The 230,686-nt window shown below is 45.0% G+C and carries 186 protein-coding genes and 1 tRNA gene (1 of these 187 only partly in view); 104 read left to right on the forward strand and 83 right to left on the reverse strand.

Annotated features, from left to right (window positions below):
- Positions 1 to 44 precede the first annotated feature (44 nt).
- From V144x_RS09280 to V144x_RS09305, 6 genes are all read left to right on the forward strand, one after another.
- Positions 45 to 734: an NUDIX hydrolase gene (locus V144x_RS09280; RefSeq protein WP_144984639.1), complete on the forward strand. Its 690-nt coding sequence runs from the start codon at positions 45 to 47 to the stop codon at positions 732 to 734.
- A 1-nt stretch (position 735) separates the two neighbouring features.
- On the forward strand, positions 736 to 1,788 hold the full coding sequence (locus tag V144x_RS09285) for an ADP-ribosylglycohydrolase family protein (RefSeq protein WP_197998837.1): 1,053 nt from the start codon (positions 736 to 738) through the stop codon (positions 1,786 to 1,788).
- Positions 1,789 to 1,804: 16 nt separating this feature from the next.
- The gene (pncA, locus tag V144x_RS09290) at positions 1,805 to 2,401 is read left to right on the forward strand and encodes a bifunctional nicotinamidase/pyrazinamidase (RefSeq protein WP_144984645.1); all 597 of its coding nucleotides are present in this window, start codon (positions 1,805 to 1,807) and stop codon (positions 2,399 to 2,401) included.
- A gap of 74 nt (positions 2,402 to 2,475) precedes the next feature.
- A complete protein-coding gene (locus V144x_RS09295; RefSeq protein WP_144984649.1) occupies positions 2,476 to 3,024 on the forward strand; it encodes an RNA 2'-phosphotransferase in 549 nt (182 codons plus the stop codon).
- 144 nt (positions 3,025 to 3,168) lie between these two features.
- Positions 3,169 to 3,468, forward strand: a complete 300-nt coding sequence (locus V144x_RS09300; protein WP_197998838.1) for a topoisomerase DNA-binding C4 zinc finger domain-containing protein — start codon at positions 3,169 to 3,171, stop codon at positions 3,466 to 3,468.
- Positions 3,469 to 3,585: 117 nt separating this feature from the next.
- A complete protein-coding gene (locus V144x_RS09305) occupies positions 3,586 to 3,987 on the forward strand; it encodes a hypothetical protein (RefSeq protein ID WP_144984657.1) in 402 nt (133 codons plus the stop codon).
- A gap of 21 nt (positions 3,988 to 4,008) precedes the next feature.
- Here the strand turns inward: V144x_RS09305 and V144x_RS09310 are convergent, their stop codons facing one another.
- Positions 4,009 to 5,346, reverse strand: coding sequence for an SCP2 sterol-binding domain-containing protein (locus V144x_RS09310; RefSeq protein WP_144984660.1), 1,338 nt, complete (start codon positions 5,344 to 5,346; stop codon positions 4,009 to 4,011).
- A gap of 59 nt (positions 5,347 to 5,405) precedes the next feature.
- Positions 5,406 to 5,855 carry a MarR family winged helix-turn-helix transcriptional regulator gene (locus V144x_RS09315; protein ID WP_144984663.1) on the reverse strand — a complete coding sequence of 150 codons (450 nt, stop codon included), beginning with the start codon at positions 5,853 to 5,855 and terminating at the stop codon, positions 5,406 to 5,408.
- A 161-nt stretch (positions 5,856 to 6,016) separates the two neighbouring features.
- Between V144x_RS09315 and V144x_RS09320 the strand changes: the two genes are divergently transcribed.
- The 4 genes from V144x_RS09320 to V144x_RS09335 all read left to right on the forward strand — a co-directional run bounded on the left by V144x_RS09320 (position 6,017) and on the right by V144x_RS09335 (position 8,431).
- Positions 6,017 to 6,454 carry a MarR family winged helix-turn-helix transcriptional regulator gene (locus tag V144x_RS09320; RefSeq protein ID WP_144984666.1) on the forward strand — a complete coding sequence of 146 codons (438 nt, stop codon included), beginning with the start codon at positions 6,017 to 6,019 and terminating at the stop codon, positions 6,452 to 6,454.
- Positions 6,455 to 6,470: 16 nt separating this feature from the next.
- Positions 6,471 to 7,121, forward strand: coding sequence for a class I SAM-dependent methyltransferase (locus V144x_RS09325; protein WP_197998839.1), 651 nt, complete (start codon positions 6,471 to 6,473; stop codon positions 7,119 to 7,121).
- A gap of 96 nt (positions 7,122 to 7,217) precedes the next feature.
- Positions 7,218 to 7,613 carry an SRPBCC family protein gene (locus V144x_RS09330; RefSeq protein ID WP_144984669.1) on the forward strand — a complete coding sequence of 132 codons (396 nt, stop codon included), beginning with the start codon at positions 7,218 to 7,220 and terminating at the stop codon, positions 7,611 to 7,613.
- Entirely contained in the window at positions 7,610 to 8,431 is an 822-nt protein-coding gene (locus tag V144x_RS09335) for an RNA polymerase sigma factor (RefSeq protein WP_144984672.1), read from the forward strand. The genes V144x_RS09330 and V144x_RS09335 overlap by 4 nt, the downstream gene beginning before the upstream one ends.
- Before the next feature lie 58 nt (positions 8,432 to 8,489).
- Here the strand turns inward: V144x_RS09335 and V144x_RS09340 are convergent, their stop codons facing one another.
- A complete protein-coding gene (locus tag V144x_RS09340) occupies positions 8,490 to 9,800 on the reverse strand; it encodes a PcfJ domain-containing protein (protein WP_144984675.1) in 1,311 nt (436 codons plus the stop codon).
- 210 nt (positions 9,801 to 10,010) lie between these two features.
- Between V144x_RS09340 and V144x_RS09345 the strand changes: the two genes are divergently transcribed.
- The 12 genes from V144x_RS09345 to V144x_RS09400 all read left to right on the forward strand — a co-directional run bounded on the left by V144x_RS09345 (position 10,011) and on the right by V144x_RS09400 (position 22,582).
- A complete protein-coding gene (locus V144x_RS09345; RefSeq protein WP_197998840.1) occupies positions 10,011 to 10,556 on the forward strand; it encodes an HAD family hydrolase in 546 nt (181 codons plus the stop codon).
- A 103-nt stretch (positions 10,557 to 10,659) separates the two neighbouring features.
- Positions 10,660 to 11,691 (forward strand): DUF7638 domain-containing protein, encoded by a 1,032-nt coding sequence (locus V144x_RS09350; RefSeq protein WP_144984678.1) that lies wholly within the window; start codon positions 10,660 to 10,662, stop codon positions 11,689 to 11,691.
- 3 nt (positions 11,692 to 11,694) lie between these two features.
- The gene (locus V144x_RS09355; protein ID WP_144984681.1) at positions 11,695 to 12,462 is read left to right on the forward strand and encodes a DUF6193 family natural product biosynthesis protein; all 768 of its coding nucleotides are present in this window, start codon (positions 11,695 to 11,697) and stop codon (positions 12,460 to 12,462) included.
- Positions 12,463 to 12,581: 119 nt separating this feature from the next.
- Positions 12,582 to 12,749 carry an SEC-C metal-binding domain-containing protein gene (locus V144x_RS09360; RefSeq protein ID WP_144990806.1) on the forward strand — a complete coding sequence of 56 codons (168 nt, stop codon included), beginning with the start codon at positions 12,582 to 12,584 and terminating at the stop codon, positions 12,747 to 12,749.
- Between the two features lie 146 nt (positions 12,750 to 12,895).
- The gene (locus V144x_RS09365; protein WP_144984684.1) at positions 12,896 to 13,636 is read left to right on the forward strand and encodes an RNA ligase family protein; all 741 of its coding nucleotides are present in this window, start codon (positions 12,896 to 12,898) and stop codon (positions 13,634 to 13,636) included.
- Positions 13,633 to 14,745: an AAA family ATPase gene (locus V144x_RS09370; RefSeq protein ID WP_144984687.1), complete on the forward strand. Its 1,113-nt coding sequence runs from the start codon at positions 13,633 to 13,635 to the stop codon at positions 14,743 to 14,745. Before V144x_RS09365 ends, V144x_RS09370 begins: the two co-directional genes overlap by 4 nt.
- 80 nt (positions 14,746 to 14,825) lie before the next feature.
- A complete protein-coding gene (locus tag V144x_RS09375) occupies positions 14,826 to 16,223 on the forward strand; it encodes a 3' terminal RNA ribose 2'-O-methyltransferase Hen1 (protein WP_144984690.1) in 1,398 nt (465 codons plus the stop codon).
- On the forward strand, positions 16,216 to 17,103 hold the full coding sequence (locus V144x_RS09380) for a hypothetical protein (protein ID WP_144984693.1): 888 nt from the start codon (positions 16,216 to 16,218) through the stop codon (positions 17,101 to 17,103). The genes V144x_RS09375 and V144x_RS09380 overlap by 8 nt, the downstream gene beginning before the upstream one ends.
- A gap of 80 nt (positions 17,104 to 17,183) precedes the next feature.
- Entirely contained in the window at positions 17,184 to 19,787 is a 2,604-nt protein-coding gene (locus V144x_RS09385; protein WP_144984696.1) for a polynucleotide kinase-phosphatase, read from the forward strand.
- Between the two features lie 50 nt (positions 19,788 to 19,837).
- On the forward strand, positions 19,838 to 20,788 hold the full coding sequence (locus V144x_RS09390) for a nucleotidyltransferase domain-containing protein (RefSeq protein ID WP_144984699.1): 951 nt from the start codon (positions 19,838 to 19,840) through the stop codon (positions 20,786 to 20,788).
- Positions 20,785 to 21,534 carry a nucleotidyltransferase domain-containing protein gene (locus tag V144x_RS09395; RefSeq protein ID WP_144984702.1) on the forward strand — a complete coding sequence of 250 codons (750 nt, stop codon included), beginning with the start codon at positions 20,785 to 20,787 and terminating at the stop codon, positions 21,532 to 21,534. The genes V144x_RS09390 and V144x_RS09395 overlap by 4 nt, the downstream gene beginning before the upstream one ends.
- 43 nt (positions 21,535 to 21,577) lie before the next feature.
- The gene (locus tag V144x_RS09400; protein WP_144984705.1) at positions 21,578 to 22,582 is read left to right on the forward strand and encodes an Acg family FMN-binding oxidoreductase; all 1,005 of its coding nucleotides are present in this window, start codon (positions 21,578 to 21,580) and stop codon (positions 22,580 to 22,582) included.
- Positions 22,583 to 22,587: 5 nt separating this feature from the next.
- Here V144x_RS09400 and V144x_RS09405 read toward each other — a convergent pair whose 3' ends face one another.
- From V144x_RS09405 to V144x_RS09415, 3 genes are all read right to left on the reverse strand, one after another.
- Positions 22,588 to 23,439, reverse strand: coding sequence for a maleylpyruvate isomerase N-terminal domain-containing protein (locus V144x_RS09405; protein WP_144984708.1), 852 nt, complete (start codon positions 23,437 to 23,439; stop codon positions 22,588 to 22,590).
- Positions 23,440 to 23,648: 209 nt separating this feature from the next.
- Positions 23,649 to 23,978, reverse strand: coding sequence for a DMT family transporter (locus V144x_RS09410; RefSeq protein ID WP_144984711.1), 330 nt, complete (start codon positions 23,976 to 23,978; stop codon positions 23,649 to 23,651).
- A 52-nt stretch (positions 23,979 to 24,030) separates the two neighbouring features.
- A complete protein-coding gene (locus tag V144x_RS09415) occupies positions 24,031 to 25,479 on the reverse strand; it encodes a hypothetical protein (RefSeq protein ID WP_144984715.1) in 1,449 nt (482 codons plus the stop codon).
- Between the two features lie 192 nt (positions 25,480 to 25,671).
- On the opposite strand from V144x_RS09415, the gene V144x_RS09420 reads away from it, so the two are divergent.
- From V144x_RS09420 to V144x_RS09440, 5 genes are all read left to right on the forward strand, one after another.
- The gene (locus tag V144x_RS09420; RefSeq protein ID WP_144984717.1) at positions 25,672 to 26,265 is read left to right on the forward strand and encodes a TetR/AcrR family transcriptional regulator; all 594 of its coding nucleotides are present in this window, start codon (positions 25,672 to 25,674) and stop codon (positions 26,263 to 26,265) included.
- A 230-nt stretch (positions 26,266 to 26,495) separates the two neighbouring features.
- A complete protein-coding gene (locus tag V144x_RS09425; protein ID WP_144984720.1) occupies positions 26,496 to 27,905 on the forward strand; it encodes a sulfatase in 1,410 nt (469 codons plus the stop codon).
- Positions 27,906 to 28,066: 161 nt separating this feature from the next.
- The gene (locus tag V144x_RS09430) at positions 28,067 to 28,873 is read left to right on the forward strand and encodes a MerR family transcriptional regulator (protein ID WP_144984723.1); all 807 of its coding nucleotides are present in this window, start codon (positions 28,067 to 28,069) and stop codon (positions 28,871 to 28,873) included.
- Positions 28,874 to 29,104: 231 nt separating this feature from the next.
- Positions 29,105 to 29,863, forward strand: coding sequence for a LamG-like jellyroll fold domain-containing protein (locus V144x_RS09435; protein ID WP_144984726.1), 759 nt, complete (start codon positions 29,105 to 29,107; stop codon positions 29,861 to 29,863).
- Positions 29,864 to 30,021: 158 nt separating this feature from the next.
- Positions 30,022 to 30,774, forward strand: coding sequence for a phytanoyl-CoA dioxygenase family protein (locus V144x_RS09440; RefSeq protein ID WP_197998841.1), 753 nt, complete (start codon positions 30,022 to 30,024; stop codon positions 30,772 to 30,774).
- Between the two features lie 23 nt (positions 30,775 to 30,797).
- Here the strand turns inward: V144x_RS09440 and V144x_RS09445 are convergent, their stop codons facing one another.
- Both V144x_RS09445 and V144x_RS09450 read right to left on the reverse strand, forming a co-directional pair.
- Positions 30,798 to 33,707, reverse strand: a complete 2,910-nt coding sequence (locus V144x_RS09445; RefSeq protein WP_144984732.1) for a hypothetical protein — start codon at positions 33,705 to 33,707, stop codon at positions 30,798 to 30,800.
- A 124-nt stretch (positions 33,708 to 33,831) separates the two neighbouring features.
- Positions 33,832 to 34,530, reverse strand: coding sequence for a pirin family protein (locus V144x_RS09450; RefSeq protein WP_144984737.1), 699 nt, complete (start codon positions 34,528 to 34,530; stop codon positions 33,832 to 33,834).
- Positions 34,531 to 34,801: 271 nt separating this feature from the next.
- On the opposite strand from V144x_RS09450, the gene V144x_RS09455 reads away from it, so the two are divergent.
- Entirely contained in the window at positions 34,802 to 35,551 is a 750-nt protein-coding gene (locus V144x_RS09455; protein WP_144984741.1) for an SAM-dependent methyltransferase, read from the forward strand.
- Between the two features lie 308 nt (positions 35,552 to 35,859).
- The gene (locus V144x_RS09460) at positions 35,860 to 36,402 is read left to right on the forward strand and encodes a c-type heme family protein (RefSeq protein ID WP_197998842.1); all 543 of its coding nucleotides are present in this window, start codon (positions 35,860 to 35,862) and stop codon (positions 36,400 to 36,402) included.
- Between the two features lie 360 nt (positions 36,403 to 36,762).
- Here V144x_RS09460 and V144x_RS09465 read toward each other — a convergent pair whose 3' ends face one another.
- Positions 36,763 to 37,119, reverse strand: coding sequence for a DUF488 domain-containing protein (locus V144x_RS09465; protein WP_144984747.1), 357 nt, complete (start codon positions 37,117 to 37,119; stop codon positions 36,763 to 36,765).
- Entirely contained in the window at positions 37,109 to 38,749 is a 1,641-nt protein-coding gene (locus V144x_RS28905; RefSeq protein WP_144984750.1) for a sigma 54-interacting transcriptional regulator, read from the reverse strand. The genes V144x_RS09465 and V144x_RS28905 overlap by 11 nt, the downstream gene beginning before the upstream one ends.
- A 184-nt stretch (positions 38,750 to 38,933) precedes the next feature.
- Here V144x_RS28905 and V144x_RS09475 point away from each other — a divergent pair, with 184 nt between their 5' ends.
- Both V144x_RS09475 and V144x_RS09480 read left to right on the forward strand, forming a co-directional pair.
- Positions 38,934 to 39,572 (forward strand): cytochrome P460 family protein, encoded by a 639-nt coding sequence (locus tag V144x_RS09475; RefSeq protein ID WP_144984753.1) that lies wholly within the window; start codon positions 38,934 to 38,936, stop codon positions 39,570 to 39,572.
- A 64-nt stretch (positions 39,573 to 39,636) separates the two neighbouring features.
- Positions 39,637 to 39,993, forward strand: coding sequence for a DsrE family protein (locus tag V144x_RS09480; RefSeq protein WP_144984756.1), 357 nt, complete (start codon positions 39,637 to 39,639; stop codon positions 39,991 to 39,993).
- A gap of 150 nt (positions 39,994 to 40,143) precedes the next feature.
- Here the strand turns inward: V144x_RS09480 and V144x_RS09485 are convergent, their stop codons facing one another.
- Together V144x_RS09485 and V144x_RS09490 are read right to left on the reverse strand one after the other, a co-directional pair.
- A complete protein-coding gene (locus tag V144x_RS09485) occupies positions 40,144 to 41,496 on the reverse strand; it encodes a copper chaperone (RefSeq protein ID WP_144984759.1) in 1,353 nt (450 codons plus the stop codon).
- Positions 41,493 to 42,161, reverse strand: a complete 669-nt coding sequence (locus V144x_RS09490; RefSeq protein ID WP_144984762.1) for a DUF1326 domain-containing protein — start codon at positions 42,159 to 42,161, stop codon at positions 41,493 to 41,495. The genes V144x_RS09485 and V144x_RS09490 overlap by 4 nt, the downstream gene beginning before the upstream one ends.
- Positions 42,162 to 42,288: 127 nt before the next feature.
- Here V144x_RS09490 and V144x_RS09495 point away from each other — a divergent pair, with 127 nt between their 5' ends.
- The 3 genes from V144x_RS09495 to uvsE all read left to right on the forward strand — a co-directional run bounded on the left by V144x_RS09495 (position 42,289) and on the right by uvsE (position 44,315).
- Positions 42,289 to 42,888 carry a TetR/AcrR family transcriptional regulator gene (locus V144x_RS09495; RefSeq protein ID WP_144984765.1) on the forward strand — a complete coding sequence of 200 codons (600 nt, stop codon included), beginning with the start codon at positions 42,289 to 42,291 and terminating at the stop codon, positions 42,886 to 42,888.
- 76 nt (positions 42,889 to 42,964) lie between these two features.
- Complete coding sequence (locus V144x_RS09500; protein WP_261343660.1) at positions 42,965 to 43,381, forward strand: TspO/MBR family protein; 417 nt, start codon at positions 42,965 to 42,967, stop codon at positions 43,379 to 43,381.
- A gap of 4 nt (positions 43,382 to 43,385) precedes the next feature.
- Entirely contained in the window at positions 43,386 to 44,315 is a 930-nt protein-coding gene (uvsE, locus tag V144x_RS09505) for a UV DNA damage repair endonuclease UvsE (protein WP_144984771.1), read from the forward strand.
- On the opposite strand, the gene V144x_RS09510 is transcribed toward uvsE, so the two are convergent.
- Positions 44,292 to 44,687, reverse strand: a complete 396-nt coding sequence (locus V144x_RS09510) for a hypothetical protein (protein ID WP_144984774.1) — start codon at positions 44,685 to 44,687, stop codon at positions 44,292 to 44,294. The two genes, uvsE and V144x_RS09510, sit on opposite strands and share 24 nt — an antisense overlap.
- Before the next feature lie 398 nt (positions 44,688 to 45,085).
- Between V144x_RS09510 and V144x_RS09515 the strand changes: the two genes are divergently transcribed.
- Entirely contained in the window at positions 45,086 to 46,099 is a 1,014-nt protein-coding gene (locus V144x_RS09515; RefSeq protein WP_144984777.1) for a class I fructose-bisphosphate aldolase, read from the forward strand.
- Between the two features lie 56 nt (positions 46,100 to 46,155).
- Here V144x_RS09515 and V144x_RS09520 read toward each other — a convergent pair whose 3' ends face one another.
- Positions 46,156 to 47,307: an NPCBM/NEW2 domain-containing protein gene (locus tag V144x_RS09520; RefSeq protein ID WP_144984780.1), complete on the reverse strand. Its 1,152-nt coding sequence runs from the start codon at positions 47,305 to 47,307 to the stop codon at positions 46,156 to 46,158.
- A gap of 212 nt (positions 47,308 to 47,519) precedes the next feature.
- On the opposite strand from V144x_RS09520, the gene V144x_RS09525 reads away from it, so the two are divergent.
- The 14 genes from V144x_RS09525 (at position 47,520) to V144x_RS09590 (ending at position 79,013) form a co-directional block, all read left to right on the forward strand.
- Positions 47,520 to 48,044, forward strand: coding sequence for a DinB family protein (locus tag V144x_RS09525; RefSeq protein WP_232102772.1), 525 nt, complete (start codon positions 47,520 to 47,522; stop codon positions 48,042 to 48,044).
- A gap of 101 nt (positions 48,045 to 48,145) precedes the next feature.
- On the forward strand, positions 48,146 to 48,352 hold the full coding sequence (locus tag V144x_RS09530) for a hypothetical protein (protein WP_144984783.1): 207 nt from the start codon (positions 48,146 to 48,148) through the stop codon (positions 48,350 to 48,352).
- Between the two features lie 104 nt (positions 48,353 to 48,456).
- Positions 48,457 to 49,341, forward strand: a complete 885-nt coding sequence (locus V144x_RS09535; protein ID WP_144984786.1) for an SDR family NAD(P)-dependent oxidoreductase — start codon at positions 48,457 to 48,459, stop codon at positions 49,339 to 49,341.
- 311 nt (positions 49,342 to 49,652) lie between these two features.
- Positions 49,653 to 50,420 (forward strand): DUF4339 domain-containing protein, encoded by a 768-nt coding sequence (locus V144x_RS09540; RefSeq protein ID WP_144984789.1) that lies wholly within the window; start codon positions 49,653 to 49,655, stop codon positions 50,418 to 50,420.
- Entirely contained in the window at positions 50,417 to 51,505 is a 1,089-nt protein-coding gene (locus V144x_RS09545; RefSeq protein ID WP_144984792.1) for a DUF1559 domain-containing protein, read from the forward strand. The genes V144x_RS09540 and V144x_RS09545 overlap by 4 nt, the downstream gene beginning before the upstream one ends.
- Positions 51,506 to 51,717: 212 nt before the next feature.
- Positions 51,718 to 53,136 (forward strand): glycosyltransferase family 39 protein, encoded by a 1,419-nt coding sequence (locus tag V144x_RS09550; protein ID WP_197998843.1) that lies wholly within the window; start codon positions 51,718 to 51,720, stop codon positions 53,134 to 53,136.
- A gap of 28 nt (positions 53,137 to 53,164) precedes the next feature.
- Positions 53,165 to 58,477, forward strand: coding sequence for a CREC-EF hand family protein (locus V144x_RS09555; RefSeq protein WP_197998844.1), 5,313 nt, complete (start codon positions 53,165 to 53,167; stop codon positions 58,475 to 58,477).
- Positions 58,478 to 58,492: 15 nt separating this feature from the next.
- Complete coding sequence (locus V144x_RS09560) at positions 58,493 to 60,430, forward strand: SUMF1/EgtB/PvdO family nonheme iron enzyme (protein WP_144984799.1); 1,938 nt, start codon at positions 58,493 to 58,495, stop codon at positions 60,428 to 60,430.
- Between the two features lie 62 nt (positions 60,431 to 60,492).
- Entirely contained in the window at positions 60,493 to 61,332 is an 840-nt protein-coding gene (locus V144x_RS09565; RefSeq protein WP_144984802.1) for a carboxylesterase family protein, read from the forward strand.
- A 198-nt stretch (positions 61,333 to 61,530) separates the two neighbouring features.
- The gene (locus tag V144x_RS09570) at positions 61,531 to 71,628 is read left to right on the forward strand and encodes an EF-hand domain-containing protein (RefSeq protein WP_144984805.1); all 10,098 of its coding nucleotides are present in this window, start codon (positions 61,531 to 61,533) and stop codon (positions 71,626 to 71,628) included.
- A 99-nt stretch (positions 71,629 to 71,727) separates the two neighbouring features.
- The gene (locus V144x_RS09575) at positions 71,728 to 73,671 is read left to right on the forward strand and encodes an SUMF1/EgtB/PvdO family nonheme iron enzyme (RefSeq protein ID WP_144984808.1); all 1,944 of its coding nucleotides are present in this window, start codon (positions 71,728 to 71,730) and stop codon (positions 73,669 to 73,671) included.
- 96 nt (positions 73,672 to 73,767) lie between these two features.
- Entirely contained in the window at positions 73,768 to 75,363 is a 1,596-nt protein-coding gene (locus tag V144x_RS09580; protein WP_144984811.1) for a glycosyltransferase family 39 protein, read from the forward strand.
- Between the two features lie 163 nt (positions 75,364 to 75,526).
- Positions 75,527 to 77,101: a glycosyltransferase family 39 protein gene (locus tag V144x_RS09585; RefSeq protein ID WP_144984814.1), complete on the forward strand. Its 1,575-nt coding sequence runs from the start codon at positions 75,527 to 75,529 to the stop codon at positions 77,099 to 77,101.
- A 154-nt stretch (positions 77,102 to 77,255) separates the two neighbouring features.
- Positions 77,256 to 79,013 carry a DegT/DnrJ/EryC1/StrS family aminotransferase gene (locus V144x_RS09590; RefSeq protein WP_197998845.1) on the forward strand — a complete coding sequence of 586 codons (1,758 nt, stop codon included), beginning with the start codon at positions 77,256 to 77,258 and terminating at the stop codon, positions 79,011 to 79,013.
- Positions 79,014 to 79,542: 529 nt separating this feature from the next.
- Here V144x_RS09590 and V144x_RS09595 read toward each other — a convergent pair.
- From V144x_RS09595 to V144x_RS09605, 3 genes are all read right to left on the reverse strand, one after another.
- Positions 79,543 to 79,629: transfer RNA gene (locus V144x_RS09595), tRNA-Ser, on the reverse strand.
- Positions 79,630 to 79,687: 58 nt separating this feature from the next.
- Positions 79,688 to 79,918, reverse strand: a complete 231-nt coding sequence (locus V144x_RS09600; protein WP_144984820.1) for a hypothetical protein — start codon at positions 79,916 to 79,918, stop codon at positions 79,688 to 79,690.
- A gap of 267 nt (positions 79,919 to 80,185) precedes the next feature.
- Positions 80,186 to 80,452, reverse strand: coding sequence for a BON domain-containing protein (locus tag V144x_RS09605; RefSeq protein ID WP_197998846.1), 267 nt, complete (start codon positions 80,450 to 80,452; stop codon positions 80,186 to 80,188).
- Between the two features lie 440 nt (positions 80,453 to 80,892).
- On the opposite strand from V144x_RS09605, the gene V144x_RS09610 reads away from it, so the two are divergent.
- Positions 80,893 to 82,701, forward strand: coding sequence for an ArnT family glycosyltransferase (locus V144x_RS09610; RefSeq protein ID WP_144984826.1), 1,809 nt, complete (start codon positions 80,893 to 80,895; stop codon positions 82,699 to 82,701).
- A 46-nt stretch (positions 82,702 to 82,747) separates the two neighbouring features.
- Complete coding sequence (locus V144x_RS09615; RefSeq protein WP_197998847.1) at positions 82,748 to 84,088, forward strand: CehA/McbA family metallohydrolase domain-containing protein; 1,341 nt, start codon at positions 82,748 to 82,750, stop codon at positions 84,086 to 84,088.
- 13 nt (positions 84,089 to 84,101) lie between these two features.
- Here the strand turns inward: V144x_RS09615 and V144x_RS09620 are convergent, their stop codons facing one another.
- The 9 genes from V144x_RS09620 to V144x_RS09660 all read right to left on the reverse strand — a co-directional run bounded on the left by V144x_RS09620 (position 84,102) and on the right by V144x_RS09660 (position 98,320).
- Positions 84,102 to 86,105 carry a hypothetical protein gene (locus tag V144x_RS09620; protein WP_144984829.1) on the reverse strand — a complete coding sequence of 668 codons (2,004 nt, stop codon included), beginning with the start codon at positions 86,103 to 86,105 and terminating at the stop codon, positions 84,102 to 84,104.
- Between the two features lie 243 nt (positions 86,106 to 86,348).
- Complete coding sequence (locus V144x_RS09625; protein ID WP_144984832.1) at positions 86,349 to 87,806, reverse strand: DUF1501 domain-containing protein; 1,458 nt, start codon at positions 87,804 to 87,806, stop codon at positions 86,349 to 86,351.
- A 181-nt stretch (positions 87,807 to 87,987) separates the two neighbouring features.
- Positions 87,988 to 90,654, reverse strand: coding sequence for an FAD-dependent oxidoreductase (locus V144x_RS09630; RefSeq protein ID WP_144984835.1), 2,667 nt, complete (start codon positions 90,652 to 90,654; stop codon positions 87,988 to 87,990).
- A 44-nt stretch (positions 90,655 to 90,698) separates the two neighbouring features.
- Positions 90,699 to 91,115 carry a hypothetical protein gene (locus tag V144x_RS09635; RefSeq protein WP_144984839.1) on the reverse strand — a complete coding sequence of 139 codons (417 nt, stop codon included), beginning with the start codon at positions 91,113 to 91,115 and terminating at the stop codon, positions 90,699 to 90,701.
- Complete coding sequence (locus V144x_RS09640; protein ID WP_144984842.1) at positions 91,112 to 92,170, reverse strand: DUF1559 domain-containing protein; 1,059 nt, start codon at positions 92,168 to 92,170, stop codon at positions 91,112 to 91,114. Before V144x_RS09640 ends, V144x_RS09635 begins: the two co-directional genes overlap by 4 nt.
- Before the next feature lie 65 nt (positions 92,171 to 92,235).
- The gene (locus V144x_RS09645; RefSeq protein ID WP_144984845.1) at positions 92,236 to 93,024 is read right to left on the reverse strand and encodes an IclR family transcriptional regulator; all 789 of its coding nucleotides are present in this window, start codon (positions 93,022 to 93,024) and stop codon (positions 92,236 to 92,238) included.
- Between the two features lie 222 nt (positions 93,025 to 93,246).
- Entirely contained in the window at positions 93,247 to 95,109 is a 1,863-nt protein-coding gene (locus V144x_RS09650) for a hypothetical protein (protein WP_144984848.1), read from the reverse strand.
- Between the two features lie 98 nt (positions 95,110 to 95,207).
- A complete protein-coding gene (locus V144x_RS09655) occupies positions 95,208 to 96,833 on the reverse strand; it encodes a CRTAC1 family protein (RefSeq protein ID WP_197998848.1) in 1,626 nt (541 codons plus the stop codon).
- A 212-nt stretch (positions 96,834 to 97,045) separates the two neighbouring features.
- The gene (locus V144x_RS09660) at positions 97,046 to 98,320 is read right to left on the reverse strand and encodes a tetratricopeptide repeat protein (protein ID WP_144984854.1); all 1,275 of its coding nucleotides are present in this window, start codon (positions 98,318 to 98,320) and stop codon (positions 97,046 to 97,048) included.
- Positions 98,321 to 98,672: 352 nt separating this feature from the next.
- On the opposite strand from V144x_RS09660, the gene V144x_RS09665 reads away from it, so the two are divergent.
- Together V144x_RS09665 and V144x_RS09670 are read left to right on the forward strand one after the other, a co-directional pair.
- Positions 98,673 to 99,611, forward strand: a complete 939-nt coding sequence (locus tag V144x_RS09665; protein ID WP_144984857.1) for a DUF1559 domain-containing protein — start codon at positions 98,673 to 98,675, stop codon at positions 99,609 to 99,611.
- 189 nt (positions 99,612 to 99,800) lie between these two features.
- Entirely contained in the window at positions 99,801 to 100,118 is a 318-nt protein-coding gene (locus tag V144x_RS09670; protein WP_144984861.1) for a DUF4198 domain-containing protein, read from the forward strand.
- 26 nt (positions 100,119 to 100,144) lie between these two features.
- On the opposite strand, the gene V144x_RS09675 is transcribed toward V144x_RS09670, so the two are convergent.
- Both V144x_RS09675 and V144x_RS09680 read right to left on the reverse strand, forming a co-directional pair.
- Positions 100,145 to 101,056 carry an aminotransferase class IV gene (locus V144x_RS09675; RefSeq protein WP_144984864.1) on the reverse strand — a complete coding sequence of 304 codons (912 nt, stop codon included), beginning with the start codon at positions 101,054 to 101,056 and terminating at the stop codon, positions 100,145 to 100,147.
- Between the two features lie 18 nt (positions 101,057 to 101,074).
- The gene (locus V144x_RS09680) at positions 101,075 to 102,100 is read right to left on the reverse strand and encodes an FAD:protein FMN transferase (RefSeq protein WP_144984867.1); all 1,026 of its coding nucleotides are present in this window, start codon (positions 102,098 to 102,100) and stop codon (positions 101,075 to 101,077) included.
- Positions 102,101 to 102,153: 53 nt separating this feature from the next.
- On the opposite strand from V144x_RS09680, the gene V144x_RS09685 reads away from it, so the two are divergent.
- The 4 genes from V144x_RS09685 to V144x_RS09700 all read left to right on the forward strand — a co-directional run bounded on the left by V144x_RS09685 (position 102,154) and on the right by V144x_RS09700 (position 106,868).
- Positions 102,154 to 103,197, forward strand: a complete 1,044-nt coding sequence (locus tag V144x_RS09685; protein WP_144984870.1) for a formylglycine-generating enzyme family protein — start codon at positions 102,154 to 102,156, stop codon at positions 103,195 to 103,197.
- A gap of 140 nt (positions 103,198 to 103,337) precedes the next feature.
- Positions 103,338 to 104,666, forward strand: a complete 1,329-nt coding sequence (locus V144x_RS09690) for a Gfo/Idh/MocA family oxidoreductase (protein WP_144984874.1) — start codon at positions 103,338 to 103,340, stop codon at positions 104,664 to 104,666.
- A gap of 131 nt (positions 104,667 to 104,797) precedes the next feature.
- Positions 104,798 to 105,247: a GNAT family N-acetyltransferase gene (locus tag V144x_RS09695; protein ID WP_144984877.1), complete on the forward strand. Its 450-nt coding sequence runs from the start codon at positions 104,798 to 104,800 to the stop codon at positions 105,245 to 105,247.
- An 88-nt stretch (positions 105,248 to 105,335) separates the two neighbouring features.
- On the forward strand, positions 105,336 to 106,868 hold the full coding sequence (locus V144x_RS09700) for a hypothetical protein (RefSeq protein ID WP_232102774.1): 1,533 nt from the start codon (positions 105,336 to 105,338) through the stop codon (positions 106,866 to 106,868).
- Between the two features lies 1 nt (position 106,869).
- Here V144x_RS09700 and V144x_RS09705 read toward each other — a convergent pair whose 3' ends face one another.
- On the reverse strand, positions 106,870 to 108,246 hold the full coding sequence (locus tag V144x_RS09705) for a DUF1552 domain-containing protein (protein WP_144984880.1): 1,377 nt from the start codon (positions 108,244 to 108,246) through the stop codon (positions 106,870 to 106,872).
- 50 nt (positions 108,247 to 108,296) lie between these two features.
- A complete protein-coding gene (locus V144x_RS09710; RefSeq protein ID WP_197998849.1) occupies positions 108,297 to 110,564 on the reverse strand; it encodes a DUF1592 domain-containing protein in 2,268 nt (755 codons plus the stop codon).
- Between the two features lie 307 nt (positions 110,565 to 110,871).
- Here V144x_RS09710 and V144x_RS09715 point away from each other — a divergent pair, with 307 nt between their 5' ends.
- The 3 genes from V144x_RS09715 to V144x_RS09725 all read left to right on the forward strand — a co-directional run bounded on the left by V144x_RS09715 (position 110,872) and on the right by V144x_RS09725 (position 115,405).
- Complete coding sequence (locus tag V144x_RS09715; RefSeq protein WP_144984886.1) at positions 110,872 to 111,738, forward strand: ion transporter; 867 nt, start codon at positions 110,872 to 110,874, stop codon at positions 111,736 to 111,738.
- Positions 111,739 to 111,891: 153 nt separating this feature from the next.
- Positions 111,892 to 113,049 (forward strand): VWA domain-containing protein, encoded by a 1,158-nt coding sequence (locus tag V144x_RS09720; protein WP_144984889.1) that lies wholly within the window; start codon positions 111,892 to 111,894, stop codon positions 113,047 to 113,049.
- 67 nt (positions 113,050 to 113,116) lie between these two features.
- Complete coding sequence (locus tag V144x_RS09725; RefSeq protein WP_144984892.1) at positions 113,117 to 115,405, forward strand: VIT and vWA domain-containing protein; 2,289 nt, start codon at positions 113,117 to 113,119, stop codon at positions 115,403 to 115,405.
- A gap of 34 nt (positions 115,406 to 115,439) precedes the next feature.
- Here the strand turns inward: V144x_RS09725 and V144x_RS09730 are convergent, their stop codons facing one another.
- From V144x_RS09730 to V144x_RS09805, 16 genes are all read right to left on the reverse strand, one after another.
- Positions 115,440 to 116,807, reverse strand: a complete 1,368-nt coding sequence (locus V144x_RS09730) for an MFS transporter (protein WP_144984895.1) — start codon at positions 116,805 to 116,807, stop codon at positions 115,440 to 115,442.
- A gap of 205 nt (positions 116,808 to 117,012) precedes the next feature.
- Positions 117,013 to 117,909 (reverse strand): hypothetical protein, encoded by an 897-nt coding sequence (locus V144x_RS09735; protein ID WP_197998850.1) that lies wholly within the window; start codon positions 117,907 to 117,909, stop codon positions 117,013 to 117,015.
- The gene (locus V144x_RS09740) at positions 117,909 to 118,769 is read right to left on the reverse strand and encodes a hypothetical protein (RefSeq protein ID WP_144984897.1); all 861 of its coding nucleotides are present in this window, start codon (positions 118,767 to 118,769) and stop codon (positions 117,909 to 117,911) included. The genes V144x_RS09735 and V144x_RS09740 overlap by 1 nt, the downstream gene beginning before the upstream one ends.
- Before the next feature lie 3 nt (positions 118,770 to 118,772).
- A complete protein-coding gene (locus V144x_RS09745; protein WP_144984900.1) occupies positions 118,773 to 119,501 on the reverse strand; it encodes a hypothetical protein in 729 nt (242 codons plus the stop codon).
- Positions 119,501 to 120,766, reverse strand: coding sequence for a DUF6754 domain-containing protein (locus V144x_RS09750; protein ID WP_144984903.1), 1,266 nt, complete (start codon positions 120,764 to 120,766; stop codon positions 119,501 to 119,503). Before V144x_RS09750 ends, V144x_RS09745 begins: the two co-directional genes overlap by 1 nt.
- Before the next feature lie 6 nt (positions 120,767 to 120,772).
- The gene (locus V144x_RS09755; RefSeq protein WP_144984906.1) at positions 120,773 to 121,909 is read right to left on the reverse strand and encodes a hypothetical protein; all 1,137 of its coding nucleotides are present in this window, start codon (positions 121,907 to 121,909) and stop codon (positions 120,773 to 120,775) included.
- A gap of 30 nt (positions 121,910 to 121,939) precedes the next feature.
- Positions 121,940 to 123,772, reverse strand: coding sequence for a glutamate mutase L (locus tag V144x_RS09760; protein ID WP_144984909.1), 1,833 nt, complete (start codon positions 123,770 to 123,772; stop codon positions 121,940 to 121,942).
- Positions 123,773 to 123,838: 66 nt separating this feature from the next.
- The gene (locus V144x_RS09765) at positions 123,839 to 124,237 is read right to left on the reverse strand and encodes a hypothetical protein (protein WP_144984911.1); all 399 of its coding nucleotides are present in this window, start codon (positions 124,235 to 124,237) and stop codon (positions 123,839 to 123,841) included.
- Between the two features lie 180 nt (positions 124,238 to 124,417).
- Entirely contained in the window at positions 124,418 to 125,191 is a 774-nt protein-coding gene (locus V144x_RS09770; RefSeq protein ID WP_144984914.1) for a TatD family hydrolase, read from the reverse strand.
- Positions 125,192 to 125,206: 15 nt separating this feature from the next.
- On the reverse strand, positions 125,207 to 125,689 hold the full coding sequence (locus tag V144x_RS09775; RefSeq protein ID WP_144984917.1) for an ExbD/TolR family protein: 483 nt from the start codon (positions 125,687 to 125,689) through the stop codon (positions 125,207 to 125,209).
- Between the two features lie 12 nt (positions 125,690 to 125,701).
- A complete protein-coding gene (locus V144x_RS09780) occupies positions 125,702 to 126,118 on the reverse strand; it encodes an ExbD/TolR family protein (protein WP_144984920.1) in 417 nt (138 codons plus the stop codon).
- Complete coding sequence (locus tag V144x_RS09785) at positions 126,115 to 126,975, reverse strand: MotA/TolQ/ExbB proton channel family protein (RefSeq protein ID WP_144984924.1); 861 nt, start codon at positions 126,973 to 126,975, stop codon at positions 126,115 to 126,117. The genes V144x_RS09780 and V144x_RS09785 overlap by 4 nt, the downstream gene beginning before the upstream one ends.
- A gap of 25 nt (positions 126,976 to 127,000) precedes the next feature.
- Positions 127,001 to 128,068 (reverse strand): tetratricopeptide repeat protein, encoded by a 1,068-nt coding sequence (locus V144x_RS09790; RefSeq protein ID WP_144984927.1) that lies wholly within the window; start codon positions 128,066 to 128,068, stop codon positions 127,001 to 127,003.
- A 25-nt stretch (positions 128,069 to 128,093) separates the two neighbouring features.
- A complete protein-coding gene (lspA, locus tag V144x_RS09795; RefSeq protein ID WP_144984930.1) occupies positions 128,094 to 128,660 on the reverse strand; it encodes a signal peptidase II in 567 nt (188 codons plus the stop codon).
- 67 nt (positions 128,661 to 128,727) lie between these two features.
- A complete protein-coding gene (locus V144x_RS09800) occupies positions 128,728 to 129,750 on the reverse strand; it encodes a vWA domain-containing protein (protein WP_144984933.1) in 1,023 nt (340 codons plus the stop codon).
- Between the two features lie 201 nt (positions 129,751 to 129,951).
- Entirely contained in the window at positions 129,952 to 130,926 is a 975-nt protein-coding gene (locus V144x_RS09805; protein ID WP_144984935.1) for a LolA family protein, read from the reverse strand.
- A 324-nt stretch (positions 130,927 to 131,250) separates the two neighbouring features.
- On the opposite strand from V144x_RS09805, the gene V144x_RS09810 reads away from it, so the two are divergent.
- From V144x_RS09810 to V144x_RS09835, 6 genes are all read left to right on the forward strand, one after another.
- The gene (locus tag V144x_RS09810; RefSeq protein WP_232098536.1) at positions 131,251 to 132,387 is read left to right on the forward strand and encodes a hypothetical protein; all 1,137 of its coding nucleotides are present in this window, start codon (positions 131,251 to 131,253) and stop codon (positions 132,385 to 132,387) included.
- 157 nt (positions 132,388 to 132,544) lie between these two features.
- Positions 132,545 to 133,291: a hypothetical protein gene (locus tag V144x_RS09815; RefSeq protein ID WP_144984938.1), complete on the forward strand. Its 747-nt coding sequence runs from the start codon at positions 132,545 to 132,547 to the stop codon at positions 133,289 to 133,291.
- Positions 133,292 to 133,326: 35 nt separating this feature from the next.
- Positions 133,327 to 134,628 (forward strand): DUF11 domain-containing protein, encoded by a 1,302-nt coding sequence (locus tag V144x_RS09820; protein WP_144984941.1) that lies wholly within the window; start codon positions 133,327 to 133,329, stop codon positions 134,626 to 134,628.
- A 578-nt stretch (positions 134,629 to 135,206) separates the two neighbouring features.
- A complete protein-coding gene (locus tag V144x_RS09825; RefSeq protein ID WP_144984944.1) occupies positions 135,207 to 135,542 on the forward strand; it encodes an STAS domain-containing protein in 336 nt (111 codons plus the stop codon).
- A 161-nt stretch (positions 135,543 to 135,703) separates the two neighbouring features.
- Positions 135,704 to 136,819 (forward strand): serine hydrolase domain-containing protein, encoded by a 1,116-nt coding sequence (locus V144x_RS09830; RefSeq protein WP_144984947.1) that lies wholly within the window; start codon positions 135,704 to 135,706, stop codon positions 136,817 to 136,819.
- A 123-nt stretch (positions 136,820 to 136,942) separates the two neighbouring features.
- Positions 136,943 to 137,755, forward strand: a complete 813-nt coding sequence (locus tag V144x_RS09835) for a lysophospholipid acyltransferase family protein (RefSeq protein WP_144984950.1) — start codon at positions 136,943 to 136,945, stop codon at positions 137,753 to 137,755.
- Here the strand turns inward: V144x_RS09835 and V144x_RS09840 are convergent.
- Positions 137,715 to 142,217, reverse strand: a complete 4,503-nt coding sequence (locus V144x_RS09840) for a putative Ig domain-containing protein (protein ID WP_197998851.1) — start codon at positions 142,215 to 142,217, stop codon at positions 137,715 to 137,717. The genes V144x_RS09835 and V144x_RS09840 overlap by 41 nt on opposite strands.
- A 424-nt stretch (positions 142,218 to 142,641) precedes the next feature.
- Here V144x_RS09840 and V144x_RS09845 point away from each other — a divergent pair, with 424 nt between their 5' ends.
- From V144x_RS09845 to V144x_RS09865, 5 genes are all read left to right on the forward strand, one after another.
- Entirely contained in the window at positions 142,642 to 143,358 is a 717-nt protein-coding gene (locus V144x_RS09845; protein ID WP_144984956.1) for a pyridoxine 5'-phosphate synthase, read from the forward strand.
- Positions 143,359 to 144,030: 672 nt separating this feature from the next.
- Entirely contained in the window at positions 144,031 to 145,443 is a 1,413-nt protein-coding gene (gene glnA, locus V144x_RS09850) for a type I glutamate--ammonia ligase (RefSeq protein ID WP_144984959.1), read from the forward strand.
- Between the two features lie 342 nt (positions 145,444 to 145,785).
- Positions 145,786 to 146,229: an Hsp20/alpha crystallin family protein gene (locus V144x_RS09855; RefSeq protein ID WP_144984962.1), complete on the forward strand. Its 444-nt coding sequence runs from the start codon at positions 145,786 to 145,788 to the stop codon at positions 146,227 to 146,229.
- Positions 146,230 to 146,809: 580 nt separating this feature from the next.
- Complete coding sequence (locus V144x_RS09860; protein WP_144984965.1) at positions 146,810 to 147,625, forward strand: HAD-IIA family hydrolase; 816 nt, start codon at positions 146,810 to 146,812, stop codon at positions 147,623 to 147,625.
- A 225-nt stretch (positions 147,626 to 147,850) separates the two neighbouring features.
- Entirely contained in the window at positions 147,851 to 148,642 is a 792-nt protein-coding gene (locus V144x_RS09865; protein ID WP_144984968.1) for a phosphoadenylyl-sulfate reductase, read from the forward strand.
- A 6-nt stretch (positions 148,643 to 148,648) separates the two neighbouring features.
- On the opposite strand, the gene V144x_RS09870 is transcribed toward V144x_RS09865, so the two are convergent.
- A complete protein-coding gene (locus V144x_RS09870) occupies positions 148,649 to 149,608 on the reverse strand; it encodes an endo alpha-1,4 polygalactosaminidase (RefSeq protein WP_144984971.1) in 960 nt (319 codons plus the stop codon).
- A 116-nt stretch (positions 149,609 to 149,724) separates the two neighbouring features.
- Between V144x_RS09870 and V144x_RS09875 the strand changes: the two genes are divergently transcribed.
- Complete coding sequence (locus V144x_RS09875) at positions 149,725 to 151,224, forward strand: sulfatase family protein (RefSeq protein WP_232102775.1); 1,500 nt, start codon at positions 149,725 to 149,727, stop codon at positions 151,222 to 151,224.
- 17 nt (positions 151,225 to 151,241) lie between these two features.
- Here V144x_RS09875 and V144x_RS09880 read toward each other — a convergent pair whose 3' ends face one another.
- The 7 genes from V144x_RS09880 to V144x_RS09910 all read right to left on the reverse strand — a co-directional run bounded on the left by V144x_RS09880 (position 151,242) and on the right by V144x_RS09910 (position 159,421).
- Positions 151,242 to 154,148: an outer membrane protein assembly factor BamB family protein gene (locus V144x_RS09880; protein WP_144984977.1), complete on the reverse strand. Its 2,907-nt coding sequence runs from the start codon at positions 154,146 to 154,148 to the stop codon at positions 151,242 to 151,244.
- An 85-nt stretch (positions 154,149 to 154,233) separates the two neighbouring features.
- Positions 154,234 to 154,947 carry an MFS transporter gene (locus V144x_RS09885; protein ID WP_144984981.1) on the reverse strand — a complete coding sequence of 238 codons (714 nt, stop codon included), beginning with the start codon at positions 154,945 to 154,947 and terminating at the stop codon, positions 154,234 to 154,236.
- A complete protein-coding gene (trpS, locus tag V144x_RS09890; protein WP_144984984.1) occupies positions 154,901 to 155,881 on the reverse strand; it encodes a tryptophan--tRNA ligase in 981 nt (326 codons plus the stop codon). Before trpS ends, V144x_RS09885 begins: the two co-directional genes overlap by 47 nt.
- 81 nt (positions 155,882 to 155,962) lie before the next feature.
- Positions 155,963 to 156,901 (reverse strand): dihydroorotate dehydrogenase, encoded by a 939-nt coding sequence (locus tag V144x_RS09895; protein ID WP_144984987.1) that lies wholly within the window; start codon positions 156,899 to 156,901, stop codon positions 155,963 to 155,965.
- A 342-nt stretch (positions 156,902 to 157,243) separates the two neighbouring features.
- A complete protein-coding gene (locus V144x_RS09900) occupies positions 157,244 to 157,462 on the reverse strand; it encodes a hypothetical protein (RefSeq protein ID WP_144984989.1) in 219 nt (72 codons plus the stop codon).
- Between the two features lie 449 nt (positions 157,463 to 157,911).
- Positions 157,912 to 158,361 carry an HU family DNA-binding protein gene (locus tag V144x_RS09905; RefSeq protein WP_144984992.1) on the reverse strand — a complete coding sequence of 150 codons (450 nt, stop codon included), beginning with the start codon at positions 158,359 to 158,361 and terminating at the stop codon, positions 157,912 to 157,914.
- Between the two features lie 628 nt (positions 158,362 to 158,989).
- Positions 158,990 to 159,421, reverse strand: coding sequence for a YkgJ family cysteine cluster protein (locus V144x_RS09910; RefSeq protein ID WP_144984995.1), 432 nt, complete (start codon positions 159,419 to 159,421; stop codon positions 158,990 to 158,992).
- A 72-nt stretch (positions 159,422 to 159,493) separates the two neighbouring features.
- Between V144x_RS09910 and mobA the strand changes: the two genes are divergently transcribed.
- Positions 159,494 to 160,138, forward strand: coding sequence for a molybdenum cofactor guanylyltransferase (mobA, locus tag V144x_RS09915; RefSeq protein WP_144984998.1), 645 nt, complete (start codon positions 159,494 to 159,496; stop codon positions 160,136 to 160,138).
- 40 nt (positions 160,139 to 160,178) lie between these two features.
- On the opposite strand, the gene V144x_RS09920 is transcribed toward mobA, so the two are convergent.
- From V144x_RS09920 to V144x_RS09935, 4 genes are all read right to left on the reverse strand, one after another.
- Complete coding sequence (locus tag V144x_RS09920; RefSeq protein ID WP_144985002.1) at positions 160,179 to 161,939, reverse strand: ArnT family glycosyltransferase; 1,761 nt, start codon at positions 161,937 to 161,939, stop codon at positions 160,179 to 160,181.
- A gap of 146 nt (positions 161,940 to 162,085) precedes the next feature.
- A complete protein-coding gene (locus V144x_RS09925; protein WP_144985005.1) occupies positions 162,086 to 162,526 on the reverse strand; it encodes a hypothetical protein in 441 nt (146 codons plus the stop codon).
- Positions 162,527 to 162,562: 36 nt separating this feature from the next.
- Positions 162,563 to 164,080 (reverse strand): 2-isopropylmalate synthase, encoded by a 1,518-nt coding sequence (locus V144x_RS09930; RefSeq protein ID WP_144985008.1) that lies wholly within the window; start codon positions 164,078 to 164,080, stop codon positions 162,563 to 162,565.
- 393 nt (positions 164,081 to 164,473) lie between these two features.
- Positions 164,474 to 166,195, reverse strand: coding sequence for an NADPH-dependent assimilatory sulfite reductase hemoprotein subunit (locus V144x_RS09935; protein WP_144985011.1), 1,722 nt, complete (start codon positions 166,193 to 166,195; stop codon positions 164,474 to 164,476).
- A gap of 321 nt (positions 166,196 to 166,516) precedes the next feature.
- Here V144x_RS09935 and V144x_RS09940 point away from each other — a divergent pair, with 321 nt between their 5' ends.
- Together V144x_RS09940 and folD are read left to right on the forward strand one after the other, a co-directional pair.
- Entirely contained in the window at positions 166,517 to 167,008 is a 492-nt protein-coding gene (locus V144x_RS09940; protein WP_144985014.1) for a phosphatidylglycerophosphatase A family protein, read from the forward strand.
- Positions 167,009 to 167,077: 69 nt separating this feature from the next.
- The gene (gene folD, locus V144x_RS09945) at positions 167,078 to 167,953 is read left to right on the forward strand and encodes a bifunctional methylenetetrahydrofolate dehydrogenase/methenyltetrahydrofolate cyclohydrolase FolD (RefSeq protein WP_144985016.1); all 876 of its coding nucleotides are present in this window, start codon (positions 167,078 to 167,080) and stop codon (positions 167,951 to 167,953) included.
- A 125-nt stretch (positions 167,954 to 168,078) separates the two neighbouring features.
- Here folD and V144x_RS09950 read toward each other — a convergent pair whose 3' ends face one another.
- Positions 168,079 to 168,342 carry a hypothetical protein gene (locus tag V144x_RS09950; RefSeq protein WP_144985017.1) on the reverse strand — a complete coding sequence of 88 codons (264 nt, stop codon included), beginning with the start codon at positions 168,340 to 168,342 and terminating at the stop codon, positions 168,079 to 168,081.
- Positions 168,343 to 168,819: 477 nt separating this feature from the next.
- Here V144x_RS09950 and V144x_RS09955 point away from each other — a divergent pair, with 477 nt between their 5' ends.
- The 3 genes from V144x_RS09955 (at position 168,820) to V144x_RS09965 (ending at position 173,574) form a co-directional block, all read left to right on the forward strand.
- Positions 168,820 to 169,746: an SgcJ/EcaC family oxidoreductase gene (locus V144x_RS09955; RefSeq protein WP_144985018.1), complete on the forward strand. Its 927-nt coding sequence runs from the start codon at positions 168,820 to 168,822 to the stop codon at positions 169,744 to 169,746.
- Positions 169,747 to 169,799: 53 nt separating this feature from the next.
- On the forward strand, positions 169,800 to 171,476 hold the full coding sequence (locus tag V144x_RS28945; protein WP_144985019.1) for a hypothetical protein: 1,677 nt from the start codon (positions 169,800 to 169,802) through the stop codon (positions 171,474 to 171,476).
- Positions 171,477 to 172,407: 931 nt separating this feature from the next.
- On the forward strand, positions 172,408 to 173,574 hold the full coding sequence (locus V144x_RS09965; protein ID WP_144985020.1) for a GNAT family N-acetyltransferase: 1,167 nt from the start codon (positions 172,408 to 172,410) through the stop codon (positions 173,572 to 173,574).
- Between the two features lie 198 nt (positions 173,575 to 173,772).
- On the opposite strand, the gene V144x_RS09970 is transcribed toward V144x_RS09965, so the two are convergent.
- The gene (locus tag V144x_RS09970) at positions 173,773 to 174,036 is read right to left on the reverse strand and encodes a hypothetical protein (protein WP_144985021.1); all 264 of its coding nucleotides are present in this window, start codon (positions 174,034 to 174,036) and stop codon (positions 173,773 to 173,775) included.
- Positions 174,037 to 174,329: 293 nt separating this feature from the next.
- On the opposite strand from V144x_RS09970, the gene V144x_RS09975 reads away from it, so the two are divergent.
- The 5 genes from V144x_RS09975 (at position 174,330) to V144x_RS09995 (ending at position 178,221) form a co-directional block, all read left to right on the forward strand.
- On the forward strand, positions 174,330 to 175,571 hold the full coding sequence (locus V144x_RS09975) for a GNAT family N-acetyltransferase (protein ID WP_144985022.1): 1,242 nt from the start codon (positions 174,330 to 174,332) through the stop codon (positions 175,569 to 175,571).
- A gap of 339 nt (positions 175,572 to 175,910) precedes the next feature.
- On the forward strand, positions 175,911 to 176,240 hold the full coding sequence (locus V144x_RS09980) for a hypothetical protein (RefSeq protein ID WP_144985023.1): 330 nt from the start codon (positions 175,911 to 175,913) through the stop codon (positions 176,238 to 176,240).
- Between the two features lie 624 nt (positions 176,241 to 176,864).
- A complete protein-coding gene (locus V144x_RS09985; RefSeq protein ID WP_144985024.1) occupies positions 176,865 to 177,407 on the forward strand; it encodes a hypothetical protein in 543 nt (180 codons plus the stop codon).
- 105 nt (positions 177,408 to 177,512) lie between these two features.
- A complete protein-coding gene (locus V144x_RS09990) occupies positions 177,513 to 177,899 on the forward strand; it encodes a hypothetical protein (RefSeq protein WP_144985025.1) in 387 nt (128 codons plus the stop codon).
- A gap of 79 nt (positions 177,900 to 177,978) precedes the next feature.
- The gene (locus V144x_RS09995; protein WP_144985026.1) at positions 177,979 to 178,221 is read left to right on the forward strand and encodes a hypothetical protein; all 243 of its coding nucleotides are present in this window, start codon (positions 177,979 to 177,981) and stop codon (positions 178,219 to 178,221) included.
- Between the two features lie 555 nt (positions 178,222 to 178,776).
- Here V144x_RS09995 and V144x_RS10000 read toward each other — a convergent pair.
- The 3 genes from V144x_RS10000 to V144x_RS10010 all read right to left on the reverse strand — a co-directional run bounded on the left by V144x_RS10000 (position 178,777) and on the right by V144x_RS10010 (position 183,937).
- The gene (locus V144x_RS10000; RefSeq protein ID WP_197998852.1) at positions 178,777 to 182,160 is read right to left on the reverse strand and encodes a glycoside hydrolase family 78 protein; all 3,384 of its coding nucleotides are present in this window, start codon (positions 182,158 to 182,160) and stop codon (positions 178,777 to 178,779) included.
- A gap of 200 nt (positions 182,161 to 182,360) precedes the next feature.
- Positions 182,361 to 182,816: a hypothetical protein gene (locus tag V144x_RS10005; RefSeq protein WP_144985027.1), complete on the reverse strand. Its 456-nt coding sequence runs from the start codon at positions 182,814 to 182,816 to the stop codon at positions 182,361 to 182,363.
- Positions 182,817 to 182,914: 98 nt separating this feature from the next.
- Complete coding sequence (locus V144x_RS10010) at positions 182,915 to 183,937, reverse strand: DUF1559 domain-containing protein (protein ID WP_144985028.1); 1,023 nt, start codon at positions 183,935 to 183,937, stop codon at positions 182,915 to 182,917.
- Between the two features lie 366 nt (positions 183,938 to 184,303).
- Here V144x_RS10010 and V144x_RS10015 point away from each other — a divergent pair, with 366 nt between their 5' ends.
- Positions 184,304 to 185,176: an AraC family transcriptional regulator gene (locus V144x_RS10015; RefSeq protein ID WP_144985029.1), complete on the forward strand. Its 873-nt coding sequence runs from the start codon at positions 184,304 to 184,306 to the stop codon at positions 185,174 to 185,176.
- 85 nt (positions 185,177 to 185,261) lie between these two features.
- On the opposite strand, the gene V144x_RS10020 is transcribed toward V144x_RS10015, so the two are convergent.
- From V144x_RS10020 to V144x_RS10035, 4 genes are all read right to left on the reverse strand, one after another.
- Positions 185,262 to 185,459: a hypothetical protein gene (locus V144x_RS10020; protein ID WP_144985030.1), complete on the reverse strand. Its 198-nt coding sequence runs from the start codon at positions 185,457 to 185,459 to the stop codon at positions 185,262 to 185,264.
- A gap of 9 nt (positions 185,460 to 185,468) precedes the next feature.
- Positions 185,469 to 186,875: a purine-cytosine permease family protein gene (locus V144x_RS10025; protein WP_144985031.1), complete on the reverse strand. Its 1,407-nt coding sequence runs from the start codon at positions 186,873 to 186,875 to the stop codon at positions 185,469 to 185,471.
- Between the two features lie 31 nt (positions 186,876 to 186,906).
- A complete protein-coding gene (locus V144x_RS10030) occupies positions 186,907 to 188,175 on the reverse strand; it encodes an L-rhamnose isomerase (protein WP_144985032.1) in 1,269 nt (422 codons plus the stop codon).
- Positions 188,176 to 188,473: 298 nt separating this feature from the next.
- Entirely contained in the window at positions 188,474 to 189,802 is a 1,329-nt protein-coding gene (locus V144x_RS10035; protein ID WP_232102776.1) for a membrane dipeptidase, read from the reverse strand.
- A 241-nt stretch (positions 189,803 to 190,043) separates the two neighbouring features.
- Here V144x_RS10035 and V144x_RS10040 point away from each other — a divergent pair, with 241 nt between their 5' ends.
- A complete protein-coding gene (locus tag V144x_RS10040) occupies positions 190,044 to 190,295 on the forward strand; it encodes a putative signal transducing protein (protein WP_144985033.1) in 252 nt (83 codons plus the stop codon).
- Positions 190,296 to 190,307: 12 nt separating this feature from the next.
- On the opposite strand, the gene V144x_RS10045 is transcribed toward V144x_RS10040, so the two are convergent.
- Both V144x_RS10045 and V144x_RS10050 read right to left on the reverse strand, forming a co-directional pair.
- Positions 190,308 to 190,877 (reverse strand): class I SAM-dependent methyltransferase, encoded by a 570-nt coding sequence (locus tag V144x_RS10045; protein WP_144985034.1) that lies wholly within the window; start codon positions 190,875 to 190,877, stop codon positions 190,308 to 190,310.
- Positions 190,874 to 191,947, reverse strand: a complete 1,074-nt coding sequence (locus V144x_RS10050) for an NAD(P)/FAD-dependent oxidoreductase (protein ID WP_144985035.1) — start codon at positions 191,945 to 191,947, stop codon at positions 190,874 to 190,876. Before V144x_RS10050 ends, V144x_RS10045 begins: the two co-directional genes overlap by 4 nt.
- A gap of 647 nt (positions 191,948 to 192,594) precedes the next feature.
- Between V144x_RS10050 and V144x_RS10055 the strand changes: the two genes are divergently transcribed.
- Both V144x_RS10055 and V144x_RS10060 read left to right on the forward strand, forming a co-directional pair.
- On the forward strand, positions 192,595 to 193,611 hold the full coding sequence (locus V144x_RS10055) for a DUF1559 domain-containing protein (RefSeq protein ID WP_144985036.1): 1,017 nt from the start codon (positions 192,595 to 192,597) through the stop codon (positions 193,609 to 193,611).
- A gap of 102 nt (positions 193,612 to 193,713) precedes the next feature.
- Positions 193,714 to 194,169: a hypothetical protein gene (locus V144x_RS10060; RefSeq protein WP_144985037.1), complete on the forward strand. Its 456-nt coding sequence runs from the start codon at positions 193,714 to 193,716 to the stop codon at positions 194,167 to 194,169.
- Between the two features lie 108 nt (positions 194,170 to 194,277).
- On the opposite strand, the gene V144x_RS10065 is transcribed toward V144x_RS10060, so the two are convergent.
- The 3 genes from V144x_RS10065 to V144x_RS10075 all read right to left on the reverse strand — a co-directional run bounded on the left by V144x_RS10065 (position 194,278) and on the right by V144x_RS10075 (position 196,046).
- Entirely contained in the window at positions 194,278 to 195,075 is a 798-nt protein-coding gene (locus tag V144x_RS10065; RefSeq protein WP_144985038.1) for a DJ-1/PfpI family protein, read from the reverse strand.
- 69 nt (positions 195,076 to 195,144) lie between these two features.
- Complete coding sequence (locus V144x_RS10070; RefSeq protein ID WP_144985039.1) at positions 195,145 to 195,597, reverse strand: carboxymuconolactone decarboxylase family protein; 453 nt, start codon at positions 195,595 to 195,597, stop codon at positions 195,145 to 195,147.
- 11 nt (positions 195,598 to 195,608) lie between these two features.
- Positions 195,609 to 196,046 carry a cupin domain-containing protein gene (locus V144x_RS10075; protein WP_144985040.1) on the reverse strand — a complete coding sequence of 146 codons (438 nt, stop codon included), beginning with the start codon at positions 196,044 to 196,046 and terminating at the stop codon, positions 195,609 to 195,611.
- 133 nt (positions 196,047 to 196,179) lie between these two features.
- On the opposite strand from V144x_RS10075, the gene pdxR reads away from it, so the two are divergent.
- Positions 196,180 to 197,679, forward strand: a complete 1,500-nt coding sequence (pdxR, locus tag V144x_RS10080) for a MocR-like pyridoxine biosynthesis transcription factor PdxR (RefSeq protein WP_144985041.1) — start codon at positions 196,180 to 196,182, stop codon at positions 197,677 to 197,679.
- A 56-nt stretch (positions 197,680 to 197,735) separates the two neighbouring features.
- On the opposite strand, the gene V144x_RS10085 is transcribed toward pdxR, so the two are convergent.
- A complete protein-coding gene (locus tag V144x_RS10085) occupies positions 197,736 to 198,956 on the reverse strand; it encodes a PQQ-binding-like beta-propeller repeat protein (protein WP_232102777.1) in 1,221 nt (406 codons plus the stop codon).
- 506 nt (positions 198,957 to 199,462) lie between these two features.
- Here V144x_RS10085 and V144x_RS10090 point away from each other — a divergent pair.
- The 3 genes from V144x_RS10090 to V144x_RS10100 are packed head-to-tail and all read left to right on the forward strand — an operon-like array spanning position 199,463 to position 204,024.
- The gene (locus tag V144x_RS10090) at positions 199,463 to 200,239 is read left to right on the forward strand and encodes an ABC transporter ATP-binding protein (protein WP_144985042.1); all 777 of its coding nucleotides are present in this window, start codon (positions 199,463 to 199,465) and stop codon (positions 200,237 to 200,239) included.
- Positions 200,239 to 202,458 carry an ABC transporter permease subunit/CPBP intramembrane protease gene (locus V144x_RS10095; RefSeq protein ID WP_144985043.1) on the forward strand — a complete coding sequence of 740 codons (2,220 nt, stop codon included), beginning with the start codon at positions 200,239 to 200,241 and terminating at the stop codon, positions 202,456 to 202,458. Before V144x_RS10090 ends, V144x_RS10095 begins: the two co-directional genes overlap by 1 nt.
- Before the next feature lie 12 nt (positions 202,459 to 202,470).
- Positions 202,471 to 204,024, forward strand: a complete 1,554-nt coding sequence (locus V144x_RS10100; protein ID WP_144985044.1) for a sulfatase family protein — start codon at positions 202,471 to 202,473, stop codon at positions 204,022 to 204,024.
- A 46-nt stretch (positions 204,025 to 204,070) separates the two neighbouring features.
- Here the strand turns inward: V144x_RS10100 and dinB are convergent, their stop codons facing one another.
- Positions 204,071 to 205,261, reverse strand: coding sequence for a DNA polymerase IV (dinB, locus tag V144x_RS10105; protein WP_144985045.1), 1,191 nt, complete (start codon positions 205,259 to 205,261; stop codon positions 204,071 to 204,073).
- A 316-nt stretch (positions 205,262 to 205,577) separates the two neighbouring features.
- Here dinB and V144x_RS10110 point away from each other — a divergent pair, with 316 nt between their 5' ends.
- Positions 205,578 to 206,960, forward strand: coding sequence for a Gfo/Idh/MocA family protein (locus tag V144x_RS10110; protein ID WP_197998853.1), 1,383 nt, complete (start codon positions 205,578 to 205,580; stop codon positions 206,958 to 206,960).
- A 164-nt stretch (positions 206,961 to 207,124) separates the two neighbouring features.
- Here the strand turns inward: V144x_RS10110 and V144x_RS10115 are convergent, their stop codons facing one another.
- Positions 207,125 to 207,964 (reverse strand): MBL fold metallo-hydrolase, encoded by an 840-nt coding sequence (locus V144x_RS10115; RefSeq protein WP_144985046.1) that lies wholly within the window; start codon positions 207,962 to 207,964, stop codon positions 207,125 to 207,127.
- A 159-nt stretch (positions 207,965 to 208,123) separates the two neighbouring features.
- Positions 208,124 to 209,185, reverse strand: coding sequence for a Gfo/Idh/MocA family protein (locus V144x_RS10120; protein ID WP_144985047.1), 1,062 nt, complete (start codon positions 209,183 to 209,185; stop codon positions 208,124 to 208,126).
- A gap of 640 nt (positions 209,186 to 209,825) precedes the next feature.
- On the opposite strand from V144x_RS10120, the gene V144x_RS10125 reads away from it, so the two are divergent.
- The 6 genes from V144x_RS10125 (at position 209,826) to V144x_RS10150 (ending at position 215,430) form a co-directional block, all read left to right on the forward strand.
- The gene (locus V144x_RS10125; RefSeq protein ID WP_144985048.1) at positions 209,826 to 210,029 is read left to right on the forward strand and encodes a carbon storage regulator; all 204 of its coding nucleotides are present in this window, start codon (positions 209,826 to 209,828) and stop codon (positions 210,027 to 210,029) included.
- Positions 210,030 to 210,149: 120 nt separating this feature from the next.
- Complete coding sequence (locus tag V144x_RS10130; protein WP_197998854.1) at positions 210,150 to 210,461, forward strand: acylphosphatase; 312 nt, start codon at positions 210,150 to 210,152, stop codon at positions 210,459 to 210,461.
- A gap of 446 nt (positions 210,462 to 210,907) precedes the next feature.
- Positions 210,908 to 211,834, forward strand: a complete 927-nt coding sequence (locus V144x_RS10135; protein ID WP_144985050.1) for an ABC transporter permease — start codon at positions 210,908 to 210,910, stop codon at positions 211,832 to 211,834.
- 55 nt (positions 211,835 to 211,889) lie between these two features.
- Positions 211,890 to 213,989, forward strand: coding sequence for an ABC transporter ATP-binding protein (locus V144x_RS10140; protein WP_197998855.1), 2,100 nt, complete (start codon positions 211,890 to 211,892; stop codon positions 213,987 to 213,989).
- Between the two features lie 15 nt (positions 213,990 to 214,004).
- Complete coding sequence (locus V144x_RS10145; RefSeq protein WP_144985052.1) at positions 214,005 to 214,592, forward strand: HD domain-containing protein; 588 nt, start codon at positions 214,005 to 214,007, stop codon at positions 214,590 to 214,592.
- Between the two features lie 199 nt (positions 214,593 to 214,791).
- Complete coding sequence (locus V144x_RS10150) at positions 214,792 to 215,430, forward strand: DUF3124 domain-containing protein (RefSeq protein WP_144985053.1); 639 nt, start codon at positions 214,792 to 214,794, stop codon at positions 215,428 to 215,430.
- Between the two features lie 83 nt (positions 215,431 to 215,513).
- On the opposite strand, the gene V144x_RS10155 is transcribed toward V144x_RS10150, so the two are convergent.
- On the reverse strand, positions 215,514 to 217,253 hold the full coding sequence (locus tag V144x_RS10155) for a ZIP family metal transporter (protein ID WP_144985054.1): 1,740 nt from the start codon (positions 217,251 to 217,253) through the stop codon (positions 215,514 to 215,516).
- A gap of 280 nt (positions 217,254 to 217,533) precedes the next feature.
- Here V144x_RS10155 and V144x_RS10160 point away from each other — a divergent pair, with 280 nt between their 5' ends.
- From V144x_RS10160 to V144x_RS10175, 4 genes are all read left to right on the forward strand, one after another.
- Positions 217,534 to 218,820: a glycosyltransferase family 2 protein gene (locus V144x_RS10160; RefSeq protein WP_144985055.1), complete on the forward strand. Its 1,287-nt coding sequence runs from the start codon at positions 217,534 to 217,536 to the stop codon at positions 218,818 to 218,820.
- A gap of 173 nt (positions 218,821 to 218,993) precedes the next feature.
- Positions 218,994 to 219,698 (forward strand): class I SAM-dependent methyltransferase, encoded by a 705-nt coding sequence (locus tag V144x_RS10165; RefSeq protein WP_144985056.1) that lies wholly within the window; start codon positions 218,994 to 218,996, stop codon positions 219,696 to 219,698.
- A gap of 113 nt (positions 219,699 to 219,811) precedes the next feature.
- The gene (locus V144x_RS10170; RefSeq protein WP_144985057.1) at positions 219,812 to 220,669 is read left to right on the forward strand and encodes a deoxyribonuclease IV; all 858 of its coding nucleotides are present in this window, start codon (positions 219,812 to 219,814) and stop codon (positions 220,667 to 220,669) included.
- Positions 220,670 to 220,791: 122 nt separating this feature from the next.
- Entirely contained in the window at positions 220,792 to 222,735 is a 1,944-nt protein-coding gene (locus tag V144x_RS10175) for a HEPN domain-containing protein (RefSeq protein ID WP_144985058.1), read from the forward strand.
- 17 nt (positions 222,736 to 222,752) lie between these two features.
- Here the strand turns inward: V144x_RS10175 and V144x_RS10180 are convergent, their stop codons facing one another.
- Complete coding sequence (locus V144x_RS10180; protein ID WP_144985059.1) at positions 222,753 to 223,103, reverse strand: PilZ domain-containing protein; 351 nt, start codon at positions 223,101 to 223,103, stop codon at positions 222,753 to 222,755.
- Positions 223,104 to 223,716: 613 nt separating this feature from the next.
- On the opposite strand from V144x_RS10180, the gene V144x_RS10185 reads away from it, so the two are divergent.
- Together V144x_RS10185 and V144x_RS10190 are read left to right on the forward strand one after the other, a co-directional pair.
- On the forward strand, positions 223,717 to 225,945 hold the full coding sequence (locus V144x_RS10185) for an efflux RND transporter permease subunit (protein WP_144985060.1): 2,229 nt from the start codon (positions 223,717 to 223,719) through the stop codon (positions 225,943 to 225,945).
- Between the two features lie 259 nt (positions 225,946 to 226,204).
- Complete coding sequence (locus V144x_RS10190; RefSeq protein ID WP_144985061.1) at positions 226,205 to 227,338, forward strand: SDR family oxidoreductase; 1,134 nt, start codon at positions 226,205 to 226,207, stop codon at positions 227,336 to 227,338.
- Here the strand turns inward: V144x_RS10190 and nusB are convergent.
- From nusB to coaE, 4 genes are all read right to left on the reverse strand, one after another.
- Entirely contained in the window at positions 227,331 to 227,780 is a 450-nt protein-coding gene (nusB, locus tag V144x_RS10195; protein WP_144985062.1) for a transcription antitermination factor NusB, read from the reverse strand. The genes V144x_RS10190 and nusB overlap by 8 nt on opposite strands.
- A gap of 77 nt (positions 227,781 to 227,857) precedes the next feature.
- Complete coding sequence (ribH, locus tag V144x_RS10200) at positions 227,858 to 228,340, reverse strand: 6,7-dimethyl-8-ribityllumazine synthase (protein WP_144985063.1); 483 nt, start codon at positions 228,338 to 228,340, stop codon at positions 227,858 to 227,860.
- Positions 228,341 to 228,501: 161 nt separating this feature from the next.
- Entirely contained in the window at positions 228,502 to 229,845 is a 1,344-nt protein-coding gene (gene rho, locus V144x_RS10205; RefSeq protein ID WP_390620811.1) for a transcription termination factor Rho, read from the reverse strand.
- Positions 229,846 to 230,156: 311 nt separating this feature from the next.
- On the reverse strand, positions 230,157 to 230,686 hold the 3' portion of the coding sequence (coaE, locus tag V144x_RS10210; RefSeq protein ID WP_144985065.1) for a dephospho-CoA kinase. It continues 118 nt past the right edge of the window; 530 of the gene's 648 nt are visible here — the last part of the coding sequence; its start codon lies beyond the right edge, outside the window; the stop codon is at positions 230,157 to 230,159.

Raw genomic sequence — 230,686 nt, forward strand, 5'->3', positions numbered from 1 at the left:
ATATTTAATTGTCATGGTGTTTATATTACACTAAAGGAATCGAAATGAAATACAGTTATGAATACCCGAGACCTGCCTTAACGGTGGATTGTGTGGTTTTTGGATTGGATGAAGAAGATCTAAAAGTATTGTTAATCCAGCGCGATCTTCCTCCGTTTGAGGGTCATTGGGCATTACCCGGTGGTTTTGTTCGATTGGACGAGACACTGGACGAAGCCGCTCGTCGCGAGCTTGCAGAAGAAACCGGAATCGAAAAAGTATATTTAGAACAACTCTACACAGTTGGCGAAATAGATCGTGACCCGCGAGAACGTGTCGTGACGGTTGCTTATTATGCTTTGGTGAAGCTTTCCGATCATCGGATTCATGCGGCCACTGATGCGCGTAACGCGGCCTGGTTTGCCATTGATGATGTTCCATCACTTGCATTCGATCATCCGACGATTTTGAAAATGGCCCACGAGCGGTTGAGAAACAAAGTTCGATATCAACCTCTGGGATTTGAATTACTGCCGACCAAATTCACGTTGCGACAGATTCAGCATCTCTATGAAGTCATCCTGGATCGACAGCTTGATAAGAGGAACTTCCGCAAAAAGATTCTCAGTATGGGGATTCTTATCGAGTTGGATGAAGTCGAGACAGATGTTGCACATCGCGCAGCCAGGCTCTACAAATTTGATCGTCGTAAGTATCGACGCCAGACAAAACAGGGGTTTCACTTCGAGGTTTAGTATGGATCGTTATTCTCAAATCCTGGGTTGTATTCTTGGTACAGCGGTTGCTGATGCTGTAGGACTGAAACGCGAAGGTCTTTCCAGGAATCGGGCTCAACGAATCTATGGTGACCCGCCGCTCAATCCGAGTCTGATTTTCGGACATGGAATGTGTAGTGACGATACGGAACACACTCTCATGGTGGGGCGTGCATTAGTGATTTCTCAAGGAGATGTCGTTCAATTTGAAAAGCAATTCGCACGTGAACTGAAGCATTGGTTCCTGTGCATGCCTGCAGGAGTAGGGTTTGCAACATTAAAAGCGTGTCTGAAACTTTTAGTCGGATTTCTTCCACAAAAAAGTGGTGTTTTTAGTGCCGGCAATGGACCAGCGATGCGATCGGCTTTGTTGGGAGTTTGTGCTACCTCAGACGAACATTTAGTAGAGCTGGTACGAGCCAGTACACGGATGACACATACCGATCCAAAGGCTGAAGAGGGGGCATTGCTGATTGCCAGGGCATCTCGGATTGGTACTGAAGGAAAACAAAATCATCCCATCGCTTTTCTAAGAAATGCTGGGGAATGTATACAAAATGATGAGTTGAAAGCTTCAATTCTTAATGCAGTTCAATTTTTATCAGAAGGAAAGTCACCTGATCTTTTTGCACAGTCAGAAGGCTGGGCAAAAGGAATTAGTGGCTATGTCAATCAAACCGTCCCAGCGGCACTGTATTGCTGGGCGTATTCACCAGAGAATCTCCGCCAATCGGTGGAAAACGCTGTGATGTTGGGAGGCGATACCGATAGTGTGGCCGCTATCACCGGTGCTGTTTGTGGAGCTAATTCAGGTGCTAACGCCATTCCTTCGGAATGGATCGAACGTCTGATCGAATGGCCTCGAACAAAAGTATGGATGGAATCTTTGGCAATGAAAATAGCAAAAGTACTGGAATCAACTGAACCACAGAAGCCGCCTTCAATGTACTGGTTGGCAACAATTCCTCGAAATATGGTATTTGCTTCCGTGGTGATTGCGCTAGGTCTCAGAAGGTTGCTTCCTCCTTATTAATCCAGGCTCTTGAACAATGAAGGCTTTAATTTTAATTGACATTCAATACGACTTCATGCCTGGAGGAGCACTGGCGGTTCCAGAAGGAGATGTGATTGTTTCGGTTGCCAATCGCTTAATACCAGAATTCGATCTGGTTGTTGCCACGCAGGATTGGCATCCCGCCGATCATCAGAGTTTTGCCAGTCAGCATAATGAAAAGCAAGTAGGAGATCTGGTCGATTTAGAAGGATCAGAACAAATATTGTGGCCGGATCATTGTGTTCAAGGAACACAGGGAGCAGAACTACATGCTCAGCTGGAAGTCGACGGTATCCATCGTATCTTTTACAAAGGGATTGATAAGCAAATCGACAGCTATAGTGGTTTTTACGATAACGATCTTCGACAGTCCACAGGGCTTTTCGAGTTTTTAAGCGAACGTGGAATCAGCGAAGTTGTCATTATGGGACTGGCGACAGATTATTGTGTCAAATTCACGGCCCTTGATGCAGTCAAGCTTGGTCTGAAGACCAGTGTTATTCAAGAAGGGTGTCGGGGAGTAGATCTCAATCCGGGAGATGTGTGGCGGGCCTATGAAGAAATGAAAATGGCAGGTGTGGTTCTTGTCTAATGCAGTCTGACAATGAACTGAAGCATCCTCAAAAATGAGTAATAACAAAAAATAAATAGTTAAGAATAAATAAAATGAACGAAAAAGAAATCAGAAAGAAAAGTAAATTCCTGAGTCTTGTACTCAGACATCAGCCCGAAACAATCGGGATCGAACTCGATGAGTCAGGTTGGGTTGATATAGAAACACTTTTGACATCAATGGCAGAGCATGGCAAGACCATGTCGCGGGAAACATTGGAACTTGTCGTCAATACAAACGACAAACAGCGATTTTCATTGAGTGAAGATGGAATGCGCATCCGAGCGAATCAAGGGCATTCTGTAAAAATCGACCTGGGTTATCAGGCTGCCATTCCGCCGGAAATCCTGTTTCATGGGACACCGCAACAGTTTGTCGGTGCCATTGCGCATGGAGGGCTGATGAAAATGAAACGGCATCATGTTCATCTGCATGTTGATGAAAAGACCAGCCTCAACGTAGGAAGTCGACGTGGAAACCCAGTCTTACTCAAAGTCCGAGCACTCGAAATGCACCAGGCAGGATTCGAATTTTTTGTCACTCCTAATGAAGTATGGTTAACAGATCATGTTCCCGTGGTATACATCGAATTTCCCCGATAACCAATTGTTTCAAAGGTAAGCGTTGCTAAGGAGATTTTTTCTGCATCGTGAAATAGTTTACAGTTTTGACAGGAATGAATCAGTACGGTACCTCTTTGGATTAGTTAATTTCTATTGAACTCGATTTCTTCACGAGAGGTTCTCGTGAAAAAGAAGGCTGCCTGTAGCGAACATGCTGACCTGTCTCCCACAGGCATTACTTGTCCTGAATGCACAGAAGGAGAAATTGTGCCGACCCGAGGGCGGTTTGGTCTGATGTGGGCCTGTTCGGCACGTCCCAAGTGCAAGTTTTGGTTGAAGGCCCGTCCTACAGGAAAACATTGCAAACATAAGCGAAATCGCAAGACTTGTGGTGCTTTGATGATGGAAGGAACAAAGACAATTCCTGAACGTTGTAGTGACAAAGAGTGCCCGAATCATAATTCTCACAAATTGAAGGCATGATGTCGATGAACCGGTTCACATGTCTAATTTCATAACGACATTGAAACAGAAATCACAACAGGCTATCGTACCAGTCTGTGATAGCATGAGATCAACTCACAAACTGAAGGAGAGACGATGCAAGGATTTGTCAAATTTAATAAAGGTGTCATGAGTATGCCGAAGCCCATTAAAGCTTGGTTATTCGTGCTCATCTTTTTTAATGGCTTTGCTCCGATCTTATTTCTGCACCACACCGAAGCACAAGCAGCCCTGGCTGCGCTGTTTGGGGCGGCCCTGCTCATGTCTTTCCTGACGGCCCGCTTTGGATTCACACGCATTCTTGGTCTGGGTCACATTCTCTGGATTCCATTCGTCGGGTGGCTGGCAATGCGTGTCAGTCAAATTCCCGCCGATGATTCCTTCGGCTTCTGGGTTCGTGGAATCATGGTCGTGAACTCACTGTCTCTGATCATGGACGCCATTGATGTCATTCGCTATGCCAAAGGAGAACGCCAGGAATTAGTTCCCGATCTTTGAATTATGTCTTTTCTTGAAGACTTATTGGGGAAAGCATTTCCCAAAAGCAAGCAAGAGTTTGGGGGAGCCTTTCAGACGAATCTTCCGCCGCAGCAATGCCCAGACGATGTTTTTTTCTTTCTTTAAAAAGCCAAGCCACGTTTTCGTATCGGCGGTCACGCGCAAATCGGGTTCGCCTTGGTGTCCTTCTTCAACATTGACTTTCTGATTCTGAATCACAATCGTGGCTTCTTTTGCTTCATCGCCAGTAAAGATGAAGTGATATGTGGCATTTAAGCCCTTTGACTTACCGGGTTGAAAGACCAGAGGAACTCCTCGGATGAATCCGTCAATGTTGCTGGGACGCAAACTATTTCCTACATGTTTCGTCTGTTTGTAAGGAAACCGTTTAGCAACGTGTTGTTCGGCATCGGAATTCTTGAGAACATAAATCGTTTCTGCTTTTTGTTGCAGCGGACGCACATTCTCTTTGAGGTGTGTTTTCTTATCAGCGAGATACGGGGCAATCACATCTTCTCCGGCAGGACAGACTGATAGGCAATACGCGGCCTTATAGTTGGCCCCGAAGGAGAGACTCTGCCACATCGAGGAAGATTCGGAATCGTTCACGCGATGACGATAATCGATGGCATTTTTGCTGTCGGCCACTTGTTCGGTCCAATCGGTGAAGCCTCCCATGAACTCTTTATAATTGTGCGTGTAACAGGCTGAAAAGTTAAAGTCCCCTTCAGGAGAAATCACTCCCACAGGGCAGGCGGCCACACAGAGTTTGCATTCCAGACAAGGATTAAAGTCGATGGGTCGGCCATACTCGGTGACCTCGGCATCAACCAGAATCGTCCCCAATAAAATGAAGTTGCCGAACTTCTGATGGATGACATTGCGGTGTATGCCCATCATTCCCAAGCCTGCAGCCACAGCAACCGGTTTGTGTGACACGACCCAAATCTTTCCCGGAAAATTATCCATCTCCATGGGAAAACCCATGGACGGATTGAGCGCTTTGATACCTTCGTCCTCCAATGTCCTTACGAGATCACGACCAATTTCATTGACCTCATCGCCTGTGTGATGAAATTCGAGATTTGCCACCGAACGCGCAGGCGAACGAATCGGTTCCCGGTTCATCCGCACAACATAACTGATCAGCGTTTTGGTACGAGGAAAAGCATTCAGGATGTCTTCTCGTTGATCATCCAATGCCGGCCTTTCCATTTCGACGAAACCGACATCGTCGGTCCCTTTATCAAGGACGAGTTGACGTAGCCAGTTGGCATCGAGTGGTTGAGTCACTTCCTCGACTCTGTCCGTTTCCTGTTGACGGATGCGCCTCACTGTGGGGTGTTCTTCCAGGCTCATTTTAGACGCCTTTTAATTTGTATATACAATTAAATGGTTAAAAAAAGAGAAAGTGAAAATCAGGATTTGATTTTATTCACTCGTTTTACAGCTTGATTTAATTGCCCAGTAATATTTTCTCCTAAGAGTTGCTTCGCTTGTTCCTGAGCCTCTTTCCACGCAGGGGCTGCTTGCTCTAAGAGTTTTCTACCTTCGCTTGTCAGACGAAAAGGTTGTGCCCTTCCATCTTCATCAGGAATGACCTCCAGCCAACCTCGAGCCTTCATGCGTTCGACATTGCGGCTGAGCGTGGAAACATCGAGATGTAAAGCCGCGCACACATCGGCAGGTCGAGCCGTGCCCAGCTTGCCAACCGCAACCAGGATATTCATCTGGCTGACTTTAGCACCCGTCTGGCGCAGCGCATCATCATAGATCTTTGAGATCACTCGATTCAGGATTCTCATCCGGACGGCAATGCACTCACTGGCAATCAGGTCGGTCAAATTGTCTAGCTTGTTGTCTTTCATCTCTTTCCTCGTTCATATTTTATTGTATATACAAATAAAAGTGTGTCAAGCACTGTATCTGAAGATCTTCAAATGATTGTCGATTTCAAGAAAGGACAAAACGTTAATTTTTTAATAATTTATATTGACAACTATATTGTCAATAAGACAATATAGTTGTCATGAATCAGAAAAAACCATCCATTGAAAATTTGATCGACGAGACCGTCCTGCTGTTTCACCGTTTACGAGTGGTTGCTGATGAGCTTCACGGGGGAGGCGAGCTCGCTGCCGGAAAGCGGGGGGTATTAAAAGGGTTGTATGAAATTGGTCCACAAACAGTTCCCCAGATGGCGCGTGCGCGTCCGGTCTCGCGCCAACACATTCAGAGCCTCGTGAACCCACTCGTGGAGGAAGGATATGTTGAATTCATCGACAACCCGCATCACAGGCGGTCCAAACTTGTTCAACTGACTGGCACCGGACGCGTCTTTGTCGAAAAGATGCAGTTGAGAGAAGCTGAAGTCTTTCAAACTCTGTCCGCAAAGTTTTCAGAATCCAGGCTCACACAGGCCACACGCACACTGCGGTCGGTTCGCGAGTGCTTCGAAAAAGAATGAATCAGGAACACACATTATGACGGCGACTTCATCCGAATCGCATCCCATCAGTGTCTGTAAGTCTCACGGTCTGGCGGGACAGTTTGGACATCCTACAGGATTTCTGGGATTGTTAGTTGGACGGCTTATGGCGACCAAGAATCGATTCATGAATCAGGCAGTCGTTGAACTACTTGATGTCCAACCAAATGAATCTATATTGGAGATCGGATTCGGCCCCGGTACTGCCATTCAGGAGCTTATCAGAACAACGAAGGCCACACGGATTGCGGGCGTTGATCCTTCCACACTGATGTTATCACAGGCATCCCGCCGCAATCGACGTGGGATTCAAACAGGTCAGGTTGATCTTAAGTTGGGATCAGCCTCACAAATTCCGTTTGACGAGGAAACCTTCGATAAGGTGTTTGCTGTGAACAGTTTTCACCACTGGTCAGATCCGATAAGGGGACTCAACGAAGTCCTCCGTGTTTTGAAAAACAAGGGACAGCTAATATTGGCTTTGCGTGCCGCTCTACCGCAAAAGCGAATGTTTTCTGCTCCCGGGTTCACTGAACAGCAGATGGAACAGGTCGAACAACGTTTGCAAGCTGCGGGTTTTTCGGAGACCAGACGAGTCGAACGGGAAGCCGGCAGAAATATAGTTTGTTTGATTTCTCAAAAATAATCTCTTTCTCAGTCACACCTCGATCAATGGGTGAGTCTAAAACTCTGTATCACAGAAATAAGACTTTTTTAACCCCCACTTAATCGAGGTGAAACTATGAAATCTGCTACATTAAGCGTCACTATTGCCGCTACTCCTCAGGACGTATTCGACTATGTCTCTGACCTGCAAAATATGCCACTTTGGGCTGTCAATTATTGCCAGGGAGTTCGTCAAGAGGGCGATCGATGGATTGTGACGACCCCGTTTGGCGAAATCGAAACGACTGTTGAAGCCAACGCCGAGTATGGTATTGTGGACTTCCACTCACAAGCTGCAGCTGATGTAGACGTTTTGACGCCTACTCGTGTCGTCGCGAATGGTGAGCAGACCGAGTATATTTTCACTTTTTTTCAAGATCCAGGCATGTCTAATCAAGAATTTCAAGCGGGTCAAAAGAGTTTGCAGGAAGAACTGAATCTTCTCAAGCGACTGGTAGAGGAGAAATCATGAATCTCGATATACTCGTCGAAAAAGCGAGAGCCGGTAGTCGTGAAGCACTCGAACAGGTTGTCGAGGCGATTCAGGATGAGATCTACCGTTTGTCAATTCGCATGCTTTGGCATCCTCACGATGCCGAAGATGCGACGCAGGAGATTCTCATTCGGGTTGTGACAAATCTGAATGCATTTCGTGGCGATTCGGCTTTCAAGACGTGGGTATATCGCATTGCCTCGAATCATTTGCTCACAACGCGCAAGCGGCGCGCGGAACAGAAACCCATCAGCTTTGAGGAGTTCGCCGCTGATCATGCAGAAGGACTTTCCGATGCGCCACCCGACGGGTATACAGAAGCCGAACAAAAGCTCCTGGTCCAGGAAGTCAAAATCGGCTGCACACAGGCGATGTTACTTTGCCTGGACCGAGACCACCGACTGACGTACATTCTCGGCGAGATTCTGGAATTCACCAGCGTTGAGGGAGCAGCCATTTTGGAGATCACTCCAGAGGCATTTCGAAAACGACTCTCCCGCAGTCGAGAGCGAATTCAGCAGTTCATGGAAGGACATTGCGGGTTAGTCAATTCCGGAGCGGCATGCCGGTGTCACAAACGAGTCAAACAAGCAATTAAACTGGAACATGTAGATCCGAACCATCTGCTCTTCCCAAATCATCCGGCTTCCGAGAAGATGGAAATTGCAGATGTTGAACAACATGTCGCTCAACTCGAAGCCCTCCATAAGAGTGCCGCCGTATTTCGCTCGAATCCTGAATTTGACGCACCCGGGAAACTTCTGAAAACGGTTCAATCTCTGTTTGATTCGGATTAGGGGGGCTCTTTTCTATCAAAGTAATCCGTGATAAAGCCGTAAAATAAAATGTTTAATATCAGGCTGTTTCGCTGAACTTCAATCCCTCCTGGGCAGCCCAGCGATTGAGTTTGTCTTGTACTGAATCACTGGCTTCGCAATTGTGTTTACCACTAGCCTGAGAGATGAGTTTCGATTTCGGTAACACTTCGATTGTCAATTTACGTCGTCTACGTTTTCCTTTCTGTATACCCAATGACCAGATTGTGGTTTTGCGGCGGGCACAATCGGATATATAATCCGCCACACAATGGTCCATGATCCGTCCTTCATTATGAAGTTGTCGGGGAGTGAGCAATTCTTCGATAGTCCAGACGGTGCCTTCCTCTTCACACTGAAATGACCCAATATTGCTGCGCTGCCAGGGGAAATCCAGAGGGTTCACATGTGGAGGTGGCATCATGCCTTTTTCAATCAGTTCGGAGCGCCAATGTACCATGTGACGCCGCAATGACATCAAAGAACGCCCACGTAATGAAAAATCGGGTTGTACTGGTCCGTCACCTGCTCCAGGTCCCCAGGTTTTTTCAGCCGGTTTAAATCGTTGTTCATGAATGAACCGAACGATCTCAACAATCTCTTCTGTAGCAATCGGTGCATTCTGAATCAGGAAACGAATCACTGATTCCCAAAACTCTTCATCTTCTCTTGGTGTCCACAGACAGGTTTTTCTGATCAGGATGCGGGCCAGTCGATCGTCGCCTCCGAGGGCGCGCACCTGTGACCAGCGTAGTGTTTCGATGGGATGTAGGTCGTCTGGCGCCTGCATGAACAGCGCTGCTATCCGTTTGGTCATCCGAAAAGAATAAAGGCTCGAAAACTGACGAACACTTTGTCCCGTCGCCAGGTGCAGATAGAGTTGCATCCCCCAGTCCTTGTAATGTTCAGACCACCAGACAGGTGCCATAAAGTTTGGCACCGGGTATTGATCAAACAGATGTTGCACCAGCGAACGCATCTGCACAAACGGGCTGGCCTCAGGAACCGACCAAGTCTCAGGGAGGCGTTCCCATTTTCGTCGGGAGCGAGCGATTCGTTCACACGCTTTGATGATCCGTTCTGTGTCAGTTGGTTTAGCTACATAGGGAGCCCCTACGCGAGGCGAAAGTATACATGTCTTAGCGCGAATCGCATGAATTAATTGCCAGAAATGATTTCTAACTCCACGCAGTGAGCAAGCATAGCGCGCAATAAAATCGTCCAGCCGACAGGCGGCATGATGTTTTTGTTGTTGAGAAGCCATGGTATCAGTACAAGAAATAAGAGTCACGGACAGATCGACGATGTACGCACATCGCTCCGGAAGCAGCATCATTCGCGCAGTGGGCACCAACAATGCTTCGTTCTACGTTTCAGATTGAACCCATTCTTATTAACATGACTTTCACCAGTAGCTTGCAGAGCCCCGTATTTAATGAGGCGGAACCAGAAAACAGATTGCGTGTCTTAATGAAAACAGCAGTATGAGAGCCGCAACAAATCTAACGACATCGACACATCCAATGCACACTGGTTCGGATTTTTTCGAGAGAGTACCGAAATGAATAACGAAGATCAAATTCTGCTGATTCTCGATGTAGACGAAACGTTGCTGTATGCTGCGGAGCGCTGTTTACATCGTGATTCAGATTACAGGGTCGGTCCGTACTTTGTTTATTTACGCCCCTTCCTGATCGAATTTCTAGAACAGACTCATGAGCATTTCCAAATCGCAGTCTGGTCCTCTTCCAGTTGTGATTATGTCGAAGCAATCGTCAGTACGATCTTTCCTAACGAGATACAACCAGAATTTGTCTGGAGTCGAACACGGTGCGTGCCACGACTTGATCCTGAGAGACACATACATTATTTCGTGAAAGATTTGAAAAAAGTCAAACGACGAGGATATGATCTAGACAAGGTATTGATTGTTGAAGATACACCGCAGAAAGTAGAACGCAATTATGGAAATGCCATCTATGTTGCTCCTTTTTATGGTGATGATACGGATCAAGAATTGAAATTCCTGTCGGAGTATTTGTTGCGTATCAGATCGCTTCCGGATTTACGGCGGATTGAAAAACGAAATTGGAAAAATCGTTTTTGAAGCAGCATAAATCGGGATTTGATTTATAATGTATTTATCAAACCTTAGGGTGTTAACATTGTCTGTTTGCCCTTTTCAAAACTAAGAACCCTAAAATCATATTATGACTACATCATCAATCATTCGTACTCGTCCCAAGCCCCTTGGCCAGAGTCCAGGAATTGCGATCCCCGGATTTATTCATAACGGTACTTATTTTTTTACTGAACTGGATGTTTTTGCCGATGGTTTATTCGAATGTTGGGGAGGAGTCGACTTGGATTTCCTTACAAGAAATTTGGAGAGCGGTTGGATTTCGCCGATGATTCCTAATGGAGCAAACTTCAATATTCACGAACTAATCAGTGGAAAGGTAGTTTCTGGAAAATGGACACACAATCAAGATTCGTTACACGAAAGGCTTCTGAACTGTTTGCAGGTATTAAATCCGGAAATGAAGGATCTATTTGATTTTAAAGGTGAAGATGTAGAACTGCGGGATGGAGCAAGATATTCCAAAGTGGGGCTGATTGATGTCACTCCCTGTCAGAAAGTGTGTGTAGAAAATAGTCCTGTCGGTAAGTCCCGTTATGCTTTCGTTTGTCAGAACGGGCAGGAATATTTAGTCCCTTTGCGAATTTATGCCGATGGTGGAATTGACGTTCACCCACTTTTGGGTGAAGAGAAGTTAATCGACTTCAATGAGCTTGAATACATGATCAAAACAAAGGATCTTAGCATGACCGTTCCGGATCATACGGTCATCGAAATAGATACGTTCGGGCGATTTGAAATTGACGACATAAATTTTGGAATCAACAATCCAGTAGAATTTTTAACTGAAGTTCAAGACATAATTTTAGAATTGAATGGAAAACCTGATTCTGTCACAAGATGTCGCGAAGTATTTCAACAATATTTAGAGGACCCGACAGTTTTAAACCAGAAGTTATTAAAAGAGGCCTACGAAGCAATTCCGCAGCACAATCGAATGTATGTCGGCGATATGGATACGAAAGACATACCGGTCCGGATAGCTATCTATGGGGAAAATGAAATTGAAAACTGGTCACACCGTATAGTTGCTCGCTTAGAAAGTGATTCTAATCTCCCCACTATTAATATACCTAAACCCAAAGATAAAGGTGGTGAATAATCAATGGCATCCCAGGCCTTTTATCCAGACCTAGCGGAACCAGGAGCGTTGGCTGAACACTTACTAATGGGAATTGGTGAGATTGATAACGAGCTTCTAGTCAAATCCTGGCCAGAAGTAATTGAAGCTCAAGCAGAGGGCAAGCATTTTCACGGAACCCGACTATTCCATTCTCACTCGAGTGCAACGATTTATTGCGAACACCGATCCGTATATTTATATCTTGAGGCGGAAAGACGCATGTTTTGCATTAACTTCGCTGCTGAAGGAGTCGAAGCCGCCAGGGCTCATACATCAGATCTTGTTGTGTCAGCAAGTTTCTTTCGTCGGTGGGGCATCGACCATGTCAGTCCCGATGCACTTGATAGCGAGTTTTCCTGTGTTGAGCTGACCGAGAGAAAATCTGCTCTAGAAGAAGTAGAATCCAGATGGAATTGGTACCAAGAATCGATTGCCGAAGGGGATCCCGACCTAGTTGCCTTCTTTGAAGTTGCTTCGCTTGTGCCGGAACTCAGGCAACTTTACCCCTTTAAAAGCGTGTATTATTTTTGTTTTAGTCGCTGTACTCATTATCCTTTCACCAAAGACTGTCCTTACGTAAAACCCAAATATGACAGTGAAACTCATAAAGTGATCACGAATTATTACCAAGTTCTGTTACATGAAAAAGTTTTAGGTGAAGGAAATGCACAAGAAGTAGTTCAAATCGTTCTCCAGCATCTACCAGAAGGCTGTGGTCCGGCGGTTTCCTGCTCTGCAGATTATCTCTAAAACCAGCGAACTTGTTTGCTGAATTGGTGTCTTGTATCGAAATCAACTCTAAACTGATTCACAAGGGAGGTGTAAGATGTGCGGTCAAGAATTCGATGAACAGCCGTTTTTTCGAGACGATGAGCAAACGTCGTAAAGGGTTTCCATCCGAAACACAGGTCAAGCGAGGAGTGCAGATTGTTCACGGCGACAAGCTGCTGGAAGAAAAACTGGGCCGCAATGACTTGTGCCCTTGCGGTTCCGGGAAACGATTCAAAAAATGCTGTCTCAAGAAAGGTTGCTTTTGACGGTGTGAACAGGAATCACTTTTTTTAGAGATTGAATCAGATTACATCCCACTTGGTAAGGACTCACCAAGTGGGATGATTCATAATAGCCGCTCTGTAATAGAGACGAATTTACGATTAGTCAATAAGTTAGAAACTCCGATGCGATGGGTAGTTCAAACGAAGAATTCACAAAATATCCACGAACGCCCCATTTATTTGGCTCTACTGGTACCGATGATGACAAGCACCTCGGCGAGCAGGAATCAATTAAGTTCATCTCTGACGAGTCACTGATCGTCGAGGAAAAAATTGATGGTACCAATGTGGGCATCCATTTTAAGCCCGACGGTCAGATGGTTCTCCAATGCCGGGGACACATCATCACGGAAGGGATGCACCCACAGTATGATCTCTTCAAACAGTGGGCTGTTGTGAAGCGGTCTGTGCTTGAAAAAATGCTGGAGTGTAATTTTATCCTGTTCGGTGAATGGGTCTATGCCAAACATTCGATTCACTATCAACGACTCCCACACTACTTCTTTGAGTTTGATATCTACGATAAGCAAGCTAGAGTATTTCTCAGTTTGAAGCGACGTTTAATGTTATTAGAAGGAACAGGCATCGAAACTGTACCCGTGATTTACACAGGGGCATTAAAGAAAAAGCAACTCGAAAAACTGATCGAACCATCAGCGTTCAACAGTGAGTTCGAAAATCCGCTGACAAACCAAATTGACAACTTGATGGAGGGACTTTATCTGCGAACTGAGTCAGAAGGTGTGGTTTCAAAAAGAGCCAAATTTGTTCGTCCGGAATTTGTAGAGAAAATTAAACAGAGTCAACACTGGCAACATCAGGCTCTGATACCCAATTTATTATCAAAAGAAGCAGACATCTGGTCATGAACTGGAATCAACTCTCATCGCATTCGCTTGACGAAATTCTGGATTGGGCAGAAGCTCAAAGTTGGTGTCAAGCGATGGCACAATGCAATCAAGACCGTGGCTGGCATTCTGAGGGTGATGTCTGGACCCACACACGGATGGTCTGCGCGCAGTTGCCTGAGCTGGAAGAATGGGAGACGCTCAATTCGCATGAGCAGACCGTCTTGATTTTTACGGCTCTACTACACGATGCGGGAAAACCGCTGACAACCCAGATTGAACCTGAAACAGGGCGTATCAGATCACCCAAACATGCGATTAAGGGGGAGCATCTGGCCCGTGCGGTTTTACGTGATCTCGGTTGTAACTTGGCGACACGTGAAGAAATTGCGCGCCTCGTGCGTTTTCATGGCCGTCCTGCTTTCTTATTAGAAAAAGCAAATCCCGATCAGGAAGTGGTCTCACTTTCATGGCTCGTCAATAACAGATTGCTTTATCTGTTTGCGCTGGCTGATACGCGTGGCAGAACGACAGATTCAATGCAGCGTCCTGAAGAGAATCTGCGACTCTGGAGAATGGTGTCCGAAGAAAACCAGTGTTTCGATCAGCCGTACCCGTTTGCGAACGATCAGGCTCGTTTTTTATTTTATCGCCACAGTGAACCGAATCTGCATTACATTCCACATGAAGATTACTCCTGTACGGTTACTATGCTGTCAGGACTGCCTGGCAGTGGGAAAGACACATGGCTGGCGAAACAACAAGTTGATCTTCCGGTTGTGTCTCTGGATGATGTGCGGGGAGAACTGGAAATACATCCTACCGAAAATCAGGGGAAAGTTGCGCAAGTCGCTCAGAAACGCTGCCGTGATTTCTTGAGAGCAAAAACGTCTTTTGCTTATAACGCGACAAATCTCTCTCGTCAGACTCGTCAACGTTGGATTAACTTATTTGCCGACTATGGAGCGCGTATCGAAATCGTCTACATCGAACCAAAGTTTGAAATAATACTTCAACAAAACAGACAAAGAACAGACCCGGTTCCGGAAAAAGTGATCCACGAACTTGCTCGAAAATATGAACCTCCCACAATCACGGAAGCTCATGCTCTTGTGTTCTCAGAGGGTTGATTCACTATTTCCATCGCTATTTGTTATTTTGTAGTTTTGAACTACATTCAAATGTTTTGTTATTGTCGCGGACACTGTAGATGTTATTAACCATCACTACCACTCATTCACCGGCAACGGATCTCGGATTCCTACTGCATAAGCACCCTGATCGATTCCAGAGTTTCGATCTTAGCTTCGGGAAAGCACACGTTTTTTATCCCGAAGTGAGCGAAGAACGGTGCGCGGCTTGTCTATTACTTGATATTGATCCGGTCGGGATGGTACGTCGCAAGGTGAAGGATCAACAAGTTCTACTCGATCATTACGTGAATGATCGTCCTTATGTGGCTTCTTCCTTCATGAGTGTGGCCATTTCGCAGGTCTTTGGTAGTGCATTGAATGGACGCTGTAAAGATCGTCCTGATATTGTGACAACACCTTTGCCCCTCACGGCCTGTATTGATGTCTTACCCGCGCGCGGTGGTGAGAGATTCTTACGTCAAATTTTTGAGCCACTCGGATATACAATTAAAGCTCAACAACATTCCCTAGATGAACTCTTTCCGGATTGGGGTGAGAGTTCCTACTTCTCAGTCAAAATTGAAGGTACGAAAAGACTTTCTGAGTTATTGAATCATCTTTATGTTCTCATTCCGGTGTTTGACAATCGTAAACACTACTTTGTCGGAGACGATGAACTGGAGAAATTACTTGCCAAAGGTGCGGGTTGGTTAGCGCAGCACCCTGAAAAAGAACAGATTACCCGACGTTATCTGAAGCATCAGACAAGCTTGTTTCAAACAGCACTTGCAAGACTTGTTGAAGAAGAACAAACAGCTCAGATCGAATCTCGGACTAAAGACGACCAACCAGAAGAAGTCCTGGAAAAGCCGATGAGCCTCAATGAGCAACGTCATGGAACCGTGTTGGCCACTCTGCGTTCCAGCGGTGCTCGGAGTGTGATAGATCTTGGCTGTGGAGAAGGAAAGCTGCTGCGAGAACTGCTTAAAGATCGGCAGTTCGAACAGATTATCGGCATGGATGTTTCGATCCGTGCGTTAGAAAACGCCTCGAAACGGCTCAAGCTGGAACGGCTGCCCGAACGCCAGGCGGCGCGGGTTCAACTACAGCATGGTTCGCTGATCTATCGGGATCAACGCTTAAAGGGTTTTGATGCGGCTGCGCTGGTTGAAGTGATCGAACACCTGGATCCGCCCAGACTGGCAGCATTGGAACGGGTTGTGTTTGAATTCGCCCGCCCCAAAACAGTCGTGCTGACAACGCCGAACCAGGAATTTAACGTGATGTGGGAAACGTTGCCTGCCGACCAATTCCGGCATTCCGATCATCGTTTCGAATGGACGCGACAAGAGTCTCAAGACTGGGCCAACCGGGTTGCCGCGCAGTACGGATACACGGTGCGATTTTTACCGGTTGGACAGGAAGAGAAAAATGTCGGATCGCCGACTCAGATGGGAGTATTTGAACATGTCTAGGCCAATCAGCAATCAACCATCAAAACAGCCAATTAGCTGGGAACGAGTTCGAGCGATATTCGATTACCCTGAACCTCCGCAAAAAGTCTGGCAACGACAATTTGACTATAACGATGATAAGCTTCAGGAATTAGCCCAAACACCATATGAACAAATCGATTTTTCTGACATGTGGTATTACCACCATGATCTGGCTTATGTAAAGCTTCAGCCGGAATTGTTCGCCTACCTGTTTCCGGTATGCCTCATGGATTGGCATCATACTCTTCAAAACAACAAGCCCTGTTCCCATGGCGACTCCGAATTCCACTCTGGAATTTACCAAGGTAATGTTTTCGAAAAAATGTTAACCTCAAAACAGTTGAATGAAATAACCTTCTTCTTTCGTGACAGTTTCTTGGAACGTTTGGATTCTGAACGAGAAACTCCACAACTTAAAAATGGTGTTCCAATATTTTGCTGGTTAGCTCGGTTTAATTCCCTTGGTGTCATTATTCCCAATATCGCGCCAATCTGGAATGCGTGGTGGTCTGTTGACACACCCGGACGCGCAATTACAGCGATTCAATATTGTACATCATTAATGTACTTTGAAGGAGAAAATCCGTTCTTCGCAGAGTGGGATGGTATAGGCCCATATTATCTTTGGGGTAATGATATTCTTTTCGATATTGACGGTTGGAATGAAACTAATCGACACTTTCTGTCGACGACTCTCACCGTTGATTTTGTGAACCAGAAAGTATTTGAGGCAAAGGCCCGATTGAGGGAAAACCCGATATTTGAGAAAGTCCAAAAGCTTGAGGACGATTTACCAAAGTGTCAAGAAGTGATTGCTTTACAAATAGACGAACTTCTTTCTCAACTCGAATTGAAATGACGTTTGAAGACTTCATGAATCCGACATAGAAGATGTTTCATCTCAACCAAATTCAGACTTCACTATAAATAATCAAAAACATGAATATCAAAATTCCCAACTTGTCACTTGTCGTTCTCATCGGCCCTAGTGGTTCGGGAAAAAGTACGTTTGCACAAAAACACTTTCTGCCGACCGAAGTCATTTCGTCTGATACTTGTCGTGGACTGGTCAGTGATGATGAAAACAATCAAAGTGTCACGAAAGATGCTTTTGAGGTTTTGAACTTTATTGCCGCCAAACGACTAGCTCTGGGCAAACTGACCATTGTTGACGCCACCAATGTCCAGAGAGACGCGCGAGAGCCCTGGGTTCAATTGGCGAGAAAATATCATTGCTTGCCGGTTGCAATCGTGCTGAATACACCTCAAAAAGTTTGCCAGGAACGCAATCGAAGTCGGCCTGATCGTGCTTTTGGGCCGCATGTCGTGCGGCAGCAACGATCTCAGCTTCGTCAACATTTAAAACGTCTCAAGCGTGAAGGATTTCGACATGTCTTTGTGATGGAAAGTGTTGAAGAAATCGAAGCAGCGACAGTCGAACGTGTTCCACTTTGGAACGATAAGCGTGACGAACACGGACCGTTCGATATCATCGGTGATATTCATGGATGCTGCGATGAACTTGAAGAGTTGCTCACACAATTAGGTTACGAAAAAAGTGTGAAAGAAGCAGAAGACCCACTTTGGAGAAATCATTTCTATTCACATCCGGAAGGACGTAAAGCCGTTTTTGTGGGCGATCTGGTCGATCGTGGTCCGCGCGTTGTCGATGTTGTGCGAATTGTTCGCAACATGGTTCAGCAAGGTACAGGACTCTGTGTACCCGGCAACCATGATGTGAAACTCTTACGCAAATTAAGTGGTAAGAACGTTCAAGTGAAACACGGTCTGGCTGAGACGCTGTCTGACATCGAATCGCTGCCTGACGATGTACGTGATCCGTTTTGTAAATCACTGGCGCAATTTATCGATGGTCTTGTCAGTCATTACGTGCTCGACGATGGCAAGCTGGTTGTAGCTCATGCAGGTATGAAAGAAGAGATGCAGGGGCGAGGTTCGGGTAAAGTACGTGAGTTTGCTCTGTACGGAGAAACAACTGGGGAAACAGATGAGTTTGGTTTTCCCATACGATACAATTGGGCGGCGGAATACCGAGGTTCGGCAAATGTCGTCTACGGCCACACTCCCGTTCCGGAGCCGGAGTGGCTGAATCGAACGGTCAACGTCGATACGGGTTGTGTCTTTGGCGGCAAGTTGACTGCTCTGCGATATCCTGAGAGAGAATTCATCTCGGTTGCTGCTAAGCAGACCTATTGCGAATCGTCTCGCCCATTCCTGCCCGAACACAAACAGGCATCAATGTTGTCTGCACAACAGCTGCATGATGATATTCTTGATGCAGAAGATGTGATCGGCAAGCGAATTGTTTCGACACGACTGCAAAGTAATATTACAATTCGAGAAGAGAACTCAACAGCTGCCTTGGAAGTCATGAGCCGTTTCGCTGCCAACCCAAAGTGGTTGATTTATCTACCACCAACGATGTCACCTCCGGAGACAACAGCTGAAGCGGGTTTGTTAGAGCATCCGACGGAAGCCTTTTCCTACTTTCGCAGTCAAGGAGTGCCGGAGGTGATCTGTGAAGAGAAACATATGGGATCACGGGCCGTGATTGTGATCTGTCGTGATAAAGCAACCGCTCAACAACGATTTGGCGTAACCGAAGAGGAAATCGGCATTGTCTACACACGTACGGGTAGACGCTTCTTCAACGATGCGTTACTGGAAACACAATTTCTTGAGCGATTGCGGGCCGCTATGACCGCATCAGGGTTTTGGGATGAGTTTGATACGACCTGGGCCTGCTTCGACTGCGAATTGATGCCTTGGTCAACGAAGGCACAAGCAATATTACAATCACAATATGCGGCCGTAGGTGCGGCGGGAAACGGAGCGCTACCTGAAGTCGTCTCCGTGCTCCAACAAACTTCACAACGAATGAATCATGACGATAAACAACAGATTGATGATGTGTTATCACGATTTCAAAATCGTCGAGAGTCTGTTGAACAATTTGTGACAGCATATCGGCAATACTGCTGGCCCGTTGAATCACTTAGTGACCTGAAACTGGCTCCCTTTCATTTGCTGGCAACAGAGGGTCAGGTTCATATCGACCAGAATCATCTCTGGCACATGGAAACGCTGGCAAAAGTGTGTCGCGAAGATCAGGAACTATTATTAGCAACAGAGTACAAAGTGGTTGACGTGACTGATCCAAATAGTGAGAAAGCAGGAATCCACTGGTGGACGAGCTTGACAGAGCAAGGCGGAGAAGGCATGGTTGTAAAACCCGTTGATTGGGTTGTGCGTGGAAAAAAAGGATTAATCCAACCAGCGGTAAAATGCCGTGGGAAAGAATATTTGCGAATTATCTACGGCCCCGATTACGACTCGGAGAAAAATTTGTCACGTTTACGAAACCGGAGTCTGGGTCGAAAGCGATCATTGGCACTGCGAGAGTTTGCTCTGGGTGTTGAATCGTTGGAACGTTTTGTTCGGAAAGAACCACTGCGCCGCGTCCATGAATGTGTTTTTGGTGTTCTGGCGTTAGAAAGCGAACCAGTAGATCCTCGCCTCTAAATAATGTTCTAATTTAGCCGGCTTGGTGAGTTTGAGAGGAATGAAAGAAAATGAATAAGCGAGTGCATACTCATTCTAATATGATTTATTCAGAGGGTACACAGGTTGTCACATTACGCGATGTGATCGGTCAAAACGGTCGTATTCTGCACCCGCGCGGTTCAGTGGGTGTGGTCGTTCGCGCACCGAGAGATATTGAGCACTCTTATCGGATTCGATTTCTGGATGGAGCCGAAGAAGCACTCAAGCCCTCGGAATTGACACTACTCGCCCGGTTCAAGGAAGGAGAGATCGGTGATAGTGAGATTACGACAGGTAGAAGTGATCTGTTTGAGCGCGTGATCTTCCAATGTATTATCGGCTCACGGGCCTTCGGTTTAGATGATGACCAGTCTGATACTGACTACCGAGGTGTCTATCTTCCACCGGCCGAACTGCATTGGTCTTTATACAGCGTACCGGAACAACTGGATTGCCACGAAACTCAGGAAACGTATTGGGAAATCCAAAAGTTTCTCGTATTGGCATTAAAGGCGAACCCGAATGTATTGGAATGCCTCTATACACCACTTGTAGAAAAGCTGACACCACTCGGTGAAGAACTACTTGCGATGAAGGAGATATTTCTTTCCCGTTTGGTTTACCAGACCTACAACGGTTACGTCATGTCGCAGTTTAAAAAAATGCAGACCGACATCAAAAATCAGGGGCAGGTCAAATGGAAACACGTAATGCACCTGATTCGGCTTTTAATTTCGGGGATTAAAGTGTTACGTGAAGGATTTGTTGTCGTCGATGCTGGCGAATATCGAGAACAATTACTGGCGATTAAACGCGGCGAAGTCCCCTGGAATGAGACAGAGAAATGGCGAAAGAGTCTGCATCAGGAGTTTGATGCCGCACTATCGAAAACAATACTACCGGATCGTCCGAATTACGAACAAGCAAATGAATTTCTGATTAAAGCGCGTCGCGCGGCTATTTTAGAAGAGCTACCATGAACATCGACCCTCGATTACATAAGCAAGTTGCAGAACATCCCTTTCCACTATTGTTTGCTACAATCAGCGGATCGCACCTGTATGGCTTTCCGTCAGCCGACTCTGATTATGATTTGCGTGGTGCACATATTTTATCACTTGAAAAAGTGATTGGTTTGAACATCGGAAAGGAAACGGTTGAAAAATCCGGGATTCATGATGGACTGGAAATTGATCTGGTTACGCATGATGTGAACAAGTTTTTCAATTTAATGCTCAAGAAAAATGGTTATGTTCTGGAACAGTTACTTTCTCCCTTAGTCGTTCACACGACACCTGAGCATGAAGAGTTAATGTCGATCGCTTCAGAGTGTGTGACGAAATTCCATGCTTATCACTATCTTGGTTTTGCCGCAACACAATGGAAATTATTTCAAAAGGAAGATCCACCACGTGTGAAACCACTTTTGTATGTCTACCGGGTTTTGCTGACAGGGATCCACCTGATGAAAACGGGAAATGTGGAAGCGAACCTGATTCACCTGAACGAATCAGCCAGGCTATCGTATATTCCTGAACTCATCGAACGTAAAGTAGATGGCAAGGAGAAAGAGACGCTGAATCAAGCCGACCTGGAATTTCACGAACAGGAATATGATCGGCTGGTAGGTGAGCTTGAACGTTCAATGGAGCAAAGTGAATTACCAGAGAAAACTCAAGCGACTGAAGCATTAAATGACTTGCTGATACGAATTCGTTTACGATAAAATTATGAGACTCTCATAATTTATCGTGAACGGAGGAGTGTCAATGCCTTTGGAAGAACGATTTTCCTGCTGGAAGGTTGTTGAAGAGGACTATCCCGCCGAAGCATCACTTACAGAACGTCTGCGTTTCCTCATTCGCTATGCGATTTTGGCTCCGTCCAGTCATAACACCGAACCATGGTTGTATCGAATTCACGACGATCAAATTGATCTGTTCTATGATGAATCGCGTTGGCTCAAAGTTGCCGATAGTGATCAAAGGGAACTACATATCAGCGTAGGATGTGCGCTGGAAAACCTGCTCATCGCCGCAGAGCACTTTGGTCTGGAGCATCAAGTCTCTTTTTTACCAGGGAATGATGAGCCCTCACTTTGCGCTAATGTAACGTTCAGGGAGCAGGAAAAACGTGCTCCGTATCGACCCGACGAATTATTTTCCATGATTCCTGTTCGGCATACCAATCATGGTCAATGCGAAGACCGTGAAATTCCCGGTGATCTTCTACAGCAACTTCAGGATACCTGCGTCGAAGATTCTCTCATGCTGCATCTGACAGCCGACGATGAGATAAAGCAAAAAGTGGACGAGTTGGTGGTGAGGGGAGACGCGATTGAATTCTCTGATCCGGCGTTTCGAGAAGAACTCGCACAGTGGGTGGGGCAAGGCGTTTTTGGAACGGGTTGGTTGATGTCAAAAATTGCAAAGCTCGCTGTCTGCTATATTGATATGGGAAACACGCAAGCAAAGAAAGATTCGGAAGTTCTGATGAGTTCACCGATCCTGGGACTGATTAGCTCAAAGACGGATGATCGAATGTCGCAGCTTCAGGTAGGACAAGTCTACGAGCGACTTTCTCTGCTGGCCGCTTTGCATGGCATCTGGTGTCAACCGATGAGTCAAATCGTCCAAGTACCTGAGCTGAAGAGCGAACTGGCAACTCTGATTCCCCAGCAAGGACTGACGCCTCAGCATCCGTTTCGTATAGGTTACGCTCCCGCAGAAAAACATCACACCCCCCGCAGACCTTTCAAAGAGGTGCTCGTGTAAAACACTCACGCCATTACCGAAACCATGTCGAGGACATGACTACCGAGTTCAACATCACCTTCGATTTGAATATCGGGGAATCGTGAGAGCGCTGTTTTGCGGTCGAGACGTTTTGTGAACAGTTTCCAGGCAGAGTCCTGACTGATTATGAATCGCGCGGTCGGGGTTCCGGTTTCTTTAGAAACTTGAACCCATTCTCCAGCTTGTCGAAGCAAAAACCAATGTCCTCCTGCGTTTCCAGTGATTTCAACTTTCAACAGAGATGCATCTGGTTTGTTGATCGTTCGAAATGTGAATGGCAGCGCCCGCATGAAGATATCAAGGCAGGGGTGGAACAGTCTTCGCTCGATGATCGTACAGGAATGACCGGTTGCATCGAAGATTTGTTGAGTGTGATGCCACTTTTCCGTATAGTCTCGTGCCACGTCCATCCAGTTAAGAGACTCACTTTCACCGGCCCATGCTACAGGAAAAATCGCTGGTCCGAAGGGATCGAGTGATTCAAAGAGATCAGCCAGTTGTGCATCAGCCCATTCGATGAGGCTTACTAACACTTGTGGGCTCAGGCGGCGGGTCCCTGTTTCCCACTCGGTATTCAAGCGATTGAGAAAGTCAAGGAGTGATTCATCCGGCTGGGGTTCGCTGAAACCATCGGGAGACATGTAACCATCCCTTTGCACCGAGAGGCGTCGCAAACTCCCATCAAGCAAATGTGTGGCGATGTCCTTCACGTTGCGCTGGGAACTGCTGGTTGGTTGATGCCATTCCTCTGCGTTCAGACTTTGTAATAAAGCGACGAGTTTTCCACTGATTTCTCGGAACAGGGGAGCGACAAGGATGGGAGAAGAATCAGACATTTTGTAAGGAACCCTATTGTATTTCGTCAAATGAATCCGACAAATGTCGGCCATGTTTCAGTGATCTATATCATGATCTTTTAGCATAATTCGATCCCGTTTCTTTTCAGACACGAATAGAGTTCACAGGTTCTCGAAACGAAAATATTCTGTCTGGCAATGTCTATCCTAATGGAAATAAGTGGAATATCTGACTTGCCGGTGCTGTTTCAATGAGAGATGCCGCTCATGTTCAATCCGACAATACCCAAAATAACGAGAATCAATGAAACAATTTTCAAGGCGTTGACTTCATCACCAAAACAGATTACTCCAATGATCGCCAGCAGGCTTACACCCACGCCCGACCAAATCGCATAAACGGTACCGAGGGGAAAGGACCTCATTGCCTGTCCGAGTAGTGCAAAACAGAGCACATAAAATACGACCACTCCTACTGAGTATTTCGTAGTGTGCGGTGAGTCGCCAGACGCGAGTTTCAAAAACGTCGTTCCGATTACCTCGCACGTAATGGACGACAACAGCCACAGCCATTTCATATTTTGTTCCTCCCCTTTCTCTGTCATTCCATTGATTCTAAACCAGCGGCAATCAGTTCCTGACGTTCAGGTTTTTAATGACAACCTTGGTATGGGATTTCGGTTTCACCACAACTTGAGTCCTGGAATGGGTGATATCACCCGGCGAGGGATATCCGTCAGCGTCCATATCTGCGATGACTGTCAGGAAATACTTGCCTGGATGAAGGTAAGTGAATGTGAAATGATTTTCCTTACTACTAATCTCCGGGAATGCCAGCAAGCCGTCCAGAAGGTCTTCACGGATATAACCAAACTGGGTAATGAATTTTCCTTGCTTATCAGTGAGTGCTCGATTTGACAGATAGAGGTGTAGTTTCTTGCCTTTGGTCAATTCCGTTCTGTGGATCTCTACCGAGAGTTGTGAGAGGTGGGGCATCTGGTCAATTCGATAGGGGTCTTTGGCAATTTTTCCCAGTTCAATCAAGCTCTTTCCTTTTTCCTCCCAGATATAACTGGCAGATGTTTGGGGGACATCTTCACCCCAGTTGGGTTTCGGTAATCCTTTTGACAGGTCAAAGTCGATTACATTCTTGGGAAAGCCGACTGTTTTTGCTGCCTGGGCTGCCAATTCAGGATGCATGCGTTTTGCTTGAAAGCTCATGTGCAATTTGGGGGGAGTGATGAGACCGAATCGACTGGTATAAGAATTGAATTCGATCTGGTTTCCAAAGAATGTGAGCTCCATCCACATGATATCATTGCCGCCATAAGCATCGACAAGACGGTAGTAGCTGCCGTTTCGGCCGTATTCGACTTTGTCCAGCACAAAATAACTGGTTCTGTAGATACCATTCAGTATTCCCCCGTTTCGTGCCATGATCGTTCGTTTGCCATTAAAATTGGTCACGAAGAACGAGGTAAATAAGTTCCCGAGCGTTCCCGCTTCAAAGATTCCATGGACGTGTGAGGGGGCGATGGCGCGATAATCGAAGGCAAACCAGTCAAAATCTTGCCCCATCAGTTTCATTGATCCGACCCAGTGTCCCTGCATGTTCTTGAGAAGATCGAAGCCTTTCTCATTGATATCAACGGGGGTGATTTTCGGAGGCGTAAATTTTCCATAGTCTGGCTGTGCCTTGCCTCTATTGTTCTTGCCTTGATTCACATAGCCATTGTCAGCCCATATCTGAAACAGGCGTCGCATATATTTTGGCAAGAGTCCACTTTGCGGCATCGGATCTTGGGCATCGTTAATACGTTTCAGGAGCTCACCTTTCTCGACATGTTTGCGTACATCTTCGTAACTGGTCAGAACGAATTCTCCCTCCGGGTCATCGCCGGCATGACAGGTTGCGCAAAAGTTATTCACAATGGGACGAATCTCATTTGTGTATGAGATTTCATCTTTGATCGAATCGCTGGTGGATTGTGCCGTGCTGACATTGGCGATGCACATGGGAAGAATCAGCGCGATCGGTGTGGTCCAGCAGCTTGTATGAGATCGTTGTGGCTGTTTCATAAGTCTGATTACTCCTGAATTGTAGTACCTGATAAAGGTGAACATTCAACAGAAGTGGGAATAACAGCATCATCTTGCGAACAGACAAGATTCGATTTTGATGTCTGTTATATATTGTCACTATTGACAATATATTCCCTGTATGGTAAATTGTCAATAGTGACAATCTAAAAAAAGGAGAATCGACTTACTATGGGAAGACCTGACCTGACGGAAGAGAGAACAGCTCAGATACTTGATGCTTTTGAGCTTTGTGTAGCCCGGTATGGGCTGGAGGGAAGTTCATTGGAAAGGGTTGCAGAGGAGGCGAACGTAAAACGGAGTATTCTACGTCATTATGTGGGAAACAGGGATGATCTGATTATTGCCCTGGCCGAACGCGTAGTTGCCAAGTATCGGCAGTATACTCTGGGATTACTGGGAGCACTTCCCGAACGAGGTCGGATCACGAAGTTGATCGAATTTTTCTTTCCCGACCAGCCAGTCGAAACGGCCGATTCGGTGCTTGTGGTGGAGGCACTCATTTCTGCCGCGGATCAATACCCGCGGATTCAAGAATTAATGACCGAGTACATCGACGAACTGGTGGGAATTACGGCTGGGCAATTGCGGCAAGAGTTTCCTGATGCAACGCGTCAGCAGAGTTGGTCAGTTGCTTATGGAGTCGTCTGTATCTGCTTCAACCAGGAATCACTCATCTCGCTCCGTTTACCCAAAAAATTCCTGGAAGCGGCACGCTTTAGTGCGCGCAGATTAATTGTGTCTTTGGGAGAGCGCTCTCGATGAGGAATAAAATTACTTCATCTGGCGACAGAGAATTTCCTACTCACAGCTCGATTTTCTTCAAAACGATGATCAATCTCATAGGAAGCCATACTGGTAGCAGTTACAATGATTTTTAAGAAATCGTGTACTGCACTTTCAATACTATTGTGATCAGACTGATCACAGCAGTTTGGCACTCCATCGTCTTAATACTTTGTTTTGTAATTGGCTCCACGAGATTGGTGTATTCCATGAAACGGCTCACACTTTTGTTGTGTTGTATTTTTTCTGCAACTATCGCTCAGGCGGCTGATCAGCCCAATATCATTATCCTATTGGCCGATGATCTCGGTTACGGTGAGTTAGGCTGTCAGGGGAATCCGCAGATTCCCACCCCCCACATTGATTCTATCGCCAATGAGGGAATTCGATTTACGCAGGCGTATGTCACGGCACCGAATTGCAGTCCCTCTCGTGCCGGAATGCTGACGGGTAAGATTCCCACCCGTTTTGGGTATGAATTCAATCCGATCGGTGCTCGCAACGAAGATCCCGGAACCGGTCTGCCTTCAAAGGAGCAGACCATCGCAGAACTTCTGCACGATCAAGGCTATACTACGGGTTTGATTGGGAAGTGGCATCTGGGAGGCGCGGCGGACTACCATCCGTTTCGTCATGGCTTTGATGAATTCTTTGGTTTCGTTCATGAGGGACATTATTTCGTTCCGCCTCCTTATGAAGGTGTCACGACGATGTTGCGTCGTAAGACCATCCCCGGCGGAGGCAAGGGACGCTGGATCGGTCATAATCTAATCTACTCAACGCATATGGGGCATAATGAACCTGACTACGATGCCAATAACCCCATCATTCGTGGTGGGCAACCTGTCGTTGAAAGGGAGTACTTGACCGATGCTTTCACGCGCGAAGCCGTCAGTTTCATTGATCGACACCGCGACAAACCCTTTTTTCTCTATCTCGCATACAATGCCGTTCACAGTCCTTTGCAAGGGAAGCTGAAAGACATGCAGCGTTTCCAGCATCTTGAAGACATTCATCGGCGGATCTTTGCCGCCATGCTGGCGTCGATGGATGATAGCGTTGGCAAAATTCTCAAACAGGTACAGGAAGCCCAACTCGATCAAAAGACACTCGTTGTTTTTCTCAGTGACAATGGCGGCCCGACACGCGAACTCACTTCCAGTAATCTCCCACTCCGCGGCGGTAAAGGGACGATGTACGAAGGGGGATTGCGGGTTCCGTTTATGATGCGCTGGACTGGCACATTAAAGCCACGTCAGACGTTTCAGCGTCCTGTCAGCAGCATGGATCTCTTCAGTACTTCTGCAGTGCTTGCGGGAGCGAGTCTGCCCCAGGGGATCGATGGACGCGATTTAATGCCGTATCTCCGAGGTGAGAAGACAGGGGCACCTCATGAAGAGTTTTTCTGGCGGCAGGGGAATCTAACCGCATTGAGATCTGGTGATTGGAAGCTCGTCAACATACAGGGCAAAAGAAAAAAAGCTTCTTGGGAACTCTACAATATTGCCAATGATCTGGCTGAGGAGCAAAACCTTGCCGCCCAGCATCCGGAAAAGCTTGATGCGTTGAAAGCGCGTTGGCAGGAAATGAACGGGCAAATGCAGCCGTCCCTCTTTTAAGTGCAAACTGAATATCACATTTTGGCTCTGTTTCCTTAGAATATGGAGCCAAAATCACTCTTTCAATTTCTTTTGCTTTTATGGTTGACTCTCCCCTTACTGGAGGCCGTATATTACCGTCAACTTGGTTTGCCACTGAAAATTCCAGATAGAAAGCCACTATGTTTAGCATTGGAGAGTTCTCGAAGATTACCGGTCTGACAGTGAAAACACTACGTTTTTACCATGAACAGGGAATCCTGGAACCATCGTATGTTGATGAGCAAACAGGCTATCGTTATTACGCAGAGAGTAAAATTGAAACTGCCCGTGTCATCACGCAACTACGTAAACTTGATTTCACACTGGCTGATATTTCTGGGATTTTAGGCAATTATGAAGACGAAGCTGATATTCTTGACTACCTCAAGCAGCAGAAGCAGAGAATATCAGAAAAAATGCGGGAATACCGGGCCATCAGCGGTTTTCTTGATCAAATCATAATCAAAGAAAGGGAGGCAAGAGAGGCTATGAATAACGCAACATACGAAGTTGAGGAAAAATCAGTTGATTCCATTCTCATCGCTGGAATTCGGATGCGCGGCAAATACAGCGATTGTGCGTCAGGTTTCGGAACGCTTGGCAGAAAATTCAATCGGCATATTTGCGGCGAACCCTTCCTGTTGCATTATGATACTGAGTTTAAAGAAGATGACGCAGATTTTGAGGCCTGCATGCCCATTCGGAAAGGTGCCAGGACAGATGCCATCTCTGTCAGAGAACTAACGGGCGGTCGCTGTGTCTCGCTACTTCATAAAGGCCCGTATGATGATCTGGGCGATTCGTATGGCAAAATCCTGCGATACGTGAAGGAAAAAGGATATGAAATTGAAGTTCCTACGCGTGAAATTTACCTCAAGGGGCCAGGTATGATTCTCAAAGGTAATCCAAAACAATATTTGACGGAAATTCAGATGCTCATCAAGTAGTAGTCATGACGTAGGCAGCGGACTAGTTACATTTCGTCTCTCAGCAAGTATTGACACCGAGTAACAGGTTAGTCTGAGCAGAGTTCTTCTTTTGGAAATCGATCCTTGGGCTTGTAAACAAACCTGAATATTTTAGACTAAATGTAATGATCTATGGCCGATGAGATCAGACCAAACAGTGAAAAAATACAATCTCCCCATGTGGGACTCGGTTCCAAAAAGGTTTAAATCATGTCATTCAGAATCTGCTGTTTTTGGGCACTCTTGTTTGTTTGCTGTCAGACACAACTAACCAGTTTATGTGCTGTTGAGCCCGATAAAGCAGATGAAGAGATCATGCGCCATGGATTAAAATTCGATGGAAAAAATAGTTATGTCTCAGTTCCTCATATTCAGTTTGAAGACCATAATGCTATTACAGTTGAGGCTTGGGTCAAAGACTGGTCAGGGAGAGTTTTTTGTCAAGGAAAACAAGGTGATCCAGAAAATAGTATCTGGATATCGATTCGTGCGAAGGGGCACTCCGCTGGTTGGGAGAGCGATAACGGGACGAATTATTCGGTTCCGGTTGAGCCGAATTCAAGCGAGGGCTGGGACCATATAGCGCTGGTCTACGTTGGGCTGGAACAAATAATCTATCTTAATGGAAAACAAATCCATAAAATGACGGCCCCCAAGCCTGGACCATTTGATCGGAATAGAAAGATGATCATCGGCGCTCAGGAGAAGTGGGAACCAAACCAACCAAAACCAGCTGCCCTGTTTGGCAAGGGTGTCATGCGGTTATTCCGTATTTCCAATGTCTCTCGCTATACCACAGAATTTGATCCGGCTGAAACATTCAAGCCAGACGACGACACCGTTGTGTTGTTCAACTTCGTTCCTTCGAGTGACAAAACAAAACTCATCGACGCTTCAAAGCATCAGCAACATGGAACCATCCATGACGCAAAGTGGGTGATCTTAAAAAATTCGCTATCTGATGAATAGTGTTAAATTTGTCAAAGTCTGATCCCAAAAGTGAATTTGAATTTTTGAGCAAGCGAGAGCAGAATATGTTGGAATATTCAGAGAATTTCGATTACCATTTTCCGCGTTGTGAAATTGGTAATGGATCTCTAAAACACCAAATTGTCTGAGGAATGATGATGGCTTTTGAAACCGAAAAACAAAGTTATGACCAGCATGGTTTCGCAGTAGTGCGACAGTTTCTTTCCGAATCTGAACTCACTGAGCTGACTGGAAATCTGGATCGTTATATCAGTGATGTGGTTCCTCAGCTTCCCGATGCCGATGCATTCTATGTCGATCGCAGTCGTCTCGAGACACTCAAACAAATGCAGCATATGGGAGGCGATTCGTTCTTTAGCAATTATACAAAACATCAAAAATGGTGTGAGTTGGCGGAAGCCCTTGTCGGGGAACCCGCAAGCTGCGAACAGCCGGAGTGGTTTAATAAACCACCCAATACGAACCATGTCACGCCACCGCACCAGGATAATTACTATTTTTGTCTTGTACCGTCGAATGTTGTGACCATCTGGTTGGCACTGGACGAAGTCGACGCGGAGAACGGCTGTCTGCGGTACGTCAAAGGTTCGCATCTGCACGGATATCGTAAGCATGCCAAGTCGAAGATTCTCGGATTTTCACAGGGAATTGTTGACTATTCTCCCGATGACTTCTCAAACGAAGCGGTCACGCGCCTGCAACCGGGGGATGCGATTGCCCATCACGGAATGACCATTCACCGTGCCGATGCGAATATGTCTGAAACACGACATCGTCGTTCGTTTGCCATGGTTTTCAAAGGAGTTTCCTGTCAGCGTGATGAGGTCGCGTATGCACGGTATCTGGCAATGGCACAGGAACAGCACCAGGCTGAAGGCTTGAATGTTTGATAGATCTGAAACAATACTTGGAGTCAGTTCTGATCTAAGTCAACAGATGAAGCAGTTATCTTGCAGTCTGGTAGCGCTCTCTGAAGTTGAGCCACACCAGCAGAAGTGACTCGTGTGTTGGTGAGAATCAGTTCATACGGATCTATAGGATCAATAAGTCCTTCCAGATGGACCAATCCCGCATCGCTAACACTGGTGCCAGAAAGATTAAGCCAATTCAGTCTCAGCTCTCCTTTTAGATTTGAGAGGCCTAAATCACTCACTTCTGTGTCTTTTAGATTCAGCCTCCATAGCTTCGGATGATTTTTTAGATGGAGCAGTCCCGCGTCAGTGATCATAGTGTCTGTGAGATCAAGTTGTTCTAGCTCCGTGAGGCCTTTTAAATGAAGGAGCCCCACATCGCTCACTTGTGTGCCATTTAGATCAAGTAAGTACATATCTTTAATCTCTGCCAGTTGGACCAAACCGGCGTCGCTGATTTGTGTCCCTTTGAGATCAATTAATCTCAGATTCGAAAATCCTTTCAAAGTAGTCATGCCAGCGTCAGTAACTTTAGTCCCAGCGAGTCCCAGTGATACCAGTTTTGGAATTCTTTTGAGATGAGCAAGACCTGCATCACCCACTTCCGTTTCATTTAAATCAAGCGATTCCAGACTTGCAAATTCTTTTAGATTGATCAGTCCTCTTTCCTTGATCCTGGTTCCGGAGAGATCAATCCAGCTCAGATACGCAAGATCTTTCAGGTGAATCAAACCTGAACCGTTGACATTAGTCTTTGCGAGACGAAGCTTCCACAGACTGGTAAGCTCTTTCAGGTGAATCAACCCCAGGTCGCTGACCTGCGTGTCGGAGAGGTCAAGTTGGCTTAGAGGGTTTCTCTCTTTCACAGGCAGGGTTTCAGAATCGCTTTCCTGTAAACCAAAAAAATGGTAGCTCGGAGACTTTATCTCTTTCAGGTGGGCCAATCCTGCATCGCTGACTTGTGTATTTGAAAGATCAAGCTCGTTCAGACTCGAAAGTGCTTTCGTATAAGAGAGAGTTGTATCTGTTACCGGAGAGCCGGAGAGATTAATCGTGACCAGGCTCGTTAAATCGTTCAAATGAGAGAAACCTGTTCCTGTGACTTGTGTGTCTTTCAGAATCAGCTCCCACAGATTCGCAAGCCCTTTCAGTTTGATCAGTCCCGCATCACTTACTTTTGTGCCTCTGAGGTCAAGCATTTCAAGCTCAGTTAACTCTTTCAGGTTTTCCAGTCCCGCATCACTTATTTTTGCACCTGCTAAGGAGAGTTTCTTCAGACTCTTTAATTCTTTCAGATAAACTAATCCGGCATCACTGATGTTACTGAAGTCAGGCTCAAATTGTGTGAGATTTGTCAGACCTTTTAGATAATGGAGTCCTCGATCACTGACTTTAACCCCAGAAAGACCAAGTTGCTGCAGACTAGAGAGATCTTTCAGATGGAATAAACCCGCTTCGGTGACTTGAGTGTTATTTAAATGAAGGTATTCCAATTTCGTGAGACCATTCAAGTGAATCAATCCGTCATCACCAATTTGATTTCCGTCGAGTCCGAGGGCGATGAGTTTTGTAAGTCCTTTGAGGTGGCTCAATCCGTCATCACCAATTTGATTTCCGTCGAGTCCGAGGTAGTTGAGTTTTGTAAGTCCTTTGAGGTGGATCAGACCGTCATCACCAATTTGATTTCCATCGAGTTCAAGGGAGATGAGTTTTGTAAGCCCTTTGAGGTGGATCAGACCGTCATCACTGACTATTGTACCTGAAAGTTCAAGCCTCTGCAGATTGATCAGGTTTTTGAGATGAACCAGTCCCGTAGAACTGACTTGTGTTCTAGAAAGACTAAGCCACTCCAAGTTTGTAAGGAGTTCTAGATGAATCAGTCCTACGTCACTGACTTGTGTGCCATCGAGTTCAAGCCGCTTCAGATTCGTCAGACCTTTTAGATGAATTAATCCGGTATCGCTAACTTTTGTACCTGAAAGTCCAAGTCTCTGCAGATTGACCAGATCTTTCAGATGGAATAGTCCGATGTCGCTGAGTGGAGTTTCATAGAATCTGAGGCTGCTTAAATTGACCAGTTTTTTAAGGTGAATCAAGCCAGTCCCGCTGATCTGGCCATGACTGAGATCAAGTTCATCCAGATTGACCAAATTTTTCAGGTGGATCAATCCACCGTCACTGACTTCACTTAAATCAAAATCAAGTGATTCAAGCTTCGTCATGTTTCTCAAGTGCTTCAGACCGGCATCACTGATTTTGAATTCGGATTGACCAAGGTCGAGTTTCTTTAAGTTTGTGAGGTCTTCGAGATGAACCAGTCCTGAATTTGTGATTTTTGTATCATACAACTCTAGCTGATTCAGATTTGTAAGATCTTTCAGATAGATCAGTCCCGTGTCACTGACTATTGTTTTTGAAAGATAAAGCGATTCCAGATTTGAAAGTCCTTTGATGTGTGAAAGACCTTCATCATTTAACGTTGAAGCATTCAATACGAGTACTTTCAGATTAACTAATCCTCTAAGGTGGACGAATGTTGAATTATTAAATTCGCAACCAGAGAGTTCGAGAATTTCCAGACCCGTTAATCTATTGAAAACCGCGAGATCCGAGTCACTGAGTGATTCATACTCACACCATAAGCCTGTTACTGTTTCAAAGGCTCGATATCGCTCTTCCCCCAAAGTGTCGTAAAGCCAGTTGCACCAGCTCAGAGGAAGGCTTTGCAGAATAAATCCAGGTTGAGTATCATAATTGACTTCAAGAGCATCCAATTTCTGAATCGACCGGCCATTTTGTATGATAGGTACAATGATGCCGACGCACAAAATGAGCACCATCAGCACACCTGCTCTCCAGATCCACCGGAACCAGGCAAACCATCTTTGGTTGTTTGCTGTTTGTTCTGCCATTACTTCTCTTAGGTTGCGCACAGGTAATGTATGAGAGCAAACTTCCTTGTTGGGAACGCGTAGAATGTAGCTCAATCATAAAAGTAAAGTATCTGATATTCAAATATAAAACTTGAAAGTTGGCTTACGCCAGATCAAACAGCATGATCTTAGCATCTTTGGTCGCTTGAATTGTGAGTGTACTTTCTTCACTCACGGCGGCACCGTCGCTTGTTTCCAGATGCTCACCGTTGAGTAAGACAGTGCCGCGTAAAACCTGTAACCAGGCATGGCGGCCTTGCTCCAGTTCGTGAATCACTTTTGCTTGCGCATCAATTTTTGAGAGGAAAATCCGTGCATCCTGATGAATGTGTAATGATCCATTCTCAGCTTCTGGTGATGCGACGAGTCGTAATTGATTAAGCATCTCTTCATCTGGAAATCGTTTCTGTTCGTAGCTGGGGTCGATGCCCTTACTCTCTGGTAGGAGCCAGATTTGATACAGGTGCACGGGATCAGTTTCAGACGGATTGAATTCACTATGCGTGATACCGGTGCCGGCAGACATTCGCTGGAATTCGCCCGCATGCAATACCTCGCCGTTTCCCATAGAATCCTTATGTTCTAATGCCCCTTCCAGCACGTAAGTTACAATTTCCATATCATGATGCGGGTGAGTTCCAAAACCTTGCCCTTGCTGCACCCAGTCTTCATTCATGACGCGGAGCGAACGAAATCCCATATGCTCTGGATCTCGATAAGTCGAAAACGAAAACGTATGAAACGTCTTGAGCCAGCCATGATTGGCGTGGCCTCTCTCCGTGGCTTTGCGAACTTTGATCATCGTAGGTTCCTTTTTTGAGTTCACTCTGGAACAAATTAGAGTCATCATTTCCAGGGATGTAGTTATATTATATATAAATAGTTTATATGTCAATTAATTTATTTGTTAGTAACTCTATAAGGGATTCTTAATCCTTTGTTGGACTGCGGTGTTCTAACAAATATTACGAACTTAAAACTCGCAGAACTGTCAGAGAAATATGCCATAGTTATTCACAACATGAGCTAACGTATGACACTCGAATTTGTCCCGCTATCACAGGAACGATTCAATGATCGAACTACTTTGGAACGACCCCATCAGCGAAAATAAAATGGGGAAGTACATCAATTCTTTGGAACTCGAACCCCACCAAAGAGTACTCGATGTAGGCTGCGGGGCAGGTGAGATCTTGATTCGGCTTGCCGAACGTTATCAGATCACGGGAGTTGGGATCGACACATCGTCGGATCATATCGCAGAGGCAAACAAACGTGCCAAAGGGCGAGTTACCCCATCAAGTCTTACATTTACTATATCTGACGCACAAACATTTCAAGTTGCACCGGAGTCATTTGATCTCGTGATCTGTATGGGAGCCTCACACGCTTTCAGACTGGGAAAAGATGCTTATCAAAACGCGCTTTCTCAGATGCTTCCCATGGTCGTCCCCGGAGGCTTTCTATTGATTGCTGAAGGATACATGAGGCAACCAGCTTCGCCGGAGTATCGAAAATTTTTGGGGGACAGTACTCCTGACGAGATGACTCATGCCGCAAATGTTGCCGCGGGCAAGATGCTGGGATTGATTCCGTTTGCGGCCTGGACCAGTAGTAAAGAAGAATGGGATGATTTCGAATGGACCTATCAACGGTTCATCGAACGAAAAGCCCTTGCAGATCCGGAAAATCCCGGTGTTGTCCAAAAGCGGAACCAGAGACGCGAGTGGATGGACGCTTATCTCGAGTGGGGCCGAGATACACTCGGTTATGGCGTTTATCTGTTTAAAACTTGCAATGAACTGGAATCGGTTCAATCATGAAACTTCAGCTACGCCCTGCTGCTTTGTGAATCATGATCACGATTGTGCCCCCTTCTTAAGTTCTTATGCCTAATAGATTTGTATTCTCTGTTCTGGTTGTGAAAATATATTTAGTTCTAAGTGATAACATTCTATTCCAACGTGGTAGTTTCTCCTGCAATTAAGCTTTAAAAATTTTTTTAAGTCTCCTTATTGGATATTGACATCTATTTTAAGGATATATTATAGTCTTTTCAAAATTGGATATTGTTGTCTAATTTATTTGTATGGAATTGAGACCCGTACTATCTTCTGAAAGGAAAAAATCGATGTTAAAAGTTGGAATAGCGCTTAGCACTGTAGTGATTCTTTCTGTAGTGGCAACCAGTGTTTTTGTTTCGGCAGAGGCACCAAAGGATAAAAAACAAGCCGGTCCACCAAAGGCGGCTGTTGAGCGAACTCGAAAGCAAGTAAAGATGCTCGATGACATTTATAAAACAGCCGTAGTATTGATTACTGACAAATATGTGAATGATGAAGACGATTTTCCAGCCGGGAGTGCAGCCATTGCTCTCTTCGGTGCGGTCGAGAAAAAGGGTTGGCATAAAGCCCGTTTGATCGATTTGACGGGAGAGCCTTACGAATCAGACAACGTGGCTCAGGACGATTTCGAAAAACAAGGGGCGAAGCAGTTAAAAGGGGGTAAGGGCTATGTTGAACAAATTGTTGATAAAGACGGTAAGCCTTATCTTCGCGCGATGACACCCGTACCCGTTGTTTTGAAAAAGTGTGTGATGTGCCATCCACATTATGCAGACGTCAAAGAGGGCGCTCCGATTGGTGCGGTGGTTTACACTTTGCCCATTGAGTAATTGTTTTCACGATCACACTGAAAATTAATTTTCTTATGATAAGTGCTTGCCCGTCGTGAACAAACTCTGGATTGCTTTTGCCTGTGTCATTGGGGTTTCATTTTGATTCTGAAGTGAATCGGAACTCACATCTGTCAGGCAATGCCGTCGGTTCCAGAGAGAGTGATCACAACTCGCAGTCAAGTCGTGATCACTCCCGGCAAAATTTCCGCACTTCAGAATGTCTGGCAATCGCTCGGGGGAGAATGGATGTCGGTTCGGTCTAGGGGCACGGTGGTTACGTTGCCCTGGATTGGACAGCTTCATCGTGAAGCAGTTGTTAAAATGTGTGCGAGGAATGCGATACAAGGATCAGACATTCTAATTTAGATTGATCAAAAATTGCTGTAAGACAACGGCATGGCTCTGTTCCGGATCTTTGACGGAAGTAATCAGTGTTATGGTAGGCTGAGTAATCGATGCCATGGTTTGTTGGATGTCAGTTTGCCGCTCTTCCAGTTCATACTGGTATTTGGCAACAAATTCGTCGTATCGGTCGGAATTGGCATGAAACCATTTCCGTAATTCAGTAGAAGGCGTAAAATCTTTTGGCCACAGGTCAATTTTTGCCTTAGCTTTTGTGATGCCACGGGGCCAGAGGCGATCGATGAGAATGCGGTAACCATCGTTGTCGTCTGGTTCATCGTAAATGCGTTTGATTTGGAATTCAGTTGCCATTTGATCGCTCCACAGTGATTCCGAGTTTTTCCATCCGGCTTCGCAGTGTATTCGGATTGAGCCCCAGGATCTTGGCAGCACCTTTGGGGCCGGCAATCGTCCCTTGTGTGTGATTCAGAACGGTTTGAATATGGTTGCGTTCGATTTCTTCGAGCGGCAGAAGTTGGGTAGAACGTTGTTCTTTCTTTCGACGTACCGGGATCACGCCCGCAGGCAGTAATAGCGTATCGCCGGGTGTCAGAATCATGGCGCGTTCGATGATATTCTCCAGCTCTCGAATATTGCCCGGCCATGCGTAATCGCGGAGCATGGAGAAGACCGATTTCGGGACCTGATCAATTTTCTTACCCAGCCGCGATCCCAGTTTCGTCAGGAAAAATCGTACCAGCGTGGGAATGTCTTCCAATCGCTCACGAAGCGGGGGGATGGGAACAGGGAAGACATTCAGTCGGTAGTAGAGGTCTTCTCGAAACGTTCCCTCTTCAACCATATCCAGCAAGTTGCGATTGGTGGCCGCTAGGACTCTGACATCAATCCGAATCGTCTGACTGCTTCCTACGCGTTCAAGTTCCTGTTCTTGCAGCACGCGCAACAAACGTGACTGTGCGGGTAAAGGCATCTCGCCAATTTCGTCCAGAAAGATCGTGCCCCCATCGGCGAGTTCGAAACGACCCGTGCGTTGTTGAGTGGCACCCGTGAACGCACCATGTTCGTGTCCAAAGAGTTCGCTTTCCAGAAGGGATTCCGGGAGTGCCGCACAGTTCACACGAACGAAGGAGCCATTATGCCGTTTACTGTTTTTATGAATTGCTCTGGCAACAAGTTCCTTACCAGTACCGGTCTCGCCTAGAATCAAGACCGTACTGTCGGTGGGAGCCACCATGTCGATGTTGCGTAACACTTTCCAGATCCCATCACTCTCACCTACGATTTCAGCAAATTCGGATCGAGAGCGAAGCTCCTCTCGAAGGTACGCGACTTCCGCTTCAATCCGCTGTCGCTCGTCGCGCAGGCGATGTTCTCGACGCAGGCTGTCATCCAGCTGTTGTTCTGCTTGACGTCGAATCAGTTCTGCAGTTGCCCGAGCAGCAAAGATATGAAAGATTGAGAGTTCCCGCTCGTCCGCTTCCATGGAATGATCATCGATCACAGCCAGATGCCCTACCACCACGCCTGCATCATCCGTTAAAGGAATGGCAAGGTAGCTGCGTGCGTTTAAGCTTTTCAGAAGATTGTTTTTGGGAAATAACTCGCGAATATTATCGGAGAAGTGCTGAATTCCTCCCGAGAGCACATGTTGGCAGGGAGTCCCTTCCAGTTCAAATACGAAGTTTTCTTCGAGCTGCCCTCCGACCCAGACGGCCAACGTATGGACTGCTGTGCGTTCCGCATTGAACTCAGCGACGAAAGCTGCTTTGACGTTCAGCGAAACTGCCAGGTATTGAACCAGAGATTCAAAAAAATGCTCACCTCGTTCTGATGCGGTTCCCTGCACGATGGAGAGGAGAGTGCCATCAACGGCGGGTTCACTGGTGTGGGCAGACTCTGCTTCTGCATTCTGTTTCAACGGACTCTCCTGACTGAGATTACGAGACATGGAATCACGGTATTTCGTATTTGAGTACGACATATCATACCTTTTCTATTTGTGATGGCAAGTTCGAATGTTTGCAAGTTGTTTTATATCAATGGCTTGTTTGTTTTGTGATCGACTTGACAGTTTCGTGGCATAGGGATTGCATTTGCGATCTCCATACCAATTGAACCAGAGGGGTTCAAGCAGAACAAAGTCATCCACATGAGGGGAGTCACACATGAAGAACTTAAAGCAGTCCGGCCTGGGCTTGGTGTTGGTGGGAGCGACCACACTATCGCTCACATTACTTTCAGGCTGTGGAACTGCTGTCGAACCAACGACAACAGCCCACGCAGCCAATCAGTCAACAGCACCGATGATGAAGAAAGGAGCTGAGTACAACGATCAGGGGGCACTGATTCGCCCTAAAGATCACAGGGAGTGGGTCTTTATTGGGGCACCCGTCACGCCTAATGACATGAACAACGGCAAGGCTGCCTTCCCGGAATTTCACAACGTTTATATCGATCCCATGAGCTTTGCGGAATACAAGAAGACGGGTACGTTTCCCAATGGTACAGTGATTCTCAAGGAACTTGTCTCTGTCGGAAGCAAAGCCATGCCGAGCGGCAATGGTTACTTTCAAGGTAACTTCGTCAGTCTGGAAGCGATGGTGAAAGACACGAAACGCTTTGAAGAGGAACCGGGTGGCTGGGCTTTCTTCCGTTTCGGCGAAGCACCTCACTACAACCCAACGGGCGCGCGGATGAAAACAGAATCATGTAACTCCTGCCATTCGGGTGCGGAAGAAGGTTATGTCTTCACAGATACCTATCCTGTTCTTCGGGCTGCTAAGGCGAAAGTCGAGGCAAAATAAACCGAACTGAAAAATTACTTATAGATTCAAAAAACACATTTAATCTCTTTTAAGGAATTGAAACATGTCAAACATTGCGATAGTGATTCTCACAGATACTGAAGGAAGTGAAGGCCTCGGCCGAGTTGTGAATGCACTGACAGCCGCCAAGGAATTCAAGGAGGGGGGTGACCATGTCAAGGTTACTTTTACCGGCGCTGGAACCAAGTGGGTTGGTGAGCTTACCAAACCTGACCATAAACTGCACTCTGTCTTTAATGAATTGAAAGATCAGATCACCGGAGCATGCAGCTTCTGCGCGGGCGCCTTTGGTGTCGATGAATCCGTACAATCAGCGGGAGTCAATCTGCTGGAAGAGTATGGTACCAATATGAGTTTTCGGCAGCTCATTCAGGATGGATATCATGTTCTGACATTCTGATCGTTAGTTGATGAATGATCGGACAACGAAGAATGGCACTTCGTTGTCCGATTTTTTATGTCAAACTTGATCCCTGGGATAGTGTAGGCGTCTTATTTGATTCGACGTGAGATTATCCCATATTAGACTTTGAGTGACTCTCACTGCTGATTACTGAGCTTGATCCAGAGATTTTAACACCTCAAGTAAAGTTTGATGATCCATGAAAGGGGTCTCACCATGGTATGCCCAGACAACTTGACCGTTTTGATCAACGACAAATAGCCCGTGTTGTTGATCCTCGACGCGGGAGGCTGTTGCCGGCTGATAAATTTTGTACTTCGTTGCGATGCGGTTCTCTCTATCAGACAGGACGGGGAAGTCGAACCCGCCATATCTGCTAAACTTTGTCTTTGTTTGCTGAGGAGTATCTGCACTGATCGCGACTACGGTTGCTTGTAATTCATTGAACTTTTGGAGGTTTTCATTCAAGCCAAAGAGCTGAGAGACACAATGACTGCAGTAATACCCATAGTAGAACACAATGACGACAGGTCCGCGTTTGTTAAGCTCAGTGAGTGAGACTTCTTGTTGCCCCATATTCGGGAGTATGAACTCGGGTGCAGGCTGGCCCAGCAGTGGGTGGTTGAATGACTCCTCAGAATGTTGTTTAAAGCGATCAGCATGATTCGAAGCATCAAACTGCAAGGGGTTCTTTAAAAAAGGAGCCGAGCCAGGAGTGACTGCAATCCAGCCTCCCATCACCCACAGAAAGATCGCGATGGGTAATGTCAGCTTCTGTCCAAACGGAACGATTTTCTCAGCAAACATGAGCAACGTGAGCAAGGCCATCCAAGCCAGGTTCATGGCACCGACTGCAAACATTACGGCCATCAGAGCCCAACAACAGGCGACGCAAATAAGTCCATGCAAAACTCCCATTTGCAGGCTACCCAGAATTCCGATTCGCCAGTGATGGGCAAAAAAGCTGAATGGCGAACGGCAATGCGTCAAACAGGCGTACTTCAGAGAAGAAACTTGATAAAGACCTGCGATAAATAGTATTAAACCGGTGATGCGTGGACCTTCCTGGTTCCAATTGATGAATTCAAATGCACTAACTCTCAAAAGCGTGTCCAAAATAAATGCGAGAGTTCCATATAGGATCCAGGCAATCCCATAGCCGGCAAGAAAACAGATCAGGGGAATAGCCAAACTAGACTTTCCCTGTTGCAGCGTGACTTTTCCTTTCAGGACTGTCGTGTAAACTTTGACATAGATCATTTCCGAAGGCAGCATCATCGCTGTGAGCATAATGATCCAACCCATCAGGAATGTCGGAAAATTATGGAGTGGTGTACCGGGACCTCGATCCATGCCTCCCATCATTATTAAAGCCGTGATCCAGCCGACGATACCCAGTGCGATGATACCCGTACAAAACGCCGTTGACGTATCAATCCTGGAAACAGAAATCAAAGCTTCAATGAATCGACGGATTGTGATTCTGGCAGTTCGCATCATGCGTCGGGTCCACTCCAGTCGAAGGGAATATGTTTGCTGTTCTGTCCCGAGGGAATGTCCTGGGAAAACCCAAATGCCTGCCAGTGTCCCTCGATGCTTTTTCCCCAGGTGACAGCGGCTTCAGTCGGTCCGACTTCGCTTCCGGGGGGATTCCATGATTGTACGCGCCTGGAAGGATCTGCAGTGGGACCGGTCAGGGCTTCGCCACTGGCACAGACCACTTCAGGGATTTCAACCCTCCAGTGTTCGAGTGAATCATCTACAGCCACTGTGATATCAGCAAAGTCGATTCCTCTGAGTGTGCCCAGAGTTGAAGGGATAAAATGCCCCATCCAGCCTCCAACCTGACCGGTGAAAATCAACTCCAGAGCTTGTCTTTGTTCCGGGTTGGCTGCGGCATCAAGGAATATACCAGCAGCGACTTTGTCTCCACTCCACACGTCGCCTGTAAAGGCGACGATGATCACGACGTTCATGCCTGCCATATCTACTTCACCAAAATGTCCTGTGCGTATTTTGTATGCAAAGATGGCATCGCAGGCACCACCCGTAGGTGGTTGGGCAAAAGTGCAAGGGCAGGGCACATTGCATGAGCAAATATCAAACCAATCGCCGGCAATGTGCCAATTGGGAATGGTTTCTTTTTTTCGGGAGTCGTCATTCATCTTTCTCTTCTCCTTTAAGATGATTGCTTTATGTGTCTATACAATCCTTGCCATTTATGTACTGAATCGCATATTATTCAATTGGATGTGAAGTCGTCAATATTTATATGCGAATCGGTACAAAATTATGAATAAAAAACGGGGAAGGCCCCGCAACTATGATCCTGAAGCGGCACTAAATGCGGCACTCACTGTGTTCTGGCAACATGGTTTTGCAGGAACCAGCCTGGATGAGCTTAGCACTGCAACCGGAATGAATCGGCCGAGTTTGTATGCTGCATTTGGAGATAAAAAATCGATCTATCGAAAATCCATGGATCAATTTAGTCAAACTTTTCTGGGCGAACTCGAAGCAAATCTCTTTGCGGGATTGAGTCTGGAAGAGGATCTGGTCAACTTCTACAAGGCCGCTTTGTCGGAATACATTGCCGACAGCGATATCGCATGGGGATGCCCTGTCATCTGCACGGCAACGCTAGCAGCAGCATACGATGATGAGATTCAATCCGACCTTGCCCATGCACTGGATCAGATTGATGCGATGTTTATAAAACGATTTAAGCAGGCCCAGGATGAGGGCGAGATGAAATCAGGTAATCCAAAGAAACTGGCGCAACTCGCGGCAGCCGTGCTTCACAGTCTTGCCATCCGGACGCGCGCCAGACAAACAAAGTTCAAGCCGGAAACATTCATCAAAGCCTCCGTTGCAGAGATCCTCAGAGGTTAATCTGATGGTAGAATAACACATGAGTTAACTCAGCGATTGATAATCGAGATCAGTATATGGGTCGTTTCGGGAAATCATGGAGAACAGACATATGAACTGGATCGATTGGTATCAAAGTCTCTTGAAGCCCGGCTGGACTCCTGCTCCCTCCACAATCAGTCTGATCTGGCAGATACTCTATCCCATCATTGCGATTTCGTTTGGATATGTGTTTGTACAAATCTGGCGAGGAAAACTGCCCAAATCAATGGCAGTCCCGTTTGCCATTAATCTGATTGCAAATTTGAGTTTTACTCCACTGTTATTCGGCTTGAAAAATCTGCTGCTGGCCACACTGGATATTCTCCTGGTCTGGTCTACAATCCTTTGGATAATGATCGTAATCTGGCCTCGCTTCCGTTGGGTTGCATTAATGCAAGTCCCTTACTTTGTTTGGGTTTCGGTTGCGACCGGATTGCAAATCAGTATTTTCTGGATGAACCGGGGATCGTGACACGTTGAAGAAAAAACCAACCTCTCAAAACTCGCTTCGCTTGGGACTGTGTTGTCAGTTTCTTGAAGAACCGATCCAGTTTCGTAACACAACGGTCAAAGCCAACAGCAGTATGGATCGCCCGGCGGCTCTGGAAAAACTATCTCGTTTGTGTAGGGAAAATGCAGTCGCGTTACAGGCAGCGCTCGAATATTGTGTCGCACACGATATTGGCTGCTTTCGAATTAACAGTCAGATATTGCCTTTGAAAACTCACTTCGAATGTGGCTATGAGATGAATGACCTTCCCGAAGGGAAAAAGATTGTTTCACTATTCAAGCAGTGCGGGAAGTATGCCCGTGAACATGATCTTCGTACCTCGTTCCATCCTGATCAATTTGTCGTGCTCAATTCACCGCGTCCCGATGTCGTCGAGCGTTCTATAGCAGAACTCGAATATCAGGCGAAAGTCGCAGAGTGGGTCAATACTGATGTGATCAACATCCATGGTGGTGGTGCCTATGGTGATAAACAAAACGCCTTAAAACAGTTTGCCAAAAATCTGCGCCGTCTTTCAAAGCGGGTACGAAGTCGACTGACTGTTGAGAACGATGATACGACTTATACTCCGTCTGATTTGTTACCCTTATGCCGCGAGACAGGGATTCCTCTCGTCTATGATGTGCACCATCACCGCTGTCTACCCGATACGCTTTCTATCGAAGAGGCGACTAACGAAGCCCTTACAACCTGGGATCGAGAACCACTGTTTCATATCTCCAGTCCACTGGAAGGCTGGCAAGGACCGAAACCGCAACGGCACCATGATTTTATTTCAATAAAAGACTTTCCCCACTGTTGGGAAGGGCGAGAACTCACTATCGAAGTCGAAGCCAAGGCGAAAGAACTGGCAGTGTTGAAGTTCAAAGGATCACTCAAGCGACGACTTGGTTGAGCGTTTTGTGATAATATAAAGTGTCAGACTCATGAGGAAAATCAGCCACTCACCCCCGGCCAGAGCATAGGTCGTCGATTCGAATCCGGAAAAGAGAACAAAGCCAAGCGTGCGAAACATAACCAGACAACCGTGAACGATCACGCAGATATACAGCGAAAAGTGAGTGACTTCTTTCTGGAAGAGAGGCCGTAGGAAGACGATACCGAGTGCCAGTTCCAGCCCTCCATAGACCGTTAGAAATTCTGATTGCCCCGATCCTGGTTTGAGGATGAAGCCAACAGATTGTGAAGTCGTTTCAGGAGCGAAGGCGCACCAAACTGCCAGCAAGATGTAAATGAAGCCAACAAGAGCCAGGAACGTGCGCGCCATATTATTAAAATGATTCCTTGCGAGAACTCGTTTACACGAAAATATGGTTAGTCATCTTCATTAGCTAACCACTGGTGTGAACTATCTTATTGTAGGCTCATCAATTTGATTGGCAATGACTTACTCTGCGATCTGGTCCAAGCTGAATGGGTCCGGTAATATGCCTCGCATCACAGACGAGATTAATCTTTCTGATAGAGATCAGCTTTTAACTGATTGATCCTGTTCGCTCAAAAGGTTGTAGGGTATTCTAGAAATAGAGGATATTCATTACTACTAATCTACTAATCAAGGAGTTTTACATTCAACCTGGCTGATGACTTGAGAGGGATGTTCTAAAAATTTCGACGAAAAGTTGAAATGTGGTTTATCTGAAACTGTAAGTGGAGCAAACTGAAATGAACAGACAACAGCTAATTGACACGGCAAAAGCGATGGTCGTTGACGACAAGGGACTCCTGGCGATGGATGAGAGCACCCCAACCTGCGATAAACGATTTGCTAAGTTGGACATCCCCCAGAACGAAGAGACCCGGCGTATCTATCGAGAGTTGATTGTTAACACACCTGGCCTTAACGAAAGCATCAGCGGAGCCATTCTGTATGATGAGACAATCCGTCAGAAGCGGAATGATGGTTCTTCTTTTGTGCAAGCCCTCACCGATGTGGGAATTATTCCCGGAATTAAAGTCGATGCGGGGGCAAAGGAGATGGCCGCTCATCCGGGAGAGAAGATTACGGAAGGTCTGGATCGATTACGCGACCGTCTGGCCGAATACGTTCAGATGGGAGCCCGTTTTGCCAAGTGGCGTGCGGTCATTACGATCGGTGATGGTATTCCGAGTCGCGGTTGTATTGAGGCCAACGCACACGCATTAGGACGATATGCTGCATTATCTCAGGAAGCCAGGCTGGTTCCTATCGTTGAACCAGAAGTACTCATGGACGGCAACCACACTCTTGAACGTTGCTACGAAGTGACTGAGGAAACACTACGAACGGTTTTTCAGCAGCTTTACATGCAACGCGTAATGTTAGAAGGCATGATTCTGAAACCAAATATGGTGCTACCAGGATTAGCCTGTCCGCATCAGAATTCGGTGGATGAAGTGGCCGATGCTACGGTGGCCTGTTTCTTACGTGCCGTTCCTGCTGCGGTTTCGGGAGTGACATTCTTATCGGGTGGTCAATCCAGCGAACTGGCGTCAGCGCGTTTGAACGCCATGAATGTCAAATTCAAATCTCAAGTCCCCTGGGAGTTGTCGTTTTCCTTTGCCCGGGCGATCCAGCAACCGGCGATGGGAATCTGGGGAGGCGATTCTGCTAATGTGATGGCAGCCCAGAAAGCATTATATCATCGCGCGAAATGCAACCGAGATGCACGCCGTGGCGAATACAATGCCGAGACCTAAGCGGCATGAGCTTAGCTGCAAGGATTCTTTCCCGAGGCGCTTTGATTCTAAAGCTTTTAGTATTTCAAAACATGTGGATCGAGCCACACAGCATGCGCTCCTGTGGCTCTACCAGGTGATTCAGTCCGTAGTTCCAGCGTCTTGACGTTTTTAACGGAAACGCGGCAATATTGTACGTCCCCACGACCGCGGATAGGAGCCGATTTCCAGAGTACTTTGCCATCACCGACAACCCAGAAATATATAGTTCCACGAAAGACATATGTATCATCCATGATTGCAATGCCAGTCTCAAAGGTTTTGTATTGACTATTGAGGTTGTAACGCACACGTGCGGAACCGTTATCCGGAGGATGTAAACCAAGGCCGTTGGGAAACTCCAGATTATTAACTGTAAATATGGGGTTACCATTTCCACTGCTTCCATTCTTTCCCAAAGGCCAGGGTCCTTTGTTTACATCTGTTTCGACCATGTGATTTAGATAACGGATTGGCAACTTATTCATCATCGCATCGATTCGAGCTCGATCCGCTCCAAGCGAACTACTCCAGGCTCGTCTATATAAGTCATATGCGTGCAATTCCAATGTTCGTTTTGCCAGACCTTTTTCGTTTTCAGCCAGTTGCAACCAACCGTTGGCAATTGCCAGAGTAGTGGCTTCGTCATTCGAGTTAGAAAGTTCTTTTTTAGCTAAAGTTCGATATGATGTGTCATCACCTTTTGCGAGCCAGAAAAGCCCCTCTTTCCACTGATTCAAATACAGTGCAACAAATTTGCCATATATCGTTGCCGATTTCGAGTCATTCACATCTTGTTTTAGCTTTTTGTGATTTTTTTCTACTTTGCGATATTCTCGATTCAGCAACGAACTACGCAACTTCAATCTGTTCGCTGAGGTAATGGCGTGATTATTTCCTGATAATTTCGCGATTTTGACAGCAAGTGCGGCAAACTTGAGTGCAGTGGCATAATCACCGGCTTTGATCACTGTTTGACAAGCGTCCATGGCATCAAATGCCACTTCTTTCATATATTCTTTCGTCGGTGCTTTTTGAGATTCGAGCAGAAGTTCCTTATAACGTTCAGTGAAGTTAATCTTTTGAGAAGAGGGATCTGCGCCTCGAACATAAGATGTTCCCAAGAATACGATCATCAGCACTACGACTAAGAGTTTGTGTGAAAATGTATTGTGAATAAGATATCGCATTTGATTATCCAGTTGAGAGTCTTTACAGATTCTTACACAGCGGACCAGTAATAGTAATGCTCCCATCGTAACCAATGATTTACTGAGAATCTAGAATCATTCATCAATGGATCAAACGAGGCCACCTTTTCTTTTGCATTTTATGTCGGTTGGAAAGGCTCTAATAAGTGATTCTTATGGTTGAATATCAGTAATCAGGAGCCGATGATACAATGATGTTGTCAAAAATTGGTTCAAACACGTCTCCTCATAAAATGATTGGAAAACTGATGAGTATTTCAGAACGTATCGAAGAATATCTCGCCGGACCAGAGACGTTACGTCAGGCGATTGCAGGCATGACAGATTCTGATATTGATGCCGCACCGATTCCCGGGAAGTGGTCAACCCGGCAGATTATCTGTCACATTGCTGACTTTGAGCCGGTTTACGCAGATCGAATGAAACGAGTCATTGCTGAAGAAGATCCTCCCTTGATGGGCGGTGATCCAGATCTTTTTGCCGAGCGACTTGCCTATGAGCAACGTGATCTTGAAGAGGAATTTCAGCTAATGATTGCGGTTCGGCAGCACATGGGTAGAATTCTGAAATCAATCGGTCCGGAAGATTTTCAGCGCACGGGAAACCATTCTCGTGATGGAGCACTCTCTTTGACGGACTTGTTAAGTCGAATTACGAATCATATTCCACATCATATAAAATTTATTCGTGAGAAACGAAATGCGTTGAATATATAAATCATCCCTGTTTTTGTCTTAAAGAACATTCTCGGATTTGATTCTATGCACTATCTGCTATCATATATTGGAGGAATTTCTTTTCTAAAGGATGGTTTCCGATGGCGAACCTTGGGCTTGATTCCAGTGTTGTAGAATGGGTGCTTGAGTATCCCGAAGTACAAGGCGTGTTAGAAGCGTTAGGTATTGATCAGTCTTGCTCGGGAAAATCGCTTGATTATGTCTGCCGACAAATGGGACTGGAACCTCATTTTGTTTTGAAACAGTTGCTGGAAGTCATTGAAGATGGGTCAACCGTGAACGAGTGACCTAGTGAATGAACTCTGCATTTTGGAATCATCTTTACCCATTTTCCCTGATAGCATACACTCCTCGCTCGGGCATAATCTTTACCGTGGCGAGAGAGTAGGCGATGCGTAACATTCGGGGGAAAAAAGCACTGATTACAGGTGCGGCGTCAGGAATTGGTCGTGAACTCGCTCTTCATCTGGCTTCAGAAGGCGCGGATCTATTCTTGCTGGATGTCGATGAAAGTGGACTAAATGACACGGCAAATGCAGCCACACTCCTGGGTGTGCGGGTCATATTCCGGCACTGTGATTTGACCGACTCCCAACAAATTTCCGATGTCATAAGAGCGGTTCTAGATCAATGGAACTATATTGACATATTAGTGAATAATGCAGGTGTTGCGTTTTACGGTCCGACTCACACAATGACCACAGCGCAATGGGATTGGTTGCTTGCGATCAACCTGCTGGCTCCGATTCAAATTACGCGTGAATTGCTACCAGCGTTAATCAATCGTCCCGAGGCGCACATCGTCAATATCGCCAGTATTTGTGGAATCGTTTCTGGTTCACGATTTAGTGCTTACCAGGTAAGTAAATTTGGGCTTTTGGGATTTAGTGAAGCGCTGCGCGCAGAATATAGTCGTCAAGGGCTGGGAGTTTCTGCAATTTGTCCTGGGCCGGTCTCTACCCGGCTTTTTGAATCAGCTCCTTGTGGTCGTAAAGACAAGAAAACCCCAGTTCCGCCAAGGTGGGCTTGTATTTCACCAGAGCAGGTGGCACAAAAAACAATCAAGGCCATCTATAAAGACAAAGGGTTGTGTCTGGTGGGCTGGGTTGCCTATGTGTTGTATTATCTGAAGCGACTTACTCCCTGGTCATTGGATTTAGCGCATCGCTTCGGACGTCGTAAAAAGATGAAGAAAAAAGCAGAGCAGCTTCATGAATCTGCGAAGTTAAAAGCAGATGCGATTACCAGTTCTGATCTTTGTTCGAAAGTGACCTGATTAAATCATCCTCGGTACGCAGAGGATGATTTACCTGACCTTGCCCCCAACCTTGTAACAGTTGGTATGTTAGAAATCTAAGCTAAAGTCATACCTGGTGTGCCGGATATGTTTTTTTCGCTATTCCACCGGGTTCTGAATTCTCAAAGAAATATGTGTAATTAGTCATTTTTTCCAAAAAGAGTGGACTAATGTTTGTTTTGCTGTGGAGCTTATTGTATACTGCAAATATGTTCTTGATGTGCCTATTTTCCTGTATATATAATGTGATACTTTCATAACAAGTATTTCATCAGTTTGAGTAACTGCAGATGGCAACTGAGTGGTACTATAAACAATCAGTTGAAACACTGGGACCTTACACGTTCTATCAAATGATAGAAATGGTACGTGAAGAGCAGTCTCTACCTGAAACTATGGTTCGGCCTAACTATATGGATGAATGGCAGTGGGCCGATTCTGTTGTCGGTTTATTTCACATGCCGAGGCTGGCTCCAGCAACACTCCCTCCTGTTCGGTCTGTAGTGGACACAGTTAATAATAATTTTGCTGATGCAGACGACTCGGAGGACTTTCTGGCAGAGTCAGATGATCAAGAATCAACTGCTCCGATCCAAGAGAGGATTCTTGAACACGACACAAATTTTGAACATGATTCAGAAGTCGATTTGAATGACGAGGTCGAGTTCGGTGCGTATTCTGATGAGACTTGGGTATCGACGCTTAATACGGCCGTAGAACGGATTGACGTGCGAGCCCCAAAGCAGGAAGAGCCCTCACGTTCTCGGCAGATCGTACCCACCATGAGTCTTTCTTTTTTGGAATGTCTGGTCTTTCGTAAGCTGATTCTTGTAGTTGCTATGCTTCTCTGTGCCAGTGCGGGAATCTATGGGTTTGTGAACTGGTCAGAGAAGCAGAACATGATTGTCCCTTCACTTAAACCACCTGAAGCAAAACTGATCTTTCCGCTCATCGGAGAATACTCCTCATTTGCTTATTGGAAGTACTTTGTGGATTCTGATTTTTGTTGCTGTCTTAACTTACCTTGCCGCCTGGTGGCTGGAGGCACAAGCCGATGAAGAGTAAACGTTGTTTTACTGCTCCCATGACAATCGCTCCTTTTCCAGAAACGTTTCGTCGAAGAAGAGGTTATACGATCATTGAGCTCCTGGTAGTCACTGCGGTGATCAGTATTTTAATTGCACTTGCACTGCCGGCTGTTCAGTCTGCACGCAATTCTGCCCGGCAGTTGCAATGTTTAAATAACATGCGCAATGTCAGTCTGGGATTGCTACAGGCGACAGACAGTGCCAACCGGTTTCCTGCTTGTGGTTATTTTGGGGATGGTACATCTACAGGAGGTGGCTCTTTTCGAAGTTGGGTCGTTGCGGTTCTGCCTTTTATCGATCAGGCAAACTTATACAACCAGTGGGATGTTGAAAAAAATTATAATGATCCAACCAATGCACCACTGGCAAAAACATACATTCCTGTCTTAACCTGTCCGGATGACATCTCTGAAGTTCCGGGAGAAGGAAATTTAACATACGTAGTCAGCAGTGGGATTGGCTTTTCCGCTCAGATCGGTGGTATACATGATTGTCCGGTTGGTCCATCGAGTGGAAAATTGGATCTGAACGGAAATGGAATTACTTGCAACTCATCAACAAGTGGGGATGGGACACCCTCTGATCGCGAACTGTTTTTCCAGATGGGTCTCTTTTTTAACGAAACTTGGAAAGGCGAAATTCGCGCCAAACGTCACCACACGATGGCAAGTATTACAGATGGAGCCTCCAACACCATGCTGATTTCTGAAAATATTCGCACCGGTTATGATCCAGACAGACCGACATCCAATTGGGCCTCTCCCAATCCTTATCTGACCAGTTTTTATATTGGAAACCCGTGCCAGAGTAGCAGCTGTTCTGCAGGTAACGTTGATTATAATCGCTCTAATTCAGGCTCGAGCGCAATTAATGCCGGTATCAATCAACCTGAAGGTAGCGCCCCGTTTCCCAATTCATTACATGAAGGTGGAGTCAATGTGGGTTATTGTGATGGGCATATTCAGTTCCTCTCAGCAAATATCGACGGAAAAGTTTATGCCGCTCTTGCCAGTCCACAGGGGCAGGCTTTGAATGGCACATTGCTGAAGCAATAGTCCAAGTGTAGCAGAGAAGCTGCCATTTACATTTCCTGGCAGATAGTCTTATTCATTATGAGCATTCGAAATCAACTATGTTGAAAACTTACTCATATTTTAGGAAAGATTCTGTATATGTATTGTTTGTAATACTGCTGATCGCACTTTTTTTTCGGTTGCATTGTATTACAAAAATTGCATATTGGTTCGACGAGAGCTTCTGCCTCAAAATGGCTGAATTTCCCCTTGCCGAAATCTGGACCAGATCAGCACAGGATACCCATCCACCATTATTTTTTTACCTGCTCAAGTTTTGGGGAATGCTATTTGGAACCTCTGTTTTTGCCTCACGGATGCTAAGTGTTACGAGTGGAATGCTGACGATAATCGGTACATACCTTTTCGTCTATGAGGCTTATCGAGTAAACGATGATCGTACCTCATCAGAGAATAGTGTTGCTAAATTATCGTCGCTTGTCGCCGCATCTTTTGTCGCTTTGAGTCCGATTCATATTTCATGGTCTCTTCAAGTCCGTATGTATGCGCCGGGGGCTGCTTTGACTGCCATTTCAAGTTGGCTTTTGCTAAGAGCTCTTCGGCGTGATTCTCATGTAACACGAAACTGGAGTTTCTTCACGGTTTCTGCCGTTGCATTATCATACACCCATCATTTTGGGCTATTTATTCTCGTGGCTCAGTATAGTTTTGCAACCGGATATCGGTTATTAGCCTCACCCATTGATAATAATCTGAATCGCTTCAGTCAATTGAAACCGGTTTTCCTGTCAGCGCTCGTTCTCATATTGATTTGGTCTCCACTGTTGTTTCGTCTCTTGAATCAAAGTCATCAGGTACAAAATGATTTCTGGTCCAAACCATTTGATCTGGATTATGTCGGAAGAATGTTTTACCAGTTTATTGCGCCTCCTCGCTGGTCTCCCGCGTCCGTTGCTGTTGGATTGGGAATTGCTCAAGCAACTTTTTTGGCGCTGATTCTGTTGTTAATCGGACGTCGTCCCACAGACATCTATTTGTTTTTGGCAGTGTTCATTTCATTTCTAATAACGACGATTTATTCTGTGGCGTCTCGGAATATATTTATCTCTCGGTATTTTTTATTTGCCCATTTATTATTGTTAATTGCAGCCGCTGTTCTGGTTTGTCGCGTTCCTTCTAAAAAGTTACGTGTTGCAGGCAGTATCATGGCAACAGGTTTATTGTTTTGTTTCTGTTTGCAGAACTACCTGGTACGAAGTGATATTTCGGAAAAATATTCGGGAATGCCAGCAGCAATGGCCTATTTGGAAAAGCATCGAAAACCAGCTGAGAATTTGATTGTTTGTAACCCGATGTTATTTACTTCTGCAATTGCCTACACAAAAAAACGAGAAGGACTTTTCACCTATCATGACGGTAAAGGCTACCCATATTATTACGGAAGCGCAGTGATGCGAGATGACGATTACTTTTCACGCGAAAGAATCGAACACTGCGATTCGAAATGGATATGGACACTAGATGCCAACCGTTGGATGGGAGGTAGTTGGAGTGTCCCCATGCCTGAAGGGTGGAAACAAGTAGGTGAAGCTCGGTTCCAAGAATACTATTGCGAGCTCGTTTTTCGTCTGTATGAACACGAAACAGAGTAAAGTAACTACATTAAAGAGAGATTTTATTATGAGCCGACAATTCTATTTTCAGAGATTAATAAAATCAGAAGTCATCTTGTTACATCCCGTAAGGCATTCATTGTTGACTGGTTTTCCCATAATAATATGCTTGTTATTACTAGGAGTTTCGAATCTGCTGGCTCAATCGCCATCGCCTACTCCAAAGTCTGCAAAACTTGGTGACGATAAAGATATCAATAAGTTTAAAAAACTAGATACAGACAATGATCAAGTTTTGACACAATTGGAGTTTTTCAAATCGGTGGCAAAAAAGGATCTGCCACGGTTCACTCGTGACTTTAAACTATTTGACCAGGATGGCGATCAGCGTCTGACGTTTACCGAGTATCAAAATATTGTTTCTCCAAGCCAGCGTCAGCTGCCGCATCCGATTGTGGAGCGTGTCACCGAACGATTGGAGAAATTGCAGGCTGATTGGAACAAGTGGGATGCAAACGGTGATGGCAAGCTGGACAAGAGCGAGTTCAATGCAGCAAAGTTAACAGATTCCGTTCCCGGCCTAGCGTTGTCGAAATGGGAGGACTGGGACCGGAATGCAGATGGTTTTGTTGATGCTCAAGATGTAGAACAGGTTCTGGAAATCGCCTACGGACTGCGTTATCCGACGGGAGAGTTGCTCTGGGAACCATCGGGTCGAATGCTGACAGGCATGCTGTTTGCTTATGTTGATAAAAATGGCGATCATACAATCGATTTGACAGAAGCGAAGCAGTCGCAGTTCGGTTTTCGTGATGGTAAACAGACGCCTGCGCTGTTCAAGGAATGGGATAAAGACGGGGATGGCAAACTGACGGTGGCAGAGTGGAAGGCCGACCCCACGCACTGGCGCGATCCGGTGGCAATCTTTCTGGCATCAGATAAGAACTATGACGGATTGTTGGACCAGGAAGAACATGTCGGGGGTGCTGAGTCGTGGACGAGAGATGTGAGCGAGTATCTACTGGCAGGTTTTGACACGGATGGTGACCAGCGTCTGTCGCTCAATGAGTACCGGCAGACACCATTTGCGAATCTGACACTTCCATGGCATTCTTTGCGGACAGACCGCAATCAGGATGGGACATTGAGTCTCTCTGAATTCAGCTGGGGGACAGGGCTGCTGGCAGCTACCCTGACTGTCGAATATTTTGAGCGGCTGGATTTGAACCAGGACGGGAAACTCGATCTGAAAGAGTTCCTTTTCAATACAACTAAAAAGACTCCAGAGTATTATGCCATTGAGTTTCAGAAGTTAGATGCTGATAAAAACAAACAACTGACACCGACTGAATTTCTGGGGAAACGGAAAGATGCCCAACGACAACAGGCGAGACGTTCATTTTATGATTGGGACAGCAATGCAGACCAGCAACTGAGTCTCGCAGAATTCACCAAACGCCAGAAACCGAAACAGATGATTCCTGAAAATGAATTCCGTTTTCGTGATGTTGATGATGATCAGTTTCTGACACAGGATGAATTTCTGTCAACGGTAGCAAAAAAAAATCAACCAAAATTGATTCGTAACTTCAAACTATTTGACCAGGATGGCGATCAGCGTCTGACGTTTACCGAGTATCGGAATATTGTTTCTCCAAGCCAGCGTCAGCTGCCGCATCCGATTGTGGAACGTGTCACCGAACGGCTGCAGAAGTTGCAGGCTGATTGGAACAAGTGGGATACAAACAGTGATGACAAACTGGACAAGAGCGAGTTCGCAGCGTCTGGTTTTGCGCGTTCCATTCCGGGTTTGGCCTTAACGGTTTGGGAGGACTGGGACCGGAATGCAGACGGTTTTGTTGATATTCAGGATGCAGAACAGGTTCTGGAAATTGCTTATGGCCTGCGTTATCCCACGGGAGAGTTGCTCTGGGAACCCTCGGGTCGAATAGTATCTGGCATGCTGTTTACTTATGTTGATAAAAATGGAGATCATAAAATCGATTTGACAGAAGCGAAGCAGGCAAAGTTCGGTTTTCGTGATGGCAAACAGACGCCTGCGCTGTTCAAGGAATGGGATAAAGACGGGGATGGCAAACTGTCCATGGCCGAGTGGAAGGTTGAACCCACACACTGGCGCGATCCGGTGAGAATCTTTATGGCATCAGACAAGAGCTATGACGGATTATTGGACCAGGAAGAACATGTCGGGGGTGCTGAGTCGTGGACGAGAGACGTGAGCGAGTATCTACTGGCAGGTTTTGACACAGATGGTGACCAGCGTCTGTCGCTCAATGAGTACCGGCAGACACCATTTGCGAATCTGGCACTTCCATGGCATTCTTTGCGGACAGACCGAAATCAGGATGGGACATTGAGTCACTCTGAATTCAACTGGGGTAAGGGACTGCTGGCTGCTACCCTGACTGTCGAATACTTTGAACGATTAGACTTGAACCAGGATGGGAAACTCGATCTGAAAGAGTTCCTTTTCAATACAACTAAAAAGACTCCCGAGTATTATGCCATTGAGTTCAAGAAGTTGGACGGTGATAAAAATGGACAACTGACGCTGACTGAGTTCCTGGAAAAACGGAAAGGCGCCCAACAAAAACAAGCAAGACGTTCGTTTTATGATTGGGACAGCAATGTAGACCAGCAACTGAGTCTCGCAGAATTCACCAAACGCCAGAAACCGAAACAGATGATTCCTGAAAATGAATTCCGTTTTCGTGATGCTGATAATGATCAGTTTCTGACGCAGGATGAATTTTTGTCATCAGTAGCAAAAAAGGATCAGCCGCGGTTCACTCGTAACTTTGAACTATTTGACCAGGATGGCGATCAGCGTCTGACGTTTACCGAGTATCGGAATATTGTCTCTCCAAGCCAGCGTCAGCTGCCGCATCCGATTGTGGAACGTGTCGCCGAACGATTGGAGAAATTGCAGGCTGATTGGAACAAGTGGGATACAAACGGTGATAGCAAGCTGGACAAGAGCGAGTTCAAGTCTGCAAAGCTGACAGGTTCCGTTCCCGGCCTAGCGTTGTCGAAATGGGAGGACTGGGACCGGAACAGAGACGGTTTTGTTGATGCTCAAGATGTAGAACAGGTTCTGGAAATCGCCTACGGACTGCGTTATCCGACGGGAGAGTTGCTCTGGGAACCATCGGGTCGAATGCTGACAGGCATGCTGTTTGCTTATGTTGATAAAAATGGCGATCATACAATCGATTTGACAGAAGCGAAGCAGTCGCAGTTCGGTTTTCGTGATGGTAAACAGACGCCTGCGCTGTTCAAGGAATGGGATAAAGACGGGGATGGCAAACTGACGGTGGCAGAGTGGAAGGCCGACCCCACACACTGGACCAATCCGGTAGAGATCTTCCGAGCGGCTGATAAGGATTTAGACGGTCACTTGACTCGAGATGAATTGCTGCAGGGAACACCAGCCTGGCAATTACCGGTGACCCAACATCTGTTCCCGGGCTTTGACACAAATAGCGATCAGCGTCTGTCGCTTAATGAGTATCGTCAGACACCATTCGCGAATCTGGCACTAGCCTGGCAGAATCTTCGAACAGATCGTGATCATAATGGCTATTTAAATATTTCTGAATTTCAATGGGGTAAAGGACTGTTTGCTGCCACATTAGCCATGGAATATTTCGAGCGACTGGACTCCAATCAGGATGGAAAACTCGAACTGAAAGAATTCACCTTCAATACCACGAAACGGGATCCCGAGTATTATGCCATTGAGTTCAAGAAGTTGGACGGTGATAAAAATGGACAACTGACGCTGACTGAGTTCCTGGGAAAACGGAAAGGCGCCCAACAAAAACAAGCAAGACGTTCGTTTTACGATTGGGACAGCAATGCAGACCAGCAACTGAGTCTCGCTGAATTCACCAAACGCCAGAAACCGAAACAGATGATCCCTGAAAATGAATTCCGTTTTCGTGATGTTGATGATGATCAGTTTCTGACACAGGATGAATTTCTGTCAACGGTAGCAAAAAAAAATCAACCAAAATTGATTCGTAACTTCAAACTATTTGACCAGGATGGCGATCAGCGTCTGACGTTTACCGAGTATCGGAATATTGTTTCTCCAAGCCAACGTCAGTTGCCGCATCCAATCGCGAAGCGTGTCACCGAACGGCTGCAGAAGTTGCAGGCTGATTGGAACAAGTGGGATACAAACAGTGATGACAAACTGGACAAGAGCGAGTTCGCAGCGTCTGGTTTTGCGCGTTCCATTCCGGGTTTGGCCTTAACGGTTTGGGAGGACTGGGACCGGAATGCAGACGGTTTTGTTGATATTCAGGATTCAGAACAGGTTCTGGAAATTGCTTATGGCCTGCGTTATCCCACGGGAGAGTTGCTCTGGGAACCCTCGGGTCGAATAGTATCTGGCATGCTGTTTACTTATGTTGATAAAAATGGAGATCATAAAATCGATTTGACAGAAGCGAAGCAGGCAAAGTTCGGTTTTCGTGATGGCAAACAGACGCCTGCGCTGTTCAAGGAATGGGATAAAGACGGGGATGGCAAACTGTCCATGGCCGAGTGGAAGGTTGAACCCACACACTGGCGCGATCCGGTGAGAATCTTTATGGCATCAGACAAGAGCTATGACGGATTATTGGACCAGGAAGAACATGTCGGGGGTGCTGAGTCGTGGACGAGAGACGTGAGCGAGTATCTACTGGCAGGTTTTGACACAGATGGTGATCAGCGTCTGTCACTCAATGAGTACCGAGAGACGCCATTTGCGAATCTAGTACTGGCCTGGCAAACTTTGCGAACCGACAGCAATAAGGATGGTGTATTGAATCTCTCTGAATTCAGCTGGGGGGAAGGACTGCTGGCAGCCACCCTGACTGTCGAATATTTTGAGCGATTGGATTTGAACCAGGATGGAAAACTCGATCCGCAGGAATTTATTTTCAGGTTAGCTCCTTCTAAAGCTAGTTTGGGGGCGATGTTTACCCAACGTGATCTTAACCAGAATGGTGATCTCTCTTTTGAAGAATATTTGGGGAATCTCAAACTGCCTCCCAACGCCAGTGACAAGCAGGTCATGTATTACGAAACCAGACTTGCTCGCTTTGAAGATGCCTTTAGGCAAGCTGATGTCAATAATGATAAAAAACTTGATGAACTGGAGTTCCGGAGCGACCCAAGTCTGGAAGTGATCGCCCCTGATCTTGTCCAAAAGAAAAAAAATCTGAGTAGTCTGGCTGTAGGGAAGTCTGAAAATTCAGAAGAAGCTGATGGTAACAGTGAGATATGGATTGTTCTTACGTTAAATGCTTTGTTACTTCTGGGCGCAATCGTTTTTATCTTACAAAGAACAAAAAAAAGTCCCCAATAAAGTCTGGTTTTAAAAATGTGTCAATATCAACAGAACAATCGACATAGAAATCTAGAGCATTCTGCTGGTTTCAGCGTTCGGGATTTAATTCTAGCTCTGATTGTGGTTGGCATCTTCTTTGCTTTGTTAAGCCCTTATGTACTCTCAATGCGTGATACTGCCAGATTACAGAATTGCCAGAGTAATATGAGACAACTGGGGGTCGCGCTTCAAAGCTATCATGAAACGAATTCTTTTTTCCCTCCGGCCGCAGTCTGGTCAACAGAGAAGATGCATTCTCTGGCATTGCATATCAGTAAAAGAGGGGATCTCTTCATTCAGGCAAACTGGGCTCAGATGCTACTACCATACATGGGGCAGGAACAACTTGCAGAACAGTCTCACTCTGAGCTGCCTGTCTCGCATGTTCAAAATCAGAAAACACGCGAGACATCATTATCAATCATGAATTGTCCTTCTGACCCCTTCAATCGAGCAAATAATCATTATAAGTTTAATCCAAATCCAGAACTCTCTCTCTCATTCGCACGTGGGAATTATGCCTTTAATGGAGGGACAAACTGTTACAAAGTCGGAATGGGAACAACAGCCTCACCCAATGGTGATTGGGCACACATATTAATTGACAAAAATGCGCGTTCCTTTCAGTATTGGGGTAATGGGATTGGGGGCTTCAATAAGTCTTTCTCTGTCGATGATTTTAATAATGGCTTATCGACTCTCGTTGCATTAGACGAAGTTCGCGCTGGAATACACCCGTTGGACCCAAGAGGAGTCTGGGCCTGGGGAAATATTGCCAGTAGTGTTACCTGGGGGCACGGCGTCAATGGAGATGACTTTGGACCGAACAATCAATGGCCACGATCTGATGACTTTGTTGGTTGTGGAAAATTGCATGATGTGGTAGGCACAGAAACGATAACGAAAGAACGCATGCCCTGCGTTTCATACGTGGATATAAATCAAAATGCGACAGCTCGAAGTTTACATCATGCGGGAGTGAATGTTCTTTTTCTAGATGGTAGAGTCAGATTCATCCATGATCAGGTTGATCCGGGCCTGTGGCATGTTATGCATTCGAGAGAAACACCTGAAAATGTCTTAGCAAATGACTTTGAAGCGCGGCTCCAGGTTTCTGATTTTGAGCAGGAAGCTCATGGAGCAAATGATTCTCATACAGCCAGCAATCGAATCGCATCTAAACCAAATGCATTTTCCAATTCAATCGACATGAAATTTATTTTGATCCCAGCAGGAGAATTTCAAATGGGGCTCCCTGATGAAGGATATGAAATAGACCTTGCTGAGGAAACACCACCGCATTCGGTCATCATTTCAAAGCCTTTTTACCTGGGGTGCTTCGAAGTAACGCAGCGTGAATATCAGATGGTGATGTCACAAAATCCATCTTTTCATGGATCTGATACGGGCAATGTTGATGAATCAGAACAATTTCCCGTAGAACAAGTAAGTTGGATGGATGTGCAAAGGTTTTGTGAGAATCTGAATCAGTTAGCTGCAGAAAAAAAAGCAAGACGGTACTATCGGTTACCGACAGAAGCAGAATGGGAATATGCATGCCGATCTGGATCGACTCAGCCATATCCGTTTCAATCGAGACGAAGTGAAGATGATCGATCTGGAGCAGCAGCTGGAATACAACCTTCACTTCCTGTGACACGGGTTGGAATGTATCCCGCAAATGAGTTTGGCCTTTACGATATGCGAGGGAATGTCTGGGAATGGTGTTCAGACTGGTTTGATCGAGATTACTATCGACGCTCACCTCGGGTTGATCCTCAAGGTCCTTCAGATGGTTTTATCAAGGTCATTCGTGGAGGTGACTGGATTTTTGTAGGAGAAGACTGCAGAATCAATTATCCGGTGTTGCCTCCTTGGAAATCCAGCCCTTTTGTCGGTTTTCGAGTGATATGTGAGCACTATCCCAATTGAAATCTTGTTACGACCAAATGAAATCATACATATTTATGTTTTGAGTGTGATTGAGATATAAAATGAAAATTTCAAAATTCACTGTTGGAACCATCATCGTGTGGGGCCTTGTGAATATAGGATTGGTTGCAGTCATTCCATCGTATGATGATGAAGATAAAACTGAAATCATTTTGACTCCAGATATTATCAGTAAGTTCGACTCTCTTCACACTCAGGTTGTTTCAGCTAAATCAAATGCTCTGATCAATCTTCAAGCAAGGTTGTTAAAACCAGATCGAATAGAAGAAAGCAAGAAATACCCTCTTGTCGTTTCATTGCATGGGGCCGGCGAGCGGGGAAGTGACAATCAACAACAACTCAAATATTTGCCTCAGCAAATGACAACAGATCCCTGGAGGGAGACCTATGCCTGTTTTCTTCTCGCTCCCCAGTGCCCAAGTAATATGAACTGGTCATCGTCAGCAATCCTGGCAGATTCTTCAGAAGAGAAAGATCAGAATCTGTTGGATCAGATTCACAAGATGATTCTGGATGTTACCAGTAAATATCCAATAGATAAAAGGAGAGTCTACATTACGGGATATTCGATGGGAGGCTTTGGAACGTGGGATATGATCGCTCGTTATCCTGATACTTTTGCAGCAGCTGTTCCGGTCTGCGGAGGAGGAAATCCAAAGACTGTGTCCCGTTTCTTTGAGATGCCCATTTGGGTCGTTCATGGAGATGCAGATCAGATCATACCAGTTTCTGCTTCAAGAGATATGGTCGATGCACTTCAAAAAGCGGGAGGTTGCCCGATTTACAAAGAGTTACGGGGAGTGACGCACAATAGTTGGACTCATGCATATACATATCAGTCCGACATGCTGACATGGTTATTCAAACAGGAAAAAAAGTAAAAGACTACCAATGAATTTCTACTTGATTTAATGAATCAAATCTCTGCATAAAAACCTCTTTGAGATTAATTAATTCTGTGAGATCACTTATTGGAGATCTCTAAATAATTAATATGTATTAATATTGTACATTAGTTGATGCGAGTGTAGCATAAATATTGCCTTGTCTGTTTTTATGTTTCAAGGGAATATGGTATTATGTTCAATAAAAAGAAAAGTTCTTCTATAATTTGCAGGTATTTTTTTTATCGTTGGATTTTTGTTCTCTATTTCGTATGTTTCGGTTTACCCTCTCTGGAAGCAGACACTAGTAAACAAAAACTAGAAACAAAAAAAGAGAATACTGAAGGTTCACCTCGTTCCAAACCACCAATTTCTCTTGAAGGTCTTAAAGCGGCTTTTCGTTCCCGTGATATTGATCAGGATGGCCGGGTCACAGAAGCCGAGTTTGTGGCGTCGTTTCCGAAAGAAAAGCAGCCGGAGGCCAAACGGAACTTTCGGCTGTTTAACCGGGATGGCGACGATGTGCTGTCGTTCGCAGAGTACCGCAGCATTGCGGGACTGATTCCCGTCGCGTTACGGGAGGGACTACCCCATCCTCTGCAGTCTCAGTTAGAAGAACAACTGACTGTTCTCAAAAAACAGTGGCTGGAGTGGGACACAGATCGTAACGACCATTTGTCACCAGAGGAATTTAAGGCTGCGAAAATTCACGAACGAATAACAGGTCTACCAGAGGTAGATCTGAAAGAGTGGGACTGTGATGCAGATGGTAAAGTCAGTCTGGAAGACTGTCGCCGTGTTTTGGAAGCCGCTTACGGACTACGACGCTTGGATGGACAGCCGTTGTATCTGCCGTCGGGACAAGTCGTTTACTGGTGGCATTTCAAAAATCTGGATCAAGATCATAATGATCAGCTAACTCTTGACGAGTTCCTCAAATATTATCGGCAATATGGTGAAGAGCAGGGGAAAAAACGATTTACTGACGGAGATACCGACCAGAATCAGTTGATTTCATTACCGGAATGGGCGGCCATGCCAGGTCTGCTGCTCGACCCGATCTCTGAATTTCAGGCACTGGATCGCAATCTGGATGCATTTGTGGATCAGAACGAGTTGATGGAGCATACGGCAAAGTGGTTACAGCCACTGACTCGTTATACCTTTCCGGGATTTGACCTGGATCGCGACGGAAAACTTACCCTGGATGAGTACCGTATGACGATGCCGGCCAACAAACTGGAAAACTGGGCAGTCACATCTCGTGATTCCGACTTTGACGGACGTTTAAGCCTGAATGAGCTGTCCTGGACCTCAGGTCTGGAGTTGAGTCTGTTGAGGCAGGAGTACTTCAGACGTCTCGATACCAACCAGAGTGGTTTTCTGGAATTAAATGAGTATCAGTTTTCCATCGACAGTAGTCGTGTTCCCAAAGAGATAGTGTTAGAGATTACATTTTCTACCAAAGATTCAGACAAGGATGGAAGAATTAGCAAAGCGGAATATGTGTCATCGTTTCCGAAAGAAAAGCAGCCGGAAGCAAAACGAGATTTCCTGTTGTTTAACCGGGATGGCGACGATCATTTATCATTGGCTGAATATCGCACGATTCCAGGGCAGGTTCCTGTTGCGTTACGAGAGGGGCTACCTCATCCCTTGCAACCTCAGTTGGAGCAGCAACTGGCTGTTCTCAAAAAACAGTGGCCGGAGTGGGATTCAGATCGTAACGATCATTTATCACCAGAGGAATTTAAGGCTGCGAAAATCCATGAACGAATAACAGGTCTACCAGAGGCAGATTTGAAAGAGTGGGATCGTGATGCAGATGGTAAAGTCAGCCTGGAAGACTGTCGCCGTGTTTTGGAAGCCGCTTACGGAATCCGTCGTCTGGATGGACAGCCGTTGTATCTACCATCGGGACAAGTGGTTTACTGGTGGCATTTTAAAGACTTGGACCGTGACCGAAATAATCAACTGACTTTAAAAGAGTTCCAAGCCTATTATAACCGCTTCGGTGAAGAGGAGGCCGTGAAACGGTTTCAGAAAGGAGACACCGATCAGGGAAGAACAATCTCTGTTAAAGAATGGGCGGCCATGCCGGGACATCTTCTCGATCCCATTGCCGAATTCCGAAAGATGGACGTCAATTTGGATGCTTCACTGGACGAAGCGGAATTGATGGAGGGCATTGCTCCCTTTCTAAGACCTCTGGCACAGTTTACCTTTCCCGGGTTTGATTTGGATCAGGATGGAAGGCTCTCCTTGGATGAATATCGTTTGACCCTGGTTGCTAACCGCATCGAAAACTGGGATGTCACTTCAAGGGATACCGATCATGATGGGCGTTTAAGCCTGCAGGAAATGGCCTGGATTCCTGGCCTGGAGTTAAGTCTGTTGCGGCAGGATTACTTCCGGCAATTGGACCAGAATCAGAACGGATATCTGGAACTTGATGAATTCAAAGTTTCGATCGATGGAGGAAAAGTCCCAGGTGAGGTTGCCTTAAAAGCGGGTTTTTACAGCAGGGATGCTAATCGGGATCGAAAGGTCACAGAAGCCGAGTTTGTGGCGTCGTTTCCGAAAGAAAAGCAGCCGGAGGCCAAACGGAACTTTCGGCTGTTTAACCGGGATGGCGACGATGTGCTGTCGTTCGCAGAGTACCGCAGCATTGCGGGACTGATTCCCGTCGCGTTACGGGAGGGACTACCCCATCCTCTGCAGTCTCAGTTAGAAGAACAACTGACTGTTCTCAAAAAACAGTGGCTGGAGTGGGACACAGATCGTAACGACCATTTGTCACCAGAGGAATTTAAGGCTGCGAAAATTCACGAACGAATAACAGGTCTACCAGAGGTAGATCTGAAAGAGTGGGACTGTGATGCAGATGGTAAAGTCAGTCTGGAAGACTGTCGCCGTGTTTTGGAAGCCGCTTACGGACTACGACGCTTGGATGGACAGCCGTTGTATCTGCCGTCGGGACAAGTCGTTTACTGGTGGCATTTCAAAAATCTGGATCAAGATCATAATGATCAGCTAACTCTTGACGAGTTCCTCAAATATTATCGGCAATATGGTGAAGAGCAGGGGAAAAAACGATTTACTGACGGAGATACCGACCAGAATCAGTTGATTTCATTACCGGAATGGGCGGCCATGCCAGGTCTGCTGCTCGACCCGATCTCTGAATTTCAGGCACTGGATCGCAATCTGGATGCATTTGTGGATCAGAACGAGTTGATGGAGCATACGGCAAAGTGGTTACAGCCACTGACTCGTTATACCTTTCCGGGATTTGACCTGGATCGCGACGGAAAACTTACCCTGGATGAGTACCGTATGACGATGCCGGCCAACAAACTGGAAAACTGGGCAGTCACATCTCGTGATTCCGACTTTGACGGACGTTTAAGCCTGAATGAGCTGTCCTGGACCTCAGGTCTGGAGTTGAGTCTGTTGAGGCAGGAGTACTTCAGACGTCTCGATACCAACCAGAGTGGTTTTCTGGAATTAAATGAGTATCAGTTTTCCATCGACAGTAGTCGTGTTCCCAAAGAGATAGTGTTAGAGATTACATTTTCTACCAAAGATTCAGACAAGGATGGAAGAATTAGCAAAGCGGAATATGTGTCATCGTTTCCGAAAGAAAAGCAGCCGGAAGCAAAACGAGATTTCCTGTTGTTTAACCGGGATGGCGACGATCATTTATCATTGGCTGAATATCGCACGATTCCAGGGCAGGTTCCTGTTGCGTTACGAGAGGGGCTACCTCATCCCTTGCAACCTCAGTTGGAGCAGCAACTGGCTGTTCTCAAAAAACAGTGGCCGGAGTGGGATTCAGATCGTAACGATCATTTATCACCAGAGGAATTTAAGGCTGCGAAAATCCATGAACGAATAACAGGTCTACCAGAGGCAGATTTGAAAGAGTGGGATCGTGATGCAGATGGTAAAGTCAGCCTGGAAGACTGTCGCCGTGTTTTGGAAGCCGCTTACGGAATCCGTCGTCTGGATGGACAGCCGTTGTATCTACCATCGGGACAAGTGGTTTACTGGTGGCATTTTAAAGACTTGGACCGTGACCGAAATAATCAACTGACTTTAAAAGAGTTCCAAGCCTATTATAACCGCTTCGGTGAAGAGGAGGCCGTGAAACGGTTTCAGAAAGGAGACACCGATCAGGGAAGAACAATCTCTGTTAAAGAATGGGCGGCCATGCCGGGACATCTTCTCGATCCCATTGCCGAATTCCGAAAGATGGACGTCAATTTGGATGCTTCACTGGACGAAGCGGAATTGATGGAGGGCATTGCTCCCTTTCTAAGACCTCTGGCACAGTTTACCTTTCCCGGGTTTGATTTGGATCAGGATGGAAGGCTCTCCTTGGATGAATATCGTTTGACCCTGGTTGCTAACCGCATCGAAAACTGGGATGTCACTTCAAGGGATACCGATCATGATGGGCGTTTAAGCCTGCAGGAAATGGCCTGGATTCCTGGCCTGGAGTTAAGTCTGTTGCGGCAGGATTACTTCCGGCAATTGGACCAGAATCAGAACGGATATCTGGAACTTGATGAATTCAAAGTTTCGATCGATGGAGGAAAAGTCCCAGGTGAGGTTGCCTTAAAAGCGGGTTTTTACAGCAGGGATGCTAATCGGGATCGAAAGGTCACAGAAGCCGAGTTTGTGGCGTCGCTTCCGAAAGAAAAACAACCGGAGGCCAAACGGAACTTTCGGCTGTTTAACCGGGATGGCGACGATGTGCTGTCGTTTGCAGAGTACCGCAGCATTGCGGGGCTGATTCCCGTCACGTTACGGGAGGGACTACCCCATCCCTTGCAACCTCAGTTGGAGCAGCAACTAGCTGTTCTCAAAAAACAGTGGCTGGAGTGGGACACAGATCGTAACGACCATTTGTCACCAGAGGAATTTAAGGCTGCGAAAATTCACGAACGAATAACAGGTCTACCAGAGGCAGATTTGAAAGAGTGGGATCGTGATGCAGATGGTAAAGTCAGCCTGGAAGACTGTCGCCGTGTTTTGGAAGCCGCTTACGGACTACGACGCTTGGATGGACAGCCGTTGTATCTACCATCGGGACAGATCGTTTATTGGTGGCATTTTAAAGACTTGGACCGTGACCGAAATAATCAACTGACTTTAAAAGAGTTTCAGGCCTATTATAACCGTTTTGGTGAAGAGGAGGCCGTGAAACGGTTTCAGAAAGGAGACACCGATCAGGGAGGGACAATCTCTGTTAAAGAATGGGCGGCAATGCCTGGAAACCTGATCGATACGGTTGCCGATTTCCAGAAGATGGATACTGATCTTGATGGTAAGGTCAATCAGAAAGAGTTAATGGAAGGAGTTATGACGTTCCTGCGTCCGTTGGCTCGCTTTACATTCCCCGGTTTTGATATTAATCAGGATGGATTTTTGTCTCTGGATGAATATCGGCTAACACTTCCCGTAAACCGCATCGAAAATTGGAGCACATTATCACGTGATAGAGATCACGATGGTCGCTTGAGTCTACAGGAAATGGCGTGGATTCCTGGAATGGAATTGAGTCTGTTAAGACAAGAATATTTTCAGCGTCTGGATGTGAATAAAGATGGTTTTCTCGATTTGGATGAGTTTAATTTCATCCTCGATTCTACAAAGGTACCAGCGAAAGTCGCCTTGAAATTCGGCTTTAAAATCCAAGATACGAATCATGATGGTTACGTGAACGAGACTGAATTTCTTTCATCATTTCCGAAGGAAAAACAACCTGAAGCAAAGCGGGACTTTCAGTTGTTTAACCGAAATGGTGATAAATATCTCTCGTTTGATGAGTATCGGACGATCGCTGGTCTGGTTCCTGTTTCGCTTCGAAGTGAGTTATCACATCCATTAACTGTTCTGGTAGAAGAGCAGCTGGCTGTTCTCAAAAAACAGTGGCCGGAGTGGGATTCAGATCGTAACGATCATTTATCACCAGAGGAATTTAAGGCTGTGAAAATCCACGAACGAATAACAGGTCTACCAGAGGCAGATTTGAAAGAGTGGGACTGTGATGCAGATGGTAAAATCAGCCTGGAAGACTGTCGCCGTGTTTTGGAAGCCGCTTACGGAATCCGTCGTTTAGACGGTCAGCCGCTCCATTTACCTTCAGGTCAAGTTGTTTACTGGTGGCATTTCAAGGCTCTGGATCGAGACCATGATGATGAATTGACGCTCCAGGAATTTATGGCTTACTATCAGAGATTGGGAGACGAAGCTGGCAAAAAACGTTTTGTTGAGGGTGACCAGGATCAGAATGCGAAAATAAATCTCACTGAATGGGCGGCCATGCCGGGACATCTTCTCGATCCCATTGCCGAATTCCGAAAGATGGACGTCAATTTGGATGCTTCGCTGGACGAAGCGGAATTGATGGAGGGCATTGCTCCCTTTCTAAGACCTCTGGCACAGTTTACCTTTCCCGGGTTTGATTTGGATCAGGATGGAAGGCTCTCCTTGGATGAATATCGTTTGACCCTGGTTGCTAACCGCATCGAAAACTGGGATGTCACTTCAAGGGATACCGATCATGATGGGCGTTTAAGCCTGCAGGAAATGGCCTGGATTCCTGGCCTGGAGTTAAGTCTGTTGCGGCAGGATTACTTCCGGCAATTGGACCAGAATCAGAACGGATATCTGGAACTTGATGAATTCAAAGTTTCGATCGATGGAGGAAAAGTCCCAGGTGAGGTTGCCTTAAAAGCGGGTTTTTACAGCAGGGATGCTAATCGGGATCGAAAGGTCACAGAAGCCGAGTTTGTGGCGTCGTTTCCGAAAGAAAAGCAGCCGGAGGCCAAACGGAACTTTCGGCTGTTTAACCGGGATGGCGACGATGTGCTGTCGTTCGCAGAGTACCGCAGCATTGCGGGACTGATTCCCGTCGCGTTACGGGAGGGACTACCCCATCCTCTGCAGTCTCAGTTAGAAGAACAACTGACTGTTCTCAAAAAACAGTGGCTGGAGTGGGACACAGATCGTAACGACCATTTGTCACCAGAGGAATTTAAGGCTGCGAAAATTCACGAACGAATAACAGGTCTACCAGAGGTAGATCTGAAAGAGTGGGACTGTGATGCAGATGGTAAAGTCAGTCTGGAAGACTGTCGCCGTGTTTTGGAAGCCGCTTACGGACTACGACGCTTGGATGGACAGCCGTTGTATCTGCCGTCGGGACAAGTCGTTTACTGGTGGCATTTCAAAAATCTGGATCAAGATCATAATGATCAGCTAACTCTTGACGAGTTCCTCAAATATTATCGGCAATATGGTGAAGAGCAGGGGAAAAAACGATTTACTGACGGAGATACCGACCAGAATCAGTTGATTTCATTACCGGAATGGGCGGCCATGCCAGGTCTGCTGCTCGACCCGATCTCTGAATTTCAGGCACTGGATCGCAATCTGGATGCATTTGTGGATCAGAACGAGTTGATGGAGCATACGGCAAAGTGGTTACAGCCACTGACTCGTTATACCTTTCCGGGATTTGACCTGGATCGCGACGGAAAACTTACCCTGGATGAGTACCGTATGACGATGCCGGCCAACAAACTGGAAAACTGGGCAGTCACATCTCGTGATTCCGACTTTGACGGACGTTTAAGCCTGAATGAGCTGTCCTGGACCTCAGGTCTGGAGTTGAGTCTGTTGAGGCAGGAGTACTTCAGACGTCTCGATACCAACCAGAGTGGTTTTCTGGAATTAAATGAGTATCAGTTTTCCATCGACAGTAGTCGTGTTCCCAAAGAGATAGTGTTAGAGATTACATTTTCTACCAAAGATTCAGACAAGGATGGAAGAATTAGCAAAGCGGAATATGTGTCATCGTTTCCGAAAGAAAAGCAGCCGGAAGCAAAACGAGATTTCCTGTTGTTTAACCGGGATGGCGACGATCATTTATCATTGGCTGAATATCGCACGATTCCAGGGCAGGTTCCTGTTGCGTTACGCAGTGAGTTACCTCATCCATTAACATCAATGATTAAAAAGCAGATGAACCGAATCGAAAAGAACTGGGGTCAGTGGGATCAGGATGGTGATGATGTTCTATCACCAAAAGAATATGAATCAACCACATTGAAAACATACATTCCAAGTATTGCTCCCCTGGACCTGAACGACTGGGATCGGGATACGGACGGAAAAATCAACCGGGAAGATTGTCTACGGGTGATCGAAGCCGCTTATGGTATGCGTCGTCTGGACGGCCAGGTTTTACAGTTGCCCACTGGTTTAGTAGTTTACTGGTGGCATTTTAAAGACCTGGATCGTGATCATGATGACTATTTGACACTGAAAGAATTTCAAACTTATTATAACCGTTTTGGTGAAGAGGAGGCCGTGAAACGGTTTCAGAAAGGAGACACCGATCAGGGAGGGACAATCTCTGTTAAAGAATGGGCGGCAATGCCTGGCTTCCTACTCAATCCCATTTCAGAATTCCGTAAACTTGATACCAGCTATGATGGGATGGTCACTCGGAAGGAACTTACTGAAGGAGTTGCTCCCTTTCTAAAACCACTCGCAGAGACAGTCTTTCCTGGATTTGACTTGAATCAGGACGGAGTTCTTTCCCTTGACGAGTATCGAATGACCCCAGTGGCCAATCGGGTCGAAAACTGGATGGTCAGAGCACGTGACCAAAACAATGACGGAAAGCTGAGTCTATCCGAATTGCCATGGACTCCCGGTCTGGAGCTGAGCTTGTTGCGTAAAGAGTATTTCGACAGGCTGGATGGTAATCGGGATGGTTTTTTGGACCTGAATGAATATCAATTTTCTATTGATTTCAACAATACTCCACCAGAAGTGGTTTTACAAAACGGGTTTCGCAAACGTGATACCGACCAGGACGGATCCCTGAGCCAGTCCGAATATATATCTGCATTCCCTACTGAGAAAAAACCTGAAGCCAAGCGTGATTTTCAGCTGTTTGATCGGGATGCAGATCACAGGCTGTCAGTCGACGAATACGCTGCTATCCCAGGAATGGCGCCGAGTACGTTACGCGGTTCGCTAACGAATCCATTAAATGAACTGGTTGACAGGCAAATGAAGATCATTAATAAAAAATGGGGGAAATGGGACAGTGATCAAGATGGAACACTATCTCAAAAAGAGTATCAGGTTGCAAAAATAGGAAGGCAGATACCCGGGTTGGCACTTTCTTCCTGGGAAGACTGGGATCGAGATGAAGATGGAAAAATCAGCAAGAATGACTGTCGCTGGTTATTTGAAGCCGGATATGGAATCCGTCGTTTGGACGGTCAGCCGCTCCATTTACCTTCAGGTCAAGTTGTTTACTGGTGGCATTTCAAGGCTCTGGATCGAGACCATGATGATGAATTGACGCTCAAGGAATTTATGGCTTACTATCAGAGATTGGGAGACGAAGCTGGCAAAAAACGTTTTATTGAGGGTGACCAGGATCAGAATGCGAAAATAAATCTCACTGAATGGGCGGCCATGCCAGGACATCTTCTCGACCCCATTGCCGAATTTCGGAAGATGGACGTCAATTTGGATGCTTCACTGGACGAAGCGGAATTGATGGAGGGTATTGCTCCTTTTCTAAGACCGCTGGCAAGTTATACCTTTCCGGGCTTTGATTTGAACCAGGATCGTGTTCTGTCTCTTGATGAATATCGAACATCTCTTCCTGCAAACAGAGTCGAAAACTGGATTTCATACTCAAGAGATACTGATAAGGATGGGCGATTATCTCTTACTGAACTGGGCTGGGTATCGGGGCTAGAATTAAACCTGTTGCGACAGGAATACTTTGACAGGCTGGATGTCAATAGTAGCGGCTATCTTGAATTCAATGAGTTTAAATTTACTGTCGATTTGAGCAAAGTTCCCAAAGAACTCTTTTTTAAACATTGTGATGAGAATCAGGATGCTTTGTTATCACTTGATGAATTCCTCAAAACAGAGAAGAACAGTGGCAAAATCAAACTGGATGGAAGTCAAGAGCCACGTGTCATGCGAATTGAAGAGGCCTTTTACCGAGCTGATTTGAATGGGGATAAGCTGATCAGTCTTGCAGAGCTTGATACACCAGAGGGGCACCAGATCATTGCTCCAGATATGTCCTTCAAGACCGGTAATCGAAGCAGTTTACAGGTTTCCAACCAGAAAGACACGACAGAAGATGATTCAAATATGATGATGGTCGTACTGGGTCTGAATATCCTTTTGGTTCTGGGGGTCGTCCTGTTTTTGTTTCGATCTCACTTTAAAAAAACTTGAATGCGAACTTTGCGACATTGATAAAAGGCTTCCGCAAATAAAATTGAATTTTAAAACACGCTAAACCTTAAGATTGGAATTTGGAGCTGAGGATTCAGAATGAACCGACGACAACCTGGATGTTCCACTCAATCTTCTCGGATGGGAATCACTAAACGAGATGTCATCGTTATGATCTGTTTGGCGTTCCTGTTAATCGCGATCATGTCACCCCTCATTGTTTATTCCCGTGAGTCAGCACGTTTGTTTCATTGTCAGGCTAATCTGAAACGTCTCGGGACAGGAATGCAGGCATATCAAGCTACTTACGAGTCTCTGCCTCCGGCTGCCGTCTGGAGTACGCAGGCTATGCACTCACTTTCGCTGAATATGAGTACTCGCCCGGATCTCTTCACTCATGCTAACTGGGCTGTCATGTTGCTTCCTTTTGTCGGACAGGATCAGTTGGCAGATCAAATTGATTTTCATCAGGCGATCAGCGCTGAAAAAAATAGAGAAGTTCGAACGGCGTCCCTGTCTCTGATGAACTGCCCTGCCGATTCGTATAATCTACCAGAGAATCCGCATGTATTTGAACCAGCGCCAGAGCGGTCCATCGAATTTGCGCGCGGAAACTATGCCATTAATGGAGGATCTCATAATATGCGACTCGCTCCGGGATCAACAACGATTCCGGCTGGAGACGGAGTTCAGTTGAAAACAGACCAGACAACCAGGTTGTTTCAATACTGGGGAAATGGAGTGGCCGGATTCAATATTTCATTTCGACAGGAAGAATTTTCCAATGGCAGTTCATCTCTGGTGGTGTTTGATGAGATCCGTGCGGGAATACATCCTGTTGATCCACGTGGAGTGTGGGCCTTCGGGCAAATTGCTGGGAGTGTCACCTGGGCACATGGAGTGAATGGGGATGATTATGGTCCGAATAATCAGTGGCCACGATCTGATGATATTCTAGGATGTGCCCGGCTCCATGAAACGGTAGGAACTGAGACGCTCACTCGCGAAGGAATGCCCTGTGTCTCTTATTTGGATAGTAACACTAATGCCACCGCGCGAAGCAGCCACACAGAGGGAGCGAACGTTCTGTTTCTCGACGGAGCAAGCCGCTTTATTTCAAACCAGATTGACCCGGGCCTCTGGCATGCAATTCATTCGAGGGAGACTCCTGAGGAGTTATTCCAGTCCGATAATTTTGCTGACCAGCTTGCTACCGTCGACTTTGAAAGTGAAGCGACTCCTCAATCCTCACAGTCTGAACGAATTCAAGCAGGTGATTTACCCTCTGAACTGATTAATTCACTGGGGATGCAGTTTGCACTGATTCCTGCGGGAACCTTTATGATGGGGATTCCAGATCATGGAAACCATGTCAACCCACCACAGGAAACACCCGCCCATTCCGTTTCAATCACTGGTGCATACCTAATGGGACGATATGAAGTGACTCAAGCTCAGTATTTACAAGTCATGGGTAGCAACCCAAGTTACCATACTTCGGAACACTCATTCGAGGAGGCAAGTAATTTATATCCTGTTGAACAAGTAACATGGTATGACACTCAGGAATTTTGCAGGCGACTTTCCGATATTCCAGAAGAAAAAGCTAGAGGCCGTCATTACCGACTTCCTACCGAGGCAGAATGGGAATATGCCTGTAGAGCTGGTTCAAACAAACCTTTTTCATGGAGCCGCAGCAGAGATCAAAGTGATGATTCAGGGCATGCGGGAGGAATCAGGCCTCCGCTTTCAGTAGCCTCGGCAGGACAATACTCGGCAAACCCGTTCGGACTATATGATATGCGAGGTAATGTCTGGGAATGGTGTTCAGACTGGTTTGATCGTGATTATTATTCACGATCACCTCGGGAAAATCCTCAGGGACCAGCTCAGGGATTTATCAAAGTCGTACGGGGAACAGATTGGAGGTTTACAGGTGAGATTTGCCGAATTGATTATTCAATGATGCCTCCCTGGAAATCCAATCGCTTTGTTGGGTTTCGTGTGATTTGTGAATTGCATCAAAAACCTGATTCAAAATAGTTCCAAAATTGAGGGGAATGAGTAATTGAACGAGAAATTTTGTATTAGTCATTTCAGAGTGAAATCGTTTTGATAACAGCAACAGGCTAGAGTTTTATGACCACTTCAGAATCGCCTCAAAACCAAATCACTTCAGCCAGTCATTATTCAACTCTATGGTGGCTTATTCCCATCACTGTGATTGCGGTTTCGCTGAGGATGCAGAATTTGTCTGATGTCGGATATCTGTTTGATGAAAGCTTTAGCCTGCAGATGGTCGAATTTCCTCTTGACGAAATGTGGGAGCGAATTCCCGAGGACATCAGTCCGCCGATGTTCTATTTACTTCTTAAATCATGGATAGGTTTATTCGGAGACACGCCGTTTGCAACACGTATGTTGAGTGTCGTTTTAGGAACCATTGTTGTGTTGGGTGTCTACCTTTTTGCATACGAAGCATATCGTAAACTGGGAGATGTGAGTTCAGAAAGACAAGCACAATATATCGCTGTCACAGCTTCCCTGCTGGTCGCTCTCTGTCCATTACATATTACCTTCGCTCAACGAATTCGTATGTATTCTTTTGGGACTGCATTGGCTGTATTATCGAGCTGGTTCCTCTTTCGAGCACTAAACAGACCAAAAACTGGTACGCGAGACTGGGTATGTTTTACGCTGACGGCAATTCTATTTATCTATACCCATTACTTTGGAATGTTTACCATAGCGGTGGAGTATGTATTTGCTTTGGGATACCTATTCCTCAATTCACCTGAGAAAAAAATGGCAGGGCGTTTGAAACATCTCTGGCCTTGGTTGATTTCTGTTTCTGCTGTATGGTTTATATGGTCCCCCTGGATTCCTCAATTTCTGTATCAGAGATCTCATGTGAATCAGACCTTCTGGAGCAGCCCACTTACGTGGGATCGTTTCGGCTCTCAGATCTCTGCGTTGTTCGATTTAAATTTAGTCCAGATCGGTTCATCAAATCATGGTCTGCTGATTGCTGAGATCTGTTTTGTACTACTTATTATATTGTTACTCGGACGTCGGCCAGCAGATATTTTTATTGCGATGGCAGCGTGTATTCCAATACTTGTTGCTGTCATTATCTCAAAATTATCACGCAGTGTTTTTGCGTTTCGCTATTTACAGTTCTCACAGATTTTTATGTTAATCGCGATTTCTGTCATTCTCTCTCGTGTTCCAACAAAACCAGCAAGAATGGGGGCCACACTCCTTATTCTAATGGGCATGGGATACCTTTCTTGGCGTCACTATGAGGTTCGTCATCGGTATGCACTGATGCCTGGCATGAAAACTGTCATCGCTAGATTTGAGCAAACACGAGGACCAGATGAAAAACTGATATGTTGTAATCCGATGTTATTCACATCTGCTGATGCTTATTCAAAACAAAACAATGCAATTTATGTGAATGGCTCGGCACGTCGTTATCCCTATTTTCAGGGGACGGCAGTTATTCAGGAGGCCGAATATCTTACTCCCTCTCAATATCTTGGTGAAAACATAGAGGCTGTCTGGACTTTAGATGCACAACGTTGGTTTAACAGCACCTGGTCAGTTGAAATGCCTGCTGGTTGGAAAAAGGCCGGGGAAATGCGATTTCCGGAATTTTATGCGGATCTAATTTTGAGGTTATATGTTCGTGAAAAAGATTCAAATACTGGACTCACTGATACGCGGGAGTAAAACGAATTTCTATTTAGTCAGAGAGCCAGAACATTGATTAATGAAATATACTCAACTTTCAAACATGTAAATTCTAACAAATAATAATTTTATGCCAGGAAATTGAATCCTCCCTGATGAGAGACTTCTGGACCTCGGAGAAAAAAATGTGTGGAGTTTTTTAATGTTAACCAAACCGTCTACTGATACCTTCAGAAGGAACAACAGGTTCACCGCTGCTGTCTGGGGGTTGATGGTAGTTTTACTGATTGCTGTTATTTTGCGAACTCACCGAATTGAAGCCATGAGTTTCTGGTTTGATGAAAGTTTCTGCCTCAAAATGGCTGAGTTTCCAATTTCTGAGTTGTGGATTCACGCGAAGGGAGATCCACATCCTCCATTTTTTTATTTCGTGCTGAGATATTGGATGTTATTGTTCGGCGCATCCACATTTGTGACAAGATTAACCAGCCTGATTCCAGGTATGTTATCCATCGTTGGTATTTTTCTAGTTGTGCGCGAAGCGTATCGAAACCAAACGACGGGAATCTGTTCAACCTCGGTTAACACAGCAGCCGTAGTGGCAGCATCTTTAGTAGCTTTGAGCCCGTTACATATTTTATGGTCTTATCAGGTGCGAATGTATGCATTGGGAACTGCTTTGGCTGCTTTTTCAAGCTGGTTTCTGCTTAAGGTTCTGCTCAGGACTCAGCCACAAAAGCGTGACTGGTATTTCTTTACTTTGACTGCGATTGCCCTCATCTACACGCACAATTTTGGGTTATTTGTAGTGACAGCACAATATCTCTTTGCCGCTGGTTATCTGTTGCTCCATCAGCGTACTTCTAATGAATCAAATGCGGGAACGCGATTTCTGCCGCTCATCATCTCTGCAGCATGCACAGGATTCATTTGGCTCCCTTGGCTTCCCTCATTCCTGCATCAAAGACAACTCGTCGTGGAAGGATTCTGGACGAAGCCATTCACCTGGAAGACAGCAGGAGCAACTCTATTCGATATGTTTGGTTTTGACCAGGCTATGGAGATGAATCCGATAATCGGCCTGATTATTGGTCAGATTTCCTTGCTGGTCTTACTGCTTCTGGCTCTGGGGCGACGTCCCGGCGACTATTTTCTGGCACTAACTGCAGGATTGCCGTTCGTAATAGGAATCCTGGTTTCTATCTACTCTCGGAATATCTTTAATGATCGCTATTTCATGTTCAATCAGATCTTTCTGTTTGCTGCATTTGCCGTACTCATCAGTCGAGTGCAATTGAAAACAGTCCAATTCAGCCTGTTTGGTTTTTGTGTGATCGGGACAGGGTTTCTGTCTTATCACCAGTGGCTCAATCGGGAAGCAGACTTCAGATTGCCAGCAATTCAGGGAGCAATGGCGAGTGTTGATGAACGACGTAAACCAGGTGAGCTGCTTCTGGTTTGCGATCCTGCGATTTACGTTTCTGTCATCGCTCATACCAGAGAACGCAAGGATATTTTTACATTTCATTCGGGGGAAGATTATCCTTTTACGCATGGGGCGGCAGCGATGCGCGAAGATGAGTATCTCAAAGCAGATGAAATTGCTCAACGAGCCGATTCCTGGATCTGGGCATTTGATGCGGACTCGTATAACTGGAAAGTCCCAATTCCAGCTGGTTACAAACTGGTTGGAGAGAATCGATTTCCCGGTTTCAGAGGAAAGTATGTAGTTCGCCTCTATTTATCCACGTCCGAAGAAGCCGTTTCAGCGAATTAAGAGAGCATCAAGGTTTAGTCGTACCTGATCAAATTCGTAACAGCATTGTTAATAGAAAACATGAGTAAACAACCCGACGTATTACAAAAACTAACCATGAACTAAAACGAAAAAATCGATAAGAAAAACGAATCACTCATTCAGGATGATCAAAATGATCTATCAATCTTGTTTCCAGCAAAGTAAGCAATCTGGTTTATTTGAGACACTGAACTATTCAAATTTAGAACTTGGACCAGAAGCGGACTCGGCTTTAGAGAATTTTTGTCCGGAACTTCTCGCACCTGAATTCCGAATACAATTGGCTCAGTACGCAACATTTCTCTATTGGTGGAGAACTTCTCCAGAAGACCATCATGATTGGATTGGATTCGCTTCTAAAAATGATTTGGAGTATTTAGAACATCATTTACCTGATGAAACAGAAATTAAAATGTTGCTCGTAAGAAATGAAATACTTTCTGGATCAAAATACTGCTCAGATCTGGGGATTGCCGCTCAGACAGAAAAGAGTCATCACGGTGTCACATCGTTTATCTTGAGCATGCTTTCTGATCTGAAGAAAAAATTGCCTGGGGAATATTTTGAACTGGATATTGGGTTTACTACAGATTCAGTGATTATGAAAAAAACATTATTTCTCCAGTTTATGGAATGGTTAAATCCGTTTATTCAATATTGTTCCAGAAAAATGAACTCACATGAGTTTCTTATCAGGAACCCTGAACAGGGAATAAGAATTGTTTTAGACAGATTGTTCAATATCTGGTATCTAGAAAATAATTTGTCTATTTATGACATGTTATCTAAAACAACATATATTGGTGGCAAGTATAAAACTAAATCGGTGTCAAGCCATGTTTCACTTGGCTGCGTGAATTATAAAAGAGAAGCAGATGAAAACCTGGTTGAAGCATCACGAACAGGAAGAATTGCCAGTGGGAGATTTGTTGAAGAACTTGAAGATAAATTTTGTGAAAAGTTACATGTAAAACACGCCATAGCTGTGTGCAATGGAACACTTGCTGATGCAATTGCATTATCGGCGATTGCAGCGAAAACAAATCGAAAAAACGTAATTACACCCGCCCTCACATTCATCGCGCAGGCAAATGCGATCATACACGCCGGGCTCAACCCTGTGTTTGTAGATGTAGGTAAAGATGGATTGCTAGATGATATTCCAAACATGGCAGGAGAGAATGATTCTATCGTCTACCCTACTCATTTAATGGGTAAAGTTTGTAGTTCAGTGAAGGAATTCAATAAAAAGTATCCAGTACTTGAAGATGCATGCGAAGCATTGGGTAGTCAAGTGGATGGAAAATTCGCAGGCACTTTAGGTATGGCTGGTACTTTTTCTATGTACGTTTCACATTCATTCACGAGCGGTGAGGGAGGGATGATCATCACCAATGATGATGAGATTGCTGAAATTTGTAGATCAATCAGAAATCATGGAAGAATGGGAGATCATGTTAATGAACGATTTCGATTTCCGAGGCTGGGATTCAATGGAAAAATGTCAAATATCCAAGCCGCGTTTGCTACTGCACATTTTGATGACTTTGAACAGATAGTGAATATGAGAAAGGAAGTAGTCAGCAAACTTACAACTCGATTAGGAGATGATTTTGGTGTTGCCTCCCATGATGTCGTCGCGCACGCATTTCCAATAAAATATTCTGACAAAGAGTCTAGAGATCGAGCTTTAGTCGCAATTAGTAACAACGGAATAGAGTGCCGCCCTTTATTTTCATGTATCGCATCTGAACATTTCAGTACTTCCGGTGAGTTCCCAAATGCAGAAGAAATTTCTTCTTGTTTTTTATACGTTCCATGCCATCATCTGATGACGCAACAAGACATTGATCTTGTTTGCACAGCAGTATCTAAGTCCAGATCCAGTTAAAAAAATAAATAAATTGTGTTGATGACGCGCTATTGGTGAGCTCCCAAAACATACTTTGTCTCTAATAAAATTAACCGGATGTTCTGTAGCAGACCGGTGGTGGCTGTGGTTGAGAGTCTGCAATGACAAACACAAAAATTTGTTCGTGACAGATTAGCCAACAGGTTTGAAGTCACCCGATCTAATCTGGTACGAAGTTGAAGAAACAGGGAATGAGTTTCCCAACTGGGAATTGATGCAAAACGCTATCTTCCTGGCCTGATCTTTCTCTGAATCTGGCTTGGGGCTCAGAAGCTTTCCATTTACATGGGACATGAAGTATCAGGTATTTCCTTGTAAATCGCCGATCACTTTATCGATACGGAATGATGTCTTACGATTTTGATTTGATGATTGCTGCTTCATCAACAGAATCTTTCAGAGAGCTCCTATGCCACAAAAAATGCCACAAATGGGTAGCTCTGGAGCAGTTCAGAGAAAGCAAACGCCTTTGAGTAAGATGCCTAAAACTTAATGGCTATCATATGAGCGGAGAGAGGGGGATTCGAACCCCCGGTCCCGTTACCGGGACACAGCATTTCCAGTGCTGCACAATCGGCCACTCTGCCACCTCTCCGAATAAGTCCGTTATGTCAAACAATTTGACGTGTTACATCGAGACAAGCCGTTCGAACTTAATCTTGTGATTCGCTCTGTTTGAAGGATTCTTCTCTGCCTTCAATCACTTTCAGAGATTTTAATCGATTGACGATTTGAGTTCTCTGTGCATTGTACTGTCGCATCTTAGGATGTTTTTTCCGTTGATCATCTGGAATTTTTTGCTCGTCCAGCACTTTGCTATAATCTGCAATCGCCGTTTCAGCGTTTTGTAATTGTCGTTCTAATTGAGCTCTTCTTAAAGACATTGTCTTCCACTGTCCCTTATTTAATGACCGTTTATGTGTTGTGTCGGTTCAACCCGATTGTTTGTGCGTAGAAAGAACGTTTCGTTTTCCAGAAAAAGAAATCGAACGTGAATTCTAGCAATACCAGGCTGGATATGACAACGGTCAGCGCGCGTAACCTACTGTATTAGCTCGTATTTTGTTGTGTAACAAGACAATTGATCACTTGTTGAGTTGAGCTGAAGACAGATGAAATCAGAAAGAATTCGACTGTCCCTCTGTTCCTCTTCAGTGAGCAAATTCTGCTTTTTCCTCTTGCAGAAGTGGAGCTACAGTCAGGCAATTGTGAACCTGCCTGACTCCTTTCACACGACTTACAGATTCTTGAGCTAACTGTTTTTCGTAGTAGCTATTCACATTTCCGGTTAAAACTACCTGTTGTTGCTCAATTTTGAATTGAACGTTCTGATGAGCTACTAATATTGAGTTTGTTATTGCATGCTTCACTAATTCACAGAGTTGATGAGCATGGTCGATAGTGATGTTTTGTGACATAATAGACCGATACTTTAAGGATCTTAAAAAATTAACTTTGTCCTTATACATTTTTCTCATCCTGAAGTTAAAAGAAGTAGTGCAGCCTGCATTTGCACACTAGTTTCTCATCGGCCTAATGGTTTTGAGAAAATTAGGAAATCTGTGATGGTTTGATTGATTTCGTAGCTCTGGTCAGAACTACGGATTACAACCATGATAACTGGTACTACTGGCATGTTTCCGATGTCAAAAAGTCATATTCTGTCAGAGTTTATGCACTTAGAAACACCTCTGGCTTGCAAGCAACTTTTGTTAAGGAAACTCACTTGGTATTTCATGTGCGTACACTTTACAATAAATGCTGTTGAAGCGAGTGATTGCACTCAAGATGTTTATGCCCGTTAAGTACTGCGATAAAGTAACGGATTTCAATTTTAAAGTTGTAAGAAAGTATTCCATTGGTAGTCATTAGTGATCAGGAACTATTACAGAGATCAGTAGAGCCTGCTCATGACTTGTTTCCAGTGATGAGACGTGCGGCTGTCATGTCGCCTTTAGTCATATTGCTGTCCTTGGGGCCAGGACTTTTGGCATTCCATTCTTATCGAATTGATGAGCTGTCAGCCTGGTTTGGATTACAGTGTCTCGGGAAAGCCAGTTTAATCAGCGATAGCGGTAATGCTCTCATTTCCCAGCCTCCTCTCGTACGTTGGATCTATACAGGCCTGCTTAAATTAATTGGTCATTGGTCTTCCTCATTAGTTTTTTTTTCCTATATTTCAACTTCGCTTCTACTGTTTATTGCCTATCGCTTTTCGAGAAAATTTTGTAATGCCCGTTACGCGACGGTCTTTTGTTTCCTTCTGGCATTTCATCCTTTGGTCTTAAGACAGATTCAACTTATCGAAGCACCTGCGTTTCCGATCGTGTTTGCTTTATTAACGATCTGGGGGTTCGTGGGGCACATTCAGTCTGAAGCAGGAATTGTGTCTCAGAAGTTATTATTTGGTGGAATTGCATTAGGAATATGTTTACTTTCAGGAGGATCCCTGGCACTGGGAGTCCTGCTGATATTGGGGCTTTTTATTATTAACCCCATCGATTTTCCAAAGAGTCGTCTTTCTTCAGATCAGAAAAAAATACCTGTATTGATACAAGCAGTTCGTGCCTGGAAATCATTAGTCATACTCGCATTTACTGGCTTTGCTGTGGGAGGCTGGTGGGAATTAATGGCTGCATCACAGATTGATGGGTTTTGGGGGAAATGGTTTGCAGGACCTGGCCAGCCCATGATCAGTTTGTACTGGAAATCCGAATTTTATCCCAACTATTTTTTGCGTGATATTATGTCCTCGATGGGCTTCTTATTGGGGTTTGCTCTGTTTGGATTGTTTCATGGAGCAAAGCGTATCTTAAATCCTCAGGAGAACTTTACAGATGTGGCTTGGTTAAGATTGATCATGATTTGGGTCATTTGTGGGTTGTTCTTCTGGTGGGGAGTGCAGTATCTGCCACAAATGAAGGCCAGTACCCGTGCGATGTGGAAGCTGTTTTTTGTGATTCCTCTGATTGCGATTGTAGCTTGGGAATTTCAACAGATTGCTCTGCGACGGGTTAGCTACCCAACTGTTTTGGCTGTTTTTACAGTCGGTGTTCTGTCTGTGATTTTTCTAAGTGCTTCCCAGGAAAATACATTGAGCCCTGAAGTTTCAGGTAGTTTTTTGCGACAATTAATCGTTCTGGGTTTATCGCTTATTATGGTTCTCTGGTATAGCAATCGCTTTAAAAAAGAACATGGCCATCGTGTTGTAGTAATTGCGCTGGTGATCGCGTTATCTTGTTTACACATTGTTTATGGAGTTTATTCGGTTCCGAAACCTAACCCGGCGGGAGAACGATTGCAACAATTCGAACATCAACTGCGTTTAACTCAGAATGTGTCGGACTGCATTCTGGTGAGTAAAGACGATCAACCCCCAATGGAGTTAACATTCCTGATTTTTTATCTCTGGGGAGATATCAATTTCAAACAGATCCAAGGTGCCGTTCTACCTCAGGATCTAGATTTACCAGAATCAGCAACTTTAAAATCAGCAAGCAGTGTTGATGCAGAAAAACATGTGATTATTCGTTGGGCAGCCTCTCCAATTGCATTGCGAAATATCATCAATGCAGGGTTTGTTTTAAAACCAGTGGCTTCACCCGATGTATATAAACAACAGGAACTCGAGGCAGATCTGGTAAGCAGGTCCCCCCAAGGGTTTTAATGATACATTTTTTGATGATTGAGATAATTACTTTGGAGCTATGAATATGACTCGCCTTGAATCGATACGGTCTAATGCCCATTCAGGTCTAAAATTAAGCACACAGTTCGTATTAAGTTGTCTGTTATTTTTCAGTTCAGTGACTCTCGCTGCAGAGCCAGTAGAATTAAAAGAATCTGCTGATGAAAAGTGGTACAAAGGAAACCTGCATACGCATTCTTTGTGGAGCGATGGCGATGATTACCTCGAGATGATTGCTGACTGGTATAAATCACATGGTTATGATTTTCTCTCTTTTACAGACCATAATGTACTGGCGCAATCAGAACGATGGACTGTTCCCGAAAAAAATAAAGGCAAACTGCATGCTTACAAAGAATTGAAAAAACGGTTTCCCAATTGGATTGAAGAACGCAAAAACAAAGAAGGGCAGATTGAAGTTCGTTTGCGAACATTTCAGGAAGTATCAGATAAGTTGGGGGAACCTGGAAAATATTTGCTGATTCAAAGTGAAGAGGTTACTGACCGATTTAAAAATATGCCCGTGCATATGAATGCGACGAATTTACATTCATTACTGACTCCGTTGGGTGGGAAGAGTGTTTACGACGTAATGCAGAACAATACAAACGCTTTGCTCGCACAACGTGAGCGAACCGGCCAGAAGATGATGATTCATTTGAATCATCCTAATTTTCATTATGGAGTCACTGCGGAAGAACTGATGAAGGTGATCGGAGAGAATTTCTTCGAAGTCTATAATGGCCATCCAGGCGTTGATAATCGTGGAGATGAATCACATCCCAGCACAGATCGGATGTGGGATATTATTTTAACTAAAAGATTAGCCGAGTTGGATCTGCCAATAATGTATGGATTGTCCACTGATGATGGGCATGAATATCATAACATTCCAAGTCGCGCGAGCGAGCCAGGCAGAGGCTGGGTTGTCGTGCTTTCCAGGAATCTTGATCCAGAATCACTTGTGGAAGCGATGGAGGCAGGGCGGTTTTATGCCTCTTCAGGAGTGAAACTCAAATCAATCACTTATTCCGACCATGGCCTGGAGATCGAAATCGATCCAGAGGAAGGGGTGGAATACACGACTCATTTTATAGGCACTCTGAAAGGTTATCCCAAGCAGGGCATACCCGTCTTAGACAAGCGAGGACACGAGGTACATGCCACAAAACGTTACAGCAAAAAAATTGGTGCGAACTTGAAGACAGTTAAAGGGCCCACCGCCAAATATGATTTCAATGGCAATGAAATTTACGTACGGGCTCTCATTCGTTCTTCAAAATTGCATCCCAATCCCGCACAGACAGGAGAAATTGAGCGTGCCTGGATTCAACCAATGAAAGGCCCCGGTAGTCCGCAGAAGTAGTAATCCTCGTTGTCTACTCAGCAGGGATTGTACCAATTCCACTGGCGTTTGTAACAATGAAGGTTTGCCTGTTGAGTAGCTGGTTTGTTTGTTCGTCATACACCGAGGTTTCAAATTTTGCTATTCCGAATGGTATCTGGTCACACAGCCAGAGATCTTTTCGGTATCTCAGTTTTTTTTCTGACTCCGTGTTTGCAGCAACAATGACTGATACCTGAGAAGCAGCCAGTTGGCAGCGAAAGGCGTCATCGCGCAGGGGGGTGAATATATGGCGAATCTTTCCAGCATTAAATTTACGGGGGCGTGGCATACCATAAAAGAAACGATAGGCTGCATTTTTCTCTGCCTGGCTGATTTCTGGATGAGGCCAACGCAAAAACTCTTTTGGCCATTTCCCGGCTTGAAAGGAGACCACGTCGATGGTGTATTTTTTTGATTCGACTTCCTTAGTTCCCAGGAATCGTGTTACCTGAATGGTACGCAGGTTTTTTGAGGCTTCGTTTTCAAGTGAAGGTTTCACAGTGAGAGTGAGTTTCATCAGGCGGCCATCAATACCTGGCCCTGTGAATTCGACGAATGGTTCTGGAGTTTCAGCTGTCGGCTCAGGGATGGAGAAGAGCCATGTTGTCATTGGGTGGTCAAGTGTTGGAGGTCGTTGATTGTAGTTTATCCAGCCGGCCTGTTGAAACATCGTAAAAATCCAAGGCGCCCGCCAGGGATTATGTAATGGATAATTGGCTGAGAAGACCGCTCCTATTAGGCATAATGATCCAAAGACCTGAAGCCAACGTTTGTGAGAAAACAGATCCAGGAAAGGAATCATGCTGATTAGCCAGAAAGGAGTGAGCCATAGCATCCAGCGTAATGCTGAACTATTCCCGCCATAATTATAATTGCTTGTTTTGCTAAGATAAAATCCGAATAAAATTAGAGTCAGGACAAGGCTAATCCATAACGGAGGGCGTAGCACATTCGCTTTGAATTTGCTGAGAAAGAGCCAGGAGAGCAATGTCAACAAATAGATTGGAGAGAGTGAAAAGATACCATGATGCCCGAAAGTACAATGGAAAAAATAAACCAACGGGGAATCCAGACTGCGATCAAGTCCTTGTGGATTTTTCCAATAGCTCGGGATTCCACGATATTCGAAGAGATATTTTTCGGTTCCATAGTACAGATAAAATGGTTTCCAGCCACCTGTTGCGGCATAGTTAGTCGCAAAAAAAACGATCAAGGGTAGGAGTGCTGCGGGGGTAAACACAAAGCAAGTGAAACGAGGGTTCGCTTTGAACAAGAGGCCAAAAACGATCAAACCAAACAGGGCCGCCGGTAACTCATTACAGCAGGTAAACATGGCAAAAAAGCCAGCCAGCAAAAAATACCGTTTCTTTTGTTCCTGATCCAGTAAAATTCTCATGAAAGGATACAAGGCGAAAACGGCGCTAGATGTGGCGATAGAATGATTATTGAGTGTCAAAAGAAACGGTGTTAAAAGGGTAGCAAAACAGCCGGATATAACAACAAAATAGCGAGTAAAGTCGTGGTGTGCATACCGTTCGACTATCGCGCAAATGAGCAACAAAGCGATGATCATCGGTAACAGATTAACCACTACCAATATAATATGAGACACATCGTACAAATTCTGATTCAGATTAAGGCCCGTTGTGGTTTTGATGATCCAATAGAGACCTGCAACGAGTGTTGGAAACAGAGGTGGCTTCGTTGAATAAAAATGACCTTCATGACGGACTTTATCAATGCTCGACCAACCCGCTTGTTCATTGATCGTGTCAATTTCGTACGTACCTTCTTCCACTAACGACCAGATCGTACACCACCGCGACCGATCATTGGCACTTTGTAGAGGCGCGCTGTTCAGAATCGCTGCCAATCCTTGGCCAGTTGTCACTGCCAGTAACAAAATATATACGAGCCAACGAAGCTTTCGAGAGCAAGCGGCCTGCTCCGGAAGTTCTCCAGAAGCCGTTGAAATTGAAGTGGTTGAGGTAGTCATAAAACAGGAATGGTTTCCGAAATTACGCAGGTCTGTTTCCGTTTTTCTGTGAGAGATAAAAAAGCAGAACACAGCGTGTTCCTTTTTGCCTCAGTTTGCAGATTATAATAAGCTGCAAAAAAAACAAACGGGGAACTGGTGGCTTTACACCTTGTTTTTTGTTTTTTCGACAAAAAACGTGCCTTAATAGATAAGATAAATCAAACTTCAGGCAATGAAGGGCGACGTTTGCAGTGGAAAGACTTAGAATAACTCGTGAATGGGGGCACCATTTTCAATAACGGGAATGGGGCGTCCTTTGTCATCGACGTAATGTGTATCAAGGGGGACTCCCATATATTTGTAGATAGTTGCAGCAAGATCTCCTGGACGAACAGGGCGATGTTTGATATTGGCACCGTCCTTTTCACTGGCACCAATTACCTGACCATGATTCAATCCACCACCCGCCATACACATCGACATTACCACGGGCCAGTGATTGCGGCCATCGGTACTTCCCTGCGTTCCGGAGACGGGAGTTCGACCAAATTCGCCCATTGCAATGACCAGGACATCATCCAGTAATCCACGTTCTTCAAGGTCTTGAACTAATGTGGTCAGCAAATGATCAAATAAAGGTAATATCGGTCCCAGACCATTTTTAATCCCACCATAAGGGGGGACATTATCACCATGATTGTCCCACGTTCCGGAAGCGGTATGATAACTCAGATCGAGCGTTACAAAAGCACTTCCGGCCTCCACCAGGCGCCGGGCGAGAAGCGCCTGTTGACACCAGAGATGTTTGCCATATCGATCGCGCATGGTCGCTGATTCCTGATTCAGATCGAATGCATGTTGTACTTTCTGACCGAGCACCATTTCATAAGCCTGTTGGCTGTAACTGTCTAGCGCTTTCATAGAGCCTGCTTGATCAATGTCACTTCGCAATTTGTCGAATTGTTGCATTAAATCACGCCTGCTCTTCATTCGTTCGGAGGAGAGTCCGGAGGCGAGTTGGAACATTTTTCCGCCACTCATTTTGCCAGTGTCTTTTCCCACCAGATCATAGACCGGCAAGTTTGCTGCATCGTTGGCGATGAAGGGGTCATACTCTTTTCCCAGATAGCCCCCCCAGGCGATATGCGAATGATGCTTCATAAACGCAACATACGGGGGCATGCTGGGATCATTGGGGCCATGGTGTTTGGCGATGATGGAAGCGATCGCTGGATATTTATCCCCTTTGCGATTGGTACGTGGGGCCGCTAATAGATTGGCGGTCTGCATCACTTGATTGGGTTGATGGCTGCTGAATTTGGGGTCGACTGATCGGATCAAAGTAAAGCGATCCATCATTGCCGCCTGCTTGGGAAGCCGATCGCAAATTGTAATGCCGGGTACGGAAGTTTCTGTCACTCCAAAGGGACCGCGATTTTGTATGGGGCGATTCGGTTTAGGGTCCCAGGTATCAATGTGACTGGGACCGCCGGTCATCCAAAGGAGAATTACGCTTTTTTTTGGCAGTGAAGATTTACCTACGGATTTCAACTGGTCTGAAGCCCGTAACAGATTCGGTACTGAGAGACCTGCGATTCCTGCGAGCGAGGCTTTTAGCATATTCCGACGACTACGCAAAACTAAGCCTTCAGGAATCAGGGGATTGAAGGCTGTAAAGGCGTGTTGCCCATGAGTATTTGAATGTTGATTGAACTTCATATCAGACTCAACTTCCCATACTGTTATGACGAAGCACGAGCAGTGCGTACGAACTAAATATTTAATCTTCTTAAATATATCGTCATTCGTTGATGCGTTCAATACATTTCTAAGTTGTCAGGGGGAAATAAACAGAAAAAGAACGGGTTCCATGCAAGAAAAACAGGTGAGTTCTGCTAAATTACTGAGCCGGTTCTAAGCATATCCAGTTCAGGCAGGTGTTTGTTCCCGCGGCCGCTTTTCCAATTTCGACCGTCAGTCGTCCATCAGTGACATCGACAAAGACATTCTGTTCGCGAAATGCACCACTGGCCGTCACGACATCTTTAATAACCTGATTACCTTCGACTGTCACCCACTGTCCGGTCTGTTCGTGTCCAGAGTCTCCTACGCAAACCGTGACCAGCCAGCGTCCGTTGGAGACTTTACACTCCCAAATATCATGATCACGCGTAAAAAGAAATGTATCGCGATAGGATTCCGGAAGAATTTTGCGCTGTCGATAATTGTGTCTGATATCACGACTCCACCCGAATCCACGTTTTTGATCGAATTTAAAACCATGGTCCGCCTCAAAGTTTGGCAAGGGGGCTGAGTTCAGTCCTGTGAAATTGATTCTTCGGGAATGTGGCGTTTTAGATTTGTCCAACAATCCATCTTGGGCTGCCGTTAATTTTTCCTGTTTCCATTCAATCGGTTTTCCGGGAGTGAACGGAGTGGGATCATCAACATCCAAAATATCATCACCGTCTGCATCGTGAGGTGTCAAACGACGAAAATTTCGGATGGGTTGGTTTTTGATGAGCTCCCACAATTGTTGACAAAATTTTCCTCGACTGATTTCATTAGAAATCTCCACTGTCAAATCAGATTGTTCGATGGTCTCTAGTGCTAAGCGTTTTGTTTCCCTTTGCCATTCAGTTGTTGCGCGATCATTGGGACGAAAATCGACTTTCCGCACTTCCATCGGGATCACTCCCCGCGCAGCGAGACGATTAATGGCCACAAAGTAGGGATGAGCGGGTGCCAAATCGCGATATGGCCAGATTAAAACAGGCGTTCCTGTCTCAAGTGTTCCACATAATGCCGTGCGTACTCGCTCCAATTGCTCACGCTGAAAGGGAATTTCTCGAGGAGCAATTCCATGACGCAAAGAAATGGCTGCGGTGGCACCGGCAGCCTGACCAATGGCCACACACTGATCATGTAACCGAATTGCCGCGCTGACAATACTGCTATATCCAACATTTTTTTGTGCTCCCAATAAGCCATCCATATTTATAGGAATTAAGCTCCTCAACGGGAACACAGAACGATCACTGATCAGGCTCGTATTACGGCCTGGTTTTTCATAATCGATCCAGGGACCTTTATTGCCCTCTGTTTTTAAATAAGCACGTCCCGTCCGATGGAAATCGTAATGAAATTGCCAGGCAAATAGTCCATCCGGATACATCACACGCGCAAATCGTTCGCGGGCGAATTTTTTTGTGGGGCCATCATGGTTCCGCCCATCCTGCTCCCGCATCATATACAGGGCTTTCAGCCGCAACGATTCTCGAATGTAGGGTTTGTGAGGTAGTTGATCTTCAGTTCCAAATTCATCACTCAGCTGAAAATGTCTAAAACTGTTGGTTTTATCGGCAGCATGTTCATGTACAAAGTTTTGCAGGTGGTATAACAGACATAACGAATGTCGTTTTGCATCTTTAAATATAATTTGTCTTTGCTGGCGGTTCATTAATACGATATTTTTCTTCGAAGCGCCTGGTTCAGTTTCTTCCAGTGCCTCGATCACATGATGTGGCAGCCGCTCGAGTGGGTAATCCTGGCCTAACATATAATTTAGCAGGATACTCGTTTTGCGATCTTGACTCGTATAACCATCTACAATTCGACGCACGGTAAAAATTGAGAGTTGACGCGGCGATGCTTTACCCGCATCGGGCCAATGAGGAATGGATCCCAATCTTACCGGTCGATCCCATTGAAGCTGTTTCATCTTAGAGAGACTGAGTTTTGAGGTACGCACAAAATTACGATCATCGTATCGTTCTGGCTTAGGTATCGGTGAATCTTTGTCGGATTCTTCAACGATCATCGCCCATGTAATAGGATTCATTTCATTGGCAGGATAGTTGCTGGTATCCGGTGGTGCACTTGGTTCGTTATAACGCGATTGAGGATCAGCTCCAAATTCAAATTCAGTTCCAGAAACCTGAATTGCCTCACCCCAATCGGAAGCATCGATGGTTAATCTGGCAGTGCAGAACAGGTCTGGTTTTTCAGAACCGACTGGCGCAAACCAGAGTCCCATTAATTGAGGATGTTGTTTCTGGCGATTGACATCTGCTTTGACAGGATATCGGCGTGTGATTAATCGAACCTGTCCGCTGTCGATATAAGGTTGAAGCATTTCTCGAAAAATTGCTTGAGCTTCAGCAGGGCGAAATGTGGAAGGGCCATGATAAGGACGTCCTGGCATGGGAGCCCCATATTTTTGTGTGTTAAACGCTTCAATGCGATCCATTAATTCTTTGAACAGTCCACTACGATGAAAGGAGCGTTTCATTGGATGCCAGTCGACTCCCCAGCCCACTTTACCCGTTCCTTTGTTTTCATCAACGCAAGCCAGTGCTTGTTCCGTGTACTGCCCCCCCAGCCACTCACCATCCAATACGAGCGTAATCGATTTGACCTGTAAGCGGGCTGCCTGGATCGCGGCTGCCCAACCCGACTCCGTTCCGCCGACGATTAATAAATCGCTCTTCAACTCTTTTACTTCTGCGCGAAGAGGAAGACACACGGTCATCAGGATCAAAAAATAGAGTGTTTGTTGTTTTGTCATCAATTGATTTTCTTATTCAGTATTTATTCTTATATATCTTTGTTCTATTTAATATCAGCGGATGTGATTTCAAAGTTCTGTGTTGTACTTTTCTCAGGTAGTGTCATTATTAAATGATAATCTACAAAAATCGGAGCACCATCCCCCAATGCTTCCGGGTTACCACTCCCCTCAAATCCACTGATGAGAATTTTGTAGGGACCTCCAAGTAATCCCTTGCCTGTAGGAGTTTCATAACGACCTTCAATGATCTTAGCCATACTTCCTGGGCCGGGCACCGAATCTGGTTCAAAAGAGATATATCCAATAGGAATTGGTTTTCCATTAAAGGTCACCGTCCCTGAATAGTCGTATTTGGTAAGACCAGAATTCGAGCCTCCACATCCGATGAGAGCGCACAAAAAAAAGAGGAAACCTAATTGATGATAACTGATTCGTTTGGCAATGATGGTGTGAATCATTTTTGGAATCCTCCGATTGGAAGCCCATCATCTCGGTCACTGAGAGTTCGATAAGTGGTTAGATCCATATTCTCACTGAGAAAATGGACTGAGCCATCGGCCATACAAACATGACATCCCCCTTCGTGAAAGCTGCCAAAAGCTCCACTCATGGCTCCACGATTGCTGTACCCGGTATCCGTTTTTGAACCATCTGAATCCAGGTAATTGATTTGCCAGCGTGCTCCTACCTGGACTCCGGGAATTTCACCCGGTGCCTGATGACTGGAATCACTTGAGGCCCAACCATAGTGTGCATCTGCAGGAGTTCGGCTTCCAGGCCTGAGTTGATACTTGGACTCAGCCACCATAAACACATTCGTTGAACCATCGGTAATATCTCGCATGCGAATTCTGGAATCGGTGTGAAGAATCCCATTAGTAAAAAACCAACGATCAGTTTGTGTCGAACACCTTCCCGAGGCCGGGCCAGTGGCTCCACCATTCACACCAAAGTAGCTACTGTTGTTAGCCCCGGCTTGAGAGTTGATATCACTCGGACATTGAAATTTTGGGTTTCCTTTCAAAAACTCCGTATGATTAGCCGCAGAACCATGTGGATGTGTTCCCGTTGGAGCGTGGTTGGCGAAACCGGTAAAGGGCTCTTCAAAGACAAACAGATTGTAACGATTGCTTTCGTCGAGGAATGGCAGTATCAACACTGTCCAGGGAGGGCCATTCCTGACACTACTTCCGCTTGCGGGAAAATTACACCAGCCAGTTTGCGGAAACGCACTGCCCATCACAGTACCAGGCGGGAAAACACTATGGGTCTCATGATAATTGTGTAATGCGAGCCCAATTTGTTTCAAGCGATTTCTGCAATCAGAACGTCTTGCCGCTTCGCGTGCCTGTTGGACAGCTGGTAACAAGAGAGCAATGAGAATGGCGATGATTGCTATTACAACCAGTAATTCAATGAGCGTAAATCCCCGACGAGAGCAGCAAATATTTCTCAGCCGGTGTTGCCTGGCACAATGCGAGATCTGACTATGTATTTGATATGTCCCTGGCATGATGTTTAGCTCCTCAACGATCAAGTACAAAAGAAACTGCTATTTATAAATCAATAGATAAAAAGTCATACATAACCCATTCGAGATGAGATTTCTGCGGCATGTTTTTTTACGATTTCAGCAAACTTGTCAAACTGTTGATGTCCGATTCTTGGTTCAGGACCAGTGACCCAAATGGAAGCAATGGGGTAGCCACTGTGGTCAAAAATGGGGGCAGCAACGCAGTTGATGCCTTCGACTTCTTCTCCCCAATCAACGGCATAACCTAGATCACAGGACGCTTTGAGCGTGGACTTCAATTTCTTTATGCTCGTAATGGTACGGTTGGTATATTTTTTGAGTGTCAATTTTGCGATGAGTCGCTCTTGTTCTGCAGGTGGCAGATAAGCCAGCATGATTTTGGCAGGGGCAGCGACATGTAAAGGAAAACGGGTGCCCAATTCGACGAGCACCTTAATTGGATGATTGCTGGCAACTTGTCCCAGTACAACGCCTTCCCGATCTATAAGGCGTCCTACCAAAGTTGTTTCGCCCGTTTCATCTCGCAGCCGACGTAGCACATCGATCGAGTTTTCCAGTAGTTGTTCTGCACCCGTTCCTCTACCTCCTAATCCCAGGAACTTTCCGCTCAAACGAAACTGCTGAGTTTTTTCATCACGCAACACATAGCCATAGGCAAGAAGTGTATTCAGTATACGAAATGCGCTATTTTTCGGGATTTGTAAAGCGACGCTTACGTCGCTCATAGTGATTCCTTCAGGGCGATCTGCCAGATATTCCACAATTTTGATGGCCCGTTCGAGATTAGGCACATGGTAGCGGTTTGTATCTATCGCGGCAGTTTTCTTTTTCATTGTTTGTCCTGTAGAATATAGTTTGATATATGGTACATATGAAGCATGGCGCTGTCAAATAAAATAAACGAATTCTGATCTGAAATCGATTTTCATTGAAATAGACGAGACGATAAGCACAGTTGATTCTTGGTTGCTAAACGCGATTGCGTCTATTTCTAAACGTTCTCGATTTTCATTTGTAATGAAATCTATGGATCTAACGACTTAATTAGCAACAAACTACATTCCGTTTTGTTGCCGTATTTGATCCATATGTGGGAGGGGGCCATTAGGAGTAATCGATTCTGCCCAACCGAGTCCTGCTCGATTCTGTTTGAGGTTCCATCCGTTTTGTTGGCAGTATGTTTTGAGCTCTTCTTCTGTAGGAAAACTGGCAATGAGAGTTTTCTCTCGTCGATCAACAACAAGTACCGTGGGGAGGGCTGCAAATTGCATTTGATACAACATCGCTGGTTCAAATTGATTGGTCACGAAAGTGGCATGAGAAACTGGAGGGAATTCAAGATTGGCTAATTGCTCTTCTCTATTAAGAGGCTCACTCTGAAAATCCCAGGGAAAAGTGTTGCTCCGAATTTGTGAATAACAGAAGAGCAGACAAACCAGAGGCAGACTTAAGACTGTCAATCGAAAAAAGCGAGCATATTCTGGGGCGTTCTGTTTTGAGTTTGCTGAATCAACGGGTGAATAGCATAAGGAAAATCCTAATAAACAAACTGCTGCAGGGGCAATATGAATCAACAGCCGATTCATGGATGATGAAACATGCCAGTACGGATTATAGGGGGTAAGTAAATAGACGAGATAATAACCAGTGAGCTGGATTCCGATTGCCAAAAGCATGCTGGGAAATGGCTTCTTTCTCAGCAGAAGAATGAATAATAGCAGGACGGGGACCGAACAGAGCAAAAGCCCTTCCGCTTTCCAATTTGATAAGACGTTCCACAAATGGTTCAAGATCAATTGATGTCGTTCCCATTCCTCGACCTGGTCAAGCCGAACTAAGAGGCTGAAAGAGTTGAAAAACACTTCTGGCTGAAGGACCTGACTAATTTCAAATGCACGTTGAGGCTCAATTAAATCATTAGGTGGTGCCAAACTAATTTTGAACCAAATCAAAAAACTCAGGGGAATAAAAACGCCCTGAAGACTCGCAAAGAGAATTGATTTCCTGGAAAGCTGTGAATTGGTATTCACTTTACGATAAGGACTAAAAAAATGAAGAGACTGGAGTAGCAGTAAAGATCCAAAAAACGAGACCATCCAAAGTTGTCCTTCGTTTTTAACTAATGCTGCCCAGGCAACTACGAATCCGCTAATCATCCAGCCACTTCGGCTTTGTTCCTTCTTCGCAAAGTGGTACCAGGCCAGAGATGTGAGTATCGTATAAGACAAAATGAAATCGAGTGACTTGATTGCATGAAGATAAACAAGAAACGGTGTACCCAGGATGATAGCAACGGTGAGGTACCCCCACAGAGAATTTCGAGTTTCGATCAAGCGCCACCATCCGGTCAGAATCGACATCCACCCAGCGAAGAAAGGGATCGTCAAACAGGCAACTGCAAGTGCAGATCGGCTTCCATCCAAGCTCCAAAGTGGAACCAATGCCCACGAGAACAGGGGCGGGTAATCGGGATGCAGTAATGCAAGATCATTCGAGAAGCCTTGTGTCCAAAGGTCGCCTCCGTCTACCAGAAAACGTGCACGCAGAACCCATGTAAACATCGGATCCCAACTTCCCCAGGGGACGAGTAGATGAACTTGAATGGCGATCAGAAACTCACCCAGCAAAAATGCAAAAAGCATCCAAAAGGTGAGCGGCGAGGAGACAAAGAGGCGCTCTCTTAAATTGCTTTGATGCTTTCGTAGAACATAAACAATCAATCCACAAAACAAAGTAAGTATGCTGATGATCGCAGGTAGAGAAAGGGTTGTTTCGAGCAGCCCAGCGAGAGATAGAAAAGACACCCACAAAATCGGTAAACTGCCCCAAGCCAACAAGTGCAGTCGTCTCGGAACGCATCGAAATACGATCAGCCCGGCGAAACAATAAAAGAGCAAGGTCAAAAGTAGCGAGTACATCTTACGTATTCTAACAGAAAACGCTACGGATTATACTCAAAGGATGGAAAAATGCCTGCCCTACTTAAGTAATCAAGTTACAGCGAAATCTAGGCTTGCTATTTTGCAGTTCCTTCTACGAGAATTAATTCTTCCCGTACTGGAATATTCTTCCAATGTTCGTTTTGACCACTGGGCCATGAAACTGTGATTCGATCAATAGAAGTGGCTTTATCAATGGGTACTAATACGCGTGGGTCATTAGATGATTGAAAACTACCTCCCGCGGGAACATTAAAGATTTGCTTGTCTTTGTCAATGAATACTTTAATCGTAATTCCCAAAGGTTGCCGTGCTTCTTTCACTCCGATAAGTTTAATCCTTAGGCTTTTTCCTGCGCGTGAACTGTCATTACGTAATAAAGCTGCTGGTTTGATTTCGTGTGAAGTGACTAAATCGGAGTCGCCATCATTATCTACATCTCCAACGGCTACTGCTCGTCCCAGAAATTTTTCCTTGAAATAGGAACCTGAATTACTTGAAACATCAACGAACCGTGTTCCGCTCTGGTTAAGATATAATTGCTGAGTCATCTCATATTCATGCTCGGTTTTTTGCCGATTCAGATCCCAAATATGTCCATTGGCAATAAACAGGTCGGGCCATTGATCAAGATTAAAATCAGCGGCTACTGTTCCAAACGCCAGCATGGGACGGGAGGCCGTATCTAATCCGAGTCGTGAGTTACTGGCTAGAAATATTCCAGGTTCGATTTGCTCATAAAAATCATTTGGCGAATTTTCAAAATTTGTAATGAACAGATCGAAGTGGCCATTCTTGTTAAAGTCAGCACAGGCAATACCCATTGAAGATTGAGGTAATCCATTATCTCCGACTGCTACTCCTTGAATGAGCCCTTGTTCTTCAAAATGGAGTTCGCCTGAATTTCGAAAGAAAAAGTTATCGGTAGTATCGTTCGCTACGAAAATGTCTAATAAACCATCATTATCAAGATCAACAATTTGTACTGCCAATCCTTTCCCTGCAGCAGGTTGAGTAATACCAGATTGCGCTGATTCATCTGAAAAAGTTCCATCTCCTAAATTCTTATAGAGTACATCGGGCTGCGCGATTCTACCAATAGGACCACAAGAGATTTTGAGCCGTTGCGAGTTAAGTGTGGTATAACATGGAGGGTCATTCCGTGAATATTCCACGTAATTTGTGACATATAAATCGAGATTACCATCTCCGTCGAGATCGGCAAAAGCGGCACTGGTTCCCCAGTGCTCGTCTCCTGTTTTGGTCTGGTCAGTCACATCGCTAAATGTCCCATCACCGTTATTCTGCCAGAAAGAATTTTTCCCGTAAGCACACAGGTACAAATCAACAAAACCATCGTTATCATAGTCTCCGCAGGCAATACCCATCCCAAAACCCGTTTTTTTTAAGCCTGCAGGAGCGGTCACCTTATCAAAATCAAGCTTCTTCGAAGACAAACCAGCTGAGCGATAAAGCTGATGGAATTCCTCAGCTTGTTCTGCTGGGTGATCGAAGTGGGAACCGTTCGCAAAAAAAATGTCAAGTCGGCCATCACAATCAAAATCAAAAAAGGCCACTCCCCCTCCATTTTGTTCGACCATGTAATGTTGAGGACTAGGGTTACCATAGTAGATAAAATCGATACCAGATTCTTTTGCGATGGAGGTAAACTGGAATGGACTCGCTAAAGAAGAGTGATTCACTTCCTGTGTCGTGGAAGATGTTTTTGGAAGGGAGCTTTTTATGTTGGAATTTGGCAATGACGAATTTTGTTCAGAGCATCCTGTTCCCAAGACAGGCAATGTTGCAAGCACCACTATTAGTGGAAATAGAAATTTGCCTTTTTGTGAGTCCAACATAACTTCTGCTTTTTTATTGACCTTTTAATGTTACTACAACTTCTCGAGATTATTGTTTACTGAAGTGAGGTAGCAATCTTTTTCCATTCACGCGACTGAATTACTTTTCCCAGATCCTTACAGTATTGGGATACTTGAAGACAATCAGCCTTTGTTGGTTGTTCCAGAACACCACTAGAAACTATTTTATCTAGTTCTCGATGACTTAACGCTAATTTCTTCGCTTGTTGGAAGAATTGTTGGGCCTCTTTTTGCTGGCCCAATGCTTGTTTGATGGTTCCACAGTATTGCAGGTATTTGATTTGATACGGATTTAATTTGAGCGATTTTTGGATTTCTTCTAATGCTGCTGTTTGATTGTTCTTCTGAAATTGAAGTCGACTAAGTATCCAGTGCCAGCGATCATCCTGTTCTAATGAACTTTGAATTTGTTGCGGGTACTTTTGATGCAAGATTGCTTCGCATTTCGTCAACTCGCCTAATTCTAAATAAAAATCAGCAGCAACTAAGATTGACTCAATGCGATCAGGGATTATCGTTAGTGATTCATTAATCAAAACTTTTGCTTGCTCAGTTTTGCCAAGTTTCCAATAGCAATATCCTAAAGCCATTATGACAGAAGCTTGACCTGTTTGTGCATCGTTGATTCGTTTCAGCAGTCGAATCGACTCTTGAGCAATCGGAGGTTTAAATTCCAAATGTAATAAATGATAAAGAAATGGGTACGGATTTTCCGCCTGAAGTAATCCCGCTTGTAATAAGCTTTCAACTTCGCGTAAGCGAAACTGGTTGAAGTACAGCCATTGTAGTTCTGTTCGAGCGGGTGATGAGTTGGGGAATTTAATCAAATATTTCTCGAGTGCATCTTCTGCCTGTTCAATCTTTGCAGTCTGTATGGAAGACTTTGCTACATTGAGCAAAGCAGCGCCATATAAATCGGAACGCTCAGGGATAGTCAGGAACTTGTCGAGGGACTTGGTGTATTCTTTTTGGTTGTAATAACTCTGCCCTAAAAGAAAGAGCGCCTTGCTATTTTCAGGATCGTATTTCAAAAGCTTTTTGAGCTTATCAATAGCTTGGTTTGGTTGTCCTTTTATAAGTAAATGCTCTGCCTGTTTCAGTGTTTCAGTAGCATTTTCGCGCGCATAACTGCCTATGAAATAGTTGGTAATCCAGACAAAGGTAGTAAGAGTGAAAACACCTATGATGATTTGGGTTCGTTTACGCAAGCGTTTTTCTTTCAAATAGCTGCAAGATAACCCACAAAAAAATCTTGTGTGTTTGAAGTGGCCCACGAATTGCGCCTTTTCCGTCTCTCGTTGTGCCGTCATCGTGGTGCTTGAAAGCAGTCCTTTGAAACAACTAAATCCTGTCTCGGCAGGACGCCTTAATTAATAATTATTTCAAAATGTAGCTAATAAAATATTGACGGTTTTAAGTAACTTTATATACTAAATTAATACCAATGTATATTAATAATTTAATGTATATTAATAAATCATACTTATTTGGTTGGTGAAACTGAATATCTTTATTGATTCCAAAGCTTAATTCAAGCAAATAAAAAAATCTTCTCGCCTTGATTTTTTACTTATCAAAGTAGCCGAGCTTCATTCGGTTCATGAAATATAACGCGTTTTATGTTTTTTTCGTTGTATTTATGTGTTTATAAGGAGAGAGATTATGAAATTGAAACCAAGACGAAGATTTGGTTTTACATTGATTGAGTTGTTGGTTGTGATTGCGATTATTGCGATTCTGATTGCCCTTCTATTACCTGCTGTTCAACAGGCACGCGAAGCCGCTCGCCGCAGCCAATGCAAGAATAATTTGAAACAGCTTGGCCTTGCACTACATAATTACGTCGATACCACCAATGGTGTGATTCCACGTGGTGTGAACCATTACAATGCTACTTCATGTTGTTGTGAAACAGACAATGGTAACTATGCTCACACTATTCATACCATGTTATTGCCCTATCTGGATCAAACCCCACTCTACAACACAATTAATTTTACAGTGGATCCCCATGATCCTGTGAACCATGAAGCCCGCAGAACAAAAGTAACTGTATTTATGTGTCCAAGTGCGCTGATCTTTGATGATGTGAATTATGCCCAACATAACTATCCCACAGCGAGCGCGAATCATGGTTATGGTCTTTGTGGTAGACACGGGTCGGATACGACTAATGGAATCTTTGCCTCACGTTGGGGTATGACAGACGACGTATCAGGTGCTGTTTACGCCCCTCAGATGAGATTGCGCAATGTAACTGATGGGACAAGTAATACAATTACATTTTCTGAATTCGCCAAGGGATTGGATTATATTTTACCGACATCATACAAAAACCTGATGGGGAGAAGTTGGTATGATCCAGCAGTTAACTATGGAAATATTGGATTTTCTACGCGTATTGACGCGACGCCAAGCAACCCTAAAGCAACTTACAGTACCACTGTTAATTTTGGCACTGTAGGAAGTGCTCATGTTGGTGGCGTACATTGTGGATTCATGGATGGTGCCGTTCGCTTTATTAGTAACAATATCGATGGTAGGCAGTGGCAAGCACTCTGTACACCAAAAGGGGGCGAAGTCGTTGAAGTTCCAAACTAGTATTTTGTTCTAAAATAATCTTAACCATTGATTTCAATACACACTAAAAATGCTCTTAGTGTGTATTGTTTTTTCTTTTATTAATCTGATTCTTAAAGCGAAACTAACATGATTATCCATTCAAACCAATCATTTTCGTTTATTTTTGTTTTACTCTTTTTATTTATGACAGGTTGTAGCAACCCAACTATGGTAGACCCTAGTGAGTCTGTTGAAGTTTCAGGTGTTGTTACTCTTGAAGGAAAACCGCTTAGTGAAGCGGAAGTTACTTTTACGCCAGCAGACGGTGATCCGTCAGTGGGGCCAACACTCATCATGACTGACAATAAGGGAAAATATACTGCGTCGGTCAACGCCCCTCGCGAGTATAAAATCAATATAGACCGTATGCTCAATGGAGCACCAAACCCCGCTCTTAAAGAGTATCAGGGTGAAGGAACTTCATTGAGTGCTAATGTCACGAAAGACAACAAAACGTTCGATTTTGCGCTAAAAAAGACGAACTGACTTTAGTTTAATCTAGTCAATTCTAATTATCTGGATGACTGGGCTTGTTCGATGATGTCGATTCCCACTAGTTCGCTCCAGGCGGCTAATAGATTTTTAGTGACTGGCCCGACTTCACCATTTCCAATCACAGTGCCGTTGAATTTTGTAGCTGGCATAATGCAGTAAGGTGTACTTGTAAAAAATGCCTCATCAGCAGTAGTGACATCGTAAGGCAGTAGCTGGCATTCTTCGACTGGCAGATTAAGTTGTTCTGCGAGCTGAAAAATCGTTTGTCGACTGATTCCATCCAGACAGTTGATCGTACTTGGTGTGCGAATTCGATTGTTCGACACGAGAAAAAAGTTACCTCCTTTATTCTCTGAGAGAAAACCATCTGTATCGAGCAATAAACTCTGTGCCATCGGATCGAAAAGCTTTATTTCAGATTCGGCTAATGTATAAGTAAAGCGACTACGATTTTTGATCCGTGCATCCAGAGACTGGGGAGGTTGAATTCGTGTAAAGGGTGTCACAGCATGGCAACCCGTTTGATAAAAGTCTGCCCAATAGGAAAGGTCGAGAGGTAATGTAACAATCATAACCGTCGGTTGAGATTCTGCTGGTTTCTGGCCACTCGAAGGTACCCATTGGCCGGGGGTGATGTTATGAATGATCCAGGCATCAGTACCTGTATCGTAACCTGGCTGATTTTTCTCCCAGACTTCCAGAGTGAGCCGTTCGAGTTTATCAGCTGTCATACCGGCTTCGAAGCGTGCTGCTTTTAAACTTTGAAACAGACGATTGATATGATCTCGCAAACGATATGGTTTGTGTCCAAAAGTTCGTGTGGATTCAGTAACAGTCATTCCTAGACTAATGGCTCCATCAAAGATGGAAATTCTTGCTTCATTTGCGGGAACATATTCACCGTTCAGATAAACCAGATTCTGCGTCATGTCAGTTCCTTTCAAGTTTTAATTCTGTTTCAGTTCATAGCAGGAAAAACAGGCGGATTCATATTCGACCAATCGCCCGTTTTCGTGTCTGAGAATCAAACACGCAGTTCCTGGTTTGTGGTTGATCAACTTAATTCCTGGTTCCGGACCGAGTACACTGATGGCTGAAGCGAGACTGTCGGCGGTCATTCCATCTGGAGCAATGACCGTTACGCGGCTTTGATCAGTGAGGCCTACTCCCGTACGTGGATCAACAATATGCGAGTAACGTTTTCCATTAATTACAACATGTTGCAACGCATCACCTGAAGTGGCAACCGCCGTATTATGTAATAACAGGTATCGATCGATCTTTCCCTTTTGCTCGTCCCCGGAGGAGATGCCGATCTTCCAGCCACATGTATTTGGTGGAGGATCGCCCAGAACGATATCACCGCTGGCATCAATCATGGCGCGGTTCACCCCGATTTTCTTTAATTCTTCGAGTGCGATATCTGCTGCGTATCCTTTTGCAATACCTCCCAGGTCAAGACGCATATTCTCTTTCATCAACTCTACCGTTTGATTCTGGTCTGATATACGAACTAGTTTATAGCCGACCATACTACGGGCTGCTTGCAAGCTTTGACTGTCAGGCAGTTTTTTTCGACGGCGAGCCCGTCTCCAAAGGCGTACAACGGGGCTGATTGTAACGTCAAACGCGCCATTTGTTTCCTTAGAGAGTGATTGACTTTTTTTCAGTGTATCTAATATGGGGCGACTGACTTTGATTGGCTTTCCCGGCCCTGATAACCGACATAACTTGTTTAATTCACTTTCAGGGTCATAATCGCTGAGGATTTTATTAAGTTCCTTTACACGGACAAAAGCATTTTGAGAGGCTTTGTTTGCGATTACCTCGTTCGTTGCATATAATAAAACTCTCCATTGCACTCCCATATGCACTTCTTGAAATTCATAGCGAGTAAGAATTTCGCTTTCCGTGCATTGTTGATTGCCTGTTATGGTGGAGAGAAGCAGGCATGTCTGATAAACGTATGACATTATCAACCCTGATTGAAGACTGTATAAAGCTTACCAATACGGAGTAACCTAATATGCTTAGCGTACGTCGCCCTGGTCATTTAATGCAAGGCAAAGTGGCATTCCTGGCCGCGTTCTTAGTTTCTGTTTCACTGGCAAACGCTGGTGAGACTGAAAAAACGATGAAACCATATACCGAAAAAATTGCTAACACGGATGTCACATTTGATATGGTTCCCATCCCGGGAGGGGAATTTGTTTTAGGTAGCCCTGCTGGCGAAAAGAAGCGAGAAGATGACGAGGGGCCTCAGATCAAAGTCAAAATCGAGCCATTCTGGATGGGCAAACATGAAGTCACTTGGAATGAATACGATGTTTGGAGTTTCAATCTGGATATTCAACGCCGAAAGTTAACACGTGTAAAAGCAGACGCAAAAGAAAAAGCAGCTGACGCAGTGACACGTCCCACGAAGCCTTATACAGATATGACCTTCGATATGGGACACGATGGATACCCCGCAATCTGTATGACTCAGTTAGCAGCGAAAACCTATTGTAAATGGTTGAGTGAAAAAACAGGTCACTATTACCGTTTGCCCACAGAAGCAGAATGGGAATATGCCTGCCGCGCGGGAACAACCACTGCGTATTCTTTTGGTGATGATCCCTCTAAACTGGATGACTATGCCTGGCATTACGCCAACTGCAATGATACCTATCAAAAAGTTGGAAAGAAGAAGCCGAACCCTTGGGGATTGTATGACATGCATGGGAATGTTTCCGAGTGGGTACTCGACCAGTATATTCCCGATGCGTATAAAAAATGGAGCGGTAAAGGCACACTGAAGTTTCCTGTTAATGTACCAACCAAACTTTATCCACGCATTGTTCGCGGTGGTTCCTGGGACGATGAACCAGAGGAATTACGAAGTGCCAACCGTATCTATTCCAGTTCAGACTGGAAAATTCAAGATCCTCAACTTCCACAAAGTATTTGGTATCATACCGATGCCATTATGGTGGGGTTCCGTGTAGTTCGTCCTCTCAAGGTACCTACAGCCGAAGAACGGAAAAAATACAATCTTGATCCGATCATCCCGGCTGATGAAGGGCGTTAATCTGACAATAATTAAGTTGTTTAGTTAGAAAATGGTGCATTCGCTGAAAAACAACAAACGATTTCTCTTGCGAAATGCATATATCTTTTAGAAACCGTATCACACACTAATTCGATTTAAAGATTAGGGAAAGGCCTCTGATGACTCAATCTAATGATCAATCTACCTCAAGACGTGACTTTTTAAAAGTATCTACGGCAACTGCTGTAGGAACAGGAGTGCTTTCCTCTTTAGGTTCAACGGCTCATATTTATGCCGGTGGTGACGATAAAGTCAAAGTTGGTCTCGTCGGTTGTGGAGGCCGTGGTACTGGTGCTGCTTCTCAGGCATTGTCGACTGATGGAAATGTCAAACTGGAAGCGATGGCCGATGCGTTTGATGATCGGTTGGACAGAAGTTTGAAAAACCTCCAGAAACAGTTTTCTGGTCGTCCAGAACGAATTGATGTCGCTGAGGAGAAAAAATTTGTCGGTTTCGATGCCTACCAAAAAGTCCTCGACAGTGGTGTTGATGTGGTGATTTTGGCCACGCCTCCTGGTTTTCGCCCTATTCATTTTGAAGCTGCCGTCAATAAAGGTGTGCATGTCTTCATGGAAAAACCGGTTGCTACCGATGTGACTGGAGTTAAAAAAGTGTTGGCGGCTGCTAAGAAAGCCAAGGATAAAAAACTGGCTGTTGGTGTTGGTTTACAACGTCATCATCAAGCTCCTTATATCGAAACCATTAACCGTCTGAAAGATGGCGCCATTGGTGATATCACATCAATGCGTTGCTATTGGAACGGTGGTGGTGTATGGGAACCGCGTTTGGATCGCAAAGATGCGAAGTCAGAAATGGAATACCAGATGCGAAACTGGTATTACTACAACTGGCTCTGTGGTGATCACATTAATGAGCAGCACATTCACAATATTGATGTCTGCAACTGGCTAAAAGAAGATTTTCCTGTGAAAGCTTATGGCATGGGAGGACGTCAGGTGCGTACCGACAAGAAGTACGGTGAAATCTATGATCACTTCGCGGTCGAGTTCGAATATGCAGACGGAACCCGCATGTATAGCCAATGTCGACACATTCGCAACTGCTGGAATAGTGTGACAGAACACGCTCAAGGAAGTAAAGGTTCTTGCGATATCAGTGGTGCCAAATACCAGACCAATGCCGGTTACAAATGGAAGTATCGTGGCAAAAAGCCGAATCCCTATCAGGTGGAACACGATGATTTGTTTGCCGCTATCCGTAAGGGAACGCCCTATAACGAAGCTGAATATGGTGCGAAATCAACCATGACAGCAATTTTGGGGCGATTGGCAACTTATAGCGGCAAACCCGTCACTTGGGACCAGGCAATGGCTTCCAATGTTAACTTGATGCCCAAAGATTTTTCCTGGGAAGCAACTCCCATTACAGTTCCAGATGACAATGGATTCTACCCGATTCCAACACCGGGTGCGACGAAAGTCCTCTAAGATCTGTTAGAAATTTCTATCCCAGGCCGATTGGTTTCTCTCGAACCAATCGGCCTTTTTTATTTTTTCGATTTCAGTATGATTCTGAGACAGATTCTATATTAACATGCATTTCAATTACTGATATCAAAATGCCTCATCAGAATCAGATCACGAGCCTTGTCCCCTCTGATTACCTTCAGGCTTTAGAGCTTTGGGAATCTTCCGTGCGTGCTACGCATAGTTTTTTGACAGAACAAGAGATTCAGTCTCTCAAACCTCTGGTGCATTCAGAATGTTTGCTGAAGATTCCTTTGTTTTGCATGCGCGACGAGACAGGAGGCGTGATTGGTTTTATAGGAGTAGACATACCAAAAATTGAAGCGTTGTTTATTGATCCTGCCTGGCGAGGGAAAGGCATCGGCCGCAAATTGCTGGAATATGCAATCAACGAACTGCAGGCCGAATTGGTTGATGTTAATGAGCAGAACGAACAGGCACTTAGCTTTTATCAACACATGGGATTTGAAATCGCTCATCGCTCCGAAGTGGATGGCTTTGGCAAGCCGTATCCTTTATTACACCTCAAACTGCCCGGCTGAAACATTTGAAGTTAATTTTTAAGGTGTATTTCCTAAACGGATTTGTTATCTTAAAAGCCTTCCTTTATTCCTACCAGGAGCCAACACCATGCCCACCCGATTCATCCGAAATTCTATTTTGTTTTCTCTCTTGTTGATCTGTGCAATTCCTGTGTTTGCGGCAGAACCACTTCTTATCGGCGATCGGCGAGAGTTGTTTATTGATGAGGCCCTTGTAGATAAGCTGACAGGTGAGGCTGAGATTCGATTGCAGCATCCAATATCACGTGAAGTCGTATTTAAATTTGATCAACCCTGGGAGGGGAGTAGTTCCGGGTACCACACCATTTTTAAGGATGGAGATCTGTATCGGCTCTATTATCGTGGGTCGCATATTATTGTATCGGAAGGTCGCATTAATACAGGAAGCCACAAACCCTTTTATTGTTATGCGGAAAGTAATGATGGCATCCATTGGACTCGTCCGGAGCTTGGCATCGTCGAGTTTAAGGGCTCAAAGAAAAACAACATTATTCTGGAGGGGCGAGGTACACATAATTTTGCACCTTTCAAAGATGAAAACCCGAATTGCAAACCGGCGGCGAAGTATAAGGCGTTAGCAGGCATTCAGAGTGAAGGAGGGCTCTATGCGTTTCAGTCGACAGATGGGATTCACTGGAAGCTGATGCAGGAAAAACCGGTGATTACTAAAGGAGCCTTCGATTCACAAAATCTCGCATTTTGGGATTCTGATCAAAAAACGTACCGGGCGTATTACCGTATTTTCACGAAAGGAATTACAACCTCCAAAACTTGGAAACCTGAAGGAGACCGTGCGATCAGGACTGCCACATCTGATGATTTTCTGAATTGGGGCAATGAAGCTGATTTGACTTACGAAGACTCTCCCAGTGAGCAGCTTTATACAAATCAGATTAAAGCCTATCATCGGGCACCACATATTCGAATCGGCTTTCCTGCCCGCTATATAGAGCGAGGCTGGTCAGAATCAATGAAAGCACTGCCTGATCTCAAACGTCGCGAATTGCGGGCTTCCTCAGTCGAGCGTTATGGGACTGCTATTAGTGAGGGGCTGTTAATGGCCAGCCGTGATGGCGTACATTTCAAACGCTGGAACGAAGCGTTCCTGCGCCCGGGGCTCGAACGTTCTGGTACCTGGCAATACGGTCATCAATTTATTGCAGAGCATGTTGTGGAAACTAAGTCTACTCTTCCCGGTGCTCCTGATGAATTATCAATATATGCTCCTGAAGATTACTGGCACGGTAAAGGAGGAGCTCTCAGGCGATACACATTGCGGCTTGACGGTTTTACTTCGGTTCGTAGTTCGATGAAGGGGGGAGAGCTGATTTCCAAGCCGATTATCTTTGAGGGCTCAAAATTATCAGTTAACTTCGCAACTTCAGCCGCCGGTAGCTTGCGCATCGAACTTCAAACTCCTAAGGGAAAACCAATTCAAGGATTCACTCTTAGAGAATGTGCAGACCTGTTTGGTGATAGTGTGGATCGTATTGTGACATGGAATCAAAATGCAGACGTCAGCAGTCTTCAGGGAAAACCGATTCGACTCCTCATTCAATTGAAAGATGCCGACTTATTCTCGTTTCAGTTTCAAAAGTGAATTAAATCAAGCCCTTTAATTCACCAGTACTGTCGCCGAAGCGATCTGCTTTGATACCCATACGGTTGAGCATCGAAACATAAAGGTTGCACATCGGGGTGTCCTTAGGAGCTGTTAAACGACGATCAGTGCGAATCGTATCCCCGCCTTTACCTGCGAGAATAACAGGCAGGTTGTGTTCGGTATGCCGATTTCCATCTTTGATAGTAGAACCAAAGAGCAGCATGGAATTGTCAAGCAGGGTGGATTCACCTTCACTCAGTGAACGCATTTTATCAATCACGTAAGCTAACTGCTTGATGTGCCAGGTTCCGATGGCTTCATACATATTGCGTTCTTTTTGTTGTTCACGGTGGTGCGATAGCTGATGGAAACTCCCTTTGACACCATCCAGGAACGAGAAATTACGTCCCGTTTGCGCATTTCCGAACATGAATGTTGAAATCCGTGTGGAATCAGTCCAGAAGGCAAGTACCATAATATCGAGCATTAAACGTACGTGCTCCTCATGACTCTTGGGGATTCCCGGACCAGGACGGGGAAGATCAAATCGTCCTTCATTAATCCAGCGTTTTTGTGGCTTCATCGCTGATTCGATGCGTCTCTCAACGGACCGCACCGAGTCCAGGTATTCATCGATTTTTGCACGATCATTGATACCTACTTTTCGTTGTAACGATTTTGCATCTTCGCGTACCAGATCTAATACACTCGTATCATCACGCTGTAGTGACTTAATGACCTGAGGCTGGTCTGGATTGAAGCCTGAGACGACAGGCCCTGCAGAACTGGTTCGAAACAGTCGATCAAAGGCGAGCTGGGGAATAATTTCTTTGGGGACGGGGGAATGCGGATCGCGCCAGGCAATATGAGAACCATAGATACGCGTGAATCCACCACCGATATTATCGACACCATTTCTTGCGGGGTCCACACCAAGTTCAAACGTTGGTAATGGAGTCCGATTGCCGATCTGACGTGCCATGAACTGGTCGAGTGAAGTACCACCCGTATCCATATCACGACCTGAAGTTCGAACGACAAATCCACCCGAAAGAAAAGCGGGTACTTTTGGCCAATGGCCGTTTCGTCCCACGGTCTGTTCGTTCCAGAGATTTTCCAGCAGGAGGAATTCCTTTTTGACTCCTGCTAATGGCTTGAGCATCGGTGTCAGATCAAATTGATCGTTTCCCTTTTGAGGAGGATCCCAGTGCTTAGGCACAACGCCATTCGGCATGAAGAGAAAGGCGGTACGTACTGGAGGCTTTGGGAGCGTTTCGGCTGCACGACTGGAAGATGTCATCGCATCCAGCCAGGGTAGTGCCAAGGCTGCGCCCATTCCGCGTAACACAGTTCTTCTTGAAATTGGTTGTGCCATCTCTCATCCTTCCCGAAAATATAGAGGGCAAACAGAATTCAAATGAAACATTATTTTGTTTTTTCTGATTCTACCTCAGCCATAACTCCATCGCGATAGAGAAATGGCGTGCTGAAAACGATTTCACGAATCAATGTCTGTGATTGATAGTTATTTTGTTCCAGTTTTTTGACAATGGTTTCTATGGTGCAGGCATCAGCATCTTCCAAACTTCGCCCCAATGCATACCCTAGTATTTTGGCTGTAAAATGACGTGCCAGTTCATCTTTTCGCTTCAGAAGAACTTTCTTCAATTCAGCAGGGCCTGCAAATGTTTCACCAGAGGGAAATTCACCAGTGGCATCCACAGGTTGGCCTCGTTCTTTTTCTCTCCATCGACCAAACAGGTCGTAATTTTCCAGTCCAAAACCGATGGGATCAATAATATCATGGCAAGCTGCACAGGTAGCATGTTCACGATGCGCCTCTAACACCTGGCGGATCGAACGCTTTTTATTCTGTTTACTCTTCTCCTTAAGTGGGGGAACTCCCGGTGGTGGTGACGGAACTGGTGTTCCCAGTAGCGTTTCCAATACCCAGGCACCTCTTAATACGGGACTGGTACGTTTAGGATAAGAAGTCAGCATATGCACGCCTCCTAAACCCAGCACACCTCCTCGTTTGCCATCGGTAATCGAGACCTTACGAAATTTGCGGCCTTTGACTCCTTCCACCCCGTAATGTTTCGCCAGACGTTGATTCAAAAAGGCGTAGTTAGCATCGACGATTTCCAGGAGACTACGGTTTTTCTGGAAAATGTAATCCATCATCTGAATCGCTTCCTCGCGAAAATCCAGAGCCAGTTCTGTGGAGTAAACATCACGGAAATCACCACCCACAGGCGCCACACGACCGCCGACATCTTTGGTACCCAACCATTGCTCGGTAAATAGTTTTGATAAGGACCGTGCTTTGGCGTCAGCTAACATTCTCGTAATCTGTTGATTCAGAACTGACTCTTTATGTAACTGACCCTGGTCGGCCAATTGTAATAATTCTTCATCTGGTGTGCTGGCCCAGAAGAAATAGGAAAGCCGCGTTGCCAATTCATACTCGGAAATCGGTTGTATGCCGGCTTGTGTTTTATTAGCTTCCGTACGAAATAAAAAATGCGGAGAAACCAGGACGGCTTTGAGTGACAACTTAATTCGTTCCTCATACGGATCATTTCGTTTCGCGGCACGATCATAAAGTTGCATCAGTTGTGAAAGTTCATCTTCCGTAAGTGGTCGTCGATAAGCTTTCCTCGCGATTTCTCGTATGATTTTCTGAGCCGCATCTCGATTTTGTGGTAGATCTTTCCCTGCAACTTGAAAAATACGCTGATGTAGTTCTTTTTTGGTAAGGAACGGTTTACCTCTTTGCTCTGTTAACTCCATTGATGCAACTTTAACGGAAGGTTCCTCATTGGGAACAGCAAGCGTAATCGAATGTAAGCCGCGCATAAGTCGCACATTAGTAGAGACCGTTTGATCGGTTTGATCACTGAGTTTAAAACGATGCGCTTTGATACCATCGATCTTTAAAATAACATTCGTTGAATTCTTCTCAGGCAGTTGAAATTTGATTTTCACTTCATAATCGCTAGTGAGATAGATACTTTCGATGACAGTAATTTCTTTGCCGGTAGGGATTGTGCGAGTACCCTGTTGTCTTTTAGTAGCAGGAGGTAGAAAGTCAGAGGCTAGATACGTTTTTACGAGCGGAGGTGTAATAATCGCAGCGTCCAGAACCTGTTGAGCTGCTTCCAAATAACGTTCCATTAAAATCGGTGGCAGGAATAAAGTTTCTCCATTATTGTCGAAGCCTTCACCACCCGCACCATCATTGGGAAATTTCTCTGAGAACTTGAGCTCTAAACCAAATAAATCGCGGATGGTATGATCATATTCTGTTCGATTCAAACGACGTGGTAAAACACGTCCTGCGTGTGGACCATGGTTACAGGCCGTTTCACGCAGATACGTTTCGATCCAGTTTGCAATCCTTAACCGCTCCGCTTCTGTCGGCTGAGGTTCATCTGCAGGAGGCATCGTTCGATTTCGTAATTGATGAGATGCGCTGTGCCAGATCTTTCTGGATTGAGAGATTTCATCTGCAGTGATTGCCTTAAGTAGTCCCACATCGTTTTTAGAGTCTTTCGGGTCATGACAATCTGCACAATACTTAACCAGGACTGGACGAACCGACTTTTCAAAGTAGTCTGCCGGCTCGGGTGAGGCAGCAAAGCTGTTACTACTCATCAGGAATGCGATCTGGCATAATAAAGCGATACGCATATTCAGACCTGTTTCAGGTTGGGAGGTAGATTCTGGTGATGGTAGGCTACGGGAGAATTCTCCCGGAATGAACATTACTTTGATTATTTGATTATATGTAAAAAAAGAGCCAAAGCAAAGGATTGATCCGGTAACTATCAATTTACGTCTATCATGATTGGATCATAGATTGGACAATTCTGGCATCTCAGATGAGACAGGTTGACCTCAAAACCGATTTTCGCACATAATCCCACTATAGGTGGACTTAGATCAAAGTCACAATTCAAGAAATTATGTTCAATATTTTAATCGACGGGCTTGTTGTATGGCTGATAAGAATACTGCTCAAGAGACTAAAAAACAGGCTTGGCGTGAAAGCTTGTATGAGATCATTTTCGAAGCAGACACACCCGCCGGTAAATATTTTGATGTTGTCCTCTTGATCGCGATTCTAACAAGTGTTTTCGTCATCATGTTGGAGAGTGTTGAATCCATTGATGCCCGATTTAAGAATGGGTTTACCTACGCCGAGTGGTTTTTTACAATTTTGTTTACCTTCGAATATGGAGCACGCATTCTTTGTGCTCGTCGACCAATACGCTATATCTTCAGCTTTTATGGTATTGTGGATCTACTTTCCATCTTACCTACATATGTGCTCGTTCTTGAATCATATGGAATGGAGTCAGATGAGCTTCATCGACTCGGGGTGATTCGTGCACTTCGTCTGTTGCGCGCCTTCCGTATCTTTAAGTTAGGGCACATGTTGTCGGGAGCGGCTGAATTACGAGAAGCGATTTGGGCGACTCGTTCAAAAATTACAGTCTTTCTAGCCACTGTTGTGATAGCTGTCGTCATTGAAGGCGCCGCGCTGCACTTAATCGAAGGTCCTGAAAATCCTGGTTTCAGTTCCATTCCCCAAAGTATGTATTGGGCAATTGTCACGATGACTACAGTTGGTTATGGTGATGCCACACCAGAAACTCCCCTTGGAAAATGTCTGGCGGCAATCATCATGGTCCTGGGCTATAGTCTCATTATTGTTCCAACAGGACTTGTGACGGCAGAATTAGCACATGCCGGAGGTAATTTTACAGCAACTCGAATTACGACCCAGGTTTGTCCGGAATGTATGAAAGAAGGGCACGAAGTGGATGCTACTTTCTGCAAATTCTGTGGATCACGTCTCTAATTCAAATTCTCTATTAATCTGATTCTCAAAGAAAGTTTCAGAAAATCAGTAGATTTCTGGAACTTCTTTTCTGCGCACATCGTCAAAATCGCGGTGCTCAACTAAGAGCACTTCATTTCAATTAAAATCCTGTTTTGGCCAGGAGATGTTTCAATGCGCAAACTTTTTCATTTCACAGTGTTAGCTTTAGTGTCTTTAGGCTTGATGAATCAACCAACTCAAGCAAAGGAAAAACCGCAACCGACGAAAACCACGCAGCCTTCTGTCGAATTAGCGATTCTGCTTGATACCAGTGGTAGTATGCAAGGCTTGATTAATCAGGCACGCTCACAGCTTTGGAAAATTGTCAATGAATTGGCCACCGCTAAACAGAATGGGCAAGTTCCTGTGATGAAAGTGGCCTTGTATGAATATGGGAAAAGTAGTCTTCCGGCCAGTGAAGGTTACATGCGACAAATTATGCCGCTTACAGAAAACCTGGATCAACTTTCTGAAGAATTATTTGCTCTGAAGACAAATGGCGGTGAAGAATATTGTGGACATGTCATTCAGGCAGCCACGAATGGTCTTAAGTGGAGTGATTCTGACAAAAGTCTGAAGTTGATTTTTATTGCAGGGAACGAACCGTTTACTCAAGGAAAAGTTGACTTCAAGGTGGCATGCCCGGCTGCTATCAAAAAAGGAATCACCATTAATACGATCTTTTGTGGACCAGAACAAACGGGAATTCAAACAGGATGGAAAGAGGGCGCTCTTTTGGCAGATGGGTCTTTTTTGAGCATCAATCACGGGGTTCAGGTTGTGACTCCCAAAACACCCTATGATCGAAAATTGAGCGAACTAAGTCGGAGTATCAATAAAACCTACCTCTTTTACGGTTCTCAAAAAGCGAAGAATGAATCAAGTGCCAGTCAGCTTTCCGCTGACGGACTGGCAGGACAGTCAAGTCCCGCTTCCAGTGCCGACCGTGCTGCCTTTAAAGGATCGGGACGTTACCGCGTCAAAGCAGATTTAATCGATGCAATTGCCGGTAAAAAAGTCAAGCTGCAAGAATTGAAGCAAGAAGAACTTCCCGCCGAACTGAAAAAGTTGACGAAAAAAGAGCAGACTGCTTATATCGAGAAAAAACAGAAAGAGCGAAAAGCGATTCAGCTTCAGATTCAAGAACTCACCAAAAAACGAAACAAGTTCATTGCGGATGAAATGAAGAAGCAGCAGAACCAGAAAAAAGAAACCACGTTTGATACCGCTGTCATCAAAGCTTTGAAATCTCAGGCTGTGAAAAAGAATTTTCAGTTTCAATCTGAATGAGTCAGTATTTCCAGATGAAAACCGTAATTCCTTCAAACAAAAGCAAAGCCATTAAGGGAGTCCAGTTATGAAATCCTATCGACTATCATTGGGAATTGCCTGTGCTGTAATGGTACTGATTGGTGCAAGCACAATGACACAGGCTTGTTTCATGAGGGCTCCTCAACCCGTTCAAGTCTGGATGGATCATATCAACGTTGATATTACCAACCAGGTGGCTGTGAAAACCTATCATTGTGCATTTCGGAATCCCAATGGCAGAGCCATCGTAGGCGGGACATGTTACATGGAACTCGAACCGGGAACCCAGGTGAATAACATGTCTGTGCTCGTGGATGGTAAAGAAATGCAGGCGGAAATATTGGATGTCAAAAAAGCCAATCAGGTTTTTCAGGAGATCGTTAAAAAAGGTGGCTCACCTGCATTACTGGAATATTATGGTAACCAGCTGATCCAAACAAAAATTCCGCGGGTCGCGGCAGGAAAAACGGTGATGGTCAAATTGACTTACACGACGGTCCTGAAAAAACGAGGAGATTTGATCCGTTTGCAAATGCTTAACACGAATCCCAAAGCATTAATGCAACCACTCAAAGAAGCTTCTGTCACTGTGAATATCCGTAGTGATGAACCCATCAAGAATATTTACAGCCCCACTCATCAAGTCAAATTAGTTGAGAAAAAAGACTGGGATATTTCTGTCGAATGGAAGCAGAAAAACTATTTGCCTAAACATCCTTTCGTGCTTTACTATCAGACATCACCCGACAAAGTCGGAGCCAGTCTGGTTGCTCATCGTGAAAAAGGAGAGGCTGGCTATTTCATGATGATGCTCTCTCCCACGCAAGGGCAGGGGATCGGAAAACTGACTGAGAAACAAATCATGCCCAAAGATGTCGTGTTCTGTATCGATACATCGGGTTCTATGCTGGAAAATAATAAAATTACACAGGCCCGTGAGGCATTAAAATACTGTCTGAACCATCTGCGTCCAGGTGACCGCTTTAATATTATTGACTTCAGTACGACGGCCCGCCATTTCGACAAACAAGGGTTGATTGATTTTAATGAAGAGTCGAAACAGAAGGCTCTGGTATATGCGGATGCGTTGTCAGCCCGTGGTGGAACGGCCATTGAAGAGGCGTTGTTACTCTCGTTAAAACATCTCGAAACAGATATTGAGAGTTCTGCGAATGAGCGACTGAAAATGATAGTCTTTTCCACAGATGGGCTGCCCACAATTGGTGAGCGCGATGCTCAGAAAATTCTGAAGACAATTTCTCAAAAGAATACAGAGAACGTACGATTGTTCGTCTTCGGTGAAGGCTATAATGTGAATACCAAATTGCTTGATTTTCTAGCGCTCGATCATCGTGGAGAAGCAGACTATATTCTTCCGAAGGAAGATATTACCAAAAAAATCAGCCAGTTTTTTGATCGCGTAGGCAGCCCTGTGATGACAGACGTCTCATTTGATTTCGATGGAGCCGGCGTGATCGACGTCTATCCGCGGCAAATTCGAGACATTTTCAAGGGAGAGCAATTGCTGGTTTATGGGCGTTATACAGGTTCTGGACAAAAAACAGTGAATGTTACGGGTACCATTAATGGGGCCAAAACAACGCTTTCATATCAATTGGATTTTCCAAAAGAATCGTCCGATGATCGGAGTTCTTTTGTACCTCGGCTTTGGGCAGGACAAAAAGTAGATTTCCTTCTCGAAGAAATACGCAAGAACAATACATCTCAGCCGGATCAAGAATTGGTGAATGAGATCACTTTACTCGCCAAACAACATGGCATTGTCACGCCTTATACAAGCTTCTTGATGGCCGATGACACTATGCTAGGCAACTCTCCCTTACCAGCATTGCAAGTACAACGTGGTCAGCTAAAGGGATATCGAGAGCGTAGTGAACTTAGGAGAAATATCAAAGAAAAAGTTGAATTTGATGCATTTCAACGTGGCGGGAGCAGCAGTCTCCGTCAAAGCCAGATTGAAGATGCACAAAGTTCCAACCGTGATCGAAGTGCTGCCGGTAAAAGTGGTAATGCCTCTCGCTTGTATTTTCAGGCAGAACGAGAAATGAAAAAGGTCGGCAAAAAAGGTTCTGCCTTACAGTCGATCCGTTATATCGGGAACCGGACCTTCTATAAATCAGAGGGGGCCTTCTGGAATGAGAGTTTATACGATCCACAAAAGCATAAAAATCTCAAAATGATTGAGGTTGGATCCAAAGACTACTTCCAGTTGCTCAAGCAGGATCAGCGATTGGCGAAATACTTATCGCTAGGCAACGTGATTCTACAAGTGGATCAAAGCTGGTATCAAATTCAGGAAAAATCGAAGTCATAAAACATAAAGACAAATCGCTTTATGCGAAGCAGACCTAAACTCCAGAGCCGGCTGAAATCTCTTTCTGGTCTTTATACAGTTTTGGAGGATGTGCTGACCAGACTGCTAAAGCAGCGATGAGAGGCATCACTGTGAAGAGATACAGGACCGGATTATAGGATCCAAAAAAATCGATTGACATGGCAACTGGCAATGGACCGAGCGCTGAGGCTAAAATCATCATCGACCAGGCAACACCGCGAACAGCACCCTGGTTCATGCGGCCATAGTAGTTGATCCAGACGACGGTAGCCGTGCTACGAAAGATACTGCCAGTTGTTCCTAGTAGCAAAGCGTAAATGACCACCATCCAGAGTGCCGGCATTGTCAAAGCGATGAGATTTGCTAACGAGAGGCAAATCATCCCAAAAGACAGAATATAACGGCTGGGAATGCGATCGGTAACCCAACCCGCGGGAAACATTAATATCGTCGCACAGATTGCCTGAACCGACATCATTCCCAGAGCCCATTTTGCGGAAACGCCATGACTTCCTAACAACGCTATTTGATGAAAGATTAAACCGGTGCCTACAAGAGCGTGTGTAGTGATAACAGACAATAACTTCCAGAATGTGGGATCACGCAGAACTTGACGGACCGTCCATGATTCAATGGTTGAAGTAATCAAAGGTTCCTTTGTCTTCTTCACATTACCTTCTTCATCCACTTCAGGCTCTGGTTCGAGATGGGGGTCAATTCCATCAGGGTACAGTCCCATGTCTTCCGGACGGTTCCTGACAATGAAGATACCGGGTAAAATTAAGCAAACTGCGACCGCAGCAGAATGAAACATCCAACCTGTCTTCCAGCCATATTCAGTAATGAGCCAACTGTTAACAAAAGGGATTGTCATTACCGAGAACGCACTTCCAAATCCAGCTAGCGCTGTTGCGCGCCCACGCTTACGTTCAAACCACTCTCCCACCATCCAGACTGAAATGAGAGTGAGCGCTCCTTGACCCAGGCTGCGTACCAAACTAAAGCCAATATAAAGCCCGGTCAGAGTGTGTATCTGAGACATACAGAAGCAGGCGATCGCCAAGCCAGCCGCAACGGAAGGTAGTATGATTCGCGCCCCCCAGCGATCGAGCATACGACCCACAATTGGGAGCAGACAGGCGCTGACAATCGTGGCAACTCCATAGGCTAATGAATATTGCGTTTCCGTTAAACCCAGTGCGGTCCGCATCGGATCTTTAAAGACTGCAATGGAAAACGATTGTCCCGGAGCCGACAGAAATTGTGCCATCGCGGCAATGCCAATCATAGTCCAACCGGGAAAATATTTATGGCTGGGTAAAGAGTTCCGATCAGGATGTGGATTAAGTTTCGCATTTGCAAGCGAAGACTGCGAGTTCATTTTTTGGTGTTCTTCAAAGGTATCATTGAATAATCATCGTGGGAGCGTGACCGGTGGGGTGGAATCGACTATAGCAGAACTGGAAAGACAGGCGTAGCGTTCGGAGAGCAAGCATTAGGTAAATACTGTGATCTTCATAGATTAATTATTGGACCTGAATGATATATTCAATCAAATCAAGGGTTTTGTGATGAATATGAGAAGATTAGATTCCCAACCAATTGTTGAACAGAAAGTCAAGTCTACCACTCAATAAGGCAATTCGCCCCATGACCGTGTATGCAAAACTGGCTCCGAAAGTGACCATTAAGAACCAGACACCCAGTCGCGAAATATATTTGACGACACCTTCATGTTCGATTGAGAAAAAGAAGTAAACCATACAGGAGGTAACACCCACAATTACAATGGTATTACGTAAAGAATCGATCCAAAGAAAAGAACCTTTGGAATCGAAAACGATAAAGGGCATAATGGTATTTTGAATTTGTCCAATAAAATCCGCTTCCAGATAGCTGATAAGACGGATACCAGCTGTGGCACCAATGAAAAAGGCTAAAGGCCATCTTGCAATCCAGCTTCCTTTAGGGGCAAGGCGCCAGAGAAGTAGAACACTTAATACAAGGGGAATCAGATAGAGCAGATCGCTCTGAACATTTTCCGAGATATCAGGTAAAAAACTCATACGAGCAAAACCAGGGAAGAGTTTTGCAAACAGGTTGGTTACAATTTCAGTCCAGAATGCAACGACCATAGCATAGGCGGCTGAGACGCCCACAAATACCGCTTCTGTAAATTTATAGAGTGGGTTATCACCATACAAGAAAGAGAAAATAGCCAAGGTGCAAAAAGCTGCCACCCACAAACCGAGAGTGCGTGAAAGGCTAAAACTCACACTAGGCTTCCCTTTTTCTTTTTCGGGAACCTGCTGATAAGTGGACCAACGGTAAGTTTGCTCGGGTGAGGTTTTGGATGAAGCTTTGGCTTCAACAGGAACTTCGCGAACGTAAACCTCGCCTTTGCCTCTATTAAACTGAATGACAATCAGGCTCAATCCACCAAATACCATCAGCATAGTCCAAATAAGAGTCGACTGTTTCATTAAGATGTTCCCTGCTTTCTCTCCCAAAAATAGATCACATTACCTAATGCAATCAGGCAAATGAGCAGCACATGTGCAACCAACTGAGGGCCCATTCGTTTAAGGCCTTCTTTAGCTGCCAGATTATCATTCAACTCGGGATAAGCATTGATAATGGCCTGCTCATATTCCGCTGCTCCTTTGATCGCGGCCAGCATTCCCGTCAGTTGTTGGGGAATATAAGGCAACATGATCGGTGCCTGGACTCCGGTACAACCGATGACAGTGGGAATATCAAACGGGGCTGACCCGTAAAGTACCCACTCTTTCGAGCCGGGATAGCCGGCACTGACGTTACATAACAAATCGACCTGTTGAATATTTTTCAGGTTTTTGGTGAGTGGAATGTCATTGAGATTGGTGCCTTGTACATCGGTGTCATACGATTTTTTCAGATCTTCTACGACTAGTTTAATCACTCCTTCATTCCCGGCGCGAAATCCCAGGTTCACATATTTGGTTCCATATTTTCCTTTGTATGTTTCGGGATAGTCGTTCTCCAGTAATTCAGTGGAGCGTTGAATCATGGGGCCGCCTTGCGGCCAAAGTGTCATGAAATAGATATTGTGTTTTTTCAAAGCACAGTGTCGAGTAAATGCTGATGCCATCGGTTGCAGTTCTCCTTCACTGGCCGGATCATAATCCAAAGCCATGACCACATTGGAACCATCGGGCAGGTTTTCTACCGCATCGAAGACGGCCATGACTTGATCTGATGGTTCTTCAGGGAATGTCGTACCCATGATGAGTGGGACTGCGACGGCCAGGAACATCGCTAAAAAAATCCATCTACGGTCCAAAGTTTGTAGTGTTTCGAGCATCGATCACGCCTCCTGATCTGATCCAAGGTAAGAACGATCGACCCCAAGTAAGACTTTCAGAGATGTCGAAGCCACTCCTAACGCGATGCCAATCGTAATCGCTCGCATTCCAGGAGTTGTAAAGTCGTCCATGATGATTTGTGATAAATGTGGTAAATGAAAATCACTGTAAGTAATGCCGCTGGTACCGATGATGGGTTCATTTGGTAGCCAGCCGGTTAACCAAACGCCTGCGTAAGTGCGTCCGAGTAAAACAATCACTGCAATCGAAAGTAGAATGGTGGCTTCTGTATTTTTCGCACGAAATGCACGAAACGCAGCGGAAGAAATATAAAAGGCTAATAAAGCAAACATGGTTGCTGAGAGGGGATAAAAAATATATTCGAAAAGCCACCAAAAGGCACTTCCTTCCTCCTGAAATTCTCCAGACCAGGCAAATTCAGGAAATTTAACACTAGGATTGACTCCCACTTTTGCAAGGCCGACAAAGAGTGTAATGAAAAAGGCGATTAAGGTTACTGCGGCATATCCCCAGCCTGGTTGTTGAGCTGAAATCTTCTGTAATTGCATCTTGAGAAGATTTCCACCTCCTAGAATGAATGCAAAGGCAGCCAGAAGATTAAACCAGGCCATGGCGTCGTTTCCCCAGTCCACAAACTTGGGAATGAACGCGGTGCCGATCAACACAAATCCCGTCACTGCCGAGATAAACAAGGGGATGGTGCGTTTCATTATTTAAAACCTCCTTTACCGAGGATATTGTCTTTGAGGTATGTCTGGGCTGATTGTAGAAATGTGGGTCTACTTTCAGCCTGAGTCTTTTCTTTCGGATCAAAAGCTGATTCAAAAGAAGATAAGGTCATAATGATGCACCCAGCCAGCAGCAATATGCCGCCAATGACTTTTCCAAAGTCCTGTCCTTTCAGACTACCCAACTGCTGAGGTTCTCCTGACAGATAAGCTGAGGCTGCAAAAAATTCTTCGCCGATCAAAGTAAAATCGCAGGCAGCTACAAAGAAGGGAAGTTGAGTGGGCATTGCTGTTCCAGCGACTTGGATGGCACCGACAGAGTTTCCCGTTTCAGCCAGAATCAAGGATTCAGCATAAAACGCACCCATGTAAAAACAGGCCGCGGGTTTATCTCGGACCATTTTCCCAGTCACACTTGCCACATAACCGAATTGTTCGTCTGTGATATAGTAGATGTCATCTTCGTTATATTCATCCGGTCGACCAGCAGCAAGATAGGCGGCTTCGACTGTATCACGTGCTGTCGTCATTACCAGCGAACGCGAGGTAGGAACTTCCAATGTTGCTCGGTAGTCGGCCGTTGTTTCGGCAACTTGTGCTAACACCGTAATTCCGGCAACAGTCTGGATATCATTAATATCTTGAATTCCAGGAACGAATAAGCAAGATCTTCCCATTTCCGTCGCTCGTCCGACGGCATCCGTGATGGCTTCCAGCCCGGCGATCTTTCGGACTTTCAATTTTTTTCCTTTGCGGGCCATTTCGATGAATAGAATCACCGAACCACAGATTAGAAAGACAAAGACCGCAAACCAGCTTCGCTGTAGATTAAACCATTGCAAGGTCGCAATCACTGGCTCCTTAAGATCAACGGGTACCGATATTAAACCTTCCTGTCCGACGGCTTCTATTCGGTACATGTAGGGAACATCCACTTCACAGTTTGAATCTCGGAATGTGTTGACGCGGTAGGTAGGCTCGCCGATCACTTCATACTTAGCTTCTTTTGCATCAACTTCTTTACGATAGATCACATAACGTAATACCTTTCGCGGTTTTGTGTTCTCCTCATCATCTGGAGATAGGGTCCAGAACAGGTCGATGGCAGTTCCCGCGTCGCCGGGAGCATCTTCCGCCCTGAACTGAGTCGGAGGTGCCGGTGCTTCTGCAGCCAGAGTCACGCCTGATGTGAAACACAAAAGCAGAATCATCAATTGTTTGATTACCACATTTTTCCATAAATGCATGAATAACTATCCTTCGATGAGTTCCACATTGGCACGTGGAACAACCACTGTTTTTCCGGACTCAAGTATGACTTCGAGTACACGCGATTCAGAGCCTGATTCCAGTGTTTGCAGTTCTGTAGGCAACTGACTTACAGAGCCGAGTAGACCAAAATAAGGATCGCGAATAATTCGAACGGGAACACCGATTTCTAAGATACCCATTTCAGTCTCGCTTTTTGTTTCGGAAGTGGTATCAGGCTTCGTGTGTTCGGAAAGTGGAATGACAATTTCAGGTCTGAGAACACCAGCTCGAATTTGAGTTGTGCCGTTCACGGCGGCTTCTGCACCCTCTCGTTCTTTAAACAGATTAAACGTCCGTTCTGCCATGGCAATATCACCAAAGCCTTCCGTGATGATCAGTGTAATGCCAATGTTTTCCGATCCGGTGACCGCGACTCCCAAGTCATAGCCAAGGATTTCTTTTAGATCTTCATCATCCATTCCTCCAGAAATGATCGCTGCTACGCCGATTTCAATACCTCGTTTTACGGCCTCTCCGGTCATGCGGGCTCCACCAATTACGATCTTGCCTTGCATAGATTCATCGAGTAGATCTGCCTCTAAGTCCTGCTCGTTGTTTTGACAGGCAAACTTAATCAATCCATAAGTTTCTCCACCAATTCCCAGAATACCTTGCAGAAAGGTGACTTCTGACTCGATGACTACTCCTTGCTCCGGAATCACTTCTTTCACAGTACCCGCCTGATAAGCACGTACCTGAATCGGTAATGGCGCACCGCGTAGAATAACTTGACCAGTGACATGTGAGATAGATTCAATGGTGCCAGAAGTCTTAGTGGTCATTTCTGCTTTAAAGAAGCCAAAAATTCCTTTACTCCGCGCCAGAATGTCTCCCTCTTGAACTTCGTCCCCTTCTGAAAAGAGCATGCAGTTTGGCACTTCAGATGGAGCAACTGAGATCTGATTGGCGACGTTAATCGGTGTGACATCTCCGGGCATAAAGGTTTGAGCGACGATTTGTTGAGAGCTGACTTGATCGCCGACCTTGACAAGGACGTCTCCCGGAATGGGGAGGATACGTCGGCTGGAATGCAGCACGCGCTGACTAATTTGTAAGCCTGGAGAATATGCCTTTGCCATAATTGTCAATTCTTTAGAGTCGTGTCTTGCTTACTTTGAATGATTATCAGGATATAGCTGTAATTCCTGTACCCAACTGGTTAACTGGGCCAGATGCTGTTTTTCTTCGGCTGGAACCATTAATGGTCTGCCACGTGCGTCAAGTATCAATCCCACTGTTCCGCCACGTGCTTCGAATTCCATTCGTTTTCCTGAACCAGCACCAAAATCATAGCCTCGCTTTGGTTCGACTGTGATTGTTGCTCGTTCATCTTGAGCGAGAGGGAAGAGTTTCATCTCACCACACATCATTTCGCCAGATTGGTTGATTGTGTTTCCAGTAATCTGATACTTAAAACAGGTTTTTCCCGTACGATAAAAACCTCGAGGTGCAATGCAGGTTCCCAGATAGATCAAACAGTCTCGTTCAAAGACCTGCAACGCGGCTTTGGGATGGACTTGTGCTAGAACTCCCAGATGAGGCATCATGAAAATACTGTCTTTGGCGAGTATAGTCATTCCTTCGGGTTCGAATGCATCAATCATCATCGCCGCAGTCTGATTCATATTGGGGGCATGTGAGAGAACGCCTCCTGAACCCACCAGCAAATCCAGCTTTATATTGTCCACAATCGACTGACCACTGGTATTCTGACTAAAAGTATCTCCTACCGTTCGTTGTTGCTGTACTCCCTTGAGTGTGGTTGCAAATTCTTTGTGCTGGATGTATGCCAATCGGAGGGCTTCGCGCGCCACAGCTTGTTCGAAGACCAGGGCTTCCCTGGTCTGGGGAATCGTTGTGGGGCGGATCATTTTGTTTTTGATATGATTCTGCAGTTCCCGTGGATTCATATCGAGATGTACCCAGCGTAAGATCATCGGTAAAGTGGCAGAGGCACAAACATTGGAGACAGAATAACTCATTCCCAGATTGGCACTCACGGTTCGGTTAAATGTGCCATCAAACACACTGAAGACATCAGTTGTTGCGCCACCAATGTCGACGCCCAGTGCATTGATCCCCTCTTGCTCAGCGATTGTTTGCAGAATATTGCCTACGGCTCCGGGTGTGGGCATGATGGGCGCATCCGCCCAGGAGATCAGTTTGTTATACCCGGGAGCGTGAGCCATGACATGTTCGAGAAACAGGTCATGAATGGCATCTCGTGCGGGAGCCAGATTTTCTTGTTCCAGAATGGGACGCACATTCGCAACGGTTGTCAACTTGACATCTTCATCAAAAGTTTCTTCGACAAATGAGATGACTTCCTGATTTCCAGCGTAGATAATCGGCATCTTATAGGTACCACCAAATCGGGGCTGTGGTTTGGCGGGTGCAATCAATTCCGCCAATTGCACCACATGCTTTTGAGTCCCTCCATCGGTACCACCTGCCAATAAAATCATATCGGGACGCAATTCGCGAATGCGCTGGATCTGTTCGTGAGGCAGGCGTTTGTCGTTAGAACAGATCGTGTCCATCACAATCGCACCAGCACCCAGGGCCGCACGCTTGGCACTGGCGGCAGACATTTCTCGCACTACTCCGGCGACCATCATTTGTAGCCCGCCACCTGCACTGGATGTTGAAATATATATATCACAACCAGTATCGCCTTCTGCAGGTCGAATGATTTCGCCGTTTTCGTCAATGAGTTTTCGGCCTGCCAACTCACCCACTTCGGTTACAGCATTCACAACACCGACTGTCACGTCAGCGGCAGGTTCTTCTACGGTCGTTGGTGCTTCACCACGATACGTCTGACGGTATTCACCATTGATTTTCTCGATTAAAATGGCTTTCGTTGTTGTACTACCACAGTCCGTAGCCAAGATTACATTGATTTGATCGAGATCAAATTGTTTTGCTGTTGTGGAGTTCATATTATAACTCGCCATCCGTGTGAATATGAAAGCAGTTTAAATCTTTGCTGAAGTACTCAGCAATTGTCAGGAATGATCCTCACTCATTGTTTCTGAAATGATTGGGGGCAATGCTTCATTTACAGGAGCATTTTGTTTGTTTGCGTGAGACGTACTTAATGTTTCTAATCGTTGACACATCCAATCGATCGACCCTCGTTGTTCCAGAAATTCAGCGAACGTTTTTTGTGCCGTTCGATCAACTAAAATAGAGAGAAACGGAGCGAAGAAGTGAATGGCCTGTGAGCCTATATAATTTAAAGGGCGACAGGTTTCCAACGAGAGAATTGCCAGTGTGACCATATCTCTCCGAATGATTTCCTGACAGATCCGGTCAGCAATTTGTTGCTGTTCGTCTGAGGGTGAAAAATCTTCTGGACGTTCAACGGCGAAGGCGTGCGCAAGCCACTGTTTGATCATTACCATCCTAGTAACACCTGTTGTGGGTTTAATTGACGCAAGTGATTTCTATAGCTCAAGTAAGTCTAGCAGTAGCACGCGCAGATTGAAATGATTCCCTTCCCGTTCAAGAAAAAAAGATTCTAAAAGAATCTGCTGCTATTTGATAAAGGCTAGACAAAAGGAATACAGACTCAGGGATTGGTCTCACCCAAGTTTAAATAGTGCCTTGGCATTGGCGGTAGTGATTTCTGCCATCTCTTCAAGAGACTTATTATGGATTTCAGCCAGACAGGCGCAAGTATGTTTAACGAATGCAGGTTCATTGCGTTTTCCCCGCACAGGAACAGGAGCCAGATAAGGAGCATCGGTCTCAACTAATAAACGATCCAGGGGAATTTCACGGGCAGTTTCACGAAGCTCCTCATTTTTCTTGAAGGTCAACATACCGGCAAAAGAGATATGAAGTCCCAGCTCGAGGCAAGCGACGGCTGTCTCAGAGCTACCACAAAAAGAATGCATGATCCCTTTGAGAGGAGCTGCATTGGCTTCTTGCTGTAATAAATGGACGACATCTTCTTCTGCTTCTCGACAATGAACGACAAAAGGCAGGTCTAGATTTCGGGAGAGTTGGATATGTTTACGAAAGTAGTCACGCTGCAGTTCGATGGGAGCATAATCCCAGTACCGATCTAAGCCGGTTTCGCCGATACCAACAACTTTGTGGGCAGTGGAAAGCGTTTGAATTAATTCCCAATCTCCAGGTTTCATCTGAGCAACATAGTTGGGTTGGATGCCGACGACTGCATAAACATGTGAGAAGGCTGTCGCAAGATCAACGGCGCGCTGGCTGCTTTCTGCTGTGGTTCCGATTGTTAAGATCGTTTCTACGCCCGAGTCGATTGCATGCTGAATGGTTTCAGGACGGTCAGGATGAAAGGCTTCTTCATCAAGGTGGGCATGAGTATCAAATAATTTCATTAGTAATGAGCGATTTCAATTTTGAGATGTTTTCAGTTTCTTCCTGGGAGCGACTTTGTTCACGTCAGTGGCAAAATGAATGGAATGAAAACCGGCAGCAAGACTCGTGTCGTAGGTACGAATCATTTCGCCTAAAGGAACATCCTCTTCGATATCCAGAATGACAGGAATCTCTGGAGCCAGTTCTGCCAGTGAGGTCAAAGTTTGTTTCAATTGATCGAACTGAGCATACTCTCGTTCATTTAATTCTACAATGGTTTGATTCCCTTCTCGTTTGAGTTTTAACCAGACTTCACCAAGTGGCTTTTCTTGAGGAACTGTTTCTGGAGACTCGATACTGCCCGTTGCGAGTTTTGTTGGTAAGAGAAATTCTCGAATCTGGTTTGCCGAAGCACTAATAAAAAAGATCAACAGCAGAAACACAACGTCGATCATAGGCGTCATGGTCGCCTGGTCCTGTATGTCATGGCGTGTTTTATGGTGGGAAGGTATTTTCATGATGAAACAAGCTTACTCGTTCAGTACGGCGAATTGAACATTGGAAATACCCGCACGGGCACAACCAATGAGTACGCGTTCCACAATACGGTAAGGAATTCGATGGTCTCCGCGAATGCGAACTTCCGTTTCTTTTCGTTTCGTATCATCGATGGAAAGGAGTTTTGCGTCCAATTCTTCCGGTGAAATTTCTTTGCCACGTACGTGTAGTTGTTCGTCTAATGTAATCGTGACGATAATCCTGCGGGGTGGTTCTTCGGGCTCTGTTTTGTTTTGTGAAGCAAGCGGGAGTTCGACTGCTTCGAGATTATCATTCTGAGTCAAATGGGTGGCTGCAAGAAAAAAGACGATCAGTAGAAAAACGATATCGATCAATGGAGTAATATTAAAGCGAATTCCAGGTTGGCGAGGACGAGTTGGAATTTTCACGTTTCCTGTCCTCCTGAAGGGGGAGAGGGACGAGTTACTTGTTGTTTGGCAATACGTTGTGCGAGTTCTTCTTCTGGACGTTTACGAAGTGGCTTTCCAATTTGTTTTGTGGGTACGGCGATAGATCGTTTAAAATCAGCGAAGACATGTTCTGCAAGCAAAGAAGATTGAGCAACCAGCTCATCGATCCGATTTCGGAAAAAAGCAAAGCTGGCCAGTGCAGGAACGGTAACACTCAAGCCAAAGAGAGTCGTAATTAATGCTTTCGAAATTCCAGGTGCCAGTTCCGCAACATCGGGGTTGGCTTGAGCAGAGAATTCGGAGAAAGCTAAAATCATCCCCCAGACCGTTCCTAAGAGACCCAGCATCGGCGATAAAGTTCCAATGACTGACAGATATTCTATTTTGCGATTTAAACGAGCTGACTGCTGCATGGCGGCATCTTCCATTGCTTTCTCGACAGCTCCATAGCCCATTTGAACTTCTGCTAGTCCAGCCGAAAGTACATAAGATAAAAAGCTGGGGTTATCCTTACAGAGCGAATCGGCACTACGATATTGTTGCTGAGTGATGAGAGAGTGAACTTCTTCCGCCAGACCGGGAGGCATGAGGGTATTGCTGCGGATACTGATAATGTGTTCGACGATGAGCGCCACCATGGCCACACTCAAAACAGCAATAATAATTCCAATGGCACCCGCATCATCGACTAACTGACGAAAATCAACTTTTGCGATACCTGAACCTGATGTATCAACCTCATCGGCGGCCAGACAGAATGCTGGTGTGGCCAAAGTCATGCTAAAGATGACAAAACCAATCCTGATATATTTTAGAAGTGATTTACTGCGATCCATCTAATGTTTCTTTTCCAGAATTGTTTTATTCAAATGAGTTGGGTTGAGTTGTTGGTTTTTTATTGAAACGATCAGGCTTCAATAACTGATCAATCATTTGCTGTGCGATTTGTTGCGAAGTGGAATGCGGGTAGCGAACTACCGTTTCCTGATAGAGCCGTAATGCATTTGCTGTTTGTCCCATAGCCACCAGTGAATCTGCTGCTTTCAAGTTTGCGAGTGCCGATAATTGAGGATTCGAATCGTAAGCCAGAGGAATCCAGAGAAAGGAAGCTGCTGCTTGTCCATGTCGTTCCAGCATGGCATATCCAGTCCCCAGAAGAAAATAGGCTCCTGCTTTCAGGTGCTCTGGGATCTGGTTCAGATTTCGTTCCCAGCGTTGGAGTTCCAGATGGCTCAAGTCGCCCGCTCTTAGGCGATTTCGCCAAAGCTGGGTACGTGCCAGTTGTTGTACATTTACGTTTGTGCTGGTTGCCAATGACCGCAAAGCCGCTTCAGCCTGGGCCTCATAATCGCGGGCGGTAAGTAGAATGCTCGCACCCATTAGCTGTTTGATTTCATCGTTGGAGGTCAACCAGTTCCGGGCAGCACTACGGGCGGGAGAAAGCGTTTCCTGAATCGTCCAGTCTAAAGGAATGAGTTCGAAATGGCGAGAATTCGGTTCATTTTCGACCATCATTTGAAACCGAACCGCTGCTTTCAAATAATCATCTTGGCTTAGTGCCACCTTGATCATCAACGCCAGGATTTCTCGACGAACCCATGCTCGATTTTCAACATTCAGTGCTTCACCGAATGAACTGATTGCTTTTTCAAATTGTCCCGCTTGTAGTTGTTTTAATCCTTGTTGATGTTGTTCGGTTTGAGGAGTATGAACTTTGACAACCTGAGAACTCGGATATTTTCGCACAGATCCACTGGGAAGCAGTTTGACTTTGACTTCTGACTGTGTGAAATCCAGAATCGTACAAGGTAAGGTAGCATGGCCGACATGATGATCGGGACGAATTTCAATCTTGTCCTGTGCGGAAGCGGACATTGCCTTCAGCAAGAAAAAAAAGCAGATCATGATTGTCAGAGAAGAAGTACGCATTTAGACTTTCAATATCGAAAGATTTCTATGACTCCGTAGCAGAAGGTGTGATGGATTCAGGTGTTTTGGATTCGCTTCTGTTTTCTTTTCCCGATTGGTCTTTCGTGAAAAACCAGGATGCCAGCATAAGCAGGGCTCCACCAGTAATCGCCATATCAGCCACATTAAAAATACCGGTTCGCAAAGGGCCAAAGCCGATATTTAAGAAATCAATCACAATTCCATTTAAAAACACGCGATCGATTAAATTCCCGATGCCGCCTGCCAGCAGAAGTGACAGGGCAATGAATTGAATCAAGGGCATCTGCCAACGAAAAATGAGCATGCCTGTCACGATGATTAAAAACGCTGCGTTGGCAATCACTAACATGAAGAACCGGACTGGTTTTGAAAGACCGCTTCCGACGCTGAGAAAGGCGCCAGTATTTTCTGCATATTCCATGCGCAGAGTATTATTGAAGTAGGTGATGGGCGGTTCATATTTGAGTTTTTCAACAGCGATCTTTTTTGTGACCTGATCACAGCCGACGCAAAACAGCAAACAGGCTAATAGTAGAGTATACCGAGTCACTTTGGATACCGTTGAAGACATTAGTCAATTGCTTTCTGCGATTGTTAAATTTAGTTCTGGAATCAATTTTAAATAGTCAATGAACAGTTTAACGATTCCTGAGAAACTTACGAACGTTGTAGTAGCGGTAGCTACCTTTATTTTGTCGTGCCAACTTTTCGAGTGAATTTCCTTCCATGACTGGGAAGCCTTCTCCAAATTCAATACAGTGGATCTTTGCCTTCCCCCTGTTTAGCCTGCGAATTTCATTGAGGTCTGCACTCGATAACTGAGGATGCTTGGCATCAGTTAAGAAGAATATGACATCCGGTTGAAAATTTAAAGCTCTCTTAAGAGCTGGGATGTGATCGGTTCCTCCATCTGGTTCGACACTCTGAATAAACTGACGGGCCAGGGTACGATTGATATCAGTCGCATATAGCAGCTCTGCTGACTTTCCCCGATGCTGCATTGCTCTGGTGGTTGTATTGTAGAAAATAATCTGAAACTGCTGATGATGGGTCAGGCCTGACAGACTGGAGATGAGTTCTGAACGTGCTTTTCGAATCGGAGCCCCCTGCGGTGCTGCCATACTGCCTGAGCAATCGAGAACAAATACAAATCGTTTTCCCGAATCAACAGCATCAAAAAAATTCACATTACCCGTACCCATCACTGGTGGAGCGAGGGCAGAACTGGGAGACATCAAATTTGACGTTAAATCTGAATTGGGTGAGTTTGGAACTGCGGGAGCCCGCGTTGGTCCGGCCCCGAGAAGTTTTGAGTTCAGTTCAGGTAATAAAGGATCGACAGGGGGCTGGTCAAGAACGTCTTTGAGTGGCTCTTGAGTTTGGTAAGCTAAGTTGTTTTGCGTTTCTTCTTGAGTTTCTTGCTCAGTGTCATCGGTTTTTTCTGCGTCCGGAGATTGTTTGACATAAATACCTACGCTACGTAGTTCTCCGTCAGTTCCTCCTGTTTGACCACTATCACAACGATTCAAACTGGAAATGAGAATGAATAAAAGAAGTGAGTGGATAGCAAGAGAGGCAGCCCAACTCGGAACCACCAGCAGAGGGGAATTTCTCTGCCATTGTGGCGTTTGGTGATCAAGTTCTGTCAATGCTGCCGGCATCTGTATAAAGGTCCGTTTGTCTAACTTCAGTTGAGGAAAAAGAGACGTTCTAAGAGTAGCGATTCTTCTTAAGTCTTGAAATTATAAAAGATTAAGTAACTTGTTTTAGTGATCTTATAATGGTCATTCTCCTTCAACAGGGAGATGGTACCATTACCATTTTACCCAGATTCAGACTTGTTCTCTTATTCTTTTACGTATTTATTGGGTTAATTGTTTAAGATATTGATGTGTTGTATCCACCGGAAAGACACCATCAGGTGGCTCATATGCAAATTCCGTTGCACTAATGGGGGCATTTAAAGTCACTTTCGTAAAGCTAAGTGATACCATGTTTTCTATCGTATCCTCTTTCTTTTTGAGGTACACGATTCGGCGTGGAAAAAGCGTTTCAGGATCCAAATATATTTTCACAGCATCTGGTACATAAGCTGGGAGCTCAACTGGGGACTGAGGATTTCCCCCTTTCAACTGAGCAAGGAACTCGTTTTTCCAAGTACCATTGATGACGGTTAATGTTTTGCCGTTGACTGTTTTTTCAGCCACACTATCAAATTTCATACTCTTTTCGATAGAAGCCAGTAAACCAGGGAGTCCACCCAGGCCCAATTCTGCTACTAACCTGTTGGGACGAGATTTGGGGTTCAATTCAGCTTGTTTTAAAATTGCCTGCACATCACGACGAGTGACTCGTGCGTTCCCTTTTATCTTGTGTTCTGTCCAAAGTACCTGTCCATCGCAAATTTCCAGTAAGGTTCCGATGGGTTTCCCATCTTTTTTCTGACTTTGAACCTGGAATTCGAGTCGTAGTTTCAAATCTTTGCCTTGAAGGTAGCTGCCTTTGATCACAAATGGCTTCGGACCAATTGAGACTTTTTCAGTGATCTGTGCCCTGATTGAGCTATAGGCCAATAATTTTTCACGCGACTTATTCAGTAATCCGATTGCCAGGGTCGGATTTTTTTTCAAATTATTTTCCGGTCCATCAGGCTCGTTTTGAACGCTTTTTTTATCAGGCTCTTGTTCTGCGCGAGCCAGAAAACGTTCAGATTTGTTGGATGTATCTTTATTAACTGTATTATCTTGCGACGAATCGGCCCAAGACGAAAAAGAAAAATACTCAGTAAAACCTGCGATGCACAGGAGACAGGCAATGAAAGTTAAAATGCGTAACATGTTCTAATTGTTCGGAAAAAAACGAATTTACCAAAGATTCAGACCGCAATGATCCGAAAACAGATGTATGAGGCCACCAAATTGCCTCTTGTTGGCTGTGGTGTATCAGTCAACAGACCGTGTAGCTCAGAGTATGTCTGTTGAATATGGTGTTAACTGTATTTTAACGATATTTCGGGCATTGGGTCGACCTGAAAACTGAGTCTTTTTTGAACCGAACGTCGACAGTTCCAAATTCCCATGGATCGACGCATTCGTTTGCGATGAACGGTTCTTCACTTAGCAAGTCGCATAATTCGTCGAGGGGTATCCGAACAAGGGGTCATGATGAAGTACTACTTCCTGGCTTTAGGCACATTGGTTGTTGTTTGCGTGGGCTGTGCAGCCGACGGGCAACAGATTATGAATTCAAAAAATGAGTATGTTGCGCCACCGGCTGCAATGATGCAGCGACCGGGGCCAATGGTGGATGGGCCTGGACCTGGCGTTCTACAAATGCTGGCTCCACCTCCTGCGAGTGCATTTGCCGCTCGTACGTCACAAATCCGTTTCGTGGGACCGGCAGGTATGAAAGTTGGTTGGCAGGTCGCTGAAGGCTATGCCGAAAACCAGCTTACGGCACCCGGACGTTACAATTTTACTCAGGGAGCAACCTACCGGTTAAAATTGTCACACATTCCTGGCCGATCGATTCCGGCATTGTATCCTTCGTTGCAGGTGTATCCATCACATCCTACAACAGATGCTTATCTGTCTCATAACAGTATCCCTCTGGAAATCACACCAGAAGATCTGGATCAGGTAGAAAGCAATAACTTTGTGACCAAAGTGATCTATCTTCCTGAAGAAAAGTTTCAGGAACTGGCGATTGCAGGTGTAGAAACTTTGGTTTCAACACGCCTGGATCCTGGTGTTGATCCTGTCCGAGAAGCAAGTCGTCGAGGTACGATTATGGCTGTCCTTCGTATGGGTAACATGGATCTGGAAATGCCTGCAGGTAATAATGAAAAGGTCTCTCAGGTCTCTTATGATGGTGATGCAGGAGCACACATGCCTCCGATGCCAATCCCCGGAGATACAATTGGAGTTGCTAACAGTATTCCCGCACCCACCATGGTAGCTGGCATGGGAGCACCCGGACAACCTGCTTACAATCCCATTTCTGGTATGGGCCCCACTCCTGTCTGGGGTATGCCCAGAACGGGAACACCAATCGGACTACCTGGCCCTGCACATATTCCACTGGGTGGACCAGCCAGTTTGAAGTCTCACACCATTCGAAATGTATCGAAAACAAAATTACCTAAACCTGTGGATCATTTCTTGGTGGATGTCAAACAGAATCCTCCACCAAGTCTGCCGAAACCAGTCAAGTATGTTCAATACTCGGAAAGCCATCCGGTTCATTCTCCTGGACAAGTTTCTTATCCAAGAACCATGGCACCAGGACCAGGTTATTAAAAGACTCAGGACCCATGCGGCACTTCCTGATTTTTTTCAGGGAGTGCCGTCCCTTGTCTTTTTCCTCCTCCTCATTTCTCTCCACTTTTGTCTTACCTCGCCGGCTAAATCATCTTTTGTCATCCTTCAGGACATTTGATTTTAGAATTTCTTAGTCATGACTACTTTAAAACGACAAAAACGATCACGATTATTAACGGTTCTGTTAATGGCCATGATCGTTTTTGCCATTAAGCTACCTTCCGCCTGGTCTCAACAGGTGAGAGGAGGCAGGCAATACAATGCTGGAAATCAATTCTATCATCCTTTAAATCAGAACACTCCTACTGGGGTTGCCAGTCAATGGGCTGCTTTGTCAGGACAGGTTCAGCCTGGTTATATTCAACCGATGAAAGTGACTCTGCCTACAAAAGGAACAGTTACTTTCTATCCCAATGGACCGAAGCAGACGATTCAGAAAGCCTCTCCTGCTTCCATTGGTTTTTCAGTTGGCTATGTTTACCGACTGAAAATCAGCGATATGCCCGAATTTCCAGGTGTCGAGCTTTATCCGACGATTGAATTAATCGATCGCTTACATCCTCCTGCCGGTTTAGCAGAGCAATATCCTGTTCCCGTTAGCATCACTCAGGAGGATATCGCGCTTGTACTTTCTAACAGAATGGTAACGAAGGTCGTTTATCTTGAACGACCTCAGACAGCCGTACCGAAACAGTATGAAAAACAGCCAACACATTCGATTTCAGCTCAGAAAAATTTGATTGCTGAAGCGGATTTGTTGGGACGTCCCATGTTGATTATGCGCATCGGGGGTCGCTTACCACTCAGCCACGGAGAGGATCCCGCTTTTTTTGGTAGTGGTGCTCCTGTCGTTGAATTAAAGAGTCAAAACAATCAAAAATAAGTTGTAATTCATCTCAGTCGAATGAAGGAAATTCTGTGTTAAAATTATCGAACCGAATGGAAAGAAGAGCATCACAAACGCTACGTTTGTGCTCAGCGGTTGCGATGATGGTGTTGGTGACTGCTAGTCATGGATGTTCCAGTATTTCACCTTTCCGAGTTTCCATGCCTTGGGAAAAACAAATTCCTGAGCAGATTGAAGAAAAAGCACCAGCTGTTCAACACGCCGACTTTGATACAAAGGTAGGAGCAATTCGTCTTTCAGCTCCTGCACAGAATGCTTCCGTCCCCCCTCCAGTTCAACAGGTGGCCTATCATCAGCCTGTCACTGCTTTAGCGCAAGCACGGCCTCCCTACTGTGAATTTTCCCCTGCAGAGCAGAGAGATTTTGCACTCCCTGCTGGTAGTGATCCTGCAGTTGTTGAGATGTACCCGGATGAATATCTGTTTGATGGAGGAGATCGGCAAAAACCGGTTCATTATGATGAATTTAGTCGTCTCGGGTTAGATACTGAAGACACCATTGTGGAATACCAAACTCACAAAGGTAAACAAGAAGTGAAAAAATCGAATCGGGTTGCCGTTTATGCACCTCGGTTTGCTGCCATTCGTACTGCCAGTTCACCATTGTCCGGGACTTCGGTTGATGCATTGGCAACAACAGAAGACACTGTGCATGGTGTTGGTTTAGAGGCACGAACGGTTATTACACAACACAAACAGCGAGAGCAGTTGGAGGGAATTCGTATGCGTTCTCGTGCCAGTGGTGTTGAAACTGAACGTCAACAGGGTTCAGTGGGTCAAACCGCCTACATCAGTGGTCATACTAAGTTGAGTAATTTGTTCCAGGATACAGGCACAGAGACCGGTGGACAATTTCGACAGTCTGATGAAGCACGGATCGCTTATCAGATACAGGCAGCTGCAATTTGGTCTCGCACACAATTTCCTGTTATCGCGATTCGGGAACGATCGGCTCACCAGTCCAAAAGTGCTGTTAAACCTGAAGAATACATTGGTATTGAAGACAAGCGGAAAACAGAAGGTAACCTGCGTCTGATCAAAATGGCAGATAAGAAAAATGCTGAGTCTGGTGATGTGATTACCTTCACGATCAAATACGAAAATATAGGTGATTTCGATGTAGAAGGCATCAAGATCATCGATAACTTAACACCACGGTTGGAATATATTCAGGATAGTGCCACTTCAGATCGAAAAGGACGTTTGGTTGTTGAAGATAATTTGGAAGGCAGTTTAATTCTCACATTTGAGGTAGATGAGCCTGTTGAAGGTCATCAAGGAGGTGTGGTCACCTTCCAGACACGTGTTCGGTAATCTCAATCTCACAAAAACAGTAAGAAGTAGTTGTTAGACTTACGATTTGACGAAGTCCTTTAGAAAACACTTTGTGGATTCCCGCGAATCCAAGCCCACTATGCAGCTTTGCATAGTGGGCTTATTTTTTAATAGGCTTTTATTAAAAAGACGAATCAGAAGTTTTTGAAATGCATTGTTCTAATACGAACATTGTTTTCGGTCCATAAGAATGGCGTACCTGAATTGATTAAAGAAATGGCAGGTGCTTTTTAAAAAGCACTGACTCAGATAACTCTGTTTCAAATTTCAACAGTTTGAGGTATTTTACTGCAGTATTTTATGCAGACGTGCCTCAAGAATGTTTCATGAGTCTTAACTTGATAAACCTTAAAGTACCGATTTCTAATTGATTTAGAGATGAAGCCTTTGATTTATCATGCAGGATTAAGAATATTTTGTATAGATGTCGTCATTGGCACACAAATTGCCGATAAATCAAATCATGACGCGAAGTATACTTGTAAATATTATTGAATTTTTGTTTTTCATTTTCTTAGCTTCGCCTCATTTTTCTTTAAATGAAGGGGGTTTGACTTATGACAGTTCAACAGGGGGGGATCCTCCAGGTTTATCACGTAGGACCACTTTGTGTCGCAGGTTTTGGTGGTAGAGACATTCTTGATACTTTCAGTGTGAAGGATATTCGAGATGAGTTGTTGGAATTAGTAAGAGATCATGATTGCGAAACTCTGGCTCTTGATTTGACAGGTGTCAAACTCATTCCCAGCGGTATGCTCGGGTTACTGGCTTCCATGAGAGACCTCGATATCGAGATTCATCTCTATAATCCTTCTGATGATATTCGGGACGTGTTGGAAATCACGAAGCTGAACCAATTCATGCAACTGCATGATGTAGAGATTCCCTATTAACGATTAACAAAAGTCCAAAATACAGCGAAGGCTGATTAATGTCAGCTTTCGCTTTTTTTATACCCAGACTTTCTATTTACTTTCCAAATTCTGATGGAGTGATTAGTCTGAAGGCTGCTTCCTATGTCTAAAATGTACTTTAAAAATTACTGCGGGAACGAATGCCTCAAATAAATCCTGAACGCTGGTACGCTGTTGAGAAACTGATCGATCATTTTTGTGATACGAACCAGGTACCAGCGATTGCTTTACAGGTCAATGTGAAAGAGACATCACGACTTTATTCTAGAGGGCGACAGCGACTCAACGACAACGGAGACACGCTTCGTGAAGACGCCATTTTTTTAATCGCTTCAATTACAAAGCCGATTGTCGTACTGGGGGTACTCAAATTACTGGAGGAAGGTGAATTACTGCTGGGAGACCGGGTGAAGCAATTCATACCTGAGTTCGGTTGTGCGGGAAAACATGGAATCACGATTCGACATCTGATGACCCATACCTCGGGGTTGCCTGACATGTTACCCAATAACCGCGAGCTTCGCTCAGCGAACGCCCCACTTTCAGAATTTGTAAAACAAATTTGCCAGCTTTCTCCAGATGAACCACCGGGAAGAATTGTGCAATATCAAAGTACAGGAATTGCTATTCTCAGTGAGGTCATCCAACGTATCACTGGCCTTTCGTGTGCTGAATATCTGGATCAGGTGTTATTTCAACCTATGGGAATGAAGGACACTTCGCTTGGGGTTCCAGAAGAGTGGTATGAAGGAGATCAACCGAAAGTCGCGAGGATTGTTGAGATCCGAATCCCTGACGAACTGGATATTGAACCAGATTGGGATTGGAACAGTCCCTACTGGAGAGGGTTTGGCGCACCCTGGGGAGGGCTTTTAACGACTATTTCTGACCTGGGAAAGCTTGTTGAGATGCTTAAAAATCGCGGTGTTTTTCAACAAAAGCGGCTCTTTTCCCATCGTACCATTTTGAAAGCAACTAAAGATCAACTAGCGTCAATTTCCGGACTATCGGCGACTGAAAAAGAGGGCAAAGGCTGGGGGCTTGGATGGCAAATGGTGACGAATACAAAGAGTGATTATTATGGAGACTTACTCTCCACTTCCACTTTCGGACATGGTGGTGCCACAGGTACGCTTTTATGGATTGATCCAGAATTAGAAACTTCTGCCATAATTCTGACCACACAACCCCAAGAGCCACATGGTCGATTTCTGGCTCGAATTACAAATGCGATCGTCTCTGCCATTGAATGTTGAGGTGTATTCTTTTGTATATTTCGGTTGATATTGCCTATTTTTTTTTTAACAGATTATAATCCCTGACTTCAAAGTGACCACTCAATGTTTCGTAGATGACAGTTTTGTTTTGTATGAATTTTGATGATGAATCCAGAATACATCAGCATCCTGACACTCGTTGTTTACGCTTTAGTAGTCTTGACAATTATCGTCTATCAGGCTGCCAGTCTTCCCGACGGTTGGCGGGCTTGGATTTTATTTGCGATTACTCGTGTTTATGCCCCAGGCCTTTGGGGCATCAAGGCGAACCGTCGTTGCCCTTTTCCAGGGGATTCTGCGGCGATTATTATTGCCAATCATCGTAGTCCCGTTGATCCCATCATTCTCTGGTATAACTCTCATTTGGGAAGTCCTCAAAAACGGCTGCGATGTATCAGTTTTTTAATGGCGCGAGAATATTATGAGCTACCCGGATTGGTCGGGTGGATCTCAAGGGCCATGCATTCAATTCCTGTAGACCGCGATGGTCGTGATGTGGTACCAGTGCGCGAAGCACTTCGTAAACTAAAGCAGGGAGAGATGATTGGCGTCTTTCCAGAGGGAGGGATTCAGGATACTCGTCCCATTGCACACGCCAACTCTGGTATTGCCTTTTTAGCTCTTCGCTCAAAAGCTCCTGTGTATCCTGTTTATATCAATAATTCTCCACGTGGCAAGAATATGATAGAACCTTTCTATTCTTTTTCCAATGCTTCAGTTGTATATGGAGAACCGATTGATCTGTCCGACTATTATGGTCGTCGTGCCTCACGGGAAGTCTTAGAAGAGGTCACCACACTTATGATGCAGCAACTTGCTTCGCTTGGTGATACCGTATATCTGGGAAGTCCAACTTCTGAGGAAAACAAACAGCTTATCCAAATGCCAGAAGATCATTATCTTTCAGCGAACTGAAGAATTGATCGGATTCGTGTAGGTGATCTTCATTGAAGTGAGTTGCAGCATGAGGAATTTCATCAGGCAGTCGGCGAATTCCAGGTGAGAGTCTTGCATGCATGAGACCTGATGTTTCATGTTGGTGTCCTAAAAGATGTTTTAAATCATGGAATATGACGGTCAGTAAATCGATAGGTAAAGATACTTTTGAATTGGTAAACGCTTTCAACTCATATGAGTTTGCAACATTAAATTCAGAGTGATCCCATGGGCTAGTATAGACAAACCATCCATAGCCACCCACGGAAATATCAAACACAATTCTTCCCGGCATTGCTGTGGCCAGCGTATTTTCTGTAATATCAGCAATTTCAAATTTTGTGTTATTGGGTCTGCTTCGTTCACTCAATGAAGCAGACTCTGAATAAATTTGGACCGCTTCGTTCGCGGTCAAATTCACTTCTTCGATTGTCATCGATGTGATTTCCAGTTGTGGTTGAACGGGATGAGCAATATCCATGATTAAGCTTTGTGGAGCCCAGGTATCAGGAAAACCAGAAGGGAATGTGACATGAGAATTATTGAATTTTGATTTACCATAGTTTTCTGCTAAAAAGATCAAGTCTCGAAAATTCACAGTTCCTGATTGATTATAATCCATAAACCAGGCAAAAGGTGAATTTGAATTAGAGACATTAGAACCATAGGTCGATGCGAATAACATCAGATCTCTAAAATTGATCATATCATCATCATTAGCATCATAGGGAATAGCCCAGAACTCCACTTCTGCAAGGTTGATCGCTTCCATTTGACTCTCTGCTTGATCAGTCAATTGTAAGTTGGCTTGTTCGATCAAAAATTCTGCATGATAAGGACCAATACCTGGCGATTCAAGATCCAGGTTGACCTGATCATTGGCTGTTGACGTAAACTGAATTCGCGCAAGTAACACAAATTGATCATCGCCAACATCAGTCAAACTAGTGTGTGCACTGATGCTCTGAATGGTTCCTGTTTCGTCATCGATCTGTCCGGACTGTTCTTCTAAAAATGCCGGTCTATATTCGATGTTTGATGCTGTTGTGAAATTAGAATTGTAATGCAGGTTGAATGAATATGATTCGATACCATGGTCAGATGAATTAGGAACACTCGCCCAGACCTCGATCCAGTAGGATTGCCACTCTGTTAAAACGGTTTCACTTGGTGGAAGGTTTGCTACCTCACCATTCGCAGTAGTCGTTGTGGGGGTATTTACTACGCACATCTCGTACTGTGTGACCGGAACGGGGGTAACAGTCAGTTGAAAGGTTGTACTTGATTCCAGACCAGCTAAATCTATGGCTCTAATTTCAATTTCAAAGATGCCTGCATTACCCAAATTGGGAGTGCCAATGAGCTCTCCAGTTTGCGAATGGAACTCTAACCAATCAGGCAATCCTGCTCCATCAGACAGCATGGCGGTCAAAATGATTTGATCACCGTCTGTTGAATTCACATCGGAAACATAGCCGTTGACAAAGAGAGAAAAGGATTCTTCTTCAACAATGATTTGATCTGGAATTGGTGAGACAACAGGTGCTATGTTTGTAAAATCATTATCAATAATCGACCCAGTGGCCTGAATTAAATCTCCCAAATTATAGGTGTCCTGGTCCAGTAATTGGATTTGAATCGTTTCCTCGTTTTCATCCAGTAAATCCTCCAGAACTGTTACCAGAATCGTGACAGACGACTCGTTCTCATTAAATATCACTTCACCCGTTAAACTTTCGAAATCGGAACCGGAAGTGGCTGTGCCTGAAACCTGATAACCGACGGTCAAGGGGGCATCAATTTGCTCATCACTCCGAGTGAGTGTATACACAAGTTGTTCTTCACCTGACTCACCAACGCTGGAGACAGTTGATTCAATGTTGACGACCGGTAAAACTTCTGGAGTCTGGCTGTTGATGAAATCAACAATCGTTTGGTATTCAAAAGATGTCTCCAGTGGCTGATCCATAGTGTGTAACAGCCCCCAGTCTCCCCAGGGAGCAGAGAAACCTCCTCCTGTGAAGGTAAATTGATTAAACAGATCAACGCCGATCAGATCCGCACTGCTCAACAGCGCCTGATAAATTTCCGACATACGAGGACTGCGCGAAGCTGCATGGACGACCTCTTGCACTGGCCAACCGTAAGCGTCCGGATGAGAGCCTCCTTCATATGTGACCAAATCGATTTCTCTTCCCAAAATCTGCGAGTATTGATCAGCGAGATTCTGGTGTTCGATTAGACGAGACAGGCTCCAGGGAATCGTTTCTTGTAATACCGTGTTAATGACATCATCGACTGTCGTAGACTCGTCAAAACTGGCGAGTTGTTCAAATCCCAGTCCGGCATAGCCGGTAACGGAAATGGCATCAAAATTGCCATTCATGGCGGGCAGCAACCCTGCCAACACGGCTGGGTTCGACTGCTGGCCAGCCACAACTCTTACGATTCGGTCTTCCTGCCCGGCGAAAACCTCTTGCCAGATCTCAAAATCCTGTTGAATTTGACTGGCGGCAAACTCATACCAGTTCATTCCTGCATTTTCAGGCAAAGCAAGTTGATCTTGAATCCAGAAGCTGGCATGAAAACCATAGGCATAGTTCCAGATTTCATTTGACCATTCGACATAAATGGTTAGTTCCGGGTCGAGGTTGTCTCGTACCATTTCGGCAAAGTTTCTTACGAAGTCGTCGTTTGCCTGGTGAGGCATATTGAACCAGGCGTTCGCGTCCAGTGTATTCGAGAGTTCAATCATATACTCGGGAGCAATGCCGTTATGAAAATCATTGGGATCATTGCCACCGTGGTAGGTGGCGTCTTCAAGTCGGGCACGATCTTCCCAGGTAACGACGTCGGTTTCATTGGTTTCCATCCAGTCCATAAATCGAAGAGTGTCAAAGGGGGCCAGGCGTTCCAGAAATAAAGGATGGAAGGGAGAGAAGTCATCGCCGGGCTGCCAGTCTTGACCAACAAAACTTTGGCCGTTGTAGTCAGGCATCCAGAGATTGAAATTTCGAAAGTGATTGGTGGGGTCGATATCTCGAATTGTCAGTAAAATATCCTGATTTTCAACTAAATCCAGAAGTGCGTAGTGACGTCCCTCTGAAGTGATGCCTTGTTCAATTACTCCTGGTAATAGAACCGTTGCTTCACCATCCCATTCTGCCCGATAGATGCCTGCAGGATTGACGTTTCCTGTCAAAATCGGAGCAACGAACTGTTGAATAATCGTTTGTCCCGCTTCGTTAACTGTTTGATAGGTTTGCGTTGGCCAGCCATGCTCATCTAACTCAATGTCAAATAAGGTCGAACCCCACTGTGATTGGAATGTTGTCAGATTTAGAGCGACACTGTTCCAGGTACGCATTGTGTGCGCCATATCTGTAAACGTCCAGGCGGAACTCCAGTCTGCGATTCCCTCCAGATTCATCCCTACCTGCATCGGAGGGGCTGTGTCCTGGTTGGGAATAACTGGCGAATTGACATTGTCGCCTAAAAAGGACAGCATTTGTAAATTCGTGGTTTGAGTACGCAAGTCAATGCCCTGAAGGTATTCTGGTACTTCCGGGCGATCAAACTGAATATATTCAAATCCTGCAACAATATCAGGTTCGAAGGCCTCGAAAGGAGTTGGATCAAAGCCTCCGGGTTGGAGTACGTTATTATTATGATCGAAAGGATTATAGTCACTGACTTTGCCCCAGTCGGAATAGGCAACCATGCCTGCCTGGAGTGTTTCCGGCATGTCCGGTCGATGATAACGGTTATCAAGAACCCAGTCTTCGCCTGGAATTTGGTAGAGTGTGAAGACATTCTCCCCGATTCGAGCGATTTGGAGGTTGATTACAGAGTTGTCACCTCTATCTTGCAGAACCAAAGATGAATTACTGTTACGAGTCGTTTTTGTTTCCATTTGAAACTGGTTTCCAGAGTTCCCGTAACCTAGTGAAAGAAAGATGTAGTTCTCTCCATTATTTGTTCCATCATCCGCAAACGACCCTGGTGTCCAGTCAACAGCCGGGTTTTGAATATCTCTTGGAGTTCGAATCATTAACCCCGCTAGTGAAAAAGCGGAACCATTGGGAATATCATTCGAATCACTGTCGCCAATATCATCCCGGTCAGAGATATTGACCTGAGTTGTAATGACGAAGTCTCCAGTGATTTCTTTAAAAACTAAGGGACCACGATACGATTCAAACCAGGAAGTCGTGTAAGGAGTCAGGACCATTCTTCCTGCTTGAGTTTGATTGATATCCCAAGTTTCAAGCTGGTCAGCATTCCAACCTTCTGTCTGGTTGATTCTCTGCCAATTTGCGATTGAAGTCGCATCATCAAAGTCATCGTTCAGATCGGTTAAATCATCGGCAGCCAGTAATTGCCTGTCTTCCAGAATTTCGATTTGTGCAATCGAGTATGTGAGAGCGAAGTTGCGACGCACTCTTGATCTTCTAGGTCGTTTTTCAAATTGTTTTCGAAGGTTCCGGCAGAATGACAGGACAAAATAATGATAAATGTGTCTGAATTTATCAAATAGCATGAAAATCTCGTTGCTGAAATTGTGTAAAGGGTTAAAAAGTAACTCAAATCGGCGAGGTGATTACTGGTGATTCGTCAGTCAGTCCCAACTGCGACAAAAAGTTTGATTTTTCTCAGCTAATTGATGAGATCTCTGGAGATTCTGAGATTCCATTTCTGGCTATTCTTGAAAAAACCAATAATATAAGGAGATTGAATCTTTCATTTTTGAGAACTATTTCGGTGCTTGCTTGTCGATACTACGGACAAGCTCTCATTCTGATTTTCGAAGAATTTGATGCTTTTAACTGATCTGTCATCTGCTTTATTAAGAAAGCCAAATAGCTATGCCAGCTTTAGGTGTGAATATTGATCATGTTGCCACGGTTCGTCAGGCACGCTTAACTTATGAGCCAGATCCGGTTTGGGCAGGGGTTCTGGCGGAATTGGGTGGTGCTGATGGGATTACGTTGCACCTGCGGGAAGATCGACGACATATCCAGGATCACGATCTTTATACCATGAAGAAAACGGTACAGGTTAAGTTGAATCTGGAAATGGCAGCAGAAGCAGAAATGACGAATATCGCTCTGGATGTACGTCCCGATCAGGTTTCATTGGTTCCAGAAAAAAGAGAGGAACTGACGACAGAAGGGGGGCTGGACGTCATCACAAATTCAGACCGGATCAGACATTGCATCGATCAGCTGAAAGAGGCAGGCATTGAGGTCAGTATTTTTATTGATCCAGATGTGGATCAAATCGCTGCTGCGAAAAACCTGGGAGTTCAAGGAGTCGAATTGCATACAGGCCGTTACGCTGATGCTACTTCGGCAGATGATCAGCAGATAGAATATGAAGCACTCGTCAATGCCTCTGAATTTACCATTCAACAGGGAATAAAGCTGCATATGGGGCATGGGTTAACGTATCGTAATGTCTCAAGGATTGCATCGATACCAAATGTGAGTGAGTTAAACATTGGTCACAGTATTGTCTCTCGAGCCGTTTTGGTAGGAATGGAACAGGCGGTGCGGGAGATGAAAGCCTTGATTACAAGTTAGGCTGTTAACCGAGATTCTCACCCAAGATATTCCTGCAGGGACTACTGATTTATTTTTGTTAAAATTGTTTAGTAATTCGGGTTTCTTGTTTGACTTGTGCGGTTTTGATTGACTATTTTTGGTAATCATTAAAAGCCACCAAGCTTATTTGTAGATCAGGAGTTATGAAATCTCGAATCCAGCACAGATTTCCAATACACTGGTGTCTGACAGTAGATTTCTTTTGATTGATTCGTTACGGTGGTCTGCTATACGAGCGAGATACATCACCGGAAGGTTCCGTCAACATCGCGTGTGCTTGTATCTTGAACATGTGCCTTTGGGTTTCGGTATGGTTGCGAATTCCTGCAATCGCTATTTTTCCAACCGATCTACTTAAAATCATGATGAATTTAAGTAACCAGGGAATTGTGAGTTGCGTTTCTGAAATCACATTGTTGATTGAAACAACTTATTTACGACTCACGCAAAATGAGTAAAGGGAAAAGTGCTTCGAAATCTTTATGGTTTCGATTTTCAATGGATTGCTTTTTCAGTAGTGGGACAAAATTTCTCTTCCCTCTACAAACTTTGCTTTAACTTATTGTGGATATGATCGGTTCTTAGCAGGACAGGGCATGACGGATCTCTACACCTGCGATTTCACTCAGACATTTAGAGGAGCAGTTTGCGATGACTCCCAAAGACTTTTTTGCATTTGCAGAAAAAAATGGCGCTAAAATGGTAGACCTGAAGTTTACCGATATCTTTGGCACCTGGCAGCATTGTTCGTACCCCATTAGCACTTGGGACGAGGGTACTTTTGAAGATGGCGTTGGTTTCGACGGTTCTTCGATTCGTGGTTGGCAGCCCATTGATAGCTCAGACATGCTTGCCGTACCTGATCCTTCTACTGTAAAAATGGATCCTTTTTTCAAGCAGCCTACCGTCAGCGTGCTGGCTGATATTGTCGATCCCATTACCAAAGAGGACTACAACAAAGATCCTCGTAATGTTGTGAAAAAAGGGCTTGCCTATCTGAATCAGACGGGCATCGCAGATACATGCTATATCGGGCCTGAGCCGGAATTCTTTATCTTTGATGATGTACGTTATCTTTCGACTCAACGAGGGGCAATGTATGAGATCGATTCTTCAGAAGCCGCCTGGAATACAGGTAAGTCTGAAGAAGCCAACCTGGGTCATAAAGTGGGCTATAAGGGCGGATATTTTCCTGTTTCGCCAATTGACAGCTATGGCGACCTGCGTGCTGAAATGGTCGAAGAGCTGGAAAAATTGGGGATTGTTGTTGAAGCACATCACCATGAAGTGGCAACTGCCGGTCAGTGCGAAATCGATATGGAATTCGCACCGCTCTTGCAGATGGCAGACCAGTTCATGTGGTACAAATACGTGATTAAAAACGTTGCAAAGCGAAATGGTAAAACTGTCACATTTATGCCTAAGCCTGTCTTTGAAGACAATGGTTCCGGAATGCACACTCATATCTCACTCTGGAAGGGGGGAGATACTTTGATGTACGGCGATGGCTATGCCGGCATGAGTGAATTGGCTTTGAATGCGATTGGTGGAATTATCAAACATGGCCGCGCATTGATTGCTTTGTCAAACCCAACTGCCAATAGTTTCCATCGACTGGTACCTGGCTTCGAAGCACCCGTAACACTGGCCATGAGCCAGCGTAACCGATCTGCTTCTTGCCGCATTCCGATGTATTCTGGTAGCCCCAAGGCAAAGCGCGTCGAGTTCCGTTGTCCCGATCCAACAGCCAATGGTTATCTCAGCTTTACCGCTTTGATGATGGCGATGATTGATGGCGTTCAGAACAAAATTGATCCTGGTGAGCCATTGGATCGTGACATCTATGACATGACTCCGGAAGAATTAGCGGAAACCAATGTGGCTCCCAAGTCTCTGGAAGAAGCTCTGATTGCGCTGGAAGAAGATCACGCCTTCTTGACAGCCGGCGATGTCTTCAGTGAAGATCTAATCAAATCCTTTATTGAGCATAAGCGGACTGAAGAGTTGGATCCCATTCGCTTGCGACCTCATCCTTACGAATTTGATCTGTACTATAACGCGTAAGCGTTTGAAAATTTCAGTAAACGCTGAATCTAAATTGACTCGCAGCGAATCTTTTGATTTGTTGCGAGTTTTTTTAATGAAAAGACAGATATTGTCAAAATGGCAGTTTTTGCATGGCGGCTAATTCAGCCAAAATGGCATTTTGTTGTCGTGAGTCATATATTTAAGTGAATATAATTTTTTTCTTAAGTGTCTGTTTCATAATTGTTTATGTTTTTTACTGATTTTTATGACAGATTTGGCATGTTCTATGCTCTATAGCTTACCATTAAAGTTGTGTTGAAAAGGTCTTTTAAAGATCTCGAAAACGATAAAAAGTATGACAGTAAAGGAGCAAAAGTCATGTTAAGTACACGAACTCACAAATTAGGATTTCCTTTTTCCGCAAATCTTCGTTCAGAGCTGGATGATGCTTTCAGTCAAATGTTTGGCAAGTCATTAACTGGATGTGAAGGTGCGTATTCTCCACTTTCGGTTTGGGAAGAAGAAAGCAAGTATCATGTTTCCCTTGATGTTCCCGGTATGAAAAAGGAAGAATTGTCACTCGATATTCAGGATGGTCACCTTATTCTGACAGGCGAACGGAGTACTGTCGAAGACCGTGAATACCTGCATAATGAACGTCGATTTGGGAAATTCAAGCGTATGATCCAGCTTCCGGATTGGGTAGATCCCACTTCGGTGAATGCAACGCTTGATGCGGGTGTTTTAACCACTGTCCTGGATAAAAAACCGGACTTGCAGCCGAAGAGTATCGAAATTAAGGATTCATCGCAGTCAGAATAAAGACTGTTGAATCTTTAATTGATTAACAGATTGTTCGTTGCGGCCCCGATTGTCTTTTCTAAAAAGGCAATCGGGGTTTTTGATTCCATCATGCATGAAATGTTATCGTTTTCTTGGTTGATCCAGTAAATTCAGCTTGTCTAATTCCTGGGCAGTTTCGCTTAAACGCTAAGTCTTGATCAACTGTTAGTGTGAGGTCCTGGTAAAGATTTCATGGTTTTCTGACCAATGATTGCGGTTACAAAAGGTTGAAAGTGTAGAAGACATAAGTGTTTATGTGGTATTTTGACAATTCAGTTTTGATTTACCTGATCTAATACGGCACAGCAATTGCAATTCTTAAGAATGTTTGTTTTTAATGCGCTAAAACGCTTCAGCAGATGCGAATGAATATAAATTGTTCTAATGGTGATTTGGGAATCCAAGTATAAGTAATTTTTCAATACTTTGGTCTCTCCTCTAGATAGATGCCTTCCCATGCCTCGATTCAAACATTGAGTTTTTCAATGAGCGCCCGCCAGCATCTGAAGCTTTCCTATATGAGTTTTGACTCAATCCAATGATTCAAGGACCGAAATTGATGTTACCAGGATACTTAATTGACATGGATGGTGTGATTTACCGTGGGACTGACCTGATCGATGGGGCAGTCGAATTTATTAATGAATTAAAAAAGAGAGATCTCCCTTTCATTTTTTTGACCAATAACAGTCAAAGAACTCGCAGGGATGTCGTCACGAAATTATCCCGTATGGGAATCACGGTGGGTGAAGAACATATTTTTACCTGTGCGATGGCAACTGCCCGATTTCTTGCACAGAGTAAGCCTGATGGAACGGCTTATGTTATTGGAGAAGGAGGTCTGCTCCATGCTCTGCATCGCAATGGATATTCTATAGTTGATCATGATCCCGATTATGTTGTCGTTGGCGAAGGCAGGTCGATGAACTTCGAAATGATCGAAGCCGCTGTACGCATGATTGAAAATGGAGCAAAATTAATTGCCACTAATATGGATCCCAACTGTCCAACGCAAAATGGTCTCAGACCTGGGTGTGGAGCCATTGTCGCAATGTTGGAAGCGGCTACTAAGAAAAAAGCTTTCAGCGTGGGAAAGCCGAGTCCTGTTATGATGCGCAGTGCACGACAGGAATTGGAGATTTCTTCTGCTCAAACCACAATGATTGGCGACACTATGGAAACGGATATTCTAGGTGGTGTGGAGATGGGATATCGTTCTGTACTGGTTTTATCAGGTGGAACCTCATTGACTGATTTAGATTATTATGCCTATCAGCCCGATCTTGTGGTTGAAAGTATTGCCGATTTGAACAATGAAGAATTCTTTCATCTGGATCAATCACGATTTCCTAAGGTCGAACGCTTACTCGCCTGATTTTTTAAATGTCGACCGTGGCATTTCCTTTTAGCGGTATAAAAGCACCCTCATTCAGAGGGAACCGGTTCTCGCGCGCATTGAGGTATTTCTAACGGTACGTTACAATTCTTGAAAATGAGGCGAATAAATTGATCTATCACTATGTTTACAAGAATCATGTTTGAACGACGCGAACTGCCTTTGATTTGATTACAGAGGGCAAATCGCAGCAGGAATACTTGAATGGCACGTCTGACTCAGGCCGATTTAGCAGATCTCAACGAAGCATTTGAAGAACGAACTCCCGCTGAACTGATCCATTGGGCACAGGAAATGTTTGGCTCGCGTCTGGCAGCTTTATCATCAATGCAGCGTGCAGGGTGTGTTGTCGCGCATATGTTGAGTCAGATGAAAGCGGACATACCGATTCTGTTTGTAGATACTGGTGTTTTATATCAGGAAACATTGGAGACCCGTGATCGACTGATGAAAGAATACAATTTAGATATTGTTACTCTGGAACCAGAAAAAACAATGTCACAACAGACTGAAGAGCTGGGAGTTTTATACCTTTCAGTCGAAGGACAGGAGCAGTGTTGTGATTTGCGGAAGACACAACCTTTAATGCAGGTTGCAGATCAATATGATGCTCTGATTGGAAGTCTACGTCGCGCTGATGGTGGCCAACGCGCGAATGTGCCGATTTTGGCAATCGACCCTGCGATGAACTGCTTGCGTGTGAACATTCTCGCAAGTTTATCCAAGGAAGAGTTTCAGGCCTACCTCGAAGAGAATCAAGTGATTACAAACCCGCTACATCAGCAAGGGTATCCAACCATTGGTTGTAATCGTTGCACAACTCCCGTAATGGAAAGCGAACCGAATCGTGCCGGACGTTGGCGGCACTTGGGACCCTGGTCTCAGTATTGCGGAATCAACCCGACTGATGTCTCGGGGAAACACGCGCCCGCCATCGAATTATCACAGCATTTGGTAGATCGAATTCTGGGGCGCGAAACGGACTTTATGATCTAACGAATTTTACTTAGTTGTGATTCCCCGAGTGAGTTCTTTGTGTAAAGTTTTCGTGGAACTTCCCCAGGCAGGGATAAATCCTGCAGCCTGACTCTTCTGAAAGAATTGTCTGCGATCTGCTTTGGTATCTGTATATCCCAGAGTGAAGACCGATGTGAATCCGTTTTTTTGAATCTGAATCATTTCTCGTTCTTTCCCATCGATCCAGTCGCCAGTGTGAGTATAGGCTGATTCCCATAGTAAACCATCCGGATTATGTGGATGTGATTTACTAAGATACAGCCCTGGAACTAGGATACCAGTTTCCTCACCCACAAAAACAGATTTCCCAATCAGATTCAATCCACGATTTTGCATGATAAACTTATACGGTGACAGGGCTTTGATTTCTCGAATCAGACTGATCATCGCTTTTAGACTTTTGGCTCTACGGGTGATTGGCCATTCCCGGTGATTGATATAAAGATCAGTGGTATCGACTGTATCCAGAAACAGACCATCGATTTTTTGTTGGTAAATCTGGTCGATCTTTTTGAACAGAAACTTTTTCCATATTTCTTGGCTGACATCCATGTGCCAAGATTGGAAGAGCTCATTTTTTCCTGGAGAGATCTTTTCTAAAGAGGTTGGCATATTGTGTTGTTTAAGAAATTGTTCAAAGTTAGCTTTTTCTAACTGTTCCAATTCACCAATACTAATATAGCCAATCACTTTAGCACCCGCTTGGTTTGCAAGATTTACCAGGGTTGCGATTTGCTTTTGATCAAGTCCACGCAGTTCGATGACAACAATTTGCCCTTTATGCATTCGTTTTTTTAACTGCTTCATGATTTTAGGATCGCTTCCGTAGTAGAGCTGAAAACCAGTTGGCACAAAGGCCTTTTCTTCTGCGCTGACAAGTCGAGCAGAAGTGGTGAGAATCAAATTGCACATGATACAAAGAAAAAGAAGTGTAAATAATTTCATGAAGCTGATTCCTGCGGATGTGGTTTGTGTTTACCTTGTTTCCTTTGTTATTCTAAATGATGGAAGAATCGTACATAAGATCTATGTTTTGTTTATTTTCATTTGGAAGACCGGACGTGAATCAGAATCGAACTAAAAAGCAGACTTTTTTTTACACTTTATCCCTATTATGGATTTGCTGTTTTTTTTCAACGAACTGTTTAGCCACAGCAAAGAACCCTCCCAATATTGTTCTGATTGTCAGCGATGATCAAGGGTATAAAGATCTGGGTTGTTTTGGCAGCCAGGAAGTGATCACTCCTCACTTGGATTGTTTAGCCAAAGAAGGAGCCAGACTTACGAATTTCTATGTGACCTGGCCTGCCTGTACTCCTAGTCGAGGTAGTTTATTGACGGGACGTTATCCACAACGGAATGGTATCTATGACATGATTCGAAATGAAGCACCTGACTATGGTCATAAATATAGGCCCGAAGAGTATGAAGTCACTTTCGAGCGAATCGGTGGCATGGATGTACGAGAGAAGTTGCTGCCGCAATTATTGAAAGCCTCCGGTTATGTCAGCGGGATTTATGGTAAATGGGACTTAGGAGTACATAAACGCTTTCTTCCCCTGGCTCGTGGATTTGATGATTTCTATGGGTTCACAAATACTGGCATCGATTATTTCACACATGAACGTTATGGCGTACCCTCAATGTTTAGAAATAATGAGCTTACCGAAGAAGATAAAGGAGAATATTGTACCTATCTCTTTCAGCGCGATGCCGTTCGATTTTTAAAAGAGAACCACCAAAAACCATTCTTTCTTTATTTACCTTTTAATGCACCACATGGAGCATCAAGCCTCGATCCTCGTATTCGTGGTGGTGCCCAGGCACCGGAAAAATATAAAAAAATGTATCCTCATTTGAAAGACAGCCTCGTTACCAAAAAAAAGACGGGACGCTACGAATTTCGTGAGAACTTCAAAGGGCCTGTGATCGCGCAGGGGGTTTCAGCCAGCAAACGACGCCTGGAGTATGCCGCTTCTATCACTTGCATGGATGCGGCCATTGGTGAAGTATTGGATTTGCTTGATAAATACAAAGTCGCAGATAATACCATTGTCGTTTTCTTTTCTGATAATGGAGGTGGGGGAGGATCAGACAATTCACCTCTTAAAGGTAAAAAAGGAATGATGTTCGAAGGGGGCATACGTGTTCCTTGTATTGTGCGATACCCCAAAAAAATTAAAGCGGGAACAGTCAATGAAGGGTTACTCACTTCACTGGAATTAGTACCCACATTCCTTAAGGAAGCAGGTATCGCTTTACCTGAAGAAATTGTCTTTGATGGATACGATATGTTGCCGACGTTGATGGAACAAGGAGAGTCTCCTCGAAAGGAAATGTACTGGCAACGCCGGGCTGATAAAGCAGCGCGGGTAGGAAACTGGAAGTGGGTAGAATCAGCTAAAGGAAATGGTCTGTTTAATCTTTCGCAGGACGTGGGGGAGAAACATGATCTTTCAAAAACACATCCTGAAAAGCTGAAAGAAATGAAAGCTTACTTTGCTAACTGGAAAAAAGAAATGGCCGAGGCGGAACCACGTGGACCGTTTCGTGATTTTTAGTTTCTAACTCCTTTACTTTAAGGATTCACTTTAGTCAGGAGCCTCTGTTTACGAGTTGGTAACTTGACTAATGTGTCAAGTGGCAGATTCTTCTCGACGAGTTCCACTCCGCAAATCAAGGGTTTACCTTTGGTAGCCGTAAAGGCTAAGTTCAACGTGCCAGCAAGGGGAACTTGAGAGAATTCGCGAACATGAATGTGGTGTCCGGCTTGTGTTTCCTGGTAGATATCTAAATCTTTAATCACTGGCTTCCCATTTAGGGAAACGCTGAAGATGCGTTGTTCTTTTGTGGAGAATTCAGGCTCTATAAAATAGAGACGTAATGTATAATTCGAGCCTTTTAATTTTTTCAGGGTGATGCTCTTAACTCCACTGATTCCAGATGCGCCCACCCAGGGCCAGCCGCGCCCACCTTCTACCCAGAGTGAATGCTGATAGAAGGGGGTAACATTCTTCGGTTCTATTGTAAGATCAAGTTCGGGAGAAGGGCCTCCTACACTGGGGGCGTCAAGCCAAAGAGTTCCCCGATCTGTTTTTCGATCGCCGGGAGCACCAAAATTTAAACCCACTCGGCGAATTTCTTTTGCCTCACTTTTGCCCCAGACCATCCATTGTTCATAAGCTTCGGGCATCGAAATTAAAGAAAGACCAACTGGTAATGGATAACTGCAGGTACATCCCTGAAAATAATAAGGTACGTTCAACAATCCGTTGGCAGGAACAATGCTGTTCGTGCAGCCGGAACGGGGGCCGCTGATGTGTATGGTACCACTTTCTACACGCTTGTCATAAAAGGCGGCTGTTCCAGATCGCATGGTATAGAGATAACTATAATCAACACCTCCATCACAGCCATAGCTTTTGGGAAACGCACGCGGTTCTGACTGACCGGTTAAAGGGTTCGTACGTTCGCCAATTACCGGAGGTGCAGGGCTCCAGTCATTTTTCTGGTAAGGCGGTCGGTACTGACTGGGTTGTTTTTGCGTTTGATCCCGTGTTGGCAATTCCTCAACGAGTGTTTTCGCCTGTTTTTCATTGAGGGTTCTACCAGTATAAACATCAGAATATTGAGGTTTAAGTAATTTATAAGGTGGACGAATTCCAGCAGGATAACCTTGCCAGTACTTAGAGTGTGAGATCATCACACCGTCAACAAACATAGGTTGGGGGGCTCGTTTGAAATTTCCGACGCTGTCGTCATACCAGAGCACACCCACAGGTGCTTTCACTAACTCATCTGGACTCGACCAGCCTCCGGTATAATTCGTTGAACCGGGAATCGCACCTGCTTTTTCCATGACCGTGTATCCACTGTGTCGTGAAATTTGTGCCTGGGACAAGTCTCGAAATTCCTCTCTCAATTTAGAATGAGTCTCTTCCGTGCAATTTAACAGGAGACTGCCTCCATAAGGTCTCAGTGTGGGATACAAATTCGTAACCAGTTGTGAAAATGATTCAAAGCCTGAGTGCTGAGGCTCCTGAGCAATGATCAGCTGCGCAAAGTAAGCTGGTAGCTCAAGGTCTGCCAATGGTCCATCGATAAAAGAGATTTCAGAGGCAGTCCAACCTTGGTCATAATAAGAATGACGGTATGTTTTGACCTGATTTTTATCGAAATCTGAAACGAGAATGTGGAGAGATTTGCCTGTCAGCAAGCTGTCTATCAGCTTTGTGTCTGGTACTCCTGCCAGTACAACGTATCCTCCTCCTGCAACAGAATTAGAAATAACTGATGGTAATTGAGGGGTTGTTGCTTGTGGTTGTGTTGTTTTTGATCGTTCCAGAGCAGAAGAGACATACATCTGAGTCGATGTTTTTTCAGGACCTAAGCAATAGATGCTCCCTTCCAGTGTCGTAATCAATAATCGATTAGAAGCGACAAGCATTGAGTGAATGGTTCCTGAGACTCCCGGATATTGCTTTTGATAGGTAAGTTGTTTTTCCCCTGCTTGAATTTGTTGGCGGACCCCACGTTTACCATCCGGCCCATAATTTTGCCCGTTTTCATGTCGCGCGGAATTAACGTCTCGATCAAATAACAGATCTGATTTTGGGGCTTCGGTTTCACCACGCCGCGCCGCCTTACCTGCTGCCGTGAACCAGCCTCCCGGTTTACGACCCGCTTTAGGGAGCTGGAATTCAATGAGCTCTCCGGTTTGTTTATTGAGGCGGGCTGGGAATGCGGTGCCGCAGGGGACGATCAATTCGTCGCCTGTAATGAGCAGGTATCCCTGCGGAGTCACTCCACCAAAGGCTTCTGCTGCATGAGGATGTTGTCCATAAATGTATCCCAGTCGATCATTGATCCAACGGCGCTCCCCAGTCTCTGCATTCAATGCATAAATAAATATGCCTTCAAACGGCCAGACCCCAGCTGCGAAATAAATGGTGTTTTCATCAACCACTGGTCCACCTCGTACAGGCCAGACTGAGATGAGTCTACGATTTCCCAGAATCAGACGGCTGGAAGGAACCGCTTGAAATTTCCACTGTAGCGCGCCAGATTGAGCAGCCAGTGAATAAAGATAGCCATCATCTGAGCCAAATAGGACGGAGTCTTTCCAGGCTACAGGAGCCAGGCGAACAGGACCGTTAGTATAAAATCGCCAGAGTTCTTTGCCTGTTTTGACATCGAGGGCAGTGACTGAATTTGTATCGGATGAACCATAAAAGAGGATTCCATTTTTAACGATGGGTTCATATCCAACATCAAATTGTAGACGGGCATTTTTGAATGCGGGGTGTAGTTGCGGTAATTGATGTACCCACTGGACGTGTAGCGTATCCGGAATCGTTTGCTCTGTTTTTGCAGAACGTTGCGCATTCAAACGCCACATGGGCCAGTCGCTGGCTTGAGTCGGTCCAAGAAGCGTATGAAGAAATAACAGCGTAAAGATCATTTGGTGTGAAAAGATATTTGGCATCAGCCGAACCTTTTTGGAAGGTATGATGATTTCGGTGAGGGGGGAATCGTTCTCTCTACCAAATTAACAAGAGTAGAGACGTCATTCAACTCTTTGATTCAATACTCTTTTCAGCAGAAGTATTATTTGAGTCAGATCGAACAACTTGCTGACTGGCCCAGATGACTGCCAAACAACACAGAATCAGTTCAATGAACCAGAAGAGATGAGGCCAGGGAGCCTTCAGGTTGGCGATGGCAGAAATCCGATGTTTTAAGTAGGATGAGATTTTGAGTAGATCCTTTTCTCTTTTTCTCCGTTCCGTTTTTGCTTCTTGAATCTGTTTTAACACCTGCTCATAGTCTTTTCGTGCTTTAGGATCTTCCGGTGGTTCACTGGTTGCAATCACGCGGTCGATTGCAAACGATGTTTGATCAGCTTTGAACCGTTTTAGCGTCATTTCTCGATAGCGTTGGTGAGATAAGTACAGAACGAGTGATTGACCCAAAATGGTCAAACAAACAATGACCAGAATCAATTTCTTCTTAACAGAGAGTCCAAACTTGATCGCCAAGGTCGTTAAAACACCACCTGAAATTAATCCATAGACTACAGCATAGACGAGTAGGAGTTTGAGACGTTCAGGGAGATGGACTGCCAACAGAGAAAGGGCCGTTATCAGTACCGTTGCGATGATCAACCATTGAATAAAGCTGGCTTTTTGATTCGGCTGTTGTTGAGGTTCTGCAGACTGATCCGTCATAGTTTCGACTTCATAGGGAGAAATGCGCAGTGGATAAACCACAGGCGGATTGAACACGTTCCAGGACTTCCTTGCCTTTTTCTCTGGCGGTTTTCGCTCCTTCACTGAGAATGTCATTCACTGTGTCGATGTCTCCTGAAAGTTGTTCTCGCCTTTCTCTTGCTTCCCCAAAGTATTCGAGAGCCGCTTCATGAACCGCCTGTTTGGCGTCGCCATAACCCATGCCTCCCGCACGATAGTGGGCTGCCAGCTCTGCCTGTTGACTCTCATTTGCGAACAATTTATAGAGAGCGAATACCGAACAGCTATCTGGGTCTTTGGGGTCTTCCAGAGTTGCAGAGTCTGTTTTGATGGACATCACTTTTTTACGTTGTTTTTTAGGGGGCTCAAAAATTTCAATGACATTGCGATAACTTTTTGACATTTTTTCGCCATCGATACCTGGTACTTTTGCTGAAGAATCCAGTACTCTTGATTCTGGAATGGTGATTGTTTCACGAAACAGAGTGTTAAACCTTTGTGCCAGATCTCGTGTCACTTCGACATGTTGGATTTGATCCTGGCCTACGGGAACTAGATCGCTGTCGTACAGTAAAATATCTGCTGCCATTAAAACTGGATACGTAAATAACCCTGCATCAGCGGCAATGCCTTTCGCTTTTTTATCTTTGTAAGCATGACATTTTTCCAAAAGGCTCATTTGAGTGATCGTCATTAAAATCCATGTCAAACTGGTGACCTCGGGAATATCTGATTGTCGAAACAGTGTGGCCCGTTTGGGGTCCAGACCCAGGGCAAGCAGATCGATGGCAGCTTCCTGTGTGTTCTGTCGGAGCTGATCCGCATCTCGAATTGTGGTTAATGCATGTAAATCTGCGATGAAATAAAAGGCCTGATCATTGTCTTGCAGATCAATGTATTGCTTGATCGCTCCGAAATAATTCCCCCAATGAAAGCGGCCTGTTGGCTGAATTCCCGATAACACACGCATGAGTCAGTTCTCTTTTTCGCTATATAATCAATTGTTGATTAAAACTGGGTTACTGTAAGAGTAAAACAATTGGCAAGTTGGTTATCTTTCAGGATACACGAGAGATCCTACAAGTTCACTCACTTGTGTGCATTTTTCCTCAAGGACAACTTGTTTCAGTTCTCCAACCAATTGTGTTGCCAGACCTGGGTTATAAAAATTGGCTGTACCAATTTGAACAGCGGAGGCACCTGCGACGATGAATTCCATGACATCGTCAATGTTGGCAATGCCCCCGACACCGATGATCGGAATGTCTAATGCACGGGAAACCTGACAGACAATTCTTAGTGCGACTGGCTTAATGGCCGGACCGCTGAGGCCACCAAACACGCCTCCCAAAATGGGCTTTTTCTGACGCCAGTCGATCGCCGTTCCTTGAACCGTATTGATCAGAGAGACAGCATCAGCACCTCCTGAGGCGGCTGCCTGCGCAATTTCAACGACACTGGTTACATTAGGAGTCAATTTCGCAATGATGGGCAGCTGACAGCTCTCAGTGACCTGTTTGAGCATTTTCTCTGTCAAATCTGGTTGTGTGCCAAAATCAACGCCCCCACTGACATTCGGGCAAGAGATATTTAATTCCAATGCTGCAATCTGATCTTGAAAGGAATTAAGTCGTGCAGCCATCACTGCCATCTCATCAATGGTGCGGCCTGCTATGTTGACGATTAACGAGGTATCGAGCGAGGCGAGATAGTTGAGATGTTTTTCCAGAAACAGATCGATTCCATCGTTATCTAAACCAATCGAATTTAATAGTCCTGCACTCGTTTCAATGGTCCGTGGCGGAGGGTTTCCAATTCGTGGTTCTGTCGTAATTGTCTTGGGAATAATTCCACCGAGTTGGGAGAAGTCGAGGAATGGTTCCATTTCTCGAGCATAGCCAAATGTACCCGATGCGACCAGAATAGGATTTTTCAGATGCAGGCGGTTCAGAGTAACTGATAATAGATCCGTTTGGGTAGGGGCGTTCATCGGAGTCTCATCCGGTGCAGCCAGAGGCTACATGATCGTTCCTTTTAAGTTGATTACGGGATAAGTGCCCTGCAAACCGCCAAGTACTAAGGCTAGTTATCAAATCATTGCACTGCGTTATTAGACTGTGAAGGGATCGTTAAAGACCCACAGAAGGCTATCTTAGCGTGCTTAGATAGTGAGAGCCAGTAAGTGCGCTACTGAAAACATAAACCTTAAACGCACAAAAGCTGCCAAAAAAAATTTTTTGGCAGCTCAGAACAATTTACTATTGCGATTTTCAATTTCGTAGGCGAAATCATTGAATGATCGAAAAGCCATGTACGCTATGACAAACTTAGCTTAAATCACTCCACCATGTGTTCGATATGGTGTGGCTACATCAGGCATATCCAGCCCCCAGATTCGTTCCCAGATTTTGGGGATGTGCCGCATACTTTCTGATTGAAAGATTAATTGGCGAGCACGATCATCTCTGGATGAAGAGTAGATAGGAACTACACATCCGACCTGAGTGAAGGACATTGCAACTAACATGCTGGCCAATAGAAACTTACGCATTTTTTTCTCCATGATATGGTTGTTCCATATATGCTGGTGTGAATCCCAGGCAGAGATCCCTTAATTCAAACCATTGAATAGAAGGCATCAAACCAATATCGAAGGTGTTAAAGTGCTGAAATGTAATTAAGGAGGAGTTTGAAGAGGTGGGATTATAAATGCCACATTTAATCTTCTCTAGGTCGTTTTATCGACAATCAGGCCAGGAGACTTTGGTAAAAAATGCGGATTATTCCAATTATTGTGGTGAATCTACTTATCAGGGCTATTTAACAGGATTTACGGACAAAAAACGGCGAGATTACGGTCCATTTGTTAATTATATTGAGAGAGTTTTCTGTAATTGACAACTCATAAAAAAACCGGTCTGTCTTCGTACATTCAAAACAGACCGGTCATGAGAAAGTTCATACCAGTTCTTTCAACATTAAACTCTTTAGGAAACAGACTTAAGGAGTATGTTGAGTTCCCGACGCATAAGAACCGTTATTGTAGGTACCTACTTGTGGAGAACCTGGAGACTGTTGAGCCGCCGGTGGTGATTGTTGCGGTTGAGATGTCGCCGCAGGATTTCCCACCTGAGGTTGTGAAGCAGCGGCTTTCAGTCTGGCTGCTTCTTCTTCCAGATCACGTACTCGTTTTTCCATTTCCTTTCCAGGTTTAAACGTTACGACATATTTCTCTTCTACGTCGACACGTTCTCCTGTCCGTGGATTTCTTGCCTTACGCGCAGCCCGCTTTTTGACTTCAAATACGCCAAAATTGCGGAGTTCAATGCGCTTGTCGGTCACAAGTGTGTCGACAATGGCGTCAAACGTTTTTTGCACAATCTCTTTGGTTTTGAGTTGCGTCAGACCAATCTCTTCCGAAATCACTTTGACAATCTCTTTTTTCGTCACGACTGGGTTCTCCCAATTCTGAGAAGCCGTCGGACAGCTACGCCCTTCCATTGGGCAATTCAGAGCCGTCTCAACTGTAATGGGTTACACGACTTAGTGTCACGATAGATTATTTCCCACAATTGAACAGTAAGTCAAGACCGATCTTTGGCTGGCAACAACAATCAGAGGGTTCTTAGACAGTTTTTCACTAGTGGAAAGTAATTTTTGTTATTCCCAGTCTGAGATGCTCTACATCATTTAAAATAAAAACGAATTCTTGTAAGTCATTTTAAATAAAGGGAATAAGAGAATAATTTTCTATGAACAAAAGATCTATAAGTAAATGATTGCACCTTCGTTTACACTGAAATCGGCTCATAAAGATTTTTTTTACAAACTTCAAACGAAATTGGTAAAAAGGGATGTGGAGAGCCACTTTAGTACGATTTCAGCGTTACAAAGTCTTTAAAGATAGATACTTAATTAACGGAAATTATTTGTCGTTCAATTGTGACTCAAGGTGAATTAACTTATTCGACAGTCCGTAACGTGTTTTCAGAACATGATGAAATCTGATTTGACTCAAGCAGACGTAAGCAAAAGATTAGCTTCATCTGAGATTCATGAGTGAAAAATAATTCAAAGTTCATAAGTCACTTTGTGCTGCAAGTTTTTGAATTTCATCAAAGCTTACGAAAGCTCCTTTTCCTGCACCAGGGCATTCTGGTGTAAGTGATTTCCAGCTCGCTTCACTTTCAAGATTTGATTTCCAGAAAGGCCAGGTGCGACATTGTGTGGGACGTGCTTCATAAACAGTACAGCATCTCTTTTCTGGATCAAAGAATGTACAATCGCCATTCGCATATTCTGTTAATGATCGCCTCCCTGCGTAAAGTCGTGTGTGCATTAACAATACTTCGCCTTTGGATTTGCCCGTTAGTTCTGCAATGGCTTCAATTTCTGAGTCTTCTACCCAAACAACTCCGGGGGCACCGGTGCAACAATTACCACATTGCGTACATGTAAAATTCAAACCTTCTCGATACCAGGGAGTTTGTTCAGAATTCTGATCACTCATTTTCCAATTCGCTTTTCTGTGTTGTGTGAAACTGTGGTTTTAAATCTCTTTTTGTAAGTTACTCGTGGGTATATGTCAAATATTAGCAAAGAAACAAAGATCGGTGGAATGATTCTCTGTGGTGGTGAAAGTTCCCGCATGGATTATCCCAAAGCATGGCTTCCTATGGGAAATGAGTTGATGTTACAAAGAGTGGTCAGGGTCGTTTCTGATACTGTCTCGCCAGTAATTGTTGTTGCCTCGCAGAAACAGAAATTACCTGAGTTGCCAGAATCGGTCACTGTTATTTTTGATAAAGAAACCGGAGCAGGCCCCCTACCTGCGATTGCACACGGATTAGATACATTGAAAGATCGGTGTGATGCTGCTTTTGTATCAGGTTGTGATACACCGTTGATTGATGTTAAGTTCATCACAAAGATCATTTCTGCCTTGGGTGAGAATCAACTGGTTATGGTTCAGGAAGGGAAATGGTATCATCCGCTGGCTGCCGTTTATCGGACATCATTGATTGAGCAGATCTATCATTTATTGAACTCAAACCAGCGACGGCCCATCGATTTGGCTGAGAGCGCGAAAGCATGTTTTCTCAAAGCAGATGTGCTGCGCGAAATTGATCCTGAGCTTCGAGGATTACAGAATATTAATACACGAGAGCAGTACTTCGAACTTCTAAGGGAAACTGGATTAGATAACTCAACGAAAATACCCTTTTAGGTTAGATCATTTGGCGGGTCATCAGAATTAAACTAATCGATTATTGAGGGTAGGAACCACGGTTAGCACGAATGACTGCCATCTCCCAGCGTGCCACGTCCTCCGGAGTCAACTCATACAAGTTGATCGAATAGCCCAGCCGTGCTTTGGGTTCGAAAAACCGAAAATACCCCAACATATCAAGGCCAATATTATGACGGCTGCCATCTGGTTTTCTGGCAGAGTAGGGCCGTCCCTGTATGAGACTTGCGCTAATGGCATAAAGCCCGGGGGCTGGTCGTAATTCAGGAGGTAAATGATAATTGATATCCTGAGATGATGGGGGAATCGTTCCAAAATAGGCCACCCCAATGTCATCTAGCGCATTGTTATCAACATATTGTTTCAGAAGGTATAGATCTTGTCCCCAATCGAGGTTGGAATCGATTAAGTGTTGGGCACCATTTTCAGGGCTCCCTGATAGTTCATTAAAATAGGCCAAGTGATCGGGGGCATAGCGCAGTGATAATGGTAATGGGACGACTGCGACTATTACCAGGTAAGAATATAGTTTGTGCTTATGAAAATCCAAATGCTTGGCCAATGGACAAATAAAGAGAAATAGAAACGGGAAAACGGGAAGGATGTAACGTAAGCCCAGTTGATTTTTAGAAAAACTGGCGATGAGTATCAATAAAATCACAGGTGCGAACAGCGTTCCGAGAGTTTTGAGAGACATATCGTCGTTATGGTTTCGTTGTTTGAACCATAGAAAAATGGCCAATAACAGCAAGAACTGAACGGCATGTGGCAGCTTGTATAATAAGGCGCAGATGTAGTAGCTATGAAAACCGTCGAGTTTCCATTCTGTATTCAGATAGGTCGGATGTGATTGCTGCATAATAAAACGCTGCAGATCAAAGCCCATTAAGTAATCCCGAGGCAACAGCAAAGGTATCGTTTGAATGAACGGAGGGAGCTGATTTAACGTTTTTAATTCTGAACTCTGAAATTGGTAAGCACTAATTTGCTGGGATGTCCCTTGAAACAAATAGCCGGCGTTTAAAATGAACCAACTGGTTAATATCAATCCTCCCCATTTTGCGAGAATGCTTCTCTTAGAGAGATTGTTTTCTAATGTCTTATTTTTGTACCTGAGGATAAACCATTGAAGAATTAATATGAGGGGTAAGAGAATGGCCGTAAATTTCGTGATTTGTGCCAAACCAAGAACGGCACCCGTTATGAGCGCCCACTTCCAGGAGACGTTCAATGCAAATTTCCAGCCACAATAAACGGTTGCCAGAAAGAATCCCGTGATTGCCAGATCCTGAGTTCCCAACGTGGCATTAGCTAGAACGTTAGGACTCATCGACCACAGAAACACAGCCAGGTAAGCTGCTGAGGGACTATAGAGTTCGCGCGCCCAGATCGCTAATAATACACCTGTCGCGACCGATAATAACAGAATCATGCACCGGCCAAGAAAGTAGTACTGTTGATAATTCTGTGGGTTTGTTTCGAGAAACGCATCACCGTAATCAGCAGGGTCGGAGGAATAAGGAGGCTGGCCACTTTCAGCAGAGGTGAATAAGAGAGGTATCGCCGACCAAGTGCGAATGAATGGGGGATTCAAGCGATCATAGTCAAATTTCCCTGTTTCCCATGAAAGGAATCCGACCGGTAGATGCCAGTACTCATCGTGAGTGACAGTTAATTTATGAGCAGTAAACAGTCCCAGACCGAATTGAATCAATAGCATTGACCCGATGATAGACCAGAATCCTTTACTGGTTTGTAATTGATCCTTCAAATTTGGCATATCAGTCCAGACTTCAGCGCGAAAAAGGTGGGGCTTATTTTAAAATCTCCTTTTGATAATAGCTTGATCGCGAATTACAAGAAAGAGATTCTACTATGGAAGAGTTCAGTCAAGCCGAAAAGGCTGCTTCGCACAAACGAAGATTGTTATTGCTGATCCAACCACGTTTTGAGGTCGCGTTTGATTTCCCGCATAATAATTTTTTGTTCGGGAATTGCTTGATAAAAATGTAGTTCTGCCAATTCATATTCGTTGAGATTGAGATTCTCAGCTGCAATTTCCAGGATTTGATCCGACATTTTTTGAAGGCGATCTTCATTTTGGTCGGGGTTAAAAGAAACCGCCATAGTGATACGTAACGTAGCAGGATTTTCTTGTTTTCCCTTGAGCCGTCCACCCTCGACACGCGGTTTTGAGTTGGGAAATTTTAGATCCAGCGCTTTTTGAGTCCCTGCAAATTTGAACGAGTTCACAGCCTGAAAAACATACAACGATCCTGACATCAACAGTCCGAAAATCAAGAGGCTGAAGACGATTGTCCTGCCTTTGACCAGTCTAGGTTGTGATTCAGGATCGTGATATGTCATTTCTGACTCATATTGGTAAATGTAAAACGCTCAATTTTACTGCTTAGCTGCCGCCTTATTGATTGCTTGTAAATAAGCTTTGGCACTCGATTCGATGATGTCTGTGCTCACACCGCGGCCTGTATACAGCTTTCCGTTAATCAGAACTTCCACTCGAACTTCACCTTGCGCGTCTTTTCCGCTGGAAACGCTACCCACATGGTATTGTTCCAATACACCTGAGATTCCTGAAATTCGTTCGAGAGCACGGAAAACAGCATCAACGGGGCCATCACCGGTTGCGGCATCACAGTGGATCTTTTCATTCTCATCGCTCAGTTCTATTGTCGCAGTAGCGATTGTGCCTGTTCCTGCAGAAGTGTGAAACCGCGCGATTTTCCATTTTTCAGGCGTATCAGTTACCTGGTTCTCAATCAAGGCAATGATGTCGGAATCATAGATCTCTTTTTTCTTGTCAGCCAGCGCGATAAATTCATCAAAGATTCGCTGGAATGTTTCATCATCGAGGTTGTGTCCTAATGACTGGATACGGTCACGAAATGCATGTCGTCCGCTGTGTTTCCCCAGCACAAGGTTAGTACCGATGTAGCCGACATCTTCCGGATGCATGATTTCGTAAGTCGTGCGTTCCTGCAACACCCCATGCTGGTGAATGCCAGCTTCATGGGCAAATGCGTTCTTCCCCACAATCGCCTTATTGCGTTGCACGGTCATGCCAGTCACGGTCGAAACGAGGTGGCTAATCGGATACAAACGCTTTGTATTAATATTCGTATGTAAACCGTAGTAATCAGACCGTGTCTTTAAAGCCATAACGACTTCTTCCAGAGCACAGTTTCCTGCGCGCTCTCCGAGACCGTTGACGGTGCACTCAATCTGTCTTGCTCCAGCTTCGACAGCTGACAAGCTGTTGGCAACAGCCAATCCAAGATCATTATGACAGTGCGTACTGATGATCGCTTTATTAATATTGGGGACGTTTTGCTTGAGCGTTGTGATTACCCCATGGTAGTGTGCAGGGGTCGCATAGCCGACCGTGTCAGGAATATTGACAGTGGTGGCGCCAGCTTCAATTGCCTTTTCAACAACTTCACAGAGGAAGTCTTTTTCAGTGCGGGCGGCATCTTCCGGCGAGAATTCGACATCAGCACAATAAGCGCGGGCCCGCTTAACCATTTCCACGGCCGTTTCCACGATTTGTTCCTTATTCATTTTTAATTTATGCTCACGATGGATTGAGCTAGTCGCCAGAAAAACATGGATCCGTGATTTTTCGGCTTCTTTCAACGATTCCCAGGCACGATCAATGTCATCTTTGCGGCAGCGTGCCAAGGCGCAGATTGTTGTCTGGCTGCCAAATTCCTGGGCGATTTTTTGAACCGCTTCGAAATCGCCTGGAGAGGCAATCGGAAAGCCTGCTTCAATGATATCGACACCCAGCTCCACAAGTTCCCCGGCTACTTTCATCTTTTCAGAGGTTGTCATGCTGCAACCAGGGGACTGTTCACCATCTCGCAAGGTGGTGTCGAAAATCATAACGGTGTCATCGGACATTGGTTTGCTCCATTATTTAGTTCCACTCCCGGTCAGGGAGCTAATGAGAGACCAGAATAGTACCAGCAGGTAAAATAAAAAACCCTGAGGCCAATTCTGGTCTCAGGGTTTTGTTGTTTTTGATTAACAATCGTACAAAAGAACCTAGGACCTGGCTTGGGTAAGCAGGTTTAATAGTAGGCTCAGGCTTAGTAGATTGTGGATTTGCATCAGACTCTATTCACTTTATTTTACATGTATAATAGCAGATTCGCTGCCTCTTTATGCAGATAATCTACAGGCTCTTATAACGATGGTCAACCCGTTCTGGGGCGATTTTAGTAAAATGTAAGACAGCTACGGTTCATTAAGGTTCGTGAAAATGACTTAATGATCATTAAAAGGCGATGTTGATTATTTCGCTGCCAAACCTGCTTTTTCCTGTAACGACTCCTTACCAATTCGGTGGCAGAAATCTCCAAATGATTCACCTGCCTGACGTGCCTCCTTGAAATATTCAAGTACAGGAGAGAGTCGGCTGGTGATTTCGCCCAGGGGGACTAAGTCGTCATAGATGAATGCCAGACGGTTCCCCAGAGAATTGCCTCCGAGAAAAAGGGTGTATTTTCCGACCGCTTTTCCAACCAGACCGATATCAGGGATATAAGGGCGAGCACACCCGTTGGGGCAACCAGTCATGTTGACAGAGATCCGCTCATCTTGAAGTCCCTGGCGAGCCAGTTCTTCTTCAAATTCTGTAATCAGTTCCGGCATTACTCGTTCCGATTCTGTTACCGAGAGACCACACATTGGTAAAGCAGGACAAGCCATCGAGAATCGACGAATCAGAGTCAATTCATCCGCTTTTTTCATACCATGCTCTACCAGTATTTGATCAATCGCGTCTCGATCAGAAGGATCGATATCGCAGAAAATCACACTCTGTTTTGCAGTGATTCGGGCTTCAAATTTGTATGTTTCCAGAATCTTTCGCAGGCCGGTTTTAATTCTGAGGTCACCGGCATCCTTGATACGACCGTTTTCAATATTCACACCGAGGAATAATTTGCCATCTCCCTGTTCGTGCCATCCCATGTGATCATCTATCCCTGTCACTTCGACTGAGCGAGGATCTGTGATCGGGGCACCCAGGTATTCAGCTACTTTTTCCCGAAACTTCTCAATTCCCCAGTTATTCACCAGGTATTTCATACGAGCCTGTTTTCGGTCTTCACGGTTTCCAAAATCACGTTGAACTTTGACAACTGCTTCGGCGACCGCGAGTACCTGATCATTTTCAACGAATCCAAGCGGCTTTGCGAGAGCGGCATAGGTCTTTTTATTACTGGGAGTTACTCCCATTCCACCGCCAACATAGAAGTTGTATCCAATGATTTGATCATTTTCTACAATTCCTAATAGGCCGATGTCTTGAGTATAAATATCAACACAATTGTCTTCAGGGAGTGCAATACCGATCTTGAATTTTCGAGGCAGGTAGACTTTACCATAGATTGGTTCTTCTACGGGTTGGAATTCTGCTTCGTTGGTTTTGTTGCCCTCTTCGTCTGTAATCCATAAGTCAAAATAAGATGTCGTTTTGGGTTTGAGGTGTTCCGCGATAGCATACGCCATATCCTGCATGGCATCGAAAACAGAATTATTCTTATAGGGAGCAGGGCAGGCCATAACATTCCGGTTGACATCACCACAGGCAGCCAAAGTGGTCAGCTTGGAAACATTGATCCCTTTGATGGCTGCTCGAAGGTTACCTTTGATAACCCCATGCAGTTGAAATCCCTGTCGCGTTGTTAAACGAACGGTACCATCGCCGTACTGTTCACAAAGATCCAATTCGGCCAGGAATTGTTCTGCTGTTACTTTCCCACCAGGAACCCGGGTTCGGATCATACAACTATAAGCCTTACCTTTACGTGTTCCATCTGGATTTTTGGCTTTTCTCAAATCACGGTCATCCTGTTGATAAGTTCCGTGATGTTTCAAAATTTGTGTGGAATCAGCAGTAAATTCATTACTGTCATTCTGTAATTCTTCAGCAATGGTTCCACGAAGCTGGTGGCTGCCATCTTTCAGAGCTTCCAGTTTGGAAAGCTTAGGGCCTTCTGGAGATGTCATATAATCAATCCTGGTTGATGTGGTCGAAACGGCATTCAGATTCAAACTTCACAGGAAGCGATTCTGAGTGACTGGTTTGGTAGGTCTCACTTGAATTTAATTGGCAATATCGGACGATTCAGATACGATCCATGAATGAATGTAATGGGCCGTTCAGACTTGTCAGGCTATATAGTATACTGCTTAATTAAAAGTGGGTTGTTCATTTGTACCAGAGAAAACTACGCTTTCAGGAAGTATAAACGAGTTAGATTATCTTGAATAGTGACTTTTTTTATGTCCCTCACAGCAGAGAAATTGCTGGTTTAGTAATTATCATTTATGAGAAATATCAAAGAGCAATTCATTCTGTTGCTAGCTACAGGGCTGGGAATAGGTTATGCGCCGCATGCTCCCGGCACATTTGGCAGTTTGTTAGGCCCTTTGTTAGTCATGGGGATTCTCTATTGGAATCTGGCGTTTCCTGTCTATCTAATACTGACAGTGGTTCTTTTTTTGGTTGGGGTCTATGTTTGTAATCAAGGAGCAAAAATTCTGGGTTTAGACGATCCTGGATGTATTGTTTTCGATGAAATCGCTGCGTTCACTGTGGTGTTGATACCTGTGGTCTATTGGCCCAGCTCTGCGAATTATCTATGGATTTCAATCATTGCGTTTCTCTGGTTCCGATTGTTTGACATCTGGAAACCTTGGCCGGTTCGTTTTTTTGATCGAATTCATGGTGGTTGGGGAATTATGGCGGATGACTATGTTGCCGCCATTTATGCGGCGATTTGTCTTTACGGAACATTAATTGTTTTGGGGTGGTTTTAGATTTCTGACCGATTCGTTATCTTGTGGTCAACTTTGAGGGTATCTGAAATTTTTCAAGGAATTGGCAGAGTGTCAGCAGAAATCATTGATGGCAAAAAACTGGCCATAACATTTCGCGAACAGGTGGCTCAAGAAGTAGCCCAGTTCAAAGAGCAGTCTCAAATCGTTCCACATTTGACTGCTATTTTAGTCGGAGAAGATCCAGCCAGTGCCGTTTATGTCAGAAATAAACAGCGTGCCTGCGAAAAAGCAGGAATTCAGAGTACTCTGAAACGATTACCTGCAGAAACGACACAAGATGAGTTGCTTAAGCTGGTGCAGGAGTTAAATGCTGACAAAGGTGTGCATGGCATTTTAGTCCAGTTGCCACTACCAAAGCATATTGATGAAGTGGCGATTCTGGATGTGGTCAACCCCTTAAAAGATGTCGATGCTTTTCATCCGGAAAATGTAGGCTTGATTGTTCAGGGACGTCCTCGATATCTGCCGTGTACTCCGTACGGAATTCAGCAGATGATTCTTTCTACTGAAATGGAGACAGCTGGCAAGCATGCCGTGATTTTAGGTCGTAGCGAGATTGTAGGCAAACCAATGGCAATGCTGCTAATTCAGCGTGGTCTTGGGGCAGATGCGACTGTTACGATTTGCCATAGTAGAACTCAAAACTTAAAAGAGATTGTAAAGTCCGCAGATATCATCATCGCAGCCATCGGTAAGCCTGAATTTGTGACTGCTGATATGGTGAAGCCGGGCGCTGTTGTCATTGATGTCGGGATCAATCGTGTTAACGAAAAGCTCGTTGGAGATGTGGCCTTTGAATCGGTCAAAGAGATCGCTTCTGCGATTACACCCGTTCCGGGAGGAGTCGGGCCGATGACGATTGCCATGTTATTGAAAAATACATTAACGGCTGCCCGCATTCTTTCAGAGGTTGATCGACACTAGATTAACCAGGAGATTGAAAGAAGCTGCTTTTGATTGACTCGCAAAACGGAAGTAAAAAAACTCTCCCGGTTTTCCAGGAGAGTTTTCTTTGTAATGTGCCATAATTTAAAAATGGCAGAAGCAGATTACTCAGGCTTCTTTTCGTCTTTTTTACCTTCTTCAGGCTTTGCTTCTTCTGATTTGGCAGCTTCTTCAGGCTTAGGCTCGTCTTTCTTTTCACCTTCAGCTGGCTTTTCACCTTCAGCTGGTTTTTCGCCTTCAGCTGGTGGGTCACCTACAGGAACTTCAGCTGGTGCTGGAGCAGGCTCAGTAGTTGTTTCTGTTTTTGTGCAACCAGCAAAGAATAATGTGATTCCCAGTAACATTGCCAATGTCGACAGTAATTTCATCTCTGTTCTCCGTTTCTCAATTGAATATCTGATTTGTAAGAATGAGAATCTCACAAACCGGGTTTGATTCAGTAATGATTGAAGGAAACCCTGTTTCAGGTCTGTTCTCCATAATCAAACAAGACCCCCCTATACAAATTAAGAGACTTCTTTTGAGTGATTTATTCCAAAGATTTGGTTAATTTTTCAAAAACCTCAGAAACAGGTGATTTACGAATCAAACCGAGCATGAATAGGGTTACAGACAGTCCGGCTATATCGTGAAATAGATTCCCAGTTTACTAATGTTTGTTTATTTCGCTATTTTTGCAGTCTTTCTTACTTCTTGTTGACTTTCACAAAATCCAGACATATCTTGAAGGAGTAGAGCGGACAAAGAGTGTTCGAGGAGATTGTGTAAGGAGGCTCCCACTCTAGTTAACCTGTAGCAGAGACACTATTTACTTAAAAGTGTTTCTGTCTTCCGGGAGCAAGATTATGAGATTGACTGTGACTTTGGCGACGCTCGTCTTTATTTCAGGTATCGTTAATGCATTCTGCGAAGACCCTTCTGTAGCTCAATCATCCAGTGATTCGAGTGCAGATCTGAAAGCCATTCAGGCAGCAGGTCAGGCGTTTATCAAAGCTTTCAATCATCGCGATGCCGACGCGATTGCCACCATGTGGGATGAAGATGGTGACTACATTGATGAAACTGGTACGGTTTATTCCGGTCGTGAGGCAATTAAGAACGAGTTCGAACGATATTTTCATAACAGTTATGGCCGCAAAGTTCAGGTTCACCCCAAATCGATTCGCTTTATTCAACCCGATGTGGTTTTGATTGACGGGACCTCTGAAGTTGATCCTCCTCCACCTGGAAAACCAGTCATGGGGCGCTTTTCAGCGATTCGGGTCAAAAAAGATGGCAAGTGGTTACTTACATCAGTTCGAGAGTCAGCAGTAGAAGTGCCATCTAATTATGAGCACTTAAAACATTTGGAATGGATGCTCGGTGAATGGGTTGATAAGGATGAATCATCCAGCATTTATACTTCAGCAGTCTGGAGTAAGAATAAAAATTTCATCATCCGTAAATTTAAAGTAAATTTGAACGGTCGCATTGTGCTTTCCGGTTCACAGCGCGTTGGTTGGGATCCGATCCGAAAACAAATCAAAAGTTGGACGTTTGACTCAGATGGAGGCGTTGCGGAAGGTTATTGGTCACAGAAGGGGAACCAATGGATCGTACGTAAAAGCAGCGTTCTTCAAGATGGCAGACACGCCTCTGCGACAAACATTTATACCATCATTAATGATGATAGTTTTCTTTGGGAATCCAAAAACAGAATTGTGGGTCAGGAACATGAACCTGATATCGAGCAGGTGAAAGTCGTTCGTCTACCTCCTGCGATTGCTCCATAATAAATAGCTCAAAAAATAGATCTTCTCTTATCACGATCGAATAGGTTGAATTGATGAAACAGATTAGTGCGTTGGCTTTGGCCGCTCTGGTGATGTTATTTGTTTGCGAGCTGGATTGTTTTGCCCAACGAGGCGGACGAGGTGGTGGCGGACGCGGAGGCAGCCGGGGAGGCATGTCTCGAGGTGGTGCGCGATCACGGCCAGCTCCTTCGCGACCATCGCGTAGTCCTTCGATGAGCCGACCCAGTAGGACACCCTCACGTAGTCGTCCCAGTATGCCATCACGACCTTCTCCATCAACTCGACCTTCAGCACGACCATCAAGACCTTCACAACCGGGAAAGACTCTCGATTTTTCGAATCGACGTCCCAGTACTTCAAGGCCTAGTACACGACCTTCAACACGTCCCGGATCGGGTTCCAGTAATCCGGGATTACGACCCGGGAGCGGAACACGACCTGGGGGAATCCCTGGAACTAGTAGACCTGGTTCAAAACCGGGAAGCGGAAACCCAGGCCTGAGACCGGGAACTGGAACACGACCGGGTGGGACTCCCGGCACACGTCCTGGCACAAAACCTGGAGGTGGAAAACCGGGACTTACCCCTGGTGGGAATCGTCCTGGGGGGAACAGGCCAGGAACGGGTCCTGGAAACGGAAACAGACCAGGTACAGGAAAACCCGGATTGAAACCAGGCGGAGGCAAACCAGGAAAACCAGGGGCAGGTAGACCGCCGGGGAATCGACCACCAGGAAACAGACCTCCTGGCAATCGTCCTCCGGGGAACCGACCCGGTTATGGAAATAGACCGTATTATCCTCCCGGATACTGGCACGGATACCGTCCTGGCTATCGATATCGACCATACTATCACTATTACAGATATGGTTATCGACCCTGGGCATGGGCCACTTTTGGAGGCGTCGCAGCCTGGATCGGTTATAGCGCGGTGACAACACCCGTCGTCTATAACTACACAGTCAGTGATGGTTATGTCTATAACGATGGCGTTCAAGTCGCTCCTGTCGAAGAGTATGAAGCACAAGCGAATCAGATTGCAGAGAGTGTGCCACCACCTGATGAGGCAGATGAGTGGATGTCAGTTGGCGTCTTTGCCATCCTTCCGGAAGGTGTAGAGGAAGTTGATGTGACCGTTCAATTGGCTGTCGGGAAAAATGGCGCTGTCGCGGGTACCTACTATAAAAAAGAGGGCGATATCACTCTGCCTTTGCAGGGAGCCATCGATGAAAAGAATCAGCGTGTTGCCTGGAAGGTTGGCGAAGAAGATGCCATCACGATGGAAACTGGCTTGGACAGTCTTACGAAAGATCAGTCAAAAGTCATTATCTATTTCAGTGAAGGTGTTTCTGAAACCTGGAATATGCAGCGAATTGATCAGGAGACAGCCAAATTGGCACAACAGGAAATCCAGAATGATTCAATGAAAAATGAACTGGTTTCCGCCTACACGGAATTGGAAAAAACACTGGATGACTCTTGGAAGTCCTATCTGGCGCTACCCGAGAGCGTATATTCAACGACAGCAGTTCCAACTCAAGCGGAATTGGAAGCAGTCATCAAACGCTATCAGCAGATCCAGACAGATTCCAAATATCAAGCATTGACTAAGAAACCGGAATTTCAAACGACTTATAAGTTGCTCAATGATTATCTGAAAGATCTGCAGCAGCAACCTGATGTACCCGCACCACCGGCGGCTACGTCGTAAAAGCAGCATAGACTCGATAATGAACAGGACTCATTTTGAGAATGTCGCAATTCGTTTGATCTGAGATTCTATTGACATTTTCGAGAATAAGGAACTTAACAAAAATGCCCTTGAAAACAGGGCATTTTTTTATGCATTGACACAGACGCGGAACTCAGTAAATTGCGCGATCTGCGTCGCGCGCGTGAGGAATCGTTCTTTTGGGTGAGTCCATTCCCTCCTGTGACTATGAGTACTATGAAAAGCACTTGTTTTTGCGAGGGGCAATCTAAACACTTTTCACATCTTCAAATTGAGCACTCTTTTTTCCCTGTTATCAACTCACTTCGCAACCAGATGGCATGATTTCAGGTCTGCTTCATCTCGTTCTCAAACGTTTTCACACCCCTTACGACGCCAGATCAATTCAAGCTATTTAATATGAATTGCTACTCATACAGGAACGAATGTAAATAGAGACACAGGTCGATTTTGTTTTGGTTTGATTTCGCAACTGAGCAATGTTCATATGAGACCAAACCTGAATCAGTTCTCTAAGAAGCAAAATGTAAACGATTTCAGAAATCACATTTTACAAGATCCGAAATCGAACTCTGAGATGAATATTGGTCAGCAATGAAAATGTGTCACGAATGGCTTCGAGGAGGAGAATCTCCAGTTGTGTCACTCGCTCTATCCTAGCCTCCTCGTTTGAGCAACGGTCCCGTCAACTTTTCTCTCTTAGAACTGATACAACTGGATTAATCGGCAGTATCGTGTCTGGGAACATCATTTTTTTTTGATGATAGTAACGGGGTACAACTGTGCGTAATGTAGATTTTAGAACAGATTTGAGAGACTCCCCAACGTGATTTCCATGAAAGCGTTAGAGGAGAACATTACTTATTGCAGAGCTTGAGAGTGGAGAGCCGCGGTCAGGGAAACAGGTTAAATGTCAAAAGTGATCGAACTGAATGAGATCGACGCCTTAGGCGATTATCACCAGGACTGGACACGGCTGCTGTCCGTGACACCAGGTGGTTCATTTTTTCGTTCTATGGAATGGCTGCAAGCTTATTGGACTCATTTTTCCGGTAACCAGAAATTACGCGTACTGGTAGTCCGGGAATGTGGTGAATTCACAGGGATTGTACCATTATGCGTGCGCCGGATTAAAACCAAGTTTGGCCCCTGTCGCATCTTGGCGTTTCCCTTTGATGACTGGTGTAGCGTTTATGGTCCGATTTCCGCTGATCCGGAAACCACACTGACGTCGGTTTTAGACTATCTCGTTCACGCGCGGCGGGATTGGGATCTGATTGATCTGCGCGGAGTGGACAGTGATGGTTTTGATGGCGGGGCCACAGAACGTGCCTTCACATCGCGAAAAATGTCGTATCAGAAGTTTCTCTGGAACCAGACCATTTATCTTGATCTGAATCAGACCTGGGAGGAGTACCTCTCATCTCGATCAGGAAATGATCGTCGTACTTATTTGCGGGCGGAACGCAAGGTGTCCGAAGATGGCGAGGTGGAATATTTGCGTTATCGTCCTCGGGGGGAGGCTTACGGCGAATCAGATCCCCGTTGGGATCTCTATGAACAGTGTGAAAAAATTGCTGCCAAAAGTTGGCAGGGATCGTCCACCACAGGGACTACACTCACTCACGCAAATGTATCACAGTTCTTTCGAGATTCCTACGAAAGTGCGATTCAAGCAGGAGCCATGGATTTAAATCTGGTTTATCTGTCCGGCCAGCCAGCGGCATTCAGCTACAATTATTACCTCAATGGGCGTCTCGACGGGTTACGTATGGGTTATGATCATACACTTTCGAAGAACGGACTGGGACGATTATTGACCGGACGGTTAATTCATGACAGTATAGATCGAGGGGATCAGCTGCTGGATATGGGGCATGGTGCGATTGACTCCAAGAAATGCTGGTACTCCTCGATTCAGGATGTTTATCGTTATGTCTATTATTCTCCTGAATCAACGATGGGGAACATCCTGAATTTAAGCCATCATGTGGCTGACTGGTTCCGCGACCGATTTTCGAGCCGTGAAGAAAAGGTAACGGGCCAGGAATGTGAAGTGCAATCAACACGAAGTTGAGCCGCTAGTCAGAACAGTGGTTGTGTTCTGTTCCCATAGAAACCTTTGCTATTCCCAACTGAGATTCATTATTCTTCTATCCGACGTGAATCAGGTAACCTCCCTGGATTATCCGAAAATGATGAATGGCTATCAGGTCAGACAATGGCAGCAATGGTGTCGTTTGACGCGTGCAGCAATGCGAGTCATCAAAGAAATTTATCTGTACTCAGCAACGGTTCCATTACAGGCATGAATGTAAGCGCGGAACGCATTCCCTACATATTCGCTTTTATCTGCACACCATTCCAAAGGAGCATAGAAAGATTCTATTTGACTCATATATTGCGGATATTCCAAATCTCCTTTGGAGTCAAGAACCAAAGCAGCAACAGGGCCGATGCTCATGACATAAGCCACCAGTAAAAAAGGAACGGCATAGCATGCAAGTCGAATGAATTTTGATTCTGTATTTTCAGACATATCAACTTCCTCCGTGAAATAAAACATCGAACAAACACAGTTTAATTGATGGAAGGTAAAATGTAATCAAAAATTTGAGTTAATACAGAGTGGATTGGGATTAGTTAAAAGTGCCCCATCAAAATATATTTACAGAATTCGTTTTGTATAAAACGATTAGCAGCCAAATTTCTTGCGTTTAACACATCTGAAATTTTTATAGCGAACCTTTTGAATCTGGACCGTGTCGTCTTGCTAATCAGGCTCTTTCTGCTTTTTCAAGATGAACTCAATGGCATAAGGACTCGCGGGTTATGGATATTCAAGTCGCCAACTATGACTCAGATCGCGACTTGGAAGCGGTCAAGCGGCTTTGGCACGAAATCGGTTGGATGCGTGACAATTCCGATGCAGAGCATCAGCTTTTGCAAACGGAGTTGTCCCTGGGACAGGTCCGTGTTGCCCGCATCGATGATGTGACCGAATCAATCGCCCTCGGAGCGAATGCGATACTGCAATATCTGGATACGGAACTGCCACTGGCAGCGGTGACCGGAGTTGCCACCGGTCGGGTGGCGCGCAAGAAAGGACTGGCACGCAGAGCAACGGCCCGGCTCATCGCCGATATGGCCGCTGAGGGAGCAGCGCTCAGTATGCTTGGAATATTCGACCAGGGCTATTACGACCGGCTGGGTTTTGGCACGGGGAGCTACGACCATCGGGTGGCCGTGCAACCGCAGGACCTGTGCGTCCCACTTCCCAAAAGCACACCGAGACGGCTTTCGTCCACCGACTGGGAAGAGATGCACGCGTGCCGCACGCGGCGAATGAAGCGACACGGGTACGTCACCTTTACCTCACCTGCGGCGACACAATGTGAGACCATACGCAGTGATTATTTCGGGTTCGGGTTTAGTGATGCAGCCAGCGGAGAGTTGACTCACTATCTCTGGTGCAACACTGATGATCTCGAGTACGGCCCGTATCAAGTCATGTCGATGGTCTATGAAAACTACGGACAACTTTTAGAATTGCTTGGCACACTCAAGAGTTTGGAAGACCAGGTCCAGTTGGTCACGCTGGTCGAGCCACCCGATATTCAGTTGCAGGATCTGGTGTCGCGGCCCTTTTATCGTCTTGCCACATTAAAAGAAGGAAAGTTTGGCACCGGCATTCGCAGCTACGCTGTCTGGCAGGCACGCATCTGTAATCTACATGCTTGTCTGCAACAGACGCAGTTGGAGTGTGAGCCCCTGCGCTTCAACCTTGAGTTGACAGATCCGATCGCCGAGTTCCTTGACGAGGATCAGCCATGGCGCGGCGTGGCCGGGCAGTACGTCGTGACACTTGCGGACGAATCGGGAGTCGAGCAAGGAAAAGTGGCCGATCTGCCGACCCTCACGGCAACGGTCGGCGCATTCACACGCTTATGGTTGGGCGTGCGACCCGCAACCGGACTGGCGGCAACCGATCAACTAAATGCTTCACCCGAGTTACTGACCCAACTCGACTCCGCATTGCGGCTACCCGCCCCCTCATGGGACTGGCGTTTTTAACAAGCCAATTGACAAAATAAGATGATTTTGAGAACAATGATCCGTTGTTTTCAGATGTCGTATTCCAATGTAGGAAGTTGATGCACTGAGGTTTTTTGGTCGTTTCGAAAAGTCACTTTTTTGAGAATACTCTTTTAAATTCTGCCCGGTAAACGACCATGTTCCCTAACATTTTGATTGGAGTTCCTATCAATAAATGTAAATGTATGGTTTAGTCTCTTTATTGATTGAAGGTTACAGATTGGCATGATTTTCTGTATGCTTCCCTATATGAAGCTCCTCTTGCATTATAAGAGGAATATTTCCCTTGAATAATAATTTATAAGCACGGGAGAGTTCATGAAAATTGGGTGTGAATGTGGCTCAACGATTTTCGACTACTGTAATGTTCCGCAAAAGGGCCATTTGATCCCAGACCAAAAGTGGGACGATGTCTTTGACGCTGTCGAGGACGAAGTTATCGCCCCTCTCTCCACAAGCAAGATTTCAGAAGAGGACGCGTATACGAAATCGCGCCATATTATATCTGAAGAGTCGCGCCTGATGTGGCAATGCATTGATTGTGGGCGACTTTACATCGATGATCTTAATGGAGAGCTTCAGTGCTACGTTCCCGCAAGTGATGTGACATCAAAGCAAATTCTCCGCGGTCGCGAATCAAGCACATAACAAACCTGAAAATACCGGGCCGCGAGCGTGTCAATTTTGGTTTAGAACATCCCTGTTGACTGGGAAACGAATATTTCCAGGACATCTTTCTATTGACAAATCCTGCCTGATTATACAGGATTTCACTAGGTCTACCGTTAATGGGTTATACTGAAATTATTCAGTCTAATTCAAGTTATCTCGAAGCGGTGAACGTGGATGTCCCAGAAATCACGCGACGAATTCTCTGAACGCATTAAACGCACTGTCGCTGAACGGGGCGCTTACATTTGCGCGAACCCCACGTGTCGAAAGCCAACGGTCGGTCCCCACTCGGAGCCTGACAAATCCTTGAAGACTGGCGAAGCGTGCCACATCTGCGCCGCTGCGACTGGTGGTCCGCGTTTTGACGCCAACCAAACCGCGGAACAAAGAGGCGGTATTGAGAACGCGATATGGCTATGCACCGAATGCAGCACTCGAATCGACAAAGACCAATCGTCCTATCCGGTTGAATCGCTCTTTGAATGGAAACGCAATCACGAAACGTGGATAAAGAATGGTGGTATCGTTCCGTCGCTCCCGCACGTGTCGCTTACAACGATAAAGGGCCGAACATTACCTGAAGCCCCGGCGAAAATTACCGTGCAGGATTGCGACGAATTCCGCGAGCATACCCTGAATATCACAAACTCAGCAGATACACAGCTATTAATGATCGATGCACGGGTTCAGGTTCCCGAACCAATCATCGAACGTGTCGGTCGCGAAATTCCCGTTGGGATAAATGTGGGGTGGCAACCTATTCGGCAGCAAATGGTCGCTACAATCAAGGGTGGTGGTACGGTTACCCGTAATCGTCCACCGTTGCCTATCAATGTCTATCATCTGCAAATCGATCGTCTTCCACCGTCGCGAAGCGTCGAGATTGGCTTCACCACCTCAACCAAAATCTACGAAGAACATGATCTGTCATTCGATCAAGGGCCGTTCGCCGATACAGATGAACCGCCGCACCTGCGAAACTTCATCGACGGTACATTCCAATTTGAATACCAAGGTGCGATGCTCAAAAAACGCTTCTTCGCGCCAATTGCCTTTGACAAGAATGCTCGCGCGATTTCGATCATGGAAGTTCGCGAAGATTTCGGCGAATGGAAGCCATTGGCTCTCACGGTCATTTTATAGGTGAATTCGGATTGCATCGCAGAAAATCCAGCTTTAAGCTAATGACCGGGTAACTCATATTACCAGGTCACTTTCAGCAATTGGTTGGTTAGATTAGAAAATAGTATGACAGAAAATAACTCTGCGACTCTGATTGTTGGTACTCTCGCAGCAAAATTGTGTTTTGAATGGGCAGAATATGATGGCGACGATTGTTTCGATCGATATTTGGTTCAATATCTGGAATCAGAGGATATCGTAGAGCAATTTCAATTTGGGCCATGTTCGACTCATAGCATTCGAAAGATCGAATCATTTCTCAAAGGAGAGACAGATTCGGTTGAATCTGGTTTTCGCATTCCACAGATCATCTATTGTGATTTGAATCGCGTTGGTGATTCACTCGATTTTCATGTTTACTCAACCGAACTTTCACTCGATAAGAGAATGGAAGTAAAGTTCGAGATCATTGAATTCGAAAGATCATTTCTCAATTTCTATGATCAAAAGTAAATTATGATTTGTAATATGTGACCGGGAAATTGTTGTTTCCCGGTCATTTTTAAAATGCTGGGAATTTAGGAATTGTTAAATGCCTATCTTATGTGAGTCTGAAGCGTTAGCACGTTGCATGGAGTTCATTGGGCGGACAACTTCAAAGCAACTTAAGTTGCTGCGAGCGACGCATTTCTCGGCAGAGCATTTGACCAGAGAGCTTGGTTCGTTTCGCGCTCACGGACATTATCTTATCGCGTTTTGTGAGAACAGGGGACACATTAGACACTTCACTGTTCAAGACGATACGGGGCAAGTTGCAGAGATGGAAGATCTTTGATACGTCTGGGACACTTTGATAGTTGAGAATATCAAGGAATGATTCTCAAACACAATCATTATTAGATGTTCTTGAAAGGATGATTTGTTAGTTCTATTTCTCGTATCTTGCGGCACCGTATGCAGTCACTTTCTAAATCATAATAAGAGAGCACATCAAAATGTTTTTCACAGTACCGTTTTTAATTCTGCTCTTGGTACTTTACTTCATGACGATAGTACAGTCGTACCGTAGAGGAATCTTCGGAATGGTCATAATGCAAATCCTTATCGGGCTGTACTTTCTTTTAGGGTTGTTCATTGCAGTAACAACTGGTGGAAACTATGAACCCGAACAAGTAATAGTCGGTCTGATAGGCAGTCAAATCTTTGCTTTCATTACTAACCTGTTACTTTTTCCATTTGCTGTGTTTTCAATTTGGAAAGGTAGAAAGTTCAGAGTGGCTCTAAAAAATAACGTGAATACAGAGTGTTAACGATAACTTCGTTTCGAAAAGATAATGACAGCCAGTGTGTCAGCAAGTTCTGGGAATTTCGGTTATTAAGTAGCACGTGTTTAATTATTCAACTGATAGATCGAAAGGGAATCGATTTCCATTTGTCCCTGGCCCGAAAACGGGTCGAATCGAAGTGCCTTGATTGCTTTATCTGAATCGATTCGAAATAAATATTCATTGATGTTCTGACTTGGATTCAATGTGCGGGAAGTGGTTTCAATCGCATTGAATCCCTGCGAAGCATCGGCCCAGAAAAATTGTACCTGAGATCCTTTAGAGGGACGCACTTTCAGGGCAACCGCTAACGGTCCTGAGATGGGTTTCTCAAAATCAACAACCATTTGGGGGTCATCTTGATTCGATTTCAAAGACAAATTATTTGAATCATGGACTAATTTAAGGCTGTTAATGTAGTGCCATTTTGCCGCGTCTGTTTTTCTGGAAAAATCCCATTCCATAATTAATTTCGCATGTTGCAGATCGACCTTTTCCGGATTGATGGACTGATCGGGAGGGGTGAATGTTTTTAAAGCCTGCTTCGCGTCACGAATTCCACTTTTAGATGCGAACTGATAGCTGCCTGAATCGATCGATAGTACCGCGCGACCATTCTTGTATCGCAAGAGTTGAACTCCTTTTGCGTTTTCGATTTGCGCGCCACTTTCAGTAATGCTTTTAATAGAATCAGTCGGTAGAAAAACCGTAGCCGTGGTATTTGCAGGGATGGTCACATTCAGATGAAATTGGTCTCCCTCAAGTTTCCAGCCACTCTTAATCATTCCATGGATGGAGTTGTAGGAGGCACGAACCCAATGGATCGGTTGATGCTGCGCATTACTGCCGGGAGCAGGGGGATTCGGCTGGATGATGATTCTCTGAAATCCCGGACCTGCTGTCCTAATACCCGTCAGTGTTTTGAACATCCACTCACAAACGGCGCCAAAAGAGTAATGCGCGAATGAGTTCATGGCAGCATTATGTCTTCCAAAACCATCTTCTTTAGTATAGCTGTCCCATCGTTCCCAGATCGTAGTTGCACCTTGATCAATCTCATAACCCCAGGAAGGAAACTCGTGGCTTTGGAGCAAAAAAGTAGCTAAGTCATGTTGCCCTGTTGATGAGAGTGCCGGTAACAATTTACGTGTTCCCAAAAAACCCGTCGCCATATGGTTGCCCTTGTCCTGGACTTTTTTCGCCAGATGCTGTCCTGTTAACGGAAGCAGTTCTTTTGGTATTAAGCCAGCATAAATCGCTAATGCGTAAGCCGTTTGTGTATCGACTTTGAGGGTCGCATCTTCATTGAGATATTTTTTTACAAAGGCCTTTTGAATGTTATGGTAGAGCTTCTGATAGGACTCAGCTTCAGCTTCGTGGCCGATCGCTGCCGCCATTTGGCTCATCATTTCTGAAGAGATGGCAAAATAAACGGTGTCAATATAATCCAGTGGAGTTGTTTCTCCCTGCGAGAGCCAGTCCCCCCAATGATTACCATGATTTACGCCCAAATAATTCTCGCTGGTCCGTTTGCGCCACTCCATAAAACGGGTCATCGGCTTCCAGCAGCGTTCAATGATTCTAGTATCGTTATAAGCCTGCCAGATGGTCCAGGGGCAAATCACGCCGGCATCACCCCAGGCAGTCCCAAAATCCAACCCATGCTGAAAAGGAAAAGGAGCATAGCCTGGAAACGCACCACTGGGGCGTTGCGATTCCATTAGTTCGCGCAACCATTTCGAATAGAACGCTGCGACATCGGCATTATAGATGGCTGTGCCGACATAAATCTGAGCATCTCCGGTCCATCCCATCCGCTCATCACGTTGCGGGCAATCGGTGGGAAGATCAAGAAAGTTCGCGCGTTGTGTCCAGACAATATTCTGAAATAACCTATTCACCATCGGGTCAGAACATTCGAATTGGCTAGCCAATGGAGTATCTGAGAGAATAACCAACCCGGTTAGTGTATCTTGATTTGGTTCACCAGGAAAATTCGAAACTTCCACATATTGAAAACCATGAAACGTAAATCGAGGAGTATAAACTTCGCCTTGGGGATCTCCTTTACAGACATAATAATCAGTCGCGCGTGCCGAACGTAAGTTTTCCGTCATGAGGCTGCCATCGGGGTGCAGCATTTCGCCATACCGAATCTTCACACGCTGACCGGCTGAACCTTTCAGCTTCAACCTGACCACACCGGCAAAATTTTGCCCCAGATTGAAGATATAAGTCCCCTTGGATCGTTGGTTGATATCCACCGGTTTGATTTCTTCGGTGACGCGTACAGGGACGCCCGGAAACGCCTCTAACTCGGGGCGATGAAATCCCAGGTCGACTTCACGCCCTTGAATTTTGACTGGTTTACCAGGCTCTGAAGGGTTATGAAATTCGTAAAAATTTGCTGTAGGGTGACCGTTTTGTTCTGCTAGAATCGCCTGCTCCCAGTTTTGATCATCAAAACCAGATGTTGACCATCCCTCGAATTCGTTGCGGGCATCGTAAAATTCTCCCATCAACAGATCGGCTTGACGAATCGGACCCTTGCCGGTGACTTTCCAGGACTCATCAGTTCCAATTGTTTGTCGAGTGCCATCGGTATATTCAATTTCCAATTGCGCAATCAATGATGGTGTTTTTCCATAGGTATAGCGACCGATTTTTTCAGTCCCGATTCCCACTAGCAATCCAAACCCGACATAGCCACTATACCAACCATCGGCGACCCAGGCGCCAATGGCGTTCTTGCCGGTGGAAAGCATCTTGGTCACGTCATAAGAATAGTAGTAGGCTCTTTTTCGATAGTCGCTCCATCCAGGTGCAAACCAGGCATCTCCGACACGCTGGCCGTTGATGTGCAATTCATATATACCCAAAGCCGATGCATAAACCGTAGCCCGACGAATGGTTTTGTTTTGCGATTGAAATTGTTTGCGATATTGTCTGGCGGGAGGTAAAAAGTGAGAATTTCGATCTTTGGCAATCGGTGTTTGATCTCGAAAACTGATATATTTAGCCGACCAGTCATTCTTTTGAAGCAGTCCCATGGACCATGTGGCTGTTTGATCTGCGAAAAACAGTTTTCCTGACTCATCCCAGATTTGAACCGTCCAGAAACAGTGTTGACGTGATGGCAGCGGCTTGCCTTGATAGGCAATTTGTGTTGTTTGTTGTGAAACAACTTTACCGGAGTCCCACAAATCAGGGTGATTCGCCTGAAGTCGTTTCTCTGTAGATGCAACAAGAACGCGGTAGGCAGACTGCTTTTTTCCTCTTCGCAAAGATTCTAAACGCCAACTCAGCCGAGGCTTTTGCTCATCAATGCCGACAGGATTCGTTAAGTATTCACAACGTAAACCAGTCACAGTCATCTTCGGACTGCCGGCGAGAACATAGTCCACAGAGCATAGAACCAATAAGAAACCAGTAATCAATCCGCGAGCCATGAGTGTTCCTTAATTCGCTTTTTGTCTCTGTTTTCAAACTGATCAGATTTGATAGTTCTGTAACTCAAGTTTATTCGGAGTAATATCTGCCTCAGTTACTTTCGGATAATTTACAAATACGCATTCATCATTTCATATTGTCAATTAACCAAGCATTCAACCGGAATATATGAAGATCTATTTTAGATTTGCTCTAAATTTTACTTTGCTTTTTTGATCGTCGGATTCAGTAGACTTCCTGCACCTGCATCCTTTCCGGCTGATTTCAGAACAATCTTGATCGAGTCTCCACCACCTTCTGGAACTAATACCTGGGTATCCTGAACGGCAGGTGGTGGTTCCATCAGATTCTCTCCCATATTTCCAAGTACGACGCGATAGTTGCCGGGAGCAGCGCCATCTTCTTCCTCGTAAGTTCCCAAGACAAATGTGCCATCTGCATTCACATCAGCCTTGGCTGTCCGCACATTGTCCCCTTTTTTCTCGATCGGTAACAAATCAATGTGGATCGGGCCAAATGGCTTGTCATCCAGTGTAAGCGTACCTGAAGCAGGAACTGTTTTGACTGTTCTTTTACTACCAGCAGCATCATCACCACCACACCCTGAAATGGTAATCATAAAAACTATTAAAAGGAAATTTGCTGAGCGGATCATCTACCAACCTTTGAGATTAAGAGCACTTGAAGAAGAACGAGGAACTTTAAAAAAGTACTCCTCCCCTTTAAGAAAGGAGAGGAGCATGAAGTTCAGACTTAAAAATCACCGACAATGCTATCGAAACGGCCACCGGCGATGGTGTTAAGCGACATCCAGAGGCTGGGAGCACCTGCAGATTGATTATGGTCACCATGATAGTCCAGGTTCTCGCTAATAAAGCGAACCGAACCGTCACACATTAAGAAGTGAGCACCACCCTGATGCACTGAACCGGGACCGGGCCATTCTGAGTTAATACAGTGGGCTGCAATATAAAGAGGACCCCAGGAATAGGGTGCTGTTTTGTAAAACTCTCCGCCTTCACCTGTTGATGTGCCATCTGGTAAAAGCAGCGAATATCCAGCTGCATTCATCACAGTAAGATGAGTATGTGCAACAAACGCCATGCGGTACACAGCTTCTCCACCACCATCACGAAGTCGGCCTGCTCCACAAGTACGTCCGCCAGAAGCATGACCATTTTGAGCAACTTCCCCAACAGCAATGGTTGTCGTTGTTCCATCGGTAATGTCACGAATGCGTACTTTGGATTGAAGTGTGAAAACACCAGTATGAACTTGATTGGGGCGTCGCCACCAGTCAAAACCCTGTGATCCGGCATAGTTCGTTGTAGCAAAGCCATCGCGCGCACTAGGATCATGATCCTGGTCTGAAGGACAATGCAGTACTGGAAGTTTCGTAGACTGGATTGTTGCACCAGTCGAGTCAGTCTGCCCTAACATGGGGACTGAAAAATTAATTTGATTATAAAGTGGTGCCTGTTCTAAAAACGGAAGTAGCAAAGTGATCCAAGTGTAGTTTCGAGCGCCAGGATTAGATCCACCAGGATCGTTCGTCCACACATCATTGGGAAACATATTATGTGTTTCATGATAATTATGAAGTGCGAGGCCAATTTGTTTCATGTTGTTTTTGCAGGTACTACGACGAGCGGCTTCGCGCGCTTGTTGGACTGCTGGTAAAAGCAAGGCAATTAAAATCGCAATGATCGCAATCACCACTAACAATTCGATTAAAGTAAAGCCTTTCGGTTTTTGTCTAGTTTTCAGTCTGGACATTAGTCGTGCCTCCTGGAAAAAAATTATGTAAAAGATTCAGCCTGGCTCGATGCTGAAAACAAATAGAGATGTAATCCTCGATAAGGGATTGAGTATCAGGTGAAACACCCATTAAGATATACTTAACTTACTTAGGAATTCGGAGGAATTACCTTGATTATCGTGCCAGTGTTCTGGATAATAGTGCCATGAGTGGTTTTTATGTTACCTGGTTTTAGCAATCTCAATATAGCGAAATACACGATAAATAAAGGGTTTATATAGTTGATGTTGGTGCTTTCGTTGTGATTCTAAACGCTTGTTTCTAGTATTATATTGCCACTAATTAGCATGCGTGTTTTTGTGTGCTTTATAAGTGCTGAGCCAATGGTCGCAATTCTAAAAAAAGAAAACTGGTTTCACGCTGATGGTTTTCCTATCGTGGTTGAACGCCGTGACCCACAGGAACCCTTTGGTTTGCATGCGCACGAATTTTCCGAAATTGTGATTGTAACTGGAGGTGTTGGGCAGCATGTGACCGGTTCGGAGTCGTACTTATTGACGACGGGTGATGCTTTTGTCATTGGAGGCTCTCGACCTCATGACTATCAGAACATGGAAGACCTGAGACTGATCAATATTCTATTTGATCCGCTGACATTACAGTTGGATTTGAATGACCTCGGAACACTGCCTGGCTATTTGGCTTTGTTCACTCTCGAACCTGCCTGGAGAAAAAGGCACAATTTCAAAAGTCGACTGAGGCTCGATGCCAAGTCTCTGGCAACAGTTGTTTCCTATAGCGACACGTTGGAAGAGGAACTTGCGAAAAGAGAAGCTGGCTTTCAGTTCCTGGCAACTGCTGCATTTATGCAGGTTGTCGGTTATTTGTCTCGTTGTTACACCAATTCTGAAAATCCCGATTCTCAGTCGTTACTACTCATCGCTGAAGCGATTACCTATCTGGAGCTCAATTATTCTGATGAGATTAACTTGGACGATTTAGCAGAAATCGCGCATATGTCAAAACGAAATTTCATTCGCACATTTCAAACGGCAATGGGAAGATCTCCTATTGCATACCTGATACAGTTGCGAATCAATCGTGCGATTGAACTACTCAAACAGGGGGAACTCAGCATTACCGAAATTGCTATGCAGGTCGGTTTTAATGATAGCAATTATTTCACAAGACAGTTTCGACAGCAAATCGGGACATCACCTTCTTTGTACCGAAAGATGAACAAGAGCAGCAAATAGCTGAATGGTGCCTATGTGTTCGTATTTTGAAGTGCCTGAAAGCGTTTGGTTTTCGCGATAAGTACTTAAGAGGCTACTTGCACAATTACGGAATCGTAGCAGTATCGGGCTTCTCTGGTTCTCGACCCATCCACATTGGAGTGTGCACAAACCAAATGATCGTCGCTAATAGTAGGATTCTTTTTGATTGTTCAAGATCAATCATCCCCGCAAAAAACAGGACGGGAGAAAGGAAAGTCCCTGCCAAAGCCAGCCATGATATGGTTTGAATAATTCGTCTCATGAGAGTGTCCTACGTGTGATGAACTTGACGTTGGTAGAATTTACTAATCACCACATAAAAAGCAGCCGCGATAAACCAGCCCGGTAGACTCACGAAATAAATTTGAACACCGGCAAATTGCACTAGTGCGACACACATACCCAGTGTGAGAAACCAAGTGAGTCCAGCAGCCCAGTTGAAAGATTTCTTACTCAGCTCAGCATAATTACTTTGTAGTCCTAATTTCTTTAACAGGTAAAAGTCAACAAAAATCACAGCCCCCATCGGCATTAACAGCATTCCATAAAGTGCCACAAATCCCAGCAGTTTCATGGCAATAGCCGGGAACATTCCTGCGAAGGTAGCCAGCATGCCGGTTGCAATGGTGACTTTGAACCTGGATAAAGCAGGCACAATCGCTTGAAAGGCAAGTCCAGCTCGATAGATTGTTGGGTTCGCGGTGGTCCAGCCAGCAATAATCACACACAATAAACCCGCTATCCCTGCTGCCTGAAATGCCATCGGCCCGGGTAAGACATCAGTATTTGAGGGGTGATTGTGAAGTTGTAAGGCATACAACACTGAGGCGGATAACCAAGCCATGAAATGTCCTACGCACATGCCTGAAGCGGTGGCGACTCCATACCAGGAATGTTTCGCGTAACGGAAAATGGTCAGGTCTGACATACCGATGTGCATAGCCATATTACAGAACCAGGCAAAGAACATGACATGCCAGAACGTAAATTTTACCTGACCTGGTAGCGGTTTGCCCCCTTCCCAGATATGTGTTTCGCACAAAGTCCACAATGAACCAAGAGAATTGACTTCTGCTCCCGTGACTTCGATGAATTGTTTGAGTCCTACCAATCCGAACGCAAGAAAAACCAACACCATCCAAGGTGCCGCGATATTGGCAAATTTTGAAACCGTGTCGTAGCCAAACGCAGCTACAATCGAGATAAGCATCCCTATTCCGAAAACGGCTAATACCCAACCGATGCTATTAGGATACACATCATTGAGCCCTGGCATCGGAAATTCAACCCAGACTCCGACTGCAGTTGCCGAAACGGTAATCATCGAACCGGCTAAAAAACAGAACATCACTCCGTTGGCCAAATTATAGAGCGTTACAAGTTTTCGGCCACAAATCTTCTCCAACTGATAATACAGAGTGAGCCTGCATTTGACGGCGATGGGAGCGGTCAGAAATAACCAACTTAAAACAGCTAACAGATTGCCGACAATCAGTCCCACAACCAAATCAAAGGCACTGACTCCCGCGGCTACAAAAAGCGGGCCGATCATCAACTCTGTTCCAGCACAATGTTCGCCGGCATACATGCCGAGAAAACTTTTGAAACCGAGCAATGCCGATTCCGGAACCGGTTCTCTTTCGTACTCGTTAGTGTTAGAGTTGTTTTGGTCTGTCATTTTTGATTAAGGTTCAATAAAGCGATGGGGGTTAGCGGCGGCTGAGGACATCTTGTTCATAATGTTTGATCTCATTCAGCCATTCCCGCTCGGAAGGAACACCTACTTTCATGCAATAGTAGTCCCAAACAGCACCCAGAGGCATCATCTTCAATTGTTCCATCAACGCCAATCGGGATGTGTAATCACCTTCCAGTTCATATTGCCGCAACGTTTGAGTCGGTTCCAGAAATGCCATCAGTAAAGCTTTGAGAAGATTGCGAGAACCGATTACCCAGGCTGCAACCCGATTGATACTGGCATCGAAGAAATCGAGTCCCAAGTGAACGCGATTCAGATAATTTCCTCGTACCAGTTCGAGGGCTATCGCTTGTAATTCGTCGGTCCACGTCACAACGTGGTCGCTGTCCCAGCGAACGCCACGACTTACATGTAACAACATTTCATCAACCCATAATAGGACGGAAGAAATCTTGTCAGAAATCGACTCCGTGGGATGAAAATGTCCCGAGTCCAGGCAGAGTAGTTTCTGATTTTTAATTGCATAACCTAGATAAAATTCATGCGAACCCACGACATAGCTCTCTGAACCAATCCCAAACAACTTACATTCGACTGCATCTTTATTGAATGTGGTATCGATTGTTTCCGAAAAAATTTCATCAAGAGAATCGAGAAGACGAAGTCGAGGTGCTTTGCGATCGGCGGGAGTGTCTTTGAAGCCGTCCGGAATCCAGAAGTCAGTCACACAGGGTGTTCCCAGTGACTTTCCCATGTATTCCCCAATTTTTCGGCAGGCGATACCATGGTCAATCCAGAATTGTCGTATTCCCTGGTCCGGGTGCGCAAGTGTAAAACCGTCTTTCGCTTTTGCATGCGCAAAATACGTGGGATTGAAGTCCAGACCAAGATCAAACGACTTGGCCCAATCAATCCAATTCTGAAAATGTTCCGGTTGGAGGTCATTCCGATCGATTTTTTGGTTGCCGGTCTCAGCATAATTGGCATGTAGATTCAGTCGGTGTTGGCCCGGAATCAGGGACATTGCTTTTTCAATATCTTCACGCAGTTCCTCGGGGCAACTAGCTTTTCCTGGATAGGCCCCTGTAATTGCTAAGCCGCCACTAATGTCTTCGCCGTTGTTTTCAAAGCCGGAGATATCATCTCCCTGCCAGCAATGAAGCGAAAGCGCGATTTGGGAAATCTGATGAATGGCTGCTTCCGTATCGACTCCTAATTCCTCATACATCTGTCTTGCGACGGAATAAGCAGCTTCAAGAGTTTCATTTAATTCCAGCATGCAAGCACATTCCTACCTGTTTGACTCTTACAATGAAATATGTTTAATAGTTGTTTAGATCTTGTCTTGTTAGCTGTGTTTTTCATCAAGAACTTATCAAAAGATATCTTAGGACTTTATGTGTTACCTTCATTATTCTGCCGAAATATAGCATAATATTGCCAGGCGTTTTTGAGGCGTAAAGTCTTGATATGGCAGTGTTTTAGAACAAAACTAATGCTCATAAATGATGATATGTTGTCCTGGGAAATGCGGATTTAAACCCTCAGTTCCACATCATGTAGCTAATTAGATTAACTTACTTTCTGAGTTTTGGTAGAGTTTTTTTTGTTTTTTCAGAGTCGCTCTCAGTATTTTCTGATTCATTTTCACTCTTTTGTAAGTGCTTAGCGACACGTTCTGCTTCTCGTAACACACGCATCAGGTTTTCACCCATGATTTGTTTGATTTGCTGATCGGAATAACCGCGATCCAGGAGCGCTTGCGTTATCAACGGATAGGTTGCCACATCTTCCAGTTGAATTGGCAGCGATGAAACGCCGTCAAAATCGGAACCAATTCCGACATGCTCCACGCCGGCAACTTTTACAATGTGGTCGATATGATCCACGACATCATGAATTGTGCCTGGCTTCATTTTTTGTTTACTCTTCCATTGATTGTATTCGCGCCTGAATTCTGTTTCCTTCGAGAATTTCTGTTTGAGTTCGCGCCGTTTCTGGAACATGTCAGTCATTTGTTTGGCGGATTCGGGCACCACAAAACCAGAGAAGTAATTGACCATCACAATGCCGCCGTTCTTTTTCACTTTCACCAAGATTTCATCGGGGACATTCCGCACATGATCGGCGATGGCACGTGCCGACGAATGCGAGGCGATAATGGGCGCTTGACTCACACGCAACACGTCGTCCATCGTTTCTTGCGACACATGTGAAATATCGACCAGCATTCCGAGACGGTTCATACTCAACACCACTTCCTCACCGAAGGGTGATAATCCCTGACTTTTTGCCTCGTCTGTGGCCGAGTCTGCCCAGTCGAGTGAATCGGAGTGAGTTAGTGTCATATAACGCACGCCCAAACCATAAAAGATACGCAGGAGTGACAGTGAATTTTCAATCGAATGTCCACCCTCAACACCAATCATTGAGGCGATTTTGCCCGATTTGTGAATTCGTTCGATATCATCTGCCGTGGCAGCCATTTCAAAGGTTTCTGGATAGCGCTTGATCATACGGTGAATCAGATCAATTTGTTCCAGAGTATCATGCGCGGCACGCCGTTCTTTGCGTGTTTCCGAGGGAACGTAAGCAGACCAGAATTGCGCACCAACATTGCCTTGTCGCAAGCGGGGGATGTCGGTATGGAACTGAGGTTGAGGGGAGGAAATATCAGCCTGCTTGAATGATGAGGCGGCTTTTTGTCGCATCGTCCAGGGGAGATCATTGTGCCCGTCAATGACAAGACATTGTTGATGGAGTTTACGGGCACGCTCTGTTAAAACAACCGGTTTACGAACAGGTTGTTCCGCCTGCATGGAAGCAGGGGGAAGTAGCATTGATAGAAAAAGTATAGAGGATAATTCTCTTAAAAAGTGATGTCCCGGAAAGAAATGGATTTTCATAACGTCTCTTATCTTTGGTAGAAATGGGTATGGTGACTTCCTTAAAGGTATCACCGGGTGGTATCATTTAAAAGTAACACTCAATGTCTCTCTTGATTCACATGGTATGTGAATTCAATCTAAAAGTAGTATTGATATGTCATTACGATCTGGTTAGTTTGAGCAGACAAACGATTGCATTATCACCAAATTATTATAACCCCATCTTTGGCAGATATGGTTGACCTAAGGAAAAAGAACGATGAGCGAAGACCTGGAAACAGTGTATTATACACCAAATGTTTTGGAAGCAGAATTTCTGAAAATGACGCTTGAGGGAGAGGGGATTCGCTGCTTGCTTGAAAATGAAAATCAGGCAGGCCTCGCAGGCGTGTTGGAAATCAAGCTGGATGTCGCATCAGCGGATGCAGACCGCGCAAAGGAAATTATTGAAGAAGTTCGTCACACGATTCAGCATGAAGGATCAGAAGACGATTCAGACGAGGAAGAATAATCATTGTCTGAGCTAGAGGCTGATTTTCTTCACGATAAACAGCCGAGGTGCCTCTGTGGACTCCGATTGTGCGAAAAGCACTTTGACAATGTACTGAGTAGTTTCAAGCTGGCTCAATAACACAGAAACCGCTTCTGTTTCTGTAGCGCCTCCCGGGTGACCGGGGTAAGCTAAGACGGTTAAAATTCCACCAGAGCGTAATAAACACAGAGCGGCTTCGATTCCGGCGATTGTCGATTGCTCTTGCGTGATCATGGTATGATCGCCTCCTGGTAGGTAACCGAGGTTAAACATTATCGCACCGATTCGCTGATGACATTCAGCGGGAATCAGTTCGTTCAGTCGGCTGTGATCACTGTGTACCAGTTTAAAATTGGAGAAGTCGGATTGCTGAAGTCGATCTGCTGTATGATCGAGAGCCGCCTGTTGAATATCGAATGCATAAACGCTCCCGGTAGATCCCACAGTCTTACAAAGAAAGTGACTGTCATGTCCGTTTCCTGCAGTCGCATCGATGGCGGTTTCACCTGATTGTAAAATAGTTGAAATCAAATCCTGGGCTTGTGTGGTCAAAAGTGTCATGAGCGCGCTTCAATTTTATGTTGAAAGTCTAGTTGTTTTTCCAGAGGTATCTTCCCCTCCAGAACATTTACAAAATGATCGGCCATCCAGGGAGATTGTAAACTCCCTTTTGAGGCAAATCCGTTAAAAAATCCTATGTGAGGCTGCACTGGGTGTAGTCCCATCACAGGTAATCGACCGTGAATGATCGGTCTGACTGCAGCACGATGGTCAATGACTTCTATTGGCAATTTCAGAAATTCAGACAATCGCGAACAGATTTCAGCGCGACCGGAATTTGTAGGTATGCAATTAAGATGTTCGCGATCGTAGGTCGAACCAGCTCGATAGAGGTCCTCTTTCCAGTGTGCTAACCAGATGCCCCGATGCACGACGCGACGTTCGGTCAGCCCCGGGATTTTTAAGGTAAGAATTTCGCCTTTGGCACCTTCAAAAGGAACTGATTTGAACCAGGGATTCTGTTGGCTGTGGATTCCTTCACAAAAAATGACTTTCCTGGCTGTCACGTTCCATTGAGGCAACGAGATTCTGTTTGAAGCAAAATCCAGATCTTGGAGGGGATCAATATCGGCCTCCAGAAAACGGTCCTGCTGTGTGAAGAAAAGACGGGATACGTTGAGATAGGTGGGAACATCAAGCTGTCCTCCCTGACGCATCTCAAAGCCTCCCCTGGAAATTTCGAACATTGATTCCGTTGCCAGTGGTTCAGGTATCGAAACCAGGTGGGGGAAGTGAGTTTCTGACCGCTGTCGATATTGTTCCTGTTCTTGTTCTGAAGCAAACAGACGCAGCATTGGTTTTAATTCAAAAAATGAAGAGTCCGTTTTTTGTTCAACGCTGCGATAAAACTCGGTTGCGAAGGGAAGAAACTCATCCAGTCGCCAGGTAACGACCAACCGTAGTCCTGTGATAGGAGTGATCAGACCTGCTGCAATGTGAGAGGAAGTCGTCTGCTCACAACGATCCACGATGAGTACGTCGTATCCTCGTGCTGTCAGAGTCCAAGCCAATGCCGTACCTGCAAGACCTTGTCCCACGATGATGTAATCAACTTGTTTTTCTGCAGACATGTTTTTGGCGTTCTATGTTAATTGGCCAGGTTTTCGTGAGCGACAACCAGATTTAAGCCTCGTCAAATTCAAAAACGATGGTTGGATGGGATCTATAATCAGGAAGAATTCCATTTCATCTGAATTCTCAATGTCACGGTAGTGTTGATGTTGTGTATTGATCAGTTGAATCTGGAGTCACTGCTGAGTTTGTGGTTACTCCCCATTCTCAGTTGATATGTGAATTACCAATCAAATTTTTTTTAATATTATTAAGTTAAGGTTGGTTTGAATTTCATCTAAATTTATTTGACATTTTATATAAGTGTTTATAAATTAGTAATTAATCATACGTGCATTAATGAACTCAAAATCATTAATAACAACTCTCAAATAGTAGATATAGATATTTACTTTGTATGGCGTATTGCTTACATATTTAGTTGTCATGTAAATGATTTTTAGCATTTCGTAAGTATGAGTGTTTTCACTTCCATTGGTTTTTCTAATTAAGCTCTATTCGACATTTTATTCGAATTAAGAAATTTCAGTTTCTTTAGTAATCGTTTCAACCAAAGACTTTTACGGGCCTCATAATATTTTTTGTAGTTCAAGGCAGAAATATTTTTGTACTCAATGTTCTTATTTTTTTATGAAGGAGAAGTGACATGGATCTGAAACGTTCGCAGAAGCGTGGCTTTACGCTAATCGAATTGCTGGTGGTGATTGCGATCATTGCGATTTTAATTGCCTTGCTTTTACCAGCAGTCCAACAAGCGCGCGAAGCCGCTCGTCGTAGTACCTGCAAAAACAATATGAAACAAATTGGCCTCGCACTTCATAATTATCATGAAACACATAATATGTTTCCCAATGATGTTTGGACGAACGATCCTGGTGGATCTAATCCTGGCGCTCGAAACTACACTTGGGTCACTTTGCTACTTCCGTTTTTAGAACAGGCACCGCTTTATAATCAAATTAATTTTTCAGTCCCCATGTTAGGACAGACTGACTCGACTGGTGCAACAATCCAGTCTACGAAACTTCCAGTATTGCATTGTCCTTCAGACCAGGATCATGACCCTAGTGCGCGCGATGGTTTTGCTACAACGAACTATGCCGGATCACAGGGTTTTGATTGGTGGCAACGTCCTAATCAAGTTCACACTGGTGTCTTCACACTCAAATCCAAAGTACGCATTCGTGACATTACCGATGGAACAACAACAACCATTGCTGTTGGGGAAGTTGCTCAAAATGGTCATGCTTCTGGCGGACGTACTTGTGGAGCAGGCCGACTTCGTGATGGTGGTGGAGAAGCTGTATACCGCATGGCGTTTGTTGCATCGACTCATATCGTTGTGATGAATAACCCTGCTAATAATCTGTTGCTGCCAGATGGAACAACAACGGGTGAGGATGGTACCTTTTATAAAACGGGACCTTATGCATGGGGTCCTCTTTATATTGCAGCTCACTGTATTAACTCTGAATGGCCCGGTCCCGGTTCTGTGCATCAGGGTGGTGCTCACTTCTTAATGTGTGACGGTTCGGTCCGCTTTATTAGTGAGAACCTGGACTATCATGGTGACCATAATCAATCTGCAGGTGCTCCCAGCCTCTGGATGTCGCTTAACACCATCGCCGGTGGTCGATTCGACAGCATCGTGGGTGATTTCTAAACTAATCGATAATGACTCCTCTCCTTTCTTAAAGGGGAGGAGTATTTTCTTTTTAGTCTCAACGTTTCAGTTTAAGTGCTCTTTATCGAATAAGGTTAGTAGATGATCCGCTCAGTTAATATCCTTTTATTATTGTTTGCGATTACCATTTCAGGGTGTGGTGGTGATGATGCTGCTGGTAGTAAAAGAACAGTCAAAACAGTTCCTGCTTCAGGTACGCTTACACTGGATGACAAGCCATTTGGCCCGATCCACATTGATTTGTTACCGATCGAGAAAAAAGGGGACAATGTGCGGACAGCCAAGGCTGATGTGAATGCTGATGGTACGTTCGTTTTAGGAACTTATGAGGAAGCCGATGGTGCTGCCCCTGGTAACTACCGAGTCGTACTTGGAAATATGGGAGAGAATCTGATGGAACCACCACCTGCCGTTCAGGATACCCAGGTATTAGTTCCAGAAGGTGGTGGAGACTCGATCAAGATTATTCTGAAATCAGCCGGAAAGGATGCAGGTGCAGGAAGTCTATTGAATCCGACGATTAAAAAAGCAAAGTAAAAATATATTGAAGAATCTAGTACTGTAGCCAGGTTTTTACTGGCTACAGTTTTTTATGCGTATTAAGGTTCGTGGTAGAACGATCACAACCATCTATGAATCATATTTCTACTTGCCATTCCAACTCTTGAGTCGATTCAGATAAAGCTGTGACTCAACGTGCTCTCGGTGAGACTGATCAGTCAATTTTTCCAGAAGTAGTAACGCCGAAATATAACTTGTCAGGTTGCCGTTGGATGAAATGATGTTTTCATCAATGACATGACTCGTGATTGAATCGTTCTGCACTTTGAGTTTTGGAAATGCCTTACGAAGTTCCATGCCACCACCAATATACGTGACGATTTTCCGGTTGTTGGCTAGCCCAGACTTTCCTAATAAAAATGCTCCGGCACAATTGCTGGCGAGATACTCTGCATCCTGTCCCGATTTGCGAACAAAATTGACAATGGTCTGATCTTCGAGAATCTCCTGCATCTGAAAAGCGCCAGGAACAATTAATGCGGTCAATGGGGGAGCATTAGAAAATGAAAAATCTGCAACGAGCGTCAGCCCTTCTTCAGAATGATAGGGACGCTGCTCCTTACCGATTAAGATGACATTAAATCGCTGGTTACCATTGGCGTCATGCTTACCAAACACATCAAAAGGAGCAGCAACTTCTGTGAGCAGTACGTCATCGACCACGAGCACACCAATGGTCGGTAGTTCGGGATTTAAGGATTGCGGTTTCTGATTGTGTTTTAGTTGTGACGCGACGACACATTGCCCAGGCTGCGCTTTGATGTTTTGTGATGTGGTATTTTGTTTTGTAGCGTTTTCGTCATTGTGTCCTGTCACCACAGAGTACGTAACGGCTGCAAAAATGAGTAAAATGAAAGCACTAATGGTGATTCGTGACCGCATCAAAATATTCCTTTGTATTTATGGTTCTGTGGGTTTCTAGACTCAAAAATGGTAAGAGTTGATTATTGATTAATTGGTTCGCTTAGCTGGACCTTGTTTCATGCTGATAGCCAGACGATTCCAGGCATTCATCATGACAATGATAATTGTGAGGTCGACGATCTCCTTTTCAGAAAATTCAAGGCGCATTTTCTGATAAAATCCTTCAGGGACTTCCTCTGATGGGAGTCTGGTTACTACTTCAGCCCACGCAAGTGCTGCTTGTTCCCTGTTATTGTAAAACGTTGTCTCGCGCCAGACGGATAAGCAGTCCAGTCGTTGCTGGCTCTCATCTTGTGCACGCGCTTCCTGGCTGTGCTTATCGATGCAGAACGCACACCCATTAATCTGAGAAACCCGCAATTCAATCAATAGCTTGAGTCTTGTATCGATCGAGCAGGCTTGCGTATATTCGTTAACTCCCAACAGTGCTTGCAGACCTTCCGGGGCAGCGTCGTTGTAGTCGAGTCGAGGTTGGGGCATGAGGGGCTCCGTTATTTTTCGGGGATTGTTAAGCGTTTAATTGCTCGGTCATGAATCTGGATGGCTAAAATCCGCGCACGATGTGTTTTACTTGGATTTCGAGTCTTAGAATGCAGGGTCATTGTGGGTTCATACAAGGTGTTCCCCGCTTTCAGATGTAATAAAGGGCCATCGCCAACTTGAGTTTCTAATTCTCCCTCAAGCACATAGACGAATGTCGGGCAAGGGTGCCGGTGCGCGGGCGTGGAAGCACCCGGCTCCCAGGTGATTTCATGCATGGTGGCTCGTGCCGGTTTGCCGTCAAACGTTTCGTCAAGATCACGTACTAAAATTTTTTTGACCTGAGCGGCTTTTGTCTGCTGTTTGGAATTCGTTGTGTTCTGGGCGACTGTCGCAAGCGAACCGACCACGACAATCAATGCTACCAGTGGGATGAATCGATAGTTCATTTACTGTTTCTCCTCTTGAGATTCGAATTTTTAATGCAACCTTGATTGCAACATTTGTTGCAATGGGAAAATTTTACATCTAAAATGGCTCTTGAGTAAGATCCAATTAACAAAGAATGTATGGGGCCAATTTATGGGACGCCGAAGTCCTCAACGCTTTGATTTTGCGACGATTCTGATTGATCATGAATCGACTCAGCCGCTCTATCGACAACTGGAAGATCAACTGCGCGACGCCATTTTGCAGGGACGTATTGCACCGGGAGAACGACTCCCTGCAACACGGCGTTTATCCGGGGACCTTCAAGTCGGGCGAAATACAGTTTCGCAATCCTACGAACGGTTGATCGCGGAAGGTTATTTGCAGGCTGAAATCGGTTCTGGGACACGAGTTTCTACAGAACTACCCGAAACACTGCTCAATCGTCCTCAAGCCCGGAAAAAGAAGGAAAACAAAACGCAACGCGATGATGCATTGCTCTCTCAGCGTGGAAAGCAAATGTTTCAATTTGGCGACTGGAATCAACTGGGTATTAAACCACCTCGTCCATTCCGCCCTCACGTACCGGCATTGGATTTGTTTCCCCGGCACATCTGGCAACGTCTTTCAGAACGGCGGCTGCGACGTCTGTCCCGCGATCTTTGGGGAACCGGAGATTCACAGGGGTATCGCCCACTTCGTCAAGCGATTGCCGACTATTTGAAAATCTCTCGTGGTGTGAATTGCTGCTCTGACCAGATACTGATTACAGCAGGAGCTCAGCAGGGCTTGGAACTCGTATCGCGGTTACTGCTTGATCCCGGGGATACGGCCTGGATCGAAGAACCCGGCTACACACCTGCACGACTGGTTTTTGAATTGAACGGTGCCAGAGTCGTTTCTATTCCGGTTGATGAAGAAGGACTCATTGTCAATGAGGGAGTGAAGCAGAGTGCGAATGCTCGCCTGGCCTATATCACACCGGGAAGTCATTGGCCGTTAGGAATGACGATGAGTCTTTCTCGCCGATTGGAACTTCTTAACTGGGCACAGCATCATTCCGGGTGGATTCTGGAAGATGATTACAACAGCGAGTTCCGCTACGATGGGCGTCCTCTGCCCTCCATTCAAGGTTTGGACCAGCACGAAAGTGTGCTCTATATGGGGACCTTCAGTAAAGTGTTGTTCCCCGGACTCAGGCTTGGTTATCTTGTCATTCCGGCCAAACTGGTTAATTCGTTTGTAGGTGCGCGTTGGCTGGCCGATCGGCATTCGCCTCCCTTTGAGCAGGCTGTGTTGACAGACTTTATTGAGGAAGGCCATTTTGAACGCCATGTGCGAAAAATGCGCACCGCGTATGCAAGTCGACAGGCTGCCCTCTCTGAAGCAATCACACAGAATTTCGGGGATGAGGTCCATTTCAGTCGTACGGAGACAGGGCTGCAACTCGTCGTTTATGGGGCAAATGAAAAGAAAGAGGCAAAGCTCAGACGCACAGCCGATCAATTGGAGATCGAGTATCATCCGGTATCATTCTATGCTTCCTCCGATACAAAACGGGCGGGGCTAATTCTGGGTTTTGCCGCATTCACAGAAGAGCAAATCGAAAACACGATTCACAGTTGGGCAGCGAATTACCAGGAACGGGGATAAAACTACTACCAAATCTTTCCATATGTCCTTCTAAGCTTTGTGTGGGCGTATTCGAATCACTCTCCAATACAATAGAGGGTTTCCTTACGCGCTCCTGAGGCGCGGCTGGCGGCGCGGTGGAAAATTTGATTGCCACATAGCGCGGGGCTTGCGAAACATTCATCGCCAAGTTGATTTTCTGCAACCAATTCAAATTTCTCTGGATTGGCACGGAACACAAACGTTTTACCTTGTTCATTGGAAAGGTAAAGGTTGCCGTTAGCCAGCACGAGCGAGGAAGAAACTTTTCCACCGAGTCGGCTTTTCCACTGCTCTTTTCCTGTCTGTGCATTCCAGCAATAAGCGATTCCATTATCGTCGACTGCGTAGAGGTAGCCGTTGTGAGCCAGCATCGATTGTTCATAACATTTGACTCGGTTCGTCCAGACAACTTTTCCAGAACCGTCGGCTTTGACCGCCAATGTCCCCTTTGTGGGAAAGCCGCCACTGGCGAAGACCAGATCCTTGTCCCAGACCATTGTGCCACAGGAGACCACCCAGAGGCTAGGACTGGACCAGAGTTCGCGTCCCGTTTGGGGATCAAAACTGGCGACTTTCGAATTACCACTTAGGAGTAACTGGTCGCGTCCAGCGATTCGGGCCACGATGGGCGTCGAAAAGTTGAGTTTATTCGGTCGTTTGATTCGCCAGACTTCTCGTCCCGTTTGTTGATCAAAGGCGGCGATGTAGCCATTCACTTCAAACTCTGCCGCAACGATGACTTTATCTTCATAAAGAATGGGAGAAGGAGCATAGCCAAATTGATACGCACGGGGCAGAAAACCACCAGCGGTGATCTGCCACTGTTGTTTTCCATCAAGATTTAAGGCAGTGACTTGAATACTTTTATGGTGAGGGAACGCAGCGAAAACGGTTTCTCCATTTGATGCTAAGGTAGGAGAAGCATGCGTATTTTTTTGATGAATTTTGGCGGCAAAGCCTCCCTGGCTCACATCCGTTTTCCAAAGTTGCTGTCCCGAAGTACGATCAAAGCAGACAACGGATTGGATTTGTTGTTTTTCATCAGCTGTTGCAATCAGTACGCGGTCATCAACGACAATGGGCGAGGCATGTCCCCGTCCGGGCAGGGGGGCTTTCCAGAGAATGTTTTTGGATTCTGCCCAATTCACAGGCGGTTTCTGGTCTGAAGGGGCGATTCCATTGGAGTTGGGGCCGCGCCAGACTCTCCAGTCATCTGCTGCCCAGGTATCAATTGTGGCCAAGCATGTCATGAGCATGCAGCAAAATAATCCGCTTCGAGTGTGTGTGCGCATTGTATGACCTTTAATTTCGTAAATGAACCAGAGCAATGGAGGCAATTTCTGGCAGGGTTCGAATTGGTATGATTCGTATCGAACCTATTTATTGTGATCAAGCGCGCAACCTCATGCAAGGTGCATCCGAAATCTTCTTCATTCATTCATCAATCTGTTGTGAAAGCCAAGCTTATATTCAACCGTTTACTGAAACAATGGATAATCTTTGCCTGGTTGCTTCTATAGAACGTGACAGATTCACTTTCAGTTTGCTACAATAACAAAGTTCCAAAATGCGTTGAGTACGTGCCAGCATTTCAATATCACGGTTCCCGTGACATCAACGCTTTTTAAGCATGGCAATCCATTCAAAACTAATTTTAACATGTTGAGACACATCTGGATTCAGAAGTTCCTCACTGACTGGTGTTTTAGGCGGGTTGCATTGCGCTCTATGAGTCATATTAGAGTAGGGGAGGGTTGCCTAAATGATAATCGTAAAAGACCTCACGCGAGTATTCGAAGCGAGTAGTCAGGATGTCCTGGCGGTCGACCAAATCTCGTTTCAAGTACAACAGGGTGAGGTTTATGGTTTATTGGGACCCAATGGAGCCGGTAAAACAACCACGCTCAGAATGATTCTGGGATTATTGAAACCTACTAGCGGCGATGCAGAAGTGGAAGGGTTTCTGGTCTCAAGTCATCCCGATGAAATCAAACGGAGGGTGGGCTTAGTATCGACCAGTGCGGGGCTGTATCAATGGTTGACCCCTCGTGAAATTCTGTTTTTCTTTGCTGACGTTTATGGTGTTTCCAAGCAGCAAGCTACGGAACGCATTAGAGCACTCTCTCGTCTCTTTGATATTACCGCGTTTCTGGATCGCCGATCTGCCACATTGAGTACGGGGCAAAAGCAACGTGTGAATCTGGCAAGATCGCTCATTCATAATCCTCCTGTCATGCTCATGGATGAACCGACCCGTGGCCTGGATGTGGTTGGCAGTAAAGTCATTTTTGATTACATTGATCACCTGCGCGATGAAGGGAAAGCGGTCATAGTCTGTACGCATCGGCTGGACGAAGCAGAACAACTCTGTGATCGTTTAGGCTTGATGCATCAGGGGAAAAAACGATACGAAGGTACTCTGACAGAATTGCAAGAAGTGACATCGTGTCAGACATTGACGCAGATTTTCTTGCAGTTATTGGACGACCCTGTTGAACAGGATGAAACCATACCTGCTATTCAAGAGAAAGTGATTTAATGTCGTCGCCTTCTAGTTCAGATTCGCAGGATCACATGCCTGGCTCAACGATAACGTTTCGGTTTTCAGGTCTCTTAAAAAAAGAACTGCGCGAAATTCTGCGCGATCGTCGTACTATTATTACTTTGATTTTAATGCCAGTGCTGGTTTATCCCTTGTTGGGGTTAATGCTGCAAAAGTTCTTTATCAGCCAGATGACGAATCTAGGAAAAGTGGAATATCAAATTGTACTGCCCAATGAACCTGAAGCGAAGCTATTCCGAGACGTGTTCGCTCATGGAGAACAACTCCTGACGTTAAAAGAATATCAAGAGTTTTCAGATTCAGAAAAGACAAAGTCAGACGAGACACTCGAAGATTTCCAGCAGGAAGATCCAGAAATCAAGATATTGATGGCGGATCACGAAGAGCATGTGCAAAGCCTGGAAACTTTAGTTCGCGAAGGATCTGTTGATATTGGAGTCCGATTTGTTTCAAGTGGTAAGCTGGAACAACATCCTGATATCAACAAGCTGAATGGAAGTTTTGAAATTATCTACGGAGCTCAATCGAGACACAGTCGTCGTGTTGCCGATTATGTGGAGCAACGTTTGCAGGCGGTCAGGTGGAATTACCGGGACCGGCTTTTGAGGGATTTTGGTGAAAGCGATGCCGTACCTTTCGTGACATCGGTTTCTGCGGTCAACACAGATTCGGTACAGGCATTCTCGCTGGTCACAATTGTGCCTCTGATTTTAATTCTAATGACGGTTACAGGTGCTGTTTATCCCGCCATTGACTTAACAGCAGGGGAACGTGAACGAGGCACGCTCGAAACCTTAATGGCAGCTCCCCTACCGCGGATGTGGATTTTAAGTGCTAAATTCATCGCAGTCTTATTTGTGGCGATCCTGACAGCGCTGGTCAATATGACAGCTATGCTCGCGACCGCTTATGCCAACGGATTGGAAACGGTCTTGTTTGGTGCAGGTATGACTCCTTTTGTTTTGCTTGAGATCTTGCTGTTGCTAGTGATTTTTGCGGCTTTCTTTTCTGCTGTATTATTGTGTCTGACCAGTTTTGCGCGCAGTTTTAAAGAAGCTCAGGCGTATTTGATTCCACTGATGTTGATTTCAATGGCACCCGGGATTTTGGGAATGGTACCCGATTTAAAGATGACTCCGATGTGGGCCGTCATTCCCTTAGCAAATATTGTGTTATTAAGCCGCGACTTTCTTCTCCAGGAAGCACAGCAGGGCTTAGTGTTTCTCTCCGTGATTTCTACTTTGTTTTACGGTGTCATTGCGCTCGGAATCGCAGCTCGTATTTTTGGAGCCGATACGATTTTGTACCAGAGTCATACTACCTGGACTGATTTACTGAAGCGATCACAAAAGAAGCACTTGGTTCCCGCTCTCAATAACGCCATGATTTGTCTGGCGGTCTTATTTCCCGTTTTTATACTTTCTTCGTCACTTGTCGGGCGTCTGGGTGAGATTTCGATGTCCCAGCGTTTGTTAGTTTCAGGAACGTTGACCTTCAGCCTGTTTCTTTTGATTCCGCTGTTATTCGCACGCATGGGAGGTGTGAAATTAAAAACGGGATTCCGCTGGTTTCCCCCTAAAGTCCTGGCATGTCTGGGGGCAATCCTGCTGGGCTTCACCTTGTGGCCCTTCGCGTATGAAATTGAGATTCTCTCACTCAACAATGACCGGATTGAATCACTTTCCAAGATGTTTGAATCATTAAAACTGGAGCTGGGAAGTGTACCCTTGTGGGTGAAATTGATCTCATTGGCAGTCTTACCTGCAGTGTGTGAAGAATTATTTTTTCGCGGATATTTGTTAAGTGCCTTATTAAATCGATTTTCAAGTACACCTGCGATTCTGATTTCTTCATTCCTGTTTGCTTTGTTTCATGTGATTGTCAGAGATTCCCTGTTCATTGAACGTTTCTTTCCCAGTTTTTTAATGGGACTCAGTCTGGGATACGTGAATGTTCTCGCCCGCAGTGTGATTCCGGGTATCATGTTGCATATGATACACAATGGGTTGTTGATTACGATTGCCAATTATCAGGATGCGTTTTCCGAATGGGAAGTCAATCTGGAGAACCAGAAACATTTACCGATGCTCTGGTTGGGAACTTCTCTGGTTCTGGTGATTGTTGGATTCACACTGATTTATCTCAGCAATCGTAATCAGCTGGCTACTACTAATAGCCTGACTAAGAAAAACTAATGGGAGATATCAATGGCTGTGAAATGGATCGGGTTTATTCTGGTTTGTATCAGTGTCTCTTCACTACCAGCTGCCGATCAACAACATCCAAACATTGTTGTGATTCTGGCTGATGATTTTGGCGTGGGAGATATCCGGGCACACTATCCCAAAAATAAGATTCCCACACCTTATCTGGATCGCCTTGTTCAGCAGGGAATCAGTTACACCGACGCGCACAGTGGATCCGCGGTTTGCACGCCGACTCGCTATGGTTTATTAACGGGTCGCTATAGTTGGCGGACACGCATGCAGGAATGGGTTGTTGCCGCTTATGAGCCACCTTTGATTACTGAGGATCGTCCGACACTTCCTGGGTTTCTCAAGGAACAAGGCTATCGCACCGCCTGTATCGGCAAATGGCACCTGGGTTGGAATTGGCCTGGGGCGCAGCCGAGTCGGATGACGGAAAAAAGAAATGGGCAGTGGAAACTTCAGTGGGATTTTACAAAACCGATCAAAGGAGGGCCGACTGCGCGCGGCTTTGATTATTATTTTGGAGTCGATCTTCCCAACCTTCCCCCATTTGCATTCATTGAAAATGATCGTCTTACTACTCAGCCAACTGCAGGCTTTCAATTAGACCACAGTGAAGGGATTGTTTTACCGAGAGGTTTTGTCGGTGCACCCACGGCACCCGGTTGGCGCATGCAAAAGATTCTTCCAGAAATTACGAAACGCGCGGTTCAATATGTGCATGACCAGGCGCAGCAAGCCTCGCCGTTCTTCCTTTATTTTTCTATGACTTCGCCCCACGAACCGGTTGTACCGTCGGCAAAGTTTCGTGGAAAAAGCGGAATTGCTCCGATAGCTGATTTTGTGATGGAGACAGATTGGTCTGCCGGTCAGGTGATAAAAGCCATTGATCAAGCGGGCATCGCCGAAAATACCATTGTGATTTTCACGGCAGATAACGGCCATTCACACTACACCGGTTGGGACGATCTGATTAATGCAGGCCATTTTCCCAGTGGTCCCTATCGAGGACATAAAGGAGACATTTGGGAAGGCGGGCATCGTGTTCCGCTTGTCGTGCGCTGGCCGAACCGTATCAAACCTGGTTCTGAGAGTCACCAAATGGTGTGTCTCACTGACTTGTTCGCCACTAATGCAGAAATTGTGGGAGCAGAATTACCCCCAGTCGGGGCAGAGGATAGTATGAGTTTTCTGCCCTCTTTACTCGGTAAGAAATCAGACCAACATCGCACATCACTTGTCAGCCACTCCAATCATGGGGAATTTGCCTATCGTGATGGTCCCTGGAAAATTGTCTTTAAAATGAGTGGCCGCAATCTTCAACAATCTCGGGGGAAACCAACTATTACCGAACTTTATCATTTGGATTCTGATATTGGTGAGCAGAAAAATTTAGTGAAACAACGTCCGAAAATTGTTGCGCAAATGACCGCTGATTTTCAAAAACTAATCGATCAAGGCAGTAGTCGTGCCGGTCAGATCAGTGCCAACGACACGCAGGTTCGTTTTGACACGATTCAGGAGCGACGTTGGGCTCCCGCTCAAAAATAATGACTCAGCCAGGTATGAACAGAGAATACAAAAGGGAAGGTCTTCTTTAAGTCGTCGGCTCATCTTCGGAATCGTCCTTAGAAATTCGAGTCCCTCGTTTTAAAGACTCTGTTCCAAATCGTTGGGCGATTTGATCTTTGACATGATCCAGACGAGAGTTTTTTTGCTGATCTGCTTCATCAAATAATGACCGCTGCTGTAATGGTCCGTTATCAAAGCCCGTAATACCGATTCCAATTAGTCTGATTGATAAAGTGCGCTGTGGGAGTCGATTTTCCAGTATGAATAATGCCGCTTCTTCAATCTCCCGGGTGATGTCTGTGGGTTGATTGATTGTCACGGCGCGCGTAAACGTGGAAAAGTCATCGTAGCGTATTTTGAGCTGAATCGTTTTGCCTCGTAATCCATTTTTGCGCAATCTACGGGCAACATCTTCAACTAGTTGAATTAACACCGTTTTCAGAATGTCTCGATCAGTGACATCTTGAGAAAAAGTCGTCTCGCGCGAAATCGATTTTGCGCGTCGTTCAGAAACAACAGGCCGCTCATCAATACCGCGTGAGAGTTCCCAAAGGTGTTGACCTTGTTCGCCAAATAGCTCGCCCAATAATTTCGAGTCAATGGCTCGCAATTGTGCAACGGTTTGAACGCCTAGCTTGTCAAACCGTTTGCTGGCTACTTTACCAATGCCCCACACACGAGAAATGGGTAAGGGGTCGAGAAAGTCTTGTATGGCGTTCGGTTGCACAATGACGAGTCCATCTGGTTTATCAAAATCACTGGCGATTTTTGCTAAAAATTTATTCGGCGCGACTCCTACCGAGGCAATCAGATTCAATTGCTGCTTTATTTCCTGTTTAATCGTGACCGCGATTTCTTGTCCGGTACCAAACAATAATTTGCTGCCGGTGACATCTAGAAACGCTTCATCAAGAGAAAGGGGTTCAACAAGTGGAGTGTATTTTCGAAAAATCTGTTGAATGGATTGTGAAATTTCAGCGTAAGCATTCATTCGGACCGGAAAATAGTGACCATGGGGGCAAAGCCTGCGGGCGGTTTTCATCGGCTGCGCACTGTGAACTCCGAATTCCCGCGCTGCATAATTGGCTGCCGAAACAACACCACGGTGATCGGAACGACCACCGACAATAATCGGTTGTCCTTTTAATTCCGGGTGATCCCGTTCTTCAATTGACGCATAAAACGCGTCCATATCAACATGCAAGATTGTGCGCATCGTATTATTCGGACATCAGTAAATTTAATTAACTTCACTTATAAAGAGTTCGCTTTGCAGTCTTTGTCAGTCTAACATTGATTTCTTATTACTCTTTTGAGGTGATTGCTATTTTCTGAAGTTTCATTTTAGCAAGGATCTCAGTAGAAACGTACTTAAAAGAATAGAACACAAAACAGATAGAAAAACTGCTTGATCTTTGCAAAGCGCTTTCTCTGTTCATTATAATGAGCAGGTCACGCTATATCTTCCTGCATTAAAATGATTCATTCACTTGGATCAACGTGCACAAATCTTCGTAGATAAGGAGTCTTCAGTGAGTAACCAAAAGCAGAATCGTCGTGATTTTATGAAAACAACCGCTGCTGCCGTCGCGGGTAGCAGTGTTCCATTCTGGTTTGATATCGACCCTGCGAGTGCATACAAATTCAAGGCAGCCAATGATCGCCCCGTTGTGGGATGTATTGGAACGGGTAGTCGCTGGAATGGCGTTGGTCCCAACGCTATGAAATATGGCGATGTGATTGCTGTTTGCGATGTCGATGCTGCTCACGCGAATAAAGCCCGTGACCGAGTGAAAGACATCCAGGGAAAAAAGGGGAATAACAAAGAAGTTGCTGTGTTTGAAGACTATCAAAAGGTGCTTGAAAATCCGGAAATTGACATCGTGACGATTGTCACAACCGATCATTGGCATACGAAAATTGCCATTGAAGCCATGAAAGCCGGTAAAGACGTTTACTGTGAAAAACCACTGACATTGACGATCGATGAAGGTAAGCAGATCATCAAGGCTTTGAAAGAAACGGGGCGCGTCTTTCAAGTTGGTACTCAGCAGCGTAGTGAGATGGGGCAGCGCTTTCTAAATGCATTGGCTATTATTAAAGAAGGTCGGCTGGGTAAAATCACCGATGTGGAATGTGTGATTGGTGGAATTAGTCCCAGTGGTCCGATTCCCGTTGCCGAAGTCCCCAAAACATTGAATTGGGAAAAATGGCTCGGACAGGCCCCGATGACGAACTATCGTTGGAAGCCTAAAGAAGGAGACAAAGGTAATCCCAAAACGCGTGCTCATTATGAATTCCGTTGGTGGTATGAATATTCCGGCGGAAAAATGACTGACTGGGGAGCACACCATGTTGATATTGCCCAGTGGGGGATTGGCATGGATGAATCTGGACCTACACAGGTAGTGCCGATTTCCGCAGTACATCCTGTTCCTCTGAAAGACGGGATGCCAACCAAGGATGACGCTTACAACGTTGCTTCAAAATTTGAAGTACAGTGCACATTCCCGAACGAAGTCAAAATGACGATTAAAAGTGATGGGCGTAATGGAATTCTCTTTACTGGTACGGAAGGCCGAATCTTCGTCAGCCGTGGTGATTTGACCGGTAAACCTGTCGAAGAACTTAAGAACAAGCCGCTTTCCAGTGATACGATCACCAAGCTCTATAAAGGGCGTAAACCTGGTGACCATATGCGTAATTTCTATGAATGTGTTGATGCACGGGAGCAACCCATTTCCGATGTCATGACACATCATCGTGCAATTACAACCTGTCATCTGGCTAACATCGCAATTCGCTTGAATCGTTCTCTGGAATGGGATCCTAAAACCGAGCAGATCATCGGCGATGATGAAGCCAACCAGTGGCAATCTCGCGAACAACGCAAAGGTTACGAAACCAACGCGTAACTGCTGTCTTTTAGATGTAGAAAAGCGCTCAGCCTGAAGGGAGTCATTTCCCTTCAGGTTTTTTTACGTTTACCGTCAGATGCAAAAGTTACCAGTATTTAGTTCATTTCGAAATTAAAAATAAAGAACTTTCGCACGGAGGTAATGGCCATCAGTTAAAGGCCTCACATCCAAAGGTGCACGCGCTCCCGTAATTCAGCGGGCAAATGTTTTTTAATGGCGTTCATCACCTGATTATCATGATAGCGAGTACTGAAATGCGCGAGAATGAGCAATTCATTTTGAAATCGATCCGCACGTTCGATGAGATCATCAAGGTGCATGTGACCGAATTTATGAATCTTTTCGCGGCGGTGTTCAGGACGATAAAAGGTCATTTCGGTGATCAAAACTTTTGACTGAAAGGATGTCTCGAAATGATCCAGGCCTGCAGGGGCGGTATCTCCAGTGTAACACACTAATGGGACACGAACCTCTTCGCTGACATCGACGCCCGACATACGGGCATCACGGATTTCCGTTTCCGGTTTACCGATGAACTCTGATTTTAATTTTTTGCGGCAATCCCAGACCTGGAATCCAAGCGAAGGCACTGTATGCTTTGTTCGAAAGGCTGTTACAACATGTTCTCTGGAAAGCTGGACCTCTTGCCCATCCTTAAGACCAACCAGTTCGCATTCCATACGCCCGCGATCCAATTGCTGCCAGCTTTTTAGCATATTCCAAACCGGATCCACTACTTCTTCGGGCAGATAAATAGTGGGAGGACTCATTTTCATCATACGTCGGCGCGCCACATAAGCGGGCAAGGCTGCCATGTGATCCAAATGTGCGTGCGAGATAAAAAAGGTCGAAGTCCCCATAAATGACCAGGGGCTTCCCCCCATGTCAAACCCCAGCTTGAGTTCGGGGACTCTCCAGTAACTCTGTACTGCAGCGCGCGAATACCCCTCAATTGTGAGTCCTTTATATTTCACGGATTGCAGAGGTAGATTTTCAAGCATGGGAGCTCTATAGCCGAATCATCAAGGAATTTAATATGGAGGAAGTCAGACTAACTCAATTTCGCTGACGAACCAAGAAATACACCGCCGTATTTCGAAAACCTTTCGATGTTCAGCGGTGAAAGCGTTCAAAAGAATGCATGGCAGACCGAAGGACACTTATTTCACCGGTATGGATCGGCCTGTCTGGATACTTTTGGCTTCGGCATAACAAATTTTCAGCGCATCTCTTGCGAGTGCTCCCGATAATGCCTCTGGTTCTTCCCCAGACTCAAGGGCATTTACGGCGGCCTGCAATTCCAGCGTAAAGGCGGCAAACCAGGCATCTCCTCCTTTTAGTTTCGGGTGTTGCAAGCGGCCCTTTTGAGTAATCAGTGTCAGAGGCTGGCTGACAACCCATTCTTTCTTTTTACCGACGCCCATTGTGCCAGCACCAAACAATACTGTGGCATCTTCAAAATAGAGTTCGTAGCCATGAGCAAATTCAAGACCACGTGCCGCAATACCTCCGCTCACACAACTAATTGCCAGGTTGGGTTCATCGTAATCATAGACAGTGTGAACATGATTGACATAACCCTGGTTTTCAATTCCCCGCGAAGTGACTTTTCGAGGGACACCGCACATCAGGCTGATCAGATGATTGTCATGAATATGCAGATCGATTCCCCAACCTCCCAGTTTCTGGAAGTCTTCTATATTTTCCGACCATTTCGGAGGTGCCATGACACGTCGGAAATGAGCGGCTAAAAGTTTTCCGTATTTATTACTCCGAACACATTCGACAGCGAACTGGAATTCGGGGAAAAAGGGGAGTACCTGGGCCACCATAAACTGTACGCCTGCTTTCTTAGCTGCATTTACCATTTTATTGGCTGCTTTGAGGTCGATGGCAATTGGTTTCTCAACAAGTGTATGTTTTCCTGCTCGGATAGAATCGAGGGCGACTTTCTCATGCATTTCTGTTGGCAAACAGATATCAACCAGGTCAATCTCAGGGTCGGCCAGCAAATCATGATAGTCTTTATATTGTTTGACTTTGGATAAATCTTCCTGTCCGCCACGTGGTCCAAAATTTCCCTCGATGCTGCTCCAGTCTCCCGCCAGTTTTTTGGAATCACGTGTTGCGATTGCCGTAACTTTGGCTCCTTTGAGTTTTTTTGCTCCTTCATAATGAGCCATTCCCATAAAACCAATACCGATAATCCCGATCCGAATCATAGCTTTCCCCTGCAGTTGCGGCAGACTTCTCAAGTTAATTTACACAATTGCTAAAGACTGACGATCAGCAATGAAATCGTCAAGCGGTCGCCAGCCCGTTTTCTTGCTTCTTTTTTTATCTTCTTAAATTTTAAAACCTGACCTTCTGGTGACTTCAATTTCTTCAATCGAAATAAAGTCATAAAGAAGGCTTTTGAGGGGTTAAGCTGCCGGCTTCCAGTATAGTGGAAACACCTGTTTGGACTTGTGATTTGATGGGTTTTTGCAATCAAAACAGGTATCTCCAGGACTGTTTTAGTGAAAGAAAGAGCCAGGCTGGTGCCTGTTTTTTGAGCAGGACCTGTTGTGCTTAAGTTTTGGGCACAAGTTAGGTTAATTTAGGTGGAATGGGAGTGTTTTGCCATGTGTTTTTTGGTCTCTCTTTAATTTTTCAGTCTGGGCTAGACACATTAAAACAAAAGGTGTTATCATACTGATGTCGACATCGTAGTGATGGCAGTTTTGGTGCAAATATGGTTGTTTTCATCAAACTGTCGAGATGAGTACTCTTGAACTACCCTCATCCTTAATTTGGCTTCAACCTTTCTGGAAAGGTTACAAGGAAGTGTGAGGGAACAGATAACGAAGGATTCGAAAAGAAATGCTTGTATTATCACGTAAGCCCGGTGAACGAATTCGAATTGGCGATGATGTAACTTTAACGATTGTTCGAATAGGCCCGAACTCAGTTAGGTTAGGGATTGACGCTCCTCGAAGCATGAGTATCGTGCGCGAAGAACTCTGTGTTAATTTTTCTGATTTGCCAGAGGCCAGTCACATGACAGAGAAAACTCCTTCGCCTTAATTTGAATTGCTGCTATTTCTTCCTATCTCAAGACCAAAGCCTTTCTTGATCGCTTATCCATTCGATCATGGTTTTCTCATTCATTAGTCGTTAATGCGCTCAATAAGAAAAACATTGCTAATGTGCGCTGATTCGCATTCACCAGATCTATCACCGGCTTTAGTTTGCCTGCATGCGGTTTTTCAGGGACGTGTGCAGGGGGTTGGCTTTCGTTATCGGACTTCAAAGCTTGCAAAGCAGCATCCCATCACCGGATTTGTTAAGAATATGTCTGATGGCACCGTGGAATTGGTGGCTCAAGCCAAAAATAAAGCAGATCTGGACCATTTTTTCGATGATATGATGTTGATGTTTGCAACCAATGTCACCGATGTATCGATTCAGGAAATCGATCCAGATTCTGCCATGCAGGACTTCAGGATCGCACGCTGATTGCTATACCATTGAGCAGATGGGGGTTAGCATGAATCTAATTTGGCAAATTTTAGCGGACGTAGGCGACAGATTAGGGAAAACGTGTCCCGAAATACCTTGCATTCTTTACTTTGACCACCTTTTTTCGGTAAAGTAGGGATTGCTTGAAATGCTTTGCAGGATTTCTTTTGATAGTTCAAATCTTCATCAGTTTCTGGAGGCAGCTCTCACTTTTTAAGAGTTCTGTTTCTCTGATGGAACATATTTTCAAATGAGACCTGTCAAGAGCTTGTCTCCTGTGGAGACTGAAATTGATTTGTTTTCAGAACTTCAAAAATAAATCCAACATCCGAAGCGGTCAGATTCGTACAATTCTTGAGTGATTCTGTACCCGTTTTGGCTTTGAAATGGCATCGCGTCTTATTTTATCAATTCATATTATTTAGTTGAGTGGTGGATGAACGATGGAAAACCTTTTGGTTTTTTCTGCTGAAAATGCTGACCTAACTGTGCAATGGTGGCTCACAGGAGCAGGGGTGTTGCTCTATTTCATTGCGTTATTTGGGGTGACGGCATATACCCAGTCAGGTGTTATTGCCAGAGCCACAACGAAAGAGGCAATTCGCCAGCCCGTGTTTTTACTTTTACTGTCGCTGGGTTTGGTTTTGCTTTTATTGAATACGTTCCTGCCATTCTTTTCGATGGGTGATGATGTCAAAATGTTGATGGACTGCGGCTTGGCTACGATTTTGATTTGTAGCCTACTTCTTGCAGTCTGGTCTGCCAGTACAAGTATTGCAGACGAGATTGAAGGCAAAACCGCAATGACATTGTTGTCCAAGCCCATTAACCGCCGTCAATTTATCGTGGGAAAATATCTAGGTATTCTGAAAGCCGTTGTTTGGCTAATGCTTCCTTTAGTGATTACCTTTCTGTTACTCGTTTATTTCAAGGTTGGGTATGATGCGAGAGAAGCTTCCAAAGACGTTCCGACGCACGCAGAAAAAATGGCTGCTGTCTGGCTGATTTTGCCGGGAATTCTTTTGATTTATATGGAAGTTGCTATCTTGACTGCAATCAGTGTTGCGATTTCCACTCGATTGCCGATGATGGTGAACATGATTGTTTGTTTTGGTGTCTACATCATTGGGCACCTGACACCAAACCTAGTCCAGGCCAAAGCAGAAGGGCTGGAGTTCGTAAAATTTACAGGTCAGCTGATCGCTACGATTCTGCCGAACCTTGATAACTTTAATGTCTCACCAGCGGTAGCAACTGGGACAATCGTTCCGCCAGTCTATATTGGTCATTCCGCTTTAAGCTGTCTGCTTTATTCCGGAATTGCGATTTTGGTTGCCTTTATCCTTTTTGAAGATCGTGACCTTGCCTGAACAACAGGGAACGCGCTTCATTTATTAGTAACTTCAAACAGATTCGGTGGGTCCTGTGTCAAATCGTCAGCCCAACGCATTCCATCGCGCATTTCCTGCGCGGGAATTCTTTCGTGGGTCGGCTAGATCAGTATTGTTCTGGTCACTTTTTAATGGCTTGTTGCTATCTCTGATACTGGTCGATTTGTTCCTCATTATTGACTTACTCAACCATCGAGGAAAAATTACTGTTCGTGGAGAACAAAATGTCCTGGCTCTTCAGGATATCAGATCCGTTGAAGCTCCTGTCATTGTCCCCGAGCAGGAAGCCAAACCAGAGAATGAGCTAGATGAGGCAGGAACAGATGAGGCCAAATCTGAAGAAGGGTCTCGAAAATCAGCAGAAATAGAAAAAGGCAATACTGAGACACCTGCTCCCGAAAATCCGAACTACCTTAATTTGACTGATACGGGGATTTTACCATCGGTGTGGTGGGTCCAAGTCAAATATCAGAATGGAATACTGAAGCAACTCTACCAACGTTTCCCTTTACTTCAGGAAAATCAGTCTGCCCTGTTTACCTTGATCCTTGTGGCATTAGTTCTGGCAAGTTTACGAGTTTTAATTCGTTGGAGATCCAGACAACTCAGCCTGAAGATTTCTCGTCATGTTTCAATGACGCTCCGAAGTATGATTCATCGACAAGCGCTTCGATTGGGACCGGGAGATTTATCAGGCAAAGAAACCGACCAGGCTTTCAATTTGTTTATTAAGGATGTCGAGGTTGTGGAGAATGGCGTTTTCCAATGGGTCTATCGCTTGTCTCAACATCCCGTCACACTCTTAATACTGTTTTTATTCGCGGTATCAATTGATTGGAGGCTCACCTTTCAATGTGTCATACCATTAGCGGCCGCCTGGTACTTTTTACTGCAGTACCGCAAAAATTATGAACTTCAACATGCCAAAACACTCGTATCAATTGAATCCGAATTGTCATTGTTAGCTGAAAACTTGCGAAGTACACGTTTGGTTCGTGGGTATGGAATGGAAACAGTAGAGCATGATCGTTTCCAGAAACATCTTGAAAAATATTCGGAGAACACGACCAATTTAAAACGAGTTGAAGGTTGGGTTCACCGCATTGCTCGCGGACTGGCGGTATTCTGCTCTTGCCTGGTGATATTTTTAGTAGGCTATAAAGTGCTGCTGAATCCAGAGAGTTTGCCGTTCTCTGCAGCGATTTTAATCGTGGGCATCTTTGCTTTTTTCTATTTGCCAGTCAACGGGCTCTATGAATTGATCGGAGTACGTACGGAAGCCAATATTGCTGCGAGTTCTGTATATCGATATCTCAACAAGATTCCCGAAGTGAGTCAGGCAGTCGGAGCCAAGTTCCTGGAGCCAGTGTCGCAGTCGCTTCAATTTGAAAATGTGAGCTATCGTTTATCCTCACAAGAGCCTGAAATTCTCAGTGGCTTTGATTTAAAGATTCCTGCAGGAACGACCACGGCTTTTGTCTCCCTTGAAGCACTCGCACCACGTGCAGCGAGTTACCTGATTCCACGATTCATAGAACCGAAGTCAGGACGGGTTCTAATGGATGGTGAAGACAGCGCCTGGGTGACCTTAGAATCGCTCAGAGCAGAAGCCATCTATGTTGGCGGAAACGACCTTTGTCTGACTGGAACGGTAAAAGAAAATATTCGATGTGGTGATGAACGTTATTCATTACAGGAAGTGATCGCTGCTTCAAAAGAGGCACACGCGCATCAATTCATCCAAAATTTACCACAAGGCTATGAGACTGCTTTAGGGCAGAATGGCGAAGAATTAACAATCGGTGAGTGCTTCCGTTTGGGGTTAGCAAGGGCTTTGTTAAGAAAGCCCGCTTTGTTAGTGATCGAAGAACCAGAGGGATCGCTCGACGAGGATACAAAAACACTCTTGGAAGATGCGTACTCACGAATTTTTCAGGACCGTACAATTTTTATTATTCCTTCTCGGATTACGACACTCCGCAATGCGGATCAAGTGGTATTGATACATGATGGAAAAGTGGAAGCGGTGGATACTCAGTCAAATTTGTTAAAGAAGTCAGCTTTGTATCGACATTGGGAATACACTCGATTTAATCAGTTCAGGCATTTGCAGGAACCTTCAAACGGACGTTGAGCCTAAGCATCAGTTATGGACATTCTTCATTCTCCTGTGGTCGAACAGGCGATCCGATTGGCCGCAATGGCCCACAAATCTCAAAAGCGAAAAGCATCAGGAATTCCATATATTTCGCATCCTATGAGTGTGTGCCTGATCTTAACAAAGGCTGGTTTTCATGATGAGGATATTCTCGCTGCTGCCGTCCTTCACGACGTCGTTGAAGATACAAACTTCACAATTGAGCAACTCACAGAGCATTTTTCTGAAGAAGTGATACAGTATGTCAGTGAAATGACAGAGCAAAAAGAGACAACCGAGGGAGAAAAGCGGAGTTGGCGTGAGCGTAAACAGGACCATATTGAAGTCATGCAACAGGCGACTCTGGGAGCGCGAGCAATTGAATTAGCGGATAAGCTGCATAATCTGGAAGCGATGCTGTTCGATTTACGATCAGAAGATATTGATGAATTTTGGAAACACTTTGGTGCCAGTCCGACTGAAATTATTCAATATTATCGTTCTATGATTGATGCGGCTGGGCAGTCGGACCAACAATTAGAAACCCTGGTACACAATTGTAATGCACGACTCGATGAATTGAAAAAATATCTTCCGTGAGCACTGCATTTGCGATACAACACCTTATGATAGTTTGGTAGAGTTTTGGGGTGACCTGTATTGCATATGGTAAGTCCGAACATCCAGAACTCTCGTGGGAAAATGTCCCCTTAATTTAGAGCAGATTGTCAATCGTAACTGGATGATAGCGTGAATAGTGGTTCGTCAATGCCGTTCAAAACGGAAGGTAAAGTGAACTATGAGGCAGCAGAAAAGAGAATATTCTAACAGTTTTCTCTGGTTTATGGATAATTGGATTGGACTGTTTTTTTTCGTCTTCTTCGCATTTGGTGTTATTGTCGGAGGCGCTCTTTATCTTGATTCTCGACTTGCAGAAATTGAAGATCATCTTCAATATGTTCCACCACGGAGCTATGAGCCACCCAATCTGAATGACTATCAAGCAGGAAATATCTCATTAGAGAAATTACCAATACGGCAATTGGTTTATGTCCCCTCTTATTCGCACATTTACTATCACGGTGGATCACCGTTGCTGCTTGAAACAACACTCAGTATTCGTAATATCGATCTTGATCAGCCGATTTACCTGAACTCGATTGAGTATTTCAATACTCAAGGCAAACTGGTTAAGAAGTATCTTGAGCAAAAGATAAAGTTAGCTCCTCTGCAAACGATTGAGTTCTTAGTCGAGGATCGCGATAGTTCTGGTGGATCTGGAGCCAATTTCCTTGTCGAATGGTTTTCGGAGAGCGAAGTTAACAAACCAATCATAGAAACGGTAATGATTGGGACGTCTGGATCGCAGGCGATCAGTTTTACAAGAACGGGAGCCGATATTTCATCCTCAAATGGTAGAAGCACCCGGTCAAAATAGTGTTTTAGATTATAGTGACTTACCACTCGAATACTGATATGTGCTGCTAGAATCGGCTTACATAAATCAATGGCGCAATTGCTTCATCTCTGATTATGCGTAGTCTCAAAAGTCGACGATTCTGAATCTTTTGGCCGTGTCTCACTGGATTTTGTATCGAGGGAGTTTTGCAAAAACGGTTTTAGTTTAACCTGCTTGTCGTCCGCATTGATGATCCAAACCTGTCGATCTGAGAAATACTCTCTGAGTTTCTTGTTTGATTCCTCGTCTAAAACATGTGCCCAAACAACTTCAGCATCATCAATGTTTGCACGATTATAAATCCATTCGAAATGAGGATCATGATCGTCCGAGTATTTGACAAAAACAAGGTCTTTCTTCTGATTCTGTTTCAATTGTTCAATCAGTTCTGATCGCTGTAATGCTATTGGATATTGAGCAGGGAGCTCTGGTGTCGACGTGAAAAGCCAAATCTTGGTAAAGCTCATAGCAACAAAGATTAAACCCAGGCCAAATACTAATACCGGTCCCTGATTACGATCTTGCCACCAGGCAACACGCCATTGGCGTGCACCTTGAATCAAAATGAAAAAAACAAGAGGAATCACTGGAGCCAGATAATGAGGTTGAAAAAAAGTCGCTCCAAACAGATCAATGAAACTGATCAACAACACGATTGTCACTGCAATGCATCCCCAACGCTCTTTGACAATCCAGGGGATTATGAGTAAGAAAACACCCAAAGGGAAAACGATCAAGTTGCCGAGAAGTCTCGATATTTTTATTGAAACAGTATCCCAATACCCGCTCAGTTCCTGTTGCCTCTGGTACATCTCATATGACCATTCGGATTGGAATTTTCTCAAATGCGGGTTGGCGACATTTGCATCACGTGGTGTTCCCCAAAGAAAAAGTGGGGTTTGAGAATAGGTTTCTTCATGCACTTGATAAGGAAAGCGAAAGATGCTTCCTGTGACTTGATCGTTATAAAACGCAATGATTCCTACGATACATAAAGATGTAAATCCCAGGGGAAAGAGGACGAAGCGAACTAATACCATTTTGGAAAATTCTGTTTGTTTTATCATCCAGATCACTAAGATCACCGCTGCTGAAACAGCGGCCAGAAACCCTTCAAAAGGACGACTCACAGAAAGAATCAATATTCCTGTTCCCAATATTAATGCGGTCCCTGAATGAGGGTGTTTTATTAGACGGCGTAAAGCGCCAAACAACAAAGCCCCACCCAGCATCGCAACTGCCCCACCCCAATAATTTTGTCCCCAAAGTAGAATGATGGGGTGGAGGGCTGACAATAAACCACCGGCGAATGCCCATCGAGGGGGAACCCAGGCATGGAGCATCCAGCAAATGGCAGCGCACGCGAGTGCGACACTCAACCAGGCTCCAACAATAGGGCGTCCCGTCAGTACTTGACCGAGAGCGAGAAACAGACCCTGGCCGACAGGATATTTGGAAGCATACGTTGGTTGATGAATTATGTGAAATGACTCAAAGTGCTTCCAGAAGGGGTGTGTGGGATTTGTCAATCTCCCCTGTGAAATCGTATCGGCAGCGAGCAAGTAGCTAAACTCATCATGAATTCGGGGGATTGGTTTTTTGAAGCTTGAAATACACGCCGAAAGTAAAAAGCTGAGCAGGAAGACCGTTATAACTGATGTTACAGGAGAACTAAATGTTTGAAATACCCTCCGAAAGCGATTTAAAATCTTGAATCGCACAAACCGATTGGGGACCACTCTCGTGAGAAGTAACAATGCGGCTAGAACATAGCAGGTTAATAAAATCAAAGTTGTTTTCATGGAGCATAACCTGATCAGACATGCAAGGTAGTGCTTGAGTCTGTTACTCAATATCGACAGCTCAGTCCAATCAAGACATTTTAACCTTAGATCTTAGACTTCTTTCCACTTCGAGATTTTCAGAATTCGAGCATTTTCTTTGACCATACCCCTTAATGATCCTATTATGAAATAGGCGGTATATGAAGTACAAGCAGATTATCTAAGCGAACAGAGCCTTCGTTTCTAAGACTAATGGGTATTTAGAAGAGCCGATTCTAACGAGAATGAGTTGTAAACTATGAATGAGAAATGGCTTACAATCGTCATTCCTGCATTAAATGAAGAAGATGCGATTGGATCTACAATCTCTCGAAGCCTCGAAGCTAGAGAGGAGATTTGTCAGGCAGCTGACTTAGATGGTGTAGAAATTATAGTTGTCAGTGACGGATCAACAGACAAGACAGCTGAAATTGCTCAAAGCTTCGATGATGTGCAAGTTATCGTTTTTGACGATAATCAGGGATATGGGGCCGCCATCAAAGAAGGTTGGAGACGCGGGCGTGGAGATCTGGTCGGATTCCTCGATGCAGACGGAACCTGTGATCCACGCTTTTTTGCTAACTTATGCAAGACCGCGCAAGACGAAAATGCTGATATCACACTTGGCTCGCGGTTGGGAGCAGATTCACAAATGCCGGCAATCCGCAAAGCGGGTAACCGGATGTTTGCATTCCTGCTAGGCTTATTATGTGGCAGAAAAGTGACGGATACAGCCAGCGGTATGCGGGTTGTACGTCGCTCGGCACTGAAACACCTTTATCCACTCCCTGATGGATTACATTTCACCCCGGCGATGAGTGCGCGCGCCTTAATGAACGATTTACGGATTATAGAAATCCCGATGAAATATGAAGAACGGATCGGGGAAAGTAAACTGAGCGCGCTTTGGGACGGGTTTCGATTTCTCAGAGCAATCGGTGAAGGGGTTCTGTGCTATCGGCCCGAAAAGATTTTCTTGACAGGCTTTTCTATTTGTATGTTATTCATACTGGTCCTGGCGGCCTACCCAACAGAGTTTTACTTTCAAAACCAGAGACTTGAAGAATGGATGATCTATCGGTTTGTGGTTTGTCAGTTCATTGGTTCATTGGGAATTACGTTATTACTTGCTTCAGCGCTTGCAAATCGGATGGCTTTACTCAGTTCACGTCGTGATGAATCGATTGGCTTCTGGTCATCGGTTGTTGCCAGTCTGTTTACCGGTAAATCTCTTTTTGTAATGGTGACTCTCTTTAGCGGATTGAGCATCGGATTTTTATGGCCAGGAATCGTTGAGTTTGCAACTTCGGGCAAGATTACTTTGCATTGGTCACGTTTAATTGCAGGAGCATTTACTCTTTTCACTGTGATGCAAGCACTGATCTTTTTTGTACTCATGAAAGTAGTTGCGATTTGGAGCATTGAACAACTTTCCATAGAAAAAAGCACTTTTGATCCAACTCAGAAAGAATCTCTTGAAATTTTGAATAAGAAACATCAAAAACTCACTTCCATGGCAGAGACTTCACAACAGCTAATGAAGTGAAATTGCTCTACAAATCCATTTCTAAACGTTACCGGGTTGATGTCATAAGATCCGTTCAAAATAGATCCTGCCATTGCGAATAAGAAGTACTAATATAAGTCAGTCGTTGAGTCAGATTCTTCGTTTCTATTCTAATCGATCTCCACTGATAATGATTTCAAATCGAGGTAATCATGCAAAATCAAATTAGTGAGTCTTCTTCGGACGTCATTTTTTGGCATCCAGGAATGGAATGCTGCGATGAAATCTGGGAAGCCGCGTATTGTCGTTTTGAGACGCCAAAACAAGAAATGAAAAAGTTTATCAAAAGGCTTTGTCAGTTGGGCGTTGATCGGTGGGAGAAGCATCAACAAGTTGTTGAGTTATTTTGTGGACAAGGCATGGGACTACATGCCCTGAAAAAATTAGGGTTTTCTTCAATTGAAGGAGTTGATCTGTCACCACATCTACTCAATCAATATCAGGGAACGGCACAATTATATGTTGGTGATTGCCGGGATTTAAAATTTGAAGAAAATAGCCGGGATGTTTTAATAGTTCAAGGTGGATTGCATCATTTACCGGATTTACCTTCGGATCTTAAGCAGACTTTAGAAGAAATGAGTCGAGTCCTTCGTCCAGGGGGGCACGTTATTATAGTTGAGCCGTGGCTGACTCCTTTTCTTCGTTTCGTACTATGTGTCAGTAAAAATAAACCATTAAGAAAGCTGTGGCCCAAGTTAGATGCATTTGCTGTCATGACTGAGCAGGAGCTGACAACCTACGAACAATGGTTGGGCCAGCCTGTGGAAATCTTGACGCTCTTAAACCGGTACTTCGATGTTGAACAGCAAAGAATTACGTTTGGGAAGTTGATGTATGTCGGTAGAAAGTCCTGATCTGAAAACAGACTGGCTTTCTGTAGATCTCAGGTCAACTCGAATTGTTCCAATGCGTGGTAAAACATCTCAGACCCACTATAATAATCTTTTTTAGATGCGAGGAGATGCTGATGCCATTGCTGGGAGCACACCAGTCTATTGCTGGTGGATATTATAAAGCCGTAGATGCCGCAGCCGAATTTGGAATGGATTGTGTGCAGATCTTTACCAAAAACAATAATCAATGGCGGGCTAAGCCATTGACTGATAAAGACGTCAGTCTCTTTCAAGAACGATTGAAGACGACCGGAGTAGGGCATCCTTGCTCACACATGAGTTATTTGATTAATCTGGCAAGCCCCAAAGATGAGTTATGGAATAAATCGATTGATGCCGTCGTCGTTGAGTTAGAACGTGCAGAAGCATTAGGGTTGGAGGGGGCAGTCATGCATCCTGGCAGCTTTGTAACTTCCAGTGAACAGGAGGGGTTAGACCGGATTGTTGCTGCCATTGATCAGATACATCAGCAAACGGAGAATTTTAAAACACAGATCTGGTTGGAAACAACAGCAGGTCAGGGGTCAAATCTGGGGTTTCGATTTGAACAATTAGCTTATTTACTGGAGCAGGTGCAAGAAGATGAGCGATTGGGAATTTGTGTTGACACTTGTCACATCTTTGCCGCTGGTTATCCATTAATTAAAAAAAAGGAATACCAGTCTACGATGGCAGAGTTTGATAATGTGATTGGCTTAGATCGTATCCGCGCATTCCACCTGAATGATAGTAAATGTGAATTTGGAAGTCGCAAGGACCGTCATGAAAATATCGGACAGGGTTTTCTGGGATTGGAGCCATTCCGACACTTACTGAATGATCCAGTTTTTCATGACCGTCCTATGTACCTTGAGACTCCCAAGGCCGAAGAAGACGGCATCCCGCTGGACCAAATCAATATGGAAACGTTACGCAAGCTTTGTAAAGCCTGAGCTATTTTCAGAAAGACCGCTAAAATCACTAATACCCTCTCATGTTATCAAATCATTAGGGTCGATAAATGATAACAGGCGTTTGTCTGGTGCGGTTGCGCGCTTGATGGAATTGCCTCCCAATGCCTCAACTCCCCATTGAGGAAACTTCCCGCGACCCAGGCAGAGAATCGGGTTCAAGTCTCGAACTTTGCATGCAGAGAACAGGATTTGTCGTTGTGAAGATCGGTCTATTAACACGAAGCCTTACAACGGTTTATGCGTTGGTGATTGCCCTCTGTTGTCTCATGGTGGGCTGCCTTCGAACACCAGCAGAAGTCGTTTCTCAATCTGAGAAGAGCCCCCATGATCCTGTTATAAGTTCAAAAAGCAGCTCTAGCTTTAATTATTTTCAGTTGAAAAAGAAATCTTCTGACGATGAGGCAGTGGCCAGGGTTAAAGTCAATGAACCTTCTTCAGTCGATCATCGCACTCATACAAAGCCTGTAGATGACACGGGGCGTGTAGAGATCATTGCTGACACTTCAACAAGGCCTCACTATTCAACAGAGAAAATAAGGAAAACGGTAAAACATCCGTCTGAAAGCTGGCGATCGAAATCATTGATTGAATCCGCCAAGAAGTATCCTTCAAAGGTTTCTGGTTCATATTATCATCGTAATTCAGATCGCGTTAAACTGGCAACTCGATACGGTTCTGTTGATCAAAGCGGCTCCTCAGGCATACGTCGGGTATCGAATCTCAAATTCGATTCTTTAGATCATGATGAGTCCACAAAGAAAAAAGTGGAAGCAACGACTTCGACAGACCAGTTGAGGTCTCGCGAAATGAATCGCTATTTTAATCAGTTAGCTCAGGGAAAAGTTAGTTCTTCACAGATTAAGCAATTGGAGAACGAATTACATCAGGATCTGGAACATGCAAAGCCGACGTTCGAAGGAATCAGTGACGAAATGCGACGAATGCAGGTTTCGTCCATCCTGGAGCGCGCGAAGCGTGAACTCAAACAAGAGAATTACGAATATGCCGCATTTTTAGCAGAGCAGGCATTAGAGTCGAGCTATCAGGGACATATTGCCTTTGGCCCTGAAGAAGAATCGCCGCAGATGTTACTCCAGCGTATCAAAAAAAACATGCCGGCCAATTTTGATTCTGAAGTACAAAAAATTGAACATACCAATCCACAGATTCAAACAAATGGCGGTCAAAGAGTACAAAATTTTCAATTCTCGCCTTCCCCCGTTCATCCATTGAAAAGACGTTCTGTAATCAATCCAAAACAGATGCGTCCTCAAACTCGACCTTCAACTGATTCGATACAGGAATTACCAATGATCGTTCCCCGTAATGTGGGGACAGATCGTCCGCAGACAGCGAAACCTAACGTTCGTAAACAAGTTCCAGTTTCCCCCGGAATTTCTTTGGACTCACCTGCGTTTGAGCCATATCCAGCTTTTGAACAAAAACCGGCAGAGCAATTGGAAATCCCTTTTCCTGAAAAGACGACACAACAAGAGACGCCGTCCAGATCGCAGCCTGCTCTAGGACTTGAGCTTGAAGAAGTTCCAGATGAGCCACCAGCCAAAGTTCGCCTAAGCGGACCAGAGCCTGTGCATCAAGATCCAGTAGAAGATGCCGCTGATTTATCGAAGCCAGGGCCTCAATTGATGCTCCCTAAGCTGCCTGTGGTACCTCAGGATCTTACATCTCAATCTTTCGGTCATAATCAGTCTCGTCAGGCAACAATTCTCAACAGCTCAGAACAAAACCAGTCGAAACAATCCGTACCTGTTAAATTCCAATCAAAAAAAACCAAGACTGTTCAGCACGTCCAGGCACCAGGTACGGAAAATAGTTCGATTGCAGGGGAAAGCAAGTCAGGTCTGAATGAATCAGGACTGACACTCGATGAAATTGAGTGGGAGCTTGATGAAGAAAAAAGACCAGAACGAGAAAGCCAGTGGTCGGGGATGTCGACGTTGTTGCTCATTGTAGGGGGAATGATCATTCTCTTATTGTCATCGATTATCGTCATCTTGTTACGACGCAGTAATCCTTCAATCTGATTTTTCTCTTGATCAAATCAATCTTCCGGTTTGGTAATGAATTCTCCGCCACTGATGAACATGCCGTTCTCACAGGGGGTACACCACATAATTTTGACGCGGTATTCAAATTCCCGAGTTTCACTTGCCAGCTTCACGGTAACTTCTCCGGGGTTGATCATGCCTTTGTGCAGTAGACCTAGCCCTTGACGACTGATTTCTCGGGTCATCGCAGAAATCGTATTTCCACGTAATGTCTTCACTTCAGCAGGCACAGAGAGTTCAAGGCGATCTACGTCTCTGACATTGACGGCTTCGCTGTTTCCGAAGCTTTCCAAGACTTGTTTAAGGTCATCCATCGTAGGACGGCTCCATGGGGTCTGTTCCATCGAATGTACTCCTGGTCTTGCAGTTGTTTCTGAAAGGCTAATAGATTTGTAATAAAAATCTGCTACTAAAATATAGGATACAAAATAATCAAGGTTTCTAATTACTTTCAAAATGCGACTTTGCATGTTTTCTATCCAAAGTCTCTCTTAACTACAAGCAATTAGTACACTTAGGTTTGTTAAAGGCTAACAGTTATAACACCAGGCGAAGCAGTAGAAAATTACAAAGCCATGCGCCTTGTGACGATTATTCATCCCGCGATGGTGCGTGTTGTATCAATCATTCCAAATGCTCCTGCAAAATCTGCTATAACGTTTCCGGTTTATAAAATCTGGATGACGCTTTGAGCAAAGCCTGTTCGATATGAGTGTGGGATGATCTCGGTAATAAATAGTTCAAGTTTATTTCAATAGATGGTTCTAGCCTGTATTCATGTTTATTGTGGCATCTCCAGGGGTAATTGATCGAGGATCACCTCTTGAAACTGCTACGATCAAATTGAACATGCCCTAGTAAAATTGCAACCTGATATAGAATTTCTCCATTGATTAATTCGATGAGAGAACTTGAGCTGGCTCAAGCAAGAGAAAGCAGATAGATCTACCAATACTTATGATGGTCTCTTCTTTTTATAAAAAGTATAGTAAGCAATTAATCTGGGGGGTGTTTTGCACACTTCCCATTTTGACCTTTCTTGCAGAGTTACTACCCTCCAACAATGACATCGAAACCTGGTTGCCCAAAGATTCCGATGTTCGCGTGGTTTATGATCGGTTCAAAGCTGAATTTGGAGCGGAAGAAATTATTCTTGTCGCGGTACAAGATGGCTTAAGCAAAAAACCACTCATCGAAGCGACCGCCAGTCGTATTGAAACACTGCCAACAGTCAGGCAATGTTGGACTCCAGAACGACTCAAAAAAATCTTAAACGAGTTTAAAGTGGAGCCTGAGGAAATCGATCGACGTTTGAATGGACTGTTGATTAACTCCGAAAAGAATATTGCCGGTATTTGTGTACTACTTTCTGATAGAGGGATTAAAAACCGTGCAGCCACGGTGGAAGGAATTCGCGAAAAGCTCGAATATAACCAGTTGACTGGGAGAGAGGTTCAACTTGCAGGAGCCCCTGTCGTAATTGCTGAGCTGGACCGCCTGGGTAGTCAGAAGAACAATAAAAAATTCTTTATTATCACATTACTGATCAGCCTGGGATTATTATATTACTCATTCCGAGAATGGAAGAAAACACTCGCCACACTCGGGTTGACCATTTGGGCCATCAATCTGACAACGGCATTAATTTATCTGGGAGGGGGTGAAATGAACTTCATCCTGGGGGCTCTCTCAGTCATGGTAATGGTCTTTACGCTTGCGATTTCCATCCACGTACATCATTATGTTGCCAGTTGCATTCACGAAGATGATCCGTTGGCCTCTGCATTACGTATTGCGTGGAAACCTTGTTTTTTGGCGACGCTCACTACTACGATTGGTCTCTTTTCTTTAACAGTCAGTGAAATTGGTCCCGTTGTTCAATTTGGATATGCGGCTTCGATCGGGACATTTGTGTCTTTGATTACAGGGTTAGGACTTACTCCAGCTGTGTTGACCATTTGGCCCATTGATCCTGAGACGATACATGCCGGTGAGAAAAACTGGAATTTTCAAAGGTGTGCCAACTGGATCATTGATCATGCCGGTCGAGTTTCAATTGCGGCGATTTTCCTTGTTCTGATCTCTGGTGCCGGACTATTCAACCTGAGAACGAAAATTGATCCTCTCGACTTTTTACCCGCGCAAGGAAGAGTTATCCAGGATGTGCGTTCGATTCAGAATGATCTTACCGAATTAGATTCGGTTGAAGCGATCGTCGATTTTGGAGACAAAGAGATACCATTCATTCAGAAAATAGAACGGGTTCGCAAACTGGAAGAAATCATTAAACAGCATTCTGCTGTCAGGCATACGATGTCGCTTGCGAGTTTTTTTCCGAAAGAATTCCCGGAAAGTCCATTTGAGACAGCACGGTTGTTATCGCACGCGAAATCTTCGCATGGCGAGAATGATTTCGTTTCAGATGGCGAACGCTTGTGGAGGATTTCAGCGAGAGTCAGTAGCGGTGCTGATTTACCACAAGATCAGATTTATGACGAACTTGCAGTCATGATTGACGATCCTGACGTGATCCTGACGGGGGTTGCACCATTACTGAGACGGGCACAAAAACAAATTTTCGTTGGATTCTGGGAAAGCTTTTCAATGGCTTTTCTGATCATCACTGTGGTTATGATTATTTCTCTTCGCTCAATTAAAGCCGGTTTAGTTGCGATGGTTCCCAACTTGACTCCCATTTGTATTGTATTCGGAATTCTGGGTTGGTATCAAATTCCCATCGATATTGGAATCATGATGACTGCCAGTATCGCATTGGGGATTGCCGTCGATGGGACATTTCATTTCCTGGTGCGTTATCAAAGCCAATATCGACTTACTAAAAATTCGGCACAGTCTTCAAGAGACTCTCTACTGATGACGGGAGAGCCGATTTTCACAGCGGCAGTAATTACTGGTGCAGGCATGATGGCTCTCACGCTGAGCAATTTTGTTCCCACGGCACGCTTTGGTTACATGATGACTTCGTTGCTGATTGCTGCTTTGGTCGGTGATCTCATTTTACTTCCAAGTTTATTGGCACTTCGACCTCAGAAACCGACTGATGATGGAAGTACTGATCGCAATGACAGCAATGAGCTGCTGGAACGACAACACCCAAGTGCACCCCATTTTCTCAAGGACAATCGACAGGGAACGAAAGACCAATCAAAGAAAGCAGTTGCATAAATTCATTTCCTGAACGACAAACAAATGCTCTGCTAAAGTATCTGCTTTTCAGTACCCTTTGATTGATATATGAAGCCAGTTCATTATCATTGATTTCTCCCAAGTTCGATAATCTCTCCCCTCTGTTCTACCACAGTTACAATCTGTCTCAGGTTCTGAGCAGTAGGCAGGAACTCGAAATGGATCTCTTTAAACAGAGTTTTTTCAGGCAATTATCAACCTCGATTTTTACATCAACGGAAATATAGCGGAAAACAAAATGGGATATCATCTGATAACAGGCGCTACAGGATTACTGGGAAGATACTTGATCCGGGATTTAGCGTCTGCTGGTGTGCCTTTAGCTGTGTTGGTTCGCCCCACCAGACGAATGACTGCTGATCAGCGAATCGACATGATCATGGGGTTCTGGGACGATCAAATGGGACGCGAATTACCGCGACCTGTTGTTCTTGAAGGAAACATTAATGAGGAGAATTTGGGGCTGAGTACGAAGCAACTTGAGTGGGTGTCACAAAATGTTGATCGAGTCCTGCATTCCGCTGCCAGTCTCTCGTTTTACAGCACAAGTCAGGAAAGTGAGCCTTGGAGATCAAATGTAGGTGGGGTCAAAAAAGTTCTTGATTTTTGCAAAACAACGGGAATCAAAAAGTTCGACCATGTTTCTACTGCGTATGTTTGTGGCTTGCGTACAGGCAGAATCATGGAATCGGACGTTGACGTCGGTCAGGAACCGGGAAACGACTATGAGCGAAGTAAACTTCAAGCTGAGTTGCTGGTCAGAGGCGCAGAGCATATTGAATCATTAACCGTGTTCAGACCTGCTATCATTATTGGAGATTCAAAAACCGGATTTACGAATACATTTCATGGCTTTTACGCTGCTTTACAACTAGGGCATACCTTAACTCAGATGCAGACTCCGGATGAAACGGGACGGCTCTATGCAAAATCCCGATTCACATTGGATGGTGATGAATCGAAAAACCTGATACCCGTAGATTGGGTTTCTGCTGTGATGGCATATATTATCACTCACCCTAAGCATCATGGTAAAACCTATCATTTGACACCACTGAACCCGGTACAATCACGTCTCGTGCACGATGTGCTTCAGTGGACATGCAATTTTTATGGATCAGAATTTGCGGGAGCAGGGGTAGAACTCGAAGATCCTTCAGAAGTTGAGCGGCTGTTCTATGACCATATCCGTGTCTACAATTCGTACTGGCGGGATGATCCAGTCTTTGACAGTACCAATACTCAAACAGCAGCGCCACATTTACCTTGTCCACATATCGACCGAGAGCTGTTGACCAGACTGTCTCAAGTGGCGATCGATATGAACTTCAGCTGGAATGATCGCACACCACATCGATTTGGAGTCACGTAGCCCAAGGGTTATCGAGTTTGCGATCAGTCTTCTGATCAAGTTGAGTTTTCCCCGGAATTAACTTGTCGAGAATTCCATTGACGAATTGCGAAGACTGCGCGCTACCAAACTCACGTGCTAATTCGATTGCTTCATCCAAAACGACTGAAGAAGGGGTTTCAGTATGAAGTAATTCGTAAGCCCCAAGCCTGAGGATATTTCGATCTGTGACCGCCATTCGTTCAAGGCTCCAGTTTTCAGCAACTTTCACAATTTCCTCATCAAGTTGTTTTTTATACTCTGTGACACCCGTAAACAATTTCCAGGCAAACGCGCGGACTGTCTGATTACGGCCATGCTCTTCGATCATACGACGAACCTCACCTGCGGTAATATCAGGGTTGAGATCGACTTGATATAACATTTGCACAACTAGATGTCGCGCCTGTTTTCGAAGAGACATAGAAATATCACTAACACTATTTGGGGTAAATTAACTCAGAGCCTCAAAACTCTCTGGCTTTTGCCAATAAAGCAAACTTATGGCGAATCTTGATCGATGGTTTTCAGAAGGTTTACCATCTCAATTGCTGCCAAGGCGGCTTCGCAGCCTTTGTTTCCTACTTTTCCACCGGCGCGATCGAGCGCTTGCTCCATCGTTTCGCAAGTGAGTACTCCGAATAGGACAGGGACACCACTTTCCTGACCACTTCGCATAATCCCTGCTGCAACTTGATGATTGATATAATCATGGTGCATCGTACTACCCTGGATGACTGCTCCCAGACAGCATACCGCCTGATAACGCCCACTTTTGGCCAGACGATCTGCGACAAGAGGTAATTCGAATGATCCAGGCACCCATACAACAGAAACATTCTCTTCCGAGCCACCATGGCGGCGGATTGTTTCTAAAGCCCCTTCCAGCAACTTACGAGTAATCAAATCATTCCAGCGCGAAACGACGATCGCAAATGTTGCGTCGCGGGCCAGTAAATCGCCTTCAATCAGTTTATGGTTCATCGAAGTAGTAACTTAAAAATATTCTATTGAAAACTTTAAAAACCGGACTGTTGGTTTATCAACTAGTAATTTTTTATGAAAGAGTCACAAGTGATGTTTCTTTTCTAATGCTTCGAACGGTTGAAACAAGCTCACCACCGAAACGCAGCAATGATCGCACACTAACCTAAATTCATACTCAGCAAAAACTCTTCATTTGTTTTGGTACGACGCATTCTATTTGTCAATAGCTCCATCGCGTCAACAGGGTTCATGTCGTTTAGCACACGTCTCAAAATCCAAACTCTACGTAGCTCTTCTTCATCCATTAACAATTCTTCGCGTCTCGTGCCCGATTTATTCACATCAATCGCCGGCCAGATTCGCTTTTCGACCATTCTACGGTCTAGATGCAATTCTGTGTTACCGGTTCCTTTAAATTCTTCAAAAATGACTTCATCCATACGACTACCCGTATCTACGAGTGCCGTAGCAACAATCGTAAGGCTACCACCTTCTTCTACATTACGTGCTGCACCGAAAAATCGTTTGGGGTGTTGTAATGCATTCGCATCAACACCACCAGAAAGAATCTTTCCTGAATGAGGAACTTCCGTATTCCAGGCACGTGCCAGTCGCGTAATCGAATCCAGGAAAATGACAACGTCTTCACCATATTCGACCATGCGTTTAGCTTTTTCAATCACCATCTCGGAGACTTGAATATGTCGACTGGGTGGTTCATCAAAGGTACTACTAACAACTTCACAACGATCGCCACCAACCTGACGTTCCATGTCGGTCACTTCTTCAGGGCGCTCGTCAATCAAAAGAATAAACACATAGGCATTTGGATGACTGCCGAGTACACATTTTGCCATTTCCTGTAACATTACCGTCTTACCAGCACGAGGCGGAGAGACGATCAAGCCACGTTGTCCCATTCCCACGGGAGCTACGAGATCGACAATGCGAGTACTCAAGTTGCCTGCGGGCGAAGATAGTTTTAAGCGTTCCTTGGGATGGAGTGGTGTCAGATCGTCGAAAAAGACTTTTGTTGTCAATAACTCGGGATCACTCCCATTGACTGCCTCCACTCTGAGCAGCGCAAAATAGCGTTCGTTTTCTTTTGGTGGTCGAATTTGACCTGCGACAATGGCTCCAGTTCGTAGCCCAAAACGCCGAATTTGACTTGGAGAGACATAAATGTCATCAGGGCAGGGGAGATAGTGGTAATCGGGACTGCGTAAAAAGCCAAAACCGTCTGGCAGAATTTCCAGGGTTCCTTCCCCAAACATTAAACCGTTAACTTTGGTTCGTTCTTTCAGAATCTTGAAGATAAGATCCTGCTTTTTCAAGCCGGTGTATTCGGTGAGTTTTTCCTCTTTGGCCAGTTTCATGAGTTCTTGCATGGTCATTCGCTGCAAGTCGGCGATATGAATTTCGCTTTGCTTGATTTTCTCATAACGTTCATCAGCCGATTTGGCGATTGTCGCTGCTCTTTGCTCAGATGAATTTGCTTTCATCCTTTTTGTTTTCTGTTCAAGCTCTTCTTTTTCTTTTGATGCCACAAGCCCGTCATTTTCAGATGTCTGAAGTTTTATGGATTTGGCCATGCTGATAACTTTCCGAATTACTAGATTTTTGAGATGAAATGGAGTGGAGTTTTTGAACCAAAACAGATGTGTTTACTGTGTAGATCAATGGACTTTTGGAAAGGTTCCAGTTTTTTAAAATTATAGTGAAAAGTATTTTTAGATAATTATGATACGATCAGGGACGAGACTGGTTAGTAACCATAGATACTCAGAATGCTGATTAGACACCTGGAACCAGGTTATTTGTTTGTTTTTTGTCTTTTATGTAGTACTTCGATGAACTCAGATAAATCTTGACCGGCTGCTTCCAGATTGTCGTCATTATTATGAATAATGTAGTTTGCCAGTTTTCGTTTTTCTGAGAGAGGCAACTGCTGATTTTCCCGTTTTCCCAACTCTGCAGGAGACCACCCTCGATTTTGAGTGACTCGTTTCAATCGTTGATCAAACGGGCATTCAATGAAAACAATCTGATCGCACAACTCTTTCCATCCTGCTTCCAAAATCACCGCTGCGTCAATCAGGATTGCATCGACGTTTTTGGTTGTTTTCGCCGACAAAATCTCCTGCTCAAGGACTCGATGAATTTCGGGATGGACTATTTCCTCTAGTTTTTTTAATGATTCTTTATGTTGAGTTTCTTCTCCAAAAACAATTTTGGCAAGGACTGAACGATTTACCTTCCCATGTTCATCAAACACCGCAGTTCCAAACTGCTCTCGAATATTTTGTTGAACATCAGGAAATTCAAGTATTCTATGTCCGATTT

It is taken from the genome of Gimesia aquarii, from assembly GCF_007748195.1.
GTDB lineage: Bacteria > Planctomycetota > Planctomycetia > Planctomycetales > Planctomycetaceae > Gimesia > Gimesia aquarii.

What these genes read in the sequence shown, in the direction of transcription:
- V144x_RS09280 (WP_144984639.1), top strand. Translation starts at nt 45, where the DNA reads ATGAAATACAGTTATGAATACCCGAGACCTGCCTTAACGGTGGATTGT.
- V144x_RS09285 (WP_197998837.1), top strand. Translation starts at nt 736, where the DNA reads ATGGATCGTTATTCTCAAATCCTGGGTTGTATTCTTGGTACAGCGGTT.
- pncA (WP_144984645.1), top strand. Translation starts at nt 1,805, where the DNA reads ATGAAGGCTTTAATTTTAATTGACATTCAATACGACTTCATGCCTGGA.
- V144x_RS09295 (WP_144984649.1), top strand. Translation starts at nt 2,476, where the DNA reads ATGAACGAAAAAGAAATCAGAAAGAAAAGTAAATTCCTGAGTCTTGTA.
- V144x_RS09305 (WP_144984657.1), top strand. Translation starts at nt 3,586, where the DNA reads ATGCAAGGATTTGTCAAATTTAATAAAGGTGTCATGAGTATGCCGAAG.
- V144x_RS09310 (WP_144984660.1), bottom strand. Translation starts at nt 5,346, where the DNA reads ATGAGCCTGGAAGAACACCCCACAGTGAGGCGCATCCGTCAACAGGAA.
- V144x_RS09315 (WP_144984663.1), bottom strand. Translation starts at nt 5,855, where the DNA reads ATGAAAGACAACAAGCTAGACAATTTGACCGACCTGATTGCCAGTGAG.
- V144x_RS09320 (WP_144984666.1), top strand. Translation starts at nt 6,017, where the DNA reads ATGAATCAGAAAAAACCATCCATTGAAAATTTGATCGACGAGACCGTC.
- V144x_RS09325 (WP_197998839.1), top strand. Translation starts at nt 6,471, where the DNA reads ATGACGGCGACTTCATCCGAATCGCATCCCATCAGTGTCTGTAAGTCT.
- V144x_RS09330 (WP_144984669.1), top strand. Translation starts at nt 7,218, where the DNA reads ATGAAATCTGCTACATTAAGCGTCACTATTGCCGCTACTCCTCAGGAC.
- V144x_RS09335 (WP_144984672.1), top strand. Translation starts at nt 7,610, where the DNA reads ATGAATCTCGATATACTCGTCGAAAAAGCGAGAGCCGGTAGTCGTGAA.
- V144x_RS09345 (WP_197998840.1), top strand. Translation starts at nt 10,011, where the DNA reads ATGAATAACGAAGATCAAATTCTGCTGATTCTCGATGTAGACGAAACG.
- V144x_RS09350 (WP_144984678.1), top strand. Translation starts at nt 10,660, where the DNA reads ATGACTACATCATCAATCATTCGTACTCGTCCCAAGCCCCTTGGCCAG.
- V144x_RS09355 (WP_144984681.1), top strand. Translation starts at nt 11,695, where the DNA reads ATGGCATCCCAGGCCTTTTATCCAGACCTAGCGGAACCAGGAGCGTTG.
- V144x_RS09360 (WP_144990806.1), top strand. Translation starts at nt 12,582, where the DNA reads ATGAGCAAACGTCGTAAAGGGTTTCCATCCGAAACACAGGTCAAGCGA.
- V144x_RS09365 (WP_144984684.1), top strand. Translation starts at nt 12,896, where the DNA reads ATGGGTAGTTCAAACGAAGAATTCACAAAATATCCACGAACGCCCCAT.
- V144x_RS09370 (WP_144984687.1), top strand. Translation starts at nt 13,633, where the DNA reads ATGAACTGGAATCAACTCTCATCGCATTCGCTTGACGAAATTCTGGAT.
- V144x_RS09375 (WP_144984690.1), top strand. Translation starts at nt 14,826, where the DNA reads ATGTTATTAACCATCACTACCACTCATTCACCGGCAACGGATCTCGGA.
- V144x_RS09380 (WP_144984693.1), top strand. Translation starts at nt 16,216, where the DNA reads ATGTCTAGGCCAATCAGCAATCAACCATCAAAACAGCCAATTAGCTGG.
- V144x_RS09385 (WP_144984696.1), top strand. Translation starts at nt 17,184, where the DNA reads ATGAATATCAAAATTCCCAACTTGTCACTTGTCGTTCTCATCGGCCCT.
- V144x_RS09390 (WP_144984699.1), top strand. Translation starts at nt 19,838, where the DNA reads ATGAATAAGCGAGTGCATACTCATTCTAATATGATTTATTCAGAGGGT.
- V144x_RS09395 (WP_144984702.1), top strand. Translation starts at nt 20,785, where the DNA reads ATGAACATCGACCCTCGATTACATAAGCAAGTTGCAGAACATCCCTTT.
- V144x_RS09400 (WP_144984705.1), top strand. Translation starts at nt 21,578, where the DNA reads ATGCCTTTGGAAGAACGATTTTCCTGCTGGAAGGTTGTTGAAGAGGAC.
- V144x_RS09405 (WP_144984708.1), bottom strand. Translation starts at nt 23,439, where the DNA reads ATGTCTGATTCTTCTCCCATCCTTGTCGCTCCCCTGTTCCGAGAAATC.
- V144x_RS09410 (WP_144984711.1), bottom strand. Translation starts at nt 23,978, where the DNA reads ATGAAATGGCTGTGGCTGTTGTCGTCCATTACGTGCGAGGTAATCGGA.
- V144x_RS09415 (WP_144984715.1), bottom strand. Translation starts at nt 25,479, where the DNA reads ATGAAACAGCCACAACGATCTCATACAAGCTGCTGGACCACACCGATC.
- V144x_RS09420 (WP_144984717.1), top strand. Translation starts at nt 25,672, where the DNA reads ATGGGAAGACCTGACCTGACGGAAGAGAGAACAGCTCAGATACTTGAT.
- V144x_RS09425 (WP_144984720.1), top strand. Translation starts at nt 26,496, where the DNA reads ATGAAACGGCTCACACTTTTGTTGTGTTGTATTTTTTCTGCAACTATC.
- V144x_RS09430 (WP_144984723.1), top strand. Translation starts at nt 28,067, where the DNA reads ATGTTTAGCATTGGAGAGTTCTCGAAGATTACCGGTCTGACAGTGAAA.
- V144x_RS09435 (WP_144984726.1), top strand. Translation starts at nt 29,105, where the DNA reads ATGTCATTCAGAATCTGCTGTTTTTGGGCACTCTTGTTTGTTTGCTGT.
- V144x_RS09440 (WP_197998841.1), top strand. Translation starts at nt 30,022, where the DNA reads ATGGCTTTTGAAACCGAAAAACAAAGTTATGACCAGCATGGTTTCGCA.
- V144x_RS09445 (WP_144984732.1), bottom strand. Translation starts at nt 33,707, where the DNA reads ATGGCAGAACAAACAGCAAACAACCAAAGATGGTTTGCCTGGTTCCGG.
- V144x_RS09450 (WP_144984737.1), bottom strand. Translation starts at nt 34,530, where the DNA reads ATGATCAAAGTTCGCAAAGCCACGGAGAGAGGCCACGCCAATCATGGC.
- V144x_RS09455 (WP_144984741.1), top strand. Translation starts at nt 34,802, where the DNA reads ATGATCGAACTACTTTGGAACGACCCCATCAGCGAAAATAAAATGGGG.
- V144x_RS09460 (WP_197998842.1), top strand. Translation starts at nt 35,860, where the DNA reads ATGTTAAAAGTTGGAATAGCGCTTAGCACTGTAGTGATTCTTTCTGTA.
- V144x_RS09465 (WP_144984747.1), bottom strand. Translation starts at nt 37,119, where the DNA reads ATGGCAACTGAATTCCAAATCAAACGCATTTACGATGAACCAGACGAC.
- V144x_RS28905 (WP_144984750.1), bottom strand. Translation starts at nt 38,749, where the DNA reads ATGTCGTACTCAAATACGAAATACCGTGATTCCATGTCTCGTAATCTC.
- V144x_RS09475 (WP_144984753.1), top strand. Translation starts at nt 38,934, where the DNA reads ATGAAGAACTTAAAGCAGTCCGGCCTGGGCTTGGTGTTGGTGGGAGCG.
- V144x_RS09480 (WP_144984756.1), top strand. Translation starts at nt 39,637, where the DNA reads ATGTCAAACATTGCGATAGTGATTCTCACAGATACTGAAGGAAGTGAA.
- V144x_RS09485 (WP_144984759.1), bottom strand. Translation starts at nt 41,496, where the DNA reads ATGATGCGAACTGCCAGAATCACAATCCGTCGATTCATTGAAGCTTTG.
- V144x_RS09490 (WP_144984762.1), bottom strand. Translation starts at nt 42,161, where the DNA reads ATGAATGACGACTCCCGAAAAAAAGAAACCATTCCCAATTGGCACATT.
- V144x_RS09495 (WP_144984765.1), top strand. Translation starts at nt 42,289, where the DNA reads ATGAATAAAAAACGGGGAAGGCCCCGCAACTATGATCCTGAAGCGGCA.
- V144x_RS09500 (WP_261343660.1), top strand. Translation starts at nt 42,965, where the DNA reads ATGGAGAACAGACATATGAACTGGATCGATTGGTATCAAAGTCTCTTG.
- V144x_RS09510 (WP_144984774.1), bottom strand. Translation starts at nt 44,687, where the DNA reads ATGGCGCGCACGTTCCTGGCTCTTGTTGGCTTCATTTACATCTTGCTG.
- V144x_RS09515 (WP_144984777.1), top strand. Translation starts at nt 45,086, where the DNA reads ATGAACAGACAACAGCTAATTGACACGGCAAAAGCGATGGTCGTTGAC.
- V144x_RS09520 (WP_144984780.1), bottom strand. Translation starts at nt 47,307, where the DNA reads ATGCGATATCTTATTCACAATACATTTTCACACAAACTCTTAGTCGTA.
- V144x_RS09525 (WP_232102772.1), top strand. Translation starts at nt 47,520, where the DNA reads ATGATGTTGTCAAAAATTGGTTCAAACACGTCTCCTCATAAAATGATT.
- V144x_RS09530 (WP_144984783.1), top strand. Translation starts at nt 48,146, where the DNA reads ATGGCGAACCTTGGGCTTGATTCCAGTGTTGTAGAATGGGTGCTTGAG.
- V144x_RS09535 (WP_144984786.1), top strand. Translation starts at nt 48,457, where the DNA reads ATGCGTAACATTCGGGGGAAAAAAGCACTGATTACAGGTGCGGCGTCA.
- V144x_RS09540 (WP_144984789.1), top strand. Translation starts at nt 49,653, where the DNA reads ATGGCAACTGAGTGGTACTATAAACAATCAGTTGAAACACTGGGACCT.
- V144x_RS09545 (WP_144984792.1), top strand. Translation starts at nt 50,417, where the DNA reads ATGAAGAGTAAACGTTGTTTTACTGCTCCCATGACAATCGCTCCTTTT.
- V144x_RS09550 (WP_197998843.1), top strand. Translation starts at nt 51,718, where the DNA reads ATGGCTGAATTTCCCCTTGCCGAAATCTGGACCAGATCAGCACAGGAT.
- V144x_RS09555 (WP_197998844.1), top strand. Translation starts at nt 53,165, where the DNA reads ATGAGCCGACAATTCTATTTTCAGAGATTAATAAAATCAGAAGTCATC.
- V144x_RS09560 (WP_144984799.1), top strand. Translation starts at nt 58,493, where the DNA reads ATGTGTCAATATCAACAGAACAATCGACATAGAAATCTAGAGCATTCT.
- V144x_RS09565 (WP_144984802.1), top strand. Translation starts at nt 60,493, where the DNA reads ATGAAAATTTCAAAATTCACTGTTGGAACCATCATCGTGTGGGGCCTT.
- V144x_RS09570 (WP_144984805.1), top strand. Translation starts at nt 61,531, where the DNA reads ATGTTCAATAAAAAGAAAAGTTCTTCTATAATTTGCAGGTATTTTTTT.
- V144x_RS09575 (WP_144984808.1), top strand. Translation starts at nt 71,728, where the DNA reads ATGAACCGACGACAACCTGGATGTTCCACTCAATCTTCTCGGATGGGA.
- V144x_RS09580 (WP_144984811.1), top strand. Translation starts at nt 73,768, where the DNA reads ATGACCACTTCAGAATCGCCTCAAAACCAAATCACTTCAGCCAGTCAT.
- V144x_RS09585 (WP_144984814.1), top strand. Translation starts at nt 75,527, where the DNA reads ATGTTAACCAAACCGTCTACTGATACCTTCAGAAGGAACAACAGGTTC.
- V144x_RS09590 (WP_197998845.1), top strand. Translation starts at nt 77,256, where the DNA reads ATGATCTATCAATCTTGTTTCCAGCAAAGTAAGCAATCTGGTTTATTT.
- V144x_RS09600 (WP_144984820.1), bottom strand. Translation starts at nt 79,918, where the DNA reads ATGTCTTTAAGAAGAGCTCAATTAGAACGACAATTACAAAACGCTGAA.
- V144x_RS09605 (WP_197998846.1), bottom strand. Translation starts at nt 80,452, where the DNA reads ATGTCACAAAACATCACTATCGACCATGCTCATCAACTCTGTGAATTA.
- V144x_RS09615 (WP_197998847.1), top strand. Translation starts at nt 82,748, where the DNA reads ATGACTCGCCTTGAATCGATACGGTCTAATGCCCATTCAGGTCTAAAA.
- V144x_RS09620 (WP_144984829.1), bottom strand. Translation starts at nt 86,105, where the DNA reads ATGACTACCTCAACCACTTCAATTTCAACGGCTTCTGGAGAACTTCCG.
- V144x_RS09625 (WP_144984832.1), bottom strand. Translation starts at nt 87,806, where the DNA reads ATGAAGTTCAATCAACATTCAAATACTCATGGGCAACACGCCTTTACA.
- V144x_RS09630 (WP_144984835.1), bottom strand. Translation starts at nt 90,654, where the DNA reads ATGACAAAACAACAAACACTCTATTTTTTGATCCTGATGACCGTGTGT.
- V144x_RS09635 (WP_144984839.1), bottom strand. Translation starts at nt 91,115, where the DNA reads ATGATTCACACCATCATTGCCAAACGAATCAGTTATCATCAATTAGGT.
- V144x_RS09640 (WP_144984842.1), bottom strand. Translation starts at nt 92,170, where the DNA reads ATGCCAGGGACATATCAAATACATAGTCAGATCTCGCATTGTGCCAGG.
- V144x_RS09645 (WP_144984845.1), bottom strand. Translation starts at nt 93,024, where the DNA reads ATGAAAAAGAAAACTGCCGCGATAGATACAAACCGCTACCATGTGCCT.
- V144x_RS09650 (WP_144984848.1), bottom strand. Translation starts at nt 95,109, where the DNA reads ATGTACTCGCTACTTTTGACCTTGCTCTTTTATTGTTTCGCCGGGCTG.
- V144x_RS09660 (WP_144984854.1), bottom strand. Translation starts at nt 98,320, where the DNA reads ATGACGGCACAACGAGAGACGGAAAAGGCGCAATTCGTGGGCCACTTC.
- V144x_RS09665 (WP_144984857.1), top strand. Translation starts at nt 98,673, where the DNA reads ATGAAATTGAAACCAAGACGAAGATTTGGTTTTACATTGATTGAGTTG.
- V144x_RS09670 (WP_144984861.1), top strand. Translation starts at nt 99,801, where the DNA reads ATGGTAGACCCTAGTGAGTCTGTTGAAGTTTCAGGTGTTGTTACTCTT.
- V144x_RS09675 (WP_144984864.1), bottom strand. Translation starts at nt 101,056, where the DNA reads ATGACGCAGAATCTGGTTTATCTGAACGGTGAATATGTTCCCGCAAAT.
- V144x_RS09680 (WP_144984867.1), bottom strand. Translation starts at nt 102,100, where the DNA reads ATGTCATACGTTTATCAGACATGCCTGCTTCTCTCCACCATAACAGGC.
- V144x_RS09685 (WP_144984870.1), top strand. Translation starts at nt 102,154, where the DNA reads ATGCTTAGCGTACGTCGCCCTGGTCATTTAATGCAAGGCAAAGTGGCA.
- V144x_RS09690 (WP_144984874.1), top strand. Translation starts at nt 103,338, where the DNA reads ATGACTCAATCTAATGATCAATCTACCTCAAGACGTGACTTTTTAAAA.
- V144x_RS09695 (WP_144984877.1), top strand. Translation starts at nt 104,798, where the DNA reads ATGCCTCATCAGAATCAGATCACGAGCCTTGTCCCCTCTGATTACCTT.
- V144x_RS09700 (WP_232102774.1), top strand. Translation starts at nt 105,336, where the DNA reads ATGCCCACCCGATTCATCCGAAATTCTATTTTGTTTTCTCTCTTGTTG.
- V144x_RS09705 (WP_144984880.1), bottom strand. Translation starts at nt 108,246, where the DNA reads ATGGCACAACCAATTTCAAGAAGAACTGTGTTACGCGGAATGGGCGCA.
- V144x_RS09710 (WP_197998849.1), bottom strand. Translation starts at nt 110,564, where the DNA reads ATGCGTATCGCTTTATTATGCCAGATCGCATTCCTGATGAGTAGTAAC.
- V144x_RS09715 (WP_144984886.1), top strand. Translation starts at nt 110,872, where the DNA reads ATGGCTGATAAGAATACTGCTCAAGAGACTAAAAAACAGGCTTGGCGT.
- V144x_RS09720 (WP_144984889.1), top strand. Translation starts at nt 111,892, where the DNA reads ATGCGCAAACTTTTTCATTTCACAGTGTTAGCTTTAGTGTCTTTAGGC.
- V144x_RS09725 (WP_144984892.1), top strand. Translation starts at nt 113,117, where the DNA reads ATGAAATCCTATCGACTATCATTGGGAATTGCCTGTGCTGTAATGGTA.
- V144x_RS09730 (WP_144984895.1), bottom strand. Translation starts at nt 116,807, where the DNA reads ATGAACTCGCAGTCTTCGCTTGCAAATGCGAAACTTAATCCACATCCT.
- V144x_RS09735 (WP_197998850.1), bottom strand. Translation starts at nt 117,909, where the DNA reads ATGAAACAGTCGACTCTTATTTGGACTATGCTGATGGTATTTGGTGGA.
- V144x_RS09740 (WP_144984897.1), bottom strand. Translation starts at nt 118,769, where the DNA reads ATGCTCGAAACACTACAAACTTTGGACCGTAGATGGATTTTTTTAGCG.
- V144x_RS09745 (WP_144984900.1), bottom strand. Translation starts at nt 119,501, where the DNA reads ATGAAACGCACCATCCCCTTGTTTATCTCGGCAGTGACGGGATTTGTG.
- V144x_RS09750 (WP_144984903.1), bottom strand. Translation starts at nt 120,766, where the DNA reads ATGCATTTATGGAAAAATGTGGTAATCAAACAATTGATGATTCTGCTT.
- V144x_RS09755 (WP_144984906.1), bottom strand. Translation starts at nt 121,909, where the DNA reads ATGGCAAAGGCATATTCTCCAGGCTTACAAATTAGTCAGCGCGTGCTG.
- V144x_RS09760 (WP_144984909.1), bottom strand. Translation starts at nt 123,772, where the DNA reads ATGAACTCCACAACAGCAAAACAATTTGATCTCGATCAAATCAATGTA.
- V144x_RS09765 (WP_144984911.1), bottom strand. Translation starts at nt 124,237, where the DNA reads ATGGTAATGATCAAACAGTGGCTTGCGCACGCCTTCGCCGTTGAACGT.
- V144x_RS09770 (WP_144984914.1), bottom strand. Translation starts at nt 125,191, where the DNA reads ATGAAATTATTTGATACTCATGCCCACCTTGATGAAGAAGCCTTTCAT.
- V144x_RS09775 (WP_144984917.1), bottom strand. Translation starts at nt 125,689, where the DNA reads ATGAAAATACCTTCCCACCATAAAACACGCCATGACATACAGGACCAG.
- V144x_RS09785 (WP_144984924.1), bottom strand. Translation starts at nt 126,975, where the DNA reads ATGGATCGCAGTAAATCACTTCTAAAATATATCAGGATTGGTTTTGTC.
- V144x_RS09790 (WP_144984927.1), bottom strand. Translation starts at nt 128,068, where the DNA reads ATGCGTACTTCTTCTCTGACAATCATGATCTGCTTTTTTTTCTTGCTG.
- lspA (WP_144984930.1), bottom strand. Translation starts at nt 128,660, where the DNA reads ATGTCTTCAACGGTATCCAAAGTGACTCGGTATACTCTACTATTAGCC.
- V144x_RS09800 (WP_144984933.1), bottom strand. Translation starts at nt 129,750, where the DNA reads ATGCCGGCAGCATTGACAGAACTTGATCACCAAACGCCACAATGGCAG.
- V144x_RS09805 (WP_144984935.1), bottom strand. Translation starts at nt 130,926, where the DNA reads ATGTTACGCATTTTAACTTTCATTGCCTGTCTCCTGTGCATCGCAGGT.
- V144x_RS09810 (WP_232098536.1), top strand. Translation starts at nt 131,251, where the DNA reads ATGATGAAGTACTACTTCCTGGCTTTAGGCACATTGGTTGTTGTTTGC.
- V144x_RS09815 (WP_144984938.1), top strand. Translation starts at nt 132,545, where the DNA reads ATGACTACTTTAAAACGACAAAAACGATCACGATTATTAACGGTTCTG.
- V144x_RS09825 (WP_144984944.1), top strand. Translation starts at nt 135,207, where the DNA reads ATGACAGTTCAACAGGGGGGGATCCTCCAGGTTTATCACGTAGGACCA.
- V144x_RS09830 (WP_144984947.1), top strand. Translation starts at nt 135,704, where the DNA reads ATGCCTCAAATAAATCCTGAACGCTGGTACGCTGTTGAGAAACTGATC.
- V144x_RS09835 (WP_144984950.1), top strand. Translation starts at nt 136,943, where the DNA reads ATGATGAATCCAGAATACATCAGCATCCTGACACTCGTTGTTTACGCT.
- V144x_RS09845 (WP_144984956.1), top strand. Translation starts at nt 142,642, where the DNA reads ATGCCAGCTTTAGGTGTGAATATTGATCATGTTGCCACGGTTCGTCAG.
- glnA (WP_144984959.1), top strand. Translation starts at nt 144,031, where the DNA reads ATGACTCCCAAAGACTTTTTTGCATTTGCAGAAAAAAATGGCGCTAAA.
- V144x_RS09855 (WP_144984962.1), top strand. Translation starts at nt 145,786, where the DNA reads ATGTTAAGTACACGAACTCACAAATTAGGATTTCCTTTTTCCGCAAAT.
- V144x_RS09860 (WP_144984965.1), top strand. Translation starts at nt 146,810, where the DNA reads ATGTTACCAGGATACTTAATTGACATGGATGGTGTGATTTACCGTGGG.
- V144x_RS09865 (WP_144984968.1), top strand. Translation starts at nt 147,851, where the DNA reads ATGGCACGTCTGACTCAGGCCGATTTAGCAGATCTCAACGAAGCATTT.
- V144x_RS09870 (WP_144984971.1), bottom strand. Translation starts at nt 149,608, where the DNA reads ATGAAATTATTTACACTTCTTTTTCTTTGTATCATGTGCAATTTGATT.
- V144x_RS09880 (WP_144984977.1), bottom strand. Translation starts at nt 154,148, where the DNA reads ATGCCAAATATCTTTTCACACCAAATGATCTTTACGCTGTTATTTCTT.
- trpS (WP_144984984.1), bottom strand. Translation starts at nt 155,881, where the DNA reads ATGCGTGTGTTATCGGGAATTCAGCCAACAGGCCGCTTTCATTGGGGG.
- V144x_RS09895 (WP_144984987.1), bottom strand. Translation starts at nt 156,901, where the DNA reads ATGAACGCCCCTACCCAAACGGATCTATTATCAGTTACTCTGAACCGC.
- V144x_RS09900 (WP_144984989.1), bottom strand. Translation starts at nt 157,462, where the DNA reads ATGCGTAAGTTTCTATTGGCCAGCATGTTAGTTGCAATGTCCTTCACT.
- V144x_RS09910 (WP_144984995.1), bottom strand. Translation starts at nt 159,421, where the DNA reads ATGAGTGATCAGAATTCTGAACAAACTCCCTGGTATCGAGAAGGTTTG.
- mobA (WP_144984998.1), top strand. Translation starts at nt 159,494, where the DNA reads ATGTCAAATATTAGCAAAGAAACAAAGATCGGTGGAATGATTCTCTGT.
- V144x_RS09920 (WP_144985002.1), bottom strand. Translation starts at nt 161,939, where the DNA reads ATGCCAAATTTGAAGGATCAATTACAAACCAGTAAAGGATTCTGGTCT.
- V144x_RS09925 (WP_144985005.1), bottom strand. Translation starts at nt 162,526, where the DNA reads ATGACATATCACGATCCTGAATCACAACCTAGACTGGTCAAAGGCAGG.
- V144x_RS09930 (WP_144985008.1), bottom strand. Translation starts at nt 164,080, where the DNA reads ATGTCCGATGACACCGTTATGATTTTCGACACCACCTTGCGAGATGGT.
- V144x_RS09935 (WP_144985011.1), bottom strand. Translation starts at nt 166,195, where the DNA reads ATGACATCTCCAGAAGGCCCTAAGCTTTCCAAACTGGAAGCTCTGAAA.
- V144x_RS09940 (WP_144985014.1), top strand. Translation starts at nt 166,517, where the DNA reads ATGAGAAATATCAAAGAGCAATTCATTCTGTTGCTAGCTACAGGGCTG.
- V144x_RS09950 (WP_144985017.1), bottom strand. Translation starts at nt 168,342, where the DNA reads ATGAAATTACTGTCGACATTGGCAATGTTACTGGGAATCACATTATTC.
- V144x_RS09955 (WP_144985018.1), top strand. Translation starts at nt 168,820, where the DNA reads ATGAGATTGACTGTGACTTTGGCGACGCTCGTCTTTATTTCAGGTATC.
- V144x_RS28945 (WP_144985019.1), top strand. Translation starts at nt 169,800, where the DNA reads ATGAAACAGATTAGTGCGTTGGCTTTGGCCGCTCTGGTGATGTTATTT.
- V144x_RS09965 (WP_144985020.1), top strand. Translation starts at nt 172,408, where the DNA reads ATGTCAAAAGTGATCGAACTGAATGAGATCGACGCCTTAGGCGATTAT.
- V144x_RS09970 (WP_144985021.1), bottom strand. Translation starts at nt 174,036, where the DNA reads ATGTCTGAAAATACAGAATCAAAATTCATTCGACTTGCATGCTATGCC.
- V144x_RS09975 (WP_144985022.1), top strand. Translation starts at nt 174,330, where the DNA reads ATGGATATTCAAGTCGCCAACTATGACTCAGATCGCGACTTGGAAGCG.
- V144x_RS09980 (WP_144985023.1), top strand. Translation starts at nt 175,911, where the DNA reads ATGAAAATTGGGTGTGAATGTGGCTCAACGATTTTCGACTACTGTAAT.
- V144x_RS09990 (WP_144985025.1), top strand. Translation starts at nt 177,513, where the DNA reads ATGACAGAAAATAACTCTGCGACTCTGATTGTTGGTACTCTCGCAGCA.
- V144x_RS09995 (WP_144985026.1), top strand. Translation starts at nt 177,979, where the DNA reads ATGCCTATCTTATGTGAGTCTGAAGCGTTAGCACGTTGCATGGAGTTC.
- V144x_RS10000 (WP_197998852.1), bottom strand. Translation starts at nt 182,160, where the DNA reads ATGGCTCGCGGATTGATTACTGGTTTCTTATTGGTTCTATGCTCTGTG.
- V144x_RS10005 (WP_144985027.1), bottom strand. Translation starts at nt 182,816, where the DNA reads ATGATCCGCTCAGCAAATTTCCTTTTAATAGTTTTTATGATTACCATT.
- V144x_RS10010 (WP_144985028.1), bottom strand. Translation starts at nt 183,937, where the DNA reads ATGTCCAGACTGAAAACTAGACAAAAACCGAAAGGCTTTACTTTAATC.
- V144x_RS10015 (WP_144985029.1), top strand. Translation starts at nt 184,304, where the DNA reads ATGGTCGCAATTCTAAAAAAAGAAAACTGGTTTCACGCTGATGGTTTT.
- V144x_RS10020 (WP_144985030.1), bottom strand. Translation starts at nt 185,459, where the DNA reads ATGAGACGAATTATTCAAACCATATCATGGCTGGCTTTGGCAGGGACT.
- V144x_RS10025 (WP_144985031.1), bottom strand. Translation starts at nt 186,875, where the DNA reads ATGACAGACCAAAACAACTCTAACACTAACGAGTACGAAAGAGAACCG.
- V144x_RS10030 (WP_144985032.1), bottom strand. Translation starts at nt 188,175, where the DNA reads ATGCTGGAATTAAATGAAACTCTTGAAGCTGCTTATTCCGTCGCAAGA.
- V144x_RS10035 (WP_232102776.1), bottom strand. Translation starts at nt 189,802, where the DNA reads ATGAAAATCCATTTCTTTCCGGGACATCACTTTTTAAGAGAATTATCC.
- V144x_RS10040 (WP_144985033.1), top strand. Translation starts at nt 190,044, where the DNA reads ATGAGCGAAGACCTGGAAACAGTGTATTATACACCAAATGTTTTGGAA.
- V144x_RS10045 (WP_144985034.1), bottom strand. Translation starts at nt 190,877, where the DNA reads ATGACACTTTTGACCACACAAGCCCAGGATTTGATTTCAACTATTTTA.
- V144x_RS10050 (WP_144985035.1), bottom strand. Translation starts at nt 191,947, where the DNA reads ATGTCTGCAGAAAAACAAGTTGATTACATCATCGTGGGACAAGGTCTT.
- V144x_RS10055 (WP_144985036.1), top strand. Translation starts at nt 192,595, where the DNA reads ATGGATCTGAAACGTTCGCAGAAGCGTGGCTTTACGCTAATCGAATTG.
- V144x_RS10060 (WP_144985037.1), top strand. Translation starts at nt 193,714, where the DNA reads ATGATCCGCTCAGTTAATATCCTTTTATTATTGTTTGCGATTACCATT.
- V144x_RS10065 (WP_144985038.1), bottom strand. Translation starts at nt 195,075, where the DNA reads ATGCGGTCACGAATCACCATTAGTGCTTTCATTTTACTCATTTTTGCA.
- V144x_RS10070 (WP_144985039.1), bottom strand. Translation starts at nt 195,597, where the DNA reads ATGCCCCAACCTCGACTCGACTACAACGACGCTGCCCCGGAAGGTCTG.
- V144x_RS10075 (WP_144985040.1), bottom strand. Translation starts at nt 196,046, where the DNA reads ATGAACTATCGATTCATCCCACTGGTAGCATTGATTGTCGTGGTCGGT.
- pdxR (WP_144985041.1), top strand. Translation starts at nt 196,180, where the DNA reads ATGGGACGCCGAAGTCCTCAACGCTTTGATTTTGCGACGATTCTGATT.
- V144x_RS10085 (WP_232102777.1), bottom strand. Translation starts at nt 198,956, where the DNA reads ATGCTCATGACATGCTTGGCCACAATTGATACCTGGGCAGCAGATGAC.
- V144x_RS10090 (WP_144985042.1), top strand. Translation starts at nt 199,463, where the DNA reads ATGATAATCGTAAAAGACCTCACGCGAGTATTCGAAGCGAGTAGTCAG.
- V144x_RS10095 (WP_144985043.1), top strand. Translation starts at nt 200,239, where the DNA reads ATGTCGTCGCCTTCTAGTTCAGATTCGCAGGATCACATGCCTGGCTCA.
- V144x_RS10100 (WP_144985044.1), top strand. Translation starts at nt 202,471, where the DNA reads ATGGCTGTGAAATGGATCGGGTTTATTCTGGTTTGTATCAGTGTCTCT.
- dinB (WP_144985045.1), bottom strand. Translation starts at nt 205,261, where the DNA reads ATGCGCACAATCTTGCATGTTGATATGGACGCGTTTTATGCGTCAATT.
- V144x_RS10115 (WP_144985046.1), bottom strand. Translation starts at nt 207,964, where the DNA reads ATGCTTGAAAATCTACCTCTGCAATCCGTGAAATATAAAGGACTCACA.
- V144x_RS10120 (WP_144985047.1), bottom strand. Translation starts at nt 209,185, where the DNA reads ATGATTCGGATCGGGATTATCGGTATTGGTTTTATGGGAATGGCTCAT.
- V144x_RS10125 (WP_144985048.1), top strand. Translation starts at nt 209,826, where the DNA reads ATGCTTGTATTATCACGTAAGCCCGGTGAACGAATTCGAATTGGCGAT.
- V144x_RS10130 (WP_197998854.1), top strand. Translation starts at nt 210,150, where the DNA reads ATGTGCGCTGATTCGCATTCACCAGATCTATCACCGGCTTTAGTTTGC.
- V144x_RS10135 (WP_144985050.1), top strand. Translation starts at nt 210,908, where the DNA reads ATGGAAAACCTTTTGGTTTTTTCTGCTGAAAATGCTGACCTAACTGTG.
- V144x_RS10145 (WP_144985052.1), top strand. Translation starts at nt 214,005, where the DNA reads ATGGACATTCTTCATTCTCCTGTGGTCGAACAGGCGATCCGATTGGCC.
- V144x_RS10150 (WP_144985053.1), top strand. Translation starts at nt 214,792, where the DNA reads ATGAGGCAGCAGAAAAGAGAATATTCTAACAGTTTTCTCTGGTTTATG.
- V144x_RS10155 (WP_144985054.1), bottom strand. Translation starts at nt 217,253, where the DNA reads ATGAAAACAACTTTGATTTTATTAACCTGCTATGTTCTAGCCGCATTG.
- V144x_RS10160 (WP_144985055.1), top strand. Translation starts at nt 217,534, where the DNA reads ATGAATGAGAAATGGCTTACAATCGTCATTCCTGCATTAAATGAAGAA.
- V144x_RS10165 (WP_144985056.1), top strand. Translation starts at nt 218,994, where the DNA reads ATGCAAAATCAAATTAGTGAGTCTTCTTCGGACGTCATTTTTTGGCAT.
- V144x_RS10170 (WP_144985057.1), top strand. Translation starts at nt 219,812, where the DNA reads ATGCCATTGCTGGGAGCACACCAGTCTATTGCTGGTGGATATTATAAA.
- V144x_RS10175 (WP_144985058.1), top strand. Translation starts at nt 220,792, where the DNA reads ATGCCTCAACTCCCCATTGAGGAAACTTCCCGCGACCCAGGCAGAGAA.
- V144x_RS10180 (WP_144985059.1), bottom strand. Translation starts at nt 223,103, where the DNA reads ATGGAACAGACCCCATGGAGCCGTCCTACGATGGATGACCTTAAACAA.
- V144x_RS10185 (WP_144985060.1), top strand. Translation starts at nt 223,717, where the DNA reads ATGATGGTCTCTTCTTTTTATAAAAAGTATAGTAAGCAATTAATCTGG.
- V144x_RS10190 (WP_144985061.1), top strand. Translation starts at nt 226,205, where the DNA reads ATGGGATATCATCTGATAACAGGCGCTACAGGATTACTGGGAAGATAC.
- nusB (WP_144985062.1), bottom strand. Translation starts at nt 227,780, where the DNA reads ATGTCTCTTCGAAAACAGGCGCGACATCTAGTTGTGCAAATGTTATAT.
- ribH (WP_144985063.1), bottom strand. Translation starts at nt 228,340, where the DNA reads ATGAACCATAAACTGATTGAAGGCGATTTACTGGCCCGCGACGCAACA.
- rho (WP_390620811.1), bottom strand. Translation starts at nt 229,845, where the DNA reads ATGAAAGCAAATTCATCTGAGCAAAGAGCAGCGACAATCGCCAAATCG.